The sequence below is a fragment of the Williamsia sp. MIQD14 genome (genome assembly GCF_051025635.1).
GTDB lineage: Bacteria > Actinomycetota > Actinomycetes > Mycobacteriales > Mycobacteriaceae > Williamsia_A.
In genome coordinates this window covers 859,493-1,090,178 of record NZ_JBPFDG010000001.1, presented here as the reverse complement: position 1 = coordinate 1,090,178, position 230,686 = coordinate 859,493, and the positions used below count along the sequence as shown (strand labels likewise).

Annotated in this window: 192 protein-coding genes and 3 pseudogenes (2 of these 195 cut by a window edge); 110 read left to right on the top strand and 85 right to left on the bottom strand. The window is 69.2% G+C overall.

Features of this window, described 5'->3' with window-relative positions; genetic code table 11:
• Nucleotides 1-14: the end of a hypothetical protein gene (locus tag ACQ7HM_RS04640; protein WP_434215048.1), read on the top strand. 352 nt of this gene lie to the left of the window's left edge; 14 of the gene's 366 nt are visible here — the last part of the coding sequence; its start codon lies off the left edge, out of view; the stop codon is at nt 12-14.
• Nucleotides 15-25: 11 nt separating this feature from the next.
• On the opposite strand, the gene ACQ7HM_RS04635 is transcribed toward ACQ7HM_RS04640, so the two are convergent.
• Nucleotides 26-2,263, bottom strand: a complete 2,238-nt coding sequence (locus ACQ7HM_RS04635) for an N-acetylmuramoyl-L-alanine amidase (RefSeq protein ID WP_434215047.1) — start codon at nt 2,261-2,263, stop codon at nt 26-28.
• Nucleotides 2,264-2,496: 233 nt separating this feature from the next.
• On the opposite strand from ACQ7HM_RS04635, the gene ACQ7HM_RS04630 reads away from it, so the two are divergent.
• The 17 genes from ACQ7HM_RS04630 to ACQ7HM_RS04550 all read left to right on the top strand — a co-directional run bounded on the left by ACQ7HM_RS04630 (nt 2,497) and on the right by ACQ7HM_RS04550 (nt 30,747).
• Nucleotides 2,497-4,164 carry a SpoIID/LytB domain-containing protein gene (locus tag ACQ7HM_RS04630; RefSeq protein ID WP_434215046.1) on the top strand — a complete coding sequence of 556 codons (1,668 nt, stop codon included), beginning with the start codon at nt 2,497-2,499 and terminating at the stop codon, nt 4,162-4,164.
• Between the two features lie 69 nt (nt 4,165-4,233).
• Nucleotides 4,234-5,439 carry a UDP-galactopyranose mutase gene (gene glf, locus ACQ7HM_RS04625; RefSeq protein ID WP_434215045.1) on the top strand — a complete coding sequence of 402 codons (1,206 nt, stop codon included), beginning with the start codon at nt 4,234-4,236 and terminating at the stop codon, nt 5,437-5,439.
• A complete protein-coding gene (locus ACQ7HM_RS04620) occupies nt 5,440-7,329 on the top strand; it encodes a glycosyltransferase (protein ID WP_434215044.1) in 1,890 nt (629 codons plus the stop codon). It abuts the gene before it with no gap.
• Nucleotides 7,310-7,963, top strand: a complete 654-nt coding sequence (locus tag ACQ7HM_RS04615) for a phosphatase PAP2 family protein (protein WP_434215043.1) — start codon at nt 7,310-7,312, stop codon at nt 7,961-7,963. Before ACQ7HM_RS04620 ends, ACQ7HM_RS04615 begins: the two co-directional genes overlap by 20 nt.
• Nucleotides 7,960-8,886: a decaprenyl-phosphate phosphoribosyltransferase gene (locus ACQ7HM_RS04610; RefSeq protein WP_434215042.1), complete on the top strand. Its 927-nt coding sequence runs from the start codon at nt 7,960-7,962 to the stop codon at nt 8,884-8,886. Before ACQ7HM_RS04615 ends, ACQ7HM_RS04610 begins: the two co-directional genes overlap by 4 nt.
• A complete protein-coding gene (gene zomB, locus ACQ7HM_RS04605) occupies nt 8,861-10,855 on the top strand; it encodes a flagellar motor control protein ZomB (protein ID WP_434215041.1) in 1,995 nt (664 codons plus the stop codon). The genes ACQ7HM_RS04610 and zomB overlap by 26 nt, the downstream gene beginning before the upstream one ends.
• Nucleotides 10,856-11,142: 287 nt before the next feature.
• On the top strand, nt 11,143-12,126 hold the full coding sequence (locus ACQ7HM_RS04600; protein WP_434215040.1) for an alpha/beta hydrolase: 984 nt from the start codon (nt 11,143-11,145) through the stop codon (nt 12,124-12,126).
• A gap of 207 nt (nt 12,127-12,333) precedes the next feature.
• Nucleotides 12,334-14,235 (top strand): alpha/beta hydrolase-fold protein, encoded by a 1,902-nt coding sequence (locus tag ACQ7HM_RS04595; protein ID WP_434215630.1) that lies wholly within the window; start codon nt 12,334-12,336, stop codon nt 14,233-14,235.
• Between the two features lie 79 nt (nt 14,236-14,314).
• The gene (locus tag ACQ7HM_RS04590; RefSeq protein ID WP_434215039.1) at nt 14,315-14,851 is read left to right on the top strand and encodes a DUF732 domain-containing protein; all 537 of its coding nucleotides are present in this window, start codon (nt 14,315-14,317) and stop codon (nt 14,849-14,851) included.
• A 6-nt stretch (nt 14,852-14,857) separates the two neighbouring features.
• Nucleotides 14,858-15,856, top strand: a complete 999-nt coding sequence (locus ACQ7HM_RS04585) for a cutinase family protein (RefSeq protein ID WP_434215038.1) — start codon at nt 14,858-14,860, stop codon at nt 15,854-15,856.
• 124 nt (nt 15,857-15,980) lie between these two features.
• Entirely contained in the window at nt 15,981-16,982 is a 1,002-nt protein-coding gene (locus ACQ7HM_RS04580; protein ID WP_434215037.1) for an LLM class F420-dependent oxidoreductase, read from the top strand.
• 297 nt (nt 16,983-17,279) lie between these two features.
• A complete protein-coding gene (gene fadD32, locus ACQ7HM_RS04575) occupies nt 17,280-19,178 on the top strand; it encodes a long-chain-fatty-acid--AMP ligase FadD32 (RefSeq protein ID WP_434215036.1) in 1,899 nt (632 codons plus the stop codon).
• Between the two features lie 11 nt (nt 19,179-19,189).
• A complete protein-coding gene (gene pks13 / locus ACQ7HM_RS04570; protein WP_434215035.1) occupies nt 19,190-24,514 on the top strand; it encodes a polyketide synthase Pks13 in 5,325 nt (1,774 codons plus the stop codon).
• Nucleotides 24,514-26,061 carry an acyl-CoA carboxylase subunit beta gene (locus ACQ7HM_RS04565; protein ID WP_434215034.1) on the top strand — a complete coding sequence of 516 codons (1,548 nt, stop codon included), beginning with the start codon at nt 24,514-24,516 and terminating at the stop codon, nt 26,059-26,061. The genes pks13 and ACQ7HM_RS04565 overlap by 1 nt, the downstream gene beginning before the upstream one ends.
• A 112-nt stretch (nt 26,062-26,173) precedes the next feature.
• Nucleotides 26,174-27,298 (top strand): hypothetical protein, encoded by a 1,125-nt coding sequence (locus tag ACQ7HM_RS04560; protein WP_434215033.1) that lies wholly within the window; start codon nt 26,174-26,176, stop codon nt 27,296-27,298.
• A 243-nt stretch (nt 27,299-27,541) separates the two neighbouring features.
• Nucleotides 27,542-29,149, top strand: a complete 1,608-nt coding sequence (locus ACQ7HM_RS04555; protein WP_434215032.1) for an MFS transporter — start codon at nt 27,542-27,544, stop codon at nt 29,147-29,149.
• Nucleotides 29,146-30,747: an NAD-dependent epimerase/dehydratase family protein gene (locus ACQ7HM_RS04550; RefSeq protein ID WP_434215031.1), complete on the top strand. Its 1,602-nt coding sequence runs from the start codon at nt 29,146-29,148 to the stop codon at nt 30,745-30,747. The genes ACQ7HM_RS04555 and ACQ7HM_RS04550 overlap by 4 nt, the downstream gene beginning before the upstream one ends.
• On the opposite strand, the gene ACQ7HM_RS04545 is transcribed toward ACQ7HM_RS04550, so the two are convergent.
• The gene (locus ACQ7HM_RS04545; RefSeq protein ID WP_434215030.1) at nt 30,713-31,222 is read right to left on the bottom strand and encodes a DUF2505 domain-containing protein; all 510 of its coding nucleotides are present in this window, start codon (nt 31,220-31,222) and stop codon (nt 30,713-30,715) included. The two genes, ACQ7HM_RS04550 and ACQ7HM_RS04545, sit on opposite strands and share 35 nt — an antisense overlap.
• A gap of 1 nt (nt 31,223) precedes the next feature.
• Complete coding sequence (locus ACQ7HM_RS04540) at nt 31,224-32,579, bottom strand: aminotransferase class I/II-fold pyridoxal phosphate-dependent enzyme (RefSeq protein ID WP_434215029.1); 1,356 nt, start codon at nt 32,577-32,579, stop codon at nt 31,224-31,226.
• A gap of 206 nt (nt 32,580-32,785) precedes the next feature.
• Here ACQ7HM_RS04540 and ACQ7HM_RS04535 point away from each other — a divergent pair, with 206 nt between their 5' ends.
• Nucleotides 32,786-33,976 carry an acyl-CoA dehydrogenase family protein gene (locus ACQ7HM_RS04535; RefSeq protein WP_434215028.1) on the top strand — a complete coding sequence of 397 codons (1,191 nt, stop codon included), beginning with the start codon at nt 32,786-32,788 and terminating at the stop codon, nt 33,974-33,976.
• 102 nt (nt 33,977-34,078) lie between these two features.
• Nucleotides 34,079-35,263, top strand: coding sequence for a glycosyltransferase (locus ACQ7HM_RS04530; protein WP_434215027.1), 1,185 nt, complete (start codon nt 34,079-34,081; stop codon nt 35,261-35,263).
• Here ACQ7HM_RS04530 and ACQ7HM_RS04525 read toward each other — a convergent pair.
• Nucleotides 35,251-36,363, bottom strand: coding sequence for a glycosyltransferase family 4 protein (locus ACQ7HM_RS04525; protein ID WP_434215026.1), 1,113 nt, complete (start codon nt 36,361-36,363; stop codon nt 35,251-35,253). The two genes, ACQ7HM_RS04530 and ACQ7HM_RS04525, sit on opposite strands and share 13 nt — an antisense overlap.
• A 146-nt stretch (nt 36,364-36,509) precedes the next feature.
• Nucleotides 36,510-38,372, bottom strand: coding sequence for an ABC transporter ATP-binding protein (locus ACQ7HM_RS04520; protein WP_434215025.1), 1,863 nt, complete (start codon nt 38,370-38,372; stop codon nt 36,510-36,512).
• Nucleotides 38,373-38,653: 281 nt separating this feature from the next.
• Between ACQ7HM_RS04520 and ACQ7HM_RS04515 the strand changes: the two genes are divergently transcribed.
• A complete protein-coding gene (locus ACQ7HM_RS04515; RefSeq protein ID WP_434215024.1) occupies nt 38,654-39,586 on the top strand; it encodes a hypothetical protein in 933 nt (310 codons plus the stop codon).
• A gap of 211 nt (nt 39,587-39,797) precedes the next feature.
• On the opposite strand, the gene ACQ7HM_RS04510 is transcribed toward ACQ7HM_RS04515, so the two are convergent.
• The 5 genes from ACQ7HM_RS04510 to ACQ7HM_RS04490 form a co-directional block, all read right to left on the bottom strand.
• On the bottom strand, nt 39,798-40,472 hold the full coding sequence (locus ACQ7HM_RS04510) for a hypothetical protein (RefSeq protein WP_434215023.1): 675 nt from the start codon (nt 40,470-40,472) through the stop codon (nt 39,798-39,800).
• A 79-nt stretch (nt 40,473-40,551) separates the two neighbouring features.
• Nucleotides 40,552-41,535: a cytochrome c oxidase assembly protein gene (locus tag ACQ7HM_RS04505; protein ID WP_434215022.1), complete on the bottom strand. Its 984-nt coding sequence runs from the start codon at nt 41,533-41,535 to the stop codon at nt 40,552-40,554.
• Nucleotides 41,536-41,650: 115 nt separating this feature from the next.
• Entirely contained in the window at nt 41,651-44,935 is a 3,285-nt protein-coding gene (locus tag ACQ7HM_RS04500) for an arabinosyltransferase domain-containing protein (protein WP_434215629.1), read from the bottom strand.
• A gap of 71 nt (nt 44,936-45,006) precedes the next feature.
• The gene (locus tag ACQ7HM_RS04495) at nt 45,007-48,348 is read right to left on the bottom strand and encodes an arabinosyltransferase domain-containing protein (protein WP_434215021.1); all 3,342 of its coding nucleotides are present in this window, start codon (nt 48,346-48,348) and stop codon (nt 45,007-45,009) included.
• 75 nt (nt 48,349-48,423) lie between these two features.
• Entirely contained in the window at nt 48,424-51,801 is a 3,378-nt protein-coding gene (locus tag ACQ7HM_RS04490; RefSeq protein ID WP_434215628.1) for an arabinosyltransferase domain-containing protein, read from the bottom strand.
• Between the two features lie 119 nt (nt 51,802-51,920).
• Between ACQ7HM_RS04490 and aroQ the strand changes: the two genes are divergently transcribed.
• The 4 genes from aroQ (at nt 51,921) to ACQ7HM_RS04470 (ending at nt 56,163) form a co-directional block, all read left to right on the top strand.
• Nucleotides 51,921-52,373 (top strand): type II 3-dehydroquinate dehydratase, encoded by a 453-nt coding sequence (gene aroQ / locus ACQ7HM_RS04485; RefSeq protein WP_434215020.1) that lies wholly within the window; start codon nt 51,921-51,923, stop codon nt 52,371-52,373.
• A gap of 259 nt (nt 52,374-52,632) precedes the next feature.
• Nucleotides 52,633-53,574: a phosphatase PAP2 family protein gene (locus tag ACQ7HM_RS04480; protein ID WP_434215019.1), complete on the top strand. Its 942-nt coding sequence runs from the start codon at nt 52,633-52,635 to the stop codon at nt 53,572-53,574.
• A gap of 49 nt (nt 53,575-53,623) precedes the next feature.
• Nucleotides 53,624-55,189: a hypothetical protein gene (locus tag ACQ7HM_RS04475; protein ID WP_434215018.1), complete on the top strand. Its 1,566-nt coding sequence runs from the start codon at nt 53,624-53,626 to the stop codon at nt 55,187-55,189.
• A 113-nt stretch (nt 55,190-55,302) separates the two neighbouring features.
• Nucleotides 55,303-56,163: a metal-dependent hydrolase gene (locus ACQ7HM_RS04470; protein ID WP_434215017.1), complete on the top strand. Its 861-nt coding sequence runs from the start codon at nt 55,303-55,305 to the stop codon at nt 56,161-56,163.
• A 3-nt stretch (nt 56,164-56,166) separates the two neighbouring features.
• On the opposite strand, the gene ACQ7HM_RS04465 is transcribed toward ACQ7HM_RS04470, so the two are convergent.
• From ACQ7HM_RS04465 to ACQ7HM_RS04440, 6 genes are all read right to left on the bottom strand, one after another.
• The gene (locus tag ACQ7HM_RS04465; RefSeq protein WP_434215016.1) at nt 56,167-56,952 is read right to left on the bottom strand and encodes an MBL fold metallo-hydrolase; all 786 of its coding nucleotides are present in this window, start codon (nt 56,950-56,952) and stop codon (nt 56,167-56,169) included.
• Nucleotides 56,949-58,919 carry a galactan 5-O-arabinofuranosyltransferase gene (locus ACQ7HM_RS04460; RefSeq protein WP_434215015.1) on the bottom strand — a complete coding sequence of 657 codons (1,971 nt, stop codon included), beginning with the start codon at nt 58,917-58,919 and terminating at the stop codon, nt 56,949-56,951. The genes ACQ7HM_RS04465 and ACQ7HM_RS04460 overlap by 4 nt, the downstream gene beginning before the upstream one ends.
• A gap of 7 nt (nt 58,920-58,926) precedes the next feature.
• Entirely contained in the window at nt 58,927-59,688 is a 762-nt protein-coding gene (locus ACQ7HM_RS04455) for a decaprenylphospho-beta-D-erythro-pentofuranosid-2-ulose 2-reductase (protein ID WP_434215014.1), read from the bottom strand.
• 53 nt (nt 59,689-59,741) lie between these two features.
• Nucleotides 59,742-61,157: an FAD-binding protein gene (locus ACQ7HM_RS04450; protein WP_434215013.1), complete on the bottom strand. Its 1,416-nt coding sequence runs from the start codon at nt 61,155-61,157 to the stop codon at nt 59,742-59,744.
• Nucleotides 61,158-61,233: 76 nt separating this feature from the next.
• Nucleotides 61,234-61,983, bottom strand: coding sequence for a hypothetical protein (locus tag ACQ7HM_RS04445; RefSeq protein WP_434215012.1), 750 nt, complete (start codon nt 61,981-61,983; stop codon nt 61,234-61,236).
• Between the two features lie 426 nt (nt 61,984-62,409).
• The gene (locus ACQ7HM_RS04440) at nt 62,410-62,973 is read right to left on the bottom strand and encodes a TetR/AcrR family transcriptional regulator (protein WP_434215011.1); all 564 of its coding nucleotides are present in this window, start codon (nt 62,971-62,973) and stop codon (nt 62,410-62,412) included.
• A gap of 74 nt (nt 62,974-63,047) precedes the next feature.
• Between ACQ7HM_RS04440 and ACQ7HM_RS04435 the strand changes: the two genes are divergently transcribed.
• Nucleotides 63,048-63,845, top strand: coding sequence for an SDR family oxidoreductase (locus tag ACQ7HM_RS04435; protein ID WP_434215010.1), 798 nt, complete (start codon nt 63,048-63,050; stop codon nt 63,843-63,845).
• Nucleotides 63,846-63,937: 92 nt separating this feature from the next.
• On the opposite strand, the gene ACQ7HM_RS04430 is transcribed toward ACQ7HM_RS04435, so the two are convergent.
• Nucleotides 63,938-64,429 (bottom strand): ribonuclease H family protein, encoded by a 492-nt coding sequence (locus tag ACQ7HM_RS04430; RefSeq protein WP_434215009.1) that lies wholly within the window; start codon nt 64,427-64,429, stop codon nt 63,938-63,940.
• 71 nt (nt 64,430-64,500) lie between these two features.
• Here ACQ7HM_RS04430 and ACQ7HM_RS04425 point away from each other — a divergent pair, with 71 nt between their 5' ends.
• A complete protein-coding gene (locus tag ACQ7HM_RS04425; RefSeq protein ID WP_434215008.1) occupies nt 64,501-65,502 on the top strand; it encodes an acrylyl-CoA reductase family protein in 1,002 nt (333 codons plus the stop codon).
• Between the two features lie 26 nt (nt 65,503-65,528).
• Nucleotides 65,529-67,019 carry a protein adenylyltransferase SelO gene (locus ACQ7HM_RS04420; RefSeq protein ID WP_434215007.1) on the top strand — a complete coding sequence of 497 codons (1,491 nt, stop codon included), beginning with the start codon at nt 65,529-65,531 and terminating at the stop codon, nt 67,017-67,019.
• Here ACQ7HM_RS04420 and ACQ7HM_RS04415 read toward each other — a convergent pair.
• Nucleotides 67,016-67,660 (bottom strand): MerR family transcriptional regulator, encoded by a 645-nt coding sequence (locus ACQ7HM_RS04415; protein ID WP_434215006.1) that lies wholly within the window; start codon nt 67,658-67,660, stop codon nt 67,016-67,018. The genes ACQ7HM_RS04420 and ACQ7HM_RS04415 overlap by 4 nt on opposite strands.
• A gap of 85 nt (nt 67,661-67,745) precedes the next feature.
• Between ACQ7HM_RS04415 and ACQ7HM_RS04410 the strand changes: the two genes are divergently transcribed.
• A complete protein-coding gene (locus ACQ7HM_RS04410; protein ID WP_434215005.1) occupies nt 67,746-68,228 on the top strand; it encodes a DUF4188 domain-containing protein in 483 nt (160 codons plus the stop codon).
• Between the two features lie 15 nt (nt 68,229-68,243).
• Here the strand turns inward: ACQ7HM_RS04410 and ACQ7HM_RS04405 are convergent, their stop codons facing one another.
• Nucleotides 68,244-69,767: a phytoene desaturase family protein gene (locus tag ACQ7HM_RS04405; protein ID WP_434215004.1), complete on the bottom strand. Its 1,524-nt coding sequence runs from the start codon at nt 69,765-69,767 to the stop codon at nt 68,244-68,246.
• Nucleotides 69,768-69,769: 2 nt separating this feature from the next.
• Nucleotides 69,770-71,002 (bottom strand): MFS transporter, encoded by a 1,233-nt coding sequence (locus tag ACQ7HM_RS04400; RefSeq protein ID WP_434215003.1) that lies wholly within the window; start codon nt 71,000-71,002, stop codon nt 69,770-69,772.
• A 120-nt stretch (nt 71,003-71,122) separates the two neighbouring features.
• Between ACQ7HM_RS04400 and ACQ7HM_RS04395 the strand changes: the two genes are divergently transcribed.
• Nucleotides 71,123-71,953: an alpha/beta fold hydrolase gene (locus ACQ7HM_RS04395; RefSeq protein ID WP_434215002.1), complete on the top strand. Its 831-nt coding sequence runs from the start codon at nt 71,123-71,125 to the stop codon at nt 71,951-71,953.
• Complete coding sequence (locus ACQ7HM_RS04390; protein WP_434215001.1) at nt 71,950-73,341, top strand: amidohydrolase family protein; 1,392 nt, start codon at nt 71,950-71,952, stop codon at nt 73,339-73,341. Before ACQ7HM_RS04395 ends, ACQ7HM_RS04390 begins: the two co-directional genes overlap by 4 nt.
• Here ACQ7HM_RS04390 and ACQ7HM_RS04385 read toward each other — a convergent pair.
• Nucleotides 73,319-74,917, bottom strand: a complete 1,599-nt coding sequence (locus ACQ7HM_RS04385) for an FAD-dependent monooxygenase (RefSeq protein ID WP_434215000.1) — start codon at nt 74,915-74,917, stop codon at nt 73,319-73,321. The two genes, ACQ7HM_RS04390 and ACQ7HM_RS04385, sit on opposite strands and share 23 nt — an antisense overlap.
• The gene (locus ACQ7HM_RS04380; RefSeq protein ID WP_434214999.1) at nt 74,914-75,813 is read right to left on the bottom strand and encodes an alpha/beta fold hydrolase; all 900 of its coding nucleotides are present in this window, start codon (nt 75,811-75,813) and stop codon (nt 74,914-74,916) included. Before ACQ7HM_RS04380 ends, ACQ7HM_RS04385 begins: the two co-directional genes overlap by 4 nt.
• A 111-nt stretch (nt 75,814-75,924) precedes the next feature.
• On the opposite strand from ACQ7HM_RS04380, the gene ACQ7HM_RS04375 reads away from it, so the two are divergent.
• The 5 genes from ACQ7HM_RS04375 (at nt 75,925) to ACQ7HM_RS04355 (ending at nt 80,010) form a co-directional block, all read left to right on the top strand.
• A complete protein-coding gene (locus ACQ7HM_RS04375; protein ID WP_434214998.1) occupies nt 75,925-76,596 on the top strand; it encodes a TetR/AcrR family transcriptional regulator in 672 nt (223 codons plus the stop codon).
• On the top strand, nt 76,593-76,955 hold the full coding sequence (locus tag ACQ7HM_RS04370; RefSeq protein ID WP_434214997.1) for a YidH family protein: 363 nt from the start codon (nt 76,593-76,595) through the stop codon (nt 76,953-76,955). Before ACQ7HM_RS04375 ends, ACQ7HM_RS04370 begins: the two co-directional genes overlap by 4 nt.
• A 92-nt stretch (nt 76,956-77,047) precedes the next feature.
• Nucleotides 77,048-77,689, top strand: a complete 642-nt coding sequence (locus ACQ7HM_RS04365; protein WP_434214996.1) for a TetR/AcrR family transcriptional regulator — start codon at nt 77,048-77,050, stop codon at nt 77,687-77,689.
• Nucleotides 77,690-77,746: 57 nt separating this feature from the next.
• The gene (locus ACQ7HM_RS04360; RefSeq protein WP_434214995.1) at nt 77,747-78,976 is read left to right on the top strand and encodes an acyl-CoA dehydrogenase family protein; all 1,230 of its coding nucleotides are present in this window, start codon (nt 77,747-77,749) and stop codon (nt 78,974-78,976) included.
• Complete coding sequence (locus tag ACQ7HM_RS04355) at nt 78,973-80,010, top strand: phosphotransferase family protein (RefSeq protein WP_434214994.1); 1,038 nt, start codon at nt 78,973-78,975, stop codon at nt 80,008-80,010. Before ACQ7HM_RS04360 ends, ACQ7HM_RS04355 begins: the two co-directional genes overlap by 4 nt.
• Before the next feature lie 26 nt (nt 80,011-80,036).
• Here ACQ7HM_RS04355 and ACQ7HM_RS04350 read toward each other — a convergent pair whose 3' ends face one another.
• Both ACQ7HM_RS04350 and ACQ7HM_RS04345 read right to left on the bottom strand, forming a co-directional pair.
• Entirely contained in the window at nt 80,037-80,720 is a 684-nt protein-coding gene (locus ACQ7HM_RS04350) for a histidine phosphatase family protein (RefSeq protein ID WP_434214993.1), read from the bottom strand.
• A gap of 69 nt (nt 80,721-80,789) precedes the next feature.
• On the bottom strand, nt 80,790-82,307 hold the full coding sequence (locus tag ACQ7HM_RS04345; protein WP_434214992.1) for an MFS transporter: 1,518 nt from the start codon (nt 82,305-82,307) through the stop codon (nt 80,790-80,792).
• Between the two features lie 100 nt (nt 82,308-82,407).
• Here ACQ7HM_RS04345 and ACQ7HM_RS04340 point away from each other — a divergent pair, with 100 nt between their 5' ends.
• A complete protein-coding gene (locus ACQ7HM_RS04340) occupies nt 82,408-83,166 on the top strand; it encodes a TetR/AcrR family transcriptional regulator (RefSeq protein WP_434214991.1) in 759 nt (252 codons plus the stop codon).
• Between the two features lie 86 nt (nt 83,167-83,252).
• Nucleotides 83,253-83,594: a helix-turn-helix domain-containing protein gene (locus tag ACQ7HM_RS04335; RefSeq protein ID WP_434214990.1), complete on the top strand. Its 342-nt coding sequence runs from the start codon at nt 83,253-83,255 to the stop codon at nt 83,592-83,594.
• Between the two features lie 9 nt (nt 83,595-83,603).
• Here ACQ7HM_RS04335 and ACQ7HM_RS04330 read toward each other — a convergent pair whose 3' ends face one another.
• The 3 genes from ACQ7HM_RS04330 to ACQ7HM_RS04320 form a co-directional block, all read right to left on the bottom strand.
• On the bottom strand, nt 83,604-84,164 hold the full coding sequence (locus ACQ7HM_RS04330) for a hypothetical protein (protein WP_434214989.1): 561 nt from the start codon (nt 84,162-84,164) through the stop codon (nt 83,604-83,606).
• Nucleotides 84,165-84,249: 85 nt separating this feature from the next.
• Complete coding sequence (locus tag ACQ7HM_RS04325; protein WP_434214988.1) at nt 84,250-84,915, bottom strand: response regulator; 666 nt, start codon at nt 84,913-84,915, stop codon at nt 84,250-84,252.
• Complete coding sequence (locus tag ACQ7HM_RS04320; RefSeq protein WP_434214987.1) at nt 84,908-86,161, bottom strand: sensor histidine kinase; 1,254 nt, start codon at nt 86,159-86,161, stop codon at nt 84,908-84,910. The genes ACQ7HM_RS04325 and ACQ7HM_RS04320 overlap by 8 nt, the downstream gene beginning before the upstream one ends.
• Before the next feature lie 147 nt (nt 86,162-86,308).
• Here ACQ7HM_RS04320 and ACQ7HM_RS04315 point away from each other — a divergent pair, with 147 nt between their 5' ends.
• On the top strand, nt 86,309-86,719 hold the full coding sequence (locus ACQ7HM_RS04315) for a VOC family protein (protein ID WP_434214986.1): 411 nt from the start codon (nt 86,309-86,311) through the stop codon (nt 86,717-86,719).
• A 16-nt stretch (nt 86,720-86,735) separates the two neighbouring features.
• Here ACQ7HM_RS04315 and ACQ7HM_RS04310 read toward each other — a convergent pair whose 3' ends face one another.
• Nucleotides 86,736-87,773 carry a sigma-70 family RNA polymerase sigma factor gene (locus ACQ7HM_RS04310; RefSeq protein ID WP_434214985.1) on the bottom strand — a complete coding sequence of 346 codons (1,038 nt, stop codon included), beginning with the start codon at nt 87,771-87,773 and terminating at the stop codon, nt 86,736-86,738.
• 39 nt (nt 87,774-87,812) lie between these two features.
• Entirely contained in the window at nt 87,813-88,283 is a 471-nt protein-coding gene (locus ACQ7HM_RS04305) for a nucleoside deaminase (protein ID WP_434214984.1), read from the bottom strand.
• 37 nt (nt 88,284-88,320) lie between these two features.
• Between ACQ7HM_RS04305 and ACQ7HM_RS04300 the strand changes: the two genes are divergently transcribed.
• Together ACQ7HM_RS04300 and ACQ7HM_RS04295 are read left to right on the top strand one after the other, a co-directional pair.
• Complete coding sequence (locus ACQ7HM_RS04300) at nt 88,321-89,106, top strand: alpha/beta fold hydrolase (RefSeq protein ID WP_434214983.1); 786 nt, start codon at nt 88,321-88,323, stop codon at nt 89,104-89,106.
• 287 nt (nt 89,107-89,393) lie between these two features.
• Nucleotides 89,394-90,854: a DUF222 domain-containing protein gene (locus tag ACQ7HM_RS04295; protein ID WP_434214982.1), complete on the top strand. Its 1,461-nt coding sequence runs from the start codon at nt 89,394-89,396 to the stop codon at nt 90,852-90,854.
• 188 nt (nt 90,855-91,042) lie between these two features.
• Here ACQ7HM_RS04295 and ACQ7HM_RS04290 read toward each other — a convergent pair.
• Nucleotides 91,043-91,264, bottom strand: a pseudogene (locus ACQ7HM_RS04290) (SfnB family sulfur acquisition oxidoreductase); the annotation flags it as partial.
• 331 nt (nt 91,265-91,595) lie between these two features.
• Between ACQ7HM_RS04290 and ACQ7HM_RS04285 the strand changes: the two are divergent.
• Together ACQ7HM_RS04285 and ACQ7HM_RS04280 are read left to right on the top strand one after the other, a co-directional pair.
• Nucleotides 91,596-93,194 (top strand): hypothetical protein, encoded by a 1,599-nt coding sequence (locus ACQ7HM_RS04285; RefSeq protein ID WP_434214981.1) that lies wholly within the window; start codon nt 91,596-91,598, stop codon nt 93,192-93,194.
• A 395-nt stretch (nt 93,195-93,589) separates the two neighbouring features.
• Nucleotides 93,590-93,931 (top strand): FAD-dependent oxidoreductase, encoded by a 342-nt coding sequence (locus tag ACQ7HM_RS04280; protein WP_434215627.1) that lies wholly within the window; start codon nt 93,590-93,592, stop codon nt 93,929-93,931.
• Between the two features lie 12 nt (nt 93,932-93,943).
• On the opposite strand, the gene ACQ7HM_RS04275 is transcribed toward ACQ7HM_RS04280, so the two are convergent.
• Both ACQ7HM_RS04275 and sfnG read right to left on the bottom strand, forming a co-directional pair.
• Nucleotides 93,944-95,158 carry an SfnB family sulfur acquisition oxidoreductase gene (locus ACQ7HM_RS04275; protein ID WP_434214980.1) on the bottom strand — a complete coding sequence of 405 codons (1,215 nt, stop codon included), beginning with the start codon at nt 95,156-95,158 and terminating at the stop codon, nt 93,944-93,946.
• A 3-nt stretch (nt 95,159-95,161) separates the two neighbouring features.
• Nucleotides 95,162-96,268: a dimethylsulfone monooxygenase SfnG gene (sfnG, locus tag ACQ7HM_RS04270; protein WP_434214979.1), complete on the bottom strand. Its 1,107-nt coding sequence runs from the start codon at nt 96,266-96,268 to the stop codon at nt 95,162-95,164.
• 597 nt (nt 96,269-96,865) lie between these two features.
• Here sfnG and ACQ7HM_RS04265 point away from each other — a divergent pair.
• Complete coding sequence (locus ACQ7HM_RS04265) at nt 96,866-98,044, top strand: ROK family transcriptional regulator (RefSeq protein WP_434215626.1); 1,179 nt, start codon at nt 96,866-96,868, stop codon at nt 98,042-98,044.
• Here ACQ7HM_RS04265 and ACQ7HM_RS04260 read toward each other — a convergent pair.
• From ACQ7HM_RS04260 to ACQ7HM_RS04245, 4 genes are all read right to left on the bottom strand, one after another.
• Nucleotides 98,034-99,305, bottom strand: a complete 1,272-nt coding sequence (locus ACQ7HM_RS04260) for an MFS transporter (RefSeq protein WP_434214978.1) — start codon at nt 99,303-99,305, stop codon at nt 98,034-98,036. The two genes, ACQ7HM_RS04265 and ACQ7HM_RS04260, sit on opposite strands and share 11 nt — an antisense overlap.
• Nucleotides 99,306-99,406: 101 nt before the next feature.
• A complete protein-coding gene (locus ACQ7HM_RS04255; protein WP_434214977.1) occupies nt 99,407-100,048 on the bottom strand; it encodes a TMEM175 family protein in 642 nt (213 codons plus the stop codon).
• Nucleotides 100,049-100,101: 53 nt separating this feature from the next.
• Nucleotides 100,102-100,950 carry an ABC transporter permease gene (locus ACQ7HM_RS04250; RefSeq protein ID WP_045821216.1) on the bottom strand — a complete coding sequence of 283 codons (849 nt, stop codon included), beginning with the start codon at nt 100,948-100,950 and terminating at the stop codon, nt 100,102-100,104.
• Entirely contained in the window at nt 100,947-101,945 is a 999-nt protein-coding gene (locus ACQ7HM_RS04245; protein ID WP_434214976.1) for an ATP-binding cassette domain-containing protein, read from the bottom strand. Before ACQ7HM_RS04245 ends, ACQ7HM_RS04250 begins: the two co-directional genes overlap by 4 nt.
• A gap of 230 nt (nt 101,946-102,175) precedes the next feature.
• On the opposite strand from ACQ7HM_RS04245, the gene ACQ7HM_RS04240 reads away from it, so the two are divergent.
• The gene (locus tag ACQ7HM_RS04240; RefSeq protein WP_434214975.1) at nt 102,176-102,916 is read left to right on the top strand and encodes a lysophospholipid acyltransferase family protein; all 741 of its coding nucleotides are present in this window, start codon (nt 102,176-102,178) and stop codon (nt 102,914-102,916) included.
• Nucleotides 102,917-102,967: 51 nt separating this feature from the next.
• Nucleotides 102,968-103,732, top strand: a complete 765-nt coding sequence (locus tag ACQ7HM_RS04235) for a 1-acyl-sn-glycerol-3-phosphate acyltransferase (protein WP_434214974.1) — start codon at nt 102,968-102,970, stop codon at nt 103,730-103,732.
• Here ACQ7HM_RS04235 and ACQ7HM_RS04230 read toward each other — a convergent pair.
• A complete protein-coding gene (locus ACQ7HM_RS04230) occupies nt 103,714-104,100 on the bottom strand; it encodes a hypothetical protein (protein WP_434214973.1) in 387 nt (128 codons plus the stop codon). The two genes, ACQ7HM_RS04235 and ACQ7HM_RS04230, sit on opposite strands and share 19 nt — an antisense overlap.
• A gap of 20 nt (nt 104,101-104,120) precedes the next feature.
• On the opposite strand from ACQ7HM_RS04230, the gene ACQ7HM_RS04225 reads away from it, so the two are divergent.
• Entirely contained in the window at nt 104,121-106,136 is a 2,016-nt protein-coding gene (locus ACQ7HM_RS04225; RefSeq protein ID WP_434214972.1) for an SDR family oxidoreductase, read from the top strand.
• Nucleotides 106,137-106,230: 94 nt separating this feature from the next.
• On the opposite strand, the gene surE is transcribed toward ACQ7HM_RS04225, so the two are convergent.
• The gene (gene surE / locus ACQ7HM_RS04220) at nt 106,231-107,013 is read right to left on the bottom strand and encodes a 5'/3'-nucleotidase SurE (RefSeq protein ID WP_434214971.1); all 783 of its coding nucleotides are present in this window, start codon (nt 107,011-107,013) and stop codon (nt 106,231-106,233) included.
• 43 nt (nt 107,014-107,056) lie between these two features.
• Between surE and ACQ7HM_RS04215 the strand changes: the two genes are divergently transcribed.
• The 5 genes from ACQ7HM_RS04215 (at nt 107,057) to ACQ7HM_RS04195 (ending at nt 111,035) form a co-directional block, all read left to right on the top strand.
• On the top strand, nt 107,057-107,887 hold the full coding sequence (locus ACQ7HM_RS04215; protein WP_434214970.1) for a DNA-formamidopyrimidine glycosylase family protein: 831 nt from the start codon (nt 107,057-107,059) through the stop codon (nt 107,885-107,887).
• A gap of 70 nt (nt 107,888-107,957) precedes the next feature.
• Complete coding sequence (locus tag ACQ7HM_RS04210; protein ID WP_434214969.1) at nt 107,958-108,377, top strand: TOBE domain-containing protein; 420 nt, start codon at nt 107,958-107,960, stop codon at nt 108,375-108,377.
• On the top strand, nt 108,377-109,168 hold the full coding sequence (gene modA / locus ACQ7HM_RS04205) for a molybdate ABC transporter substrate-binding protein (RefSeq protein WP_434214968.1): 792 nt from the start codon (nt 108,377-108,379) through the stop codon (nt 109,166-109,168). The genes ACQ7HM_RS04210 and modA overlap by 1 nt, the downstream gene beginning before the upstream one ends.
• Nucleotides 109,165-109,968, top strand: a complete 804-nt coding sequence (locus ACQ7HM_RS04200) for an ABC transporter permease (RefSeq protein ID WP_434214967.1) — start codon at nt 109,165-109,167, stop codon at nt 109,966-109,968. Before modA ends, ACQ7HM_RS04200 begins: the two co-directional genes overlap by 4 nt.
• Nucleotides 109,965-111,035, top strand: coding sequence for a sulfate/molybdate ABC transporter ATP-binding protein (locus ACQ7HM_RS04195; protein WP_434214966.1), 1,071 nt, complete (start codon nt 109,965-109,967; stop codon nt 111,033-111,035). The genes ACQ7HM_RS04200 and ACQ7HM_RS04195 overlap by 4 nt, the downstream gene beginning before the upstream one ends.
• A gap of 6 nt (nt 111,036-111,041) precedes the next feature.
• Here the strand turns inward: ACQ7HM_RS04195 and ACQ7HM_RS04190 are convergent, their stop codons facing one another.
• The 3 genes from ACQ7HM_RS04190 to ACQ7HM_RS04180 all read right to left on the bottom strand — a co-directional run bounded on the left by ACQ7HM_RS04190 (nt 111,042) and on the right by ACQ7HM_RS04180 (nt 113,856).
• Nucleotides 111,042-111,611 carry a dihydrofolate reductase family protein gene (locus ACQ7HM_RS04190; RefSeq protein WP_434214965.1) on the bottom strand — a complete coding sequence of 190 codons (570 nt, stop codon included), beginning with the start codon at nt 111,609-111,611 and terminating at the stop codon, nt 111,042-111,044.
• Between the two features lie 62 nt (nt 111,612-111,673).
• Nucleotides 111,674-112,666: an adenylate/guanylate cyclase domain-containing protein gene (locus ACQ7HM_RS04185; protein WP_434214964.1), complete on the bottom strand. Its 993-nt coding sequence runs from the start codon at nt 112,664-112,666 to the stop codon at nt 111,674-111,676.
• On the bottom strand, nt 112,663-113,856 hold the full coding sequence (locus tag ACQ7HM_RS04180) for a TetR/AcrR family transcriptional regulator (RefSeq protein WP_434214963.1): 1,194 nt from the start codon (nt 113,854-113,856) through the stop codon (nt 112,663-112,665). Before ACQ7HM_RS04180 ends, ACQ7HM_RS04185 begins: the two co-directional genes overlap by 4 nt.
• 152 nt (nt 113,857-114,008) lie before the next feature.
• Between ACQ7HM_RS04180 and ACQ7HM_RS04175 the strand changes: the two genes are divergently transcribed.
• The 5 genes from ACQ7HM_RS04175 to ACQ7HM_RS04155 all read left to right on the top strand — a co-directional run bounded on the left by ACQ7HM_RS04175 (nt 114,009) and on the right by ACQ7HM_RS04155 (nt 121,115).
• A complete protein-coding gene (locus tag ACQ7HM_RS04175; RefSeq protein WP_434214962.1) occupies nt 114,009-115,217 on the top strand; it encodes an acetyl-CoA C-acetyltransferase in 1,209 nt (402 codons plus the stop codon).
• A gap of 49 nt (nt 115,218-115,266) precedes the next feature.
• On the top strand, nt 115,267-117,441 hold the full coding sequence (locus tag ACQ7HM_RS04170) for a 3-hydroxyacyl-CoA dehydrogenase NAD-binding domain-containing protein (RefSeq protein WP_434214961.1): 2,175 nt from the start codon (nt 115,267-115,269) through the stop codon (nt 117,439-117,441).
• Between the two features lie 96 nt (nt 117,442-117,537).
• Nucleotides 117,538-119,037: a flavin-containing monooxygenase gene (locus ACQ7HM_RS04165; RefSeq protein ID WP_434214960.1), complete on the top strand. Its 1,500-nt coding sequence runs from the start codon at nt 117,538-117,540 to the stop codon at nt 119,035-119,037.
• A gap of 118 nt (nt 119,038-119,155) precedes the next feature.
• Entirely contained in the window at nt 119,156-120,010 is an 855-nt protein-coding gene (locus ACQ7HM_RS04160; protein WP_434214959.1) for an alpha/beta fold hydrolase, read from the top strand.
• Between the two features lie 61 nt (nt 120,011-120,071).
• On the top strand, nt 120,072-121,115 hold the full coding sequence (locus ACQ7HM_RS04155) for a GNAT family N-acetyltransferase (protein ID WP_434214958.1): 1,044 nt from the start codon (nt 120,072-120,074) through the stop codon (nt 121,113-121,115).
• A gap of 52 nt (nt 121,116-121,167) precedes the next feature.
• On the opposite strand, the gene ACQ7HM_RS04150 is transcribed toward ACQ7HM_RS04155, so the two are convergent.
• Together ACQ7HM_RS04150 and ACQ7HM_RS04145 are read right to left on the bottom strand one after the other, a co-directional pair.
• A complete protein-coding gene (locus ACQ7HM_RS04150) occupies nt 121,168-121,854 on the bottom strand; it encodes a GAF and ANTAR domain-containing protein (protein ID WP_434215625.1) in 687 nt (228 codons plus the stop codon).
• Nucleotides 121,855-122,154: 300 nt separating this feature from the next.
• Nucleotides 122,155-124,158: a M13 family metallopeptidase gene (locus ACQ7HM_RS04145; protein WP_434214957.1), complete on the bottom strand. Its 2,004-nt coding sequence runs from the start codon at nt 124,156-124,158 to the stop codon at nt 122,155-122,157.
• A gap of 132 nt (nt 124,159-124,290) precedes the next feature.
• Here ACQ7HM_RS04145 and ACQ7HM_RS04140 point away from each other — a divergent pair, with 132 nt between their 5' ends.
• Nucleotides 124,291-125,934: an NTF2-like N-terminal transpeptidase domain-containing protein gene (locus ACQ7HM_RS04140; RefSeq protein ID WP_434214956.1), complete on the top strand. Its 1,644-nt coding sequence runs from the start codon at nt 124,291-124,293 to the stop codon at nt 125,932-125,934.
• An 81-nt stretch (nt 125,935-126,015) separates the two neighbouring features.
• Nucleotides 126,016-127,227, top strand: coding sequence for an alpha/beta hydrolase fold domain-containing protein (locus tag ACQ7HM_RS04135; protein ID WP_434214955.1), 1,212 nt, complete (start codon nt 126,016-126,018; stop codon nt 127,225-127,227).
• Here ACQ7HM_RS04135 and ACQ7HM_RS04130 read toward each other — a convergent pair.
• The 3 genes from ACQ7HM_RS04130 to ACQ7HM_RS04120 are packed head-to-tail and all read right to left on the bottom strand — an operon-like array spanning nt 127,224 to nt 130,367.
• The gene (locus ACQ7HM_RS04130; RefSeq protein WP_434214954.1) at nt 127,224-128,807 is read right to left on the bottom strand and encodes an ABC-F family ATP-binding cassette domain-containing protein; all 1,584 of its coding nucleotides are present in this window, start codon (nt 128,805-128,807) and stop codon (nt 127,224-127,226) included. The two genes, ACQ7HM_RS04135 and ACQ7HM_RS04130, sit on opposite strands and share 4 nt — an antisense overlap.
• Before the next feature lie 43 nt (nt 128,808-128,850).
• Nucleotides 128,851-129,255, bottom strand: coding sequence for a DUF3054 domain-containing protein (locus ACQ7HM_RS04125; protein WP_434214953.1), 405 nt, complete (start codon nt 129,253-129,255; stop codon nt 128,851-128,853).
• A complete protein-coding gene (locus tag ACQ7HM_RS04120; protein ID WP_434214952.1) occupies nt 129,252-130,367 on the bottom strand; it encodes a lysylphosphatidylglycerol synthase transmembrane domain-containing protein in 1,116 nt (371 codons plus the stop codon). The genes ACQ7HM_RS04125 and ACQ7HM_RS04120 overlap by 4 nt, the downstream gene beginning before the upstream one ends.
• Before the next feature lie 107 nt (nt 130,368-130,474).
• Between ACQ7HM_RS04120 and ACQ7HM_RS04115 the strand changes: the two genes are divergently transcribed.
• The 5 genes from ACQ7HM_RS04115 (at nt 130,475) to ACQ7HM_RS04095 (ending at nt 135,850) form a co-directional block, all read left to right on the top strand.
• Entirely contained in the window at nt 130,475-131,737 is a 1,263-nt protein-coding gene (locus ACQ7HM_RS04115) for an AI-2E family transporter (protein WP_434214951.1), read from the top strand.
• Nucleotides 131,737-132,891, top strand: coding sequence for a MacS family sensor histidine kinase (gene macS, locus ACQ7HM_RS04110; RefSeq protein ID WP_434214950.1), 1,155 nt, complete (start codon nt 131,737-131,739; stop codon nt 132,889-132,891). The genes ACQ7HM_RS04115 and macS overlap by 1 nt, the downstream gene beginning before the upstream one ends.
• A complete protein-coding gene (locus ACQ7HM_RS04105; protein WP_434214949.1) occupies nt 132,888-133,550 on the top strand; it encodes a response regulator in 663 nt (220 codons plus the stop codon). The genes macS and ACQ7HM_RS04105 overlap by 4 nt, the downstream gene beginning before the upstream one ends.
• A 16-nt stretch (nt 133,551-133,566) precedes the next feature.
• Nucleotides 133,567-133,863 (top strand): DUF503 domain-containing protein, encoded by a 297-nt coding sequence (locus tag ACQ7HM_RS04100; protein ID WP_055783999.1) that lies wholly within the window; start codon nt 133,567-133,569, stop codon nt 133,861-133,863.
• A 91-nt stretch (nt 133,864-133,954) separates the two neighbouring features.
• Nucleotides 133,955-135,850 carry a DUF2339 domain-containing protein gene (locus ACQ7HM_RS04095; RefSeq protein WP_434214948.1) on the top strand — a complete coding sequence of 632 codons (1,896 nt, stop codon included), beginning with the start codon at nt 133,955-133,957 and terminating at the stop codon, nt 135,848-135,850.
• On the opposite strand, the gene ACQ7HM_RS04090 is transcribed toward ACQ7HM_RS04095, so the two are convergent.
• The 3 genes from ACQ7HM_RS04090 to trmB all read right to left on the bottom strand — a co-directional run bounded on the left by ACQ7HM_RS04090 (nt 135,838) and on the right by trmB (nt 140,446).
• On the bottom strand, nt 135,838-138,831 hold the full coding sequence (locus tag ACQ7HM_RS04090; protein WP_434214947.1) for an MMPL family transporter: 2,994 nt from the start codon (nt 138,829-138,831) through the stop codon (nt 135,838-135,840). The genes ACQ7HM_RS04095 and ACQ7HM_RS04090 overlap by 13 nt on opposite strands.
• Nucleotides 138,832-138,932: 101 nt before the next feature.
• Nucleotides 138,933-139,649, bottom strand: a complete 717-nt coding sequence (locus ACQ7HM_RS04085) for an NYN domain-containing protein (protein ID WP_434215624.1) — start codon at nt 139,647-139,649, stop codon at nt 138,933-138,935.
• Nucleotides 139,649-140,446, bottom strand: coding sequence for a tRNA (guanosine(46)-N7)-methyltransferase TrmB (trmB, locus tag ACQ7HM_RS04080; RefSeq protein WP_434214946.1), 798 nt, complete (start codon nt 140,444-140,446; stop codon nt 139,649-139,651). The genes ACQ7HM_RS04085 and trmB overlap by 1 nt, the downstream gene beginning before the upstream one ends.
• A 50-nt stretch (nt 140,447-140,496) precedes the next feature.
• On the opposite strand from trmB, the gene ACQ7HM_RS04075 reads away from it, so the two are divergent.
• The 7 genes from ACQ7HM_RS04075 (at nt 140,497) to ACQ7HM_RS04045 (ending at nt 149,677) form a co-directional block, all read left to right on the top strand.
• A complete protein-coding gene (locus tag ACQ7HM_RS04075; RefSeq protein WP_434214945.1) occupies nt 140,497-141,405 on the top strand; it encodes a hypothetical protein in 909 nt (302 codons plus the stop codon).
• Nucleotides 141,402-142,691 carry a hypothetical protein gene (locus ACQ7HM_RS04070; protein ID WP_434214944.1) on the top strand — a complete coding sequence of 430 codons (1,290 nt, stop codon included), beginning with the start codon at nt 141,402-141,404 and terminating at the stop codon, nt 142,689-142,691. Before ACQ7HM_RS04075 ends, ACQ7HM_RS04070 begins: the two co-directional genes overlap by 4 nt.
• Nucleotides 142,688-143,050: a DUF6802 family protein gene (locus tag ACQ7HM_RS04065; protein ID WP_434214943.1), complete on the top strand. Its 363-nt coding sequence runs from the start codon at nt 142,688-142,690 to the stop codon at nt 143,048-143,050. The genes ACQ7HM_RS04070 and ACQ7HM_RS04065 overlap by 4 nt, the downstream gene beginning before the upstream one ends.
• A 143-nt stretch (nt 143,051-143,193) precedes the next feature.
• Entirely contained in the window at nt 143,194-145,017 is a 1,824-nt protein-coding gene (locus tag ACQ7HM_RS04060) for a phosphoenolpyruvate carboxykinase (GTP) (protein WP_434214942.1), read from the top strand.
• A 112-nt stretch (nt 145,018-145,129) separates the two neighbouring features.
• Nucleotides 145,130-146,227, top strand: a complete 1,098-nt coding sequence (locus ACQ7HM_RS04055; RefSeq protein ID WP_434214941.1) for an esterase-like activity of phytase family protein — start codon at nt 145,130-145,132, stop codon at nt 146,225-146,227.
• A 142-nt stretch (nt 146,228-146,369) separates the two neighbouring features.
• Nucleotides 146,370-147,128 carry an ABC transporter ATP-binding protein gene (locus tag ACQ7HM_RS04050; RefSeq protein ID WP_434214940.1) on the top strand — a complete coding sequence of 253 codons (759 nt, stop codon included), beginning with the start codon at nt 146,370-146,372 and terminating at the stop codon, nt 147,126-147,128.
• Nucleotides 147,125-149,677, top strand: coding sequence for an ABC transporter permease (locus ACQ7HM_RS04045; RefSeq protein ID WP_434214939.1), 2,553 nt, complete (start codon nt 147,125-147,127; stop codon nt 149,675-149,677). The genes ACQ7HM_RS04050 and ACQ7HM_RS04045 overlap by 4 nt, the downstream gene beginning before the upstream one ends.
• A gap of 3 nt (nt 149,678-149,680) precedes the next feature.
• Here the strand turns inward: ACQ7HM_RS04045 and ACQ7HM_RS04040 are convergent, their stop codons facing one another.
• Nucleotides 149,681-150,169, bottom strand: coding sequence for a PaaI family thioesterase (locus tag ACQ7HM_RS04040; protein WP_434214938.1), 489 nt, complete (start codon nt 150,167-150,169; stop codon nt 149,681-149,683).
• Nucleotides 150,166-150,687: a winged helix-turn-helix transcriptional regulator gene (locus ACQ7HM_RS04035; RefSeq protein WP_434214937.1), complete on the bottom strand. Its 522-nt coding sequence runs from the start codon at nt 150,685-150,687 to the stop codon at nt 150,166-150,168. The genes ACQ7HM_RS04040 and ACQ7HM_RS04035 overlap by 4 nt, the downstream gene beginning before the upstream one ends.
• A gap of 98 nt (nt 150,688-150,785) precedes the next feature.
• Here ACQ7HM_RS04035 and ACQ7HM_RS04030 point away from each other — a divergent pair, with 98 nt between their 5' ends.
• Nucleotides 150,786-151,922 (top strand): epoxide hydrolase family protein, encoded by a 1,137-nt coding sequence (locus ACQ7HM_RS04030; RefSeq protein ID WP_434215623.1) that lies wholly within the window; start codon nt 150,786-150,788, stop codon nt 151,920-151,922.
• A gap of 5 nt (nt 151,923-151,927) precedes the next feature.
• On the opposite strand, the gene ACQ7HM_RS04025 is transcribed toward ACQ7HM_RS04030, so the two are convergent.
• The gene (locus tag ACQ7HM_RS04025; RefSeq protein ID WP_434214936.1) at nt 151,928-152,617 is read right to left on the bottom strand and encodes a G1 family glutamic endopeptidase; all 690 of its coding nucleotides are present in this window, start codon (nt 152,615-152,617) and stop codon (nt 151,928-151,930) included.
• 337 nt (nt 152,618-152,954) lie between these two features.
• On the opposite strand from ACQ7HM_RS04025, the gene ACQ7HM_RS04020 reads away from it, so the two are divergent.
• Nucleotides 152,955-153,728, top strand: a complete 774-nt coding sequence (locus tag ACQ7HM_RS04020; protein WP_434214935.1) for a hypothetical protein — start codon at nt 152,955-152,957, stop codon at nt 153,726-153,728.
• Nucleotides 153,729-153,893: 165 nt separating this feature from the next.
• Nucleotides 153,894-155,201 (top strand): DUF222 domain-containing protein, encoded by a 1,308-nt coding sequence (locus tag ACQ7HM_RS04015; protein WP_434214934.1) that lies wholly within the window; start codon nt 153,894-153,896, stop codon nt 155,199-155,201.
• Here ACQ7HM_RS04015 and ACQ7HM_RS04010 read toward each other — a convergent pair.
• Nucleotides 155,184-155,951 carry a class I SAM-dependent methyltransferase gene (locus ACQ7HM_RS04010; protein ID WP_434214933.1) on the bottom strand — a complete coding sequence of 256 codons (768 nt, stop codon included), beginning with the start codon at nt 155,949-155,951 and terminating at the stop codon, nt 155,184-155,186. The two genes, ACQ7HM_RS04015 and ACQ7HM_RS04010, sit on opposite strands and share 18 nt — an antisense overlap.
• A 33-nt stretch (nt 155,952-155,984) precedes the next feature.
• On the opposite strand from ACQ7HM_RS04010, the gene ACQ7HM_RS04005 reads away from it, so the two are divergent.
• A complete protein-coding gene (locus ACQ7HM_RS04005; RefSeq protein WP_434214932.1) occupies nt 155,985-157,214 on the top strand; it encodes a glycosyltransferase family 4 protein in 1,230 nt (409 codons plus the stop codon).
• Here ACQ7HM_RS04005 and ACQ7HM_RS04000 read toward each other — a convergent pair.
• The 3 genes and pseudogenes from ACQ7HM_RS04000 to ACQ7HM_RS03990 form a co-directional block, all read right to left on the bottom strand.
• A pseudogene (locus tag ACQ7HM_RS04000) lies at nt 157,151-157,618 on the bottom strand (nuclear transport factor 2 family protein); the annotation flags it as partial. The gene ACQ7HM_RS04005 and the pseudogene ACQ7HM_RS04000 overlap by 64 nt on opposite strands.
• Nucleotides 157,570-159,327, bottom strand: coding sequence for a hypothetical protein (locus tag ACQ7HM_RS03995; protein ID WP_434214931.1), 1,758 nt, complete (start codon nt 159,325-159,327; stop codon nt 157,570-157,572). The pseudogene ACQ7HM_RS04000 and the gene ACQ7HM_RS03995, both read right to left, overlap by 49 nt.
• Before the next feature lie 11 nt (nt 159,328-159,338).
• Complete coding sequence (locus tag ACQ7HM_RS03990; protein ID WP_434214930.1) at nt 159,339-160,436, bottom strand: serine hydrolase; 1,098 nt, start codon at nt 160,434-160,436, stop codon at nt 159,339-159,341.
• Nucleotides 160,437-160,498: 62 nt separating this feature from the next.
• Between ACQ7HM_RS03990 and ACQ7HM_RS03985 the strand changes: the two genes are divergently transcribed.
• The gene (locus ACQ7HM_RS03985; RefSeq protein ID WP_434214929.1) at nt 160,499-161,683 is read left to right on the top strand and encodes a polysaccharide biosynthesis protein; all 1,185 of its coding nucleotides are present in this window, start codon (nt 160,499-160,501) and stop codon (nt 161,681-161,683) included.
• Here ACQ7HM_RS03985 and ACQ7HM_RS03980 read toward each other — a convergent pair.
• Complete coding sequence (locus ACQ7HM_RS03980) at nt 161,673-162,506, bottom strand: helix-turn-helix transcriptional regulator (RefSeq protein WP_434214928.1); 834 nt, start codon at nt 162,504-162,506, stop codon at nt 161,673-161,675. The genes ACQ7HM_RS03985 and ACQ7HM_RS03980 overlap by 11 nt on opposite strands.
• A gap of 142 nt (nt 162,507-162,648) precedes the next feature.
• Between ACQ7HM_RS03980 and ACQ7HM_RS03975 the strand changes: the two genes are divergently transcribed.
• The gene (locus ACQ7HM_RS03975) at nt 162,649-163,395 is read left to right on the top strand and encodes an SDR family oxidoreductase (RefSeq protein WP_434214927.1); all 747 of its coding nucleotides are present in this window, start codon (nt 162,649-162,651) and stop codon (nt 163,393-163,395) included.
• A gap of 28 nt (nt 163,396-163,423) precedes the next feature.
• Nucleotides 163,424-164,404, top strand: a complete 981-nt coding sequence (locus tag ACQ7HM_RS03970; RefSeq protein WP_434214926.1) for an LLM class F420-dependent oxidoreductase — start codon at nt 163,424-163,426, stop codon at nt 164,402-164,404.
• Between the two features lie 7 nt (nt 164,405-164,411).
• Here the strand turns inward: ACQ7HM_RS03970 and ACQ7HM_RS03965 are convergent, their stop codons facing one another.
• Entirely contained in the window at nt 164,412-165,050 is a 639-nt protein-coding gene (locus ACQ7HM_RS03965; RefSeq protein WP_434214925.1) for a TetR/AcrR family transcriptional regulator, read from the bottom strand.
• Nucleotides 165,051-165,165: 115 nt separating this feature from the next.
• Here ACQ7HM_RS03965 and ACQ7HM_RS03960 point away from each other — a divergent pair, with 115 nt between their 5' ends.
• Nucleotides 165,166-166,515: a serine hydrolase domain-containing protein gene (locus tag ACQ7HM_RS03960; RefSeq protein WP_434214924.1), complete on the top strand. Its 1,350-nt coding sequence runs from the start codon at nt 165,166-165,168 to the stop codon at nt 166,513-166,515.
• Between the two features lie 10 nt (nt 166,516-166,525).
• Here the strand turns inward: ACQ7HM_RS03960 and ACQ7HM_RS03955 are convergent, their stop codons facing one another.
• Nucleotides 166,526-167,971, bottom strand: coding sequence for a DUF3068 domain-containing protein (locus ACQ7HM_RS03955; RefSeq protein ID WP_434214923.1), 1,446 nt, complete (start codon nt 167,969-167,971; stop codon nt 166,526-166,528).
• Between ACQ7HM_RS03955 and ACQ7HM_RS03950 the strand changes: the two are divergent.
• Nucleotides 167,889-169,145: pseudogene (locus ACQ7HM_RS03950) on the top strand (acyltransferase family protein); the annotation flags it as partial. The gene ACQ7HM_RS03955 and the pseudogene ACQ7HM_RS03950 sit on opposite strands and share 83 nt — an antisense overlap.
• Nucleotides 169,146-169,159: 14 nt before the next feature.
• Here ACQ7HM_RS03950 and ACQ7HM_RS03945 read toward each other — a convergent pair.
• From ACQ7HM_RS03945 to ACQ7HM_RS03935, 3 genes are read right to left on the bottom strand one after another with little or no spacing between them, the layout of a single operon-like run.
• Nucleotides 169,160-173,428, bottom strand: a complete 4,269-nt coding sequence (locus ACQ7HM_RS03945) for an alpha-(1->3)-arabinofuranosyltransferase domain-containing protein (protein ID WP_434214922.1) — start codon at nt 173,426-173,428, stop codon at nt 169,160-169,162.
• 13 nt (nt 173,429-173,441) lie between these two features.
• On the bottom strand, nt 173,442-173,642 hold the full coding sequence (locus tag ACQ7HM_RS03940) for a DUF2613 domain-containing protein (protein ID WP_045821299.1): 201 nt from the start codon (nt 173,640-173,642) through the stop codon (nt 173,442-173,444).
• A 24-nt stretch (nt 173,643-173,666) separates the two neighbouring features.
• Nucleotides 173,667-174,158 (bottom strand): universal stress protein, encoded by a 492-nt coding sequence (locus ACQ7HM_RS03935; protein ID WP_434214921.1) that lies wholly within the window; start codon nt 174,156-174,158, stop codon nt 173,667-173,669.
• A gap of 92 nt (nt 174,159-174,250) precedes the next feature.
• Between ACQ7HM_RS03935 and ACQ7HM_RS03930 the strand changes: the two genes are divergently transcribed.
• The gene (locus ACQ7HM_RS03930) at nt 174,251-175,480 is read left to right on the top strand and encodes a glycoside hydrolase family 3 N-terminal domain-containing protein (protein WP_434214920.1); all 1,230 of its coding nucleotides are present in this window, start codon (nt 174,251-174,253) and stop codon (nt 175,478-175,480) included.
• A 56-nt stretch (nt 175,481-175,536) separates the two neighbouring features.
• Here the strand turns inward: ACQ7HM_RS03930 and ACQ7HM_RS03925 are convergent, their stop codons facing one another.
• Nucleotides 175,537-175,728 carry a hypothetical protein gene (locus ACQ7HM_RS03925; RefSeq protein WP_434214919.1) on the bottom strand — a complete coding sequence of 64 codons (192 nt, stop codon included), beginning with the start codon at nt 175,726-175,728 and terminating at the stop codon, nt 175,537-175,539.
• A gap of 103 nt (nt 175,729-175,831) precedes the next feature.
• On the opposite strand from ACQ7HM_RS03925, the gene ACQ7HM_RS03920 reads away from it, so the two are divergent.
• Nucleotides 175,832-176,443, top strand: a complete 612-nt coding sequence (locus tag ACQ7HM_RS03920; protein ID WP_434214918.1) for a TetR/AcrR family transcriptional regulator — start codon at nt 175,832-175,834, stop codon at nt 176,441-176,443.
• 51 nt (nt 176,444-176,494) lie between these two features.
• Nucleotides 176,495-177,127: a TetR/AcrR family transcriptional regulator gene (locus tag ACQ7HM_RS03915; protein WP_434214917.1), complete on the top strand. Its 633-nt coding sequence runs from the start codon at nt 176,495-176,497 to the stop codon at nt 177,125-177,127.
• A gap of 24 nt (nt 177,128-177,151) precedes the next feature.
• Here ACQ7HM_RS03915 and ACQ7HM_RS03910 read toward each other — a convergent pair whose 3' ends face one another.
• The 3 genes from ACQ7HM_RS03910 to ACQ7HM_RS03900 are packed head-to-tail and all read right to left on the bottom strand — an operon-like array spanning nt 177,152 to nt 181,093.
• A complete protein-coding gene (locus ACQ7HM_RS03910; RefSeq protein ID WP_434214916.1) occupies nt 177,152-177,982 on the bottom strand; it encodes an SDR family oxidoreductase in 831 nt (276 codons plus the stop codon).
• A gap of 53 nt (nt 177,983-178,035) precedes the next feature.
• Entirely contained in the window at nt 178,036-178,974 is a 939-nt protein-coding gene (locus ACQ7HM_RS03905; protein WP_434214915.1) for a glycosyltransferase family 2 protein, read from the bottom strand.
• A gap of 10 nt (nt 178,975-178,984) precedes the next feature.
• On the bottom strand, nt 178,985-181,093 hold the full coding sequence (locus ACQ7HM_RS03900) for an MMPL family transporter (RefSeq protein WP_434214914.1): 2,109 nt from the start codon (nt 181,091-181,093) through the stop codon (nt 178,985-178,987).
• A gap of 74 nt (nt 181,094-181,167) precedes the next feature.
• Between ACQ7HM_RS03900 and ACQ7HM_RS03895 the strand changes: the two genes are divergently transcribed.
• A complete protein-coding gene (locus ACQ7HM_RS03895; protein WP_434214913.1) occupies nt 181,168-181,677 on the top strand; it encodes a MarR family winged helix-turn-helix transcriptional regulator in 510 nt (169 codons plus the stop codon).
• Here the strand turns inward: ACQ7HM_RS03895 and ACQ7HM_RS03890 are convergent.
• Entirely contained in the window at nt 181,674-182,591 is a 918-nt protein-coding gene (locus ACQ7HM_RS03890; protein WP_434214912.1) for an alpha/beta fold hydrolase, read from the bottom strand. The two genes, ACQ7HM_RS03895 and ACQ7HM_RS03890, sit on opposite strands and share 4 nt — an antisense overlap.
• 28 nt (nt 182,592-182,619) lie before the next feature.
• The gene (locus tag ACQ7HM_RS03885; protein WP_434214911.1) at nt 182,620-184,179 is read right to left on the bottom strand and encodes a DUF222 domain-containing protein; all 1,560 of its coding nucleotides are present in this window, start codon (nt 184,177-184,179) and stop codon (nt 182,620-182,622) included.
• Between the two features lie 286 nt (nt 184,180-184,465).
• Between ACQ7HM_RS03885 and ACQ7HM_RS03880 the strand changes: the two genes are divergently transcribed.
• The 3 genes from ACQ7HM_RS03880 to ACQ7HM_RS03870 are packed head-to-tail and all read left to right on the top strand — an operon-like array spanning nt 184,466 to nt 187,724.
• Nucleotides 184,466-185,284, top strand: coding sequence for a hypothetical protein (locus ACQ7HM_RS03880; protein ID WP_434214910.1), 819 nt, complete (start codon nt 184,466-184,468; stop codon nt 185,282-185,284).
• On the top strand, nt 185,275-185,979 hold the full coding sequence (locus ACQ7HM_RS03875; RefSeq protein ID WP_434214909.1) for a hypothetical protein: 705 nt from the start codon (nt 185,275-185,277) through the stop codon (nt 185,977-185,979). Before ACQ7HM_RS03880 ends, ACQ7HM_RS03875 begins: the two co-directional genes overlap by 10 nt.
• A 20-nt stretch (nt 185,980-185,999) precedes the next feature.
• Nucleotides 186,000-187,724, top strand: a complete 1,725-nt coding sequence (locus ACQ7HM_RS03870) for a hypothetical protein (protein WP_434214908.1) — start codon at nt 186,000-186,002, stop codon at nt 187,722-187,724.
• A 16-nt stretch (nt 187,725-187,740) separates the two neighbouring features.
• Here the strand turns inward: ACQ7HM_RS03870 and ACQ7HM_RS03865 are convergent, their stop codons facing one another.
• The 4 genes from ACQ7HM_RS03865 to ACQ7HM_RS03850 form a co-directional block, all read right to left on the bottom strand.
• Nucleotides 187,741-188,712, bottom strand: a complete 972-nt coding sequence (locus ACQ7HM_RS03865) for an aldo/keto reductase (protein ID WP_434214907.1) — start codon at nt 188,710-188,712, stop codon at nt 187,741-187,743.
• Between the two features lie 87 nt (nt 188,713-188,799).
• Entirely contained in the window at nt 188,800-189,432 is a 633-nt protein-coding gene (locus tag ACQ7HM_RS03860; protein WP_434214906.1) for a CsbD family protein, read from the bottom strand.
• Between the two features lie 156 nt (nt 189,433-189,588).
• The gene (locus ACQ7HM_RS03855; protein WP_434214905.1) at nt 189,589-190,467 is read right to left on the bottom strand and encodes a MaoC/PaaZ C-terminal domain-containing protein; all 879 of its coding nucleotides are present in this window, start codon (nt 190,465-190,467) and stop codon (nt 189,589-189,591) included.
• Nucleotide 190,468: 1 nt separating this feature from the next.
• The gene (locus ACQ7HM_RS03850) at nt 190,469-191,878 is read right to left on the bottom strand and encodes a 3-oxoacyl-ACP reductase (protein WP_434214904.1); all 1,410 of its coding nucleotides are present in this window, start codon (nt 191,876-191,878) and stop codon (nt 190,469-190,471) included.
• Nucleotides 191,879-191,962: 84 nt separating this feature from the next.
• Here ACQ7HM_RS03850 and ACQ7HM_RS03845 point away from each other — a divergent pair, with 84 nt between their 5' ends.
• The 5 genes from ACQ7HM_RS03845 (at nt 191,963) to ACQ7HM_RS03825 (ending at nt 197,319) form a co-directional block, all read left to right on the top strand.
• Nucleotides 191,963-193,294: an acetyl-CoA C-acetyltransferase gene (locus tag ACQ7HM_RS03845; protein ID WP_434214903.1), complete on the top strand. Its 1,332-nt coding sequence runs from the start codon at nt 191,963-191,965 to the stop codon at nt 193,292-193,294.
• A 190-nt stretch (nt 193,295-193,484) separates the two neighbouring features.
• Nucleotides 193,485-194,363, top strand: coding sequence for a siderophore-interacting protein (locus ACQ7HM_RS03840; RefSeq protein WP_434214902.1), 879 nt, complete (start codon nt 193,485-193,487; stop codon nt 194,361-194,363).
• A gap of 120 nt (nt 194,364-194,483) precedes the next feature.
• A complete protein-coding gene (locus ACQ7HM_RS03835) occupies nt 194,484-195,425 on the top strand; it encodes a FecCD family ABC transporter permease (protein ID WP_434215622.1) in 942 nt (313 codons plus the stop codon).
• A gap of 17 nt (nt 195,426-195,442) precedes the next feature.
• Nucleotides 195,443-196,513 (top strand): FecCD family ABC transporter permease, encoded by a 1,071-nt coding sequence (locus ACQ7HM_RS03830; RefSeq protein ID WP_434214901.1) that lies wholly within the window; start codon nt 195,443-195,445, stop codon nt 196,511-196,513.
• On the top strand, nt 196,510-197,319 hold the full coding sequence (locus ACQ7HM_RS03825) for an ABC transporter ATP-binding protein (RefSeq protein ID WP_434214900.1): 810 nt from the start codon (nt 196,510-196,512) through the stop codon (nt 197,317-197,319). The genes ACQ7HM_RS03830 and ACQ7HM_RS03825 overlap by 4 nt, the downstream gene beginning before the upstream one ends.
• A gap of 9 nt (nt 197,320-197,328) precedes the next feature.
• On the opposite strand, the gene ACQ7HM_RS03820 is transcribed toward ACQ7HM_RS03825, so the two are convergent.
• Nucleotides 197,329-197,979 carry a VWA domain-containing protein gene (locus ACQ7HM_RS03820; protein ID WP_434214899.1) on the bottom strand — a complete coding sequence of 217 codons (651 nt, stop codon included), beginning with the start codon at nt 197,977-197,979 and terminating at the stop codon, nt 197,329-197,331.
• A gap of 152 nt (nt 197,980-198,131) precedes the next feature.
• Here ACQ7HM_RS03820 and ACQ7HM_RS03815 point away from each other — a divergent pair, with 152 nt between their 5' ends.
• Nucleotides 198,132-199,880, top strand: a complete 1,749-nt coding sequence (locus ACQ7HM_RS03815) for an ABC transporter transmembrane domain-containing protein (protein WP_434214898.1) — start codon at nt 198,132-198,134, stop codon at nt 199,878-199,880.
• Entirely contained in the window at nt 199,877-201,655 is a 1,779-nt protein-coding gene (locus ACQ7HM_RS03810; protein WP_434214897.1) for an ABC transporter ATP-binding protein, read from the top strand. Before ACQ7HM_RS03815 ends, ACQ7HM_RS03810 begins: the two co-directional genes overlap by 4 nt.
• Nucleotides 201,656-201,662: 7 nt before the next feature.
• On the opposite strand, the gene ACQ7HM_RS03805 is transcribed toward ACQ7HM_RS03810, so the two are convergent.
• Nucleotides 201,663-202,643 carry an ABC transporter substrate-binding protein gene (locus ACQ7HM_RS03805; RefSeq protein ID WP_434214896.1) on the bottom strand — a complete coding sequence of 327 codons (981 nt, stop codon included), beginning with the start codon at nt 202,641-202,643 and terminating at the stop codon, nt 201,663-201,665.
• Nucleotides 202,644-202,728: 85 nt separating this feature from the next.
• Between ACQ7HM_RS03805 and ACQ7HM_RS03800 the strand changes: the two genes are divergently transcribed.
• Complete coding sequence (locus tag ACQ7HM_RS03800; RefSeq protein ID WP_434214895.1) at nt 202,729-203,613, top strand: polysaccharide deacetylase family protein; 885 nt, start codon at nt 202,729-202,731, stop codon at nt 203,611-203,613.
• A gap of 14 nt (nt 203,614-203,627) precedes the next feature.
• On the opposite strand, the gene ACQ7HM_RS03795 is transcribed toward ACQ7HM_RS03800, so the two are convergent.
• Together ACQ7HM_RS03795 and ACQ7HM_RS03790 are read right to left on the bottom strand one after the other, a co-directional pair.
• A complete protein-coding gene (locus ACQ7HM_RS03795; protein ID WP_434214894.1) occupies nt 203,628-203,843 on the bottom strand; it encodes a hypothetical protein in 216 nt (71 codons plus the stop codon).
• Nucleotides 203,844-203,887: 44 nt separating this feature from the next.
• Nucleotides 203,888-205,753: a glycosyltransferase gene (locus tag ACQ7HM_RS03790; protein WP_434214893.1), complete on the bottom strand. Its 1,866-nt coding sequence runs from the start codon at nt 205,751-205,753 to the stop codon at nt 203,888-203,890.
• Between the two features lie 51 nt (nt 205,754-205,804).
• Here ACQ7HM_RS03790 and ACQ7HM_RS03785 point away from each other — a divergent pair, with 51 nt between their 5' ends.
• Genes ACQ7HM_RS03785 through ACQ7HM_RS03775 form a run of 3 tightly spaced genes read left to right on the top strand, consistent with a single transcriptional unit; the run spans nt 205,805 to nt 208,463 of the window.
• Complete coding sequence (locus ACQ7HM_RS03785) at nt 205,805-206,566, top strand: hypothetical protein (protein ID WP_434214892.1); 762 nt, start codon at nt 205,805-205,807, stop codon at nt 206,564-206,566.
• 47 nt (nt 206,567-206,613) lie between these two features.
• Complete coding sequence (locus ACQ7HM_RS03780; RefSeq protein ID WP_434214891.1) at nt 206,614-207,438, top strand: S-methyl-5'-thioadenosine phosphorylase; 825 nt, start codon at nt 206,614-206,616, stop codon at nt 207,436-207,438.
• A complete protein-coding gene (locus ACQ7HM_RS03775; RefSeq protein WP_434214890.1) occupies nt 207,435-208,463 on the top strand; it encodes an NAD-dependent epimerase/dehydratase family protein in 1,029 nt (342 codons plus the stop codon). Before ACQ7HM_RS03780 ends, ACQ7HM_RS03775 begins: the two co-directional genes overlap by 4 nt.
• Before the next feature lie 12 nt (nt 208,464-208,475).
• Here the strand turns inward: ACQ7HM_RS03775 and ACQ7HM_RS03770 are convergent, their stop codons facing one another.
• Entirely contained in the window at nt 208,476-209,864 is a 1,389-nt protein-coding gene (locus ACQ7HM_RS03770; protein ID WP_434214889.1) for a hypothetical protein, read from the bottom strand.
• A gap of 134 nt (nt 209,865-209,998) precedes the next feature.
• Between ACQ7HM_RS03770 and ACQ7HM_RS03765 the strand changes: the two genes are divergently transcribed.
• The 7 genes from ACQ7HM_RS03765 to ACQ7HM_RS03735 all read left to right on the top strand — a co-directional run bounded on the left by ACQ7HM_RS03765 (nt 209,999) and on the right by ACQ7HM_RS03735 (nt 216,766).
• Complete coding sequence (locus ACQ7HM_RS03765) at nt 209,999-210,694, top strand: glycosyltransferase family 2 protein (protein ID WP_434214888.1); 696 nt, start codon at nt 209,999-210,001, stop codon at nt 210,692-210,694.
• Nucleotides 210,691-211,380 carry a TIGR04282 family arsenosugar biosynthesis glycosyltransferase gene (locus tag ACQ7HM_RS03760; RefSeq protein WP_434214887.1) on the top strand — a complete coding sequence of 230 codons (690 nt, stop codon included), beginning with the start codon at nt 210,691-210,693 and terminating at the stop codon, nt 211,378-211,380. Before ACQ7HM_RS03765 ends, ACQ7HM_RS03760 begins: the two co-directional genes overlap by 4 nt.
• Nucleotides 211,367-212,110 (top strand): class I SAM-dependent methyltransferase, encoded by a 744-nt coding sequence (locus tag ACQ7HM_RS03755; RefSeq protein ID WP_434214886.1) that lies wholly within the window; start codon nt 211,367-211,369, stop codon nt 212,108-212,110. The genes ACQ7HM_RS03760 and ACQ7HM_RS03755 overlap by 14 nt, the downstream gene beginning before the upstream one ends.
• Before the next feature lie 74 nt (nt 212,111-212,184).
• Entirely contained in the window at nt 212,185-212,961 is a 777-nt protein-coding gene (locus ACQ7HM_RS03750; protein ID WP_045821323.1) for an SDR family NAD(P)-dependent oxidoreductase, read from the top strand.
• Between the two features lie 166 nt (nt 212,962-213,127).
• Nucleotides 213,128-214,186: an extracellular solute-binding protein gene (locus tag ACQ7HM_RS03745; RefSeq protein ID WP_434214885.1), complete on the top strand. Its 1,059-nt coding sequence runs from the start codon at nt 213,128-213,130 to the stop codon at nt 214,184-214,186.
• Nucleotides 214,187-214,190: 4 nt separating this feature from the next.
• Nucleotides 214,191-215,717 (top strand): ABC transporter permease, encoded by a 1,527-nt coding sequence (locus ACQ7HM_RS03740; protein WP_434214884.1) that lies wholly within the window; start codon nt 214,191-214,193, stop codon nt 215,715-215,717.
• Nucleotides 215,714-216,766, top strand: coding sequence for an ABC transporter ATP-binding protein (locus ACQ7HM_RS03735; protein ID WP_434214883.1), 1,053 nt, complete (start codon nt 215,714-215,716; stop codon nt 216,764-216,766). The genes ACQ7HM_RS03740 and ACQ7HM_RS03735 overlap by 4 nt, the downstream gene beginning before the upstream one ends.
• Before the next feature lie 8 nt (nt 216,767-216,774).
• Here ACQ7HM_RS03735 and ACQ7HM_RS03730 read toward each other — a convergent pair whose 3' ends face one another.
• The 3 genes from ACQ7HM_RS03730 to ACQ7HM_RS03720 form a co-directional block, all read right to left on the bottom strand.
• Nucleotides 216,775-217,566: an alpha/beta fold hydrolase gene (locus ACQ7HM_RS03730; RefSeq protein WP_434214882.1), complete on the bottom strand. Its 792-nt coding sequence runs from the start codon at nt 217,564-217,566 to the stop codon at nt 216,775-216,777.
• Nucleotides 217,567-217,807: 241 nt separating this feature from the next.
• Nucleotides 217,808-219,640 carry an acyl-CoA dehydrogenase gene (locus tag ACQ7HM_RS03725; RefSeq protein WP_434214881.1) on the bottom strand — a complete coding sequence of 611 codons (1,833 nt, stop codon included), beginning with the start codon at nt 219,638-219,640 and terminating at the stop codon, nt 217,808-217,810.
• A 199-nt stretch (nt 219,641-219,839) separates the two neighbouring features.
• The gene (locus tag ACQ7HM_RS03720) at nt 219,840-220,619 is read right to left on the bottom strand and encodes a deoxyribonuclease IV (protein WP_434214880.1); all 780 of its coding nucleotides are present in this window, start codon (nt 220,617-220,619) and stop codon (nt 219,840-219,842) included.
• 78 nt (nt 220,620-220,697) lie between these two features.
• Here ACQ7HM_RS03720 and ACQ7HM_RS03715 point away from each other — a divergent pair, with 78 nt between their 5' ends.
• Nucleotides 220,698-222,101 (top strand): WS/DGAT/MGAT family O-acyltransferase, encoded by a 1,404-nt coding sequence (locus tag ACQ7HM_RS03715; RefSeq protein ID WP_434214879.1) that lies wholly within the window; start codon nt 220,698-220,700, stop codon nt 222,099-222,101.
• Nucleotide 222,102: 1 nt separating this feature from the next.
• Here ACQ7HM_RS03715 and ACQ7HM_RS03710 read toward each other — a convergent pair whose 3' ends face one another.
• Nucleotides 222,103-223,701, bottom strand: a complete 1,599-nt coding sequence (locus tag ACQ7HM_RS03710; protein WP_434214878.1) for a GMC family oxidoreductase — start codon at nt 223,699-223,701, stop codon at nt 222,103-222,105.
• Between the two features lie 10 nt (nt 223,702-223,711).
• Nucleotides 223,712-224,677 carry an alpha/beta fold hydrolase gene (locus tag ACQ7HM_RS03705; RefSeq protein ID WP_434214877.1) on the bottom strand — a complete coding sequence of 322 codons (966 nt, stop codon included), beginning with the start codon at nt 224,675-224,677 and terminating at the stop codon, nt 223,712-223,714.
• A 223-nt stretch (nt 224,678-224,900) separates the two neighbouring features.
• On the opposite strand from ACQ7HM_RS03705, the gene ACQ7HM_RS03700 reads away from it, so the two are divergent.
• From ACQ7HM_RS03700 to ACQ7HM_RS03690, 3 genes are read left to right on the top strand one after another with little or no spacing between them, the layout of a single operon-like run.
• On the top strand, nt 224,901-226,016 hold the full coding sequence (locus ACQ7HM_RS03700) for a phosphatase PAP2 family protein (protein ID WP_434214876.1): 1,116 nt from the start codon (nt 224,901-224,903) through the stop codon (nt 226,014-226,016).
• On the top strand, nt 226,013-226,435 hold the full coding sequence (locus tag ACQ7HM_RS03695) for a hypothetical protein (RefSeq protein ID WP_434214875.1): 423 nt from the start codon (nt 226,013-226,015) through the stop codon (nt 226,433-226,435). The genes ACQ7HM_RS03700 and ACQ7HM_RS03695 overlap by 4 nt, the downstream gene beginning before the upstream one ends.
• A 51-nt stretch (nt 226,436-226,486) precedes the next feature.
• Nucleotides 226,487-227,035 carry a DUF305 domain-containing protein gene (locus ACQ7HM_RS03690; protein WP_434214874.1) on the top strand — a complete coding sequence of 183 codons (549 nt, stop codon included), beginning with the start codon at nt 226,487-226,489 and terminating at the stop codon, nt 227,033-227,035.
• A 23-nt stretch (nt 227,036-227,058) separates the two neighbouring features.
• Here the strand turns inward: ACQ7HM_RS03690 and ACQ7HM_RS03685 are convergent, their stop codons facing one another.
• Nucleotides 227,059-228,015, bottom strand: coding sequence for an EamA/RhaT family transporter (locus ACQ7HM_RS03685; RefSeq protein ID WP_434214873.1), 957 nt, complete (start codon nt 228,013-228,015; stop codon nt 227,059-227,061).
• Between the two features lie 137 nt (nt 228,016-228,152).
• Between ACQ7HM_RS03685 and ACQ7HM_RS03680 the strand changes: the two genes are divergently transcribed.
• A complete protein-coding gene (locus ACQ7HM_RS03680) occupies nt 228,153-229,325 on the top strand; it encodes a carboxylate--amine ligase (protein ID WP_434214872.1) in 1,173 nt (390 codons plus the stop codon).
• A gap of 10 nt (nt 229,326-229,335) precedes the next feature.
• On the opposite strand, the gene ACQ7HM_RS03675 is transcribed toward ACQ7HM_RS03680, so the two are convergent.
• Nucleotides 229,336-230,169 (bottom strand): alpha/beta fold hydrolase, encoded by an 834-nt coding sequence (locus ACQ7HM_RS03675; RefSeq protein ID WP_434214871.1) that lies wholly within the window; start codon nt 230,167-230,169, stop codon nt 229,336-229,338.
• Nucleotides 230,166-230,686, bottom strand: the 3' portion of a protein-coding gene (locus ACQ7HM_RS03670; RefSeq protein WP_434214870.1) for an acyl-CoA thioesterase domain-containing protein. The gene runs 307 nt beyond the window's last position; 521 of the gene's 828 nt are visible here — the last part of the coding sequence; its start codon lies beyond the right edge, outside the window; the stop codon is at nt 230,166-230,168. Before ACQ7HM_RS03670 ends, ACQ7HM_RS03675 begins: the two co-directional genes overlap by 4 nt.

Sequence of the window (230,686 nt, the reverse complement as noted above, 5' to 3'; positions counted from 1 at the left end):
AGTCGGTCAACTGATCTGACGCGGGTCAGTTCGCCGGGCCGGTGCTGGGCACCGGTGCCGGCGCACTGGCCCCGTTCATCTGCGTCCCGAGGCTGCGGGTGAACTCGTCGATGAACGCCTTGATCACCTGCACCACCACGCCGCTGCTCTTGTTGAAGACCAGCGAGCCGAACTGGAACGCCTGCGTGATGATCCCGCTGATCGCGGAGTCCTCAGAACCGGTCGGCAGCCCCAGCGCGCTCTGCTCGTAGCCCGCCGCTCCCCACGCCTTCGCGATGGCGCCCTGGACGACCTGTGCCCCGGTCTGCGGCGACCAGTAGATCTTCCCGTTCGTGAAATCGACGTATTTGGCCAACCCGTTCGGGGTGGTCAGCTCCGCGCTGGTCGGTGCACCCAACGTGCCGGTCGCCCCGCCCATCGACAACCACTTCTGCGCGATGGCGCCCGGGTCGGTCGCCGAGAGGACCTGCGTGGCGACCCCGCCGAGTGTCGTCGTGTCACCCGGCGCCGTGGTCGGTGACGTCGCCGTCGGTGCCGGGGTGGCATCGGTCGGCGATGCGGTCGACGGCGATGTCGCGGTGGGTGCCGTGGTGCCCGCAGCGGCGAGATTGCCCGCGGCGACCTCACGGATCTGGGGCAGCGCGGCGTACCCCAGGGTTCCGGGGCACTCGGTGTTGTCGTAGTCGCGGTGGCCGCTGATGACCGGCAGATCGGAGTTCTGGCCGGCCGCGAACCGCGCCGAATCGAAGCCCTGCGAGGTCAGCTGCGCGGTGCCCTTCGGGTCGAGGCCCGCGAGCTTGAGACGCCAGCCGAGGTAGCTGCCGACCGAACGGATCATCTCGGCGGTGGGGGCGACGTCGTTGTAGTTGCCGAGCATGGCGACGCCGACGGTGTCGCGGTTGAAGCCGCCGGTGTGGGTGCCCTGCACATTGCGGTCGAGTCCGCCGAACGCACCCTCGAAGATCTGTCCGTACTTGTCGACGAGCGCGTTGTAGCCGATGTCGCACCAGCCGAGCGTCTGTGCGTGGTAGGCGTAGATGCCGCGCACGATCTCCGCCGACTGCTCCGGCGTGTAGTCGTTGTTGCCCGCCGAATGGTGTACGACAGCGGCTTTCAGCGTCGGGTCGTAGGTCGGCTGATCGCAGCGCTTTGACTCGTCGGCGCCCCACTGCGCGCGGGTGATGACCGGCGGCTGCTGACCGGGCAGCACCGTCGGCAGGCCGAGGGCACCGCCGGAACCGCCGGGGGTGCCGGGGTCGATGAGCGCGGCCTTGAGTGTCGAGACGACGTTCTCCAGCACGCTCGGTGTCGAGGGACCGGTGACCGGCGCGGGGCCGGTTGCCGTCGTGGTGCCCGCGGCGGGGGCGGGTGCACCGGGGGAGCCCGAGGGGGCGGGGGCCATCGGGTCGCCCGCGACGGGGGAGCGCGGGACGGTGAACGCCCGCGGCGCGATGTCGCCGGGGGCGACGGTCATCTCGGGTGTGGCCGATGCGGGGTTCGTGGGGGCACCGGGGATCGCAGGGGTGGCGACCCCGGCGCGGGTGACGGCGACCTGGACGGCCTTGGTGACGCCGACCCAGATCGGCTCGGTGCCCGCGGTGGCCTTGTCGCCGGCACGCGGTCCGCCGTCGGCGGGATCGGCCGACAGCCACGGACCCCAGCTGCCGTCGGACTTCTGTGCCCGGATGAAGGCGGTCGTCTGGGCGAGGGCCTGCTCGGCGGCGGCGGTCGCGGCCTGCGGCGTGTTCGCGGCGGGTTTCAGGTCGTCCCAGGTGAGCCCGATCATGCTGAACGGCCGGTCGCGGCTGATCTCCTTGACCACCGCGCCCGCGGGCACGTCAGCAGCGGAGCGGGGGGCCGATACCGGGGTGCGGGGATCGGTGGTCGGTGCGGGTGCGGTGGTGCTGCTCCCCGAGGGTGCGGCGCCGGTGGGGAAGAGATCCGAGGGCAGGAGTCCCGGTGGGAGCACACCCGAGGGGATCACCTTCGACAGATCGGGCAGCGGGATCGACGACAGGTCGATGGGCGGCAGGGTCACGCCGGCCGCCGCGAGGCCCGATCGGACGATGTCGAGCACGATCGTCGGCACGGTGTTCAGGCCGACCTGACTGATCGTGGTCGCCTCGGCCGCCAGGGTGGGTCGTCGCTGGTCGGTGGTGTTCTCGGGAGCGCTGCCGCCGATGACGGCGATGACGGGACTGGCCACGACAACCGCCGCGACGGTCGCCACCACGATCGACGGCCTCGAGCGGCGGTATCGCACAGTGAACTCCTCGCGTGGCGGTGAACGCGTGCGACGAGACGTCACACAGACCGCCACATCGTGTGATCGGGAGCGCGGCAAGTCCAGAACCGGACACGGCGTGGCGTGAAACTCGTGATGCTGTTGTTACCGCATGGGGCTGTTGTGACTACTAATCGGACACTATCGTCGCTGAAAGTCCCATCCATACGCACGCATCACGATGTTCGCCCAACCGCAAAGGACCCCAGCCGATGGCACAACGGGCCACCGACCGACGTCTGCTGACCTCGGCAGCACTCGGTCTCGCACCCGTTCTCGTGCTCGGCGCGGGCATCATCGGCGTCGGGGCGGTCGTCTCGCACCGAGAGGTCTCCGAATCGGTGACCCTCTCGGTGGGCAGTCAGGTCACGTTGATCGGCCACGGGTTCGGACACGGGCGAGGGATGGGGCAGTACGGCGCGTACGGCTACGCCAAGAAGGGCTGGACGGCCGATCAGATCCTCAACCATTACTACGGTGGCACCACCGCGGGGAAGACGGACAAATCCGTGACCGTTGCGCTCACGCGCAACACCACGGCGAATGTGCGTGCGGACGCCGGGATGAGGGTCGGTGGGCAGACGGTGGCGCCCGGACAGGCGGTTCGACTGTCCGGGACCACCGCCACCATCACCTCCGGATGTGGCGGAGCGGTGGTCCGCACGGTGTCGGTGAACCCGCCGACGATCGACCCGGTCAACACCGCAGGCAACCGACCGTCGAACGAGTGGCTGCGCTTCTGCGGATCGAACGACGCCTACCGCGGATCCATCGGCATCGACGGCGGCCGCGTGGTCAACATCGTCGGCGTCGACGACTACACCAAGGGCGTCACCCCCAAGGAGAGCCCGGCCCGCTGGGCCGATTCCGGGGGTGCCGAGGCACTCAAGGCCCAGGCCGTCGCCGCGCGCACCTACGCGTTGGCCGCCACCGCCAGGGGCAAGAAGATCGACGACACGATGATGTCGCAGGTGTACGGCGGGGCCGGCAGCGAGGACCCGCGCACCAACGCCGCCGCCGACGCGACCGCAGGACAGATCCGCGTCGTGGGCGGTCAGCCCGCGTTCACCGAGTTCTCCTCCTCCACCGGCGGGTACACCGCGGGTGTGAACTTCCCCGCCGTCGTCGACGACGGCGACACCGAGTCGCCCAACCACAACTGGACCGCCACCGTCGGGTCGGGCAGCATCGCCTCGGCCTTCGGTGTCGGTGCGCTCACCGGCTTCCAGGTGATCCAGGCCAACGGCCTCGGGGCCGAGAACGGTCGCGCGATCAAGGTCCGCATCTCCGGCAGCAGCCGCACCGTGGAGGCCACCGGTGACGAGGTCCGTTCGAAGCTCCAGCTCAAATCCGCCTGGTTCACCGTCCAGGGCCAGCCCAAGCCGCAGATCGTCGCACCACCCGCGGGTGTCGGTGCGGGCACCGCGACCCTGCCCGGCGTCCCGTCGGTGCCCGGCGGCGTCCTCCCGTCCCTGGTCGACGCGGTGACCGGCGCCCTCGGCGGGCTCATCACCCCGAGCACCCCCGGAACGCCCGCGGCACCGGGAACCCCGACGACACCGGCTGCACCCACCGGCGGTGACCTGTCGACCATGATCAGCGGGCCCATCTCCGCCGTGCTCAAGGCCGCGATCGCGGCCATCGACGCCAAGATCGTCGAATACGGCGGTCCGTCGGGACTGCTCGGTCAGGTCCTCACCCCCGTGCTCCAACTGGCCGGCGGCGGGTTCCTGCAGAAGTTCGCGAACGGCAACGTCTACTTCAGTCCGCAGACCGGTGCCCACGCGCTCGGTGGGTCGGCCCTGTCGGACTACGTGGCCAAGGGCGCCGAGGGTGTCCTCGGCCTGCCGACCGCAGACGCGGGCATCCCCACGCGGTGATCGGGGTCGCTCCGGGCCGCATCGGCGGTGACGCGTCACGCTGTCGGGCGTCCGTTACCCTGAGGCCCCGTGGCACCTGACAACGCAGCACCCGATTCCTCCTACGACCTGATCGTCGTGGGGTCCGGTTTCTTCGGACTCACCCTCGCCGAGCGCACCGCGTCGCAGCTGGGCAAACGGGTCCTCGTGATCGACCGCCGGAACCACCTCGGCGGCAACGCCTACTCCGAGCCCGAGCCGACCACGGGCATCGAGATCCACAAGTACGGGGCGCACCTGTTCCACACCTCCAACAAGGTGGTGTGGGACTACGTCAACCAGTTCACCGACTTCACGAACTATCAGCACCGGGTGTTCGGCCTCTACGAGGGCCAGGCCTACCCGCTGCCGATGGGACTGGGCATGATCAACCAGTTCTTCGGCAAGTCGCACACGCCCGACGAGGCCCGCGCGCTGATCGCCGAACTGTCCGCCGAGTTCGACAGCGACACCGCGGAGAACTTCGAGGAGAAGGCCATCAGCCTGATCGGGCGCCCGCTGTACGAGGCGTTCATCAAGCACTACACGGCCAAGCAGTGGCAGACCGATCCGAAGAACCTGCCCGCGGGCAACATCACGCGACTGCCCGTCCGCTACACCTTCGACAACCGCTACTTCAACGACACCTACGAGGGGTTGCCGGTCGACGGCTACACCGCGTGGTTGCAGGCCATGGCCGACCACGACCTCATCGAGGTGCGCCTGGAGACCGACTGGTTCGACGTCCGCGACGAGATCCGGGCCGCCAACCCCGACGCGCCGGTGATCTACACCGGCCCCCTCGATCAGTACTTCGACTACGCCGAGGGTGAGTTGGGCTGGCGCACACTCGATTTCGAGACCGAGGTGCTCGAGACCGGTGACTACCAGGGGACGCCGGTCATGAACTACAACGACGGCGACGTGCCGTTCACCCGCATCCACGAGTTCCGGCACTTCCACCCCGAACGGGACTACCCGAAGGACAAGACGGTGATCATGCGGGAGTACAGCCGCTTCGCCGAATCGGGTGACGAGCCGTACTACCCCATCAACACCCCCGACGACCGCACCAAGCTGGCTCGCTACCGCGATCGCGCCAAGGCCGAGACCGCCTCGCAGAACGTCCTTTTCGGTGGCCGTCTCGGCACCTACCAGTACCTCGACATGCACATGGCGATCGCGAGCGCTCTCACCATGTTCACCAACACCGTGGCGCCGCACCTGCGTGACGGTGCGCCCCTGGTGGAGGCGTAGGTGACGGCGACGACGCTGCTGCAGCGCGTCATCTTCCCGCGGCGGGGGGAACCGCTCGACGTCCGTGCGCTCTATCTCGTGGAGTCGGAGAACAACGCCCGTCGCGCCCACGCCCCGACCCGCACGTCGGTGGCCCTGGGCGCCGATTCCGAGGTCAGCTTCGAGACGTACTTCAACGCCTTCGCCGCGTCGTACTGGCGGCGCTGGAGCATCCTCGGCTCCGTCGTGCTGCGTGTCGAGGTCGTCGGGACCTGCCGTGTCGACGTCTACCGCTCCAAGAGCGACGGCGCACGTATCGGCATCGGGGGCGACCTCGTGCCGCTCGATCCCGAGACCGGCACCGGCGTCATCGAGTTCACCCTCGACCTCGGACCGTTCGAGGACGGCGGGTGGATCTGGTTCGACGTCACCACCGACACCGACGCCGAGATCGTCGCCGCCGCCTGGTACGCCCCGATCGACGCCCCCGGGGGCGACGACACCCGTCGCGTCACCATCGGCATCCCGACCTTCAACCGGCCCGCCGACGCCGTCGCCGCGCTCGCCGCACTCACCTCCGACCCCCTCGTCGACGAGGTCATCGACGCGGTCATGATGCCCGACCAGGGTACGAAACCGGTGCGCGAGGAAGACGGGTTCGATTCCGCCGCAGCCGCTCTCGGTGACCGCCTACGGATGTTCAAGCAGGGCAACCTCGGTGGATCCGGTGGGTATTCGCGCATCATGTACGAGGCGCTGCACCAGACCGACAGCCCCTACATCCTGTTCATGGACGACGACATCGCGATCGAGCCCGACTCGATCCTGCGGGCACTGGCCATGTCGCGGTTCGCGCGCGACCCCATGCTGGTGGGCGGGCAGATGCTCAACCTGCAGGACCGCAGCCACCTGCACTGCATGGGCGAGAGCATCGACCGGAACCGCTTCATGTGGACCGCGGCGCCCTTCGTCACCTACGACCACGACTTCGCGAAATACCCTCTGCGCGACCGGAAGAAGTCGAAGAACCTGCACCGCCGCATCGACGTCGACGGTAACGGCTGGTGGATGTGCATGATCCCGCGCCAGTGCGCAGAGGACATCGGTCTGCCCATGCCGCTGTTCATCAAGTGGGACGACTGGGAGTACGCACTGCGTGCCCGCAAGGCCGGTTACCCCACGGCGACGGTGCCCGGGATCGCGATCTGGCACATGGCGTGGAGCGACAAGGACGACGCCATCGACTGGCAGGCCTACTTCCATCTCCGCAACCGACTGGTGGTCGCGGCCATCCATCACGACGGTCCGGTGAACGGGATCGTCACCTCCATGGCCAAGGCGACGCTCAAACACCTTCTGTGCCTGGAGTACTCGACGGTGGCGATCCAGAACGAGGCCATCCGCGACTTCCTCGCCGGGCCCGATCACATCCGCGACCTGCTGCCGACCGCGCTGCCGAAGATCGCCGCGATGCGCAAGCAGTACCCCGATGCCGTGGTGCTTCCCTCGGCGACGGCGTTGCCGCGCGCCACCGGTGAGGCCACCGCCTACGGGACCAACCAGCCGACCAACCCGATCACCAAGGTCCGCGCGCTGGGCTCGGCCGTGGTCAACAATCTGCGTCCCGCCGATCCACGACACCACGAGGTGCCCCAGGCCAACTACCCGCCGATCGAGGCGCGCTGGTTCAGCCTGGGCCGCGTCGACGGCGTGACGGTGACGACCGCCGACGGACGCGGTGTCGTCTACCGGCAGCGCGACCGCGACATCGCCGCCGCGTTGCTGCGGGAGTCGTTGTCGCTCAACCGCCAGGTGAAGGCGCGGTTCGACGAGATGCGCACCACCTATCGCGCCGCGGCGGCCGACCTCACCAGTGAGGAGAGCTGGGAACGTGTCTTCGCACAACAGTGACGGACGCGGCGGTGATGGGCACAGCGGTGACGTCCGGGCCTCCGGCGAGGACGCGATCCTCGTCGCCGTCCAGTCCGCTCTCGCGTCACGCCCCGGGGTGCTCCCGGTCGCGCGCGGTATGTCCCACGTCGGCGAGCACGCGCTCGGCTGGATGGCGGCGGCCGGGATCGGTGTCATCGTGTCGGAGCTGCGCGGGAACGACACCGCCGCAGCGCGCTACGCCCAGGCCGGGGTCGGTGCCTTCGGTGCCCACGCGGCGTCGGTCGTACTGAAGCGGATCGTCCGTCGCCCGAGGCCCGATCACCCGCACATCGCCGTCGGGGTGTCGACCCCGAGCCGGCTGAGCTTCCCCTCGAGCCACGCGACCTCGACGACCGCCGCCGCGATCCTGCTCGGCCGGGCGGCGGGACTGCCGCCCGCGGCCCTGCCGGCGGTGCTGGTGGCGCCCATGATGCTGTCGCGACTGGTGTTGGGTGTGCACTATCCGTCCGACGTCGCCGCCGGCGCCCTGGTGGGAGCCGCGTGTGCAGTCGCGACCACGCGCAGTGACAGACTGGCTGCGCGCGTGACGCCACGGGTGTGGCGTGCCCTGAGCAGTTCTCGGGGACCGATGCGCGCCATGGGAGTGAGATGAGCGAGGAGCCGGTCGAGACCGCCGAGGTCAAGGGCCCGCCGAAGAACCTGACGAGTGGGCTGATCAAGGCCGTCCGTCCGCGGCAGTGGGTGAAGAACGCCCTCGTGCTGGCGGCTCCGCTGGCCGCCGGTGCGGTCGACGACGGCACGGTGCTCTCCCGCGCGGCCATCGCCTTCGTCGTGTTCTGCATGGCCGCGTCGTGCATCTACCTCGTCAACGACGCCCTCGACGTCGAGGCCGACCGCGCGCACCCGACGAAGCGCTACCGCCCGATCGCCGCCGGCGTGGTGCCGCGGTCGTTCGCCTTCGTCCTCGCGATCGTGCTCGGCGTCGGCGCGTTGGCACTGTCGTTCCTGGCGAACTGGCATCTCGCGGTGGTCATCGCGGTCTACATCGGCATCCAGCTCGCCTACTGCTTCGGTCTCAAGCATCAGGCCGTCCTCGACATCTGCATCGTCTCGTCGGGCTTCCTGCTCCGTGCGATCGCCGGTGGTGTCGCGACCGAACTGCCCAACGGTCTGTCGCAGTGGTTCCTGCTGGTGATGGCCTTCGGGTCCCTGTTCATGGCGGCGGGCAAGCGGTACGCCGAACTGCAGTTGGCCGAGCGCACCGGCGCGAAGATCCGCAAGTCGCTCGAGTACTACACGACCACCTACCTGCGGTTCGTGTGGACGCTGTCAGCCACCGCGGTCGTGCTCTGTTACGGGCTCTGGGCGTTCGACAAGGAGGCCGGCCACAGCGACAACGTCTGGTACGCCGTGTCGATGGTGCCCTTCACCGTCGCGATCCTGCGCTATGCGGTCGACGTCGACGGCGGTCAGGCCGGTGAGCCCGAGGAGATCGCCCTCGGAGACCGCGTCCTGCAGTTCCTCGCGGTCGCCTGGTTAATATGCGTGGGTGTCGCGGTCTACGTCGTCAGCTGAGGCTGACATCACCGATCGCACAGCCATAACCTCCGAGCGCCCCGCGAGCACGGTCTCCCGTGTCCGCGCGGCACTGCCCGCGGGCACCTTCACCGTCAGCGCCGTGGTGGTCGCCGCGCTGTTCGCCTCCGGCGCGTGGCAGCGTCGCTGGATCGCCGACGACGGCCTCATCGTGCTCCGCACGGTCCGCAACCTGCTGGCCGGCAACGGCCCGGTGTTCAACAAGGGCGAACGCGTGGAGGCCAACACCTCCACGGTGTGGACCTACCTCATCTGGTTCTGGACCTGGATCACCGACGCCCAGATCGAGTACGTGGTGCTGTGGATCGCGCTGGTGCTCTCGGTCGCCGCGCTGCCGCTGGCGATGTTCGGCACCTATCGTCTGCTCGGGATGTCCGAGCGGGCGCCCGCCGCGAACCGGGCCGCGCTCGTCCTCGTCGTCCCGCTCGGTGCGCTGGTCTACATCGCGCTGCCGCCGGCCCGCGATTTCGCGACCAGCGGTCTGGAGGTGTCGCTCTGCATCTTCTGGGTCGCGGTGCTGTGGTGTCAGCTGGTCGCGTGGTCACGCCGGTCACCGGAGACCACCGGCAAGCGCGTCAACGCATCGACGCTGGCCCTGGGGTTCACCGCCGGCCTCTCGCCGCTGATCCGTCCCGAACTCGCCATAGTCGGCGCGCTGGTCCTGCTGCTGGTGTTCGCGGCCACGATGACGTGGCGCATGCGGATCGCGTTCGTCGCGGTCGCCGCGGTGCTGCCGGTCGGCTACCAGATCTTCCGGATGGGCTACTACGGCCTGCTCATCCCCAACACCGCCGTCGCCAAGGACGCCAGTGGATCGAAGTTCGAGCAGGGGTTCCGCTACCTCGGCAACCTCTTCGGTCCCTATGTCCTGCTGCTGCCGCTCATCGTGGCGCTGCTCGCCCTCGCGCTCGTGTGGTTCGCGCGGTCGCGGTCGTTGCCCACGCCGGTGCGGTCGGCCTCGATGGGTCGTGTCGCTCGGTTCCGGTCGCGTCTGCGGTCGCCGGGCGCGGTCGTCGTGGTGATCCTCGTCGCCGGTCTCGTCGAGGCGGTCTACTGGCTGCGCCAGGGCGGCGACTTCATGCACGCACGGGTGCTGCTCGTCCCGCTGTTCCTGCTGATGCTCCCGGTGATGGTGCTCCCGATCGCGGTGCCCACCTCCCTGCGGGGTGCGGGCGGTGCCGCGAGCGGCGTCGTCGGGGTGGGCGTCGCCGTCGCCTCGACCGCCTTCTTCGTCACCACCGTCGTGTGGGCCATCGTCACCTCGCACTCGCCCGGGATGCCCAACGGCACCGACATCGGGCGCAGCGGCATCGTCGACGAACGGCGCTACTACATCCAGAACATCGGGATCGAACACCCGGTCACCGCCGAGGACTACCTCAACTACCCGCGTATGCGAGCGATGGTCGAGTCCATCGCCGAGCACTCCGACAAGGGCGGCGTGCTGCTGCCCTCGGGCAACTACGACGAGTGGTACTACGACCCGCTGCCCGTGCCGCCGCCGGCCGGAGTGCCCAAGCAGATCACCGTCTTCTTCCTCAATCTCGGTATGACGAGCATGAATTCGTCGCTCGACGTCCGCGTGATCGACCAGATGGGATTGGCGTACCCGATCGCCTCGCACACCGAGCGACTCGAGGACGCACGTATCGGTCACGACAAGGACCTCGACACCGAGTGGGTGATCGCCGACAGCGGCGCGGTGCCGGTCTACCCGTTCCTCCCGCTCTACCTCGACCAGGACTGGGTGCGGCAGGCCAAGGAGGCGCTGACCTGTAAGCCCACGCAGGACCTCATCGCGTCCTACGAGGCGCCGATGAACCTGACGCGTTTCCGTCGGAACCTGGTGCAGTCGTTTGATTTCACCGACTACCGGATCGACCGCGTGCCGCGGTACGAGCTCCAGCGGTGCCGTCTGCCGATCCCCGCGCCGGTCGGCCAACGCTGATCCGTGACGTTCACGATCTCAAATATATCGGTTGTGTAACGCGGTGCCGTGTTCGACCGATATGCTCACACGGACCGATTTCGGCAGGTCACGCGGGTGTGACGGTTTGCCGACGGAACGAGTTCGCAGGTTTGTCAGACGCAATGGCATCCAATAGGCTCCGTTCGGCGCACGTGGATGGCTTCGCGTTGCCGAATTGAGATGGAAGACGGTCGGCCGGTTCGGCGTCGTCGTACGCCGAAAGACCACCGACAACGTCGGTGCGGACAGAGAGAGAGCACTACTCGATGCGTGTGAGCACACGAGCCCGCAGGTCCGGGACCCAGTTCTCGATGATGAAGCGTCTGGTGGCGGCATTCGTGGCGCTCGCCGCGATGTCGTCGGTCGCCGTGGTCGTCGGATCGGGCACCGCCTCGGCCGCACCCCGCGTGCAGCAGTACTTCATCGACGGTTGCGGCATGCCCGCGGTGAAGGTCCGCATGTGGACCAAGCCCGGCAACTACAAGACCGTCATCGCGCTCGACGGTCTGCGCGCCACCAACGACATCAGCGGCTGGGAGCACAACACCCGCATCCAGGACATGGCCGACTCCGGCGTCAACGTCGTCGAGCCCATCGGTGGACTGGCCAGCTTCTACAGCGACTGGAACGCGCCCAGCAACTTCAACAACCAGCCCTACCGCTACCGGTGGAGCTGCGCGATCAACCAGCGTCTGATCCCCGAGCTCGACCGTCGCGGCCTCGCCGTCGGCCGGACCGGCAAGTACGCGATCATGGGCATCTCCATGGGCGGCAACTCCGCCATGGTCATCGGCGCGAACAACCCGCGCATCGACCACATGTTCTCGATGTCGGGCTACCTGAACCTCTCGGCGCCCGGCATGCGCGAGGCCATCCGAATCGCCCTGCTCGACGCGGGCATCGAGGCCGGCGTCGGCCCGTTCAACTCCGACTCGATGTGGGGACCGCCCACCAGTGTGCGGTGGCTCGAGAACGACCCCTTCGTGCAGATCGGCAAGATGCGCGGCAAGAAGGTCCGTGTCGCCTCCGGCAGCGGCCTGCAGGGCCGCTTCCCGACCGATTTCCTCGGCCTCATCCAGGGTGCTCCGCTCGAGGCGCTGTCGCTGGCCCAGTCGCGTGCCTTCCAGGTGCAGGCATTGGTGAACGGTGTGCAGATCACCTCGGACTTCCCGTCGACCGGCCTGCACGCCTGGGGCTACTGGTCGGACATGGTGTTCCGCGCCAAGAACCAGGGATGGTTCCGGGACTGACACCCGCCCGCGACTGGTGAGTCACAGAAACCTCACAAGTCACATCAATTCACAGTAGTCACAGTGTGGCGTCCACACTTCGCAGCGCCCTACGTGTAGACCTCTACACGTAGGGCGTTCTGCTGTCCTGGTCACTCGGCCGGGATCGACGGTTCACGACACCGTCGAACACGAGCAGAACCGTTGGTGGCGAAGGAGTATCGGTCGATGCGGGTGTGGCGGCGCGGAGTTCTCGGGGCAGCAGCCGGTCTGACCGCGCTCCTCATGGTCAGTGGTACGGGCGTGGCGGCGTCGGCTCCGGACGGTTCCGACGCGCCCGCCGCGTCGGGCTCCTCGTCCGCCCCCGCGGCGCCGGCATCGTCGGCGGACCCGGCACCCGCCACCACCTCGGTGGCGCCGGTGGCAGGCGTGCGGGTGACCAACACCTTCTGGTACTCCGATCGCCGTGTGGCCATCTGGGTCTACTCGCCGGCGATGGGCACCAACATCCAGGTGCAGATGCTGCTCGCCCGCGACTGGAACCAGTCGCCCCAGGAACGCTTCGCCCAGCTGTACATGCTCGACGGTCTGCGCGCGCAGAACGACAACAACGGCTGGACCATCAACACCGACGTCGAGAACTTCTACAAGGACAAGAACGTCAACGTCGTGCTGCCGGTGGGCGGCGAGTCGAGCTTCTACACCGACTGGAAGCAGCCCGACAACGGCAAGAACTACCAGTGGGAGACGTTCCTGACCAAGGAACTCCCGCCGATCCTGCAGGGCCAGTGGCGCTCCACCGACGTCCGCGGCGTCGAGGGCCTGTCCATGGGTGGCAGTGCCGCCATGATGCTCACCGAGCGCAACCCCGGCTTCTTCAAGTTTTCGGCGTCGTTCTCGGGCATCCTGCAGCTCAGCTCCTTCGGAATGCCCCAGGCGGTGCAGTTCGCCGTGCGCGACGCCGGCGGGTACGACTCGGCCAAGATGTTCGGTCCGCCGTCGGATCCGGCGTGGAAGGAACACGACCCGTACCTGCACGCCGACAAGCTCAAGGGCGTGAGCCTCTACGTGTCGTCGGGCAACGGGCTGCTCGGCCAGTACGACACCCCGTCGACGCTGCCGTACCTCGCCACCAACTACGCGGGCGTCGGTCTCGAGGTCCTCTCCCGCGTCACCTCCACACAGTTCGCCACCAAGCTCAACCAGCTCGGCGTCGCCGCGCAGGTCGTGTACCGCCCGTCGGGTACCCACACCTGGAAGTACTGGGAGTTCGAGATGCATCAGGCGTGGCCGCAGGCCGCCCGTGCACTCGGCGTGGCCTCCGACACCCCGAAGTGCTCGGTGAGCGGTGCGATCGCGCCGGTCTCGGTCAAGCACCGTGAGCTCGGTGAGTGCCTCACGCCCGAGTACGGCGTGCCCGGCGGCCGCGCACAGGACTTCCGCGGCGGACGCGTCATCTGGTCTGCCTCGACCGGCGCCCACGTGGTGTCCGGCGCGATCGGCGGCGCCTACGTCGCGGCCGACGGACCGGGTGGATACCTCGGGTTCCCGGTGAGCGACGAGCTCGGCACCCCCGACCGCAAGGGACGTCTCAACAAGTTCCAGCGCGGCTACGTCTACTGGACCCAGGGCACCGGCGCACACCCGGTGACCGGCGCCATCCTCGCCGACTGGGGCAAGAGCGGATACGAGCGCGGCCCGCTCGGCTACCCGACCGGCGACGAGGTCGACACCCCGAACGACAAGGGGCGCGTTCAGGGATTCCAGATCGGCGCCTACTACTGGACCGCCAAGACCGGTGCGCACTCGGTGCAGGGCGAGATCATCAAGAAGTACGCCAAGACCGGCTACGAGGGCGGCTACCTCGGGTTCCCCACCAGCAACGAGATCGGCGCGGCCCGCGGCGGCAGGTTCAACCGCTTCGAGGGCGGCAACATCTACTGGACACCGGCCAAGGGTGCGTTCGCGCTGCCGAGCGGACCGGTCTTCGACGCCTGGGCGACGGTCGGCTTCGAGGGTGGCCGCCTCGGCTACCCCATCAGTGACCAGTTCCAGGTCACCGGCGGTGATCGCGTGAACTTCGAACGCGGGTACATCGAGGTCGTGAACGGGGTCGCGACCATCCGCTGACGCGATGGGTAGCCTGGCGCAGGCCGTCGGGGCGCACAGGTGCCCCGACGACGACCGACCAGATCAGCGAGGACGTGAGATGAACAAGCAGTGGATGCGGGTGCTCGTGGCGACCGCCGGGGTCGCGGTGACCGTGGGCGTGGCCGGGTGCGGCAGCGGCGACTCCACCGTCAGTGCCCCCGACAGCGTGTCGAGTTCGGCGGTCACGACCAGTTCGGCAGCGCCCTCGTCGGCGCCCGCCTCCTCGGGCGCGGCGTCATCCACCCCGTCGAGCGGCACGCCCGAAACCGGTTCGGCGGCAACCGCTCCCGGCACCCAGAGCTCGGCGCCCGCCGACTTCCCCGGCGGCGCGACACCGGCACCACAGGGCAGCAAGGGTGCGGCCTACCTCGCCGAACTCAAGCGCGTCGGCGTGACGTTCCCCAACGACCCCGACAACGCGATCGCCTTCGCGACCGCGGAGTACGTGTGCTCGGGGCGGGCCAGCAACACCAGCCCCGACCAGATCAAGACCTACGTCACCGCGTTCGTCGCCTCGGGCACCACCGACGCCGCGGCGGCCTCGGCCAACGCCGACAAGGTGATCGCCGCCGCCACGTCGACCTACTGCAAGTAGCCCCCGATGCCTCCCCGGCCCCGCACCACCGTCGATCCGCGCCGACGTCGTCGTCGCATCGTGATCGGCGTGATCCTCGGCGTCGTGGTGCTCGCGATCATCGCGATCATCCTGGTGGTCGCCCTCATCGTCTCGCTGCTGCGTCCGTCCCCGCCCGGACCCGGACCCGGCGCCGGACCGACGAGCAGCGCGCAGCGTCCGAGCGCCCAGTCGGCCGACTGCCCCGACGTGCAGGTGATCGTCGTGCCGGGCACCTGGGAGTCCTCGGCGAACGACGATCCGTACGCGCCGTCGGCGAACCCGGCGTCGTTGATGCTGAAGGTGTCGAGACCACTGGGGGAGGCGTTCCCGGGCTCGCGGGCCGACGTCTACACCGTTCCCTATGTGGCGCAGTTCCGTAACCCGACGAACCCGGCCGACCGCACCACCGACTACAACACCTCGCGCGCGCAGGGCACCGCCCGCGCCAAGGTCAAGATCACCCAGGTCAACCAGCGCTGCCCGCTCACGAGCTATGTGCTCATGGGCTTCTCGCAGGGCGCGGTGATCGTGGGCGACATCGCCTCCGACATCGGCAACGGTCGCGGACCGGTGGCGCAGGATCTCGTGCTCGGGGTCGGCCTCATCGCCGACGGTCGCCGCCAGCCCGGCGAGGCGAAGACCCCCGGTCCCGATCCGAAGGGTGTGGGTGCGGAGGTCGCACTCGGCGGCTTCGGCGGGATCGTCCCCGGCATCGCGATGACCGGTGGCCGACCCGGCGCGTTCGGTGACCTGAAGAACCGCACCTATTCGATCTGCGCCGAGGGCGATCTCGTGTGCGATTCGCCGACCATCCTCAACCCCATCGACGCCCTCGGGAAGCTCGCGGGCGCCATCAACAACCCGGTGCACGCGCTGTACGCGACGACGCGGTACTGGAACGACGACGGCGCCTCGGCCACCCGCTGGATGTTCGGGTGGGCCCGGTCGCTGATCTCCGACGCACCCCGCCCGCCGCACACCTGAGCGCTCCTCGCCGGGCGGCGGGAGTTGGGCACCGCAGCGCCGCACACGTATCGTGTCCGGCGTTCACCCGACCGATTCACTGCCGATCCGCTTTCATGCCGATCCCCAGATATGAGGAGTGCCGATGACGACAGACGCAGCCGCCACCACCCCGGCGTTGCGCCCGTTCCGATTCGCGGCCGGCGGTGAGGGCAACCGTGACGAGGGCGGCGCCCGCAAGTTCGTCGCGCTGGCCCAGCGGGCCGAGGAGTACGGGTTCGACACCTTCGCCATCCCCGATCACCTGGAGAACCAGGTCGGTCCGCTGGCCGCGCTCGGTGCGCTGAGCCAGGCGACCAGCACGATCCGCCTGGCCACGACCACGCTGGCCGCGGGTATGCGGCACCCCGTGGTGCTGGCCAAGGAGGCCACCACCATCGACGTGCTGTCGAAGGGTCGCCTCGAACTCGGCATCGGTGCATCGTGGCTGCGGGAGGACTTCGAGTCCGCCGGCATCCCGTTCGGCACCCCCGGCGAGCGTCTGCGTCAGCTCGACGAGGCCCTGCAGATCCTCGACGTCCTCCTGCGCGGCCAGGAGTGCACTTTCTCGGGCGACTACTACCAGGTCAAGGGCGTCGTCGGAGCACCTCGACCGCGGCAGGGACCGCGTCCGCCGATCATGGTCGGCGCCGGTGGCCCGCGCATGCTCGAGGTGGCCGCGAAGTACGCCGACATCATCTCGGTCGCGACGGGCAGCACCCCCGACGGCAAGCTCAAGCTCTCGGACATGACGATCGAGAAGACGATGGAGCGCGTCGACCGGATCCGTCAGTCGGCCGGTGATCGTTTCGACGACATCGAGCTGAACTGGACCATCGCCACCATCCTCATCACCGATGACCGCGAGTCGACCGCGGAGATGGTGCTCGGCGCCATCGACAGCGGGTTCCCGCCCAACATGGCCAAGGACGCCGACCTCACCGTCGACGACATCCTGTCCTCGCCGTACATCATGTGCGGGTCGTTCGAGGAGATCGCGGAGCAGATCCGCACCGTGCGCGAGCGCACGACGATGTCGTACGTGGGGGTGTTCCCGACCCAGATGGATGCCTTCGCACCGGTGATCCCGTTGTTGAAGGGGACATGATGCCCGGCCTGCGGGGTGACGGCCGACGACAGTTTGCAGGGGTGAACCCGACAGACCGTTCGCAGCGGCTAACATACTCGGAGTTTGGCGTGCCATCGGCAGCGTCGGCCGTGGGGAGCCGAGGGTGTCGGTCACACAGTGGTGCGTGCAATCGGAAGGAAACGCTGGGGGACGGATCCGAGGTCAGGTCATCGACGACTGCCCGACGATTCCCGGCGCCGCCGAGACACGACGTGGCTCGGCTGTAGCGACGACGGCGACCGACGATCGAGGTAGACGATGCCAACAGGAGTCCAGATGAAGAGCGCGTTCGACGAGTTCCTCGATGAAACCGGCAATCTCCACTTCACCGAGGAAGACACCCTCTACTCCTATGTCGAGCGGAACGTCCGGGAGAAGGCCGACACCCTCGCCTACCGGTTCATGGATTACAGCCGTGAGCGCGACGGCGAGGCCATCGAGCTGACCTGGTCGCAGTTCGGTAAGCGACTGCGCGCCATCGCCGCCCGTCTGCAGCAGGTGACCAAACCCGGTGACCGGGTGGCGATCCTCGCGCCGCAGTCGTTGGAGTACGTGATCGGGTTCTTCGGCGCGCTCTACGCGGGCAACATCGCCGTGCCGCTGTTCTCGCCCGACGAGCCCGGCCACACCGACCGCCTGCACGCCGTCCTCGGTGACTGCACCCCGTCGGTGATCCTCACCGCCACCAAGTCGGCCGAGGCCGTCCGCGACTTCTTCAAGCCCCTGCCGGCCAAGGAGCGTCCGCGCGTCATCGCCGTCGACGCCGTGCCCGACTCGGTGGGGGAGACCTGGAAGCCGCCCACCCCGCACCTGCACGACATCGCCTACCTGCAGTACACGTCGGGATCCACCCGCACCCCGGCCGGCGTCGAGATCACCTACGAGTCGGTGTCGGCGAACGCGCTGCAGATGATCGGCGCGATCCAGCTGACCGAGAACTCGCGCGGCGTGACGTGGCTGCCGATGTTCCACGACATGGGTCTGTTGACCATCATCATCCCGGCGCTGGGCGGGCAGTACATCACGATCATGAGCCCGGCGGCCTTCGTGCGCCGACCTGGTCGGTGGATCAACGAACTCGCCGCGCTCAGCGACGGTGCCGAGACCTTCGCCGCCGCCCCGAACTTCGCCTACGAGCACGCCGCGGCCCGTGGGCTGCCGCGTGACGGCGAGAGCCTCGACCTGAGCAACGTCATCGGTCTCATCAACGGCAGCGAGCCGGTCACCGTCAGCTCGATGAACAAGTTCAACGAGGCCTTCGGTCCGTACGGGTTGTCGAAGACCGCGATCAAGCCGTCGTACGGCATGGCCGAGGCGACGCTGTTCGTCTCCTCCACCCCGCGCGACAGCGAGGCCAAGATCATCTACGTCGACCGTGACGAGCTGAACGCGGGCCGCTTCGCGGTCGTCGATCAGCACGCGCCCGGCGCCGTCGCGCAGGTGTCGTGTGGCCAGGTGTCGGTGAGCCAGTGGGCCGCCATCGTCGATTCCGAGACCGCGACCGAGCAGCCCGACGGGCACGTGGGCGAGATCTGGCTCAACGGCATCAACCTCGGCCACGGCTACTGGGGCCGCACCGAGGAGACGAAGGCGACCTTCCAGAACACGCTGAGCAACCCCCTGCCCGAGGGCAGCCACGGCGACGGCGCCCCGCGCCCGGACCGCTGGCTGCGGACCGGTGACTACGGGGTGTGGCTCGACGGTGAGCTGTACGTGACCGGTCGCGTGAAGGACCTCGTCATCGTCGACGGCCGCAACCACTACCCGCAGGACCTCGAGTTCAGCGCGCAGGAGGCCAGCCCCGCGCTGCGCCCCGGCTTCGTCGCCGCGTTCGCCGTCCCCGCCAACCAGTTGCCTGCCGAGGTGTTCGCGTCCTCGGCCAGCGGTCTGAAGTTCGACGCCGACGACGCCTCGGAGCAGTTGGTGATCGTGGCCGAGCGCAACACCGGCAAGCGCGCCGACCCGCAGGAGGTCGCCGACATCGTGCGCGCGGCGATCGCCCAGCGCCACGGTGTGATGGCCCGCGACGTGCTGATGGTGCCTGCGGGATCGATACCCCGAACCTCCAGTGGCAAGATCGCCCACACCGCCTGCAAGAACGCCTACGTCGACGGAACGCTGCGTGGTGGCCACACCCAGACAGCCTTCCCCGACGCTCCCGACGCCACTCCATAGACTGGACCGCGATGTCTGAACTGAATAGCGATTCCCCGACCCCAGAACCCGTCGACGGGTCCCTCGGCGCAGCGTCCGACGGTGACACCCGGGCCTCTTCCGACGGTGAGACCGCCGGTGATCTGACGGTCGCCGAGCTGCGCGACTGGCTGCGGGACTGGGTGTCCACCGCCACGGGCATGCCTGCCGACCAGATCTCCGACGACCGCCCGATGGAGGAGTTCGGCCTCGCCTCGCGGGACGCGGTGGCGATGGCCGCCGACATCGAGGACAAGACCGGTGTCCTGCTCACCGCCACCGTCGCCTATCAGCACCCGACGATCGCGTCGCTGGCCAAGCGCATCATCGAGGGCGACCCCGACGAGGGCCTCGAGGTCGACGAGGACGCGGCGTTCTACCACCGCGACCGGCCCGCCGACGACGACATCGCCATCGTCGGTGTCGCGACCCGCTTCCCCGGCGCCGGACACACCCCGGAGTCGACGTGGGATCTCCTCATCAACGGCCGCTCGGGCACCGGCGATCTCCCCGAGGACCGGTGGACGGAGTTCAAGGCCGAGCCGCGCCTGGCGAAGGTGCTCGCCGAGAGCAACGTCCACGGCGGCTACCTCGACGATGTGAAGGGTTTCGACGCCGATTTCTTCCAGATGTCGCCGCGCGAGGTCGAGATGGTCGACCCGCAGCAGCGCCTGGCGCTCGAACTCACCTGGGAGGCTCTCGAGCACGCACACATCCCGCCCAGCGACCTCAAGGGCGGGCAGGTCGGTGTCTACATCGGCAGCTCCACCAACGACTACCAGATGCTCGCCGTCGCCAATCCCGAGGCGATGGGTGACACCGCGGCCTATGCGCTGACCGGTACCTCGACGGCCATCGTCGCCAACCGCGTCTCGTACTTCTACGACTTCCACGGCCCGTCGGTCGCGCTCGACACCGCGTGCTCGTCGTCGCTCGTCGCCGTGCACCAGGCGGTCCGCAGCCTGCGCTCGGGAGAGACCGACGTGTGTGTCGCCGGCGGCGTCAACATGCTGATCTCACCCGCGGCGACCCTCGGTTTCGACCGGGTCGGCGTGCAGGCGAAAGACGGTCGTATCAAGGCGTTCTCGTCCGATGCCGACGGCATGATCCGCGGCGAGGGCGGCGGCTTGATGATCCTCAAGCGCGTCGCCGACGCGCGCCGCGACGGCGACACCATGCTCGCGATCATCGCCGGTTCGGCGGTCAACTCCGACGGCCGCTCGAACGGTCTGCCCGCGCCGAATCCCGAGGCGCAGGTCGCGATGCTGCGCACCGCCTACCGCGATGCCGCCATCGACCCGCGTTCGGTCGACTACATCGAGGCGCACGGCACGGGCACCATCCTCGGCGACCCGATCGAGGCCGATGCGCTCGGCCGCGTCCTCGGGCGTGGTCGCGACATCGACAAGCCGACCCTGCTCGGTTCGGCGAAGACGAACTTCGGTCACCTCGAGTCCGGTGCAGGAGCGGCCGGTCTCATCAAGCTGGTGCTGGCGCTGCAGAACGACAAGCTGCCCCCGTCGCTGAACTACGCCGGGCCCAATCCCTACATCCAGTTCGAGGCGACCCGGCTGCGGGTCATCACCGAGCCCACCGACTGGCCGCGCTACGCCGGTCACGCCGTGGCGGGTGTGTCGGGCAACGGTTTCGGCGGGACCAATGCGCACGTGGTGGTCCGCGAGGTGCTGCCGACCGACCTCGTCGAGCCGACGTCGACCCCGGTACCCGCGACGACGGGTGTCGGTGATCTCGACCGCGCCGACCTGTCGCATTCCGCGGCCGACCGCGGTGACATCGACCTCGACGGTGACATCGACATCGACATCGAGGACGATGACGAGTACCTGACCGACGCCGAGAAGGCCGCGCGCGGTCTGTTCGCGACCGGTCCCGCAGCGACGGTCGCCGATACCGAGCCGACGGTCGACCCGCTGGCCGACTACGCGCCGAGCACCGTCGCCGGAGCCGTGGTGCCCCTGGTGATCTCGGGCTTCCTGCCGTCGCGTCGCCGCAAGACCGCGACCGATCTGCTGGAGTGGCTCGAGTCCGACGAGGGACGCGCCACGCCGCTCGCCGACATCGGTCGGTCGTTGGCCCACCGCAACCACGGCCGTAGCCGCGCGGTGATCATGGCGCACAGTCACGATGACGCCGTCGCCGGTGTGCGCGCCGTCGCCGAGGGCAAGAACAGCCCGCTGGTGTTCAGCTGCGACACCCCCGACCCCGCGTCGGCGGTGTGGTTGCTCTCGGGCTTCGGCTCGCAGCACCGCAAGATGGCCAAGCAGCTCTACCTCGACAACCCGGTGTTCCGTGCCGCGGTCGACGAGGTCGACGGATACGTGCAGAACGAGCTCGGCTACTCGATCTCGGAGATGTTCACCGACGACGAGCAGACCTACGGCATCGAGACCGCCCAGGTCGGCATCTTCACCATCCAGGTCGGACTGTTCGAGCTCCTGCGCCACCACGGTGCGCAACCCGGTGTGCTGGTTCCCCATTCGATGGGCGAGGCGTCGGCGGCGTACCTCAGCGGCGGGTTGTCGCTGGAGGACGCCACCCGCGTCATCTGCCAGCGTTCGCGCCTCATGGGTGAGGGCGAGGCCAGCCTCGAGGGTGACGACATCCGTCTCATGGCGTTGGTGGAGTACAGCGCCGACGACATCACCGGCGTGCTCGTCGACTACCCGGATCTCGAGATCTGCGTCTACGCCGCACCGACCCACACCGTCATCGGCGGACCCGAGGGTCAGGTCGACGCGATCGTCGCGCGCGCCGAGTCCGAGGGCAAGCTCGGTCGCAAGCTGCAGACCAAGGGCGCGAGCCACACCGCGCAGATGGACCCGCTCCTCGGCGAACTGGCCTACGAGCTCACCGGCATCGAGCCCTTGCGGCCGTCGATCGGCTTCTACAGCTCGATCGACCGCGAGACGTTCTACCGTCCGGGCCACGAGCCGGTGCACACCATCGACTACTTCACCAAGGGCCTGCGGCACTCGGTGTGGTTCTCGCAGGCCATCGCGAAGTCCGTCGAGAACGGGCACCGCACCTTCATCGAGTTGTCGCCGAACCCGGCGGTGCTGATCTCGGTCGCCGCGGTCACCTTCGGAGCCGGCCTCCACGACGCCGAGCTCATCGAGACGTTGCGCCGCAAGGAGGACGAGAACCTCGGGTGGGTCACCGCCCTGATGAAGCTCTATGTCCACGGTCACCGCGTCGACGTCGCGTCGCTGTTCGGTGCCGGCGATTTCGCCGACATCCCGCGTACGCGCTTCGAGCGCAAGGACTTCTGGATGCGCGCGGTCATCAACGGTGGTGCGGGCGCCAACCGCGTCCCGGGTTCGCACGTCGCGCTGCCCGACGGCCGCCACGCGTGGGAGGTGGCCGCCTCGGTCGTCACCGACCCGCGTGAGCTGGTCGCGGCCGCCGCCACACAGGTCCTCGCCGACGTCCGCGTCGGCGCGGTCGAGACCCACGGCGAGATGCCCGCGGCAGGAACGGTCACCACCACGTTCACCCCGCACCCCGGCGGCGGCTCACTGCAGGTGCACGGCAAGGACGCCGGCGGCGCCTTCACGCTGCTGGCCGACGCCGTGGTCACCGCGGGCGCCGCACTGGGCGGCACCGCCGTCGCGGGCGAGCCGCTGACCACCCCGACTCCCGCGGAGGCGGCCCGCGCGTCGGGTTTCGTCGACGAGCGCGTGACCGTGGAGCCAGAGATCGTCGAGGACGCCGGTGCCCGGTGGGATCCCGCGAGCGGTCAGAGCGTCGACGACCGAGTCGCATCGATCATCGCCGAGTCGATGGGGTACGAGGCCGAGGACCTGCCGCGTGAGATCCCGCTGATCGAGCTCGGTCTCGACTCGTTGATGGCCATGCGGATCAAGAACCGTGTCGAGTACGAGTTCGACATCCCGCAGATGCAGCTGCAGGCGATGCGCGAGGCCGATCTGCGTGACGTCGTGAAGTTCGTGACCTACGCCGTGGAACACCGCGACGAGGTCGCGGCCCTGGCCGCCGACGCCGAGGGTGGCGGTGAGATCGACACGGCCGCACTCGCCGAGATCATCGATGCGCCCGCGACCCCTGCGGCCCCGGTGGCCGAGACGCCGGCCGAGCCCGAACCCGCGCCCGCCGCAAAGCCCGCGGCCGAGACCCCGGAGCGGCCCGCAGCCCAGGCTGGCGACCTCATCAGCCAGGCCGCGGTCGCCGCGGCCGCGGGTGCCGACGTGCCTCCGCGTGATGCGGCCGAGCGCCTCACCTTCGGTGTGTGGGCCATGGTCACCGGCACGTCTGCGGGGGGCATCTTCAACCCGCTGCCCGTGCTCGACGAGGAGACCGCCGAGAAGTTGACCGCGCGGCTGTCCGAGCGTGCCGGCGGCGAGATCGACATCGAGGACGTGCTCGACGCGCAGACCATCGAGGACCTCTCGACCTACGTGCGTGATCAGCTCGAGGGCGGGCAGGTCGACGGCTTCGTCCGCTACCTGCGCACGGTCGAGGGATCGACCCGTCCGCCGCTGCTGTTGTTCCACCCCGCCGGTGGATCGTCGATGGCCTACGAGGCGCTGATCAAGAAGCTGCCCGCCGACCTGCCGGTGATCGGTTTCGACCGGGTCGAGGGCAGCATCGAGGAGCGCGTGCACCAGTACATCCCGAAGCTGCGCGAGGTGGTCCCGACGGGCCCGTACCTGCTGGCGGGGTGGTCGCTCGGCGGCGCACTGGCCTACGGCTGCGCGCAGGTGCTGCGCGAGCTGGGCGAGGACGTCGCGATGGTGGCACTGCTCGATGCGGTGCGGCCCAACGGTTCTCCCGAGGAGACCACCGAGGAGAAGCGCGCGCGCCTCGAGCGGTACATGACCTTCGCCAAGCGCACCTACGGTGTCGACGACGTGCCGGTCCCGATGGATCGTCTCGTCGCGGCCGACGACGAGGGCCAGTTCCGCATCATCATGGAGCTGCTGTCGATGAGCAACGCCAAGATCCCCGGCGGCATCATCGAGCACCAGCGCACCTCGTTCCTCGACAACCGCGCGCTGTCGACGATCGAGCCGACCCGCTACGACGGCAAGGTGGTCCTCTACCGCGCCGACAAGATGCAGGATGGCGCAGTCGAACTCGAGCCGCGGTGGGGCGACATCCCCGAGGACGGTCGCTGGGGTGAGGTGGTCGACGATCTCGAGATCGTGCACATCGGCGGCGATCACCTCGCGCTCATCGACGAGCCCTACATCGGGCGGATCGGCGCGGATCTCACCACGCGGCTGGCCGACATCACGCGGCACTCGGCCGCAGCGAGCGCCTCAGGAGGCACCAACTAGTGGACACCACCGCAGCCAAGCTGGCCGACCTCCGCGCACGACTGGAGGTCGCGAAGGAGCCCGGTGGCGAGAAGGCGATCGCCAAGCGCGCCGCGAAGGGGATCTGCTCTCCCCGTGAGCGTCTCGCCATGCTCTTCGATCCGGGCACCTTCGTCGAGTTCGGCCAGCTGGCCAAGCTGCCGGGGACCGACTCGAGCGGCTACGGCGACGGTGTCGTGACCGGGCACGGTCTCGTCAACGGGCGCCCGGTCGCGGCGTTCAGCCACGACCAGACCGTGTTCGGCGGAACCGTCGGCGAGGTGTTCGGCCGCAAGGTGTCGATGCTGATGGAGTGGGCGGGCAAGATCGGCTGCCCCATGGTCGGCATCAACGACTCGGCCGGCGCGCGCATCCAGGACGCGGTCACCTCCCTGGCCTGGTACGCCGAGATGGGTCGACGCAACGACCTGCTCTCCGGTCTCGCGCCGCAGGTGTCGGTGATCCTCGGCAAGTGTGCCGGTGGCGCGGTCTACACCCCCGCGAACACCGACATCCTTGTCGCGGTGAAGGATTCGAGCTACATGTTCGTGACCGGCCCCGACGTGATCAAGCAGACCACGGGCGAGGAGATCGACGCCGAGGATCTCGGTGGCGCCCACAATCAGGCGCGGTGGGGCAACATCCACCACATCGCCGACACCGAGGCCGACGCCTTCGCGTGGGTACGTGAGTACCTCGACTACATGCCGTCGACGTGCCATGAGCGCCCGCCGGTGATCAACCCCGGCCTCGAGCCGGAGGTCACCGACAGCGATCTCGGTCTCGACGACTTCCTGCCCGACAACGACAACGCCGGCTACGACATGCGCGACATCCTCGTGCGCATCTTCGACGACGGCGCCTTCCACGAGGTGTCGGAGATCTTCGCGCCCAACATCATCACGGGCTACGCGCGCGTCGACGGGCACAGCGTCGGCGTCGTCGCGAACCAGCCGAGTGTGATGGCCGGTGTCCTCGACACCGACAGTTCCGAGAAGGCCACACGGTTCGTCCGCATCTGCAACGCCTTCAACATCCCGCTGGTGTTCGTCGTGGACACCCCGGGCATCCTCCCCGGTGTCGCCGAGGAGGCCAAGGGCACCATCCGGCGCTCGGGCAAGTTCCTGTTCGCCTACGTCGAGGCCGACGTGCCGAAGGTGACCGTCGTGATCCGCAAGGCTTACGGCGGCGCATACGCGGTGATGGGCTGCAAGCAGCTCGGCGCCGACATCAACTTCGCGTGGCCCACGGCCAAGATCGCCGTCATGGGTGCCGAGTCGGCGGCGGCGATCCTCACCCGTCGGCAGACCGAGAACGCGACACCGCACGAGGCCGACAAGATCCGCACCGACTTCATCAACTTCTACAACACGATGATGGCCACGCCCTACCTCGCGGCCGAGCGCGGGTACGTCGACGCTGTCATCGAGCCCTCGCAGACACGCCTGCAGCTGCGGAAGGCGTTGGCGCAGTTGCGCGACAAGCACACCTACCGCACGCCGCGCAAGCACCTGCTGTTGCCGATCTAGGACTCGCGCCACCGGTCGACACAACTCTCGGGAACTTTTCGGTTCGCTCACCGCATCTCATGGACTGCCCCCGCGGTGACCACCGCGGGGTCCATTCCGAGAGGAGCGAACCATGTCCCGTCCAGTTCGACGACGACACCGACACCTCGGCGCGATCGTCGCCGCCGGGGTCGCCTTCGGCGTACTCCACGGCGTCGCGCAGCCGGCGATCGCCGACGCCAAGCCCGGGCCCGGTACGGGCTCGACCAACAGCAACTCCCATCGGGGACCGAACAAGGCGACCCCGGGCAGGACCACGCAGGGGTCGGCGTCGTCGGGAGCGAACCGCCATCGCGGACCCGACAAGACGCGGCCCGGGGACACGGCGTTCAACGACGACCACCCGCGGGTGGGCGCCGAACCCGACCGCGGCGCCCACAAGGTGCGTCCGGGAGACACCTGGTCGCCGACGGCGCCGCGCGATCGGAGTCGACAGCCGACCCCACCGCGGACAGCACCCTCGGTCGCGGCACCCCCGGCGAGCCCGCGCGCGACAGCTCCAGCGACACCGGCCGCACCGGCTGTCGTCCCACCACCGGCTGCGGTTCCGGATACCCCGGCCCCGCCGGCGGTTCCGCCGACCTCCGTGCCGGCGGTACCGGTGACGCCTCGTCCGGAGACCACGGTCGACGCGTCGTCGTTGCGCAGTGTCGAGAGTCCGCAGGGTCTGCCCAGCACGGTCGCGCCGGCAGATGAGAACGGCCGCACCGACTACACGGTGCGTTACGTTCCGGGACCGGCGGAGCAGGGGCCGGGCCTGCCGCTCACCCGCCGGACCGACTTCGCCGCCCCGGGCAACCGCGTCAGTTCGTGGGGTCCGGATCCGGCGGTCGGCGCGTACGGGACGACCTTCGAGGTGGGGGAGAATCGCATGCAGCTGCCGCTGGGCACCGAACCCGACCCGAACGTCAAGGCGGCGCCGAGCCGCCCCCGCGGAGTCGATGTCACCGCCAAAGTCGTCACCCAGGTCCGCATTTCCTCGGCCACACCGGTCGGACAGCAGCAGGTGCGCGATTCGTCGGGCAACACCTGGACCCAGGTGCGCTACCGCTACGACTATCAGCGTCGGACGATGTACAACGGCGGCGTGAACTCCATCCAGGTGACCGCACCCGGGAACTGGACCGCCATCACGCAGGACGAGGCGAAGAAGCTGTTCGATCGCGGCATCCCACGACCGCGCGCGTTGGGTCGGTGATCACCTCGAGGGGTCGGGATGCGCTCGTGCACCCGGCCCCTCGGGCCTGCGCGGGCGGCGACGCCACGATCGCCCTGGTTCCCGGACTGCCGCGAATCCACGGAGAGGGCTGGGCGCCGTCACAGCCCAGACGTTCTCCGTTGAACGTGTGACAGCTGTTGAGGTTTGCCGTACTCGTGGGTATCGCGCGCGGTTATTCTGCGGTCGCCGCCCTTGCGGGGGCACCGACGCTCGAGGAGTTCCATGTCCCGCACACGTCAGCTCTCCGCGTTCGCAGTGATCTGCGTGTGCGAGCTCCTCATCGTGCTCGACATGACGATCATCAACGTCGCGCTGCCGCAGATCGGCATCGAACTCGAGACGTCGATCACCGGCCTGCAGTGGGTCGTCGACGCGTACACGCTGACGTTCTCCGGCTTCCTGCTCGCGTTCGGCAACCTCGGCGACCGGTACGGCCGCAAGCTCATGCTCGCGGGAGGTCTCGCCGGCCTGGGGTTGTCGTCGATCATCGGTGCCGTCGCCGACGACATGGCCTGGGTGCTGGTGTCGCGTGCGTTGATGGGGTTCTTCGCCGCCGCGGTGCTGCCCGCGACGCTGGCCATCATCACCGCGATCTTCCCCGACCCGAAGGAGAAGTCGCTCGCCATCGGTATCTGGTCGTCGATCGCGGGTGTCGCGGTCGCGATCGGCCCGATCTCCGGCGGCTATCTGCTCACACACTTCTCGTGGCACTCGGTGTTCTGGCTGAACGTGCCGGTCGCGGCCATCGCGCTGTTCGGGGTGTGGCGGCTGGTGCCGAACTCGAAGGCGGCGAGCGTCGGACGGCTCGACTGGCCGGGCGTCGTCCTGTCGATCGCGGGCATCTCGATCGGCGTTTTCGCGATCATCGAGGCCCCGCGCTACGGCTGGCTCTCGGCGACCACACTCATCGGGTTCGCCCTGTCGGTCGTACTGCTGCTGTCGTTCATCCGACGCGAGCTGACCACCGATTCACCGGTTCTCGACATGCGACTGTTCCGGATCCGACCGTTCGCGTTGCCGGCGTTGGCCATCGCGGTCGGCTACTTCAGCCTCTTCGGGTTCCTGTTCCTCATCACCCAGTACTTCCAGGGTGTCCGCGAGTACACCCCGCTGGCGTTCGGCATCGCGACCCTGCCGTTCGCCGCCGCCCTCGCGGTCTCGGCCCCGACGGCGACGGTGATCGCCCAGAAGGTCGGCACCATGCCGCCGCTGGTGCTGGGGCTGGTGCTCATCGGTGCGGGGCTCATCGTGGGCGGTCAGGTGGAACTCGACAGCTCGTATCTGACGCTGGTCCTGCCGGCGATGATCCTGCTCGCCGTCGGCATCGCGATCATCCAGGGCCCAGCGACGGAGTCGATCATGTCGTCGGTGCCGATCGACGAGGCCGGTGCGGGGTCGGCCGTCAACGACACCACCCGCGAGATCGGCGGCACGCTCGGGGTCGCGGTGATCGGCTCGATCGCCAGCTCGTACTACCTGACCCACGTTCGCTCCATCGTCGAGGGCATCCCCGCAGGGTTGATGAACGACACGGAGAAGGAGTACGCGCGCTCGAGCGTCCTGAGCGTGCTGCAGATCCGCGAACGCGACATCCCCGCCTTCTTCGATCCCTCCCGCAACGCGCTCATCGATCAGATGAAACAGGCCGCGCTGACCGGCTCGTCGCACGCCTCCTATCTCGCCGCGGGTGCGGTGTTCGTCTGCGCGATCGTCGTCGCGATCGGTCTGCCGAGGCGGTACCGCACCTCGGGGATCGTCGGCGACCAGGTCGACGCGCTGGCCGAGGAGAAAGTCGTGACGGCACCGCCGACCCCGCAGGAGCAGCGATGACCACGGTCGCCGTCACCGGTGCCACCAGCGATTTCGGCACCGCCATCCTCCCGCTGCTGCTGGCCGACCCGACGATCGACCGGGTGATCGGCCTGGGTCGGCGCGAGCCGAGGGTGCATCACGCGAAGCTCGAGAACGTCCGCGCCGACATCCGCTCGCCGGAACTCGAGCGCGTGTTCACCGGATGCGACGTCGTCATCCACCTCGCCTTCGTCGTCGAGGAGCAGCGCGACAAGGCCGCCTCCAGTGACGTGAACCTGGGCGGGTCACGCAACACCGTCGAGTGCGCACACCGGGCAGGCGTGCGGCACATGGTGATCGCGTCGAGCGCGAGCGCGTACGGGGCCGTCGACCTGCCGGTGCCGGTCACCGAGGACGAGTTCCCCACCTCCGATCCGAACCGCTACTACTTCTTCGACAAGGCCGAGGTCGAGCACTTCGTGGAGTGGTGGCTGCGACGACACCCGGGCGAGATGACGATCGCCCTGTTGCGGCCCACCTTCGTCGTCGGCGCCGACATCGCCAACGACGCCATCGACATGCTCACCGGCATGGCCATCGCCTTCCCCGACCCGGCGACGTCGCACTACCAGTTCATGACCCAGCACGACATGGCCCGCGCCTTCCATCTGGCGGCGGCCACAAACCTCAACGGCCCGTTCAACATCGCGCCGCGCGATCACACCTCGGCACCGACCCTGGCCCGCATACAGGGCCAGGCCGTCACCGCAGCGTCGCTGGGTCTCCTGCGTCTCCTCGCCGACATCGGCTACCGGCTGCGGGTGGTCCCGTTCTCGTCGCACTGGATCTCCTCGGGTGAGGCGGCGCTCGACCCGGATCTGTTCTGCCGCAGCACGGGGTGGGAACCGTCGGCGTCGTCCGACGACGTCGCGGCCGCCATGGTGCTGCTCCGCGGGCGCCCCCTGTTCGGCGGCGCCGAGGTCCTGCCGTCGGCGCGGGTGGCCGAGGTCGCGCTGGAGCCGGCGACACGTCGGCTGCGTCGATGGGCCGAGACCGACTCGGCCATCGGCGAATTGATCGGCGACGTCGACACCGCGCTCTCGCGGCTACGTCACATCACCCTCGACACCCCCGCCGGCGGCGTGCACGCCGAGGTACACCCCGGCGACGGCGGCCCCACGATCGTGCTCGGTGTGGCCGGCCGCAGCCATGCCCGCTACGTGACCCCGCTGGCCGTGCGCCTCGCCAGCGAGGGGTGCACCGTCGTCGTGGTCGACACCCCCGGCCACGGACTGAGCAGCGGGCGTCGCGGGACCCGACGCGGGCACGACCGCGCCGTCGACGCGGTGGCCGCCGTGCAGGCCGATCCGGCGACCGTCATCGTGAAGCTCACCGGCTCACGGCGCGGCGGGCCCTGCGCCCCGGACGGGCCCGACGGCCTGATCGACTTCCGTGCCGGTGCGCGTCTGCCGTGGAAAGGGCGGAGCCGCAGGGCGAAGCCGGCCGCAGCGGTGGCGAATCCACGCGTGACGGCGGGCGCCGTCGATGACCTGCGCACCGGCGCGGGCCAGCAGCGGATCGCCGAAACGATCCACGGTGCGGTCAGACGCGTGGGCGTGCCAGCCAGTCGAGGCTGAACTCCCGCTCGATCCGGAAACCCTCCGCGGTCTGCGCCGCCATCATCTTCTCGACCATCGCGCCGACGACGGGTACCGATGCGGTCACCGTCCCGGCGAAGTGCATGTCGCATCGATGCGGTCCCACCGCCCGCAACTCGACGCGGGCGTCGATGCTGGCGGGCATGGAGACCACCGTCGACACGAATGTGCCCGTGGCGGTCTCGGACTCGCGGGGAAGCCACGACTCGGTGTACTCCACGCTCACCCGGGACGGCACGAAGCGTGTGAGCGCCGCGGGGATGGAGGCGGTCGGGATGGGTTGGCGCACCACAGCACGGAAGCCCTGATCGTCTGCGGTGCAGGCGATCAGCTCACCGCCACCTCCGGCCATCGACTCGACGCGGTCGCGCCAGTACCTAGGCTCGGTGAGCGTCGTGTACAGCTGCTCCAGCGAACAGGGGTAGGGCTCGACGTGGGTGAGGTCGGTGGGCACGTCAGCCCAGCGCCGACGCCGGGACTCGATCGTCAGCGCGCTCGGAGGTGGTGTCGATGTCGTCGGGGTCGTTCATCCCGGCCGCCTCGGCCGAACTGACCGCTCCTGCAGCGTAGTTGGTCGCGTCGGTCTCGTGGATGTCCATCGGCGGGAGATGCCGGGTGAGGGCGTCGATCGCGCGGTCGAGCTGGGAATGTGTGTGCTCGGTCTGTACGCACAGACGCAGCATCGCCTTGTTCTGCGGGACCGCGGGGAACATCGCCACCGCGGCGAACACGCCCTCGTCGTACAGCTTCCGCCACGTGTTCGACACCCGTAGCTCGGTGTAGCAGAACGCGGGGACGATGGGGGAGACCACGTCGGTGCCGTCGGGCAGCGGTGAGGGTTCCACCGTCGGGATGCCGGCGGCGACCAGGCCGTCGCGCAGGTACTTCGCGTTCTCCAGTGTGCGCGTGCCGCGTTCGCGCCCCTCGTCGGTCTGCAGCATGCGGACCGACGCCAACGCGGCTCCGAGGGTGGCGGGGACGGCGGCGGTGGTGAACAGGAAGGTGCGGGCGTGGGCGCGCAGCGCGTCGACGATGTCGCGATTGCCGCAGACGAATCCACCGGTCGATCCGAGACCCTTCGACAGCGACCCCATGCGGACGTCGATGCGCTTCTCCACGCCGTAGAGCTCGGCCGCGCCGGTGCGACGGTCACCCAGCACCCCGACGCTGTGCGCCTCGTCGACCATCAGTGCGGCGTCGTGCCTCTCGCAGACGTCGGCGATCGCGTCGAGCGGGGCGAGGTCACCCTCCATGGAATACAGGCCGTCGACGATGACGAGTTTGGCGCCGACCGATCGGCTCAGACGCTCGTCGAGCTGCGCGGGGTTGTTGTGGCGGAACGCGCGGATCTTGGCGCGGGACAGACGCGCCGCGTCGTAGATGGAGGCGTGCGCGGCGGAGTCGACGATGACGGTGTCGCCGACGCCGACGAGGGCGGAGATGGCGCCGAGGTTGGCCTGGTAACCGGTGGTGAACAGAAGCGCGTTCTTGGTGCCGTGCCACGCGGCCAGTTCGGCCTCGAGCTGCACGTGCAGGTCGATCGTGCCGTTGAGCAGACGGCTGCCGGTGACCGTGGTGCCGTACTTCTGCAGAGCGGCCATCGCCGACTCGCGCACCTTCGGGTGGTCGGCCATGCCGAGGTAGTTGTTCGATCCGAGCATCACGCACTCGCGTCCCTCCACCGGGACGGTGGGCGCGTTGACGGAGTTCATCACCCGGTAGAACGGCAGCTGGTCGCTGTCGCGCATGACGCGGTACGCCCAGACGCGCTTGTCGTGGCGGATGCGATCGAGAATCAGTTGTGAAGACATGAGGACCCCCCCGGTACGTGTGGCCGCGACGTTATCGAGGCGCACAGCCGAAAGGGGCCTGGATTGTCCACTTTCCACAACGGTCACAACAATGCTCAACATCTGTGGAGACTTACCCGAAGAGGGTTTCCATACCGACCGGTATGTGGTAACCATCACACGGTCGCACCCGGTCTCGGCGTGCGGCGAACGCGATCGGGGGATGGATGAGCGTCGCAGTGGGGGCACGGGTCAACGAGGGGCGAGTGGACTCGGCGGCGAGCGGGGTGTTGCTGGCCGACGCCCGCGCCGCGTTGAGACGACGGATGCCCGTTCTCGCGGAATGGTTCGACGAGACCACGCTCGCCGAGCGTGAGGCGCCGGGCAACCGTGGCCTCGAGGTGTTCCGTGAGGCGGGTGGCTGCGGGCTGATCGTCCCCGTCGAGATCAGTGGTCAGGGTGCGTCGGCGGTCGAGGCCCTGCAGGTGCAGCGCGCCATCGGCGCGGCGTCGCCGTCCCTGGCCGTCGCCACGGTCATGCACCACCTGTCGATCGCGACGATCGTGCAGATCGCGCTCACCGGCCCCGAGGAGGACCTCGCGCTGCTGCAGAGCGTGGTCGAGCAGAACGCCCTGATCGCGTCGGCGTTCGCCGAGGGACGGGTCGGTGGGAGCACGCTGATCCCGACCGTGTCGGCGGTCTACGACGAGGACACCGGCGACTACGTGGTCACCGGCCGGAAGAAGCCTTGCAGCATGGCGTATTCGATGGCGTTCCTCGCCGCGAGTCTCGACGCCAAGGAGTCCGAGGGTGGTCGCGGCCGCAAGGCCGTGGGACTCATCCCGGCCCAGATGCCGGGCGTCAGCATCGAACCGTTCTGGACGTCGCCGATCCTGGGCGGCGCAGAGAGCGAGGAGGTGATCCTCGACGGAGTGCGCGTCCCCGCGGCACTCATGATGATCGGGACGATGCAGGACCCGGACGGCATCCACGAGATGACCGGCTTCCTCTGGTTCGGACTGCTGGCCTCGGCGGGGTACATCGGCGCCGCGAGCACGCTGCTCGAACGGCTCCTGCACAGTCCCCGGGTCGACGCCGCGACCTACACCCCCATCGCCGCCGAACTCGAATCGGCCATGGCTGCACTGGAATCGGTGGCCGCCGCCCTCGACGCCGGCGAACGGGGCGCCGGCATCTCGGCCCGGTTGCTGTTCATCCGCACCGCCCTGCGCACCGCCCTGCTCCGCGTGGCCGCCGCGGCCACCTCTGCGCTCGGCGGGATCGCCTTCATCACCGACCCCGACGTCGCCTACCTCGCGTCGGTGTTGCAGGCGTTCTCGTTCCACCCGCCGTCGACCACCGAGACCCAGCGCTCGCTGTTCGCCTACCACCGCGGCGAGGAGTTCCGCCTCGCCTGAGGTGGTGCATTCGGCGAGCCCTCGGTACCGTTCGTATGACCGAGGTGTCGCGGTCCGTCGGGGCCGGTGTCCGACCGAGCGCAGGGTGGGAGGTCGTGACCGGTGTCCACCGACGATCGGCCCGCCCGGCAGGCGCCGCAACGCCGGATACTCGTCGTCGACCAGTTCGTGCCGGATCCTCTTCTCGGCGCGGGCCTTCCACGAGCGCACCAGATCGTCTCGTCGTTCGTCGAGGCCGGTTTCCGCGTCGACCACTACCCGATGTGGTCGAAGCGCAGCGAACGTAGGCGGATGGCATCCCTCTTCGGCAGGCGGGTCCGGTTCCGTCGCGGGCAGGGACGGCTCGGCCTGTGGAACGTCCTCCGGACGGACGGTGCCGACTACGACGCGATATTCGTCAGTCGCCCCCCGACGATGCAGACCGTCCTCGCCGTGGGATGGAAACCGCGATGGGGCCCTCGTCGACCTCCCGTGATCTACGACGCCGAGGCGCTCTTCGCCGTACGCGAGAAGCTCCGTCGGGCGCTGTATCCCCCCGTGATGTCCGAGGCGGAGTACCACGAGGAACTCCTGGCCGAACTGCAGCTCATGTCGGAGGCGGACGCCGTCACCACGGCCGGGTCGTCCGACGCCGCCGCGATCCGTTCCGGGGTGGACATCCCCACACACGTTCTGCCCCATGCGACCACCGCTCGACCGGATCTCGGTGCGACTTTCGACGATCGTCGCGACATCCTGTTCGTCGGACGCCTCGCCGGACCGCCCGACCTGACGCCGAATGTGGACTCGGTCCGGTACTTCGTCCGAGAGATCATGCCGGTGCTCGACGGTCTGATCGGGAACGAGTACGTCGTCCATGTCGCCGGGATGGTCGACTCCCCGGAGATCGAGGCCCTGCGATCGGAGCGGGTCGTCGTTCTCGGTGTCGTGGAGGATCTCGGCGAACTCTATGAACGGTGCCGGGTGTTCGTGGCTCCGACCCGATACTCGGCCGGAATCCCGCTCAAGGTCGTCGAGGCGATGAGCCAGGGGATCCCTTCGATCGTGACCCCGCAGCTCGCCGACCAACTCGAGGTGCACGAGCCCACCGTCGCGATCGGCGACGGTACCGAGGGCTTCGCGCGGGCGTGCGCGCAGCTGTACACCGACGGCGAGCAATGGCAGGCGACGCGCGACAGTGCCCTCACCTACGTCGCCGACGCGTGCTCACCGGAGGTGTTCCGGCAGCGGCTCGTCGAGGTCGTCGACGCCGCGATCGTTCATGCTGCTCAGCGTCAAGAACGCTGAGATCGCGCGAGTCGACCCTGCTCGGTGAAATATTCGAGAATGTCCTTCTCGATAGAGGGATCGCTGAGACGCGTGAGCTGCTCGTCGCCGCGGGCGATCCATTCCGCACGCGTGTCGGTATCGAGCATCTCGGTCATCGCCTGGGCGATGTCCGCAGGTGACTGGGGGTCGATCTGTCTGATGCCCTGCCCACCGACTTCCCCCTGCGAGCCGCCAGTTCCGGCGATGACCGGGATACGGGCTTGAAAACCCTCTGCGATCGCGAGGCCATACCCCTCGTACAGCGACGGATACACCATCGCCAGGCTCTCACCGAGGATCCGGAACTTCGTCGCTTCGTCGACGTAGCCCGTCAGTTCGACGCGTCCTTCGAGATCCAGTCTCTCGATCAGTGTCTCGATCCCCCCGAAGTTCCAGCCGACGAGCACCAGCTTGTGGTCGGGATGCTCGCGCCCGAAGAGCGCGAACCCGTGTAGCAGCGAATCCAGCCGCTTCCGGAAGTCCGTTCCGCCGACGTAGACGAACTGAGGTCGCGGTGCGATCGGCGCCCGATGTTCGACCCCCCGCAGAGGAATCAGGATCGGGGTGACGGATCTGCGTCGAAAGATGCGACGAATGTCTGCTGCGCTCTGTTGCGAGATCGTCAGGATGGCGTCCGCTCTCGCTGCCGCGATGACGTTGGCGAGGAGGATCGATTGCATCTCTCGGCTGATGGCGAAGATGCGCCACTGGCGGAGGTAGTAGTCGCGATAGAACAGATAGGGGATCACGTCGTACAGCACGAGCACGTACCGGGTTCGTGCCCGTTTCAGCGCGGGGATGCCACGGTTGGCCGCCGAGACGTAAAGATGAAAGTCCCCGTCGTCGAGAAATCGCGGGAGGTCTGTCTGCTCCCATCGCACGTCGCCGGGCCGCCCGAACACATTCCGCTCGAGGCCGGCGACATCCTCGTCGTATTGATCGAGAAGTGGCTGGTTGCTGATCAGCGTGATCTCGAAATCCCCTTGACGAAGGCAAGCGAGAATTGCGCCGATGTAGTTGGTGAAGCCGCAGGGCGGGCCCGCGAGCGGTCTCGCGTCAAGCGCGATACGGATGGGCAAGAAATCTCTTCCGTCGACAGGGCGGCAGCATCGTCGCGCTCGCATCTGAACGAACGAGGACCCTTCGACTGTCTCGCACATCCGACCGATTGTGAACCGTTACGGCCGCATGTGGTGCGATCGGTCGACGGGCCGGACATACGGCCTCACCCCAATTCGGCGGCGTTCTCCGGTGCCGAGTCGGTGGGGATTCGCAAGGCGGACAACAGGTCCTTGTAGAGGGGACTGTTGACCAGGAGTTCCTCGTGGGTGCCCTGGGCGATGAGGCGTCCGTCCTGCAGGACCACGATCATGTCTGCGTCGACCACGGTCGACAGACGGTGGGCGATGGTGATGACCAGGCCGGTGCGGGCGTGATCGACGATCGCGTCGTGGATGGCGTGCTCGGTCAGCGCGTCGACCTGGGCGGTCGCCTCGTCGAGCAGCAGCACCGGGCGGTCGGCGAGGAGTGCGCGGGCCACGGCGATGCGCTGGCGTTGACCGCCGGAGAGCGAGTTGATCGAGACCTGTGCGTCGAGACCGCCGGGGAGCGTGTCCACGACGGCACGCAACGACAGCCGCTCGAGGACCTCGTACATGGCCTCGTCGGTGGCATGGGTGTTGATCAGGCGCAGGTTCTCACGCAGGGTGCCGGGGATGAGCGGCGATTCCTGCTCGACGTAGGCGAAGTGGGTACGCGTGGTCGACGCCGAGACATCCTGATACGCATGGGTTCCGAGTCGGAGCTCGCCGCTGTCGGGTTCGAGGAACCGCAGCAGCAACGACAGCAGCGTCGTCTTGCCTGCACCGGACGGGCCGATGAGGGCCACGTGACCACGGCTGGGCATCCGTAGATCGATGCCGTTGAGCACCGGGTCACCGTCGGGATAGCTGGCGAACACGTTGCGCAACAACATCCCCGAGCCGTCGCCGGTGGGGACACTGCGCTTGGACTCCCACGCCGCGACGGGGTGCCCCGCGCGGTGTCGCGGTCCGGCTCCGTTCGAGCCGCTTTGCGGCGAACCGCCCTCGATCGGCATCGCGTCGACCTGGCGGATGCGCCGTGCCGCGGCCAGTCCGGCCTGGAGCTGGGTGAGGCTGGTGCTGAGCTGACCGATCGGGTCGCCGATCTGGAACGCGTAGAGAAGGAACGCCACGAGCGTGGAGACCGTCATCGCACCCGAGGACACGCGCACCGCGCCGAACGCGAGGATCGCGAGGATCGACACCTGGACACCGGTGAACGAGGTGGTGATCGCCAGGGCCTGGCGTCGCACCGCGTACATGTTCAGATCGCGTGAGCGCGCGGCGATCTCGTCGAGTCGGGTGCGCACCCGCTCCTCGGCGATGGCGGCCTTGATGGACTTGATGGCCCGCAGGTTGCCGTCGAGCTCGCCGCCGAGTTCGCCGACAGCAGCCTGCGCGCGTTCCTGGGATTTCGCGATCGAGGGCAGGATGCGCCCGAACAGGAAGGTGAGGACGAGTACCGCGATGAGGGTCACGCCGACGAGGGTGATGTCGAGGATCGCCATCATCACCAGTGCGCCGATGAGCATCACCACGCCATTGACGCCACCGACGATGCTCGACGACGCCGCCTCCCGAAGCAGCACCGAATCCGACGTCACACGGGTGACAAGTTCACCGACGGGACTGCGCTGCAGGGGGCTGAGCCGGGCGTAGAGGAAACGGAGGTTCATGCGGCGGCGGGCGTCGTAGACCACACCCTCGGACAGGTTGCCGAGGGTGACCAGCTGCCACCACTGGGCGACCGCGCTGATGATCACCAGACCGATCAGGATCGCCAGGGGTGCGATGAGACCGGACTTGCCGTCCACCGAGTCGAGAATGTGTTTCGTCGCCAGGGGTGTGCCCAGGCGTGCAGCCGACCCGATCAATCCTGCAACGGTGGCCAACCCGAACAGCGGCAGGCGGGGACGGATGAGCTCCCACAACAGGCGCGTGTTCGGCTGGTTCTCCGAGGAACTCGCGGCGTTCTTCGAGAAGTCTGGCGTCGATTCTTCGCCCATGCGCATAGTGAACCAGAATTCCGGCCCGTTATCGGAGTCGCGCGGGTGTGACGAACTCCGGCGCTCAGTCGTCGCTTGAGCTCGCCCCGGCACCGCCGTCGTCCTGCATCGCTGCCCGGCGGTGAAGTTGTAGCGCTGCTGGTGTCAGCGGACGTCGCGGGACGGGAGCGGTGTCGGCGGGACGCCTCTCGGGGGCGGCGAGAAGGCAGTCTGCGAGCGACCGAGACCAGCAGAGGCGCGGACGGCAGGCCGCGACGCCATGTGTGACTTACGCTCACGGTGTGTCGAACGCAACAGCGCCGCTCCGAGCAGCTCTGGAAGGCGTCTTGAAGCAGATCGGACTCTGGGACGTCTATCGAGACCGACGAGATCTCCAGCGTTCACGTTCTGCACTGTTGCCCGGTCAGGATCGGTGGTCCCACGACCACGCAGTGCGGCGCGCCCGCACGCGGAAGAGGGCAGCTGACGTCGACGTCGTCGAGGGTATGGGTACGTCGGCCGAACAGCTCCGCGCGTTCTTCGACTCATTCGACATCGTCGATCCGGGCGTGCCGATCATCCGAGTCGGTCCGGACGACGACGGCGGCTACTTGCTACCCGATGACTTGGAGGGAATCGTCGCGTCCTTCTCGCCGGGTGTAGCAGACGAAATCGGATTCGATGTCTCGATCGCCGACCGGGGCATACCCGTTCACATGATCGATGCGTCGGTCCCCGGCCTCCCCGTCGCACACCCCGCGATCGACTTCGAACCGCTCTTTCTCGGCGCGAGGACGGTCGGCCGCTGGACCACGTTGGAAGACTGGGTTGAGCGCCGCGCCCCCGGCGATGGCGACGTGATGCTGCAGATGGACATCGAAGGGCACGAGTGGGGCGTGCTCGCGGCGGCGACCGACGCAGTTCTGAGTCGAGTGCGCATCCTCGCCATCGAGATGCACGACCTGCACCACCTCTCGTCGCCGAGCGGCTTTGCGATGATCGACGCGGCCTTTCGCCGGCTGAATGAGCACTTTCAGCTGGTACACGTTCATCAGAACAACAATGAGTATCCGGTCCCTTACGCAGGTTTCTCGCTTCACCCGGTTGTCGAGGCCACGTGGTTGAGGCGCGACAGGGTGCACGCAGCGGTTCGACGTGAATCACTCACTCACCCACTCGACAAGGTGAATGCACCACAGTTGCTGCAGCACCCGCTCGACCCTGCGTGGCTTTGAGCTGGAACTCCTGGCCAGGGCACGGACGTGCCGAATCAGGTGTTTGTCCTCTGGCATCGGTGGGCTGAGTTGGATCGGTCAATGGCTCGCAATGCCGCCGATGGGTGCCACTCGCTGACAACGTAGGGGTTGAGTCACCCGTTACACATAGGTGCGAGCCAGAGTTCCCGACCGTCGCCCGAGTTGCGGCCGTGAGAACGGCCACGTTCGGTCAGCCCGCGGTGTCACCCGATTCGCCACCGCCGGAGGACTGTCCGCCACCACCGCCACTGCCTGCGGGGTCGGAGGCGCCGCCCCCGGACGCCGGCGGCGGGTCGGAGGTGGGCGGTGAGGTGACCGGAGGGGTCACCACCGGAGGCGTGATCGACGTCGCAGGGGGGTTCGGTGCCGGCTGCTGTGCAGTCGGACGTGACGGACCGCTGCCGCCGTCACGGGGCGATGCGATGCCGGTGGCTGCGGTCTCCGTTCGCGGTGGGACGACAGGCCCTGGCGCGACGGGCGCCCCACCGGCGACGGACCCGGTGTCGCCGGAGATGAAGGCCCCGTCGGCATCGGTCGGGGTGGCAGCCTGGTCGAACGGTGCTGTCGCGTCCACGGGGGACGCCGCGGGAGGGGCGAGTGCGGGTTTACCGGCAGGCGCCGACGGTGCGGTGGACGCGGCGCGTGCGGTCTCGTGTCCCGCACTGGGGACGAGCCGCATCTGTGCCGAGGAACCGCCGTGGGTGGCCCACAGGGTGATGGTCACCGCGCAGACCACGACGATGACGCCGGCGACGGCGCTGAACCAGCGCCACCCCGACGGCAACGCGTGGTGGGAGGCGGGAGACGCGGACACCTGTGCACGCAAAGCGGCCTTGGTCGCTTCGTAGTCGAGCTCCTCGCGCACTGCACCGTCCTTCGTCGTGCCCCCGGCGAGAGGACAATAGCAGCGGCGACGGGTCGTTGGCGCAGGTCACGACCGCGGTCTACCGACGGGCGCGCGGCCCGCTCTCGGCGGCGTGCAGGGCGGCGAGCCGGGCGTTGTAGGCCGCCAACGCCGCGTCGTCCCCGTCGATGTCGTAGGAATCGGCGTCGTCGGTGGCGCCGGGGGCCAGCGTCGCCTCCTGACGGGCACGGTCCAACCACGACACCCGCCGCGCCTCGCCCGGCTTCCGGTGGGTCTCGGCGCGGATCCACTGTCCCGCGACCAGTACCAAGAGCAACATCATCAGTCCGTCACCGCCGAACCACATGATGGCGCCGGCGATGTTCTGGTCGGCGAGCGCATCGGGACCCCACCCGAGGCGCGATTCGCCGTAGGCCGGTGCCAACGGGCGGTCGGTGAGCATGAGCACGATGCCGACGAGGGTGTCGGGGCCCATCGCGATCAGCAGCGTCACGAAGCGGACCGGATGCGACAGGTCGTGTCCGCTGAACTCGCCGCCGATGGTCGGCAGCAGCAGCAGGTACCCGCTCACGATGTAGACCACCGTCTCGCCGGTGTGGATCCAGCCGTGCTCGCTCATCGCCTGCTGGAAACCGGTCAGGTGCGTGCCGACGAGCACCGCCGCGTACACCGGCACCGAGAACGCGGGCGAGGTGAGGAAGCGGGTGACGCGATGGGTCATGACCGCACGGACCCGGCCGGCGCCCACGGGTCCCGACGACTCCATCGCCAGACGCACCGGCTGCGCCAGCACGAGGGTCAGCGGGATCACCATGATCAACAGCAGGTGGGTGATCATGTGCATCCAGAACAGGTGGTGCGCGAACGCCGCGGCACTCGAGTTGAGCGCCACCACCAGCAGCGCCATCGCGCCCACCCAGCTCGCGGTACGCGACCACGGCCACGCGACACCGGCGCGACGGCACCGCGCGACGCCGACGAGGTACGCCGCGGTGGCGATCGCCATCACCGCCCACCAGACCGGTGTCGCGGTCCAGTCGGTGAGGATGTCGGGTCGGGTCATCGGTGTCATGTCCACCCGACCCACTATCCCCGCGGCCGCGGGCGGCGTCGAGGATCATCGCCGCAGCTCACACCATATGCGCCACGGTGTCCGAAAGGTCCGGTTCCCCGGAGGGTCAGTAGCCGATCGACCGCATGGGCGCCGGATCCCACAGACCCGACCGGGTCTCCTCGCCGATGGTCAGCTTCGCCGTCTGCGCGGGCAGGATCTCGCTGAACCGCTGCAGCGAACCCCAGTCGTTGCCCCAGTTGTTGCGCAGATACGTCGCCAGCAGCTGCGGTCGCAGCATCGCCTCGGTCAGGCCCAGCGGTCCACCCGCTTTGCCCGACATCCACGTCTGGCTGTTCTGACGCGTGGCACCGGCGTCGGGCAGGATGCGCCACTTGGGCACCTCCTCCACACCGTTGCGCACCGACATCGGGCGCTGGCACGGGAACACGAACGCGGGCACCCAGTCGATGAGAACCGGATCGGTGCGTCCGACGACCTGCTCGAGGGTGCGCAGGGTGCTGATGCGCGGCGGCGTGACCGCGACCCACTGATCGGAGCTGCCGCTGGTGTCGGCGACGATCAGCCGCGCGACGGTCGCTCCGGCGGGCGCATCGGAGAGCGGGAACCGCAGGTTGCGCCACGTCGGCGCCTCACCGACGTCGATGGGGGAGCGCTGTCCCACCCCGACCACGGCTCCGTCGGGGCCGACCCGGCCGTACTGCACCCGGACCTGCTGGCCCTGGCTGACGATCCCGAGTCCGTTGCGCGCTTCGACCGCACCCGCGACCGACACCGTGAGCAGCGGTGCGTCGGCCGATCGGGCAGGCATCCGGTACCAGTCGGTGGTGAGCGAACCGCCCGAGCCGCCGTAGCTGCCGAGCACCGGGGTGCGTTCGGGGGAGAGCCCGAACGGCAGCTTCACCGTCGAACCGTTGACACCGCGCGCACCCTGGCCGCCACCGGTGCCGCCCTCGGTCGACTCGTCGCCGGTGGAGGCGTCGTCGGAACCCGCCGACCCGCCGGTGGTGTTCGTCGAGCTGCTGGTGGTGGCGTCGTCGTCGCTGTTCTGGGTGGTGTCGACCGACAGGTCGTTCGGCACCCCGTTCGGCGTGAAGCCCGACGAGGGTTGCGGCCCGGCGAGGGCGTCACCGGGCGAGGTGGTCGGCGACTGGCCGGCGACCGCGGCGGGAGCCAGCAGGCCGCCGTTCGGGTCGGTCTCGACGAGCACGTCGTTGGCCATGCCGCAGATGTTGCCGGTGAGTGCCCGTGCGTTGCTCGACGCCCACGAGAAGCTGTTGCGCTGCACGACAGCGCCTTTCACGAGCGAGAGTACCTCGAAGACCACCACGAGAGCGATCAGTGTCGGCACGATCGCGCCGTGCGGTGTGCGCCATCGACTGCTCGATCCGCGGCCCCGGGCGACGTCGTCGTCGACGTGGTCGTCGCGCAGGTGCTGCCAGAACCCGATGAGCGCGGTGATCACCGACAGTGCGAGCAGCAACCAGTAGACGCGGATCCCGCCGATCGCCGGTGGTCGATCCCGCCACGGCACGCCGTAGGTACCGACGAACCACCAGCCGTTGATGCCCGCGAACGCGATACCCATCACGAAGAACAGAGCCGCCACGAGGAAGGTGCGGTTGCGACGGCGACGGAGGATCGCCGGCGCCGCCATCGCACCGGCCGCCGCGGCCAGGCCGCCCGCGATGCCCGCGTAGACACCGAGATGGTGGGTCCATTTGGTGGGCGTGAACGAGATGATGAAGACGGTGCCGAGGATGACCGCGACGAGACGCCACACGGGTCCGCGGGCGATGCCGCGCGGCGACCGCCGGCGCAGCAGCACGAGGATCACGAACCCCAGCAGCAGGAACATGGTGAGGATGCCGAAGCGGCGGGCAAGCGAGGCGTCGACCTGGTTGGGCAGCAGCAGGTAGTAGTAGCGCACCGGCTCCTGCCACCACTCGAGCGTCGGCCCGACCTCACTGGCCACCTTCGAGCTCGTGATGACCCCCGACAGGGTGTTGTCGGCGAAGATCTCGAACAACACGGCCGTGCCCGCGGCGAGGATCGGCGCCAGGATCGGCAACAGCCCGTCGCGGTGTCGGCGTCTCGCGAGTCTCTTGATCAGTGGCCGGATCCCGGCCACGAGCGCCGCGACGGCCATGAGGCCGCCGGGGGCGATGGCGAGGGTGAACGCCGCGAAGATCGTCGCCGTGGCCAGTGGCAGGAAACGCCCGGTGGCGATCGACCGATCGACCGCGCACCACGTGAGGAGCGCGCCGACGGCGAGAGCGGGCTCGGGCCGCAGACCGTTGTTGAACGGCAGCCAGATCGCCAGGAACACCGCGGCACACGTCCACAGCGCGGGTGTGGAGTGGCGGACGGTGCGACCGAGGCGGGGGATGACCTCGCGGCTGAGCAGCCACCAGCCGAGCAGTCCGAGCAGGAACGCGGGCAGACGCATCCAGGGTGCGGCGAGACTGACGTGGGTCATCGCGCGGATCACCTGGTAGTGCCACCCGAACGGGTCCTGGGGCACACCGAAGTACCGGTAGTAGTTGATCGGGTACCCGGCGGCGTCGGCGACGCGGCCGACGGTGAAGTTGTAGCCGTCGTCGGAGGTGTTGCCGCCCAGGAACCACCACAGTCCGAGGACCACGATGACGACACCGTCGATGGGTCGCAGCGTCCACCACTTCGCGGGGAGGAACCGCTTGTGGCGTCGGCCGTCTCCGGTGTCGAGGATGCCCAGCGAGATCAGCGACAGCAGTGTCATCGCGATACCGAGCACCATCGCGGTCAGCTTCAGTGCCGTGGGTGTGGTGACGAAGCGGGTGTCGATGGTCGCGCGCACCGACAGGCCGGTGGCCGGGGTCGAGCTCGGCAGATCGGTGTAGATGCCGACGATCTGCGGCCGCAGGTTGGGATCGGCGACGTCGAACGACAGCTGACCGGCCGCCCCCGAGGGGAGCCCGCGGATCTCCGCGCGGGTCCGGGTGCCGTCGAACCGCATGACGATCGAGCAGTCCGCGTCGCTCTGCGCCTGCGCGCGAGGGGTGTTGACGAGCACCACGTTGCGGTCGGTGACCTGGATCTGGTCCGACGTCACCGAGACGAACAGGCCGCGCGCGAAGGCGTCCGACCCGGCCGTGGGGATCGTCGAGAGGAGGTTGCCGCCGAAGGAGGGCAGTCGCGCCGCGGCTGTGCAGGGCACGGTCACGTCGGCGTCGACGGGGACGAACGACACCAGCGGGGCTGCGACGTCGCCGACACCGTTCTGTCCGACACCCTGTTGGGGCCACGACATCGACGCCGTCGTCTGGTTCACCGGCAGCAGCGGCGTCGCCAGCGCGAGCAGCGCGCCGAGCAGACCGGTGACGATCGCGACGATCCGCACCATGCGCATGCGCCCCGCCGAGGTCGGCGGACGTGGGGAAGTCTTGGTCACAGTGGTGCCCTCTGGGGTGGTCGATGCGCTCACGAGTCGTCCGACTTCACGACGCGGATGGACCCGTCACGTGACCATCCCCAGCGACTGCGGTCGCCGGTGGTGACGGTCGCGGTGGGTGCGTCCGGGGCCAGGGGTGCCAGTCGCTCCAGCGAACCCCAGTCGCGGAACCAGTCGTCGCGCAGGTAGGTCGGCACCGTGGTCGGTGTGGTGGTGCCCTCCGAGATCCCCAGCAGGCCACCGTCGTCGGAGTCCATCCAGGTCTTCGACTGCGACAGCGCGGTGATGCGATCGGGAAGGATCCGCCACCGCGGGACGTCGGTCACGCCGTGGCGCGAGACGATCGGCTGCTGGCACGGGAACTGGGCGGCGACGGTGAAGTCGATCAGCGTCGGCGCCGAGGAACCGACGACGTCCTGCAGCGTCTGCAGCTGCGCCGCCCGCGGCGGGGTGATGGCGAGCCACTGATCGGAGGTGAGGTTGTCGTCGTCGGCGACGATCCGCATGACCTGCGCGCGCGGAGGGATGACCTCGGTCGGGACGCGCAGGTTGCGCCACGGTCGGTTCGGTGGCTCGGGACCCGGGTCGATCGGCATGTACGGGGTGCCGACCTGGGTGAACTCGCCTGTGGGGGAACTGATCCCGAACTGCACGCGCAGCGAGCGACCGAATTCGCCGACACCGTCGACGTCGACCGAGGCGATCGCTCCCGCCGCGCTGATGACGATGAGCGGCGTGCTGCCGCGCTGGGGGAGTCGGTACCAGGACGTGGTCAACGACGCCCGACCCGAGTCGTATCCGTAGCTGCCGAGCACCGGGGTGCGCGACGGGTCGAGACCGAAGGGCAGCGCCGCGGTGGAACCGTTGACGGTGCGAGGTCCGTTGCCGCCCAGCGTTCCCGGAAGTCCGCCGGTGACGGTGAAGGCGTTCTGGATGGTGCCGGCCACGTTCATCTGACCGGGGCGCGACTGCGTCGGCTCCGGCGACAGGTCGGGTGCGACACCGTTCGGGGTGAAGCCGACCGAACCGGTGCCGGCGAGCGCGGCGGAGGCGGAACCGCCGTCGGCGGGCACGAGGGTGCCGGCGTTGGCGTCGCGTTCGACGAGCACGTCGTCGGCCATGGCGCAGGTGTCGCCGCCCACGGCCCGCAGGTTCGCGCCGACCACCGTGTACTCCGAGCCGCGGGCGACCGCGGCCTTGGCGAACACCGCGAGTTCGGCCACCACCATGAGGATCGCGATGGCGGCGATGGGCGACGACGCCAGCACGAGGCGGCGGCGATCGGCCCGTGACGGCGCGTCCGACGGGGCCTCGATGTGGGCCGACGGATCGGCCGAGGGGTCGTCGGGGTCCGACTCGTGGACCACGCCGCGGTTGTCCACGAAATCGAGTCGCAGGTGCAGCCACACCGCGCCCGCCGAGGCGAGGACGGCGAGCACCAGCAGGATCGTCGAGACCTGGATCCCGGCCAGCACCGGGGCGCGGTCGAACCACGAGATGCCGAAGTCATACGCCCACGGCCACGCGTTCTTGCCCGCCATCGACGCTGCGAGCGCGAACAGCAGTCCCGCGACGAGGACCGCGAGGTTGCGGGCCGAGCGGGCCGCGGACTGCGCGATGGCGACGGTCGCGACGGCGGCCAGGGCCGCGGCGACACCGGCGAAGATGCCGAACTGGATGGTCCATTTGGTGGGCGCGAACACCCACAGCACCAGCGTGACGCCGACGGCGCCGATCCCGCGCCACACCGGACCGGGATCGATGCCGCGGATCCGCTTGCGCCGCAACATGACCGCGAGGACCACGAAGACCGAGGCGAGCAGCAGCAGCACCGGCACGCGGCGGGTGAGGGCGCCGTCGTCGGTGGACACGGTGAGGAAGAAGTAGCGGAAATACTCCTCGTGCCAGCTCAGCGAGGGGCCGACGGTGAAGCGGATGCGGACCGCGTCGTAGACGGTCGCGAGGGTCTGGTCGCGGAACACCACGATGAGGGTGAACAGTCCGGCGGCCACGACCGGCAGCACCAGCGGTGCGAGACCGTCACCGCGGCGGCGGCGCAGCACCACCTCGACCATCGCGCGTGCACCGGCGACGAGGACCGCGACCGCGATCACGCCGTGCGGCGCGAGGGCCAGGGTGAGGCCGGCGGCGACGGTGGCCAGCGCGGCGGGGAGCAGGCGGCGGGTGCCGATGGCCTGCTCGACACCCCACCACGTGAGCAGCGATCCGGCGACGATGATCGGTTCGCTGCGCAGACCGCTGTCGAACGGCAGCCAGAAGGCGACGAAGACCGCGGCGGCGGCCCACAGCGCCCACCCGCTGCGACGGACCGCGGCGCCCAGACGGGGCAGCAGCACTCGGCTCAGCACGAACCAGGAGACGAGCGCGGCGACGAGCGCGGGGATGTGCATCCAGATCCCGGCGGTCGAGACAGATGACCAGTGACCCAGGAAGCTGTAGTACCAGTCGAACGGCGCCTCGGGGATGCCGAACCAGCGGTAGTAATTGGAAAGGTATCCGGCACCGTCGGCGACGCGCCCCATCGTCAGCACGTACCCGTCGTCGGGGGTGCCTGCGCCGAGGAACAACCACACGATGAGCACCGCGGTGACGGCGGTGTCGGTGATCCGCGGGGCCAATACACGTCGCCACGAGCGCACGCCGATCCGGCGGTGGTGTCCCCCCAACCAGTCGAGGCGGGCCAGGGCGATCAGGGCCAGCGCGATGGCCAGGATCCCGATGATCATGACGGCGAGCTTGATCGCCGACGGCGAGCTGGCGTACCGGTTGTCGATCCCGACGTCGACGCGCAGGCCCTGGGCGGCTGCGGCCTGGACCCGCGGGGTGGTCAGCGTGCTGAAGATGCCGTCGACCTGGGGACGCTTGTCCGGGGTGAGGGTGGTGGCCGGGCCGAGGCCGACGAACTGGGCGCCGGGGCCGGTCGGGGAGGAGAACACGCGGATCGAGCGGCACTGCGACGACCGGACCTGCTCACGCGTGGCCGACGCCGCGGGCGTGCCGCGGAACGAGACGGTGACGGTGGAGGAGTTCGCCGAGACCACGAGCGACTTCTGCGAGGCGCGGTCGGCGGTGGTGGGCATCGTGGCGAGCAGGGTGCCGCCGCCGGATCCGAGGGAATCGACCAGCGAGCACGGGATCGACGCGGTCAGCGACTGCGGCGTCTGGGCCGTCAACGGCGCGACCACCGACGGCGTGTCGGCTGCCAGTGACTGCCCGGCGGGCCAGGAGAACGCGGCGGTGGTCTGGTTCACCGGCAGCAGCGGGGTGAGGATGCACGCGAGAATCCCCACCACACCGGCACTCACGGCCACCAGGCGAGCGGTTGTCGCACTGGACAGTCGGGCAGTCATCGGCACGAGCAACGATGGTATGCGACTTGTCTGTGGCCGCCGCATCGCCCACGGGCCGCGCCGCGTGCGTGGTGGTCAGTATCGGATCGGGGCGGGACTCCACAATCCCGAGCGGGTCCGGGTGCCGAGTTCGAGCTTCGCCGGGCCGACGGTGTCGTTGTAGGGCTCGTAGCGTTCCAGTGATCCCCAGTCCCGTCCGATGTCGTCCTGGAGGTAGCTGGGCACCGTCGTGGAGTCCAGCGACACCTCGATCCACCCGAGCGGGCCGCCACCGAAGGAGTCCTGCCACGCCGAGACGGCCGCGGCGAGGTCGGCGCCGGGCATGATGCGCCACTTGGGCACCTCGGCGACGCCGTCGCGGTGGTCGAACGGTCGCTGACACGGGAACGCCAGACCCGAGGTCCAGTCGATCTGGACCGGATCGCTGTCGCCGACGAGTGACTGCAGGGTCTGCAACCGCGGCACACGCGGCGGAGTGACCACGATGAACCGGTCCGAGGCGAGGTTGTCGTCGGTGGCCACGATGCGGACGGCGGTCGCGTCGGCCGGGAACGAGCTGCGGTAGGTGCGCAGGTTGCGCCACGACGGGCTCGGCCCGGGATCGATGAGATCGACCTCGCCGGCCGAGGTGTAGTCGCTGTCGCGGGTCCCGCTGCCGGTGCTGTATTCGAGCTTGAGGTCGGAGATGTCGAAGTTGCCGGCCGCGGCCATCGCGACCAGGGGGGTGTCGGCAGACTTCGCGGGCAGGCGGTACCAGGACGAGGTCAGGCGCGCGGGGACCTGGTCGGCGGCGGAGTAGCTGCCCAACACCGGGGTGCGCTCGGGGTCGAGGCCGAACGGAAGCTTCGCCGTCGACCCGTTGACGCCGGGCTTGTCGTTCTCGCCGCCGCCGGTGCCGCCCGCGTTGCTGGTGAGGACGTCGGGCGAGGCCGCGACATTGGTGCTCAGCACGCCGAGCGATCCCTCACTGGCCGTGGAGTCGAGCATCATCGGCAGGCCGTTGGGCGTGAAGTTGCTGGTGGCGGCACTGCTGTCCGACGAACCCTCCGGGCTGATCTGAGTGCTGGCGTCCTCCGGCCGCGGGCCGGCCAGCGGATCCGACGACGACGTGTCGATCGGTGTCAGCAGGCCCTCGTTCGGGTCGGGCTCCACGAGCACCTTCTCGGCCATCGCGCAGGGGGATCCGGTGAGCGCGTCGACGTTCGACGACGGCACCGAGAACGATCCGCTCTGGTTCACCCCGGACACCACGGCGGTGGAGACCTCGAACACCACGAGCAACCCGGCGATGATCGCCAGCGGTGCGGCCGCGAACCGACGAGCGGCGGGTAGCGGGGCGGCCACGATCCGCGAACGCCTCGTCCGGGAGGGCGCGGCGGTGGGATCGGGTGCGGGGCGGTGCGGGTCGCGCAGATGGAACCAGCCGGCCAGCGCCAGGGTCGCGATGCTGAGGTACAGCAGGATGCTGCCGAGCGCGACGACCAGCCGGACCGGCTGCGATCCGTAGGGCATGCCGTAGTTGGAGATGTAGAAGTAGGCATTGGGCCCGGTGAACGTCAGGCCGGTCACGAACAGCACGAGCGCGGTCACCAGGGTCCGGTTGCGGCGCGAGTGCATCGCGGTCGCCGTCACCGAGATCGCCGCGATGGCCGCCAGGGCCGCGGCGAGACCGGCGAACACGCCGAAGTGGTGGGTCCATTTGGTCGGCGTGAACATGAGGAACACCAGCGACGCGAAGGTGATGCCGACGATGCGTCGGGTAGGGCCCATCGCGGTGCCGGGGATCCGGTTCTTGCGGAACAGCATCGCGCCCGAGACCACGAGCCCGACGAGCATCACCAGGACGGCGAACCGCCGACCGACGGAGCCGTTCGCGGAGAACTCGAACAGCGCCGAGTAGCGGTTGATCTCGTTGTACCAGTGCAGCGACGGGCCGAGAGCGGTCTTCATCTTCGACGCCTGCAGGAACGCGGTCAGCGTGAGGTTGGAGAACACCACGAAGATCACGAAGGTGCCCGCGGTGAGCACGGGCGCGATCATCGCGACGTAGGTGACCCAGCGGCGACCACCGGTCGTCTCCTGGATCACCTTCGTGCGCTTGATGATCGACATGATCATGGGTCGTCCGCCGGCGATCAGGGCCGCGACCGCCATCAGTCCGGTGGGGCCCGCGGCGAGGCTGAACGCGCCGACCGTGCACGCCACTGCCGCGGGCAGGGTGCGTCCGGTGGCGATGGCCCGTTCGACCGAACACCAGGTCAGCAGGGCGCCGAGGCAGATGATCGGTTCCGGGCGCAGACCGTTGTTGAACGGGAACCACGACGCCATGAACACGAACGCCGCGGTCCACGGCACGATGCGGCTGGTCGTGGCGGCGCGGCCGAGCCGGGGAAGGATCTCGTGGGAGATGATGAGCCACACCGCGATCCCGCAGAGCAGTGCGGGCAGCCGGACCAGCGGGCTCGCGGTGCTGATGTGGGCGAGCCAGCCGAACACCTGGTAGTACCAGCCGAATGGCGCCTCGGGCGCGCCGTACCAGCGGTAGTAGTTGGCGGTGTAGTGCGCGTGTTCGGCGACGCGCGACATCGTCAGCAGATAGCCGTCGTCGGAGGTGTTGGCACCCACGATGTGCCAGACGAGCAGCCCGCCGATCACGACACCGTCGCGGGGGTTGAACCGCCACCACCGCGCGGGGAGGATGCGGCGGTGCCTGCGGCCGTCGGTGCCGTCGAGGACGGCCAGGGCGATCAGCGCGACGATGGTCGCTACGACGCCGACGACGATCGCCGCCCACTTGATGGCCGTGGAGGCGGTGGAGTAGCGCGAGTCGATGGTGGCGTGGGCGCGCAGACCCGGCACCGCGCCTGCGGTGTCGGTGAGGTCGGTGAAGATGCCCGTCAGCTGCGGACGTTGGTCGCCGTCGGAGGTCTCACCCTGCAGCGGTGCCCCGTCGGAGTCGGTCATCCCGACGAACTGCGCGGTCACCGCCTCGGAGGTCGCGGTGACGTCGATGCTGCGGCAGTTCTGGGCCTGGATCTGGGCGAGTGAGGCACTGACCAGCGGCACGTTGCGGACGACGACCTCGACCGTTCGTTGATCGGCGGGATCGGTCGCCGCGCCCGAGACGCGGATGAACAGTCCGCGCTCGACGGCCTTCTCGGCGTCTTTCGGCGTGGTCGACAGCAACACCGACTGTCCGGACCGATCGAGACGGGTCACCGCCGAACACGGCACCGACACCTCGATGTCGATCGGCACGTAACTGATCAGTGGAGCCGTCACCGATCGCAGCTGCTGGTTCGCCGACACCTGTGGCCAGTCGATCTCGGCGGTCGTCTGGGTGACGGGCAACAGCGGGGTGGCGATGGCGAGGACGAACCCGAGGAGTCCGGCGACCACCGCGACGATCCGGGCGATACGCACCCGATCCGGGCCGGTCCGTCGGGTCGTCACGCTCCGGGTCTGCTCGGGTCGCGACGTCGCGGGCCGGGGGTTTTCGGGCACAGCTGCTGATCGTAACCGCGTGGCGGGGCAACCGGCCGCAGGAGGTCAGGCGCCCTACAGTGACGTCCATGTCCCAGCGCAGCCGGACGGTCCTGCTCCTCAACGGCCCGAACCTCAACATGCTCGGCACCCGCCAGCCCGAGGTCTACGGACCGGCGACCCTCGCCGACGTCGTCGAGCTCGCGCAGCACACCGCCGACGAGCTCGGGCTCACCCTCGTCGCCCGGCAGACCAACCACGAGGGCGAGATGCTCGACTGGATCCACGCCGCCCGCGGGACGGTCGACGCGATCGTCGTCAACCCCGGGGGGTGGACCCACACCTCGGTGGCCCTGCGCGATGCGCTGGTGATCCCCGAGGTGCCGATCGTGGAGGTCCACATCAGCAACGTCGCCGCCCGCGAGGACTTCCGTCACCACTCGTACGTCTCACCGATCGCCTCGGCGGTGATCGCGGGATGCGGGGTCTCGGGCTACGGATACGCCCTCCGACGGGTTGCGGAGCTGCTCGACACGCAGTGATCTCGGTCACATCGAGCTGGGTCGGCACTGTGGCGATGACCAGCGTGACGGCCCCTCCTTCGGTATGAGATCCGGTCGCAGTTGTCCTGTTCAACTGGCGTTCGGGCAAAAGAGGGGGACGGGATGCCCGGTGTCCTCCGTTAGTATTCCTCGCAATGCTGTTGCGCCTCCGGAGTGCGTGACGGTGCGAAGCGACCGTCGGGGGCGATTCCAGACCCACGTCGACGGTGATGTGGAGGTCCGATGCGGGAGGCTCGTCATGTCGACCGCTGACATCGCCCGCCAGTCGCCCGGAACCGACGGACCGGCCGACGATCGCGAGATCGTCGGCGCCCCGGCAGACCACGACGCCGGGCTCGAGGCCCTCGAATCCGATCTGGTCCGCAGCCGTTTTCACGTCCTCTCGACGATCGCCGCGTACTTCACGCGGCCCCGGTGGTGGGTCGAGATCGCGCTCATCGGCGCGCTCTACGGCGTCTACTCGCTGATCCGCAACAGCGTCGGTGAGGTCGCCGACACCGCCTTCCGCAACGCCGAGTCGATCCTGTCCTTCGAGGACCGCTTCCACGTCGCCCTCGAGCGGCCGCTCAACGAATGGGTCCACCACACCCCGATCGTGGCCGACATCGTCGCGCTGCAGTACGCGACGCTGCACTTCATCGTCACCCCCGCCGTGCTGGTGTGGCTGTTCTTCCGCCGCAGCACGCACTACCGCGCGGTCAGCGCGATCCTCATCGTCACCACCGTGCTCGCGCTGATCGGTTTCTACTGGTTCCCCACCGCCCCGCCGCGGTTGCTGAGCCGGCAGGGATTCGTCGACATCATGAGCCAGACGTCGTCGTGGGGTTGGTGGCCGGAATCGGGCACCCCCGGCAGCGACGCCATCTCCAACCAGTACGCCGCGATGCCGTCGCTGCACTGCGCGTGGGCCGCCTGGTGCGGGCTGACGCTGTTCTTCCTCGCGCGTCGCATGTGGGTGCGCATCCTCGGCCTCATCTACCCGTTCACCACGTTCTTCGTGGTGATGGGTTCGGGCAACCATTACATCCTCGACGTGCTCGCCGGTCTGGCCACGCTCGCCGTAGGCGCCGCCGTCGTCTTCGGTGTGAGGGCGCTGTGGCGATCCCGCGTCCGGCGGCGCTACCAGGACCAGGCCGGGCGGCACGCCGAAGCGACCGCCGCGGCCGTGCACGCCGAATGAGACCGATTCGATGACCACCGGGGTGACCGGCCGGCAACGGAGCTGGCCGATGGCACTCCCGCTGGCGGTGGCCCTGATCGCGACGGTCACCCTCTGGGCGCTGAGCCCGACCCTCGGAGATCTCCAGGCCGCGATCGCGCGCGAGGAGGCCGCACGATCGGGCGTGGGTCTCGGCTACTGGTTCGGCTGGTACGGCGGGGTGTCGCCGGGCAGCTATTCGCTCCTGGTGCCCGCGCTGTCGGCGCTCACCGGCTCCTTGGCCCTCCTGGCCATCGCCACCCTGCTCATCGCGGTGATGGCGCATCCCCTCGCACACGCGACGGTGGGTGCCGGGCCGGGCAGTCGGGCGGTGCACCCGACGATGCTGACCTGGGCGATCGTCATCGCCGCGGTGCTCAACATGATGTCGGGGCGGGTGGCCTTCTCCGTCGGCGCCGCGTTCGCACTGGTGGCCGTGCTGCTGCTCCAACGGGGCGCGAGCACCCTCGCCGCGGTGGTGCTGCTCGTCTCGGGTCTCGCCAGTCCGCTGGCGCCGGCGTTCGTGGGGTTGGCCGCGGTGCCGTTCCTGCTCGGCGGGGGCCACCGCTCCCGCACGGTCTGGAGCGTCCTCATCGGATCGGGTCTCGGCGTGGTGGTGCCGTTCGCGCTCTTCGGAGCGCCGGGGGCCCAAGGTTTCCCGTGGACCACGCTCGTGTGGACGATCCTCATCGGCCTGGGTGCGGGCTTCGCGATCACCGAGGTCCCGCAGCGGTGGATCGCGCCGCTCGCCATGCTCACCGCGATCGTGGTGTTCGCGATCCCCAACGGCATCGGGTCGAACCTCAGTCGCTTCTTCTGCCTCGTGGTGCCGTGTCTCATCCTGTGGTTCTCGCGCCGCGCCCTGCCGATACTGCTCGTCACCCTGATACCCGCGGTGAGCTACGCGGGATTCGTCGCGGTGGCCGATCAGGTGGCGGTCGCGAATGCCGGTGACACCGAGAAGAACTACGAGCCACTGCGTCTGGCGCTGCTGCGCGGACCGGGCCTGGTGAACCACCGCGTGGAGCTCATCGATGCGGGCACCCACGCCGGATCGCACGAACTGGGTTCGCTGGTGAAGCTGGCGCGGGGCTGGGAGAACCAGTCCGATTCGCGGTTCAACCCGATCTTCTACGACGACGGCGCGCTCACGCCGCTGTCGTACCGCCGCTGGCTCAACGAGAACGCGGTGTCGTGGGTCGCCGTCTCAGACGAGCCGCTGCGTCAGGCGAGAAGGGAGGCGGCACTGGTCGATGCCGGTCTCCCATATCTCACGCGCGAGTGGGGCAACGACGAGTGGACGCTCTACCGGGTGGCGAACCCGGGATCGGTGGTGGCCCCGCCGCTGTCGCTGGTGACCGAGACCCCGGCGCAGATGGTGGTCGAGATCCCCGACACCGGAACACATCCCATCCAGATCCGGCCCAACCGCTATCTGGTGGCGCGCAACGTCGACGATCCGACGGTCAGTGCGTGCATCGACCAGACCGAGCAGGGATGGATCACCGTGCGCGCCCCGCAGCCGGGCACGTATCGGCTCGAGGGCCCGCTGTCGGTGCGGGGCGTGCTCTCCGAACAGTCGCCGAGCTGCGCGTAGATCCACAACAGGCGTTGACACCGCGCACGGCGCAGGAGGACACTCGTCAGGTACGTGTGACGGCAGACACACACAACCTGGTCACATGCCGGCACCGACAGCGGAGGTGTGCGATGGCGACCGACATCCGGGCGCGCAGGATCCGGTTCTCCTACCCCGAGGGATCTCTCGAGCGGCACTACGTCGCCGGAGACCTCGTGATGAGCCACATCGTCTCGATGCTCTCCGCCGTGTTCCCCGAGGGTGAGGACTTCTTCGTCCGGTCGGTGAAGCACTATCGCGACCAGGTCACCGATCCCGTGCTCAGCAAGCAGATCGCCGGGTTCATCGGCCAGGAGGTCACCCACGGCCGCGAGCACCGCGAGATCAACGAGCGGCTCGGCGACATGGGATACCCGACGATGGCGTGCGACAAGCACACCAAACGCGCACTGGCGCGGATGTTCCGGCGGTTGCCCCACCGGCTGTCGTTGGCGATCACCGCAGCCCTCGAGCACTACACCGCGACGCTGGCGTCGTTGCTGCTCACCGAGCCACGAGCCCGTGCCCTCATCTCCTCCGAGCAGGTGCGGGCGTTGCTCATGTGGCACGCCTACGAGGAGGTCGAGCACAAGGCGGTCGCCTTCGACGTCTACCGGTACGTCGGCGGAACCGAGCGGATGCGCATCGCCACCATGCGGGTGGTCCACGTGGTGTTCGTCCTCAACACCATCGTGTGGACGATGGTGTCGATGGCCCGCGACCGTGCCACGTACAACCCGCGACGACTGTTCGCCAGTCTCGCTGCGCTGCGGGACAATCCGTGGCTCGGGCGCGAGGTGCTCGAGGAGCTCCGGACCTACACGCGTCCCGGGTTCCATCCCGACGACAACCCGACCGAGTACCTGCTCGAGGAATGGCGAGCCGAGTTGTTCGGCGACGCCGGGGTGTTGGCGGACAACCTCGCCGCCGGCCGGGGTCACCGCTCGAACTGAGCGTCAGCCCCGTAGGGCCTCGGCGACCGCGTCGGACACCGACCCGCGATGCACCTCGCCGTGGCCGGGGAAGATGAACTCCACGGCCGAGCCCGATCGCTGTTCCCGCTCGGCCAACGCGCGCAGCGCTTCTCGGTTGGCTGCCTCGTCGTGGTGGAACACCGGGTGGATGCACTGCGGCCCCACACGGCCGGTGATGCCGTGCCCGGTCACCAGTGCGTCACCCGACACCAGCACGCGGCCACCGGCCACGAGGTAGGCGCTGTGGCCGTCGGTGTGGCCGTGCGCCGACACCGGCACCGGGCGTCCCGGGAGGTCCAGCGCACCGTCGGAGTCGCGTGCGGGGAAGGCTTCGGCGTTGGGGATGCCGGCGGTGTCGAGGCCGCCCAGGGCCACGATCTCGGCCATCCAGCGCAGTACCCGCGGTCGGTAGGCGAGCTTCGCCAGCGATCTCGGCGTCGCCTGCTGCAGGTGTTCGCGGCGGGCGTGGGACACCTCCACGGGGTCGAGGTGCACCGGGAACGCGTATCGGTTCGCGAGGCGGGCCAGGCCGCCGATGTGGTCGACGTGGGCGTGGGTGATCAGTGCGGCGCGGATGTCACCGGGCTGTGCGCCGATCTCGCGCACCGACGCGATCACGTCGTCGACCTGCTTGGGGTAACCGCCGTCGATGAGGGTGATACCCGAATCGTCGCGCAGCAGAACCCAGTTGACGTGCTCGCTGTGGATGAGGTGGGCCGTGCCGTTCGCACTGCCGTCCTCGACGGTCGTGATCGTGAAGTGACTCATCTGCGCACCACCAGGACGAAGGGACCCACCTCGGTCACGGTGAACCGGGGATCGTCGAACAGGGCCGAGCCGAAGGCCACTGTGTAGCGCCGCACGTTGGGGTCGTTCGGGTAGACGTCGGTGGCCAGTCGCAGAGCATAGCCGTCGGCGCTGTAGCGGAACAGGAACACCCGCGGCGCGCGCCAGGGCGAGGTGTCGAGCGCCCGGATGAGCTCGTCGGGGGTCTGCAGCGTCGCCCACCGCTCGATGGCGGCGGCCCGTTTGTCGAACTCCGCCAACGGGTTCGCGTAGTGCGACGTGAGGCCCTGGAAACCGTAGTACGGGTAGACCGAGAGGAACCCGTAGTCGGCGGTGAGAACAATCGTCTCGTCGCGCGGGCGTCCGGTCTGCTCCCGGATCAGGGTGTCGATCTGCGGGAAGTACGACTGCGCGCCGGGCGGGCGCTTGTCGGCGCGGTCACCGTTGCCGTCGGTGTCGGTGTAGGCGGTCGTGATCTCCGAGCTCAGATGGTCGGGGATGTTCTGCGACACGCCCACCGCGGCGACGACCGCCGCGACCACCACGAGAAACCGGATGTCGCCGAAGCGCCTCACCGCAGCCCGGGCGATCTCGGCGATCCCCAGGACTCCGGCCGCCGAGAGGGTCACCGCCAGCAGCGGTTCGAGCCGGAACGACAACAGCGTGGTCCCCATCGCCGTCAGCGCCATCGACAGCAGGCAGAACAGGTAGATCGATATCACGACGAGCCCCAGGGCAAGGGACACCGTGCGCTGCCGGTTGCGCAACAGCAACCACAGCAGCCCGATCATGGTCAGCACACCGACGAGCGTCAGGTGCAGCATCGGTGTGGGGAGTTGCGCCCCGCTCGAGGGCAGGTAGTGCTCGGCCGTGCCACCGCTCGCCGGCGAGTTCCGCAGTCGAGCCAGGAGATACGGCGCCCACACGATCAGCGCGATCAGGCCGGACACCACGCCCATGCCGATGAGCCGCGCCGCGTGCACACCGAGCACACGCAGCCGTTGGCGCCGCACGGCTCCGGGGTCGGTCGCCCGGTTGGAGGTCGCGCGCAGGGCGTCGACCGCGAGGTAGAGGGCCATCAGCACCGCCGACAGGGCGAACAGTCCCGTGAACAGGGTGTAGAAGGTCGCGCTCACACCGATGAAGATGCCACCCGCGAGCAGTGCCGCCCGGCGACCCGAACGCAGGGCGTGGAACACCGTGATCATCATCGGGGCGCCGACCAGGATGAGTACGGCGGCATAGGGTTCGGGGCCCGCGTACATGATCGTCACCGCGGTGGTGGCCAGGGTGATCGCGATCGCGCGGTCGGTGCGGATCATGCGGGTCCACAGCGCCATCGCCACGGCTGCGGCCACCGCGATCGACAGGATCGCCCATGGCTTGAAGGCCTCCCAGGCGGGCTGATCGACCAGATTCGCATATCGGCCGCCGAGCCAGAACCATCCCGCCGGGTAATACGGCGCGAGGTCGATGTAGGTCATGTCGGCGAGGCCGTGGGTGTCGGCGAGGCGTGTCAGGTACTCGGTGCGGAACTGCTGGTCGACCGAGATCCCGAACAGGTAGAGCTTGGTGGCACCGAGCGGCATCGCGAGGGTCACCGTCGCGAACGCCGAGATCCCCACCCAACTCAGTGGTTTCACCCACCGGGTGAGTGCGCCCATCCGCGATGCGACCACCGCGACGAGGAGGACGGCGATCGCCACGCACTGCCCGACGGTGGTGAGGGCACCGGTGACGTTGGAGGAGTTGAAGGCGGGCCACTGCACCCGACCGATGGCGAACAGACCGATCGCCCCGACGACCGCGGCGACGATCGCGGCCGCGAGGATCGTCGCGGTGGCTATGCCGTACCGGCGCAGACCGGCCGGGTCGTCGGGCGCGGCGGGTGTGCGCGGCGCCTCGGTTTTCGGGTTGTCGGTCGCCGGGGGTTCGGTACGGGCGCTCACGTCGGGATCAGATGGGGAGTTTGCGGAAGATCGGCCGCGGGATGTGGCGCAGGACGATCATCACGTAGCGGAACGGCGGCGGCGCCCACACGATCTCCTTGCCCTTGTCGGCTGCGCGTACCGCGAGGCGGCCGACGTCCTCTTTGTTCACCGTCATCGGGGCTTCCTTGACGTGCGCCGAGAGGCGGGTGCGGACCATGCCCGGGCGGATCACCAGGACACGGACGTTGAACTCGCGCAACGCCTCCCCGAGGCCCAGGTAGAAGCCGTCGAGGCCGGCCTTGGTGGATCCGTAGACGAAGTTGCTGCGGCGCACCCGCTCACCGGCGACCGAGCTCATCGCGATGATCTGGCCGTGGCCCTGCGCGCGCAGGCGCTCGCCGAGCAGGACGCCCACCGACACCGCCGCGGTGTAGTTGATGTCGGCGGTGAAGACGGCCTTGCGTTGGTCCTGCCAGACCTCCTCGTCGACACCCTGCACACCGAACGCCACGATCGCGACGTCGACATCGCCACCGGCGAAGGCCTTCTCGACGACCTCGGGATGCGTGTCGGGCGTCAGCGCGTCGAAGTCGATGCGCTCCACCGACGAGGCCCCGGCGGCGGTCATCGTCTCGATCGCCGCGTCGCCGGCCGGGTCACCGGGCACCGTCGCAAGGATGACCCGCATCGGTCCCTTCTTCAGGTACTCGGCGCAGATCGCGAGCCCGATCTCGGAACTGCCACCGAACAGCAGCAGGGTCTTCGGCACGCCGACGGCGTTGATCATGAACGAGGTCCTTCGGTTCTGGAATGTGTGGGGTCGTCGAGAGTTGTCTGGGCTCAGGCCAGTTCGAGGCGCCGGGCCATGTCGGAGACGAAGACGCCGTGCGGGTCGATACGACGTCGCGTGGCGATCCACTCGTCGATCCGCGGGTACATCGCGTGGAACGTCTCCGCGGTGGTGCGCGAGTCCTTGGCCGAGTACAGCCGGCCACCCATCGACAGCACCCGCCGGTCGAGTTCGGTGACGAACTCGTGCAGACCCTTCTTGATGGGGAAGTCGACGCAGATGTTCCACCCCTCCATGGGGAAGCTCAGCGGCGCCCGGTTGCCCTCGCCGAAGAGCTTGAACACGTTGAGGAAGCTCACGTGTCCCGAGGCCTGGATGTCGATGATGATCTGCTTGAACTCCTCGACCGCCTCCACCGGGACGATGAACTGGTACTGGAGAAAGCCTTTCGAGCCGTACGCGCGGTTCCAGTCACCGAACAGATCCAGCGGGTGGTAGAACTTCGTCAGGTTCTGGACCTTGCCGGTGTAGTTGCCGCCCATGCGGTAGTACGCCTCGCCGACGATCGCGAAGTCGAGCTTGTTCGCCAGGCCGTTGGGGAAGATGTCGGGGAACTTGATCAGTGTCTTGCCGGTGAACGCCAGAGGATTCTTGGCCAGATCGTCGGGCAGCTGGTCGAGTCGTGCCAACGATCCGCGGGAGAACGACCCGCGACCCAGCTTCGGCGGCTTGCTGATCGCGTCGAACCAGCCCGAGCTGTAGTCGTAGCCCTCCTCGAAGCCGTCGGCGTGCAGCGCGATCGTCTCGTCGAGGCTGTTCGTGGTGGCTCCGTCGGCGATGAAGTACGCGGTCTCGGTGCGTGTCATCACGATCTTCGCGCGCAGGATCAGGCCGGTCAGGCCGATGCCGCCGACGGTCGCCCAGAAGATCGAGGCGTCGGGGTCGTCGGGGGTGCCGTCGGGCCCGATCTGCAGGACGCGGCCGTCGGCGACGAGCAGCGTGATCTCGGAGACGTGATTGCCGAAGCTGCCCGCGCTGTGGTGGTTCTTGCCGTGGATGTCGTGTGCGATCGCCCCGCCGATGGTGACCTGGCGCGTGCCCGGCAGCACCGGCACCCACAGGCCGTAGGGGAGGGCCACCTTCATGAGGGTGTCGAGATCGACGCCGGCGTCGACGTCGGCGATCGCGGTCTCGTCGCTGATCGAGTGGATCCGCTTGAGGCGCGTCATGTCGATGGTGAGGCCGCCGACGTTCTGTGCCGACTCGTTGTACGAGCGGCCCAGGCCGCGGGCGATGACGCCGCGACGCAGGTACGACGGCTTGTCGGCGTTGCTGTCGGCGACCCGCGCGACGGCGTCGGCGATGACCTCGACATCCGGGGTCGACAGCACCTGGCCGTCGATCGGCGTGGTGCGACTCCAGCCCACGAGTCGACGGGTTTCGATGGGCAGATCGGTGGTAGACATCGGTCGACAGCCTACTGCGTCGGCGTACGGCCCCGACCTGCCATGACCGTGCTCGTACCCGTGGGCCGACTCGGGCTCAGGCGATCAAGGTCCACACCAGGCGACCGTCCTGCGTGCCGGGGAGCCACCCGTCGAACGCGGTGCCGGTCTCGATCGCGACGATCAGGTCGAGCAGCAGGTCGCCGATGCTCAACCACCAGGTCGTGTCGTCGTCGGCGTCGACCTTTTCGAATGCCCTGATCATGCGTGCGAGCGCTCCCGGCCGGAGATCCATGACCAGCAGGTAGCCGTCCTGCTCGGCGACGGGCAGGTACTCGGGGATGAAGGTGTACGCCGGAGTGCCTGCGACATTGCTGTACGAGCCCGCCTCACCGATGTCCCACGCCTCGATCATCATCGCCCGCGTCACCAGCGCCTGGTCGAGACTCAGGACGTCGTACCCGGGTATCAGTGCGTCGAGACGCCCGGACGGCACGGACTGAAAGAGGCCGAACCACTCCGAGCCCCAGATGAGGTCGTCGAGTGGGCGCGGTGGGTCGGGCTCCAGGGCGGGGTGATCGGATTCGACCAGCGGAGCCCCCGCAGGGGGAGGCAGTTCGAACACTGGACTGTCGGTCACGCCGAAGTCGCGCAGCGCCGACTGCAGCCGGGGCCAGAGCGGGGCGACGTCCCGCTCGCGGCCCGCGCGTGCCTCCGGTGGGCTGTACCTCGCGGGCCCGCGCAGGAGCACCTCGTGCCCGGCGGGACCGTCGATCGGCCAGATGTCGATGCGGATCTGGGTGAGGTAGGAGTCGGGATGCAACCCCATGCAGAGCACGCGGACCATGTGCCGTCCCGCGGGGACGTCGGAGAAGATCTGATCGATGCCGACGTCGGAGTCGCGCCTCGTGTGACGGCGAGTGGGACGGGTCCGGAACCGAACTCGACAGGCGCCTGTTCGATGATGTCCCACTCGATCTGGTCTGCGTCGGTGGGCGGTTCGGCGTCGTGCACGTTCACCTGACCCGCGACCGATCGCGCATCGAACAGGGACACGACCACCCGCGCAGGCGACTGCGCCGACTCGGTCCCGGAGAGTCGACGCAGCTGCCTGCCCGTCGCGTCCGTCCGGGTCAGCAGCGCACGGTCGGGGTCGGCAGGGGTCCAGTGCCCCGGGGCGGCGCCGATGGTGATGGCGTACGGCCTGAAGGCGGTGAACCACGGCGAGAACGTCATGCGACGCCACGCTACGTGGCCGACACGACGGCGGGTTTCAGCGTGCGACGGCCCAGGCCCGGGTGGTCGCCAGGGTCCGGTCGAGGGTGTCGTCGTCGATGAAGCCCTGGGTGCGGGCCGAGAACAGTCCGTTGATCGCGGCCCAGCTCGCGATGGTGCGGTCGAGGTCGTCGTGTTCGCCCACCGCCCGGACGAGCATGGCCGCGATGCGCGTCCGGATGGCCGACCGCGCCTCGTCGAACTTCGCGTCCGGTTCGAGGGCGTCGGTCAGGGCGATCAGGCGGAACGCGAGCTGATCGTCGTCGCGGTGAAACCGCACGTAGGCGTCGAAAACGGCGCCCGCTCGCTCGGCCAGGGTGGAGGCGGCGACGGCCTCGTCGAGGATGTACTCGTTCGCCGCGACGGCCTGGTCGGCGAGTGCGAGGTAGATGTCCTGCTTGCCGCCGGGGAAGTTGGCGTAGATGGAGCTGACGGCGACGTCGGCCGCGGTCGCGATCTCGGTGATCGTGGCCGCCTGATAGCCGCGTTCCTCGAACAACGTGCGCGCGGCGGTGCACACCGCGGTGACGGTTCGACGGCGGCGTCGGTCCAGATCGGCCATGGGTGAAACCGTAACGCCATTCCGATAACGGAACCTCGTTCTCTGTGGGATCGATCACCTGCTAGAAAGCTCTCATGGCCCCGAAAAGCGTGTTCATCACCGGCGCTGCTGCCGGCATCGGTCGTAAGACGGCCCTGTCCTTCGCCCGCAAGGGCTACATCGTCGGCGCGTACGACATCGACGAGGCGGGGCTCAAGACCCTGTCCGACGAGATCGAGGACCTGGGCGCGACCCCGGTCATCGGTCACCTCGATGTCACCGACGCCGAGGAGTTCGCCGAGCGTCTCGCCGAGTTCACCTCGAAGACCGGCGGCAAGCTCGACGTGATGCTCAACAACGCGGGCATCCTCATCGCCGGCCGCTTCGAAGAGCTCAAGGTCTCGACGCTGCACAAAGAGATCGACATCAACACCAAGGGCGTGGTCAACGGACTGCACGCGGCCTTCCCCTACCTCAAGGCCACGAAGCGTTCGGTCGCGATCAACCTCGCGTCGGCGTCGGCGATCTACGGTCAGGCCGAGCTCGCCAACTACAGCGCGACCAAGCACTTCGTCCGCGCGATCACCGAGGCCCTCGACATCGAGTGGGGCGGCTACGGCATCCGCGTCGTCGCCATCTGGCCGCTGTACGTCCAGACCGCGATGACCCAGAACATCAAGACCGGCACCACCACTTCGCTGGGCATCAAGCTCGGCCCGCAGGATGTGGCCGACCGCATCGTCGAGGCCGCCGAGCCGAACCTGTTCAGCAAGGCGATCCACCAGGTGCACTACAACGTCGGCACCCAGACCCGACTGATGGCCGTCGGCTCGCGCTTCTCGCCGGTCTACCTCACGCGTCTGGTCAACAAGCGCCTCGCCGGGAGCCACTGACCTTTTCGGACGCGACTGAGATGTACCGCTGAGCTGATCGGCATCGCCATATCGGGCTTGCCGGTCCGCTCAGCGGGAAATCCCAGTCGATCTCAGAACAGGGTGACCGGTTCGGCGATCTCGACCGAGCGGTGATTCGCTGACGCGCGACCGCTCTCGCGGGCCTCGCGCGCGGCGGCGCCGGCCAACTGATCGGCCATCTCGTTGAACTCGTTGCCCATGTGGCCGCGCACCCAACGGAAGCGCACCGGTCCGGTGCGATCGGTGATGGCGGCGTCGATGGCCTGCACGAGATCGAGGTTGCGCACCGGCGCACCCGCGGCGGTGCGCCACCCCTTCCGCTTCCACCCGGGGAGCCATTCCGACGAGCACTTGATGCCGTACTGCGAATCCGACTCCACCATCAGCGGTTCGGGGCCGGGGTGGGCGGTGATGGCCTCGAGTATCGCGTGGAGTTCGGCGGTCTGATTCGTGCCCGACGGTGCTCCACCACTGGCCGTGGGGCCGGTGTGGTCGACCCAGGCCCAGCCGATCGGTCCGCCGGGATTCTTCAGGCACGACCCGTCGGTGCTCACGATGATCACGGGAGGCGAGTCTACGGACGGCACACGACATCGCCGGGCAGGCGCGGCCGGAGCGTGACTAGGGTCGGGGCATGAGCAACTTCTCGGCCCGTGTGGCCCGCGAATCCGATGGTGCCGTGACCCTCTCGACCGAGAGCGTCGACGAGTCGTTCCTCCCCGAGGGCGACGTCACCATCGACATCGCCTATTCGTCGGTGAACTACAAGGACGCGTTGGCGATCACGCCGGGAGCGGGCGTGGTCCGCGAGTACCCGATCGTGCCCGGCATCGACCTCGCCGGCACCGTGCGCGCATCGTCGAGCCCCGACGTCGCCGTCGGCGACGCGGTCGTCGTGCACGGCTACCAGACCGGGGTGTCGCGCCACGGTGGCTACGCCGAGCGCACGCGGGTCCCCGCCGAGCAGGTCGTCGTCCTCGGTGACGGACTCACCCCACGACAGGCCGCGACCATCGGCACCGCCGGTTTCACCGCGGCGCTGAGCGTCGCCGCCCTCCTGCGGCACGGGGTCACCCCCGACAACGGTCCGATCCTCGTCACGGGCGCGACCGGCGGTGTCGGGTCGGTGGCCGTCGACCTGCTCGCCGGTGCCGGTTTCGAGGTCGTCGCGTCCACGGGCAAGAGCGACCAGCACGACCTGCTCACGGCGCTGGGCGCGTCGGAGGTGATCGGTCGGGTCCCGGAGGATCCCGAGGCCAAGATCCGTCCCCTCGACAAGGCCCGCTGGGCCGGTGCGGTCGACTGCGTCGGCGGGAAGACGCTCGCCTGGGTGCTGTCGACCGTGCGCTACGGCGGCGCCGTCGCAGCCAGCGGACTCACCGGCGGGGTGTCGTTGCCCACCACCGTGATGCCGTTCATCCTGCGCGGCGTGGCGCTGCTGGGCATCGATTCCGTCGAGCTGCCGATCGCCCAGCGTAGGGAGACGTGGGCACGCCTGGCCGACGACCTGCGCATCCGCCACCTCGACGACCTCACCGTCGAGGTCCCGGTGTCGCAGGTCGACGAGGTGCTGGCCGAGATCAAGAACGGCGGCCGCACCGGTCGCACGGTCGTGGCGGTCGCCGGCGGCTTCTGACCCCGACACGTGGTTAGCCTGGACGTATGACGTCATCGGCTCCCGCGTCGACCCTGTTCACCCTCGAGAACACCTTCGCCCGTGATCTCGAGGGCATGTTCGTGCCGTTCACCGGCGAGCACGCCCCCGATCCGCGGGTGCTGGTGGTCAACACCGACCTGGCCCAGGAACTCGGGCTCGACCCCGACACCCTGCACTCCGCCGAAGCCGCGCGGATCCTGTCGGGATCGGCACCGCCCGCGGGCGCGACCACCATCGCGATGGCCTATGCCGGGCACCAGTTCGGGGGCTATCAGCCGCTGCTGGGCGATGGACGCGCGATGCTGCTCGGCGAGCTCGTCGACCCCGCAGGCCGTCGTCGCGATCTGCACCTCAAGGGTTCGGGTCGTACCCGGTTCGCGCGCGGTGGCGACGGCCGCGCGGCCATCGGGCCCATGCTGCGCGAGTACCTCATCTCCGAGGCCATGCACGCGCTCGGCATCCCGACGACCCGCGCACTCGCGATCACCGCCACCGGCCAGATGATCATGCGCGACACCCTCGAGCCGGGCGCCGTGCTGGCGCGCGTCGCGTCCAGTCACATCCGGGTGGGCACCTTCGAGTTCGCGTTGCGTCAGCGAGATCCGCTGCAGCCGTTGGCGGATTACACGATCGCGCGCCATCACCCCGAACTCGTCGGAGCTGACGACCGTTACCTCCGGTTCTTCGAGGCCGTCGTCGAGAAGCAGGCCGCGCTGGTGGCGCAGTGGATGGCCGTCGGCTTCATCCACGGCGTGCTGAACACCGACAACACCACCATCTCCGGCGAGACCATCGACTACGGACCCTGCGCGTTCATGGACGCCTACGACCCCGCCACCGTTTTCAGTTCTATCGACGTCCAGGGCCGTTACGCCTACACGAACCAACCGCCGGTCATCGGATGGAACCTCGCGCGATTCGCCGAGGCGCTCATCCCCCTCGTCGCCGCGCAGCTGGGTTCGGATCCCGAGACCCCCGACACCGATGCGGCCATCGCGGCGCTGACCGAGATCCTGGGTACGTTCCTCGACCGCCACGATGCGCACCTCGCCGGGCACTTCGCCGCGAAACTCGGACTCGCCGAACCGGATCCGGCATTGATCGACGACCTCCAGTCGGTGATGCGCGACCACCGCCCGGACTTCACCGGCACCTTCCGGGCACTGGCCGAGGAACTCCGCGGCAACGCCCGACCCCTCGACGACCTGATCCCGCGGGACGCCATCGCACCGTGGCTCACCCGGTGGCGTGCCGCACTGCCCGCATCCGAGGCGGCCACCGCAGACGCCATGGACCGCGTCAACCCGATCTACATCCCGCGAAACCATCTGGTGGACATCGCATTGCGCGCGGCGACCGCCGGCGACCTCGAGAAGTTCGAGATGTTGCTCAGCGTGATCACGCGCCCGTTCGATGCCGATCCGGCGCTGGGTGCCTACGCGCAACCCGCACCGGACGACTTCGGTGCCGGGTTCCAGACCTTCTGCGGAACCTAGCCTCGGGCCGGGTCGTCGATCCCGGTGCCGTCGTCGATCCGCGCGCTGGCGGCCTCGAGCGCCAGACGACGGACCATCGCCATCGCGCGCTCGTAGACGACCGTGCCGATCAGCATCATCTCGACCGAGGCGATCCTGTCCGGTTGGTCGTGCGCGTACCGCACCTCGTCGATCGCGGTCGCCTCGGCGGTGTCGGCGGCCGCACTGAAACTCTCCGCCGTCACCGGTAGGCCGAATGTGCGCAGGATCCCGATCAACTCGGCCAGTCGTCGGGTGGCCGGCGCGTCGGGCGCGATCGTCCAGTTGCGGTCGGCCAGCCAGTCACGTACCTCGCCGACGGTGTCGTCGTCGGCGACGGTCATGCCCGGATCGTCGAGCCCGAGCATGACCGCGCCGAACGCGTCGTGCAGGGGGAGTTCGTCGTTCTCGGTCGCGGCCAGGGCGTCGCGGACCCTGGCCAGGGAAAGACCGCCGATGTCGATGAGCGCCCGGATGAGTCGGAGTCGACGGAGGTGGCCGTCGCCGTAGGAGGCCTGGTTGCTCGAGGTCGGTTCGCCGGCGGGCAGCACGTCCTCGCGGAGGTAGTACTTGATCGTCGCCACGCTCACGCCACTGCGACGACTCAGCTCGGAGATCTTCATCGGCGCGGCCTTGACATCACGCAATGGATAGTAGCACTATCTGTTAATCGGATAGCGCCACTATCCATTCATCTCAGGAGGCCCCATGTCGCAGGACACCGTTCACCCCGGGCGCCGGACCGCCCACATCGACGGAGACTTCGTCGTCTTCCTGATCGGGATCCGCTTCAACAAGCTGTGGAAGGTGCGTTCCTGGATCGGCCCGTTCCGGGCGATGCCGCGGATGCTGAGCGACCTCCGGGCGCACCCGGAGAAGGGCCTTCTGGGCGTGCGGATGGCAATGGGCGGGCGCACCATCACGCTCGTGCAGTACTGGCGCAGCTTCGAGCAGCTGGAGGCGTTCGCTCGCAATACCGACGATCCGCATCTGGAGAGTTGGCGCGCGTTCAATCGGGCCGTCGGCGGCAACGGTGATGTCGGCATCTTCCACGAGACGTTCCGCGTCGCTGCGGGCGACCACGAGTCGGTCTACGTCAACATGCCCGTGATGGGCCTGGCCGCGGCCGGCGAATCGGTGCAGCTCGGTAGGGGCCGCGACACCGCTCGCACCCGCCTGAGCCGTCGGTGACCGACGCGTCGTCCGCTAGCGCTGCAGTGCGTACCGGGCCGCGTTGTGCCCGGGGATGCCGCTGACACCGCCGCCGCGACGGGCGCCCGCACCGCAGATCGTCAGGCGCGGGTGGCGGGTCTCGACACCCCAGGTACCGACCTCGGCGTCGGTCTCGGCCCAGGGCCATTGCAGCGACCGGTGGAAGATGTTGCCGCCGGGTAGACCCACCGACTCCTGCAGGTCGAGCGGCGACTTCGCCTCGATACACGGCGATCCGTCGGCGGCGGAGGCGATCGCGGAGCGAATCGGTTCGGCGAGAACCGTATCCACCGACGCCAGGGTCGCCTCGACCGCTCGATCCAGTGCCCCGGGCGCGGTGAAGAGTTCCGGCGGCATGTGCAGGCCGAACAGTGTCAGCGTGTGCATGCCGTCGAGTCCCGCGCCGAGGATGCTGCGGTCGGACAGTGTGTGGCAGTAGATCTCACACGGCGGCAGGCCGGGTATGCGGCCGGCCGCGGCGTCGGCGTGGGCCGCCTGGATCTGCGCGAAGCCCTCGTTGATGTGGAACGTCCCGGAGAACGCGGCCGAGGGATCGACCGTCGTGTCGCGCAGGCGGGGGAGTCGGGTCAGCAGCAGGTTGATCTTCAGTTGCGCCCCACGCGGCGCGGGTTCGGTGTCGACCGGTTCGTCGAGCATCGTGTTCAGCACCGACGGCGCGCACCCGGCGTGCACCATCGCTGCCCGGGCCGAACCACCGGCCCACGACACCACCCCGCCGTCGGGGTCGACCGACTCGACGCGCACTCCCGTGCGGATCTCGGCGCCGGCGGCCGCCGCCGCGCGCGCGAGCGCCCCGCTCACCGCACCCATCCCACCGATAGGCACGTCCCAGTCACCGGTTCCGCCACCGATCAGGTGGTACAGCAGGCAGATGTTCTGGCGCAGCGAAGGGTCGTGCAGATCGGCGAAGGTGCCGATGAGCGCGTCGGTCGCGACGACGCCGCGCACCGTGTCGTCGGCGAACGTCGCCTCGATCAGCTCGCCGATCGGGCGCTCCACCAGCGCCGACCACAGCTCGTCGTCGTCGACGAGGGCCGCGATCTCGGCAGCCGAGCGCAACGGTTCGAGCACCGTCGGGAACACGCGCTGTGCGACCCGTTCCATCCGCTCGTAGAACTGTTGCCACGCACGGTGATCGACGTCCGACCCGGCCGCGGCGGCGAAGGACCGTCGTGTCGCCTCGGCGTCACCGTTGTCGACCAGCAGTCCGGACTCCGGTCGACCGGGAAGAGGTGTGTAGGAGGAGAAGCGCCGCCGGACCAGACGCACGTCGAGGTCGAGGTCGGTGATGATCGACCGCGGCATCAGCGACACCAGGTACGAGTACCGCGACAACCGTGCATCGACACCGGGGAACACCTCCGCCGAGATCGACGCGCCACCAACGTGATCGGAGCGTTCGAGCACCAGCACACGGCGCCCGGCGCGCGCCAGGTACGCGGCGGTGGTGAGTCCGTTGTGGCCGGCGCCGATGACGATGTCGTCGAAGGTCTGCACGCTCACACGCTAGCGGCGGCGCGACGCTCCAGGCGGTCGAACGCACCCCACAGCGCGAGGCCGAGCACGGCGGCACCCGCGCCGATGGCGCAGACGGCGAGCCAGCCGGCGGCCTGATAGGCGACGCCCGAACACACCGACCCGGCGACGGCGCCGAGGAAATAGGTGACCATGTACGCCGTCGTCACCCGACTCCGCGCGTCGGGCGCGAGAGCGTAGATCGCCGTCTGGTTCGACAGCTGCGACGCCTGCACCCCGAGGTCGAACACCAGCAGCCCGATGACCAACGCCACCAACGACATCCCGGAGAAGCCGAGCGCGGCCCAGCCGAGGAGGATGATCAGCCAGGCCGAGGTCGTGGCCAGACGGGAACGGCCGCTGTCGGCGAGTCGGCCCACCAGCGGCGCGCCCGCCGCACCGGCCACGCCGGCCAGACCGAACAGCCCGATCGCGGTCTCGCTGAAGTGATAGTGCTCTCCGCGGGAGCCGGCCAGCAGGAACGCCACCGACGTCCACATCGCGCTGAAACCGAACATGGTGAGGAACCCCAGCAGCATCCGATGCCGGAGGACCGCCTCGTCGCGCACCATGGTCGCGACCGAGAGCAGCAGCCGACCGTAGGGCTGGGTCGACCGCGGGCCGTCCGACGGCGTGGAGGTGAACACCACGATCGCGAGGATCAGCATCAGCGCGCTGGTGACGAACAGCACCAGGCGCCATCCGCCGAGGCCGGCGATCAGGCCGCTGACGACGCGCGCCAACAGGATGCCGATCAGTAATCCGCTCATCACCGTGCCGACCACGCGGCCCCGTTCGTGAGGCGCGGCCAGCGACGACGACCACGGCACCACCACCTGCGCGGTGGCCGCGAACACGCCGACGGCCAGCGAGGCGACGAGCAGCATCGGGAAACTCGGAGAGATGCCCGAGACCAGCAGCGCGATCGCCGAGGCGACCAGCAACAGCGGGGCGAACACACGCCGATCGAGGCGGTCGCCGAGCGGGACCAACAGCAACAGACCCGCGGCGTAGCCGAGCTGGGGAGCGGTCACCACGAGGCTGGTCGTCGACGAGCTGATGTCGAAGTCCCCGCGGATCTCCTCGAGAAGTGGCTGCAGGCAGTAGATCGCCGACACGGTGACGCCGGCGGTGATCGCGAACACCGCGACCAGCGCGCGGCTGATGCCCTTCTCGCCGGATCCCGTCGTCGGCGCGGAGGTGCTCGTGTCGGTCATGAGCTCAACGCTGCGCGATGGGCGGGGGTGTGTCGAATCGGACGCGACATGGTCCCTCCCCGATTGATGTGGATACACTGTATCCGAAATAGATTGTCCCGACCGACGAAGGGCCCGACCATGGCACACGCCTCCTCATCCCCCGACCCTCGCGCCGACCGGTTCGTCGACGTCGACGGCATGTCGATCCGGTACCGGAGATCGGGAACCGGCCCCCCGCTCCTGCTCCTCCACGGGACCACCTCGTCACTCGACCACTTCGACGGCCTCGTCGACCGGCTCGGCCACGATCACGACCTCACCCGGCTCGACCTCCCCGGTTTCGGGGTCACCGGTCCGCACCCCCGGCGTGACTACCGGATCGGCAGCTACGTCGAGGTGGTGAGTCGCTTCCTCGACGAGGTGGGGATCGAACGGTGCGCGGTGCTCGGGAACTCGTTGGGCGGCAACATCGCCTGGAACCTGGCGCTCGACCTTCCCGAGCAGATCTCGGCACTCGTCGTGGTCAACGCGACGGGTTATCCCGAGAAGGAGTTGCCGACCGGGATGGCGCTGGCGCGCAAGCCCTGGGTGCGTCCCGTCCTGCGACGCGTGATGCCCCGAGGGGCCGTCGAGAAGAACCTGCGAGCGGCGGTCGGAGTGGGGTGCACCATCGTCGACGACGCCATGGTCGACCGGGTCCACCGCCACTGGTCGCGACCGGGCAACCGCGGGGCCTTCGTCGATCTCGTGAACACCGATCAGATCGACCGCACCGGTGACCTCACTCGGATCGCCGTGCCCACACTGGTTCTCGGCAGCGCGTCCATCCCGTCGCGATTCGCCCGCGACATCCCCGGCGCCGTCGAGGTCATCCACCCCGACGCCGGGCACCTGCTGCCGGAGGAGCAACCGGACTGGGTGGCCCATCACGTGGCGGCGTTCCTCGCCGAGCGCGGGATCACCGGATGAGCGCGATCCTGCTGGCCGGGGCCACCGTCATCACCGTGGCGTCGCACCGACCTCGCGACGAGCGGGTCGACATCCTCGTCGTCGACGGGACGATCGCCGAGATCGGCCGCGACATCACGGCACCGGCCACCACCGAGGTCGTCGACCTCACCGGCCGGATCATCGCGCCGGGGCTGGTGAACGCCCACCTGCACACCTGGCAGGCGGCACTGCGATTCGCGGGCGCCGACTGGACGCTGCCGGAGTACCTCGCCCGCATGCACGGCGAGGTGGCGCACCGGTACACGCCCGACGACATGCGCATCGGCACCGCGTCGGGCGCGACCGCGCAGATCGACGCCGGCGTCACCACGATCGGCGACTGGTGCCACAACTGCCTGACCCACGACCACGCAGTGGCGGCGATCGAGGGGCTCGTCGAGTCGGGGATCCGTGCGGTCTTCCTGCACGGGACACCGCACGGCGTCCGGGACAGGCCCCACGACATCGCGATGTTCGACCGTCTGATGTCGGGTCCGATCGCGGCCGGCCCCCTGCTCACCGGCGGGCTGGCGATCAAGGGGCCGCAGTTGTCCTCGGCGACAACGGCTGTGGCGGACATGACCGCCGCCCGTGACCGGGGTGTCGTGGTGACGATGCACCAGAGCAACGGCATACCCGGTGACGCCTGGGACGTCGTCGACCGACACCGACTGTGGGGTCCGCGGGTCAACATCGTCCACGGGACGCAGATCCCGACACCGCTCGTCCGGCGGCTGCTCGACCGCGGTGTGACCTTCACGAGCACCCCCGAGAACGAACTGGGACAGGGGCATCGGTCCGACATCGTCGCGGAGGTGGTGGCCGCGGGCGGCTCACCGTCACTCGGTACCGACGGTGACATGTTCGTCTCCGGCGACGTCCGCATCGCTGCACGCATGGCGTTGAGCCGTCAACGAGCGACCGAACACGAGGATGCGCGACGGGACACCGGGATGATCGCGCACTCCACCCCAACCGGCACCGCCGATGCCCTGCGGTGGGCCACCATCGAGGGTGCTCGCGCCCTCGGACTCGCCGACACCGTGGGCACGGTCGAGGTCGGCAAACGGGCCGATCTCGTCGTCATCGACGCGACCGGTGTGTCGATGTGGCCGCACCACGATCCCGTCGCCGCGGCACTGCACGCCCATTCCGGCGCGGTCGAGGCGGTTCTCGTCGAGGGCCGCTGGCGCAAACGCGATCACGCGCTCGTCGGCGTCGACGTCGCCGACCTGCAGGCGCAGGCGTGGCGATCGGGCTCACGTCTGATCGACCTCGTCAGGGCCGACGGCCTGCACCGCCGCGTCCGGCGCAGGGTCGTGCAGAAGGTGGTGAACCGCCGCTTCAGCGGTCCGCGGGAGACGTGAACGGCGTGCCCGTGAGCGCGCGGATCGCAGCCGCGGTCGACGAGGTGAGATCGCTGGTTGCGATCGCGCCGATGTATCCGTCCGGACGGATCAGCACGATCGCGTCGCCGACGAGGCCGTAGGTCCGGGCGAATGCGCCGGCCGGGTCGGCGAGGTTCTCGGTCACCGAACTCGGAGACGACCCGGCGCGCGGACGCGCGGTGACCGCGACACGGCGGACCGCTGCGCCCGAGGCGGGCCAGTCCACACTCGCCAGCGCCGTCTCGGCGGTCGGTCCGTGGGCGATTGCCGTGAAGTGCGGGCCCTGCAGGATCTCGAAGAGGCGAACCGCGGTCCCGTCGACGCGCTGCAGCACGACGTCGGGCGCCCGGTCGCCCGCCGCCACGGCCGTGCGATCCGTCGACGCCGTGGGCGCGAGTGGACCGCCGCGGTAGGTGAGGGTGAGCTGCTGTTCGTCGGTGCCGCGCGACAGGCTCGACGGGTCGAGTCTGCCCATCCCCTCGTACTTCTCGGTCGACAAGCCGAGGACCGCCGCGGCGATCGGTCGCCGCTCGCCCTCGTAGGTGTCGAGCAGCGCGTCATCGGCGCCGGCGAGCACCTGGGCCAGCTTCCAGCCCAGGTTGTAGGCATCGCCGATGCCGGTGTTCATCCCCTGTGCCCCGGCCGGGGTGTGGACGTGTGCGGCGTCGCCGGCGAGGAACACCGGACCCCGTCGATAGGCCTCGGCCAGTCGGATGTTGGGCCGGAACACCGATCGCCACTCGACCGACCTCAGTCGCAACCCCGACATCCGCGTCTGCTTCCGGATGCGGGCGGAGATCGCGTCGACGTCGGTCGGCGGGTCCTCGTCGGGTGCGAGTCGGATCATCCACTGGAACAGGTCGGTGTGCGGTAGTGGACACGCCCCGACGAATCTGCCTCGCAGACCGGGCCATATGTGCCAGTACCGCCGCGACAGGTCGACGCCGTCGACGGCGGCGTCGACGATCAGCATGCGGTCGGCATCGTCGGTGCTGCCGGTGAACGCGATGTCGTTTCCCTTGCGGACGCGGCTGCTCCCGCCGTCGGCGCCGACGAGGAAACGGGCCGTGATCCGTTCGGCGGCATCGGGACCCGTCACCTCGGCGACGACGCCGTTCTGCGCCCGGACGTACGTCGACAACTCGGTGCCGAGTTCGACGCGACCGCCGAGCTCGACGAATCGGGAGTGCAGCGCGGCGACGGTGCGATCCTGCGGGATCAGCCAGGTGTCGGGATAGGGGACGCTCGCGCTCGTCGAGGGCTTGGCCATCATGCGTTTGGGAACGGTCACCGGTCCGAGGTGGATGCCCATCTTCGGGTAGACACCACCGTCGGACAGGATGCGGTCGATGGCGCCGAGATCCTCGAGCACCTCCATGGTCCGTGGCTGGATCCCCTTCGCGCGCGATCCGTCGAAGGCGTGGACTCCCTTGTCGACGAGTCGAACCGACACACCGCGCCGGATGAGGTCGATAGCGAGCGCGGTCCCGGTGGGCCCGGCCCCGACGACGAGGACGTCGGTGGTGGAGGTGGTCTGTGTGGTGGGAGTGGTCACGGGTGCACCGGTTTCGTGCGGGTGGCGATGAACGAGGTGATGGTCTCGGCGACGAGGGTGGGTCGTTCGAACGGCACCATGTGCCCGCAGTTGTCGACGACGTGTAGTTCGTCGGGTGCGAGGAGGTCGCGGACACGGTCGAGCGCGTCGATGGGAGTGACGAGATCCTCGGTTCCCCACATCAGCGCGGTGGGGATGTCGAGCGACGCGACGGCGCCGTACAGCGATGCGCGGTCGAACAGCGGGAAGTGCTGGAGCGTCTCGAAGAACGCGTAGAGCGAGCCCTCGTACCGGTAGGCGTCGGTGACCATCGCCTGCAGTCGTGCCGCCGTCGCGGGCTCGGTGATGTTGCGGCCCTGGTGGCTGTCGAACACCCGACGCCCCAGCCGTCGAGCGATCAGACCGGTCATCGCGTCGCTGAGTGACATGAGGCGTTGCAGGGGTGGACGGGGGCTCAGCCCCGCGGGTCCGACGAGGGCGAGGGAGCGCACCGCGGCGGGTGTGCGGCGCGCGTACTCCATCCCGACGAGTGCGCCCATCGATGCGCCGACCACGTGGTGCGGGGTCGGCGCCCCGACCGCCTCGAGCAGTTCCGACAACTGCCGGACGAACAGGTCCTCGTCGTAGCGGCCCCGCACCCGATCGGAGTAGCCGCGTCCGTAGGCGCTGTAGGTGAGTGTCCGGAAACCGTTCTCGTGCAACACCGCGGCGGTGTCGTCCCAGTAGAACAGCGGGACGGTGATGCCGCCGGTGAGCACGACGATGTCGCCGCCGGCCGGTCCGGTCAGCTCGTGGTGGGTGACACCGTCGGACAGCGCAACAAAATTGCCGCGCAGACCGACGCGTGTCCCGGGGTCGAGGTGTCGGTCCTCGCGGGCATCGACGAAGTACTCCATGGCCGGCTCCTGTCGTGGGGGTGCGCGCATCGACCGCGATGCGGGTCGATGTTTATGGATACAATGTTGCCTAAATAACCATCGGCAGTCAAGGGGCGTCATACTCGTGCCATGAGCACGACGTCAGGGTCGCGGGCACGAGGTCGGCCACCTGTCCCGTTGGACCGGATCGTCGCGACCGCGATCGCGCTGTTGAACGAGGAGGGCGCCGACGCACTGTCGATGCGGACCCTCGCCCAGCGACTCGGTTCGGGTACCGCGACGCTGTACCGCCATGTCGAGGGTCGGCCGCAGCTCGTCGCCCACGTCGTCGACGCGATGTTCGCCGAGATGGCGTCGCACTCGCGGATGCGCGACGACGACGCGCTCCTCGCCATGCCGTGGCAGCAGGCGCTGGAGACCGCGGCGCGCACCATGTTCGAGGTCCTGCGCCGCAACCCGAACGTCGCGCCGCTGATGATCGACAACACGCCGGTCGGTCCTCACGCCCTCGCGGTACGCGAACGGGCGTTGGCGATGCTGCTCGCCGCCGGCTTCGACGCCGGCCTCGCGGTGCGGGCCTGGGTGACGGTGGCCCGCTACGTGCTGGGGTTCGCTGCGCAGCTGCGCACCGACGATCCCGCGCCCACCCAGGCCGCGGCATGGGGAGCGGTCGATCCCGCCGACTTCCCGGCGTCGATCGCCGTTGCCGGCGAGGTCCCGGTGCCGCTGGAAGAGGAGTTCACCTTCGGACTGCAGATGCTGATCTCGGGTCTCCAGACCGCGGTCGAGGCGCAGCGATGACCGAACCGGAGACCCCACGCGAGCACCGTCCGGCCGGCGCGGTCGATGCGCGGTTCACCCTGGCCGCCGAGCGCACCGTGCTCGCCTGGATCCGCACCGCACTGGGGCTGATCGCCGCCGGGATGGCCGTCCTCCACGTGCTGCCCGACTTCTCGTCGTCGGGTGTGCGCGACGTCGTCGGCATCGGTCTCATCGCCCTCGGGGCGGGTGCCGCTGTCGCCGGCGGCGTGCGCTGGCGACGGACCACCGTGGCCCTGCGCGACGGCGCCCCGATGCCCGGCCCGGGGCACGTGTGGGTCGTCATCGTCGGTGTCGTGGTGCTGTCGCTGATCGCGGTCGTCGCGGGGCTCGCGGCCTGACCGCGGTCACGTGAGCTGCAGGAACACGCCCGGGCGAACGCTCGGTAGGGACTGGGTGACACTGCGATGGGGCGGCGCACTAGGTTGGTGACATGACCGAGGAGTCGCCGCTGGCCGTGACCGAGGCCTGGCGTGACTACGGCCGGGCGGATCTGCCCGTCCCGCTGGCCGCCGCGCTGGCCTCCTTCGCCGAGCAGGGGTACCACGGGACGTCGGTGCGGGAGATCGCCGCACGGGCCGGATTGTCGGTCCCGGGGCTCTATCACCACTACCCGTCGAAGCAGTCGATGCTGCAGGGTCTTCTCGAACTGACGATGGCCGATCTGCTGTGGCGCTCGGAGCAGTCGATCGCGGCCGCCGGCGACGACCCCGTCGATCAGTTCGACGCCGTCGTCGAGACCCTCCTGCAGTTCCACATCCACCGGCGGGCGCAGGCGTTCATCGGGTCGACCGAGATCCGCAGTCTCGATGACGACTACCGCAAGAGTTACACGAGCAAGCGCCGCGAACAGCAGCGCATGGTCGACGACATCATCATCGCGGGCGTGCGGGCCGGGGTCTTCATCACCGAGGTCCCCGAGGACACCGGTCGCGCCGTCACCACCATGTGCGTGGGGGTGTCGACCTGGTACAAGCCCGAGGGACGTCTGTCGCCCGACGAGATCGTCACCCGTTTCCGCGGGATCGCCCGCGCCACCGTCGGTTACGTCGGTGACGCCGCGCGGCGCACCTGACCGCGCCGGGACACATCAACCACCGCACCGCATCAGCGGACCGAGGAGGAGTACGCCATGGCTGTCGAACTTCGATACGACACGGAGGTGACCGAGACCGTCGCGGCCACCGAGCGGTTCATCGCCGAGTACGTGTTGCCGCTCGAGGACGAGTTCGGCGGTGACCTGACCGCGGCCGGGGGTGACGACCTCCGCGTGGAGATGCAGGGAAAGGCCAAGGCGGCGGGCATCTTCGCGCCGCACGCGCCCGTCGAGTTCGGCGGACTGGGCTACAACATGTCCGACCGCGCGCCGGTGTTCGAGGCCGGTGGACGCTCGGTGTTCGGCCCGTTCGCGTTGAACATCAACGCCCCCGACGAGGGCAACGTCCACATGCTCGCCCACATCGCCTCCGAGGGTCAGAAGCAGCAGTTCCTGGCCCCGCTCGCCGCCGGTGACGTGCGGTCGGCGTTCGCGATGACCGAGCCCTCCCCGGGAGCCGGCGCCGATCCCTCGGCCCTGCGGAGCTCGGCGACCCGCACCGACGGCGGCTGGAAGATCAACGGCCACAAGTGGTTCATCACCGGCGCCGACGGGGCCGGCTTCTACATCATCATGGCGCGCACCTCGGGCGAGCCCGGCAGTCGGGGCGGGGCGACGATGTTCCTCGCGCCGGCACCTGATCCGGCGATCGAGATCGTCCGTCACGTCGGCACCATCGACAAGGCCGGCATCGGCGGGCACTGCGAGATCCGGTTCCACGACCTGTTCGTGCCCGACGAGAACGTGCTCGGTGAGGTCGACGAGGGCTTCCGCTACGCGCAGGTCCGGCTCGGACCCGCCCGCATGACGCACGTGATGCGGTGGCTCGGGGTCGCCGTGCGGGCGCACGAGGTGGCCGTCGACTACGTCGCCCGACGGGACGCGTTCGGCACCCGGCTGGGCGATCTGGGGATGATCCAGCAGATGGTCGCCGAGAACGTGATCGACCTCGCCGCCTCGCGCGCGCTGCTCGTGAAGGCCTGCCACGAACTCGATCTCGGCCACCACGCCGGCGACGAGACCTCGATCGCGAAGACCTTCGCCGCCGAGGCGTACTCACGGGTCCTCGACCGCAGCATCCAGATGTGCGGCGGCACCGGCGTGACCGACGACCTGCCGCTGGCGCGTCTGCAGCAGGAGCTGCGGCCGTTCCGCATCTACGACGGCCCGTCCGAGGTGCACCGCTGGGCGTTGGCGAAACGTGCTGTGGGCAAGGCGAAGAAGAGGATCGATCAGGAGAACGACCGCACCGAGACGGCGCGATGACCGCGGCCGGTTCCGCCGACCTCCCCGGCATGGACGTCGCGGCACTGACGCGATTTCTCGGTGCGCAGGGCATCGACCTCGCCGGCGATCTCGACGTCGAGCTGATCGCCGGTGGCCGTTCGAACCTCACGTTCATCGCCTCCGACGGCACCACGAAGTGGGTGGTGCGCCGCCCACCGACGAGCGGTCTCACCCCGTCGGCCCACGACATGAACCGCGAATGGACGGTGACCTCTGCGTTGCAGGGCACCGCGGTCCCGGTCGCCCCGACGGTCGCGTTCGACGCCGACGGTGACGTGCTCGGCGCGCCGTGCACGGTCGTCGGTTTCGTGGACGGCACGGTCATCCGGTCCGCCGCCGACCTCGATGCGTTCGACGACGCGACACTCGACCGCAACGTCGATGCGCTCATCCGCAGCCTGGCCGACCTGCACGCGGTCGACCACGTCGAGGTGGGTCTCGGAGAGTTCGGTCGGCCGGAGGGTTTCGTGGCTCGGCAGGTGAAGACGTGGACCCGGCAGTGGGAGATCGTGAAGACCCGCGACCTGCCCGACGTCGAGAAGCTCGCCGCGGCACTCGCCGAGAACATCCCCGCCGACAGTGCGAACGCGATCGTGCACGGCGACTACCGCGTCGACAACACGATCCTCGGCGTCGAGGATCCGGGAGTGGTTCGCGCCGTGGTGGACTGGGAGATGTCGACGCTGGGCGACCCGATGACCGACGTCGCCCTGATGTGCGTCTACCGGCAGCCCATCTTCGACCGGGTGCTCGGGTTGTCGGCGGCATGGACCAGCGACCGGTACCCCGACACCGACGAACTCGCCCAGCGGTACGCGACCGCGGCCGGGATCGAGATGGCGCACTGGAACTTCTATCTCGCGCTCGCGAACTTCAAGCTCGGGGTGATCGGTGAGGGCATCACCCACCGGGCCCTGCAGGGTTCGTCGTCGGGATCGAACTCCGACAGGGCCGCCGAGGCGACCGCCGAGTTCATGGCCGCGGGACTCCGGGCGCTGCAGACCTCGGACTGAGGTCCGACTGCGCGCACGGGGATCGGTCAGCGAAAGGTCATCAGCGACCGGTCGGCGACGAGATCGACATGGGCGTGATCGTTGATCGACACGATCGAGCACCCCGACCCGCCCACGATGACCTTCGTGATCGAGGTGTTGATCATGGTGCGGGCCAACGTGAGCCAGCGCTCGTCGTCGAGACCCCAGAGGCGGGCCAGGACGGCACAGATGGTCCCGGCCGAGGAGACGGCCAGCACGGTGCGACCCGAACCCGCCTGCGCGACGGCGTCGTCCATCGCGGCGTCGGCGCGTGACCGGTAGTCGTCCCACGTCTCGGACCCGACGACCCGGCGGGCGATCCAGTCCCGCAGGGAGTCGTCGAGGTGGGCCTGGAACCGCTTCTCCGTCGGGCTCTCGGTGCGGTCGGTGTCGCTGATGATGGCCTCGAGGTCGTACTCGTTCCACCGTGGGTCCAGGTGGGGTTCGGGGGCCACCTCCGTAGCGGTGGGGAACTCGGCGAGGATGCGGGCGAGTGTCTCGCGTTGTCGGGCCAGATCACCCGACACCGCGTGGTCGATGTGTCCGACGCGTGCGGCGAGCGCCACCCCGGCCCGGCGTGCCTGCTCGGCGCCGAGTTCGGTGAGGCCGCCCTCGTGCTGTGCCCACGCCCCCGCGCCGTACGCCTGCGCGCGCGCCTGTCCGTGCCGGACCAGATACAGAACACCCATGGGTCCATCATCGCGGCCGAAGGCCTGCCGGCGGCGCATCGGGTGCGCCACCGGCAGGTCGGATCGCGCTCACGCGGCGACATCCCTCCTGGCCTGGGGCGCATGGGCGCGGGTCCTGAGCATCCGCGCGCAGGCGACCGCGGTGATCGTCAGGATCACGGCGCCGACGAGGGCGGCTCCGTGCAGTCCGGTGACGAAGGCCTCGCGCCCTGCGTCGAGCACGTCGCGGCCGGCGTCGGAGAGACCGCCGATGCGACCGGACGTGGCGACGGCACCCGCGAGGCTCTCGCGTGCGGCCGAGTCGGCCCCGGGAACACCATCGGGGAAGGCGGCACGGTAGAGCGCGTTGACGACCGAACCGAGCACGGCGATGCCCAGCGCACCGCCGAGTTCGCTGGTGGTCTCGAGCAACCCGGCGACCGACCCCGCACGGTCGGCCGGCGCGACGCCCACGACGTGATCGGCCACCAGCGCGGTCGTCGCGACCAGTCCGGCCGCCAACAGACCCGCGCCGACGAGCACCGCGGGGAGCGACGCGGTGCCGGTCAGGGCGGCCAGCACCGCGAACCCCGCGGCGGCGACGAGCAGCCCACCGCTCATCACCGCGGGACGGCCGAAGCGCGCGGCGAGGCTCGTCGAGGCGGGTGCGGCGAAGGCGACCACCACGCTCGGCGCCAGACTCCACAGCGCGGCGCGCAGCGGGGAGAACCCGAGTACCGACTGCAGGTACTGCGTCATGAGGATCGCGTTCCCGATGACGCCGAACATGGCGATCAGGTTGATCCAGATCGACGTGGCGAAGCGACGGTCGCCGAACATCCGCAGATCGATCAGCGGGTGCGTGAGGCGGAGTTGACGGCACGCGAAGACGACCCCGGCCACCACCCCGGCGGCGATGAGACCGACACGGGCGACGCTCATCCCGTCGGTGCTCAGCGACTTCACCCCGGCCACGATCGGCAACAGTGTCGCCAGCGCGAGAACCGAACTCACGAGATCGATCCGGCGGGATCGGTCGCCGGTGCCGCCGGGCAGCAGCAGGGGCCCGGCGACCACGAGCGCGACCATCACCGGGACGTTGATGAGGAACACCGAGCCCCACCAGAAGTGCTCGAGCAGCACGCCGCTGATGATTGGGCCCACCGCGACCCCGCCCGACATCACCGCCGACCAGGTGGCGACCGCCGTGGCCCGCTGCTTCGCGTCGTCGAACAGGTGGCGGATCAGCGCCAGGGTTGACGGCATGAGGGTGGCGCCGGCGACGGCGAGCAGCGCGCGGGCGGCGATGAGGGTCGTGGCGGTGTCGGCGTAGGCGGCCAGGATCGACGCGGCGCTGAACCCGACGGCGCCCACCATCAGCAGCCGCCGATGACCCACGCGGTCGGCGACGGCGCCCATCGTGAGCAGCAGTCCGGCCAGCACGAATCCGTAGACGTCGAAGATCCAGAGTTGTTGTGCGGGGCTGGGATCGAGGTCGGCGGAGATGAACGGGACGGCGAAGAACAGGACGGAGACGTCCATGGAGACGAGCAGCATCGGCAGGCACAGCGCGACCAGGCCCCACCACGGCGACAGACGAGAGGACATCGACAACTCCTGATCTGTGTATTGCATCAACTGTTTATGACGCACGCTGATGGTAGGAGTGATCTGCGTACCGCGCAAGCAGTTCCTCTACGATGGCGGCATGACCGGCCACGCCCCCGCCCTGCCGCGGTATCTCGAACTGCTGTGGGACCGCGAGGTCAAGGTGCGGCGCGGACCGAAACCCGGTGTCGGGATCAGGGACATCGGTGCGGCGGGCGTCGCCATCGCGGATCGGGACGGACTCGACGCGGTCTCGATGAAGGCCGTCGGCGCCGCGCTCGGGATGACGACGATGTCGCTGTACCGCTACGTCGACTCCAAGGACCAGCTGCTGATGGTCATGCTCGACGAGGCCTACGGCCCGCCGACCCTGCGCTGGCGTGCGACCGAGGACTGGCGCACGAGGACGTACCGATGGGCGCGCGCGCTGGCCGATACCCTCGTCGCGCATCCGTGGGTGGTGTCGGTGCCGCTGAACTCCGCGCCGCTCACCCCGTACGTCCTGGCCTGGACCGAGATGGGTGTGCGTGCGCTGGAGGCCACGTCACTCGGGGCGCAGGACACCCTGTCGTCGCTGCTCGTCCTCGACGGTTTCGTCCGCAACCACGTCCGTCAGGCGATGCAGCTCGGGGCGATTCGACCCGACGGGACGCCGACACCCGACGACGGCTCGTACGAGTCGACCATCGCCGCGATCGTCGACGAGGAGCGGTACCCGGCCCTCCTGGGCGCCGCCCGTGAGATCCGCGCCGGAGCGCCATCGGAGTTCTACGAACACGAACTCGCGTTCGGCCTCGACGTCGTGCTCGACGGTGTCGCGGCGCGGATCGACGCCGTCGCCGGAGGTGATCCGCTGTGAGCGGAATCGGCTCGTCGGTACGGCGTGGGGTGTCGGAGCCGCACTACGTTGGGGAGCACGTATCCCGACGACAGCCGGAGGCATCGATGGCAGATCATCTCCACGTGGTGGCCCCGGCCGACCCGGAACCGGCCCCTGCGCCCCCGCTCCTGCGACAGCTGCTCGGCGACACCCTGCGGTCGGCACGACGCCGTCAGGAACGCACCCTCAAGGATGTCGCCGACCGCGCCGGCGTCTCGATGACCTACCTGTCGGAGATCGAGCGCGGCCAGAAGGAGGCGTCGTCGGAGGTCGTCGGCGCGGTCACCCGCGCACTCGGCGGCAACCTCGTCGACCTCCTCACCGAGATGACGACCCGCGCGATCCCGGCACCCGCGCCGGCCGCGCACCCCGGTGGCGACAAGGTCGCCATGCGCGCCGTCGCCTGATCGCCCGGCTCAGCCCCCGATGTCGGGGTTGTCGTCCTCGGTGATGTCGACACCGTTTTTGCTCGACGACGAACTGATCGAGCTGATCGACGAGTTCACGGCGTCGACCCCGGAGGCGTCACCACCCTTGAGCTTGTCGAACGCGGCCTGCACGGTGTCGCCGACCTTCGCCAGTGGCGCGGCGATCGCCTTGCACAGCGTCGGGTTCGCCTTCACGTCCTCGCTCGCCAGGCGCACCTCACGTTTGATGAACAGCGCCGCGACACCGCCCTTGACCGTGGCGGTGATGCGGCCGTCGGCACCCTTCTTGAACGTGCCCGCCTTGTACGGCTTGTAGAGGTAGCGGTGGAACGCACCGAACGCGAGACCGCTGTGCAGCACGAACTTGGTCTTCGCGAACGAGGTGGTGTTGCTCGTCGGGCAGTCGCTCGAACTCGCGTCGGCGGAACCGGCCACCGCGGTGCTGGTCGGGGCGGCGCTGCTCGACGCCGAATCCGACGACGATTTGCAGCCGGACACGATCAGCACCGGCGCGAGCAGCAGGACGAGGACGGTCAGCAACTTCTTCATCGACATTGCCTACCACAACGGGGCCCGACCACCTAGTGGTCCGAAACCCATTGCGCACCAATCGGACACAACGGACACCGGTAGCTCAGGTGCGGTGCACTCCCGCATCGTGCACCAGCAACGCGATCTGCACGCGGTTGGTCAGTGCGAGCTTGTCGAGGATGTGCGAGATGTGGCTCTTCACCGTCGCCACCGTCACGAACAGTTCGCGAGCGATGTCGGCATTCGAGAGGCCCTGTGCCACAGCGACGGCCACACGCTGCTCACCCGGGGTCAGCTCGGCGATCTGCCGGGTCGCGGTGGCCGACCGTGCGTCGCGGTCGGGTTCGGTGACCTGCTCGATCAACCGCCGCGTCACCTGCGGCGACAGGATCGGATCGCCCGCGACCACCGCGTGCAGGGCCGCGACGAGATCGGCCGGCGGAGTGTCCTTCAGCAGGAACCCGCTGGCGCCGGCTCGCAACGCCGCGACCACCAGGTCGTCGGCGTCGAAGGTCGTCAGCATCACCACATGCGGCGGAGAGGGCAACGCGCACAGATGCTCGGCGGCGGCCAGCCCGTTCACCCCGGGCATGCGGATGTCCATCAGCACCACGGTGGCGCCGGTCTCGGCGACCAACTCGGCGATCCCGTCGCCGTCGGCCGCCTCGCCGACGATCTCGATGCCGGCGTCACCGCTGAGCATCGTGCGCAGCCCCGCGCGCACCAACCACTCGTCGTCGACGAGCAGGAGTCGTATCGCCTCAGGCATTCACCGCACCTGCCTCCCAGGGAAGTCGGGCCCGCAGCACGAACCGGTGGTCGACGACGCCGTGCACCAGTTCACCCCCGGCCAGGTTGACGCGTTCGTGGAGACCGGTCAGACCCGTTCCGGTACCGGGTATCTCGGGTAGTCCGATGCTGTGGTTGAGGGGCTGGCTCACCGAGATCGACAGGCCGCGTCCCGGCCCGCCCGTGATGTCGACGGCCACCGGCACCCGGCCACCGTGCTTGCGCGCGTTGGTCAGTCCCTCCTGCACGATCCGGAACGCCGCGCGCCCCACCACGCCCGGGACGTCGTCGCCGCGGTCGACCTCGATGTGCGGGGTGATCACGGCACCGGCCTGACGGGCTTCGGCGAACAGACCGGGAACGTCGGTCAGCGACTGCGTTCTCGCGGCGAGATCGTCGGATTCCTCACGCAGCATGAGGATCACGTCGCGCAGATCTTCGAGCATCTGGTGCACGCCGCTGCGGATCACCCCGGCAGCCCGCGCGATGTCCTCCGGGGCTGCGTCGGGTCGGTACTCGAGAGCCCCCGCGTGCACCGAGAGCAGGCTCATCCGATGGGCGAGCACGTCGTGCATCTCGCGGGCGAGGCGTTCGCGCTCGGTCGCGCGGGCGGCACCGAGTCGCTCCCGTTGTTCGGACTCCGCGCGCCGGGCACGTTCGGCCAGCGAGATGAGCAGCTGGCGACGGTTGCGCACCGACGTTCCCCAGCCCACCGCAACCGCGATCAACAGCACCAGGAACGTGGCGTTGAAGAAGAAGCCGTTCTCGTCGTTGATGATGGCCAGGTTGAGCAGTCCGGCGCCGACGCCCAGTGCCCCGACCCCGATCGAGTACCGGAACGGGCGGTGCACCGCGAGGGAGAAGATCGCCAGGTACGCCGCACCCCCTGCCCCGGCGAACGGGATCGACATCACGTTGATGACGATGGCGATGGGGACCGGCCAGCGACGGCGCCACAGCAGCAGCAGACACCCGACGGCGCCCACCGTCAGGTCTATCGGCAGATCGATCGTGTGGCCGTGGAAATAGGGCAGCGCGCCGACCAGCCCGATGAACGCGGCCAGCACGATGACGACGATGTCGACGACCACGTCGCGGGGGCTGCGCCGGCCGGTCAGCGGTCGCGGATCGTCCTCCAGTTCTGCGCGCACCGCGCCCGGCAGCCAGGGTCGGCGCAGCCCGTGGGCCGGCGGGGTCCCGGGACCCGGCATCGCAGAGATCGACATGGTGGACTCATCGTGACCCATCGACGTCGTCGCGCGCATCCGGCCAAAGACTGATCCGAGGCGTCGCCGATGAGTTCTCGCGTCGACTCGGGTCTTCATCGGTGACCCGCCGCGAACCCGCGGCGACCGTACGACAGAGGAGCTCCCATGTCCCGCATGCTGTTCGTCAACCTTCCCGTCGCCGATGTCGCCGTCTCGCGAACGTTCTTCACCGGACTGGGCTTCGACATCAACGAGACGTTCTCCGACGAGACCACCATCAGCGTCGTCCTCAGTGACATGGCGACGGTGATGATGCTGCAGACCGACCGGTTCCGTTCGTTCCTCGCCGACGGCGACATCGTCGACACCGCGACGTCCCGCGAGGCACTGTTCGCCATCTCCGCCGACAGCCGCGATGCCGTCGACGCGCTCGCCGACGCGGCCCTCGCGGCCGGCGGGTCGCCGTGGACCGATCCGCAGGACCACGGGTTCATGTACGGCCGCAGCTTCCGTGACCTCGACGGGCACGCGTGGGAGGTCGTGTGGATGGACACCTCGCAGCTGCCCGCCGACTGATCCCGGCTCCGATCCGTCAGTCGTGTGACGCGGTGGCCGGGAGGCCGAAGCGTGCGAATTCGGCCACCAGGTCGCCGGCGAAGAACGCCACCACGTGGCGCACCGAGCCGTCGGCGGCGAGGTCGAGCACCTGCAGCTGGAACGGCCGGTGCACCCCGTCGTCGCCGATCATGTAGAGCCCGAACGCCGGCTGCCCACCGTTGGCCGTGGTCGGCAGCAGGATCTGATCGCCCGCCTTCTCGGCCGGGCAGTTGCCGCGGATCAGCGTGCCGATCTGCTCGCCGCCGAGGTACCAACCGGTGAACGGCGGCATCTCCCAGATGGAGGAGTCGGTGAACAGGGACACGATGGCCTCGACGTCGTAGTCCTGGAAGGCGGCCACGTAGCGCTCGAGCGTCTCGCGTTTGGTCGCCTCGTCCGGCTCGGTCACCGAGTCGCGTTCGGGTGCAACCTCTTTGAGCTGAGCGCGGGCCCGCTGCAGCAGGCTGTTGACGGTCGCGACGGTGAGACCGAGGGTGTCGGCGACCTCAGCGGCCCGCCACGCGAGGACGTCGCGCAGGATCAGGACGGCCCGTTGACGTTCGGGCAGGTGCTGCAACGAGGCGATGAACGCGAGGCGGATCGACTCGCGCGACCCCACCACCTGCGCGGGGTCGGCCGATTCCGGCGGCGCCGCGGTGTCGTCGGCGTAGGGCTCGAGCCACGGCACCTCGTGGTCCTGCAGCAGCGGGGCCTCGGGGTCGTAGGCATCGCCACCCAGGCCGCTGGGGAGCGGGCGGCGCTTCCTGGACTCGAGCGCGGTGAGGCAGGTGTTGGTGGCGATCTTGTGCAGCCAGGTCCGCACCGACGCCCGCTGGTCGTAGCCCGCGTATCCGCGCCACGCCCGGATGTAGGTCTCCTGCAACAGATCCTCGGCGTCGTGGTGGCTGCCCATCATGCGGTAGCAGTGCGCCATGATCTCGCGCCGGTAGGGCTCGATGATCTCGAGGAACTCACGGTCGGTGACCGTCTGAGCGGATGTCTTCGCTGCCGGTGCGGTGGGCTGGGCTGTCATGCGTGCCAGGGTACGAACAATCGGACAGCTGCGCAGCGGTTACGGGGACCAGAAACCGGCGTGCACCGCGCGGGCCTGCGGGAGGTCGACGGGGCCGCGGACCTCGACATCGTGCACCCCGCGGGCGAAGACCTCACGGCACGGGAGGTCGAGGACGGGGTTGGCCGGATTGGCGCCCGCGAGCTCGCGCAGTTCCGACTCGGCCAGCGCGTAGACCACCGCTCCGATGCCGGCCCAGTAGATGGCACCCGCGCACATCGCGCACGGTTCGGTGCTGGTGTACATGGTCATGGTCGACAGATCCTCGCGGCTGATGCGACCGCCGACCGTGCGCACGAGGTTCGTCTCGGCGTGGCCGGTGGGATCGCGATCGGTCACCACGGTGTTGAGGCCGCTGCCGACCACCGTGCCCGACCGACCCACCAGCACCGCCCCGAACGGGTGGTCGCCACTCGCACGAGCCTGTTCGGCGAGGTCGATGGCCTGGAGCAGGAAACCCGAGTCGTCCACGTCCCCGACCGTAACAACATGCGGTTGGATTGCGTCCGTGTCTCGCAACCCCGTACTCACCCGAGGATCCGGTGTCCCGGTGCTGATGGTGCACGGTTGGGCCGTCGACCACCGGATCATGCTGCCGCTCGACGAGTCGTTCGCCGCGCACTCCGGTGGCTGGCGTCGGGTGTTCGTGGACCTGCTCGGGTTCGGGACGGCGGCCGGGGGCCCGTCGATATCCCACGCCGACGACATCGCAGCCGACCTGGACGACCTCATCGACCGCGAGTTCGGTGGTCGTCCGTTCGCGGAGGTGGGCAGCTCGTTCGGGGCCGGCCTGGCCCGAAGGCTCGCGGTGTGCCGACCGGAACAGGTTCTCGGAGTGGCGATGCTGTGTCCGACCGCCGAACCCATCCCCTCGCGTCGTCTTCCCGAGGCACGGGCGGTCGAGGTCGCCGAAGGCCTCCTGGCCGGCCTCACCGACGCCGACCGCGAGCAGTTCACCGCGGTGACCACGCGACAGACCGCCGACGTGTGGCGTCGGTTCGAGCAGTACGTGCTGCCGGGTCTGCGCGCGGGCAACCCGGACGTCGCCGAACGGATCCGGCCGGCGCTGTCACAGTCACCGGAGGCGATGGGCCCGCCATTCCTCGGACCCGTCCTGATGATGCTGGGGCGCAACGACACCGTCGTCGGCTGGCGTAATCAACTCGATCTCGCCGAGCACTATCCGAACGCGACCGTGGTCATCGCCGACCGGTGCGGGCACAACATCCATCTCGAACACCCTGTTCTCACCCACCACCATCTCCACTCCTGGCTCGACACCCTCCCCGTCTGAAGAAAACGGCCGGTCGGGTGGTCGTGCTGACTGTGTGGAAACGGCCGTCGAGTGGTTGTGCTGACTGTGTGGAAACGGCCGTCGAGTGTGCTCACCGCCTGGCGTGACCCGGCCGCGAGACAACGCACACTCGACGACCGGCTTCCGCACCGTCAGCGGCAGTACAACGCGACCAGACAACCGAAATACACCAGCCTTCAACACTATTCACTGAAATCAACCTCCCGCGTTTCGAACATCCGTGCTAATCTGGGATGTACAGAACCACCTGGGGAGGGGGGCAGTCCGTGAACGATCTCTTGGCGAAATACGCTGCCCTCGAACAACTCCTCGACCAGATGAACGACGACTCGTCGGACAGCTACGACGAGGAGACGGTCGCCGAGGTGGCGATCCGGCACGAACGGATCGCGCGGCGGTTGGAGGCGATCGGTAACCGCCGCATCATCGAGGTCTCCGACCGCGACGCGTACCGCACCGTCGGATGCGTGAACCTCACCGAGTTCCTGCAGACGAAACTGCGCATCACACAACCGAAGAAGCGCCTGACACAAGTGCAGGCGCTGGAACCGATGCACGCGATGACCGGTGAGAAACTCCCACCGGTCTGTCCGAACACCGCACGCGAACTCGCCGCCGGAACCATCGGCCCCGACCACGTCCACGCAGTCCTCGACGTGATGAACAAGATCCCGACTGCGATCGAACCCGATCACCGTGCCTTTGCCGAGCAGACGCTTGCCGAGTTCGCGACCACGCTCACGCCGAAAGAGATCGCCGCCGCCGGCGTGCGCATCCTCGCCCACCTCGACCCCGACGGCCGCTTGACCGACGACCGCGATCGATCACGGAATCGAAAACTCAACCTCGGCTGCCAGGATTCGCAGTTGATGCCGAAGTTGACCGCCACGTTGGATCCGATCACGCGTGCCCTGTTCGACGTGGTTCTCGCCAAGTGGGCCGCGCCCGGGATGAACAATCCCGACGACGATCAATCACCCCGGGGCGATGGCAGTGAGATCAGCAGCGATGTGGTGCGTGAAGCGGCTGACCGTGATTGCCGCTCGCAGAGTCAGCGCAATCACGATGCGCTGAAAGCTTTGCTCGACGCCGCAGTCAACGGTGGACTCCTCGGCGGATCGCATCGTGGACTACCGCCGCAGATCATCGTCTCCATCACCGATGCCCAACTCCGCGAATACGCCGGCGTCGCACGTACTGCGACCGGGAGCGACCTCCCGATCAGCGATGTGGTGACTCTGGCCGCTGACGCCCAGCCGCATCTCGCGGTGTTCAGCGACGTCACCAACGAGCCGTTGTTCTTCGGCCGCGGCAGGCGCCTCGCCTCACCAGCACAACGGTTGATGGCCTTCGCGAAGTACGGCGGCTGCAGCAAAGACGACTGCCCGGTCCCGTTCGCGCACACCGAGATGCACCATGCCGAAAACGATTGGGCCGACGGGGGACTCACCGACGTCACCGATCTGGCACCGGCCTGCGGTCGCCACAACCGGGCCGTCGGGACCGAACCGCATCAGTGGACCACCGAGAAGATCACCGACGGACCCGACCGCGGCCGTTATGGCTGGCGCCGCAACACCGACCCACCCGATGCCCTGCGCGCCAATCATCTACACCGGATCGACGAACTCCTCGAGCGATACCGGAACCCACCTGACGCCGTCCCTGTGGTGAGTCGGGCGTTCGCCATCACCTGGCCGCGGGCTCACCTCTACCCGGCGGCCTGATCTGTGGTGGTGTTCTACCGCCGCTGACTGTGCGGAAAGCCTTCGCCGAGTGTGCGCTGCTCTTCTCGCCGGTCACTGCGCGCTGCCAGCACACTCTGCTCGACTTTCCACCCACTCAGCCGTGCCGGCTTTCCACACACTCAGCCAAGCCACTTCCGACTGCGACGACGCTGCGACCTTCCAGAGCGTCAGACGGCGGCGCTGGGCGGCGGGGGCGTACCGCGCAGGACGAAACGGCCGATGTGCTGGTACTTCCACCGGACCGGGTCGTGCAGCGTGTGGGTGCGGGCGTTGCGCCAGAAATGCGACAGGTTGAGTTCGTCGGCAGCGCTGCGTGTTCCGCTCACCTCGAACAGCGCCGACGACACCTCGGTCGCCGCGCGGTCCGACACGATCTCCGCAGCGCGAATCCAGTGCAGTCATACCCCAGGAGCAGTCTTGCAAAACGGGGGGAGTCGGCGTCGGCACAGGGAAGGCGAACGGGGTGTGGGCCAGTGAGGCCAAGATGACCCGATCAGCGTCTAACGGCGAATCTCGGTGCTCGGCCGAACCCGCAGCGCACCGAAATCCTAACGGTGATGTTCTGTGACTTTGTCCGAAGACTAGTGTCAAACGCTGTCAACTTCGGTCATCCGAACATACGAAACGAACCGGGATCTGCTTCAATCTGGACGAAAGGCTGGATGATGAGCGCTCAAGAAGCGTGCAGTCTGGACGGGGGGATTACAGTTGGGCAAGTTCATGGGCGCCACCGCGCTAGCAATGTTTGCAGCGGCGCTGCTTGTCCTAGCGCCAGTATTCTTTCCTCTGTCATGGACGCTCGCCATCGCAGCCGCATTCGCCGAAATAGTTCTTCTTATAATTTATTTGTTCCTAAGGTGGAAAAAATCCCTTCGCTCGCGATTAACGCTAAGTTCGGCGCCCACTAACACTAGCCATCTGGTCGCCGACGCTAGCAGTGTTGCCTCGGCGCTTTCGACTGATCAGGCTAGGATGCATTTGCGCCTATTATCTAGGGACAGAGCGCTAATCAACCGGATGTCGGAACGCGTAGAGGTGGGCGAGCGCGAACTGGCAGTCACGTCGTCCGTAACAATGTCCGTCGGTCCCGAAGAAATCAGGAAACAAGATATCATTCCCGTACTTTTTGTTCCGCGGGGGCAGTTAGCCCATGATTTAAATGTATTCGATTCAGGTGAGGTTAGAATCTCAACTGTTACTCGAGATCGGTTAGCTGTACATACGGTCGCCTCAATTCAGCGTCTAGCAATGGACGCGTCGGTCGACAACCGTCTGACAGAAAGACCGGCACTCAATCTGACAAAATTCGCGAATAACCTGAGCCTGTCCGAGATCCTAACGTCTCTGCTTACGTCGGATACGCCTAACGAGGTCGAGGACGTACAGAAGGTTACGTCGCATCTCGTCGGTGTGAGTCCCGACTTGTTGTTAGCTGCCGAGGTTGTTCGCACGCTAGCCCAAAACTATGCAATTGGTGTTGAGGCGTGTCGTCTCGTGCCTGAAAGTAATCCTCTTTGCAAGTGTGTCCAGCATAGATTTACCACCAGACAACAAGTAATACCCCGCCCGACCGGCGTAGCCCGGTCGAATCCGGTCGATGTCATACGAAAGCTGACGGGAGTAAATCCCCCGAACGTTTACTGGAGTCTCGACAATGCGGCATTCGCGCAAAGCTACCATCTTCAAGTCGTGGGTCCCGGTGGGACGTATCTCGGCGTTCACGATATCCTGGATAAGGATCGGCCGAATGCGGGTACGGCCTCGCTGGTGGGAATAAACGGTAAAGTTCAAAAGCGTCTGGGACAGACTAGTTCGCAAATCTACTTTCGGGGAACAGACAGGCTTGAAGGAAAGATCCTGGCGAGCCAGTTCTACGAGCGCATTCCGGGGTCGGTAGGTGTCGCCAGCATCATCGCGCTTGCTGCGCTGATGCTTATCGGTATTTCGATGTGGATCCGGTTGGGAAATGGAAGCGCGTCCGGCACGGACTTGGTTGCTGCCCTTCTTGCCTTCCCCGCTGCTTCTGCTGCCTGGTTGGGCATTACGTCGACGAATCGACTTGTCGGAGACGTTCTCATTTCGAAAGTATCTTCCACCTTGACAATTATATGTTCACTTGCCGCGTGTTGCGTCTACCTCTTCGCTAACAAAGACGCATGCAATCTTGAAAATTTCGTGACTTGTGTTCGTAGCGGCGATCTGTCGATTCGCGGATGGGCAATCCTGTTTTCGATACAAGCGGTGAATTGTGTCACTATAATTGGAACCTGGATGCTTAGGGGCTGGGTGCAATACAAACTGCTGACGCGTTCTCTGTAAGAGGGGTTAGCTCGACTTTGTGTACGCTATAGTTAGACTGGAAAGGTTCCTAAGTGGCTACTCAAACGCGGATAGACGGAGCACCTCGGCACAGGGGAGGCGACTCCCTAACTCCTCCTCCCGGTTGGTCGGCGCCAGACACGTGGTCTGCCGTCGGCCGCGTACCACCGTCAGAAGCGGAGGTGGACGCGGCGATAACGATTCTAAAGGGATCCGGCCCTTCCGTAGCCTCGCAAAAAGATATTGCGAGGCGGATCTTGTCGGAGCATTTTGCGGCGCGGGAGTCTGGGCGGACAGAGGTTGATATCGATATTCCAACCGAATTGTGGCCGTCGACTGATGGGCACCTACCCGTTTAGATCGGTGCTGTCAGTCGCCGCATCGACGTCCTGTGACTGTGTGGCTGGCCCAATCCACTGCATCTGCACGGCCCGCCCGTTGGGCATTCGTGGGCAGCGCGAGCGGGCGTAACGCTCGTCGGCGACGCCGCGCATCTCATGCCGCCGGCCGGCGACGGAGCGAACCTCGCGATGATCGACGGCGCCGATCTGGGGCTGGCCGTCGCGGCGCATCCCGACGACCTCGATGCGGCGATCGCGACGTACGAACAGACGATGTTCCCCCGCAGTGCGGAGGCGGCCAGCGAATCGGCGGCCATGCAGGAGATGCTCTACGGCGAGAACGCGCCACACTCGCTCGTCGAGTTCTTCACCGGTGCCGCGACGCCCGCGAACTGAACCCAGGGAGCGTCAGATGACGGCGCTGGGCGGCGGGGGCGTCCCGCGCAGGACGAAACGGCCGATGTGCTGGTACTTCCACCGGACCGGGTCGTGCAGCGTGTGGGTGCGGGCGTTGCGCCAGAAATGCGACAGGTTGAGTTCGTCGGCGGCGCTGCGCGTTCCGCTCACCTCGAACAGCGCCGACGACACCTCGGTCGCCGCGCGGTCCGACACGATCTTGGCCGTCGCGACGGCCGTGGAGGCCTCGGCGGCGAGCAGTCGCGGGTCGTCGGGCGAGGTGATGGTGGCGTCGACCGCACGCGCCGCGGCGTCGAGCGTGGCCTCGGCGGTCGACACGAGCACCGACAGCTCGCCGAAACGCTGCACCAGCAGTGGGTCGTCGATGGCGTTGTCGACTCCGGCCTCGAACCACGGACGTGACTCGGTCCGTACGAAATCGACTGCGGCGTACAGCGCACCCGCGGCGATGCCGGTGTCGATGGCCGCGTGGATGAGCTGCGAGAACGCGCCGTACGCGGCGGGCACCTCCACCGCCGGGGTGCGTGGCACGAGGTCGTCGGCCGCGACCGCGACCGAGGTGAACCGCGCCGTCCCGCTTCCGGTGGTGCGCTGCCCGATGCCGTTCCAGTCGTCGACCAGTTCGACGCCCGCGACGTCGGGAGAGACGAACACGACGTACTCGCCCGGCTTGTGGTCGCCGTCGGCCTCGTCGAGACGGGCCAACACCGCAAGCCGTGTGGCGAACAACGTTCCCGTGCAGTAGAACTTCTCGCCGTCGAGCCGGAAGATGCTGCCGTCCCGCGTGATCCGGGTGTCGACGCCGTCGGCGAACGCGGTCGCCCGCTCGGCGTGGGCGTTCGCCACCCGTCCACCGGCGAGGACGTGGGAGAAGTGTCGGGCCTTCTGCTCGTCGGTCCCGGCGAGGCGCAGCAGGTTGAGGTTCGTGAAGTGGCTGTGCGGGATCTGTGCGACGTTCGGGTCGGCCGCGGCGAGGACGCGGACCACCTCGGCCACCGTCGACGGCGGCAGATCCGGTCCGCCGAACGCGGCCGGGACGGTGATCGCGAGCAACCCCGACGCCGAGAGGGCCTCGACCTCGGAGTGGGGGAGCGACCGCTGTCGGTCACGCTCCGCCGCGCCCGGACCGAGACATGCAGCCAGGCAGCGTGCGGAATCGACTGCCTGGGTGTGTGTCTCGATACGGGCGGCGACGGATGCGGTCATGACCTAGGCCGAGACCTTCTCGGCGGCCTCGAGTTCACGCACCAGCGGCATGACCTTCTCGCCGAAGTACTCGATCTCCTCCTGGAAGTGCAGGAAGCCACCGAGGATCAGGTCGACACCGAGCTTCTTGTAGGCCACGATGCGCTCCGCGATCTGCTCGGGCGTACCGATCAGCTGCGTCTTGAAGCCGTCGTTGTACTGCACGAGGTCCTCGAACTTCGAGTCCGCCCACATGCCCTTGCCGTCCGAGGTGGACTTGCCGGCCTGCTGCACCGAGTCGCGGAACCCCTCCACCGCAGGCTTGTTGGCCTTCTCGATGATCTCGCGCAAGGTGTCGCGCGCCTCCTTCTCGGTGTCACGGGCGATGATGAACCCGTTCAGACCGAACTTGGTCTCGCGGTTGTGGGCCTGGGCGACCGAGCGCAGATCCTCGATCTGCTCGGTGACGCCGTCGAAGTCCTTGCCGTTGGAGAAGTACCAATCGGCGAACTGCCCACCGTTGCGACGGGCCGCCGAGGAGTTGCCGCCCTGGAACAGTTCCGGGTTCGGGCGCTCGGGGGTGTTGAGTGGCTTGGGCTTCAGCGTGAAGTCGCGGATGCGGTAGAAATCGCCGGCGAACTCGACGTTGTCCTCGGTCCAGATCTTGCGGATGACCTCGAGGAACTCGGCGCTGCGACGGTAGCGCTCGTCGTGCTCGAGCCACGGCTCGCCGAGGGCCTTGAACTCACCCGAGAACCAGCCCGACACGACGTTGATCGCGAAGCGGCCGTTCGACAGGTGGTCGGCGGTGGCACCGAATTTCGCCAGCACAGCGGGATGCCAGAGACCGGGGTGGATCGCGGTGATCACCTTGAGCTTCTCGGTCGCCATGAGCAGCGCGAGGGAGAACGAGGTCGACTCGTGCTGGAACTCGGCGCCGTAGGACGCCATGTACCGCACCTGCGACAGCGCGTATTCGAACCCGACCTTCTCGGCTGTCTGCGCGAGCTTCTTGTTGTACTCGAACTCCCAGTTCGTGCGCTGCTCGATCTCGCTGGTGACCAGGCCACCGCTCACGTTGGGGACCCAGTAGGCGAACTTGACTTCGTCGGCGATCTTCTCGGTGCTCATCACTGTCTTTCGTATTCGGGTTACTGCTGGACGTCGGGTGGGCAGATCTCGGGTGGCATCAGGACGAGCCTGCTCGCTCCAGGGTAGGCAGGGACACCCCCAGAACAGCGTGCGCCGCCGCGTCACCACTGTCGACGGCGAGGTCGCGCTCCAGTCTCACCGTCCGGCGATCGACGGGCAGGGGTTGGAATCGCGGTGATCGAAAAGGCCTCGTGAAGCTGCCTTTGCCGTGGTCGGCGGCTCTTGCTAGATTGCGGTCATGCCGAGCACGACGTCGTACATCCCGGAGGTCACCTACGTGATCACCGCGTTGGGCTGCCGTCTGCCGTTCGCACGTCTTCTCTGTCGCACGAATCTCTGACCTCTCTTCAGACATTCGTTCTCCACATCCACGCAGTTCACGCGTGGTGTGGCACATTCGACGAGGACACCTCCATGACCGCTTCACTCGATCATCTCTCGACCCGTACCCGACGTCCGGCGCAGACCCGCACCCGACTGTCGGGCCCCCGACCCGGTAGTGGTTCACGTCCGCTGGCGATCGGCGTCGCCGACGGGCCGCTGACCGGCCAATCGCTGCGAACCAGGACCCCCACCATCCACATCGCGACCCCCCGACTCCAGCTGTCGACACGCCCGTCGGCCGTGGTGTTGCGGACCGCGCGGCTCCAGGGCCCCATCTTCCGAGACGACGCCGCAGCAGGGTCGGGCCTGTCCATCTCCACGGTGAACCGGCAGGTCAGCGCACTGCTCAAGGCGGGTCTCGTGCGGGAGCGCGCCGATCTGGCCCCCGCCGGGGCCATCGGTCGCCCGCGACTGCCGTTCGAGGTCAACGTCGCCGACTTCCTGACCGTCGGCATCCACATCGGCCTCAAGGTCACCTCGATCACCACCCACGACCTCCTGCACCGCGTGGTGGGCGCCATCCAGATCCCGACCCCTGCGGGCGACAACCCCGAGCAGACGCTGACCGCGATCGGCCTGTCGGCCCGTCGCTTCGCCTCCCGCTGGCCGTCGCAACGGCTCCTGTGGACCGGTGTCGCGATCGGTGGCCGTGTCGCCGAGGGCGGTTTCGTCGACCATCCGCGACTCGGGTGGACCGCCGCGCCCGTCGGACCGGTTCTCTCGCAGACCATCGGACTTCCGGTGTCGGTCGCGTCGCACGTGGAGGCCATGGCCGCCGCGGAACTACTGGTCAACCCGCAGCAGTCGGTGGGGACCGACGAGCCCGGCAGCTTCCTGTACTTCTACGCCCGCGAGATGGTGGGGATCGCGTTCACCGTCGGCGGCACGGTCTACACCCCGACCGCGGGTCCGCCGGTGATCGGCCATTTCCCGAGCGGCCCCACCACGCTGCTCGACCCGCGTCGCACCGGCACCCTCGAGGCGTCGGCCAGCGACACCGGTGTGGTGGAGGCGGCCCGCGCCGCCGGTCTGACCGTGGAGTCCATCGACGACGTGCACGCCGCGGCCGCGGCAGGCGACGAGACCGCCTCGGCGATCCTGCTCGAGCGCGCCGAGGTGCTCGGTCGCGCGGTGTCGCTCATCGCCGACATCTTCAACCCCGACCACGTGATCCTCGGTGGTCAGGCCTTCACCGACGCCCCGTCGACGCTTCCGGCGGTGGCCCGCGCCGTCCGGGCGACCCCGGCGGCGAGCAACCGCGACGTCCGCGTGACGCGGGCGGGTGCCGGTGTGCAGCAACAGGCCGCCGGCGCGGTCGCTCTCGACGCGATCTACAGCGATCCGCTGGGAGCGCTCGCGCTCACCGCGTGAGACCGGGGGCACCCACTGGTTCGGTCTCCTCGGTGAAGTCGACCGCGGTGGCCTGCGTACCGACCGCGGTGAGCACGGCCACCGCGACCGCGGCCACCGCGACGGTCACCGACAACGCCATCGGGTAGCCCCACCGCTCCGAGAGGTGTTGCTGAATGGGCAGGTTGAGAGCCGCGATCACGTTGCCGAGCTGATAGGTGACGCCGGGGTAGAAGCCGCGGATCGCGTTCGGCGACATCTCCGACAGGTGTGCGGGCACCGACGCCCACGCGCCCTGGGTCGCGGCCTGGATGAGGAACGAACCGAGACACAGCATCCCGGCCGTGGTCGAGTAGGCGAAGATGGGGATGATGGGCAGGGTCAGGAGGGCCCCGACGAGGATCGCGCCCTTGCGGCCGATCCGGTCCGACGCCCATCCGAGCACGAACCCGCCGATGATCGCGCCGACGTTGTAGATCACCGCGATCCAGGTCGCGGTCGTCGCGTCGAGGCCCGCGCCGCGGTTCTCGTCGGATTTCAGGAACGTGGGGTAGAGGTCCTGGGTCCCGTGCGACAGGAAGTTGAACGCGGCCATCAGGATCACCAGGAACACGAAGCGCCGCAGCACCTTCGGGTTGAGGAACACCGTGCGCACCGACGTCTTGTTCTTCTCCAGCAGTGCCTTGGTGTTCACCCACACCTCGGACTCGCGGACGTTGAGCCGGATGATCAGGCTCACGAACGCGGGCAGGATCGACAGCGCGAACAGGTACCGCCAGCTCAACCCCAGCCACGAGTTCACCACGAGGAACGCGACCGACGCCAACAGATAGCCGCCGGCGTATCCGCCCTGCAGGATCCCGGAGAAGAAGCCGCGACGATGCGCCGGCACCTTCTCCATGGACAGCGCCGCCCCGAGCCCCCACTCGCCGCCCATGCCGATGCCGTAGAGCAGTCGGAGCACGAAGAGCACCCAGTAGTTCGGGGCGAACGCACACAGGAATCCGATGACCGAGTACAGGCACACGTCGACGATCAGCGGTGTCCGGCGACCGATCTTGTCGGCCCAGATCCCGAACAGGTACGCCCCGACCGGCCGCATCACCAGGGTGACGGTGGTCAGGTAGGCCATCTTGTCGAGCGAGACACCGAAGTCGTCGGCGATCTCCTTGTAGACCAGCACCAGGATGAAGTAGTCGAACGCATCCATCATCCAGCCCAGATAGCTCGCCGCGAAGGCCGAACGCTGGTCGGTGTCGAGTCGCTCGCCGGCTGGTCGCATGCGTGGAGTGTCCGTCCCGTCGCCATGATGTCTGTGGCTAACGGCTTACCCGAGCGGGATGCGAAACACCAGGCGCCCAGTGGCTTTGACCGAAAAGCGAGTTATGTCGGAGATGTCCGTCCGCCGAGGCGATGGGTGATCACGCGGTGGACGACGCCGGAGACGCCGAGCGCGATGAACAGCGTCTCGATGCCGTGCCGGGGCAGGAGGAAGGCCACCGGCACCGCGACGAGGTAGGCGACCAGGTCGAGGAGCAGCTCGGTCGAGCGGCGGCGCAATGATCCGGCCGAACGCGTGTCGCGCATCGCCTCGGCGCGGATCGCGAGCAGCGCCACGATGGCGACGATGTTGACCGCGGCGTACACCGTGGCCGCGACACCTGCCGCATCACCATGGCGGGCGAGCAGCGACGCCGCGAACGGCATCGCCGTCACCGCGAGCAACAGCACGAACGTGCGCCGGATCATCGCCGGGGTGGCCACGGCGACCGCGCGCATCTCGCGGTGATGGCGCCGCCAGTAGTTGGCGATCACGTAGAAGCTGATGAGGAACGACAGATACGACGGCATCTGTTCGTACAGCGCGCGGGCGACGGTGCGCGTCGTCGCATCGTCGGCGAAGTCGGGGACACGGACGTCGATGACCAACAGGGTCATCGCGATCGCGAACACCCCGTCGGTGACACCGAAGAGTCGCCCGATCGATCGTTCCTCGACCCTGGGGTCCTCCGGCGCGCTCGTCACCCGGCGAGGTTAACCCCCGCCGGGTGACCGCACGCGGCTCGGCGCGAACCCGATCAGTCGACGGTGCGCTTGTTGTAGGCGCGCAGCGCGAACGGGGCGAGGATCGCGGTGAGGCCGATGGTCCACAGCACGGTGGCGAGCACGGGGTGGTGCAGCGGCAGCTGCGCCGAGGGCGCGGCGGCGGGCCCGTTGCCCCACAGCTCACGCATCGCCTGCACGAGCGACGAGATCGGGTTCCACTCGGCGATCACCCGCAGCCAGGTCGGCATCGGGCCGGTGGGCACGAAGGTGTTGGCGAGGAACGTGATCGGGAACAGGACGGTGAACATCACGCCGTTGACCGCCTCGACCGACCGCATGAGTGAGCCGACGAGGATGCCGAACCAGATCATCGCGAAACCGAACAGCAGGATCAGTGCGAATGCTCCGATCGCCTCGCCGACACCGTTGCGGATACGCCACCCGATGAGCAGACCGGTCACGGCCATCACCGCGATGCCGATCGACGAGTGCATGAGGCTGGCGATGCTGCGGCCGATCAACACCGACGACCGCGCGATGGGCAGCGACCGGAAACGGTCGATGATGCCCTTCTCGAGATCGGAGGTGATGCCGGTGGCCACGACGAACGCCGAGAACACGATGGTCTGGCCCATGATCCCGGGCAGCAGGAACTCCCGGTAGGAGACGCCGCCGGTGTCGGTGATGGACGCGCCGAACACGAACGCGAACAACAGCACGAACATGATCGGCTGGATCGTCACGTCGGAGAGCATCTCGGGCATGCGCTTGGTGTGGATCAGGTTGCGCTTGACCATGATCCACGACTGCTGCGCGAGGTTGGTGTCGCGGATCTCGGGTCGGGTGATGACGACGGTGGGTGCGGGGGCGGTGGTGGTCATACCGAGGTCTCCTGTGCGGTGGCGGAAGCGGGATCGGTGTCGGTGTCCTCGGCGGTGTGGCCGGTGAGCGAGAGGAACACGTCGTCGAGGCTGGGGCGCGACAGCCCGATGTCGTCGACGGCGATGCCGCTCTCGGTGAACCAACCGATCACCCGGTTGAGGTCGGCGAGGCCGTCGGCGGGTGCGGTCAGGCGGCGTGCGCCGAGATCGACGAACACCTCGCCGCCGGTCTTGCGCAGCAGTCCCTCGGCGGCGCCGATGTCGTCGGCGTGCGACACCGTGAGCACGAGGCTGGCCTGACCGGCCTGCTCCTTGAGCTGCAGCGGCGAACCCTCGGCGATGATGCGGCCCTTGTCGATGACGACGATGTTGTCGGCGAGTTGGTCGGCCTCCTCGAGGTACTGCGTGGTCAGCAGCAGGGTGGTGCCCTGCTTCACCAACGCGCGCAACACATCCCACAGCTCCGACCGGCTGCGCGGGTCGAGTCCGGTGGTCGGTTCGTCGAGGAACAGGACCGGGGGAGCGGCCAGCAGGCTGACCGCGAGGTCGATCCGCCGACGCATACCGCCCGAGTACCCCTTGACCGGCCGGTCGGCGGCGTCGGAGAGGGAGAACTGCTCGAGCAGCTGATCGCCGATGGCCTTCAACTGCTTGCGGCCGATGCCGTAGAGCCCACCGATCATCATGATGTTCTCGCGGCCGGTCAGGATCTCGTCGACCGTGGCGGCCTGACCGGTGAGGCCCATGGCGCGGCGGATCTGTTTGGGCTGGCTCACCACGTCGTATCCGGCGATGCGCGCGGTCCCGCTGGTGGGCGGCGTCAGCGTCGTCATCATGCGGACGGTGGTCGTCTTGCCGGCGCCGTTGGGGCCCAGCAGCCCCAGCACGGTGCCCTCGGGGACGGTGAAGCTCACCCCGTCGACAGCGGTCTGCTCGCCGAATTTCTTGACGAGGTCGATCGCCTCGATCGCGGGCGCGGATGTGGGTGCGGACATGGGAGTCAAGGTAGCGGTCGAGTCCGACAAATCGCCATCGGATTTGCGGGTCGTCACCTCGGGTGCGGGGGTCATGGTGCTCCTCGGGATCGGGCGTGATGGTCGCGGTCGCGGCGTCGGGTGGCTGTCGTGTGCAGAGGTTGACCGGCGCGATACGCGGAACTCATCGGTGGTGTCGTCACGGGAGCGGGAAACCCGGCGAAAACCAAAACCTACGGTACCGTAGGTTCATGGCAACGACGCCGCCCATCGCGGTGACCCTGGAGAACGCGGACGACGTGTACGGCTACTACGCGGTGCATCGGCAACCCCGCCTCAAGGCGCGCTTCGCCTACCTCGCGCTCGCGGCCAAGTTCCGTCCACGGGTGTCGTACGAGGGCGACGCGCGGGCGGAACTCGCCCAGGCCGTGAAGGACCAGGTCAGGCTGGTCATCTGCATCAATCATCTCGCCGACACCGACCAGTACATCGCGGCCGCCGCCGTCGCGCGTTCGCCGATCCGAGCGTTGATCGGCCGCATCCGGGTGTTGGCGAAGAACGATCTGTTCGACGATCCCCGGCAGCGGGCGAACCTCGACATGATGGGGTGCATCCCCGTCTTCCGCGCCCGCGACAACCATCCGGAGACCGCCGCGGCCGCGAGCCGACGCATGATCGCGGTGTGTGTCGATCGCGGTGTCGGCGGCGACAGCATCGCGGTGTTCCCCGAGGGCACCCGCAACGACGCCGACCCGTCGACGCTGCTTCCCCTCGCGTCCGGGTTCGGTCAGATCGCCGTGGGCATCGCCGCGCAGGCCCGGGTCGCCGTGGTCCCCATGGCGATCGCCTACCGAACCGGCACCCGGGTCGGCGCCGATGTCGTGCTCGGTCGCCCGCGCCTCGTGTCCGCGGACGAGCCGGTCGCCGATGTGACCGATGCACTGCGGGATCGCCTGCAGCACGCGGTCGACCTCGCCCGGTCGCCGCGCTGAACCGACGGCACATCGCGTTCGATCCCACTCACGAGAAAGGTCCGGGCCACTGTGGACGTCACCCTGGACAACGCCGACGAGGTCTATGCCCACTACGCCGCGCACCAGCAGCCGGTCATGCGGGCGCGGGCCGCGTACGGCTACCTCGCCGCGCGATACCGGCCCCGGGTCGGATACGACGCCGACGCCCGTGGGCAGATCCGCGCGTTGCTGAGAAGTGACGTGCGACTCGTGGTGTGCGCCAACCATCTGTCCGACAAGGACCAGTTCGTGCTGGCCGCCACCGCATTCCTCTCACCGCTACGACGGCGGATCGGACACATCCGCGTGCTGGCGAAAGACGAGCTGTTCGCCGACCCGAAGCAACGCGCCCAGATCGACATGATGGGTGGGATACCGGTCTTCCGTCCCAAGGATCATCAGATGCGGGCCGCCGTCGCGGCAGGCCGTCAGATGATCGACGTGTGTGTCGAGCGTGGTGGGCGCGGAGACGGCATCGCGGTGTTCCCGGAGGGCACCTGCAACGACAACCCGGCGGTGCTGCTCCCCATCGCGAGCGGCGTGGGCCACATCGCGTCGGGTATCGCGCGTCGCACCCCGGTGGCGCTGGTGTCGATCGGTATCGCCTACCCCGACACGACCTGCCGCTACGCCGAGGTGGTCATCGGTGAGCCCAGCCCTGTCCCCGCCGCCGACACGCCCGCCGCGATCACCCGCGTCGTGCGCACCGATCTGCAGCATGTGGTCGACCTCGCGCGGGAGCGGCTCGCCGGCCGCCCGGATTCCTCTGCGACAGCTCATCCCCGGTCGAGGTAGAAGCCGGCCGTCTCGGTCGCGACCGCGGCGACGTCACGCGCGACGTCGGCGTCGATGTCGTGGTCGGAGTGCAGTGCCGCGGCCAGCGCGTCGCCGCGCAGGTCGCGGGTGCGCAGCAGATCCCACGCCAGCTCGACCAACCGCACCGAGGTCGGGTGGTCGAGGTCGGGGCGGTTCGAGCGCAGCGCCGTCGCCGCCCAGTCGGCGTCGAACGTGCCCCGCGGCGGTCCGAAGACACGCTCGCCGGAGGAGTAGGGATCGGACACCTCGCGACCGTACCAACACTGCTGCGCCGCATGGATCTGGCGAAGTCCGTCCACCGGCGGCGCCGGGTGGGCGACCATTGAGCCCGACAACGTGACCGCCATGCAACGAACGTGGAGAAACCATGTCCACCTACATCGTCACCGGCGCGACCGGCTTCCTCGGACGCCGGGTCGTCGCCCGACTTCTCGAGCGTGAGCCCGCCGCGACCGTCCACGCACTCGTCCGCGCATCCTCGGTTCCCCGCATCGAGCGGATGGCGTCGGAGTGGATCGGCGGCGACCGCGTGCACCCGCTCGTGGGCGATCTGACCCAGCCCGAACTCGGGCTCGGCGACGAGCCGCCCGCGGCCGACCACATCATCCACCTCGGCGCGGTCTACGACATGACGGCGTCGGCCGCGCAGTCGGAGGCGGCGAACGTGCAGGGGACGAAGGCGGTCATCGACCTCGCCCTGCGCCTCGACGCGGTGCTACACCACGTGTCGTCGGTGGCCGTCGCGGGCGATCACGCCGGTCCGTTCACCGAGGACGACTTCGATCTCGGGCAGGGCCTGCCGTCGCCGTACCACGAGACGAAGTACATGGCGGAGAAGATGGTTCGTGACGCCGCCGGTCTGCGGTGGCGGGTCTACCGGCCGGCGATCGTCGTCGGCGACTCCGAGACCGGCGAGATGGACAAGATCGACGGTCCGTACTATTTCTTCACCGCGATAAGGCTTCTCGGCGCCCTGCCGCAACTGCTGCCCGCCGTGGTCCCCGAGGTCGGCGACACCAACGTCGTGCCCGTCGACTACGTGGCGTCGGCGATGGTCGAGTTGATCCACGCCAGTGGACTCGACCACCGCGCCTTCCATCTGGTGAACCCGCGACCGCAGTCGACCCGCGAGATCTTCGGCGCCCTGGCCAAGGCGGCCGGCGCGCCGACCGTGGTCGGATCGGTGCCCGCACCCATCTCGACCGGTGCGCTACGGCTCAGCGAACTGCCCGGCATCAAGATCGCCCGCGATCTGCTCCTCGACCAGGTCGGGATCCCGCCGGTCGTGATCGACCATCTCACCTTCCCGTCGGTGTTCTCGTCGGAGAAGACGCAGAAGGCGTTGGCGGGCAGCGGATTGGCGGTGCCCGAGTTCGGCGACTACGCCGAGGTGCTGTGGCGCTACTGGTTCACCGAACTCGACCCGAACCGCGCGCGCCGCCCCAACCCGGCCGGGGAACTGGCCGGGCGTCGGGTGATGATCACCGGCGGCTCGTCGGGCATCGGCCTGGCGACCGCGCACAAGGCCGCGCGCCGCGGTGCTCGGGTGATCCTGGTGGCCCGCGGAGCCGAGGACCTCGAGGCGGCCGTCGACGAGATCCGTGCCTCCGGCGGCGACGCCCACGGCTATCCGTGCGACATCACCGACGACGAGTCGGTCGACATGATGGTGAAAACCGTTCTCGACGAACACGATCACGTCGATTTCCTCGTGAACAACGCCGGACGCTCCATCCGCCGTGGCGTCGTGTACTCGACCGAGCGCATGCACGACTTCGAACGGACCATGAGCGTCAACTACTTCGGTGCCGTCCGACTGGTGCTCGCGCTGCTGCCGGGGATGCGGGAGCGGCGTTTCGGCCACATCGTGAACATCTCGTCGATCGGTGTGCAGACCAAGGTCCCGCGCTTCTCGGCGTACGTGGCGAGCAAGGCCGCGCTCGACGCCTTCAGCGACGTGATCGCCTCGGAGGTCCACGACGACGGCATCACCTTCACCTCGATCAAGATGCCGCTGGTGCGCACACCGATGATCGCGCCGACGACCATCTACCAGTCGTTGCCGACCTCGTCACCGGATGACGCCGCGGACATGGTGATCCGTGCGCTCGAGAAGCGTCCGGTGCGGATCGACACCCCGGTCGGCACGATCGCCGAGTTCACCGGCATGTTCGCCCCGCGCTTCAAGAATGCGCTGCTGCACCAGGCGTACCGGCTGTTCCCCGAATCGGCCGCGGCCAAGGGCGAGAAGCCGGTCGAGGAGTCGCCGAGCCAGGGCAAGAGCGGCAAGAAGTCGTCGCGGCCGCCGGTGCCGGTCCCCAACGCCGGGCTCCCGGAGTCGGCCAAGCGCATCGCCCGGCTGATCCCCGGCGTCTACTGGTGACCGGGCGCTGCTGAGAACTGCCCCCAGAGCGGTGTCCGAGGGGAACACTCCCTCGGTGGACCCTCAGGGGGACGTTGTCGGCAGCGGTGGGTGGTCAGCGCCAGGTGATGTCGGCGTCGGCGAGGCGCTCGAGCCGACCCGCGACGTCGGCGTCGAGGTGTCCGCTCACCGGGACGATGCTGAGGCTGATGTCGCCGCCGCGGATGGTCGCGACGTCGGTCCCCGGTAGCGGTTCGGGTCCCGGTTCGAACGTCAGTGAGTAGTCGGGTCCGTCGCCGGTGTAGCCGATGCGCCCCATCGGGAAACGGTCGGGTGTCGTCGCGACGAGTCGCGCATCCGCGTCGTGCTCGGGTGCGGGCACGTTGACGTTGAGAACGGTGCCCTCGGCGACGAGGTGTCGCGGCTCGGTCGAACCCAGCAGTGCCACGACCACTTTCGTGGTCGCGTCGAACTGCGCGATGTCGGGCTCGGTGGCCCACGGCAGGTCGGTCGACACCGCGACGCCCGGCACACCGAAGCTGGCCGCGGTCACCGCGGCGCCCACGGTGCCCGAGAAGTGGACCGCCTGCCCCGCGTTCGCACCGGCGTTCGCGCCCGAGACGACGATGTCGGGTGCGGCGTCGGCGAAGACCTGCGACAGCCCGAAGATCACCGAGTCGGCGGGGGACCCCTCGACCGACCACACGTCGCCGACGCCGTCGGGACGGGTGACGGAGAGGTCGCGGCCGGCGCTCAACCGTGCACTGGCGCCGCTCTGGTTGCCCGCGGGTGCGACGACGGTGACCGTGTGCCCGGCTGCGCGCAGCCCCTCGGCGAGGGCGGTGATACCCGGCGCCTGCCATCCGTCGTCGTTGGTCAGCAGGATGCGCAGGCTCATGACCCCGACGCTATCGCTCGCGCAGTCCAGGCACGATGGGGGAGTGCCCGAAGGTGACAGCGTCTATGTGGCCGCCCGCAAGCTCGACGTGCTCGTCGGGCGGACGGTGACCCGCGGCGAGTTGCGCGTCCCCCGGCATGCGACCGCCGACCTGTCCGACCGCACGGTGCTGGGACTCGACACCTACGGGAAACACCTGCTGACCCGGTTCTCCGACGACCTGACGCTGCACACGCACATGCTGATGAGCGGTACCTGGACGGTCTCCCGCCAGGGCAAGTGGCTTCCCCGTGACCTCATGGCCGAGGTGCGGGTGCTGTTGCGCACCGCCTCGAACGGTCGAGGCGTCGACGGCCCCGCGGCCTACGGCATCTCGATGCCGATCGTCGAACTCATCCGCACCGCCGACGAACACACCGTCATCGGGCACCTCGGCCCCGATCCGCTGCGCGCCGACTTCGACGCCGACGAGGCCGCCCGTCGGATGACCGCCGAGCCCGGGCGCGCGGTGTCGGCGGTCCTGCTCGATCAACGATGCGTCGCCGGGTTCGGCAACCTCTGGGTCAACGAACTGTGTTTCCTGCGCGGACTGAACCCGTGGACGCCGATCGGCGAGGTCGACGTGCCCGCACTGCTCCGCCTGGGCCGGAAGACGCTGCATCACTCGGCGACGGTGCGGGGCGCGTATCAGGTCACCACCGGTAACAGCCGCCGCGGGGAACAACACTGGGTCGCCGGTCGCCGCGGACGCCCATGCCTGCGCTGCGGCACACCGATCCGGGTGGTGGCCGAGGAGCCGAACGATCCCGAGCGCCGACGGACCTGGTGGTGCCCGCACTGCCAGCCCGGCCCGGAGGCCCCGCCCAGGAAGTGATGGACGAACCTCGGTCCGCAAGTACGGCTCCAAAGGCCTCGTGCAGGCGCGTGTGCGTACACTTTCGCGGGTGGAACAGATCCGCGTCCGACGTGCCGCCGAACTGCTGGGCGTCAGCGACGACACCCTGCGCCGATGGATCACCGCGGGTGAGGTGTCCTCGTCGACCGACGACGCCGGTCGCACCGTCGTCGACGGCGCCGACCTCGCCCGGTTGGCCACTCGCCGCGCCCCCGAACCCGTCGCCGACGGCATCGGCGTGGAGCGGTCGGCGCGCAACCGCTTCGTCGGCCTGGTCACCGACGTCCGGTCCGACGCCGTGATGTCGCAGGTGACCATGCAGTGCGGGCCGTTCGAGGTGACGTCGCTGATGAGCACCGACGCCGTGCACGACCTCGGACTCGAGGTCGGCGTCGTCGCCACCGCACTCGTCAAGGCCACCACCGTGATCGTCGAACGCCCCGACAGCTCCCTCGAGAAGGAGAACTGATGGCCCGCACCCGGATCCGCGTCGCCGCCCTCGCGATCACCGTCGCCGCCCTCGCCACCGCGTGCTCGTCGAACGACAGCTCGGGCTCGTCGGGGGCGTCGAGCTCGTCGGCGAACAGCGCACCCGTGACCCTGACGGTGTTCGCGGCCGCGTCGCTGAAGAAGGGCTTCACCGAGATCGCGCAGGACTACGAGAAGGCCCACCCGAACGTCACCGTGAAGACCACCTTCGACGGGTCATCGGCCCTGGTCACCCAGATCGAGCAGGGGGCAACCGCCGACGTCATCGCCACCGCCGACGAGAAGACGATGACGTCGCTCGGCGATTCGGCCGTCGACCCCAAGGCCTTCACCCGCAACGTGCTGACCATCATCACCGCCCCCGGCAACCCGAAGGGCATCACCTCCGTTCGCGATCTCGCTCGGTCGGGGGTCACGACGGTGCTGTGCGCACCGCAGGTCCCGTGCGGCAACGCCGCGGCGACGGTCGAGCGCAACACCGGCGTCGACATCCGCCCGGCCAGCGAGGAGACGTCGGTGTCGGGGGTGGTGACCAAGGTGACCAGCGGTCAGGCCGACGCCGGTCTCGTCTACACCTCCGACGCGAAGGCCGCCGGGTCGAAGGTCGCGGCCGTGAACGATCCCGCGTTCGCCGCGGTGGTCAACGAGTACCCGATCGCCACGGTGAAGGGCACGAAGCACGGCGCCGAGGCACAGCAGTTCATCGACCTCGTCACCGGCAGCACGGGCCAGCAGGTCCTGAGCGAGTTGGGGTTTGGCGCAGGGCGATGACCCGACAACCGGGTGCACGCGGTGTACCCGTCTGGCTGTACCTGCCGGCGCTCGTCGGGCTGGCGCTCATCGTCATCCCACCGATCGCGCTCACGCAGCGCCTGCCCTGGGCCGACTTCTGGTCGTCGGTCACCTCTGAATCCTCTTTACAGGCACTGGAACTGAGCCTGCGGACCGCGGCGGTCTCCACCGTGCTGTGCGTCATCATCGGCGTGCCGATGGCGGTGGTGTTCGCCCGATCCGACGGTGTCGTCCTGCGGGTCGTACGTGCTCTGGTCCTGTTGCCGCTGGTGCTGCCGCCCGTGGTCGGGGGCATCGCCCTGCTGTACGCGTTCGGACGCAAGGGGCTGATCGGCGAGCACCTCACGGTCGTGGGCATCGACATCGCCTTCTCGACCACCGCGGTGGTCCTCGCGCAGACGTTCGTCGCACTGCCGTTCCTGGTGATCAGTGTCGAGGGCGCGCTGCGTGTCTCGGGGTCGTCGTACGAACAGGTGGCCGCCACGCTGGGGGCCGGACCCACCCGCACGCTGCTGCGGGTGACGATCCCGCTGGTCGCGCCGGCGATGCTGAGCGGGCTGGTCCTGGCGTTCGCGCGGGCGGTCGGGGAGTTCGGTGCGACGATCACCTTCGCCGGCAACGCGCCGGGGGTCACCCAGACGGCGCCCCTGAAGATCTACGTCGACGAGATCAACGATCCGGAAGCCGCGCTGCCCCTGTCGTTCGTGCTGATCGTCGTCGCACTCGTCGTGGTGATCGCGGTGCATCTGCGCCGCCCCGGCGCGCAGGCGGCCCTGTGACCGGCCTGCGGATCCGGGCGACCTCGGTCGCCCCCGACCTCGACGTCGACATCACGGTCCCCGACGGGTCGACGGTCGCGGTGCTCGGGCGCAACGGCGCGGGCAAGAGCAGCCTGCTCCACCTCGTCGCGGGACTGTTGCGTCCGGCGTCCGGCGAGATCAGCGTGCACGGCCGGACTCTCGCCGACGACGACACCTTCGTCGCACCGCACCAGCGTTCGGTCGCCCTGCTCGGTCAGCGGGCACGGCTCTTCCCGCACATGACCGTCGCGCGCAACATCGCGTTCGCGCCTGCCGCGGCACGGCTGGGTCGCACCGAGATCCGACGTCGGGTCGGGCACTGGGCCGACGCGGTCGACGTCACCGACCTGCTCGACCGCAAGCCCCACCAACTGTCCGGCGGGCAGGCACAGCGCGTCGCCGTCGCGCGGGCGCTCGCCGCCGACCCCGCGGTCCTGCTGCTCGACGAACCCTTCTCCGCGCTCGACGTCGACGTCGCGGCCCGTCTGCGGACACTGGTCGGGACGGTCCTGGCCGATCGCGGCCGCATCGCGCTGCTCGTCACCCACGACCTCGTCGACGCGGTCACCCTCACCGACACCGCGCTCGTCCTCGCCGACGGTCGGATCGCCGCGCACGGACCGGTCCGCGACGTACTCGCCCGTCCCACCGACGATTTCGCCGCCCGGCTCGCCGGGCTGAACCTCGTGAGCGGGCGGTGGGACGGGGAGGCGGTGACGGTCGGCGGGCTCCGCGTCGTGGGCGAACCGGCGGTCGGCGCCGTACCTCCGACGGGCGCCGGTGCGACGGCGGTCTTCGACCCCTCAGCGGTCGCCGTCTACACCGAGGCCCCGGCTCACGGCAGCCCGCGCACCGTCCTCGCGGCCGCGGTCACCGAGATCGCCCCCGCCGGGTCCCGCGCCTCGGTGCGGTGCGCGGCGGACGCCGTCGAGATCACCGCCGAGGTCACCTGGGCCGCCGTCGCCGATCTCGGTCTCGTCGCGGGGACCCCGGTGTGGCTCACGGTGAAAGCCGGTGAGGTGCAGGTGTACCCGACGGCGAACTGACGACGCTCAGCCGTCGTGGACCACGTCGAAGATCTGCTTGCAGATGCCGTTGCCGTAGGCCTCGTGTTCGACGAGACGCAGATGCGTGCTGTCCTTGTCGGCCTCGCTGAACAGGCGCTTGCCTGCGCCGAGGAGCACCGGGAACACCAGCAGGTGGTAGCGGTCGACGAGCCCGGCGTCGGCCAGCGACGCACCCAGGGATGCGCTGCCCTGCACCAGGATCGCGCCGCCCTCGGTCTTCTTCAGCTCCGCCACCTCGTCGACCGAGCGCAGGATGGTCGCAGGCCACCGGTCGTCGTCGGACTCCAGTGACGTCGACACCACGTAGCGGGGGAGGGTGTTCATGTGGGCGAACTCCTCCATGGTCGGCCACACGGGCGCGAACGCCTCGTAGGAGGTGCGGCCGAACAGCAACGCCCCGGCCTCCTGCTGCTCCCGCCCCTTGATCTCGTAGGCCGCGGGGTCGAAGTCGATGCCCTCGAAGGTCCAGCCGGAGTTGCGATAGCCGGGCTCCCCGCCGGGGGCCTCCATGACCCCGTCGAGGGAGACGAACGCGGTGACGATCAGCTGTCGCATGGGAACTCCTGTGTGAGCCGGGGTGGTGTGTCAGCGAGGTAGACCGTCGCCGCCCTCAGAACTCATCGCTCGGTGTCGGTCGGGGCGTGATCACGGTCGAGCTCGATGACCCGTGCCTTGAGATGCCGGTACCCACGGACACTCAGCGAGCCGATCGACTTGAAGAAGTAGCGCTCGTCCTGCACGGCGTCGGCGAGCTCGGCGTCGCACAGCGACGTGCCCGGACGCGCCGAACCGGTGAGGCGGGCGGCGATGTTGACCGGTTCGCCGAAGACGTCGCCGAACCGCGTGAGCACGCGGCCGTACGCGAGACCGACCCGCAGCGGCGGGATCTCGTCGCGTTCGGTGAGAGTGTGGAGTTCGAGAGCGATCTGTGTGGCCTGCACCGGATCGGCCACGGTGAACATCACCGCGTCGCCGAGCGTCTTCACGATCTGTCCATCGTGGTCGGTGATGATGTCGTTCGCGCGACCTTCGAACGACTCGAGCAGCGCGTTGAGGTCGTCCATCCCGATCTTCCGCGACAGGCTGGTGTAGCCAACGATGTCGCAGAACCCGACGACCAGTTCGTGTCCGACGGCGTCGTCGGGCACCCGGTCGGAGTCGATGTTGCGCAGGGCGGCCGCGAGATGGCGCCGCCAGATCAGTGTCTGCACCCGGCTCATCGCCATTGCCATCTGGCCGAGACCGGTGTCGACGCCGCTGTCGCGGTCGAGTTCGTCGAGCCGGTAGGCCTGCCAGTCCGCGAGCCGCGACATCGTCTGCCCGATCGCCCGCGCCGCGGCGACGGCCTGTCCCTCCGGCGCCGAGCGGTAGGCCGCGATGACCAGGCCCATGGCCGAGAGATCGTCCTCGGTGAAGATCGGCTGATCCCGCGAGTCGTGCGCGAACCCGAACGCCCGCCAGATCTCGTCGGCGAACTCCGGGTCGATGTCGAGTTCACTGACCGCCTGGTCACGGGTGAACACGCGCGGGCCGCCGAGCAGCATCTCCTCGACCGCGGCCAGTCGATCGTGCGGGGGATCGCCCTGCGGGGTCTCCTCGGCAGCGGTCACAGTCCCAGAACGCCTTTCATCATCAGCGCGAGTTGTCCGGGGAGCTCCGGTCGGTCCCGTCCCCGTCGCATCCGCATCGCGTCGTTGGCGATGCTGAGTGCGGCGTGCACGGTGACCGCGGCCTCGGCCCGGGGGAGTCCGGGGTCGATCTCGCACACCAATTCGACCCAGCGTCGCACGTACTGGCGCTGCGCGGCCAGCAAATCGCGTGCATCGACATCGCGCAGCACGGTGCCGTTGTGGAAGGCGACAGCGAGGTCGGGGGTCGCGGTGAGGACCGTGACATACGAGTCGGCCAGCCGCGACAGGAACTCCTGCGGGGTGCGGGACGCGGCGTGGGCGGCCATCGCACCGGCCTCGAGCCGTGCGGCGCTGCGCTGACCGATGCTGGTGAGGATCGCGACCTTGCTCGAGAAGTGCCGGTACACACTGGGTCCGGTGATGCCCACGGCCTCGCCGATCTCGTCGACCCCGACGTTGCCGAAGCCGCGGCGTTCGAACAGCTCCGATGACGCGTCGAGGATCTCGTCGCGCCGTCCCATCGGTTGGGGCCCCGGCAGCGCGTCGGTCTCGAGCAGCGGCGCGTCGGCGGTGCGCACCGACACGACCCGGGTGATGAGCAGCCGCAGCCGGGCGTGCGCACGCGCCGCGGGGATCCGGGTCGCGTGCATGCTCGTGCTCCCGGCGATGCTCAGCGCGGCCCACGCGAGCTGACGGGCGCCGCGGTCGTCGAGATCGGGCCGCCCGGTCTGCAGAGCATGCGCCCAGCGTGAGAGCACCGCCGTGGTGCGCTCGGCGACCTCGCGGTTCTGGTCGTGGGAGAGGAAGGCGCCGTTCCAGCGCCACAGCACCGCGGCGTCGGGGCGACGGATGCCCATCGTGCAGATGCTGTCGACGAGGCCGGCCAGACGCGCCGGGTCGTCGGGCGCGAGGCCGTCGGCGCGGTCGAGTGCGCGGTCGGTGCAGGCCTCGAGGTCGTCGACCCCGGCCAGCACGGCCGCGGCGAGAAGCGCCTGCTTGTCGGCGAAATGACGGTAGACCGACGGCCCGGTGACCCCGGCCGCCTTCGCGATGTCGGCGACCGACACATGCGAGTAGCCCCGCTCGCCGAACAGCTGTGCCGCGAGTGCCACGAGTTGGCTCTTGCGGTCGGCCGGGCGGCGCGTGACAGGGGGGTCGGTAGCGGTCATGGTGAACAGACCTTAGCGCAGAAACTGACCCCGCCGACCGGTTTGACGAGCCGGTATAGCCAAACAAGTTATCGGGCGTTAGCCTCTTGGCTAGACGTGGACCGGGTATCGGACCCGCCAACCCCGATGTACATCGGAAAGGAACATGCACCATGAGTGACGCATTCATCTACGAGGCGATCCGCACGCCTCGCGGCAAGCAGCGCAACGGTTCGCTGCACGGGACCAAGCCGGTCGACCTCGTGGCCGGACTCATCGGTGAGCTCCGCACCCGCTTCCCCGAGATGGACCCCGCCGACATCGACGACGTCGTTCTCGGCGTCGTCTCGCCCGTCGGCGAGCAGGGCGCGGTCATCTCGCGCACCGCCGCCCTCGTCGCAGGCCTGCCCGACACCGTCCCGGGCACCCAGATCAACCGCTTCTGCGCCTCGGGCCTCGAGGCCACCAACCTCGCGGGCCAGAAGGTCGCCTCGGGGTGGGACAACCTGGTGATCGCCGGTGGTGTCGAGTCGATGTCGCGCGTGCCCATGGGCTCCGACGGCGGCGCGATGTTCCAGGACCCGGCCACCGCCTACGACCTCTACATCGCCCCGCAGGGCATCGGCGCCGACCTCATCGCCACCCTCGAGGGCTTCAGCCGCGAGGACGTCGACGCCTACGCCGTCGAGTCGCAGAACCGCGCCGAGGCCGCATGGTCGGCCGGCTACTTCGCGAAGTCGGTCGTCCCGGTCAAGGACATGAACGGTGTCCTGATCCTCGATCACGACGAGCATCGTCGCCCCGGCTCGTCGGTCGAGTCGCTGGGCAAGCTCAAGCCCGCGTTCGCCGGCATGGCCGAGATGGCCGGGTTCGACGAGGTCGCGAAGCAGAAGTACCACGCCGTGGAGAAGATCAACCACGTCCACACCGGCGGCAACAGCTCCGGCATCGTCGACGGCGCCGCGCTGGTGCTCGTCGGTTCGGCCGAGGCGGGCAAGCGCGCCGGCCTCACCCCGCGCGCCCGCATCGTCGCCACCGCGCAGACCGGCAGTGACCCCACGATCATGCTCACCGGCCCCACCCCGGCCACCGAGCTGGTGCTCAAGAAGGCCGGGCTCACCGTCGACGACATCGACGTGTTCGAGCTCAACGAGGCGTTCGCCTCGGTCGTCATGAAGTGGATGAAGGACCTCAAGATCCCGCACGAGAAGACCAACGTCAACGGTGGCGCCATCGCGATGGGCCACCCGCTGGGTGCGACCGGCGCGATGATCCTCGGCACCGTGGTCGACGAGCTCGAGCGCAGCGGCGGTCGCTACGGCCTCGTCACGCTGTGCATCGGTGGCGGCATGGGTGTCGCGACCATCATCGAGCGCGTCTGATCACCCCGCCCACCTCACCACTCACCTCTCAAAGGGACATTAGAAACACATGAGCGACAACATGATTGCCTGGGACAAAGACGCCGACGGGGTCGTCGTCCTGACCATGGACGACCCGAACCAGGGCGCCAACACCATGAACGACCTGTTCATGAGCTCGCTGGAGGCCACCGTCGACCGCCTCGAGGCCGAGAAGGACGACATCACCGGTGTCGTGCTCACCTCGGCGAAGAAGACCTTCTTCGCCGGCGGCGACCTCAAGGACATGACGAGTGACCGCGGTGACCGCGACAAGGTGGAGATCGCCACCGAGATCACCCAGCGCACCAACCACATGAAGCGCAACCTCCGTCGCCTGGAGACCTTCGGCAAGCCCGTCGTGTCGGCCATCAACGGCGCCGCGCTCGGCGGCGGTCTCGAGCTGACCCTCGCGACCCAGCACCGCATCGCCGCCGACGTCAAGGGTGCCTCCCTCGGCCTGCCCGAGGTCACCCTCGGCCTGCTGCCCGGTGGCGGCGGTGTCGCACGCACCGTGCGACTCCTCGGTATCCAGAACGCGCTCATGGGCGTCCTGCTGCAGGGGCCGCGGCTGCGTCCGGAGAAGGCCAAGGAACTCGGCCTGATCCACGAGGTCGTCGGCAGCGTCGAGGAGCTGCTGCCCGCCGCGAAGGCGTGGCTCAAGGCCAACCCCGAGGCCGTGCAGCCGTGGGATGTCAAGGGCTTCAAGATCCCCGGTGGATCGCCCACGAGCCCGTCGGTCGCGCAGTTCCTGCCCGCGATGCCCGCCATCCTGCGTCGTCAGCTCAAGGGCGCCCCAATGCCCGCACCGCGTGCGATCCTCTCGGCCGCGGTCGAGGGCGCGTTGGTCGACATCGACACCGCCACCGAGATCGAGACCCGCTACTTCGTGTCGCTGGTGACCGGCCAGGTCGCGCAGAACATGATCAAGGCGTTCTTCTTCGATCTCAACCACATCAACGGCGGCGGTTCACGTCCCGACGGATACGACAAGTGGACCGCCACCAAGGTCGGCGTCATCGGCGCGGGCATGATGGGCGCGGCCATCGCGTACGTCTCGGCGAAGGCCGGCATCGACGTCGTGATCAAGGACATCGATCTCGATGCGGCCAAGCGCGGCAAGGCCTATTCGGAGAAGCTCGAGGAGAAGGCACTCTCGCGGGGCAAGACCACGCAGGAGAAGTCCGACGCGCTCCTCGCGCGCATCCACCCGACCGTCGACGCGGCGGACTTCAAGGGCGTCGACCTCGTGATCGAGGCGGCGTTCGAGTCGGTCGACGTGAAGCACAAGGTGTTCCAGGAGATCGAGGACATCGTCGAACCCGACGCCGTGCTCGGATCGAACACCTCGACGCTGCCGATCACCATCCTCGCCGAGGGCGTCAAGCGCTCCGAGGACTTCATCGGCATCCACTTCTTCTCGCCCGTCGACAAGATGCCGCTGGTGGAGATCATCAAGGGCGCCAAGACCTCGGATGCGGTGCTGGCCAAGGTCATCGACTACACCCTCGCCATCAAGAAGACCCCGATCGTCGTCAACGACAGCCGCGGCTTCTTCACCTCGCGGGTCATCGGCACGTTCATCAACGAGGCCATCGCGGCCGTCGGTGAGGGCGTCGAGCCGCAGATCATCGAGCAGGCAGGCCAGCAGGCCGGTTACCCGGCGGCGCCGCTGCAGCTCTCCGACGAGCTGAAGCTCGGTCTCATGCAGAAGATCCGCAAGGAGACCCAGGCCGGCGCGCAGGCCGAGGGACGCGAGTTCCCCGACCACGGGTCGTACGACGTCATCGATCGCCTGCTCGAGCAGGGTCGCGACGGCAAGACCGCGGGCAAGGGCTTCTACGACTACGACGAGAACGGCAAGCGCACCGGCCTGTGGCCCGGACTGCGTGAGGAGTTCAAGTCGGGCAGCAAGGAGGTCCCCTTCCAGGACCTCATCGACCGGATGCTGTTCGCCGAGTCGCTCGAGACCGTGAAGTGCTTCGACGAGGGCGTGATCACCTCGATCCCGGACGCGAACATCGGCTCGATCTTCGGCATCGGTTTCCCGGCGTGGACCGGTGGTGTCGTGCAGTACATCAACCAGTACCCGGGTGGACTGCAGGGCTTCGTCGATCGCGCGAACGACCTGGCGTCGAAGTACGGCAAGCACTTCGAGCCGCCGCAGTCGCTGGTCGACAAGGCCGCCAAGGGCGAGAAGTACTGATCTGAGCCGACCTCAGATGCACGACGGGCGGCCCGGTTCCTTCCAGGAGCCGGGCCGCTCTTCTCTTTCCGGTGACCGTCACCGATACTGACATCCATGAATGGCATCGAAGCGTCCGTCCGCCCCGACCACGAGATCGTCATCGTCGGGGGTGGGTTCTCCGGCATCGGTGCGGCGATCCTGCTGGGCAAGGCCGGGTTCGACGACTACCTGCTGGTCGAGGACGGTGACGGTCTGGGTGGGGCGTGGCACTGGAACACCTATCCCGGCGTCGGGGTCGACATCCCGTCGTTCAGCTACCAGTTCTCCTTCGAGCAGCGCGCCGACTGGTCGCGGGTGTTCGCGCCCGGATCCGAACTGAAGGCCTACGCCGACGACTGCGTGCGCAAGTACGGCGTCGACGCGCACACGCGACTGAACACCCGGGTCGTCGACGCCGACTTCGACGCCGCCCACGACCTGTGGACGCTGACGCTGCGCGGCGGTGAGACCCTCACCGCGCGGTACGTGATCGGCGCGACGGGAGTCCTCACCCAACCCAAGCCACCGGAGATCGAGGGCATCGACACCTTCGCCGGGACGGTGATGCACACCGCGCGGTGGGATCACGACGTCGACCTCGCCGGCAAGCGCGTCGCGGTCATCGGCACCGGTGCCTCGGCCGTGCAGGCCATCCCGGCGATCGCGCCGACCGTCGACCACCTCACCGTCTTCCAACGCACCCCCATCTGGTGCCTGCCGAAACCCGACGCGGCGATGCCCTCGGCCGCGCGCACCACCCTCGGTGCCATCCCCGGCGCGAAACGATTGGCGCGCACGCTGAGTCAGGTGTTCGTCGAGTTCAACTTCCCGCTGCCGGCGCACTTCAACGGGGTCCTGCCGATCGCGTCCGTCGGGGAGAGGCTCGGCCGCCTCTACCTCCGCCGCGCCGTCCGCGACCCGCAGACCCGCGACAAGCTGACACCGCGCTACGCCCTCGGCTGCAAGCGCCCGAGTTTCTCCAACGCGTACCTGCCCGCCTTCAACCGCGACAACGTGACCCTCGAGACCACCGCGATCGCCGAGATCACCCCGACCGGGATCCGCACCACCGACGGCACCGAGCACGAGATCGACATCCTCGTGCTGGCAACGGGATTCAAGGTGTTCGAGCGCGGCAACATGCCGCCGTTCGGGGTGCGCGGGATCGGCGGGATCGACCTCGACACGTGGTGGGACAAGAACCGCTTCCAGGCGTTCCAGGGCGTGAGCGTGCCGGGCTTCCCGAACCTGTTCACCATCCTCGGTCCCTACGGCTACAACGGGTCGTCGTACTTCAATCTCATCGAGACCCAGACCCGCCACATCCTGCGGTGCCTGCGCCGCGCCCGCGACACCGGCGCCACGCGTGTGGAGGTGAGCGAGGAGGCCAACGCCGAGTACTTCGAGGCCATGCTCGCCCGGCGCGGGAACCAGGTGTTCTTCCAGGGTGGCTGCAGCGGATCGAACAGCTACTACTTCGACGACCACGGTGACGTCCCGTTCCGGGCATCGACCACACTCGAGACCATGTGGACCAGCCGTCGCTTCGATCTCGACAGCTACTCCTTCAGCTGACCCCGCGTCACAAGATCGCGCGGACCCCGACCCGGACTTCGTGGGTCGACATGGCGTCACGGTAGCGAAATGCGACACCCCGCCTTCGGAAAACGAGAACACGTTCTAGTCTGAGCGGGTGGACGTGACATTCGAGGGCACCCGACGCGAGCTCACCACCGACAAGGGCGTGCTGCGCTATCACGAGGCGGGCGACGCCGACGCCCCGCCGCTGATCCTGCTGCACGGCTCGGGCCCGGGCGTGACGGGCTGGCGCAACTTCCGTGGCAACCTGGGCGCCTTCGCCGAGCACCATCGCTGCCTCGTCCTCGAGTTCCCGGGTTTCGGCGTCAGCGACGCCTGGGAGGGGATGCCGGTGCTCAACGCCGGCAAGGCCGTGAACCTCTTCATGAACGAACTCGGCATCGAGAACGCGGCGATGATCGGCAACTCGATGGGCGGCGTGGTCGGGGTCAACCTCGCCATCCGCAAACCCGAGCGGGTCAGCCGACTGGTCACCATCGGCGGAGTCGGCGGCAACCTGTTCAGTCCGTCGCCCAGCGAGGGCCTGACGCTGCTGCAGGAGTTCGCCGACGCGCCCGACCGCGACAAGCTCGTGCGCTGGCTGCGCGCGATGGTCTTCGACAAGGCCCTGGTGACCGACGAGCTCATCGCCGAACGATGGGAGGCCGCCACCAACGCCGACGCCCTCGCGACCGGTCGTGCCATGTACGGGTCGGCGGCGTTCGAGATGCAGCAGCAGTTCCTGGCCGCCGCCGACACCCCGCCCTACTGGGCGATGATGCACAAGGTGGCCTGCCCGACGCTGCTGACCTGGGGCCGCGACGACCGCGTGAGCCCGCCCGACATGGCGCTGGCGCCGATGCGCCTCATCCCCGACGCACAACTGCACGTGTTCCCGCGCTGCGGACACTGGGTGATGATCGAGGCCAAGGCGGCGTTCGAGGCGACGGTGCTGGCCTTCCTCGCCTGATCGGCGACCTCGTCGGCGCCATCGCCGTTGCTACCCTCGACGGAGTGTTGGGGGAAACGGTGTGACTGATCCCGTGGAGGAGTGGACCCGGCTGGCGCGCCGCGTCGGCGCGCGGTTCACCGACGGTCCGACCTACGCCGCGGCCGCCGCGACGCTGCATCGGACGACCCCGCACACCGTCGCCGTGCACCGTGGTGACGATCTCGTGGCGGTCACCGCGTTCGCGGCGCGACCGCTCGGCCGGGTCACCCTCGCCCGATCGATCGGCCACGGTCTCGGGCAGGGTGGCGACGTCATCGCCGTCGACGATCCCGCCGCCGACGCGCTGGCCGCCGACCTCGCCCGGTCGCGGCACGTCCTGCGGCTCGAACAGTTCCCCGCCGACAGCCCGCTGCTCGACGCCCTGGCCCGTGACCGTCGATGGCACGTCCACACCCGGGTGGTCTCGGAGATCCCGACGCTGACCCTGCGCCCCGACGCCACCGCCCGCGACGTCCGCAGCGGCCGCACACTGGGTCAACTGCGATCGGCCCGGCGCAAACTCGCCGCCGACGGCCACGAGGTGGCGTTCGAACTGCTGCGCAGCACCGCCGACCTCGACCGGCGATGGGACGACATGCGACGCGTCGCGGGGTTGCGCGCCGACTCGCGCCCCGAGTGGGACGCCTGGCTCGCCGGGGACCGCGGAACGCTGGTGCGCACGGTCCTCGACGGCGAGGCCGCCGCCGGCCGCCTGCGCGTCCTGGGCATCACCGTCGGCGGGGAGTGGGTCGGTCACGACATCGCCGTCCGGTGCGGCACCACCTGGGCGCGGTATCTGACCCACTTCGATCCCGGCCACGCGCGACTACAGCCCGGGCACCAGTTGATGGTGTGGATCGTGGACCACCATCGCGACCTCGGCATCGACACCGTCCATCACGGCCGCGGGTCGACCCCGGTCAAGGACGCGTGGTCGAACCACGCGATCGATGCCGTCGACGTGTGGGCCGTCCCCGACACCGTCGTCGGCGCACGGGGCGTCCTGCCGATCCTGGTGGCGGCCGGGACCGCTCGAGCACGTGCCCGAGCCGGTCTCCGGCGCCTGACGCGCCGCGCCGGCTGAGGGCTATTCGCCGGGTCCGGCTGGGGCCTATTCGCCGGGTCCGGCTGGAGGCCTATTCGCCGGGTCCGGCGTCGACCACCTGGAGCGCCACATCGGCGAGCTTGGTGTTCGAATCCTGCGACAACCGTGCCAGTAGGCGGAACGCCTCGTCGGAGTTCAGCGTGTAGCGCTCCATCAACATGCCCTTGGCCTGGCCGATGATGTCGCGGTTGGTGAGCGCGGCGCGGATCTGTTCCTTCTCGCGCACCGAGGAGAACGCGATCGCCGCGTGCGCGGCGAACAGCGCCCCGATGGAGCGGGAGTCGTCGTCGAACGCGTCGACGCGCGTGCTGTGCAGGTTCAGTGCGCCGAAGTTGTCGCCCTCGACGTAGAGGGTGAAGCACAGCATCGAGCGGATGCCCAGCTCGGCGGCGGCGGCACTGAACGCCGGCCACCGGTCCTCGGTGGTCATGTCGCGGATCCACACGGTGTCGGAGTGCAGTGCCGAACGGATGCACGGGCCCTCGCGGAGCTCCGACTGCAGCCGGTCGGACTCGCGGGCGAGATCGCCGATGAGCACCGGGCTCTCCACGGCGGCGTCGCCGGTGACCAGCGTGATGCTGGCGTACTCGGCACCGGGGATCGACTCGACGGCCGAGGCGCTGATGGCGCGCAGGATCGTCTCGGTGTCCTTGCTCTCCGACCGGAGCCTGCGCGCCACATCGGCCATCTGCGCCGGGAGGGCGGCGACGGGGGACATGTCCTTCGCCGAGGCCGGCTGCGAGAGGATCCCGTCGTCGTTGATCTCGCCGTTCATGTCAGCCAACGACTGCATGTGACTCCCCCCTCGGAGCTTCTCCCGAACTTCTTCGCTCAATTGATCCATCTCGTCCGCTTTTTCTCATGGGCCGCCACCGGGCATGCGGCCACGACCCAGCGAGACGGCCACCTTGCTCTAGATGTCGGTCGAGAAAGTGTAGCCAGCCGCCGCGCTCTCCTGCGCCGCAGCCGGAAAATGGGCCGACGGAAACCCCTGTCACGCCCATCCCGGTGTGCGGCGTCACCAGATCCGGACGCGCTCAGCCGGATCGAGGTACAGGCGGTCGCCGGGTCGCACGTCGAATGCCTCGTAGAAGGCGTCGACGTTGCGCACGACGCCGTTGCACCGGAACTCCGGCGGCGAGTGCGGGTCGACGGCGAGCCGGGTGATGGCCGCGGCCTCGCGCAGCTTGCTGCGCCACACCTGCGCCCAGCCGAAGAACACGCGCTGCAGACCGTCGAGACCGTCGATCACGGGGACGTCGGTGCCCTCGGTCGCGATGCGGTACGCCTCGAGCGCGATCGACAGGCCACCCAGGTCGCCGATGTTCTCGCCGATGGTGAACGCGCCGTTGACCTTGTGGGAGGTGTCGAGTCCGCGTGGCGTGAACTTGTCGTACTGCTTGATCAGCACCTTCGTCCGCTTACCGAACTCGGAGCGGTCGGCGTCGGTCCACCAGTCGACGAGGTTGCCGTCGCCGTCGTACTTGGCACCCTGGTCGTCGAAGCCGTGACCGATCTCGTGACCGATGACCGCGCCGATCCCGCCGTAGTTGGCGGCGTCGTCGGCCTCGGGGTCGAAGAACGGCGGCTGCAGGATCGCCGCGGGGAACACGATCTCGTTCATGCCGGGGTTGTAGTACGCGTTGACCGTCTGCGGGGTCATGAACCACTCGTCCCGATCGACCGGGCCGCCGATCTTGGCCAGTTCGCGGTCCTGCTCGAACGCCGACGCCCGCGCCACGTTGCCGACGAGGTCGTCGGCGCTCAGCTCCAGGCCCGCGTAGTCGCGCCACTGCGCGGGGTAGCCGATCTTGGGTGTGAACCGGTCGAGCTTGGCGAGCGCCTTCTCCCGCGTCTGCGGGCTCATCCAGTCGAGGTCGCTGATGTTGCGTCGGTAGGCCTCCACCAGGTTGGCGATCAGCTCGTCCATACGGGCCTTCGCCGCGGGCGGGAAGTGGCGCTCGACGTAGATCTTGCCGACGGCGAAACCGATCGCCGCCTCCACCAGGCCGACACCGCGCTTCCAGCGTTCGCGGTTGACCGGGGTGCCCGACAGGGTGCGGCCGTAGAAGTCGAAGTTCTCCTCGACGAACGCCGCGGGCAGGTAGGGGGCCGCGGAGTGCACGACCTCCCACTGCAGCCAGGTGATCCAGTCGGTGAGCGGGCGGTCGGCCACCAGCCCGCCGAGTCCGTCGACGAACGACGGCTGCCGCACGACGACCTCGTCCAGCGCGGACTGCCCGACACCCAACCCGCGTGTCCACGCGGCGATGTCGAAGGCGCCTGCTGCCGAGGCGATCTCATCGAACGAGCGCAGGTTGTAGGTGAGGTCGGCGTCGCGACGACGGACCACGTCCCAGTGGAAGCCCGCGATCGCCGTCTCGAGGTCGAGGACCGTCGCGGCCTTCGCCTCGGCCCCCTCGGATCCGGCACCGTCGATGCCGGCCAGGGCCAGCATCGCCCCGACATGGGCGCGGTAGGACTCCCGCGTCTGCGCGTGCTTGTCCTCGGTGTAGTACGACTCGTCGGGCAGGCCGATGCCCGACTGTGACAGGTGCACCAGGTAGCGGTCGGACTGCTTGGAATCGGTGTCGACGTAGAAACCCAGGGCGCCACCGGCTCCCGCCCTCTGCAGCTCACCCATCACCTCGGCGAGCTCTTCGGTCGAGGCGATCGCCGCGACACGATCGAGCTGCGTGCGGATCGGGTCGAGCCCGAGCGACTCGATGCGGTCGGTGTCCATGAAGCTGCGGTAGAGCGCCCCGATGAGGTGGGTGTCCGATCCGGCCGGGGAGTCCGATGCCTCGGCGCACTCGACGACGATGTCGCGGACGTTCTCCTCGGCGCGGTCGCGCAGCGTGTAGAACGACCCGTCCATGGGGCGGTCCTCGGGGATCTCGTGCTCGGCGAGCCAGACGCCGTTGACGTGCTCGAACAGATCGTCCTGCGCGCGAATCGACTCGTCCACCCAGTCGAGGTCGATGCCGGAGGGTGCGGGTGCGGAAGCGGTTGAGGAGGTCACTTCTCCATCCTGCCTGACATCGCGGACCCCGCCCGGTGCGCAGAGCCGGTTATTCGATCGTGACGGGACCGTAAGCGAAACGGGAACACCAACGGTGTCATTAGTTATGTGACAGGAGTGAACTGACGTCTCGTGAAGGTTGTCATCTCGACCCGTGTGCGCATCATCGCCGCGACGGTCGTCAGCGGTGTGTTGGTGTTGTCGTCCTGTGGTGTCTTCAGTGACGAGCCGAAGACCGACTCGCAGCGCATGCTCGACGTGTTCGCCTCGGCGATCTCGGCCCAGGACGCCGCCCGCGCCGCCGCCCTGACCTCGGCACCGGGCCAGGCGGCGACGCAGATCGGCGACACGCTCACCGGCATGCACGCCGAGTCGGTGTCGGTGTCGGTGACCGACCCGGTCGAGTACTCCGACCACACCGCGAGCTACGGCCTCAGGACCACCTGGAACCTCGGCCGTGACCGCGAGTTCACCACCACGACCACCGGCACCGCCCGCAAGCTGACCTCGGGCTGGCGGGTGCAGTGGGACCCCGCCGTCCTCGTGTCGGGCCTGCAGGCCGGCGGCGTGTTGCGAGCGATCCGCACCGACGCGCGCCCGGCGCCTGCGGTCCTCGACGCCACGCGCGCACCGTGGATGGCGTTGCAACCCACCAACGAGATCGTGATCGACCCCGCCACCACACCGAATCTGCCGAACACCGTGCGTCGCCTCGCCGCGGTGATCGCGCCGATCGCACCCCTCATCACCGAACCCGTGATCGACCGCAGGCTCGCCGACGCCGGCGGGAAGCCGGTGCAGGTCGTGTCGTTGCGCGACTCCGACATGACGGTCCTGGCCGGCAACCCGGCCGCCGTGCCCGGTGTCTCGGTGAACCGATCGGGGGCACTGCTCGTCACCGACCGTCGCGTGAGCTCGCCGCTGACCGACGGGATCACCAACTACTGGCAGGCGATCCGCGACGCCACCTCGGGCTGGGCGGTCGAACTCGCCGACCGGACCGGCGCGGTCACGCGACTGGCCGGTGCCCAGGGCCCCGCGGCGCCGAGCTTCTCGACCACGTTCGCCCCGGGCGTGCAGCTCGCCGTGAACGAGTCGGTCGTCGACGTCGCCCAGCCCGCCACCATGCTCGTCCTCGACGCACAATCCGGCGCGATCCTCGCCGCCGCGAACAACGACGCCGCCGACGCCGCACAGCCGGCAACGGGCGGATCGGTACTGACGGCGCCGACCACGCCCGGAAGCACGCTCACCCCGGTCACGTCGGCGATCGCGGCCGCGTCGAAGGGTGACGACGACACCGCGCAGAAGATGCTGCACGCACTCGGGCTCGGTGTCGCCTACGCGATCCCCGGTGTGTCGATGCCGTCGGCGAACACCTCGAAGGTGTCCGCGGCCGCGTTCGACCCCGACGCGCTGCAGGTCTCGCCGGTGTCGATGGGTGCGTTCGGTGTCGCGATGGCCCGGATGAGCTCCGTGGCGCCCACCTTCGTCTCCGGCGTGCCCACGAAGGTGCGCGGTGGTGACCTCGGTGCGGTCGATGCCGGTGTCGGTTCGGCGGTGAACGCCGCGATGCGTGCCACCGCGAAGACCGGTGACGCCAGCGACCTCACCGGCGCGCCCGGTCTGCGTGCTCTAGTCGGTACCAACGGTCCGCAGGGGCCGGGATGGTTCGTCGGGATCGTCGGCAAGCAGGTCGTCGTCGTGCACTGTGCCGGTGAGCGGTCGGGCTCGGCGGCACTGCAGGTGGCCCAGAAGTACTTCCGGAGTCGTTGACACGACCGCCGGTGGTGACCGAGCCGGGTCGGTGACCGAGCCGGGTCGGTGAGGGGGCCCGATCGCTGACATCATGGCGGCATGCGCAAGTTCTCGCGATTCCTCGCGGCCTTCTTCGGTGTGCTGCTCATGCTCTACACCGTGGTCGGGCAGCTGCTGGCCCTGACACCGGTGCCGTGGATGTCGTGGATCCTGGCGGCGGGGTTCTTCCAGACCGTGTTCATCGCCATCGACACCCTGCGCGACACCCTCGGCATCTACAACGTGGTGATCGCACTCATCGCGCTCGCCCTCATCTTCCGCACGGTGCGACCGCGGCGATGGCGTCCCGAGGGGCTGAGCCGACGGCGCACGGTCGTCGCCGGTCTCGCCGGCTTCGGTGCGGTGGCGTCGGTGATCACGATGATCGTGGTCAGCGTCGGGGTCGCGAGTGCGGGAGCCGGTTTCGCCTTCTTCACCCCGCCCACGCCCGGTGGTGATCTGGGGCGCGGCCCCGACCAGCGCGTCGTGACCGGGACCGTCGGTGGCACCGAACTACACGCCGACCTCTACCGCCCCGAGGGCGCCGGACCGCACCCGGTAGTCGTCTTCGTCCACGGCGGTGCGTTCGTGGCCGGTGCGCCCGGCCCCAACCCGTACAACCGATTCCTCGCCGACCGCGGCTACGCGGTGCTCGACGTCGAGTTCCGTCTGGCCTCGGCGACGGTGCACAACTGGGACACCCAGGTCGGCGACGTCGGTTGTGCGATGACGTGGCTGACCCGGAACGCCTCGGCCAACGGTTTCGACCCGAATCGCGTCGTGATGTTCGGCGAGTCCTCGGGGGGCAACCTCGCGATCAACGCCGCCTACCTGTCGGTGACCAAGTCGCTCACCCCCACCTGCGGCACCGCTGCCGAGATGCCGAAAGTGGTTGCGGTGGTGGGTGGCTACCCCGCGGTCGACCTGACCCAGGCCTATGCCGACTCGGCGATCGGCAAGACCGTGGGCATGCAGTTCGTCGGCGGCTCACCCGAGGACTTCCCCGAGCGCTACCGCTACGTCGACGCGGCCAACCACATCACCGCGCAGTCGCCGCCGACCCTGATCGTGCAGGGCGGTGCCGACCACCTGGTGCTGGCGTCGCCGGTGAAACGGTTTGCGGGCAAGCTGTCCGCGGCCGGGGTGCCCAACCGCTACGTCGAGCTGCCCGCCCTCGGTCACGGCATCGGTGACACCTCCTCGCCCGGCACGGCCGGTTCGAAGACGATGCGCGACGCCGTCGTGAAGTGGCTCGACCGCTACGTGCGCTAGAGGGCGTCGTCCTTCTCGAGATCGAGGTCGACGACGCGGGTGATGCCCAGGGCGTCGACGAAGTGGTCGTCGTGACCCACCACCAGCAGCGCTCCGCGGAAATCGGCGAGGGCCTGCGCGAGGTGGTCGCGGGTGACCATGTCGATGTTGTTGGTCGGCTCGTCGAGGATCAGCAGCTGCGGGGCCGGGCGTGCGAACAGCACCGCGGCGAGCGCCGCGCGCACCCGCTCGCCACCCGACAGCGATTCCCATGCGCGGTCGGCGTCGTCGCCGCGGAACAGCATGCGCGCCAGGCCCGCCCGTCGTTCCTGCATCCCGAGGCCGGGTGAGGCGCGCGACACCAGCTCGTACGGCGACACCGTCGGACCGGGGTCGGGGTGTACCTGGGCCAGGTGACCGGTGGGCACCGACGGCGGCGCGGCGAGCAGCGCGCGCAGCAGGGTGGTCTTGCCGCTGCCGTTGCGCCCCCGCAGGTGGATCCGCTCGGGTCCGGTGATGGCCATGTCCACGCTGCCTGCGGGTATCGACAGCCGCGTGGGCGCGAGCACCACCTGACCCGCATGGACCTCGGTGCCGGGGAGATCGACACGCACCTCGCGATCGTCGCGGATGGCCGCGGCGGCGTCCTCGGTGTGCGCGGCGGCCTCGTCCAGCCGGCGTTCGTGGACGCCGGTGAGTTTGCCCGCCGACTCCTGTGCGAACCGCTTGCGCTGGTTCATCACGATCTTGGGTTCCCGCTTCTGAGCCGACATCTTCTTCCCGTATCGCTGTCGGTGGGCGATGACGGTCCGCGAGTCGACGAGCTCACGTCTCTGGCGCGCCTCGTGGCCCCGTGCGGTCGCCAGGACCTCCTGTGCGCGGTGCTGTTCGGCGGCGATGACCGCGGTGTAGTGGTCGAAATCGCCTGCCATGGAGCGAATCGCGCCGTCGCGCACCTCGACGACGGTGTCGACGTGATCGAGCAGGGTGCGGTCGTGGCTGACCGTGAGGACCTGCCCGCCGAACCGGTCGATCTCCGCGAGCAGCAGACGCCGGGCGTGGTGGTCGAGGTTGTTCGTCGGTTCGTCGAGGACGAGCAGGTCGGGCCGGCGCAGCAGCGCACCGATGATCGCGATCAGTGTCGCCTCGCCTCCGGACAGCTCGCCGACCACCCGGCCGAGATCGCCGGGTTCGGCCACCAGGTGGGCCATGCCGAGCCGTCCGAACAGGGCGACCGCGCGCTCCTCGACGTCCCAGTTGCCCTCCAATGCCTCGAGGTCGGCGGTGTCGGAGCCGCCGGTCTCGATGCGTGCCAGCGCATCCCGCAGGTCGGCCAGTCCGATCAGTTCGTCGATCCGCCGGCCGGTCGCCGCGGTGAGGTCCTGCGGCACCACGGCGATGTCGGCCGGGCGGTCGACGGATCCGGAGGTGGGCGTGAGATCGCCGGTGATCAGCCGGAGGAACGTGGTCTTGCCGCCGCCGTTCGCCCCGACGATGCCGACGTGATGACCCGTGAGCGACACCGAGACGTCGTCGAAGATCGTTGTGCCGTCAGGGAATCGGTGGCTCAATGCCGAGACGGTGACCGATCGCGAACTCATGACGGTCGAGACTAGGTCGACCCCGCGCGCCGGCGCCAGCGAATTATCGGGCGAGGCGACGACGCGCAGCGCGCCAACCGAGGAGGAACACCCCGAGAACGATCGTCGCGACGATCACGAAGCTCACCGCGATGCCCTGCCCGAACTGATCGCGCAGGATCATCCCGATCGCGACCGCACCGATCCAGGTGAGGATGCCGTCGGGGACGAGGCTCTCGGGGCGGAAGTCGGGGTCGCCGATCTCGCCGGAGCGGACGTGGGCGATCACGTAGGCGATCGACCAACCGACCGCACCGCCGATCGCGAAGGGCCAGAACGTGGAGAAGATCCCGCCGATCGTGAGCCCGTCGTCGTGGTTGAACCGGCCGATGATGACGAAGACGAGGATCGCGACGACGTCGAACAGGGCGGCGAGCGCGATGGGGCGGGCGCGGGTCGGTGCTGTCATGGGCGGCCTCCGGCGGCAGACGGTGGGGTGTCGCCTCCGTGTTCGTGTGCCTCGATCTCGTGCTCGGTGGCACCGATCGACGACCGGAAGCGGAACACGATCACGACCCAGCCCACCAGCGACACCAACAGGTAGCTGATGAGCCGGTAGATCAGGACTGCGGTCACCGCCTCGCCGGCGCCCATGCCCGCCGAGGTGAGGGCGGGGACGAGGACGGCGTCGACGACGCCGAGACCGCCGGGGAGCAGTGGGAACGCGGTGCCCACGGCCTTGCCCGCGGCGTAGGCCACGGCGAGCCCGGAGATGCTGGGCTCACCGCCGACCGCGTAACAGGCGAACGCCAGGCACGCGACGTCGGCGACCCAGTTGAACAGCGACCACCCGAAGGCGATGGCGGTGTCCTTGCCGTTGAGCTGCACCGCACGCAGCTGGTCGACGATCTGGTGCCAGCGCTCGACGCCGTGCTCGTCGGGCTTGTTGCGGAGGTGGTTGACGGTGTGGAGGAAACGGGTCCCGATGTTCTTGATGGACTCGGGATGCCCGGCGACGTACTGGGCGGCGATCACGAACGCCACGAACCCGGCGATGGAGAAGATCACCGAGAACGGGCTGGTCTTCGCCCCGGCCAGCAGGGCGCCGCCCAGACCGAGGACCGCGAGCCCGACGCCCATCAGCAGACCCGACATCACGACCTGCCACGACGCGATGACCGGGGTGGCGCCCCACTTCCGGGTCTCGCGGTAGGTGAACGCCGGTGCGAGGACGTTGCCGCCGGGCATGGTCTGGCTGACGGAGTTCGCGGCGAGCACCACCGACAGGGACTTCATCTGCGACACCGCGACGCCCGCCGACCGCAGCAGCGCACGCTGGACCTGCGCAAAGCTGTCCATCGAGAGTCCCGAGGCGACGATGCAGGCGGCGACCCACCCCCAGTGGATGCTGCCCATGCTCGCCCACGCCTCCTTGAGCTTGGGCCAGACCAGGACGGCCTCGACCGTCAGGACGACGACGACGAGCGCCAGCGCGACCCAGCGGACCCACCAGAACCGACGCCGCGTGGGCGCCGCGGGGGCGCTCGCGTCGTCGGCGGCGTCGCCGGACTGAGCCGTCATGGGGCCTTACCTTATCGACAACCGACGCCGGGGTACCCCTCGCCGTCGCGCACCGCCGCCGATTTCGTCGCGTCGAGGTGGGTCGACACCCGGGTTAGTGTTGGGCGGTGAACGATGCGACGGCGGTCCACCCGCTGGTCCGAGCGGCGGCGCAGTGGGCGTGGCGGCTCGTCGTCATCGGGGTCGGGGCCTACCTCGTACTCCGGGTGGCCCACGAGTTCGAAGAGGTCGTGGTGCCCGTCGCGTTGGCGATCCTCGGCACCGCGTTCCTCGTCCCCGTGGTCGACTGGCTCGACCGCAAGGGCATGAACCGCGGTGTCGCGGTGGCGCTGACCATGATCATCGCGATCGGTGTGCTGGCCGGGATCCTGACCTTTGTGGTGCAGCAGTTCATCGACGGACTGCCCGACCTGACCGCCCAGGTCACCAGCACCATCGACACCCTCAAGCAGTGGCTCGTCGACGGGCCGTTCGGCCTCCGGCAGGCCCAACTCGACCACGTCGGTGACGATTTCGTCTCCATGCTGCAGCGCAACCAGGACAAGATCACCACCGGTGCGATCGCGACGGCGACCACCGTCACCCAACTCGCCACCGGCGCACTGCTGCTGCTGTTCCTGATGATCTTCTTCCTCTTCGGGGGTGGTCAGGTGTGGGCGTTCGTCACCCGCCTGATCCCCCGGGGAAGTCGGTCGAAGGTGTTGCAGGCCGGTCGGGCCGGGTTCGGGACCCTCGTCGGCTACGTCCGTGCCACGGTGGCCGTCGCGCTGGTCGACGCCATCGGTATCGGTGTCGGACTGGCGATCCTGCAGGTGCCCCTCGCGTTGCCGCTGGCGTCGCTGGTGTTCATCGGAGCCTTCATCCCGATCGTCGGTGCACTGGTGACCGGGTCGCTCGCGGTGCTCGTCGCGCTGGTCACCAAGGGCTGGATCGCCGCGGTGATCGCCCTGGCCGTGGTGGTCGCGGTGATGCAGATCGAGAGCCATGTGCTGCAGCCGTTCCTGCTGGGCCGCTCGGTGCGTCTGCACCCGGTGGCGGTGGTCCTCGGGATCGCCGCGGGCATCGTCTCGGCGGGCATCATCGGCGGTCTGTTGGCGGTGCCGATCATCGCGTTCCTGAACACCGCGGTGCGGTCGATGTACGACCAGACCCACGCCGACGAACACGACTCCGAGGCGCGGGTGGGCATCTACGCCGCCCGTCCGGACCCACCGATGTGGGACGACCCCGACGCCCCGGGCCGCGACGGACCCGCCCCGTTGAGCGACCCCGTCGACCTCGACAAGCGCGCGAGTGCCGACCCCGACACCACCGCCGACCCCGACACCACCGACGACACCGACGACCCGCCACCGGGGTCGACGAGCTGATGAACCGTCGCGGCCCCGACGATGCGGTCGCGCCGCTGTGGCGCGCGGCGCAGGCGTTCCGGGCGCTGACGGTGGTCTACGCACTCGGGTTCCAGATCGCGGTCAACGGCGACCTCGACCACCCCGCCTTCGGGGCCGCGGTGTTCGCCGTCGTCGCCGTCAGTTCGGGGGTGTTCGCGGCGGTGTACACGCTGGGCAACGGGCGCAGCGTCGGCTGGGTGGCCGCCGAACTGGTGCTCACGTGCGCGTTGATGCTCTCGACCCTGCTGATCGCGAGCGAGCAGTGGCGGGCCGACAACCAGTCGCTGCCGACGACGCTGTGGGCGGCCAACGCCGTCATCTCGGTCGCGATCCTGACAGGCCCGGTGTTCGGCGGCGTGGCCGCGGCGGCGGTCATCGTCTCGAGCACCGTGGTGAAGGGTTTCGTCAACATCGATCTCGGCCGCAACGCGGCGGTGGTGATCCTGCTGGCCGTCGGCGTCATCATCGGCATGGGCGCGGTGACCGCGGGCCGGTCGTCGGCGCGACTGGCCGAGGCCACCCGGTTGGCCGCGGCCACCGACGAACGCGAACGGCTCTCGCGTCACGTGCACGACGGTGTGCTGCAGGTGCTCGCCCTCATCGCCCGCAGCGGACGCGAGATCGGCGGCCCCACCGAGGATCTCGCGCACCTGGCTGCCGATCAGGAACGCGTGCTGCGGTCACTGCTCAGCGCGCCCGGCATCCCCGACACCACCGGTACGACCAGCGACGTCGCGACGATGTTGCGTTCCCGCGAGTCCGACCGCGTCACGATCAGCGCCCCGGGACAACCCGTGACGCTCGATTCCGTCGTCGCCGCCGAGTTGCTCGCGGCAGTCGACAACGCCCTGGACAACGCCGCGCGGCACGCCGGTACGGGTGCGCGGGTGTTCGTCCTGCTCGAGGATCTCGGGGCGTCGGTGGTGGTGAGCGTGCGCGACGACGGTGTCGGGATGGCGCCCGGCCGCGTCGACTCGGCGGTGTCGTCGGGGCGCCTCGGTATCGCCCAGTCGATCGTGGGACGTATCGAATCCCTGGGCGGTAGAGCGATTCTCGATTCGCAGCCGGGCGCCGGGACCGAATGGGAACTGACCGTGCCGCGGCCGGCACACGACGGGAGGCGGGATCGATGACCGAGACCACGGCGGTGCGGGTGATGGTGGTCGACGACCACCCGATGTGGCGTGACGGGGTCGCACGCGACCTGGCCGAGGACGGTTTCGAGGTGGTCGCCACGGCAGACTCCGTCCGGGCCGCGGTGGCGCGCGCCGGCGCGGTGACACCCGACGTCGTGCTGATGGACATGCAGCTACCCGACGGCACCGGTGTCGACGCGACCGTCGGGGTGATGTCGGCGTCGGCGACGACCCGGGTGCTGGTGCTGTCGGCGTCGTCGGAGCGCGACGACGTCCTCGCCGCCGTGAAGGCCGGGGCCAGTGGGTATCTCGTGAAGAGCGCGTCGCGGAGCGAGCTGCGGGATGCGGTGACCGCGACCGCCGCGGGGCAGGCGGTGTTCACCCCGGGGCTCGCCGGACTGGTGCTCGGCGAGTTCCGTCGCATCGCCGGCGGCGGGGACTCCGACGGCGAGAACCCGACGCCGGCGATCACCGAGCGCGAGACCGAGGTGCTGCGACTCGTCGCGAAGGGCCTGTCCGCACGGCAGATTGCCACCAAGCTCGGGTTGAGCCACCGCACGGTCGAGAACCACGTGCAGTCGACCCTGCGAAAGCTGCAGCTGGGCAACCGGGTCGAGCTCACCCGCTACGCGATCGAGCACGGTCTCGACGAGTGAGTACCATCGACCGCACATGTGGATCGGATGGATCGAGTTCGACTTCCTGCTGGGAGACGTGCACTCGCTGAAGCAGAAGCGGTCGCTGGTGCGGCCGATGGTCACCGAGATGCACCGCAAGTTCGGGGTGTCGGTCGCCGAGGTCGACCACCTCGACCTGCACCGCCGGGCCGGGATCGGTGCGTCGGTCGTCGCGGCCGACCGGACGCACGTCACCGACGTGGTCGATCGACTCGAACGACACGGCGCGAGCCGCCCCGAGGTGCACCTGGTCTCGGTGCGTCGGAGAATCATCCGCGCCGACGAGATCTGACGCCCTCCCCGCGCGTGCGACGGGTAAGCCCTCAGGTGGGCTGAGTAGTCGTACTCATCTCGGCGCGGTCGTGCCCGGCGAGCATGAGTCCATGACCGACAACGAAGCTCGCCCTCCGCGCCCCGACTGGACCGTCCTGTCCCGGGTGTCGTCGGATTTCGCCTCCCTGTCGCGCCAGATGGCGCAGATGTCCACCGATCTCACCGACCTGCGGACCACCATGACCGCCGTGCGTCCCGAGCCGGCCCCGGCACCCACACCACCGGCCCCCACACCACCCAGGCCGCCGGCGCCGCCGCAGCCGGCGTGGCAGCCCCCTCCCGTCCTGTATCCGCCCACCCTCGCCCCTCCGTTCGTCCCACCCCGGGGCTCGACCCCGCCACCGTGGGCCGGACAACCGGCACCGCCGACCCCGCCTCGACCGTCGCTGCTGCGCCGGGCCGCCTCGGCCACCGACGGTCGGCTCGTCGGCACCATCCTCGCCGTCGCCGGGGTGGGCGTGACCCTCGTCGGCGTCGTCCTGCTGCTGGTTCTCGCCGCGCAGGCGGGCATCCTGCGCCCCGAGGTACGCGTCGGCGCGGGCGGTCTCCTGGCCGCCGCGCTCGTGGCGATCGGCGCCCGGGAACGCCGCCGTGGTTCCCGGGTCGGTCCGATCGCGCTGGTGGCGACCGGTATCGGCACGGCCTACCTCGACATTGTCGCGATGACCCGGATCTACCACTGGTTGCCTGCGGTCGCCGGGCTCGTCCTCGCGGGCGTCGTCGCCCTGGCCGGGTTGTGGACCGCGCGGCGCTGGGGTTCGGAACACCTCGCCCTGTTGGTGGTGGTGCCCCTGATCGGGGCGGCGCCGTTCGTCGCCGGCGGTATCGGGCTGCCGTTGATCGGCTTCATGCTGGTGCTCGCCGCGATCACCCTGCCGTTCGGCGTGGGCGTCGGGGTCGGTGCGCCGTGGGCGAATCTGCAATACGCCCGGGTCGCCGCGGCCGCGCTGTGGTTGGTACCGACGATCGTGACGATGGCCCACGCCCGTTCGACCGGGACCGGTTCGGCGGCAGGCGCTCTCGATCAGTGGGCGTTGGCCGTGGCCTGTCTGCTGGCTGCGCTGATCGCGCTCGGTGGCACGCTGCTCACCCGCGGTGACAGCGTGCACGCCGTCGTCGCGGCGCTCGGTGCCGTCCCGGCCCTGGTGTGTGGTGTGGCGATCGACCGGCCGCTCGCGGCGGGCACGACGGCCGTCGTCGCGGTGGCGCTCACCGCGATGGTCACCCTCGGCCGCTCGATGCTGACCGATCCCCTGCGCATCACGTGGGGCATCCTCGCCGCGGTCGCGGCGCTGATCGCGGTGCCCACGGCATTCGGTGGTCCTGTCGCGGTGCCCGTGCTCATCGGCCTGGCGCTGATGATCACCGTCGTCGGACGCGATGACGTGATCGCGCGAGGGATCGGGTTCACCTTCACCGGTGCCGGTGCGCTGGCCTACCTGTCGACCACGCGGCTGGAGTCACTCGTCGATCCGACCGTCACCGACACGGCGACGGCGGCGTCGTCGATCGTGGGCGGACTGCTGCTCGCCGCGGCGGCGATGACGACGGCCGGGGTGGTCGCGGCGCGACTGGTGGAGGCGGTGTGGCCGTGGGTCTTCGGGGGCGTGGTCGCCCTCTACGGGATCACGGCCACCGCGGTGACCGCGGGCGTCGCGATCGGCGGCACCGGGGCCGGCTTCCTCGCCGGGCACATGGCCGCCACCATCGTGTGGGTCTGCGCGGCCGGTGCGGCGCTGGTCCTCGCGGGTCGGGTGCCGGCCGGTCCGGCGCGCATCGCGCCCATCGCCGGCGCGCTCACCCTGGCCGCCGCGGCCGTGGCGAAACTGATCGTGTTCGACCTCGCCACCCTCGACGGCGGCTTCCGGGTCGGCGCCTTCGTCGCGGTCGGCCTGGTGCTGCTCACCCTCGGGGCCCGGTACGCCCGAACCGGTCAGGAGTCCTGATCGGGACGACGAGACGACGTCGTCCGACGCAGGAGTTCCTGGACCGAGATCTGCTGGCCGTCGCCCCGCTCGTGACGCCGCCCGCCCGAATCGGCACCGTTCGACCCCACCTCGGGGTCGGCCGGCTCGGGCCGCGGTGCGTGATCGGTCCGCGCGTTCCCGGCCGGGGGCACCGGGATCGGCCGCGACACCGGCGGGGTCGCCGGACGCCCGTTGCCGTTGCCCCGGTTCCCGTTGCCGTTCCCGCCGTTCGTGCTCACGGTGCCGTTGTTGTCGTTGCTCGGTGGGCGTGCGCTGATGGCGCCGCCGAGGCGGATGCCGCTGTCACCGAGACTCCACCCGCCGGTGTCGGGACGCGAGGAGTTCGACGCCCGCACCGACCGCGACGACGGGAACGGGCGGCCCGCGGGCTCGGGACGCGCATTCGACGGGATGGTCTCGCGACTGGGCCGGCGGGGGGCGATGGGCCCGCTGTCGGGCGGGGGTGGCGGTCGGCGGACCACATCGGGTGCCGGCCGGGGGCCCGGGGTCTCGCCACGGCGAACCGGCGGACCCGCCGGACGCGCGCCCGGCGCGGCAGGACGCGCGGGGCGAGCCCCTGCGGGCGGACCGGCGGGCCGCGCCGGACCGCGCTGCGGCGCGGGACGCCCCTGCGCGGCCAACGCGGTCGTCGGGACCTGCGACACCACGGTGCCGGCGTCACGCTGGGTGCCGGGGATCGCGGCGCGACCGGGCTCGTCGTCGAGGATGGTCTCGCCGAGGCCGATCTTGCGCTGGACGGTCTGCATCCACTTCGGTGCCCACCAGCAGTCGTCGCCGAGGAGCTTCATCACCGCGGGGACGAGCAGCATGCGGATCACCGTCGCGTCGAGGATGAGCGCGGCGATGATGCCGAACGCGATGTACTTCATCATCACGATCTCGGAGAAGCCGAACGCCCCGACGACCACCACGAGGATCGCGGCGGCGGCGGTGATGATGCGACCGGTGTGGGCGGTACCGCTACGGATCGCCTCGGTGGTGGTGGCGCCCTGTTGTCGGGCCTCCACCATCCGGGAGAGCAGGAACACCTCGTAGTCGGTCGAGAGGCCGTAGATGATGGCGATGATCAACACCAGTACCGGCGACATCAGCGGTCCGGGCGTGAAGTTGAACAGCCCCGACCCGTGGCCGTCGATGAAGATCCACGTGAGCACGCCCAGCGTCGAACCGAGTCCGAGCGCCGACATCAGCGCGGCCTTGATCGGCAGCACCACCGACCCGAACTGCAGGAACATCAGCAGGAACGTCACCGAGATGAGCAGCACCACCATCAGCGGCAGGTTGTCGAGCAGCGCGTCGATGGAGTCCTGGGTCAGTGCCGGGGTGCCCGCGACGTACATCGTGAGGCCCTGGGTGTTGATCGCCCGCAGAGCCTTCACCGCGTCGCCTGCGGTGTCGCGGTCGACGAGTCCCGCCGACATCTGCACCACCCCGGTGGTCGTGCCCTCGATGCTGCCGGTGAGCGCGCCCTGGCCGCTGTCGAGGCTGAACGCCTTGGTGAAGCCGGGGATCTTGTTGGCCTCGTCGGCGATCTGCTGCAGCTTCGCGCCGTCGTCGCTGCTGTTCTCGTCGTAGCGGATGACGAGTTTGATCTCCTCGGTCCGCTGCGTCGGGAAGATGCGGTCGAAGTCCTGCTGCGCGACGCGGAAGTCGTTGCCCGGCGGCAGGTACTTCTCGGTGATGCCGCCGAAGGAGATGTTGCTGAACGGGATGATCAGGACCAGCAGGAGGAGCACCGTCGGGATCGCGGTCTTGAGCGGGTGACGCATCACCCAGCCCGAGAGCCGACCCCAGAACCCGGCCTCGATCTCCTTCTTCGTCTTGGTCTTGCGGAGGAACTTGAAGCCGAGCATGTCGATGCGCGGGCCCAGGATGCCGAGGATCGCGGGCAGCACGGTGATCGACAGCAGCGCCGCGAGGCTGACCGCGCAGATCGCGCCGTAGGCGACCGACTTGAGGAATCCCTGCGGGAACAGCAGCAGGCAGGCAAGTGCCGCGACGATGATGGTCGCCGAGAACACCACGGTCTGTCCCGCGGTCATCACCGTGCGTTTCACCGCCAGAGGGGGTGGATACCCCTCGGCGAGTTCCTCTCGGAAACGACTGACGATGAACAACCCGTAGTCGATGGCGATACCCAGACCGATCAGTGAGATGACGGGCTGGGCGAAGTAGTTGACCTCCGTGGCCTGGGCGAGGGCGTTGAGGATGCCCGTCGCGCCGGCGATCGTGAGGCCGCCGATGATGACCGGCAGCACCGCGGCGACCACACCACCGAAGATGAAGAACAGCATGATCGCCACGAGCGGGAGCGCGACGAGTTCGGCGCGCGTGGTGTCCTTCGCGACGCCGTCGGAGATACCGCCCGCGATGGGCTGCAAGCCGGCGAGTTGGAACGTCGTGCCCGGGAGGTCGTAGCGCTGCGGGATGTTGTCGAAGAACGGCTGGATCGTCTTGTAGTTGTTCAGGATCGTCGTGTCGTTGTCGCCCTTGACGCCGATGCTGATGAAGGCGTGCTGCTTCGACGCGTCGAAGGTCTGCGCGCGGATCTGTTCCTGCGCCGCCCTCGACGCCGCCCCGCCGGAGGAGAGGAACGGGTCGATGAGCCCGGGATCGTCACGGTTGACGATGTTCGGGTGTGCCGCGATCAGGTCGGTGACGAACTTCTCGACCTTGGTGCCGAACGCGGGGTTGTCGACGGTGGTGCCCGCCGGCGGGGTGATCAGCAACACGATGTCGGACTTGTGGTCGCGACCGAAGGTGTTGTCGGCGAGCTGCGAGCCCGCGACCGACTGCGACCCGTCGTCGAAGAACCCGCTCTGGCTGAGGTGCTTGCCGAGCGTGAGCCCGTAGAGGCCCAGGCCTCCCATCAGGACGATCAGCACCGCGATGACGGCGAAGCGCATCCGGTACACGAATGTGCCTATGGCTCCGAACACCGGTTACATCCTCTCCAGTCGGGCGAACACGCTTGACGGGGCGAACTCGCCACGATTGTCTCAGGTCATCGATCTCGGCGGCATCTCCGCCATGGGGTCACTCAGTGCGTACGCCCGCTGAGCAGGGCTGACAGCGGGCGGAACGGTGCCAGCCAGGCACCGTCGTCGGGCAGCGAATCGAGGTTGATCCGCGGGAGGGGCTCGCGGAACACCCCCGCGATGTCCTCCAAGTCGACGAACTCGATGACCTCCGACGTCACCGCCCAACTGGCGTGTTCCCGGAAACCGAGGACGGTGACCGGCACACCCTCGGCGGCGATCTCCTCCAGCGGTTCCCGGAAGGCCTGACCGTCGGCCGAGGCCACGATCAGTCCCGCTAACCCCACAGTGTGCCTGCGCAACTCGATGTGGTCGAGCATGTCCGAGTCGACATCGCTGTCCTCGGTGACCTTCGGCTTCGCGAACACGGCGAAACCGACGTTGCGCAGCGCCTCGACCCACGGCCGCACCACGTCGGCGCTACCGGGGACGATGTTGGTGAAGACGGTCGCCTCGGGCTCGATGTCGCGGGAGCCCCGATCGTGCTGCTCGGCGCCGCCCGCCGCGGCCGAGAGGTCGGCGGTGCGGGTCAGCAACCACCGGCCCAGTGCGTCGAAACGCGGGCGGTGCGAGGTCGTCGGCCGACCGCCCAGGATCGCCCCGAGTCCCATGTCGAGGTTGGGTGCGTCCCAGATGAGGAGGGAACGCGGCGCCGGGCTGCCGCCGGAGATGGTGCGCGCCACCCCGGGCGCGTCGGGTCCACCGTTCTGGCCCGACATCACGCAGCGCTCCGGGGGATGCGACGGAGGACGAACTCGGTGACCGACCGTCCCTCGCGATCGGCCCGACCCTCAAACTTCGTGGTCGGACGATCCAGCGAGAACGGGACCTGACCGGTGTACGGCACCAGCAGGTCCTGTTCGGCCAGCTGTTCGGCGATGTATTCGGCGTACTCGGCGTGGTCGGTGGCGATGTGCACGACGGCGTCGTCGACGACCGCCTGCGCGATGAGTGCGAGCGTGCCGGTCTGCAGCAGCCGACGCTTGTGGTGGCGGGCCTTGGGCCATGGGTCGGGGAAGAACACGCGCATTCCGAACAGCGACGCCGGGGCGATCATGTCGCGCAGCACGGCCACCGCGTCACCGCGGACGATGCGGATGTTGTCGATGTCCTCGCGGACGATCATGCCGATGAGCTGGGCGAGGCCGGGCTTGTAGACCTCGACCGCGAGCACGTCGAACTGCGGCTCGAGGTGCGCCATCGCCGCCGTCGATGTGCCGGTGCCGCAGCCGATCTCCATGATCACCGGCGCCTCACGACCGAACCATGCGTGCACGTCGAGGGGGGAATCCGTCGCGTCGCGACCGATGATCGGCCACACTGTCTCCCAGTTGTGCTGCTGGGCGGGTGTGAGGGCGCCGCGCCGCGATCGGAAACTGGTCACCCGGGGATAGAGCCGCGCGCGTTCCGCCCTCGCCCGATCGTCGGAGTCGATCGGGCCGGGCACGGTGTCGGTGCCCGTGACAGGGGAATCGGGGGCGTGCTGGTCGGGGTCCACCCTGCCATGGTGGCGCATCGCGGGGCCCGGGGACAGCTCGGGCGGCGGCGGGAGAGGTGGAGGGGTCGGTGGACGTGTCGGGTGTGTCGGTGTCCTGGGGTCTGTTCGCCGACGGCCCACTGGCCGACGCCGCGGCCCTGCTCGACGACCTCGGTGACCGCTTCGCCGACCGTCCCGAGATCGTGCACGCCCGCCGCGAGGTGCACGACCGACTCCGTGTCGCGGTGCACGGCCGCCCCGGCACCGGCCGCGACACCCTCGCGCGAGCGGTCCGCGATCACCTCGACGTCGCACCGATCGGGCCGGGCGACGACGACGCGGACGTCGATGCCGACCTCTGGATCTACGTGCTGGTGGGATGGCCGCGTGCCGCCGACCACGCCTCGCTGCGCCGGCTGCCCGCCGAGAGGACGCTGGTGGTGCTGGGCAAGGCCGACACCCTCGGATCGTGGGAGGCCGCGCGGTCGACCGCCGACGAGATCGCCGCGCTGCTGCGCCGACCGGTGCACCCGGTGATGCCGCTGCTGGGCTGCGCCGACCTCACCGACGAGGAGTTCGCGCTGCTCGAGACGATGGTGGCGACCGACGAACCGATGCCCTCGATGGCGGCCCACTTCATCGTCGGTGGCCGCGACGAGCAGGCCCTGCGGACCGGGTTGCTGCGTCGGCTCGACCAGTTCGGCATCCTCACCGCCCTCGATCTCATCGACGACGCGCGTGCGGAGGGCCGTCGACTCGACCGACGACAGCTGAGCGCGGCACTGCGGGCCGACAGCGGGGTGTCGCAGCTGCGGCTCGCGGTCGCCGCGACGGTGCCCGCGGTCGGGGTCCGCCGCCGCGACGTCGTCGTCGACCGACTCGATCGTCTCGCCGCGGCCGGGATCGCCCGCGACGAGATCGAGACCGCCCTCGGCCGGCTGCAGTCTGGCGTTGACGGTCGGCCTCGGCCGAGGACCCTCGCGGGGTCGGGGACGTGAACCCCGACACGGTGATGGTCGTCGGTGTCGGTCGCAGCGGCGTGACGACGCTGATCGACGCGTTCGCTCTGGTCGACCCGGGGCTGACGGTGGTGCGCGCCGCACCCGACGATCTGTCGCCGCCGGTGCGGGCGCGGGTCGGGCTGCTCGTGATCGACCCGTCGTCGGTGGTCGGCGACGAGGAGGCGGCCCTGTTCTCCCGGCTGCGGGCGGTCGCGAGCACCGTCGCGGTCGTGTGCACGAAGGTCGACGCGTTCTGGGACTGGCCCACCAACGCCCGGGCCAGCCGCGCGGTGCTCGACCCGACCGGGCGGTGGCCGGTGTTCGCGGTGTCGGGTGCGGCCGCCGTCGCAGGGGCGGTCGACGAATCCGGCGTCGACGAACTCGTCGGCTGGATCCGACAGTCACCTCCGGTGGCCTCGCACGCCGCCGCCGCCGACGACCGGGTGGCCCGCCGTCGATCGGCCACCGACCTCGCCGCGACCCGCGCGCGACTGGTGCGCGGCCGCGATCGGGGCCGCGCCGATCGCCTGGCCGCACTGCGGTCGGGTCTCGCGAGCATCCGGGCCCGTGCCGTCGCCGACCTCAACGCCGGCGTCCGCGACATCGGCGCCACCTCACGCGACACCGTCGCGGGGTTGCGCGACGACGACGTCGCCGCCCACGCCGAGTGGGTGGGCGCGGCGATGACCCACCTGCGCGACCATCTCGACGCGCGGGTGCGCACCGAACTGGATCAGATCCGGGCGGTCGCGTTGCTGGGGATCGAACCGGTCGCGCCGGTCTCGCCCGCGCCGCGTCGCCCGCCGGTCCGTTTGCGACCCCGGGCGCAGCGTCGGCGCGGGGCCGAGGACGTGTTGCTGGTGCTGTTCGGCGCATCCGGTGGGGCCGCCCTGGGGCGTCTGGTGGTGACCCCGCTCGCGCAGGTCCACACCCTGCAGTGGATCAGCATGCCGGTGGCGCTGATCATCGGCGTCGCGATGGCTATCGGCGTCGTACGACTGCGGCGGGTCGCGGCCCTGCGCACCGCGGTCCGCACCTGGACCACCGAGGCGGTGGGCGAGGCCCGCGCGGCGATCGAACACGACCTCCTCGACCGGATCACCGCGGCCGAACCCGTCGTCGCGGGTCAGATAGCGCGCCACCACGAGCGCCGTGCGCGCGTCGTCGCCGAGGAGGTCGCCGCGATCGACCGGGAGATCCGCGGTTCGAGGCCGGAGGGAACCGGACGGGCCGTCGCGACGTCCGAACACGGACGGACCATCGACGAAGGGAAGCAGAGATGATCGACATCGGTGACGCGTTCGATCACGACCCGGGGGCTCATGCCGGCGATCCCGGCGATAACGAGATCCATCCGGCCATGGCGACGCACCCGGCCCACGACCCGCACGACAACCTGTGGATGGCCGACGGTGACCGGATCTGGGACCTCGGACCCGCCGAGACCGACACCGACGCCGACGGTGTCGCCGACTCGTTGACCCGTATCGGACCCGACGGGATGACGGTTTATACCGACAGCGATCACGACGGCCAGATCGACGCGATCACCGAGGTCGATTCCGACGGGGGCTACGAATCGAGGCGCCTCGACACCGCCACCGGGGAGTGGGTGCGCACCGACATCGGGCGCCTGCGCTGACCGAGCGTGCGATCGCTCACCCGTTTGGCGAACGGCCCGTCGCAACCAGTAACCTGGGCGGACACCATGTCCGTCACCGGCGACGGACACTCCCGGCGGGGGCTGCGGACCCCACGCCGGACGGCCACGCAGGAGATGCACAGATGACCTCAGCGACCATCCCCGGTCTGGATCCCGACAACGCCCCCACCCGGCACGCCGAGCTCCTGGCCTGGATCGCCGAGGTCGCCGAACTCACCCAGCCCGACCGCGTCGAGTGGTCCGACGGCAGCGACGAGGAGTGGACGCGGCTGACCGATCACCTCGTCGCCGCGGGCACCATCGTGAAGCTGAACGAGGAGAAGAAGCCCAACTCCTACCTCGCGACGTCCGATCCCGCCGACGTCGCCCGCGTCGAGTCGCGCACCTACATCTGTTCGAAGAACGAGATCGACGCCGGTCCCACCAACAACTGGGTCGACCCGTCGGAGATGCGCTCGACGATGACCGAGCTGTACCGCGGCTGCATGCGCGGCCGGACGATGTACGTCATCCCGTTCTGCATGGGGCCGCTCGGCGCCGACGACCCGAAGCTGGGAGTCGAGATCACCGACTCGGAGTACGTCGTCCTGTCGATGCGGATCATGACCCGCGTCGGTCCGCAGGTCGTGGAGCTGCTCGGCGAGGACCGCTTCTTCGTCAAGGCCCTGCACTCGCTGGGCGCGCCCCTGGCCGACGGCGAGGCCGACGTGCCGTGGCCGTGCAACACCACCAAATACATCACCCACTTCCCCGAGGACCGCGAGATCTGGTCGTTCGGTTCGGGGTACGGCGGCAACGCCCTGCTGGGCAAGAAGTGCTACTCGCTGCGCATCGCCTCGGCCATGGCGCACGACGAGGGCTGGCTGGCCGAGCACATGCTGATCCTCAAGCTCATCAGCCCCGAGGAGAAGGCCTACTACTTCGCCGCGGCGTTCCCGAGTGCCTGCGGCAAGACCAACCTCGCGATGATCCAGCCCACCATCCCCGGCTGGCGCGCCGAGACCCTCGGCGACGACATCGCCTGGATGCGCTTCGGTGACGACGGCCGCCTGTACGCGGTGAACCCCGAGTTCGGGTTCTTCGGCGTGGCGCCGGGCACCAACTGGTCGTCGAACCCGAACGCGATGAAGACCGTCGAGGCCGGCAACACGATGTACACCAACGTCGCCCGCACCGACGACGGCGACATCTGGTGGGAGGGCCTCGAGGGCGAGCACGACCACCTCATCGACTGGCAGGGCAACGACTGGACCCCCGAGTCGGGCACGCCTGCCGCGCACCCCAACTCGCGGTACTGCACCCCGATGAGCCAGTGCCCCATCATGGCGCCGGAATGGGACGACCCGCAGGGCGTGCCGATCTCGGGCATCCTGTTCGGCGGTCGCCGCAAGACCACGGTCCCGTTGGTGACCGAGGCCCGCAGCTGGCAGCACGGCGTGTTCATGGGCGCCACCGTCGGCTCCGAGCAGACCGCCGCCGCCGAGGGCACGGTCGGCACCATCCGCCGCGACCCGATGGCCATGCTGCCGTTCCTGGGCTACAACGTCGGTGACTACCTGCAGCACTGGATCGACCTCGGCAAGAACGCCGACGAGTCGAAGCTGCCGAAGGTGTTCTACGTCAACTGGTTCCGCCGCGGCGACGACAAGCGCTTCCTGTGGCCCGGATTCGGCGAGAACAGCCGTGTGCTGAAGTGGATCGTCGAGCGCATCGAGGGCACCGCCGACGGCGTCGAGACGCCCATCGGCATCGTCGCGACCCCCGAGGCACTCGATCTCGACGGCCTCGACGCCTCGCCCGACGACGTCGCGGAGTCGCTCGCGGTGAACCTCGACGAGTGGCGCGGCGAGATCCCGTCGATCGAGGAGTGGTTCGAGTTCGTCGGCGAGAAGCTGCCGACGGGGATCGCCGACGAGTTCTCCGCGCTCAAGCAGCGCCTGAGCTGAGCGCGACGAACATCACCGGGCGCAGCCGGACCGGTCACTTTCCGATCTCGTACCGGCGCTTTGCGGTACTTGGTCTGGTCGGGTTCCCGCCGTGCCGGTAGCATCCCGCTTCATGGGTCCCAGTCGCTCCGGCGCACGTCGTTCATCCCTCGGTGTCCTCCTCCTGAGCTGCGCGCTCGCGGTCGGCACCGTCGTCGCGGCGCCGTCATCGGCTGCACCGGGGCTGCGCGGGCCGTCGGCGCGCTACGTCGACACGATGACCGTGCCCGACAACTTCATCCCGTTCCCCGCGCGCTTCGGCGGACTGTCGGGCATCGACAACATCGGTGGCGGCAACTACGTCGCGGTGAGCGACGACAAGGTCCAGTACGGCGCCACGCGCTACTACCAGTTCGGCCTGCCGATCACCTCCGACGGCATGTTCGCCTCGGCCACCCCGCAGATCAACGGCGGCGGCACCATCCTGGGGCCCGGCAACGCGCCGATCCTGCCCGGTGGCGCCGACCTCGAGGGCATCCGCAAACTCGGCGGCAACCTGGTGGTCTCCAGTGAGGGTGCGCGTCCGTTCGTCCGCGTGATCACCCCACCCGGGCTGTTCGTGCGCGATCTGCCGATCCCGCGCGCCTACCTCCCGGGCCGGTCGACGGGTCTGGCCGTCAACGACGGGTTCGAGGGCCTCGCGGTCACCCCCGGCGGCTCCATCGCCCTGATGACCGAGCAGGCACTGGCCCAGGACGGGCCCGCGCCCACCAAGGCGGCGGGCAGCCGCTCTCGGCTGCTGATCTACGGCGCCCGCGGCGGCACGAGCGAGTACGTGTACCGCACCGACCCCCTGGCGCGGAACGCGAGCAACCGCGCGAGCAAAGGCGTGTCGGAGATCCTCGCCGTCAACGCGACCGACTTCCTGGTCCTCGAGCGAGGATTCGATCCCGCGACCGGTCGCAACGACATCAAGGTGTACTTCTCCACCACGCGTGGCGCCACCTCGGTGACCGGGGTGAACCGCCTCTCGGGTCGCGAGACGGTGATGCCCAAGACGCTGGTGTACGACTTCGCGTCGGTGCCGCTGCTGCGTCCGGACAACGTCGAGGGCATGGCCTTCGGGCCGCGTCTGTCCGACAACCGTCGCGCGTTGATCCTCATCAGCGACGACAACTTCAACAACCCGACCCAGCACACCAAGCTGCACCTGCTGGCGCTGCGCTTCTAGGTCGTCTCCGCGCCCACCCCCGCGCGCCGTGGATGATGGTGGGGGAAAAGATCAGGGACTGCCCCGATGCCGACGATGACCGTCGCGGGCGATCATCTCGTGTGAGCACACGCCACACGGGTGCCCCGGTCGGAAGGCGGACATGAGCGTTTCAGCAGCAGAACAGTCGACGAGTGCGGAGATCGCGGCGCGCGCAACCGATGTGACGAAGACCTACGGTTCGGGCGACACCACGGTGGAGGCGTTGCGCGGTGTCTCGCTGTCGTTCCGGTCGGGGGAGTTCACCGCGATCATGGGTCCGTCCGGATCGGGCAAATCGACACTCATGCACTGCCTCGCGGGCCTCGACTCGGTGAGCGGCGGATCGGTCACCATCGGTGACACCGATCTCACGACCCTGGGCGACAAGGAGATGACCCGGTTGCGGCGCGACCGCATCGGGTTCGTGTTCCAGTCCTACAACCTGGTGCCCACCCTCACCGCGCGCGAGAACATCACGCTGCCTCTCGACATCGCCGGCCGCACGCCCGATCAGCAGTGGTTCGACACCGTCGTCGAGCGCCTCGGCATCGGTGAGCGCCTCGGTCATCGCCCCAGCGAGCTCTCCGGTGGCCAGCAGCAGCGGGTGGCCTGTGCCCGCGCCCTCGTCGGCCAACCGGCGATCATCTTCGGCGACGAGCCGACGGGCAACCTCGACTCACGGTCCTCCGGTGAGGTGATGAGCATCCTGCGCGCCGCGGTCGACGAGTTCGGTCAGACGGTCGTCATCGTCACCCACGACCCGCGTGCGGCGAGCTGGGCCGACCGGGTGGTCTTCCTCGCCGACGGTCGCATCGTGGAGGAGCTGCACAAGCCCTCGGCCGACGACGTCTACGCCTACATGAAGAACCTCGACGCATGAGTTCGGCGTCCACCATGCGCCGGGTCTCGCTGCGAAACCTGGCTGCGCACAAGGTCCGTCTCGTGCTCACGGTGTTGTCGGTGGTGCTCGGCACCTCGTTCGTGGCGGGGTCGATCATCTTCACCGGGACCATCTCGACGGCGTTCGACAACATCTTCGACAAGGTGGCGCTCGGGGTCGACACGCGATTGAGCCCGGCAGAGTCGAGGGCGTCGGGGGTCGACACCGCGGTGCTCGACCGCCTGGAGGCCGAGAGGTCGCAGCTGGGGATCAGCAAGATCGTCCCCCGCTACTCGGCCACGGTCACCATCGCCAAGGCCGACGGCACCGCCCTGCAGACCGGAGGCGCGCCGAGCGTCGGGACGGCGTTCACGCCACCCGCCGAGGCGTTGTCGACGACGGAGTCGATGCTCGAACCCGGCGGACGCGCGCCGGTCGGCACCGGGGAGATCGCACTCAACGCGAGTGCGGCGAAGGAGGCCGGTCTCGGGGTCGGGTCGACCACCACGCTGGTGGTGAGCCGTGGTGCGGCGACACCGATGAAGGTCACCGTCGTCGGCATCGTCGACCTGCCCCAGGACACCGGCGGGTACGTCAATGTCCAGGTACAGGAATCGGTTGCCCGCCAACTGTTCTCCGATGACGACCGGCCCGCCTTCATCGAGATGGCGGCCGTACCGGGGGTCGGTGCGACAACACTCACCGACCGGGTGCAGGCCGCGTTCGGTGACGGGTACAAGGCGCAGACCGGCGCGCAGGTGCGGCAGGAGGAGAAGGACCGGGTCAACCAGTTCCTCGACGTCTTCAACTACATCCTGCTGGCGTTCGCGGCGATCGGGCTCATCGTCGGCACGTTCATCATCTACAACACGTTCGCGATGATCATCGCCCAGCGGGTGCGCGAACTCGCGTTGCTGCGCGCCATCGGGGCCGGGCGCGGGCAGATCACCCGATCGGTGCTGCTCGAGGCGTTCGTGGTCGGACTGTTCGGCGGTCTGGTGGGTCTCGGGGTCGGCGTCGGGTTGGCGGCCATCCTCAAGGCCGTCACCACGTCCACCTCGGGGCTGCCCAGTGCGCCACTGGAACTCACGCCCAGCGCGGTGATCGCCTGCATGGCCGTCGGCATCGTCGTGACGATGATCAGCGCCTACGCCCCGGCGCGACGCGCAGGTCAGGTGTCCCCGGTGGAGGCGATGCGCGAGAGCGCGACCGACGGTGCCACGTCGCTGCGCAAGCGCACCCTCGCCGGCGCGATCACGGGCGTCGTGGGTGTCGCGGTCATCGGCATCGGCACCTCCGGTCAGGGTGCGGCATACGCCTCGACCGTCGGTGGCGGTGCACTGCTCATGATCATCGCGGTGGTGCTGTTCGCGCCCGCGCTGTCGCGGCCGGTCGTCGGTGCGCTGGGGCGGGTGCTCGGGGCGCCGTTCGGCAAGATCGGTCGTCTCGCCCGCACCAACGCGGTCCGCAACCCGAGGCGCACGGCGGCAACGGCTTTCGCGCTCACCCTCGGACTCATGCTGGTCGCGGTGGTCGGGACGTTCGGTTCGAGCCTCAAGGGGTCGATCGACACCGCCATCAACAAGAACCTGTCGGCCGACCTCGTGCTGGCGACCTCGGACCAGGGGTCGCTGCCGACCTCGGTGGTCACCGCGGCGAGCAAGGCGCAGGGCGTCGGCACCGCGGTGTCGTTCCGCATCGTCGCGGCCAAGGTCGACGGCCAGGCGGTCAACGGCATCTCCCCGACCGGAGACCTCGGTGCGGTCACGCCCTACGAGATGCTCGACGGCGCATCGAAGTCGATCCCGTCCGACGGGATGATCGTCTCGGAGAAGACCAGCAGGCAGAAGGGGTGGAAGCGCGGCGACGTGCTGACGTTCACCGGATACGACGGCGCGACGGTCCCGGTCACGGTGTCCGGGATCTACAAGGACTCGCAGATCCTCGATCCCTGGCAGATGGGGGAGGGGGCCTACGAGAAGCTCGTGCCCGCCGGCTACCGGTCGGACCTGCTGGTGCTGGTGAAGGCCGCGCCGGGGCAGTCGGTCGATGCCCTGCGGACCGAGTTGACCGCCGCCACCAAGGATTTCCTCACCGTGCAGGTCGAGGATCGTGCGCAGTTCGTCGGACAGGCGTCGTCGCAGATCGACCAGATGCTGGCCGTGCTCTACGGGATGCTCGGGCTGGCCCTGGTGATCGCGGTGCTCGGCATCATCAACACGTTGGCGCTGTCGGTGATCGAACGCAAACGCGAGATCGGGATGCTCCGCGCGATCGGCATGGCGCGCGCGCAGGTGCGGCGGACGATCTACATCGAGTCGGTCCTGATCGCGATCTTCGGCGCGGTCCTCGGCGTCATCCTGGGCAGTGGTATCGGCATCGCGCTGGTGCGTACGTTCCGCGACCTCGGGATCACCACGGCCGTACTGCCCTACGGCCTGATCGGGATCACGCTGGTGGCCGCCGCGTTCGTCGGCGTGCTGGCCGCGCTGTGGCCGGCGGTCCGCGCGGCGCGGACCAACCCGCTGGAGGCCATCACCGACGCGTGAGCGTCAGGGTCGGAGGATGACGCAGCTGCTGGTCGCCGAGGCGAGGAGTCGACCGTCGCTGTCGTGGATCTCGGCCTGTGCCAGTGCCGTTCGGCGACCGGCGTGGACCACGGTGCCGGTGCAGGTGATGACCCCGGTGTCGGCGCGTACGCCGCGGAGGTACTTCACCGACAGGTCGAGGCTGGTGTAGCCGACGCCCTCGTCGAGCATCGTCTGGACGGCACATCCGGCCGCGGAGTCGAGCAGGGTGGCGATGATGCCGCCGTGCACCGACCCGATGGGGTTGTAGTGGTACTCGGCGGGCTGCAGCGAGAACACCGCGCGTCCGGAATCGGCCGAGACCAACGTCGCCCCGGTGAGATGCATGATCGGCGGGGCGGGCACCTCGCCCGCGGCGAGGGCCTCGACGAACTCGAGGCCGGTCCGACCCTGGGAGGCCGACGCCGTGGCCATCGGGTCGTCCCAGGTGATGGTGCGGGTGCGTTCGGTCATCGGAGGTCCTCGGTGGCGGGGCGGAGGGTCTCGGGCGCGGGGCCCGCGGCGAGTGCGGTCTCGTGTCGCGGGACGAGATGGCCGTCGGTGCAGCGCATCTGCGCGTGGACGGTGGCGCCGCACTCGCGGTGCACGGTGTGCAGTGGCGGACCGGGGTCGTCGAACTCCCAGCGGTCGCCCCAGTCGCGCAGCGCGGTGAGCACGACCCGCAGTTCCCCACCCTTGCGGGTGAGTCGGTACTCGTGCCGTTCCCGTTGTCCTGGTTCGCGATACGGGCGCCGTTCGAGGATGCCGGCCGCGGTCAGCTCGCCCAGTCGTTTCGCGGCGGCCGACTCCGACACCCCGACCCGCTCGGCGAAGTCGTCGAAGCGGCGGGTCCCGAAGAACGCCTCACGGAGCAGGAGGAGCGAGATCCGATTGCCGACGACGTCGACGGTGCGGGCGATCGAGCAGTTCGCGTTCGTGAGTGTCCACTCCCCGCGGTCGGGGAGGAGATCGGGCTGCGGATGCGTGGCCATGGGGTCAGGCTAGCACCGCTGGCTTCGCTGAGGCGAAGTCAGCAGAGAGGGGCACACTGGGCGACGTGACTTCTGACGACAGCATCGCCTCGGAGACGATCACCCCGTTCCGCATCGAGGTGGCCCAGGAACAGCTCGACGATCTCGCCGATCGTCTCGCCCGCACCCGGTGGGCCGAACCCGAGACGGTCGACGACATCTCGCAGGGCGTGCGGCAGACGTTCCTGCGCTCGCTGGTCGCCCATTGGGCCGACGGATACGACTGGCGGCGGCTCGAACGCCGCCTCGACCAGCTGCCCCAGTTCCGGGTGGAGCTCGACGGTGGTGGCCCGGACACCCTTCGGGTGCACGTGATCCACGTGCGGTCGTCGCGACCCGACGCCACGCCTCTGCTGCTGACCCACGGCTGGCCGGGTTCGGTGTGCGAGTTCCTCGACGTGATCGCACCACTCACCGAGCCGGGCGCCGACGAGCCGGCGTTCCACGTGGTGATCCCGGCGTTGCCCGGGTTCGGGTTCAGCGACAAGCCGACGACGTCGGGGTGGGGGATCGAGCGGATCGCCGACGCCTGGGCGCAGCTGATGGCCCGCCTCGGGTACGAGCGCTACGCCGCGCAGGGCGGTGACTGGGGTTCGATCGTGACGAGCAACCTCGCCGAACGCGATGCCGAGCACGTCATGGGGATCCACCTGAACATGCCGCTCGCACCACCGGACCGCGACGACGAGCCGACTCCCGAGGAGCGCCAGATCCTCGCCGACATGTCCGAGCACCGGCGGTACCGCACCGGCTACCAGAAGCAGCAGTCGACACGGCCGCAGACGCTGGGTTACGGCCTCGTCGACTCCCCGGTCGGTCAGGCGGCGTGGATCGTCGAGAAGTTCTGGGAGTGGACCGATCACGACGGCGACCTGTCGTCGATTCTCACCCACGACCAGCTGCTCGACGAGGTGATGATGTACTGGCTGCCCGCCGCGGGGGCGTCCTCGGCCCGGATCTACTGGGAGGCCGCACAGCATCCGACGTGGCCGAACATCACCGTGCCGGTGGGGATCTCGATGTTCCCGAAGGAGATCTCCCGGACGTCGCAGCGGTGGGCGGCGAAGCGGTACCCGACCCTGGGGTACTTCCACGAGGTCGATCGTGGTGGCCACTTCGCCGCCCTCGAACAACCCGAGCTCTTCGTGTCGGAGGTCCGGGCGTGGTTCGCGACGCTGGGAGACGCTGCGCGGTAGGGGGATCAGCCGGTGTAGGTCTGGGTGCCGGTGGCGAGCCAGGTGGTGGTGAAGCCGTTCGCCGTGGCGCTGGGTGCCGAGGTCTGCGTCTCCTGCGTGCCCTGACCGTCGACGATGTCGATCGACTGGCTCGCGGTGAGCGCCGGTGAGGCCCCGTTGACGGTGATGGCGCGGAAGGTGACCGACCCCCAGTTGGGCGCCGTGGAGATGTAGCCGTTGACGTCGGTGTCCTCCTGGATCCACTCGGCCGAGGCGCCGGGGCCGGTGTACGCGGCGGTCTTGCTCGCGGTCTGACCGGTGGTGGTGTCGGTGAGCGTCATCGTCGAGGTTGTGCCGTTGGTGACCACCGACGCGGTGATGGCGTCGCCGGGAGAGATCGGGAACCGGCTGAACCGGGTCTCCGGCGCGGGATCGCTGGGCGTGATCACCTCCCACCACGCGTAGTAGGAGACCTTGCCGTTGACGACGTCGGCCTCGGTGCCGGTCTGTGTGAGGTAGCTGTTGGCGGCGCCGTCCACGCCGACCCACGTCGAGGAGTAGCCGGGGTAGGTGCTCGAGGTCTTCGGCACCGTCCACGACGCGGTGGAGGTCTTGAACTGTCCGGCCGACCCGGTCTGCGCGTAGCCCGCCCAGTTGGTCGAGGTGCTGCCCGCGGCGACGCGACCGGTCTTCGATCCGCGCGGCCTGCGGCCCACGAGAGGGTGGCCGTGGATACCGGTGGATGCGGTGATGGCGTTCGTGACGGAGGGGCATCGGCGCTCGCGGTGACGGCGAGGGTGGGGACGACCGCGGACGTGGCCAGGGCGGCCAGGGTGAGGGCGAGTTGGCGGCGCATGAGGACCCCTACTGTTAGTTGCCGGTGATAACGGAATGAGTGAGACCACCTGATCAGAGTTCGGACCGGTTGGCGTGGCGAAGACCGATTTGTCGCGTCCCGGCGTCGAATCGTCGGTGTCCGGGAGGCGGATGGGCCCGGACAGGCAGACTGGTGGGCGACCCGACGGCGCGTCGGTGGACGAGGAAGGCCGCGAGATGACCGAACGACCCGGTGGAGAGCAGGATCCCGGAGCGGGCGATCAGTGGCGTCCGGTCGATCCGGTGGGACAGAACCCGCCCACCCAGGCCTTTGACCCCGACCAGGCGCCGTATACGCAGGGGCCGTACCCGCAGGACCCCTATGCGCAACCCCAGTACGGGCAGCAACCGTACGGCGCGCCCCAGTACGGACAGCCCCCATACGGACAGCCGCAGTACGGGCAACCCCAATACGCCCAGCCCCAGTACGGCGCGCCCCAGTACGGGGAGACGCCGCCGGGTGGTGGCAACTCGAACCGCACGTTGTGGTTGGTCGCCGCGGTGGTGGCCCTGCTCCTGGTGGTGGCGTTGGTCGCCGGCTATTTCCTGGTGAACAACAGCGGCGATGACGGCGACAACGATCTGGCGGCGTCGGGCAGCACGTCGGTCACGGCGCCGGACGACTCTTTGGTCCCGGACCTCCCCGGTGGCGCGATCCCCACGGAGGAGCCGTCGACGACGGCGACCCCGACCCCGGGTCAGATCCTCTACCAGATCACCGGCAACGGTCAGGTTCTCGGACTGACCTATTCGGCCGGCCAGACGTTCAAGATCACCCCGCGACTCATCACTCCGCCCTGGTCGGTGGCCGTCGATGTCGGGGTGACGCCGTCGCTGACGGCGGTGGTTCTCCAGGGTCAGTTGACATGCACGATCAGCCGCGACGGCAAGGTGCTGAACACCTCCACCTCGTCGACCGGTCTGCTGCGCTGTGAGGCGCCCGCGAGCTGACCCTTTCTGCCCGTGCTCGATCCGGAGAGTCTCGAACGGCCTGTGCGCGTGGTCATCTCGTGTCCAAGGTTGTCCACAGGACGACGATCGTCGTGGCGGTTGTCGGTGGGCGCATATACACTCGAACCTACATTCGAGAGTTGATTCGGGGGAATCATGACAGCGATGCAGGACGCGACAGTGGTTGCACTGCAATCGTTTCTGTCGCGTCTCACCGATGTCCCCGACGCCGCCGATGAAGCCACCGCGATTGATCGGATCTCCCTTCTCGAGTCGATCAAGGCGGGATGTGCTGCGGCGCAGGCGGTCGAGACGATGCGGCTCGAAGAGTTGCGTGTCGAGGCCGAGAGTGCGGTGGGTGTACCCGCGGCTCGGCAGGGTCGTGGGTTGGCCGCCGAGGTGGCGTTGGCGCGGAAGGCGTCGGGGTCGGCCGGTGGTCGGTATCTCGGTTTCGCGCGGGCGCTGATGCGCGAGATGCCGCACACGCGTGCTGCGTTGGCGTCGGGTGCGCTCACCGAGTGGCGGGCGACGATCCTGGTGCGCGAGACCGCACATCTCACCGCACAAGATCGCGGCGAGATCGACCGCCGCATCTGCGCCGACACCTCGCTACTAGACGGTGTCGGGGACCGCGCACTCGACGCCGAGGTGAAGAGGATTGCCTACGAACTCGATCCGCAGGCCGTCGTCGATCGTCACGCGCTGGCGCCATCAGACCGACGCGTCAGTACCCGACCGGCTCCCGACGGGATGGTGCGGCTGTCGGCGTTGCTGCCGCTGGTGTCGGGGATCTCGGTGTTCGCTTCGCTGAAGAAGCACGCCGATGCCACCGTCGGCGGCGATGACCGCACCCACGCGCAGGTGATGGCCGACGCCCTCGTCGAACGCGTCACCGGCGCCGCGACCGCAGGCGCACTGCCCGTGGCGGTGAACCTGGTGATGTCCGACGAGGTCCTCCTCGGTGACAGCTCTGCGGCAGCACAGGTCACCGGCTACGGCCCGATCCCCGCCGACACTGCGCGCGCGGTGGTGTCCACCGCCCTCGACGCAGACACGGCCTCAACACTGCGCCGCCTCTACAAAGCGCCGTCGAGCGGAGCGCTGGTCGCGATGGACTCCACCGCGCGCCTGTTCCCGGCCGGGCTCAAGCACTTCCTCGACGTCCGTGACCTGTCCTGCCGCATCCCGTATTGCGACGCACCGATCGCCGAATACGACCACGCCGAACCCCATTCACGGGGCGGCGAGACGTCAGCAGACAACGGCAGCGGTATGTGTGTCAGCCACAACCGCGCCAAACAGAACCCCGGCTGGCTCGTCGTCACCGACCACGACACCGGAAGACACACAACCACACTCACCACCCCCACCGGGCACAGTCACGCCTCCCGAGCACCCGCGCCACCCGGTCACCACGACCGACCCGTCAGTCCCGTCGAACGACAAATACGGGCGCTACTCGACGCCGCCTGAGCGGAACACCAGCACGAGGTTGCTGCCCAACAGTTCTCGGAGACCGGGAACGCGCATCACCCACCAGGCCCATCGGGGAAGGTAGCGGGGGAACGCGGCGACGAGAGTGGCCGCGTCGGGGGGAACGGTTGCGGCCCAGCGGAGTCCATCGGCGGCGGTGACGCGGAAGAGGCTGGTGCCGTAGAGGTTCTTCGGTGGGTGCCCGTGGCGTCGGGTGTACATGCGGGCCGCGCGGGCGCCACCGAGGTAGTGGGTGAGGCCCATCTCGTGGCCGCCGAACGGGCCGTACCAGAGGGTGTAACTGAGGATCACGGTGCCACCGGGACGCGTGACGCGCAGCATCTCCGCGCCCATGCGCCACGGATCGCGGACGTGCTCGGCGACGTTGGAGGAGAAGCAGACATCGAACGCGCCGTCGGCGAACGGCAGGTCCATCCCCGAGGCGCGCACTGTCGCGCGGTGCGGCAGTGCTGCGGCATGGAGTTCGGCGGGGTCGGGTTCGGCGCTCACATACCGCGCACCGAGGGCGCGGAACCCGTCGGCGAAGTAACCGGGACCGCCGCCGACGTCGAGTATCACCGCACCGTCGAGGTCGCCGTGGTGGTCGGCCACGAGATCGACCGAGTCGCGGGCCAGCGCGGAGTAGAAGCGATCGGGGTCGGTCTGCTCGTACCGGAAGTCGTTGAGCAATCCGGCGGCGCGGCGCAGGGTGGCGCGACGGGCGAACGGGGACCGGGGCGGGGCGGACACGCCAGAACCCTAACGACCGATACCCTCGCAGACGTGTCCAGCCACTCCGCGTCCCTGCCCGCAGAGGTGCTGCTGCTGTGCTGGCGCGACAGCGACCACCCCCAGGGCGGCGGCAGCGAACGCTACCTCGAACGTGTGGGCGCGGAGTTCGCACGGCGCGGCGTGCAGGTCACGCTGCGCACCGCCGGATACCCCGGTGCGGCCCGGCGCGAGGTCCGTGACGGCATCACCATCTCGCGCGGCGGCGGCCGGTTGTCGGTGTATCCGCGCGCGCTCGGCGCGATGGTCGCGGGACGCCTCGGATTCGGGCCCCTCGCAGGGCTCTCGCCCGACGCCGTCATCGACACCCAGAACGGCATCCCCTTCTTCGCCGCCGCCGTCACCCGCGCACCGGTCGTCGTCCTCGTGCACCACTGCCACCGCGCGCAGTGGCCCGTCGCCGGTCGGCTGCTCGGGGCGGTCGGCTGGCTCATCGAGTCACGCATCTCGCCGCGGGTGCATCGGCGCAGGCAGTACCTCACCGTCTCCGATCCCTCGGCCGGCGACCTGCACGCCCTGGGCGTCGAGCCGGAGCGGGTCGCCATCGTGCGAGCGGGGGCCGACCCGGTGCCCCACACCACGCCGCTGCCCGTCGACCCCGACCGCCACCGCCTCGTGGTGCTGTCGAGGCTGGTGCCGCACAAGCAGATCGAGGACGCGCTCGAGGTGGTGGCACACCTGCGTGCCCGCGACATCGCCGTCCACCTCGACGTCGTCGGCGACGGCTGGTGGGGAGATCGCCTTCGCGAGAAAGCCGGCGAGCTCGACATCGTCGATCACGTGACCTTCCACGGGCATGTCGACGAGGCGACCAAACACCAGCTGCTGGCGCGCGCCGAGATCCACCTCATGCCCTCGCGGACCGAAGGGTGGGGCCTCGCCGTCATCGAGGCGGCCCAGCATGCCGTGCCCACCATCGGGTACCGCACGTCGCGGGGGCTCACCGATTCGGTGATCGACGGTGTGACCGGTCTCCTGGTCGACGGCGGCGAGACCGCCCGATCGACCGGACTCGCCTGCGCCACAGCCGAACTGCTCGCCGACCCCGATCGTCGGCGCACGCTGGGTGAGGCGGGACGTCAGCGGGTGTCGGGTTGGACGTGGTCGGCCACCGCCGATGCGGTCGGCTCCGTGCTGTCGGCGGCGGCGTCGGGGAGACATATCGCCGGGCCGGTGGTGAGCCCGAAGCTCGGGACGTCGGCCAGCGAGACCGTCGCCTCGTAGGTCCGTTCGTAGCCGGTCGAACTGATCCGCCAACCGTCGTCGGTCCGTCGGTAGGTGTCGGTGTAGACGGCCGCGCCGAACAACATGAACTGAGCGCTCGGCGCGATCACCCGGTCCTGCAGGTACCAGTGTCCGGTCGCGGTGTCGCCGCCGGGATCGATGTCGATCTCGGGGTGCCCCACGTGGTGTTCGGTGATGATCTCGGCCGTGCCGAGCGAGGTGCGCATGAAACCGACGAGGCCCTCGCGGGTGTCGAACGTCAGCGACGTCCCGTACGCGCCGGTCACGTCCTCGGTGAGCGTCGCGGAGAACTCGTCCCACCGTTTGGTGTCGAGAGTGCGCAGGTAGCGGTACTTCAGCCGGCAGATCGCGGCGACGTCGGCGGCGGTGTCGGTGCTCTCCATGCCCCCCATGAGAACAGCCGCCGACCCGAACGCGGGGCCACTCGGCCGAACCCGGCCACGCACGCCCCGCCGAGGATGACGGCCAGCCAAAGGAGATGCGCCGCCCACGACACCACCCGGTCGGTGGTCGAGGCGCGCACGACGACGGGGTCGGGCACGCGGTACAGGGTGAGGAGATCACCGCGGTAGACCACCGGCGACGACCGCAGCGTCGGGGACGACTGTTCGGGTCCGACCGCCTCGACCAGCACCCAGCCGACCCCGAGTCGCGCCAGGTCGGTCGGGGGCCCGCCGCGCGCGAGGACCGCCTCGGCCCGGGCGGCCCGCGAGTCGGCCGCGGTGTCGACCGCCCGACCGTCGACGAACAGCTCACCGGTCGCGAGCACCGGCGCACGCAACACACGGGCGGCGGGGTCGAGCGACACGACGCCGTCGGTGAACGGGTAGCGCCGATTCGACCCGGTCGGCAGCACCACCACGTCGCCGGCGTCGGCCGGGACCAGGGCAGCGACGTCGGCGAAGTCCGCGGGCAGCGACACCGTGCGCACCTCGCCGCCCACGCCGGCGGCCAGGTCGGGCAGCGGTGCGATCACCAGCAACGCGACGAACGTCGCGGCCAGCCCCCGGGGCACCATGCGCCCGATCGTCTGCACCGCCGCGGCGGCAGCGATCGCGAAGAACGGGACGAGCAGCGCCACGAACTTCGAGGTGTCGCGGAGCAGTCCGGCGCCGGGCACGGTGTCGACGAGCGCGCGCAGCACCGCCTGCCCGGGCGCGGTCGCGGCCAGTGTGACGAGCACCAGCACCGCCGCCGCGAGTGTCGCGGTGACCCCGATCATTCGGACCCGACGCCACCGGCGCCGCACCGTGACACACCCGATCACCACCACGGCCAGCAGGCACAGAGTCGCGACCGGGGCCCACACCCCGGTGCGACTCGACGGGACGGCGTCGGCGTTCCAGATGCCACCGAGGCCGGCGAGGGTGCCGAGGGTCCCGAGGCCGGTCTCGGCGCGCGCGGCGAACGCGGCCACGGCCGCGGTGTCGGACGTGGCCGGTGCGGTCGACAGCACCGCGGCGACGGTCCACGGCAGGCTCGTCACGACCCCGATCACAGCGACACCGCCGAGCACGCGCGGCCGTGGCAGAACCACGGCGACGGCCACCACGACGGCTAACACCCATCCGGTCGGGGTGATCCCGGCGACGGCGATCCAGGCCGCGAGACCCGCCCAGGCACGTCGGTCGCACCGACGCCGGCACGCGTCGGCGGCAAGGATCACCCACCCCAGCGCGGCGTAGCCGAGCAGCAGACTCCACTGTCCCTGCAGGAGACGTTCCGCGACGAACGGATTCCAGATCCCGATGATCGCGGCGGCGATCATCCCCGGCGTCCGCGCGGCCGGGACGACGCGACCCGCGAGGCGACCGAACCCGACACCGGCGAGCAAAAGCGCGGCGAACACGAGCCCGCCGACCACCGTCGAACCGTCGACGATGCGGCTCGCGACCGCGATCAGCCAGTCCTGCGGAACCGCCCGGGCGGGTGTGTCACCGAGCCCGAGCGCGGTGTCGGTGACGTGGCTGCGCGGCGTGGAGACGGCGTCGCGGTAGAGCAGGTCGCCCCCGGCCAACACGGGACCGACGACGACCGCGGACAGCGCCGCACTCGTGAGCCACAGCGTCGCCCGAGCCCCGACGCGGTCCATGGGTCACGACACTAGTGACCGCCGGCCGCGCACCGTAGTGCCGCAGCGGCATCGGGGTCGGTCATCGCCGACAACATAAGTTCCTGCTGGGCATAGTTCGAGCGATCGAAGTCGCTTCGCGACAGACCACGGACCATCAGGGTCGCCGTGGTGATCGCGCCCGACGCCGTTCGGCGTTCGAAGTTCTCCACCAGTACCGAGTCGGTGGACGCGGCGAGGCTCCCACCCTTGAATCCGACCATCGAGCCGTCTGCGGCGGCGCCCTGGAACTCGAGCACTGCCCGCGCCTGCTCCGAGCCCGGGCCGAACGCCCCCGTCGCGATCGAGCCGATCAGCGTGTTGAGCGAACGGGTGGTCAGCGAGTAGGTCGCGTCGATCTGGGAGTCACTCGCCGACACCCCACGGGTGGCGAGCGTGAACATCGCAGTGCGATAGGCCGCGTCGTCGTGGTAACGGCGCCCGGCGGCTTGCACGCGGAACTGCCCGCGCGAAGTCGGATCGAGAAGGCTCAGGTACAGGCCGGCGTACTGCGGTGGTGGCCCTGTCATCCCGTACCGAGCCATGACCGCGGCCAGGCGCGCGTCGCCGAGCGCAGCCCGCAGGGCATCGGACGCAGCGGAGTCGGAGAACCGGACCATCACGTCGGCGAGCTGCGCGAGTGACACCCTCTGGGTCTCGGGCCGGGCTCCGGGAAAGTTCTGCAGTGCGGGGAGTCCGAGATATTTCAAGGCCGACACGTGGGCGCCGCCGTCGATCGGCAGATACCAGCGTTCCCACTCGTTGACCGAGACGGTCCGCTTCGGGTCGACCGCGCCCGTCGCGACCGCGCGACCGTAGGCGGCGAGGGTGATGATCTTCGCCGCCGATGCGGCCGGCAGCGTCCGATCGGGTCGGTGCGACACCGTCACGCGCCCGCGATCGGTGACCAGCAAGCCGTAGTCGTTCGGGTGGGCGGCGAGATAGCCGACCCAGCCCCGGGCGGTGGACGTGTCGGCGGCCGGGGGCGGGGCACACGGTGCGGCGGCGGCGGGCCCGACACTCGCGGGCACGACGAGCGCGGCGACGGCCATGAGCAGGCCGGTGAGGAACGATCCAGCGCGACGTGGCATGCACCAGATCGTAAACGATGCGAACGACCTGGGGTGGGTGTGCCGACTGACAGACTCGTGCGGTGACGACAGGGTCGATGGCGCGGTCGGTGGGCCTGGTGGCCGTCGGCAGCATGGTCGCCAACGTGTGCGCCTACTTCGTGCACCTGCCCGCCAGCGCCTGGCTGTCGACCGCCGCCTACGGCGAGTTCGCGGTGCTGCTGCAGGCGACGCTGGTGCTCGGTGTCCCGGCCCTCGCGGTGCAGGCCGTCACCGCGCGGGAGGTGGTCGCCGGTCGATCGGTCGGGTCGTTGGTCCATCTCGGTGGGGTCACCGCGGCCGTGGTGGCGGTGCTCGCCGCGATCGCGGTGTGGCCGTTCACCGTGTTCGCCCACACCGGCTGGGTGGCGACCGCGGCGGCGTTCACGGTGGCGCCCCTGCTGGTGCTGATCGCCGTCGGTCAGGGCATCATCCAGGGCCGCACCGAGTTCCGCCGACTCGCCTGGGTGATCGGGACCGTCGGGGTGGCCCGTACCGTGCCCCCGTTCGTGGCGCTCGCGTTCGGTGGCGGTGCGGCGGCGGCGTTGCTCGCGACGATGATCGGCGCCCTGGCCGCCACCGTGCTGGTCGCGTGGCAGGCGGGCCTCGTGGCCCCGGCGGCCCATGCGGTGTCGCTGTCGCGGTTGTCGCCGGCGAGTGTGCTCCAGGCGTCGCAGGTGCAGCTGGTGCTGATCTCGGCGACCTCGGTCGACCTGCTGCTGGCGCGGGCGGTGTTGGGGGAGAGCGATTCCGGGGTCTACGCGCTCGGGACGGTGGCGAGCAAGGTGGCGTTCTGGCTGCCCCAGGCGGTGGGGCTGGTCATCTTCCCGCGCCTCGCCGATGCCCAGCGTTCGGCGGCGACACTGCGGACGGCGGTGATGGTCCTGGTCGGGCTGTCGGCGGCGACCACGCTCGCGTCGGTGGCGGGCGGCCCACTGGTGCCGATCGTGATCGGCGAGGACTACCGCCCCGTCGCGGGTTTGCTGTGGCTGTTCGCGATCACCGGTGGCGCGCTCGCGGTCCTGCAGGTGGCGCTGCTGGCGGCCATCGCGCGGCATCGCACCCGGGTCGCCGCGGTGCCGTGGGTGGTGCTCGTCGCGGAGGTCGTGCTGATCCTGACGTGCGCGTCCTCGGTCGCAGGGCTCGCCCTCATCGCGGCCGGCTGCGCGGTCACCGCCGCGGCGCTCACGGTCGCGGTGGTGTCGCGCGACGACACCGTCAGGCCGTGACCGCGGCGAGCAACCCCAGCTTCTGATGGCTCTCGCTGCCGGGGGTGGCGGTGTAGACCAGCAGCAGGAGTCCCTGGTCGGGCTCGGTGAGGGTCTGGCAGTTGACCTCGATCGTGCCGAGCTCGGGATGGACGAGCCGTTTCGTCGAGACCTCCAGTGCGACATCGACATCGTGTCGCGACCACAGTTCGACGAACTCCGGCGACACCTCGGTCAGCGCCCGGCTCACCTCCGCGGCGCGTGACGTCGGGCCCTCGACGGTGACCGCGCGACGCAGGCGTGCGGTGTGCGCCCGGGCGTGGTGATCGTGGTCCGCCCCGGGGACGCGTGCCCGTTGTCGCGGGTCGGTGAACCACCGGTACACGACGCTGCGGTGCACCCCGGTGTACGCGGTCTCGTCGCCGAGCAGGGCGACGGCCGGACGGGTCTGGATGAGGGTCTCGCCGGCCCCGTTGACGACCATCGCGGGGGTGTCGCCGAGACGATCGACGATGCGCAACAGCCCCGGCGGTACGTGATCGTTGCGCGTGATGCGCTGCGGCGCATGGTGACCGGCGAGGATGAAGAGGTGGTCGCGTTCGGCGAGCGACAGGTGCAGGGCCCGGGCGAGGGCGGTGAGCATCTGCTCCGACGGTTGCGGACCGCGTTTCTGCTCGAGTCGCGACAGGTAGTCGGTCGACATACCGGCGAGCATCGCGACCTCCTCGCGCCGGAGGCCGGGCGTACGGCGACGTTGTCCGCGGGGCAGGCCCACGTCCTCCGGGGCCAACGCCTCGCGACGGCGCGTGAGGAACTCGGCCAGTCCCGTGCGATCGGTGTCCACCCGACCATGATGGGCGACTGGCGCGCGCCACATCCAGGGACCCGCGATCCCCCGATGAGCGGTGCCTTCCTGCCCGGGACGGTCCGGTGTCGACTGGTGTCACCGGGCCAGTCGGCCACTGCACACGAGAAACGAGATCACCATGCAGATCAGCGGCAACACCATCTTCCTCCCCGGCGCGACCTCCGGGATCGGCGAGGCCCTGGCGGTCGCCCTGCACGACGCCGGCAACACCGTGGTGATCGCCGGTCGTCGCCGCGAACGCCTCGACGACATCGCCGCCCGCCACCCGGGCATCGAGACCGCGCGTCTCGATGTCGCCGATCCGGCGTCGATCGACTTCGTCGCGGCCGATGTGCTCGCACGGTTCCCGGCGCTCAACGTCCTCATCACGATGGCCGGTGTCGCCGGCCCGGAGGACCTCACCTCGGCCGACTTCGTCGACACCGCCGAACGCATCGTCACCACCAACGTCCTCGGGACGATCCGTCTGGTGGGCGCGTTCACCGAACATCTCGCGACGGTGCCCGATGCGACCGTGGTGACCGTCTCGTCCGGTCTGGCGTTCACGCCCATGCCGGTGACCCCGACCTACTCGGCCACGAAGTCGTTCGTGCACGCCTTCACCGACTCGCTACGGATCCAGCTGCGCGACAGTGGTGTCCGCGTCCGGGAGCTCGTGCCGCCGGCGGTGCAGACCGACATCTTCGACGGCCAGGCCGACGCCGAGTGGGCGATGCCGCTGGCCGATTTCGTCGCCGAGGTGATGGATCTGCTCGCCGGTGACGACGACGAGATCGTGGTGCGCAACGCCCGCGCACTGCGACACTCCGAGGTCGACGGAACGCGCGGTGAACTGATGGAGCAGTTGGCGCATCTCATCGGCTGACGGCGCGGTAGGGGCATAGCGTGGAGGCATGAGCATCCGCCTCGGCTACCAGATCCCCAACTTCACCTACCCCGGAACGCCGGCCGACATCGTGCCGACCGTGCTCGCCCAGGCCCGCGAGGCCGAGGCCAGCGGCTTCGACGCCGTGCTGGTGATGGACCACTTCTACCAACTGCCGGGTCTGGGTGAGCCGTCGGAACCGATGCTGGAGGCGTACACGCTGCTCGCGGCGATCGCCGGCGCGACCGAGTCGATCCAGCTGTCGACCCTCGTCACCGGCAACACCTACCGCAATCCGGCGATGCTCGCGAAGACCGTCACCACCCTCGACCTCGTCAGTGCGGGCCGTGCGGTCCTGGCCATCGGAGCGGGGTGGTTCGAGCTCGAGCACCAGCAGATGGGCTACGAGTTCGGCACGTTCACCGACCGTTTCGAGCGTCTCGACGAGGCCCTGCAGATCATCGAACCGATGCTGCGCGGCGGGCATCCCGAGCTCGACGGCACGTGGTATCAAGCGCATTCGACGCTCAACGAGCCGCGGGTGCGTGACACCCTGCCGATCATGCTGGGCGGTGGCGGCGAGAAGAAGACGTTCGGACTGGCCGCGCGCTACGCCGATCACCTGAACATCATCTGCAACGCGAGCGAGCTGCCCCGCAAGCTCGATGCCCTCGCCGCGCGCTGCGAGGAGGCCGGGCGTGACCGCGGGAGCATCGAGACGAGCTTCCTCGCCTTCGTGATGGTCGACCCCGACGGCGACAAGGCCCGACAGATGCAGCGCGACTACATGGTCAAGACCGGGGTGGACGTCGACGCGCTCGATTCCGACGGGTGGGCCCAGGCCACCGACCGCATGTTCGTCGGCACCCCCGACGACGTCGCCGAGCAGATCCAGCGCCGCGTCCTCGATCCGGGCGTCGACGGGGTCATCATCAACCTCGTTCCCAACGGCCACATCCCGGGGACCATCGAGACCGCGGCGGCGGCGCTCAAGCCCCTCCTGGGCTGACGACGACTCACGGATCGACGCGCGGCGTCGGTGCCGTCTCCATCAGTGCTCGGAGGCCGCCGGCGATGAAGCGCGCCGCGACGGCGATGGCGTCTCCGGGGTCGACCGCGGAGACGAGCAGCGACTCCCGCGCGGCGTACACCGACGATCCGACGACCATCGCCGCGAGCTGTCGGATCGCCGGTGCCTGCGGGTCGAGGCCGGCGACGACGCCCATGCGGTCGGCGACACGGGACACGATGGCCTCGTTCAGGCGATCACGCAGGTCGCTCGGCGGACCGGCGTCGCGCATCTCGACGATGAGCCGGAATCCGTGCGGCCGGGCGGCGGCGTAGTCGAAGAACGCGGCGACGTCGGCGGCGACCTCGTCGTCGATCGTGAGGTCCTCGGCGCGGTCGTAGGCGGCGAAGAGGTGGTCGCGGGCGTGGGCGAACTCGCGCTCGAGGCACCGCTCGTACAGCGTCGCCTTGTCGGAGAAGTGTTTGTACAGCGTCGGTTTGGTGGTGTTGCCCCGCGTCGCGATGGCGGCGACGGTGGCGTCGGCGAAACCCTGCTCGGCGAAGACCTCGGCGGCCGCGGACAGCAACGGGTCCAGCGGCACCGCCTCCGGCCCGGGCTTGCGCCTGCGTTCACCGCGCTCGATCACCGCGTCACTGTACTCACGGTCGAACAGGTGCTATCTGTTTACCATGAAGTCAAGTGTTCTGGATCACCTTCGGATCGTCGTGGGAGTGGTGGTGGCCCTCGCGACGGTGACGGCCGTGACCCCTGCCATCGCCTCGACGACGGTGGCCACCGCGGCCCCCACGCCCACGGTGACCCGGTGCGCGCTACCCGAGGCCGGTGCCCCGTCGACCGCGTCGCCCGCATCGGTCGGGATCGACGCACGCAGGCTCGACGCCGCCATCGCCTTCGCGAGCTCGCGGCTGCGCACGAACATCACGGTGTTCCGCAACGGCTGCCTCGTCGGTCGTGGCCCGTTCAACGCCGTGACCGACCCTCTCCCGTGGAACCTGTGGAGCGGAACGAAATCCGTCGTGTCGATGGTCGCCGGCGTCGCCTTCAGTGAGGGGCGGCTCTCCCTCGACGCGCCGATCGGGCGCTACCTGCCGGTCGGCGAGGGCGACGCCGCCCACCGCGCCATCACCGTGCGCGACCTCCTCACCCAGACGTCGGGCCTCAAGCAGTCGATCGTCAGCGAGGGCATCCCGGCCGCACTCGATCTCGACACCGACATCGTCGGACAGGCACTCGCCCTGCCGATCGTGCACCGCCCCGGCACCTACTTCGAATACGGGCAGCACAACGCCGACCTCCTCGCCCACGTCGTGCAGTCGGCCGTGGGGCAGGACTTCCAGACCTACGCGCAGGAGAAGCTGTTCGCCCCGGTGGGCATCGGTCGGGGCGACTACTTCTGGAACCGTGACCGCCGCGGCAACACCTACGGCTACGCGTTCCTCTACATGCCGCCGAGCGATTTCGCGCGCCTCGGTCTGCTCATGCTGAACGACGGGTCGTGGAACGGTCGCCGGGTCATCGCCTCGGACTACGTCGCGGCCCTGCGGACCCCGACGTCGACGAACCCGTGCTACGGATTCCTGTTCTGGCTCAACCGATCACCGTGTACGGGACCGTCCATCCCGTCGCGACAGACGCAGGACGTGGCGCCGCTGGCCGGCATGCCCGCCGACGCCTACGCGATGGTCGGGCTGATGCAGCAGAACAACTTCATCATCCCGAGCCTCGATCTGCTGGTCAGCTGGACCGGTGCGTTCGGGGACGTCTCGCCGGACCCGATCACGCTGCTCAGCGGGAGCCTCAACAGCGAGCTCTACCACGACTTCCTGCGCCTGCTGGCCGCGGCGATCGTCCGTCCGCGCCTGCCCGACCCGGGACCGTACCACCCGACGTTCAACCTCACCGTCGACCCCGACCAGTTCGCCGATCCCTCGATCGCGTTGGGCGCTTTCGGACTCGGCCCCTACGCGCCGAAGGGATGCACCCTCGTGCGGTGCGGCGACACCCCGCTGCGCGCTCCCCTGCAGGGCAACCCGGGATGTTTCGCGATCACGTGCCTGCCGACCCCGACGGGTCCGCGACGGCCGAACTGATCGGCCGGCCTCAGCTCCGCTTCCACGGGTCGTCGTCGCGACGGGTCTCGGCGGAGCCGGGACCGTTCTCGTCGGGTTCGGACCACCCGTGCGGCTCGTCGCCGGTGACGCGCGGGATGTTCTGCGTCGCATCGTCGTCGGTCGGCCCCGCACCGGCGGCCCCGCCCCCTCGCTTGCGCAGGTCGGGGAACGACGAGGTCGCGTCGTCGGAGCCACGGAAGTTGTCCGAGTCGTCGCGGGCACTGATTGTGCCGTCGGTGTCCTGGGTCGCGACCGGGTAGTACGGGTCGTCGCCGCCCGCGGTGGCGGGGGTGCGACGCGGGCCGCGCAGCAGCAGCACGATGCCGGCGGCGAGCGCCAGGACACCGAGGATGCCGAACACGATGGGCATCCACCGACCCCACAGCTTGATCGGCGACGCCAGGTCCTTGGCGTCGGCGGCGCGCTGCTCCTGCGTCTTCTGGTCGTAGGCGAAGGTCGCGTCGAGGTTGGTGAGCGAGAAGTTCTTCAGGGCGTCGGGTGCGTCGTCGCTGATGCCCGAGATCTTGAAGTACTCCTGCACGCGCTCACGGTCGTTGACGATGGTCCCGGTGGTCGGGTCGACGTAGAGGTCGCGGGTGGTCTTGCGGTAGAGGTCGGCGGGCAGCACCTGCTTGCCGTCGATGCCGGGGAAACCGCCGTACCAGGCGGCGCTCTGGGTGAGCTGGCTGCCCTGCGGGACGCCACCGTTGGCGTCCTTGAGCGACGCGAGGTTCGCCTCGGGCACCTCCTGCGAGAAGTGGTCGACCTTCACACCGTTGATCTCGGTCGAGTCGACGTACTTCAGCGGGCTGGTGGTGCGGCTCGCGAGATCGAAGTAGATGTAGTTCTTGCCCTTGTCGGTGTCGAAGGGGAAGCGGTACTGCAGGCCTCGGCGGTCGGGGATGGTGACCGTCTTGTCCGACGAGTCGAGCTGCACCTCGGAGCTGCCCCCGCCACCGAGCGCCGGGGCGCCGGTGGTGCGGTTGGTGGTGACGCGGTCCTTGGTCGCGCTCAGCAGCGCGCCGAGGCAGCCGCCGCCGCTCGTCGAATCCGAACTGGGCGTGACGGTCTCGCCCGAGATCTGCACCTGGTTGATGCGCACCGAGGTGCCGGCCTGGAACGTGACACGGTCGCTGTTGGCGGGCTTGACGACCACCACGCGCTGCTGGCGGGTCAGGTTCGCCGGCGACACCTCCGGCTTCGACGACGTCAGTGAGCACCGGTTGAGGATCTGCGCGGGCAACGCCTGGCTGCCCGAGTCGCCGTCGGTGCGCTGTGAGGTCGACACGGTGGTGTAGTCGGTGTCCATGGGGGTCTTCTGGAACTGACCCACCAGGTACAGCGGCATCGCGATGGCGGCGACCACGAACAGCGCCCCGATGAAGATGAGGACGGGCCCCACCAACTCTCGGACCGACATACGGCTTGACGCCATGGCGAAGACTCCTTCGGAGAACGGTGTTTCCGGCCGGTGGTGGGCCTGTGGGTCCCACCCTGCGAGCGAGACTAACAGTCGGGCCTGCACCCTCACGGGATCCGGCGGGGCCGTCGAGCGCGGTAGTTTCGAGCCCATGCGCGCCACGACCGGACACGTCCCCGCGCTCGACGGTGTGCGGGCGCTGGCCGCGCTCGGTGTCCTCACCACCCATGTGGCCTTCCAGACGGGGTCGGTGGACTCGTCGGTGCTCGGCTCGGTGCTCGGCCGTCTCGACCTGGCCGTGGCCGTGTTCTTCGCGCTGTCGGGCTTCCTGCTGTGGCGTCCGCACGCCGCCGCGGCCCGGGGCCTGCGTGAGGCGCCCTCGGCGATCCGCTATCTGCGCCACCGGGTGGTCCGGATCTGGCCGGCGTACCTCGTGGTCGTCGTGGTGGTGTTGGCGCTGCTGCCGGGGGCCCGGGGTGCCGACGTCACCACGTGGCTGGCCAACCTGTTCGTCGCCCAGATCTACGTCCCCTACTCGCTCACCTCCGGTCTCACCCAGATGTGGACGCTGGCGGTCGAGGTCAGCTTCTATCTCCTGCTCCCGGTGATCGCGGCGTCCGTCGCGCGGTTGCGCGGTGAGCGTGCGCGGTGGCGGTCGCCGGTCCTCGTCGCCGCGGCCGTGGTGTGCCTCGCGTGGCCGTGGGTCGCCTCGACTCTGCCTCTCGCCCCCGGCGTCGCGGTCGACAACTGGCTCCCCGGCCACCTGGCCTGGTTCGTCGCGGGAATGGTGCTCGCGGAGAGCGTGAGCGATGCCGGAGACGGCTCGCGGCTGCGACGGATGGCGGCCGACCGCCGCATCATGGGTGTGCTCGCGGTGGTCGCGTACGCGCTGGCATGCACCCCGATCGCCGGACCGACCGGCCTCGCGGCGGTCTCGAGCGCCGAGTTCGCGACCAAGACGGTGCTCGGTGCCGCCGTCGCGTTCGGGCTGCTGGCGCCGATCGTGTTGGGCGACCAGCGCCATCGGCTGCTCGAGTCAACGGTGATGCTGACGCTGGGTCGATGGTCCTACGGCATCTTCATCTGGCATCTCGCGGTCCTCGCCGCGGTGTTCGGGTTGTTCGGCTTCGCCGCGTACGGCAGTTCGCCGTGGTGGGTGTGGTCGCTGACGGTGCTCGTCTCGATCGGTGTGGCCGCGGCGAGTTACGGACTCGTGGAGGAACCCGCGCGGCGTCGCCTGCGCGCCTGGGAGAAGGCGCGCTCCGGCACCGCGACGACGGTCATGAGCGCCACCACCGCGGCGAGCGCGGGAACGGTGACCCACCAGTCGAACCCCGTGTAGGGATCCCCCGAACCCCACGGACCGAGCGACAGGCCAGCGGCCGCCAGGGTGAAGGCCGCGGCGACGGCGACCGGCACGGTGCGAGGTCGCCGTCGGCGAAGCGCGAGGACGCCCGCGGCGACGACGACGCCGACGAGCAGTCCGTACCCACCCGAGAGCACCGTGACGGCCGCCGCCGTGGCCACGCCGGCGAGAACCGGTGCGCGCGGGGGTCGCCCGACCGACAGCGGATCGGCTCGATCTCCGCCGCGTCGGGAGGGGATGGCCGTCAGAGCAAACAACACGGCGACCGCGACCAGCCCGAGCAGCAGCGCGAGCCGGTAGGGCGTGTCGAGCGGGTAGTCGAGGGTCACGGAGCCGGCGAGGCCCGCGGGCACGATCCAGCCCTGCTGCCAGCCGTTGACCACGATCGGGCTGAGCCTGCGCCCGTCGAGGCTCGCGCGCCATCCGGAGTTCTCCGACTCGGGCACCACGAGCACCCGCGGCCTCGGGGACGCGTCGACCGTGGCCGTCCGGTGATCGGCCGACCAGGTCCCGGTCGCGACCGGCTCGAGACGGTCCGACGCCGGTGCCGGGGTGGCCGAGCCGGCGGCGGTGAGGGTGACCGAGTCGACGGTGAACGCCCCCGACGGGTTGACCGACACCGCCTGTTCGCCGGCGCGCACGGCCAGGGGTCGGCCGGATCCGCACACCGTCGCCGCGACGGGTGTGCCCGCGACGAGCTGACGTGCGGTGGTCGTCACCGACAGCGGTACGGTCTGCGATCCCAGCGACATCGTCAGACCGGCGGCACAACCGATCCGCACCAGACGGTCCGGCGACGCGACCGGCATCGTGGCCCCGTCCGGGCCGCCCAGAGAGATCTCGGCGATGCCGACCGGCGCGGTCGCCGCGAAGCCGAGGCTGTTGACGTCGACGAGGTCCGTCGCGTCGAGCACCGTCACGGTGACGACGGAGGCGCGGGCGGGCGACAGACGGATCCGACCGTCGGCGGGCACCGTCCGCACCTGACGACCGGTACCGAGATCGATCGCGACCCGCCGCGGTGCCGCGGGATAGAGGCCGCGTGGGCGGGTGATGGTCAGCGAGTCGATCAGGCGTGGCGCGGGCAGTTCGATCCGCACCGACGCCGGAGGTGACCCGGGGCGGGTGGAGGAGTCGGGCGCGATCCACGTGGTCCCGGGGTCGCCGTCGACCACGGCCGCGGCCGAGGCGCGCTGATCGGGCACCGCCGATGCGCCCGTCGCGGTCGCCGCATCGGTGGGCGTGAGGAAGGTGTTCAGCGGCGTTCCGGGCCTGCCGCGCAACCACACCCGCGGCGTCACCGTGGTGTCGGTGGGCACCGACAGCACTCGGGAGAACAGCCCCGGCTCCTCGGGGGAGAGCGCCAGCGCCGACGAACAGCGGGTGAGGTCGGGTCCGGGTGCGCAGGCGGTGCGCCCGGGGAGGTCCTGCCCGAGATCCCACTGCGCGACGGCTCGTCCCGCGGTCTGCGTGGGCAGCACGACGCGATGGGTGATGGCGAGCGGTGCACCGGTCCGGGTGTCGGCGAGCGCGAGTTCGGCGATCGCGAACTGACTTCCCGCGGTGCCGTTCTCGGTGCTGATCGCGCGTACCTGCAGCGAGCGGGTCGGACCGCTCGGGGCCACGACGGTCACCGGCTGCCCGGGGGAGATGCCCTGGGCGACCGAGGTGCCGCTGTCGGTGGTGATCAGCAGACCGGTCACCGCCGGACCCAGGGCCTGACCGGGTGTGATCGTCACCGACAGGTTCGAGCGTGGCTGCGGGAAGTCGACCTGGAGCCACTGACCGACGGCGGCGTCGAGGCCGCGACTCACCCACGAGGTGTTCGCGTCGTCGTCGAAGGCGGCGGCGGGCGAGTTCGCGGGGAGGGTCTGCCCGAGCTGTGTCGCGTCGGAGGCGGATCCCGATGCCGTCACCGACACCGCGTCCGGCCGGCCGTCGAGGAGCCACTGCCCGCGGACGAGACCTGCCCCGGGGACGGGGTAGTCGGGTGCGGTGTTCTGGGTCCGTCGGGGATCGCCGGGCGCGCGGATGGCCGAGCTGTGGTCGTCGACGCGACCGAAGTCGACCTCGCGGTCGGCGGGGGTGTCGGTGACGATCGCGCCGGCCGCGCCGGTGTCGTCGACGCCTGCGCGTCGTGCGTCGGCGTCGAGGAGGGTCGGGCCGACGGCGGGGGCACCGGTGCGCGCGGCGTGCTCCTGCAGGCGCGCCAACGACTCCGGGCCACCGACCACCCGCGGCATCGCCGCCAGGTCGACCAGTCCCGGTGCGGTGCCGTCGAATCCGACGGTCGACGACACCCGGTAGATCTCGATGGCGCGCATCGGCGGGATCAGCCCGTCGTCGCCGACGACGCCCTTGACCCTTCCGGGCCCGACGAGCGGCCCGAACTCGGCGACCTCCGACAACCCGGGGGAGGCGGTGATCGCCGCGCGCGCCACGATCGGTCGAGCCGACCGCGACCGGATGGGCGCGAGGTCCGCACGCAGCACCACGTACCCGATGCCCTGCTGCGCCAACGTGGCCGCGAGCCCGGGTGACCCGCGACCGGAGGCGATCTGTCGTTGCACGGAGTCCATCGCGCGGATCGCCCCGGGCGGCACCAGCGGGATCGCGTCGCGCACCGCCCACGGCGTGGTCGCGAGCGGCTGCAGTGGTTCGTCGCGGGTGAGCCCCCACGTCTGCACCGCGAACGGCGCCCCGGGCACCACCAGAGCCCGCGTGGGATGCGCACGGTCACCGGAGTGTTCGCGCAGCCACGCTGCGGTCTGCGGCCAGTGATCGGGTGTCGCCCGCACCGTGCCCGACGGCGCCAGCTGCCCGGTGATCACGAGCGAACCGGCGCCGAACAGCACCACGGTGAGCACCATCGTCGCCGCGACCGGCCGCGATCGTTCGGGGTGGGCGAACGCCGTCCTCGCCGCGCGCCAGGGCACCGCACCGGGCAGCGGTACCCGTGCCAGCAGATGGGCGATGCCCAACACGATCGGGATGCGGATCAGCGGGTCGAACTTGTGGATGTTGCGCAGCGGTGCGCCGGCGCCGTCGAGGAACGCACGGACCTGGTCGGCCACGGGCGAACCCAACGCCGCTGACCACCCACACCCCATGATGACCAGTCCCACGACGGCGAGGGTGATCAGGCGGCCGCGCGCGGGCATCGACCGCATGGCCAACCCGGCGAGCCCGGCGGCCGCGACGACCCCGGTGGCGAGCACGGCGACCGGCGACGACACCAGCAGCGACCCGGCCACCCGGTCGGGTGAGACGAACGGGGTCCACGAACTGGTGCCGCGCAGAACCTCGGTCAGCGACGTCCACCGGGTGGTCACCCGCGACGACTCGATGAAGTCCAGGAACGGGGGGCTGACCCGCGACAGGATCAGCAGCGGGACCACCCACCACGCACACGCCAGCGCGACACCCAGGGCCCACCACCCGGTGAACCGGGCCCAGCGCGCGGCCCCGGCCCGACGCGTCGGGACGTGCAGTGCCCACCACAGCACCGCTGCGGCGCAGGCGGCGGCCGTGGCCACGGCGTTCACCGCGCCCATCAGTGCGACCGCGCAGGCCGAGCGGAACGCGAGCTGCCGCAACGACCCCCGATGGTCGTCGCGCCCGAGCGCGATCACCACCGGGATCAAGACCCACGGCGCGAGCATCATCGGCAGCGTCTCCGACGAGATCGAACCGATGGTGGTGGGCACACGGGGGCTCACGACGAACGCCGTCGCGGCGAACAGACGTGAGCCGCGGCTGCCGATGCCGAGGGCCTCGGCCAGCCGCACGACGCCGACGAAGCCCACCGTCAGAAGCAGCGCCCACCACAGTCGCTGGGTCACCCAGCCGGGCAGACCGATGACGTCGCCGAGGACGAAGAACGCGCCGTGCGGGAAGAAGTAGCCGTAGGCCTGGTTCTGTACCTGGCCCATCGGCGCGACCGACGACCACAGGTGCGTGGCGCGGGAGAGGAAGCCGAGGGGGTCGGCGGTGAGATCGAGTTTGGTGTCGGCCGACACGTCGCCGGGCGACTGGACGAACGAGGCGAGCAGCGCCACGAGGGCGACGAGCGCGACCCCTCGGCGCGAGAGCCGATCGGCCACCATCAGTGGCCTGAGGTCAGTTGGAGACGCCGGCGTTGTCGCGGGTTCCGTAGTCGACCGAGCCCTTCACGAAACCGTTGTCGGCGTTGAAGCTGTTGACCGACGTCGACGGGGTGTCGTCGGAGGCCAGGTAGCCGCCGAGGAAGACCACCGCGATGGCGACGATCACGCCCATGATCCCGGCCACGGCTCCGGCGATGAGACGGTTGTCGGTCATGCCGGTCAAGCTACCATTCGCCGCTCACGTCACAGGGGTGGCAGGTCCGGTGCATCGTGCGGGTACGACGAGGACCGGTCGGCTGCAGTGTTTGAGCACCTGCTCGGCGACGCTGCTGCGCATGAGGGCGCGCAGACCGGTCGCGCCGCGGGTGCCGGTCACCAGGACGTCGGCCTCGATCTCGTCGGCCACGTCGATCAGTGCGCCCCACACCGTCCCCGTCACCTCCACGAGGTGTCCGCGCGCCGTCAGCCCACACCCCGCGGCGCGTTCCACGCCGCGATCGTTGAGGGTCCCCGCCTCGATGCGCAGGAGCTGGTCTGTCTCGCTGTCGACCGCGGTGCCGAACATCGGCTGCATCCCCGACATCCGCGCGGTCTGGTGCAGGGCGGTCTCCCAGGCGGTGACCACGACGGCGCCGCGGCCCGCCCAGATCCGGCCCGCCCAGTCGATCGCGCGATCGGCGTTGTCGCTGCCGTCGTAGGCGATCATGATCAGGTCATCGGTTGCGGTCATCGGATGGTCCCTTCGTCTGACCCCGCTGACGCCCGATTTTAGTCCTCTTCGCCCGTGTCGGCGCGGAGATCGACGCATGTCAGACTCGTCGGATGCGTACCCGACCGGTCTCTGGCGCCAGGACGACATCACGGGTGGTGGGCACCTGCCTGCTGGTCGCGACACTGGCCGCCTGCGCCACCGATGCCCCGGGCGACGACGTGACCGCCGGGCAGGGCCAGGTGCCGTCATCACAGGCGCGTTCCACGGCCCCGGTGTCATCCGCGACAGCCACGGCCTCGGCGGCACCGGTCACCTCCGCGGCCTGCGCGTCGGCGGTCGCGTCGATGTCGTTGCGCGACAAGCTCGCGACGATGCTGGTGGTCGGGGTCGCCGACAAGTCCGACGCGCTCGACGTCGTGTCGCTGTTCCACGTGGGCGGCATCTTCATCGGCAGCTTCACCGACAAGTCGATCCTGGCCGACGGCGGTCTCGCGGCGGTGAAGAAGGCGTCACCGCGTCCACTCATGGTGACCGTCGACCAGGAGGGCGGCCGGGTGTCGCGGCTGACGAGCCTGGGCATCGACAGCCCCTCGGCACGGGAACTGGCGCGCACGAAGACCCCCGGGCAGGTCCGAGCGGTCGCGCGGACCACCGGTGAGGGACTGCGCCGGCTCGGCATCACGGTCGATTTCGCGCCCGACGCCGACGTGAGCGACGAGTCCGACGACGAGGTCATCGGTGATCGCTCGTTCTCCGACGATCCCGCCACCGTCGCGAGATACGCCGCGGCGTTCGCCGACGGTCTAAGCGACGCCGGGATCATGCCGGTGTTCAAACACTTCCCGGGCCATGGTCACGGTTCGGGCGACTCGCACACGGGGACCGTACGGACGCCCCCGCTGTCGCAGCTGCGGACCGACGACCTCGTCCCGTATCGCACGCTGTTGCCGGGCCGGTCGACGCCACAGGTGCCGTCGACCGGGGTGATGGTGGGACATCTGATCGTGCCCGGGCTCACCGGCGACGAACTGCCGGCGAGCATCTCGCCGGCCGCGATGCGCTTGCTGCGGTCGGGGACGGGGTACGGCGGACGCCCGTTCGACGGGCCGATCTTCACCGACGACCTCAGCGGGATGGCCGCGATCAGTGCGAGGTACCCGATCGCCGAGGCGGTGGTGCGCGCTCTGAGCGCGGGTGCGGACATGGCCTTGTGGCTGAGCACCGATGATGTGCCGGAGGTGTTGGCCGCACTCACAACCGCGGTGCGGTCGGGACGACTCGCCGAGGATCGAATCGACAGATCCGCGGCTCGAGTGCTCCGCTCGACGGCATACTGCTGACCGTCGGCGGGCACTACGCGATCAACGAACGAAGTACCCCACGTAGAATTCGTTCGTCATTCGCGTAGTGCCCGCAGCTCGGCGGTCACAGCGAGGTCCGGCGTACGCAAGACCTGGCGACCATCCGCGACTCCGGGATCTCCCCCCAGATCCCGAAGCCGCGCAATGACGAGGAGGGTGACAGTCGAGATGACCAGCGAGACCGTGATGATCACGGCGCTCATCAGCCATACCCAGGCGTCACCCATCGGACCCCCCGATCCGATCGAGACAGCAGCGCCCCCCGGGACGAACGTCCCTCCGCGCTGCTACCCTCGCCCTCATGCATCGTTACGTTACAGTCTGTAATGAATGATGGTCAACACCGGGCGACCAAGAGATTCGACCATCGACGATGCGATCCTCGACGAGGCGGCGAAGATGGTCGTCGAGAACGGCTATGGCGCGACGACCATCGACGCGGTGGCCCGCGCGGCCGGGACCACCAGGCCGGCCGTGTATCGCCGCTATGCCTCCCTCGCGCAGGTCGTCTCCGCGGCGATGAGTTCCCGGATCGTCTTCGATCCCACGATGGATTCCGGCGATCTGCCGACTGACCTGCAGGTCCTGCAGACCCAGCAGGTCACGTTCTTCACCGATCCGCTGGTGGTCAAGGCGATGCCCGGACTCATCGAGGAGAGTTCGCGCAACGAGACGCTGCGCATCCGGTTGCTCGACGATTTCATGGGCCCGCGTCGCTCGGCCGTACGCCGTGCGCTCGAACAGGCCACCACCCGCGGCGACATCACCGGTGACGTCGACGCCGATCTGATCTGCGACCTGCTCACCGGACCGTTGCTGCTGCGCACGCTGATGCCGTCGCTGGGTCCGGTCGACGACGCCATGGTCGCGGTCACCGTCGCCTCCGCACTCGACGCGGTGCGTTTCCGCGCCGCCGGTGTCACTCGCTCCGAGAACCCCTAACTTACTGCCTGGTAAGTTAAGCTGATCGGAGTAGGCGAGAGGCGGTGTGCGATGGCAGGTGGGACCAAGCGACTGCCCCGCGCGGTCCGCGAGCAGCAGATGCTCGACGCGGCCGTCACCGTGTTCGCCGAGAAGGGCTTCCGCGAGACGTCGATGGACGCCATCGCCGCGGCCGCCGCCATCAGCAAACCCATGCTCTACCTGTATTACGGGTCGAAGGACGAGCTGTTCGCCGCGTGTCTGAGCCGCGAGGGCGGCCGGTTCATCGAGGCGATGACCACCGGGTTCGACCCGCGTCTGCGTCAGCGCGACCAGGCTCGCACCGTGATCTACGAGTTCCTGCGGTTCGTCGACGCCAACCGCGCCTCGTGGCGGGTGCTCTACCGCGTCGCCACCGGGCAGGCCGCCTTCACCGCGCTGGTCGATGCCAGCCGCTCACGGCTCATCGAGATGATCGCCGACCTGCTGCGCCGCGGGACCACCGTCGACGGCGCCACCGACATCGACTTCGAGCTCATGGCCGTCGCGCTCGTCGGTGCCGGCGAGGCCGTGGCCGACAGGATCTCCGAGGGTGACATCGACCTCGACACCGCCGCCGACCTCATGGTCAGCATGGGGTGGCGCGGCCTCGCCGGCGGCGCGCGGATGATGAGCGAGCACGCCTCCGGAGTCACCAACAGCTGAACCCGCGTTCGCGGGACCGGGGTCTCACAGGTCGGGGAGTGGTAGCTCCATGTTGGGCTTGATGATGCCGCCGTCCACCTCGAGGATCTTGCCGGTGGTGTAGGCCCCCGCCGACGACGCGAGATACACCGCGGCCGCGGCGATCTCGGCGGGATCGCCGATCCGTCGCAGGGGTGTCGCCTTCTCGAGGCCGGTCCGCATCCCCTCGTCGCCGGTGACGATCTCCAGTGCCGAGGTGGCGATCGCGCCCGGGGCGATCGCGTTGACCCGGATCCGCGGCGACAGGTCCTCGGCGGCGAGCCGGGTGTAGTGCGCGAGTGCGGCTTTCGCGGTGCCGTACGCCGCGAACGCGCGCCCGGGCAGCCGGCCCATCGCGGAGGTGATGTTGATGATCGATCCGTGGCTGTTGTTCTCGGTGGTGTTGTTCTCGAGCATCAACGGGACCGCTGCGCAGGTCAGCGCATGGGCGGTCGAGACGTTGAACCGGAACGCGCCCTCGAGGGCGGCGACGGAGGTGTCGAGCAGGCCCGCGGGCATGGTGCCGCCGACGTTGTTGACGACGATGTCGAGCCGCCCGAGTTCCTGCTTCGCGGTGCGCGCGAGATCGGCGGTCACCTCGGGATCGCTGAGGTCGGCGGCGACCACGACCGCGCGCCGGCCGAGTCCGCGGATCGTCTCGGCGACCTCGTCGAGCTGTTCACGGGTCCGCGACGCGATCACGACGTCGGCGCCGCACTCGGCGAACGCCACGGCGATGGCCGCCCCGAGGCCGCGTCCGGCGCCGGTGACGATCGCGACGCGCCCGTCCAGACGGAAACGATCGGTGAAAGTAGAACGTGTGTCAGTTTCGCTCATGGGGCCAGAGTAGACACGTCGCGCCGCGGCGGGGCTGATTCATCGCGTCCGATTCATCGGGTCCGGCTGATACCCGACGGCGACACGGGATAACGCTTGCGGAGCAGTAGCCGTACACCGTGCGCGGTGACCGCCAGCGACAACCGCTGCGCGAGGGGGAAGCGCGACGCCTGTGCGGCGACGTCGTCGATGAGGCGTTCGGCGGCGGCCACCTGTTCCGGTGCCGCGCCGGGCCCGGCGAGGGCGGCGTAGGCGCCGTGATCTCGATGGCTTTGCTCGCCCAGCACCGCGCGGCACAGGTCGCGATGGACCTCGGCGATGGCGGTGTCGCGACCGAGGGAGGCCTTCCACTCCGACTGCGCCGAGGTCTGGCCGCTGTGGCGGCGATAGGCGAGCGCGGGGAGTGAGGTCCGGCCCAGGCGAGCACCGTTGAGCGACAACCGCATCCACAGGTCCCAGTCCTCGGACGGCACCGACCGATAGCCGCCGACGTCGAGGATGGCGGCGCGGTATCCGGTCATCGTCGGGTGGGCGACCGCGCAGTTGAGCACCAGTTCGAGGCCGAGGGACTCGGGGCCCGCCGACAGCAACGGCTGGGGTTCGACGGCGAATCTGCCGGGCCCGACGAAGATCAGCGGGGAGAACGCACAGTCGAGGTGGTGTCGGTCCAGCAGCGCGAACTGGGATCGGAACCGCCACGGGAAGCTGATGTCGTCGGCGTCCATGCGCGCGACGAGCGGCGTCTCGACCGCATCGAGCAGCGCTGTGGCGGCCGCGGCGACCCCCAGCCTCGACCCGGCGGATCCGAGGAGACCGATGCGCCGGTCGCGGCGGGCGAGACCCCGGACCACCTCGGCGGTGGAGTCGTCGCTGGCGTCGTCGAGGACGAGGATCCGGCCGTCGCGCGGCAGGCCGCGGGTGACCGATCGGATGGCGGCGGCGACGGTGGTCTCGGCGTTGCGCGCCGGCATCATCACCGTCAGGGGCTCCACCCCGGGGATGCTATCCGCGGTCGGGTGCCTCGGTCCGGTTCGGATGACTCGGCCACCAGATGCGTTCGCCCACCAGGGTGAACAGCGCGGGGACCACCACGGTCCGCACGACGAACGTGTCGAGGAGGATGCCGAGACCGACGATGATGCCGAGTTGGGTCAGCGTGATCAGCGGCAGGACCCCGAGGACCGCGAACACCGCGGCGAGAACGATGCCCGCGCTGGTGATGACGCCGCCCGTCGCCGAGACGGCGCGGATCATCGCGGTCGGGACCCGGTGTCGTGCACTCTCCTCCCGGGCCCGGGTGACCAGGAAGATCGTGTAGTCGACGCCCAGGGCGACGAGGAACAGGAACGCGAACAGCACGGTGTTGTTGTCGAGCGCGGGGAAACCGAACAGGTGGATGCCGACGAACGTGCCGAGCCCGATCGCGGCGACCGTCGACAGCACGGTCGCGAGCACCAGCAGGATCGGCGCGATCGCGGCGCGCAGCAGCGCGAACAGCACGAGCAGCACCACCGCGAGGATCAGAGGGATGACGAGCAGGCGGTCGTCGGACGCGGCGTTGCGGGTGTCGTAGGCGCGGGCGTCGCTACCACCGACCAATGCGTCGGCGCCGTCGATACGCGAGGTTGCCGAGCGCAGCGCCGCGATGGTGTCGAAGGCGCCGTCCGATGCCGGCGGCGAGGTCAGGACGACGCTCCACCGGCTGTACTCCTGTGGGGAGGTGCCGGTCGGCGTCACCGATTCGACGCCGGCGGTGTCGCGCAGCGCCTGCTCGACTGTCTGCGCCGTGGAGGTGCGGGCGATCACCGTGGTCGGGTCGGACTGACCGGCCGGGAAGTGTTCGTCGAGGACGTCGAATCCGGTGACCGAGTCGGCGGTGACACGGAACTGTTCGGTCTGGCTCAGGCCGATCGAGGTGCCGAGGAAGCCCAGTGCACAGACCGCGAGGACCACGACGGCGGTGACCAACGAGCGCGCCGGGTGTGCGACGACGGTCGACGCGATCCGGTGCCAGGCGCCGGTGGAGTGCAGGTCGGCGGTGCTGTCGTCGACCAGGTCGTCGTCGACGCGGGGGACGAACGGCCAGAACAGCTTCCGTCCGAACAGGCTCAGGGCCGGTGGCAGTACGAGCAGCGCGAACAGCATGGCGAGAAGCAGTCCGGCGGCGGCGCTCGCGCCGAGGCTGCGGGTGCTGGGCAGGGCCGCGACGAGCAGGGTCAGCAGCGCGAGGACGACGGTGACGTTGCTCGCCAGCACCGCAGGTCCCGCGCGCCGCACCGCGGCGCGCAGGGCGTCGCGGTGGTCGCGATGGCGGCGCAGTTCCTCCCGATAGCGGGAGATGATCAGCAGGGCGTAGTTGGTGCCTGCGCCGAACACGAGCACGCTCGTGATGCCCGAGGTGGAGCCGTCGAACGCGAGACCCGTTGCGGTGGCCAGTGATCCGCCGGCCACGGCCGCGAGGCGATCGGCGACGCCGATGACGACCAGGGGCACCAACCACAGCACGGGCGAACGGTAGGTGGCGATCAGCAGCAGAGCGACGACCAGTGCGGTCACCGCGAGGAGGGTGACGTTCGCGCCGGAGAACGAGTTCGCGATGTCGGCGGCGAAGGCCGGGCCGCCGGTGACGTGGGCGTCGAGGCCCTCGGGCAATCCCTCGTCGGCGGCGGTACGGAGGGAGTCGACGGTGTCGCGCAGTGTGAAACCGCTGATCTCCGACGACAGCGGCACCGAGGTGATGGCCGCCTTGCCGTCGGGGGAGACGATCGCCGCGGGGCCGGTCGGGGCGGAGTCGGTGGACCGGTCGACGCGCACCATGCGTTCGCGGGCGGCGACCACCGCGGCACGATCGGAATCGGTCAGGGCGGCGCCGTCGGAACGGTCGACCACCAGGATCGCGCTCGCGACCTTCGCGTCGGGGAACGTCGCGAGGTAGTCGTCGATGCGTGCCGACTGGGCGGAGTCGGGGAGTGAGTTCGGTGAATCGTCGCTCGAACTGCTCTCGCCGCCGAGGCCGATCGCGGCCAGTCCGAGGATCAGGATGACGAGTCCGACGATCCACGAGCGCCGCCCGGTCACGACGGCGGCGAAGCGGTCCCATGCGGTGGTCATGAATCATGACACTCTCAGAAATTTAACTGTTCAGCAAGTGAGACTTTTTGATGGGTTGGTCGTAACCTGACCTGATGCATGACGAGGCGATGGACGACGGGGGTGGCGCGCTCGACCGCACGGGTCTCGAGTCGGCGATGGCGTCGGACCTGCGCGCGTTGTCGGCGGCGTCGGAGCAGATCGGTCGCGTGTTCGCCGGGCGACACGATCTCAGTGCCAACGATTTCCAGGCCCTGCTGCGGATCATGGTCGCCGACGTGGACGGTGAGCCGCTCACGGTCGGCAAGCTGGGGTCGTCGTTGGGTATGTCGTCGGCGGCGATGACCTACCTCGTCGAGCGGATGATCACCTCCGAACACATTCGGCGCGAGCCGGATCCGACCGATCGTCGTCGGGTGATCCTGCGCTACGACGAGCACGGCATGGAGGTGGCGCGTGAGTTCTTCGGCCCACTCGGAGCGGTCACCCGCGCTGCTCTCGCCGACCTCGACGATGCCGACCTCGCCGTCGCCCACCGCGTGTTCGGGGTGCTGATCGACGCGTTGCGTGGCTACGCGCGCGACCTCGGCGAGTCGTCCGGCTAGCGTTCGGCGGTCTCGCCGCGGCGCACGGTGCGCTCGATGCCGTCGATGATCTCGGGCCAGAAGCGGCGCGCGAGATCATGACCCATGTCGGGGACGATCATCAGTTCGGCGTCGGGGAGGGCGCGTGCCGTCGCCTCGCCGCCGGAGTGCGCGATGACGGGGTCGCGGTCGCCGTGGATGACGAGCGCGGGCATCGTCGTCGCCTGGAGGCCGTGCGTGCGATCGGTCTCGGCGAAGATCGCGGCGATCTGGCGTCCCGAGCCGGATTCGTCGGTCGACCGTGCGAGTGACCGCGGCATGATGTCGCGGACGTCGTCGGTGTCGGCTGCGGTCCGACCGCGGGAGCCGATGCGTTCGAACGCGTTGATCATGTCCTCGACCGGGTCGGGGTTCGGGAGGCGCAGCGCCGCGAGCAGGTAGCGCTTCGACGACTTCCCGCTGCGTCCGTCTCCGGGCCTGCCCATGACAGAGACGAGCGACCGGACGCTGTCGGGATGTCGGATCGCGGTCTGCTGGGCGATGAGTGATCCGAGGGAGACACCGACGACGTGCGCGCCGGTCGGTGCCACCGCCCGGATCAGTCCGCCGGTGTCGTCGGCCATGTCCTCGAGGGTGTAGGTGACCGGCGCGCGGCGTCGAAGGTATTGCAGCGCAGTCGGTACCGGGCCGCGCAGACGTGTCGACCGGCCGACGTCGCGATTGTCGAACCGCACGACACGAAGCCCTCGCGCCACCAGCTCGTGACAGAAGTCGTCACGCCACCACAGCATGTCGAGACCGAGCCCCATGATGAGGACGACGGTCGGCGGCGGCTCGTGTTCTGGCTCGGTGGTGGTTTCGAACACCTGGAAGCACAGGGTCACCGCACCGACGCGGATGAACTGCTCGGGTGGCGTGATCTCGGCGGCGGTCATCGGACGCGAGTCTAGGCCGCCGGTCTCATCAGAAGGGCGGGTGATCGTCGTCGTCCGGTTCCGCGTTGGGTGCTTGCTCTTCGGCCTCGCGTAGCCGTCGGTTGTGTTCGCGTTCTGTCTGGCGGCGGGCGTGTTTGTCGGCCAGGCGTGGTCGGCGTCTGGTCGGTTCCGGTTCGGTGTCGCCCGGGGTCGTTGCGTCGGTGGGTGGGGCGTGTTCGGGTGCGGTGAACTGGATGTCTTTCAACGCCGGGAACAGGTCGGTGCCGTCGAACGCTGGCCCGGGCACGGTGAGACCTTCCGGCGTGATGATGACCCGTTCGGTGCGTCCGTCGCGGCCGGTGGTCTGGTCATCGAGAAATGCCGTGTGGGTTTTGAGGTTGTGGTGGAACCGGCATTTCGATCCGGTGTTCCCCGGACACGTCTGTCCACCGTTGCAGGGATTCTCGTGGTCGTACTCGCGGGTGTGGTCGATGTCGCAGACCCACGCGGCCCGGTCGCAGCCGGCGACGTCACAGTACAACGACCGCGCCCGCACCACGGTGTCCAACGCGGTCGACGGCCGATACGGATTACTCGGTGAGTGGCCCGCGATCGGGTCATCGGAATGCCCGATCGGCGACACGGTCAGCCCGGGCTCGTTCAGGAGGTCGTCGAGGTGGGCGGGGGAGATGACGCCGTAGCCGTCGAGGAAACACGGTGTCTCGCCATCTCCGGCGACGGTCTCCAGGTCGCAGATGACGTGCAACGTCATGTGCGACCCCGTTCCCGGTAGGTCTCGGGTTCCGGGCGCGTCGGAATCGGGGACCTTCGGGGCATCGCAGTCATCGTTGCCGCACTGGCATTCCCACGCGACACCCATGACGAGACAGAAGTGGGCGTCGGATTTTCTCGCCGCGAGCGTGCGGTCGTCGTTGCTGCAGACTGCTCGAGCCAGGGCCTCGACCCGGCGGGACACCTGGATGGCCTTCTCCGCGGTGCTGGTCGCCTCCACCCGTGCCATACCGTCCTCGAGACGTTCGATCCAGAACCCACGGGCATCGACTGCCGCCTTGCGGCGGGCGCGCACGGCGTCGGGGTCGACCCGGTAGACGCTGCGGTCGACCATGTCCCGGATCCGCGACGGCGACCACGATCCCCGCCGCCGAAGAGCGGCCGCGATCTCTCCGTCGACGATCTGCTGGGCCTCGCGGTCGATGAGCAGGTCGGTGCGTTCCACGATCGTGCGCACATACCGGGGTGCGAGCCGCCCGTCCCGGAGGCACGCGGCGACCTTGGGTAGGCGGTCGCGGAGCGCGACGGCGGTGTCGACGAGGCGTTCGGCTGCGCCTTGTGACATCGCGTGGGTGACCGCGATCCGCGCCGCGCACTGCATCAGGGCGTCGAAGGTGCGGCGGTCCGACGCTTCCTCCGGCATCACCAGTTGGCGGTGGAGCTCTCCGGCGTCGCGGTAGCGCGCCCATTCCAGGAATGCCTGCCCGGCTGCGGCGTGAACCATGTTGTCCAGCAACGAGTTCACCGGCGCGTCAGCGTGATCGGTGAGCAAACCCACCGACCCCGCATCCACCCCAGCCCAACCCCCGTCAGCCATGAACCAAGACTAGAACAGGGGTCCGACAATCCCTGGCTGCGCGATTTTCAGGCTGTGCACAGAGCGCTTCTGTGGATGCTTTGTCGTAGAGCGCCGGCCCGTGGATCAGCGAGTGACTGTTAGAACTGCAAATGTGTACGATCATGGCGGCGCTGACGGGCAGCGCCCCTGCTGTCGGAGGGGGTCGGACACGTGACTGTCGAGGCGGTCCGTTCGGCCCTCATGCTTCGCGACCACCCCCTCATGACCTGCAGCGATGGGGTCACCGGCGACGTCAGGGCCGCCCGTGTCTGAAGCGACGTCGGAGAACACGGCGTGGACGATGTCCGCGCTGCAGTTCCGACTGCTGTGGACCGACGCTGCAGGTGCCCAGTTCCCGACGGAGCTGTGCGCCTTCGGTGACGAGAAGTATGAGACCGCGGACGATCAACTCGCGGCGGAGAAATCGGAGCTCACCCGTCTGCGGGACGCGATGACCTCGGCGAAGTCGGAGGCCATCACCGCGCTGACCCGGCCGCGCTACACGATCGGAATGGTCGGGCTCGATGCTCGAAAGCCGCTGTCGGACACATCGAGCCATCTTCGCGTGGCGAGTGCATGGGGTGGATCGGGCGACCACGTGATCGTGGTGCGCCAGAAGCCGGGGCGGTCGCCGTCGCACGGTGGGGATGTGTCGGTGACGCGATCCCGGCTGGACACGTGGACCGACGATCTCGTGCGCTTGCTGCCGACCTCCACCGGGCCGGGGCGGCTTCCGGCAGATGCCGATGTGCCGTTCTACGACCTGCCAATCGACGTCGAGGTGCTGCGTCAGGTGTCGGCCGACGCGCCGAAGACGACCGCGGCCGGGGTCTTCGTGCACGAGACGCCGACCACCTGTGGATCGATTCGGGTGCAGGTCGGATCGGAGGTCGACGGCCGGCGCCCCGAGCAGCTCACGTTGCAATACCGCGACATCGACAAAGACGGACGGTATCTGCTGGTGATCGACAGTCCTGGGACTGCGGTGGGAGTCGATGATGCCAAGATGGCATCGAGCATGAGACGTGCAGTGAACGCCGTGAAGAAGCGGTACGACTCGCGCGCGAGCGCGGAATGGGGATGATTGTGCGCAGACGTTTCGGCAAGTGGAGCGCGTCCGTCAGCCTGCTGGCGGTAACGATGGTCTGCGCTTCGGCCTGCAGTTCCGGCGGCGGTTCCGCCGAACCTGCGCCATCGTCCTCGGCGAACATTCAGTCAGCGTCAGTCGCCCCGGGTGTCGAGAAGGATTCCGTCCTCGACCTCAATTCCACCAAGGATATGACCGGTGTCGTTACGACAGTCCCCATTGGCAAAAGTCCGTACGACAAAAATATGCCCGATATCTGCAGCTTCATCACGCCTGAGGCTATGGGACGGCTAGGCGTTGATTCGAAAGAAAAAGGTTTCAACAGTTTCCCTCTGGTCACTCAGACCTGCACGCTTACAGCGGCACTCGACAACGACTTCCTAATTTCCGCCGTCATTTATGTCAACAACATCGAGGAGCATCTGTCGGTGCCTAGCTTCAAAGGTGAAAGCCGAGAAGCGACTCCGCTGTTTGGTAATGTCAAGGCGTACAAGCTTACGGACCAAGTTGCGACTCGTCCCGGTGGTCCGTATACGTGTGAAGTCGCCTGGGGAACCTTTTACGGCACGGCAGCCGTTCGCTTCAACGATGACAAGTCAGATGCGAGTCTCTGCGACCGCGCCTTTACTGCCGCAAAAACAATCGGACCACTAATGCCAAAAAGTCCGTCGCAGATGAGGCCCAGTTCTTGAGCGGGGACGGTGGGGAAGAAATGAATCTGGATCCTGGCGCTGCCGCAAAGATTGTAAGTGCCTGCTTCGGGCTTTCGTCCAGCATGAGAAAGATTGTCGATAAGGCGAGCTCGCTCACGGCGGTCTCGGCGAGCGGGGCGTATCAATCGGGCTCTCAGGTAGACAGGCAGTTATCTGCACTAGGCGAGCTTGCGGTTCGCGCTTTGCAGATGACCCGCGACGCCGTAGATGCGGCCGAGCAATCTTCTCGCGCGGCTGGCCAGGCCCTCATCAATCAAGATGATGCCACCCAGCGCTCTATTGCTCGGGCCTTGAACGCCACCGATGGCATCGATCCCATGTCAAAAGTGCAGACGCCCAGTGGTCAACTTGGGTCTGACTCGCGACCGAAAATTGCCAACCAGCCCACTACTCCCACCAAGCCATCGGGCGACCCGGCGTCGGGAAACTTCCCCATGGGACTCGCGCCCGAACCGATCCCAAACTTCTCTCTTAATCCTGCGATTGCAGCCTTGGGGCCGGCAGTCCCCTCGGCGTTGACTACGCTTGCTCAGCAATGGCTCGAACTGGCTAACTCCCTGAATGCGGCGTTTTTCGATTTTGATCACCAGATTTCGATACTCGGGACCAGTGTTTTCTCGGGCGAGGCTGCATCGAAAATGAAGAGTTCGCTCGACCTGTTTTCGAGCCGAGGTAAGCAGATTGCAACCGAGGCCCAGTCAAACTCGGCCTCAATCAATACGTGGGCTGGGTCGGTTCAGCAGTCCCAGTCACAAGTTCAGATGCTCGAGCAGGGTCGTGCCACTGCGTTGGCTGCTGCGACTCCAGAGAACAGCCTGAACGTGCATGCGCTTTACGACGGGCTTTCGCAGTCGCAGTTGAGCGCGACGTGGAATCCGCCGATCGGCAGCATGAACGGGTCGATGGTCAATCTGTCGGATCCGACGAGCCCGGTAGTGGGAACGCCGTTGTATCTGCCGGGTATGGGTCCGAAAGCGGCATCGGGCGACGGCAGCACGTTGGGTGGGCCGCAGTTCGCCGGAGGCAGTTCAGGCGGTTCCGGCGGTGGTGGTGGAGGCGGAGGTGGCGGAGCTGCCACCACGGCGAGTCGCAATGCTGCCTCGCAACTGCAGCGATCCGGTAGCGCTACCGCGAACCCAGCCGCGGCAGCGGCGAGCAAAGCGAACCCCGGTGCCGCACCCTCATCAGGGGCGGGCAATCCGGCGTCCGCAGCATCACAGGTGGGCAAGTCAGCGGAAGGCCTGACACGCGGGGGGCTCGGGTCGCCCTCGACCAGATCGTCGGGCCTGAGCGCCATGAAGGATGCCGCGGCAGCGGAGAAGACGGCCGCGGAGAAGGCGGCGATGAAGGCTGCCAAGGTCGGCGGGGGCGGCGGTGGCGGAGGAGCCGGCGCCGGCGGACTCGGCAAGGCAGGAGCGAGCGAGAGTGCGCTGAGCGCACGCGGCGCGGGTGCGATGTCTGCAGCGGAGAAGGCTCTGGCCGCCGAGCAGGCCGCGACGTCGAAGGCCGGTCCGGCGGGCACGTCGGCGGCGCCGATGGGTGGTCGTGGTGCGCAGGCCGGTGGCGAGGGCGACGGCAAACACAGGACCGCGCGCTATCTGCGGTCGACGGAGAACGGTGAGGAGATCGTCGGCGAACTCGACGACGTCGCACCGACGGTTCTCGGCGGCCTGAACCTCGACACCTCCGACGACAAACCCACCCCGCCACGCTCATCGCGCTAGCGACGCGACGGCGCCCTCAACGCTCGATCATCTTCATCTGGGCTTCGTTGTGGTGCTCACCGGCGGCGGGCGGGAGTGAGTCGAGTCGCGCGAGTTGATCGGCGGACAACGTGATGCCGTCGGCGCCCACGTTCTCCTCGACGCGCTCGCGCCGTTTCGTGCCCGGGATGGGCACGATGTGCTCGCCGCGCGAGAGCAGCCAGGCGAGAGCGACCTGACCGGTGGTCGCGCCGACCTCGGTGGCCACCGATTCGACGATCCCGACGAGCTCGAGGTTGCGCTGGAAGTTCTCGGCGACGAACCGCGGGTTGTCGGCGCGGAAATCGTCCGACCCGATCTGGTCGATCGAGCGGATCTGACCGGTGAGGAAGCCGCGCCCCAGCGGCGAGTACGGCACGAATCCGATCCCGAGTTCGGCGAGCACCGCCAGGACACCGTCCTCGGGGTCGCGGGTGAACAGCGAGTACTCCGACTGCAACGCGGTGATCGGGTGGACCGCGTGCGCCCGACGTATGGTTCCGACACTCGCCTCCGACAACCCGAGGTGTCGCACCTTGCCCTCGGCGACGAGCTCGGCCATCGCGCCGACGGTGTCCTCGATGGGTGTGTTCGGGTCGACGCGGTGCTGGTAGCAGAGGTCGATGTGGTCGACATCCAACCGACGGAGCGAACCCTCTACGGCCGCTCGGACATTGGCAGGGCTGCTGTCGGCGCCGTCGCCTCCCTGATGAGAGATCAGCCCGAACTTGGTGGCCAGCACCACCGAGTCGCGGTGCCCCTTCAGCGCGCGGCCGACCAGCTCCTCGTTGATGTAGGGCCCGTAGACCTCGGCGGTGTCGATCAGCGTGACACCGAGTTCGATGGCGCGATGGATGGTCCGGATCGATTCGTCGTCGTCGCTCCCGGCCCCGCCGTAACCGTGGGACATGCCCATGGCGCCGAGTCCGATTCGTCCTACTTCGAGTGCCCCGAGAGTGGTTGTACGCATGTGCCCGTTGTACTCCGTTGTGCCCGAACGTGAAACGGCGCCGCTCCTGTGATCGGGAGCGGCGCCGTCTCGGCGACGAGATGAGCGTCAGCGACGCTTGATGATGATCGCGGCGATGATGCCTGCGATCACCGCGAACACGCCGGCGAGCAGGGCCGGGTTCGATGCGGCCTTCTCGACGTCGTTGCTGTCGATGCTGCGGATGTTCGACGCCACCTTGTCGGCGACCTCGTTGACCTTCTTCTCGGCGTTCTCGGCGACGTCCTTGGCCTGGGCCTTGGCGTCCGATGCGGCGTCCTTGGCCTTGTCGGCGACCTCCGACGCCTTCTCCTTGGCGTCGTCGGCGGCGCTCTCGGCCTTGGCCTTCGCGTCCTGCGCGATGTCCTTGGCCTCTTCCTTGGTGCCCTGCGCCGCGTCCTTCACCTGACCGGCGACGTCCTTCGCCTCGGCCTTGGCGTCCGATGCGGCGTCCTTCGTCTTGTCGGCGACCTGGGAGGCCTTGTCCTTCGCCTCGTCGGCGACATCACCGGCGGCGTCAGCGGCCTTGTCGGCGGCGTCGGAGACCTTGTCGCCGGCCTGCTTGGCCTTGGCGCCCGCCTTGTCGGTGGTGCCCTCGGCCTTGAGGTCGTCGTTGTCGGTCGCGTCGCCGACGGCCTTCTTCGCCTCGCCGGCCACTTCCTGCGCCTTGTTCTGGGCCTTGTCGATGAAATCTGCAGCCATGGGAATCCACTCCTTTGTGATCACCGGGCCCGCTGGGTCTCGAGCCGCTCTCGAACTACTTGTCTGTTGTGTCGTAACGGACAGCCGATATGCACGAACTCCCCACCGTGATGCGTATCACGGTGGGGAGTTCGGTTGAAGCAATGACCGACCGACTCAGCCCCGCAGGGTGCCCGTCAGATGCGGGTAGCCCTTGCTGCGGTTGAGCACCGACACGTCCCAGCCGCCGTCGACGGTGTCGACGTAGCCGTTGACCTTCGCGGGCAGCAGGATCGGCTTGCCGAACTTCGCCTCGTAGGTCACCTCGTCGGGGAGGTACGCCTCCACGTTGGCGAGGACGGCCGCCGCGGTCCACATGCCGTGCGCGATGGCCCGCGGGAACCCGAACGCCTTCGCGGTGAGGTTCGCCATGTGGATCGGGTTGCGGTCGCCGCTCGCCCCGGCATACGCGCGGATGCGACCGAGGTCCACGGCCAGCGACACGTCGGGCGCGGGCGGGCGGTGATCCTTCGGCGGCGTCGACTTCGGTCCACCCGACAGCGACGTGCGCTGCTGCTTGAGCAGCGTCGAGGTCTGCTCGGTGACGAGCTCGCTGCCGACGCTGATGCGGCTCACGATGTCGACGAGGATGCCCTTGCGGTGCTCGCGCAGGTTCTCCGCGTGCGTGGCGATGCTCAGCGGCTCACCCAGTGTGATGCGGCGAACCCGCCGGATGCGGTTCTCCAGGTGCACCGAACCGACGGCGCCGAACGGGAACGCCGGAGCGACCATCGTCTGCATCATCAGGGGGAACTGCGCGACGAACGGGTAGGTGAGCGGCAGGTGCTCACCGAACTGCTGCCCGGTCGCGAGGCAGTACTGACGCACCTTCTCGGCGTCGGTCTTCAGCGACGACACCGTGTAGACGGTGTCGGGCAGGGTGGCGTCGGGGCGAACCGACCCGCCCTTGCCGATGCCGGGCAACATGCCCAGCACCGCGCTGCGGTAGACGTCGGAGGTCGCCGGAAGCGACTTCAGCGCAACGGTGTTGGTCATCTCAGGCGCCCAGCAGGGCCTGGCCGCACACGCGGACCACGTTGCCGGTGACGGCCGACGACGCCGGGTTGGCGAAGTAGGCGACGGTCTCGGCGACGTCGACGGTCTGTCCACCCTGCTGCAGCGAGCTCATCAGGCGGCCCGCCTCACGGGTGGCCAGCGGGATCGCGGCGGTCATGGCGGTCTCGATGAAGCCGGGTGCCACCGCGTTGATGGTGATGCCCTTCTCGGCGAGCACCGGCGCGTAGGCGTCGACGAGGCCGACGACGCCGGCCTTCGAGGTGCCGTAATTGGTCTGGCCGCGGTTGCCCGCGATACCGGCGATCGACGAGACGTCGATGACGGCGCCACCGGACTTCAGCGCCTCGGCGGCGACGAGGTCGTCGACGAGCTTCTGCGGCGCGATGAGGTTGACGGCGATGACCGAGTCCCAGCGGCCCTCGTCCATGTTGGCGAGCAGCTTGTCGCGGGTGATACCGGCGTTGTTGACGATGATGTCGAGGCCGCCGTGGCGCTCCTTGACGTGCTCGGCGAGCTTGGTGCCCGCGTCCTCGGCGGTGACGTCGATGGGGAACGCGGTGCCATTGACCTTGTTGGCGGTCTTCGACAGCGCCTCACCGGCGGCCGGGATGTCGGCGACGATGACGTGCGCGCCGTCTCGGGCGAGCACCTCGGCGATGGTGGCACCGATGCCGCGGGCGGCACCGGTCACGACGGCGACCTTGCCCTCGAGCGGCTTGTCCCAGTTCGCGGGGGCGGTGGCCTCGTCGGTGCCGACGCGGATCACCTGGGCGTCGACGAAGGTCGACTTCGCCGACAGGATGAAGCGCAGCGTCGACTCGAGACCCGACAGTCCGGTCGAGGCGCCGGGGGCGACGTAGACGAGCTGTGCGGTCGAGCCCTTGAGGAGCTCCTTGCCGAGCGAGCGGGTGAAGCCCTCGAGTGCGCGCTGGGCGACGCGCTCGTTGGGGTCGGTGATGAGCTCCGGGGTGGTGCCGATGACGACGAAACGCGCGCAGGGGGTGACCGACCGCATCACCGGGTTGAAGAACTCGTAGATCTCCTTGAGGTCCTTCGGGGAGGTGATACCGGTCGCGTCGAGGACCACGCCGCCGAACTTGTCGGCGGACTTGCCGGTGGTGTTGTTGCTGATGACCTCGTAGTCAGGGGTCGAGAGCATCTCGCGCAGCGGCTCGATCAGACGTCCCGATCCGCCGAGCAGCACCGGACCGGTGAGCGCCGGGTCGGACGGCTTGTAGCGACGCAGCGGCGGCGGGACCGGCAGACCGGCCTGCTTGGCGACGAACGCGCCGGGAAGCGAGTGGACGAATTGCGAGTACAGGCCGGTGTTTGCCACGTCATGACTCCTTGTTGGTTTGGTGTTTCCCCACCCCACCCTGCGTGTGCGCATTGGCACCCGGCGGGGTTCGACAAGTAACTTACTCGCGAGTAAGAATACGCTATAGCTTCCAACCGACACCCGGGGAGATCCGCAGTGGCAACAGCAGCAACAAACAAGAGCACTCGAGCCAAGGCCGGCGCCGCCAAGGCGAAGACGGTGCGGCCGGTCGCGATCGTGGGCGGCAACCGCATCCCGTTCGCGCGGCAGAACAAGGCCTACGCCAAGGCCAGCAACCAGGACATGTTCACCGCGGCCCTCGACGGCCTGGTCTCCCGGTTCAGCCTGCAGGGTGAGCGCCTCGGTCTCGTCGCGGGCGGCGCCGTCCTCAAGCACTCGCGTGACTTCAACCTGATCCGCGAATCGGTCCTCGGGTCGTCGCTGTCGCCGTACACCCCGGCCATCGACATCCAGCACGCCTGCGGCACCGGCCTGTCGGCGGTGTCCCTCGTCGCCGACGGCATCGCGACCGGCAAGTTCGACGCCGGCATCGGCGGCGGCGTCGACACCACCTCCGACGCGCCCATCGCCGTGTCCGAGCCGCTGCGTCAGGCCCTGCTCGAGGTCAACCGCGCCAAGAGCACCGCCGACCGGGTGAAGGGCGTCCTCGCGTTGCTGCCCAAGCTCGGCATCACCATCCCGCAGAACGGCGAGCCGCGCACCGGCATGTCGATGGGTGAGCACGCCGCGATCACCGCGAAGGAGTTCGGCATCAAGCGCGCCGATCAGGACGCGCTGGCCGCCGCGAGCCACCAGAACATGGCGAAGGCCTACGACGAGGGCTTCTTCGACGACCTCATCACGCCGTTCCTCGGTCTGACCCGCGACGAGAACCTCCGCGCCGACAGCACCGTGGAGAAGCTCGCGAAGCTCAAGCCGGTCTTCGGTGTCGGCCTCGGCGACGCCACCATGACCGCTGGCAACTCGACCCCGCTGACCGACGGCGCCTCGGCGGTGCTGCTGGCCTCCGATGACTGGGCCTCGGACAAGAAGCTGCCCGTCCTCGCCCACCTCGTCGACGTCGAGACCGCTGCGGTCGACTACGTCAACGGCCCCGACGGCCTGCTGATGGCCCCGACCTACGCGATCCCGCGTCTGCTCGAGCGCAACGGCCTCACCCTGCAGGACTTCGACTACTACGAGATCCACGAGGCATTCGCGTCGGTCGTGCTCTGCACCCTCGCCGCGCTCGAGTCCGACGAGTACTGCAAGGGCCGCCTCGGCCTCGACGCCGCCCTCGGCTCGATCGACCGCAGCAAGCTCAACGTGAAGGGGTCCTCGCTCGCCGCGGGTCACCCGTTCGCCGCGACCGGCGGCCGCATCGTCGCCCACACCGCGAAGATGCTCCACGCCAACGGCGGTGGCCGTGCGCTCATCTCCATCTGTGCCGCCGGCGGCCAGGGCGTCACCGCGATCGTCGAGGCCTGATCACCTCGAGCGGATAACCGCAGGTCACCGGGTCGGAAAAATTCTTTCGACGAATCTGTAACGCCCGACCCGGTGCCCTCGATATCCCACATAGCTTCGGCTGAGCTGCCAGACCCCCGACCCGGCAGCTCAGCCGAAGTTTTTTGTGCGCCCGACGAGACGTGCGGCGACTTAGGTTAGCCTTACTGACATGGGAACAGTGTTCGGCGCCGTCGTCGCCATCTCCGACCCCGCCCCGCGCATCCGCCGCCTCGTGTTCGACGTGCCCTTGCTGGCCGATCTCGGACTGCCGGGCGACGGTGACGACGCGGTCGGGATCTACTTCCCCGAACCCGGGGCGGCCGCACCGCCGGCGATGGAGTGCCGCGACGGGGTCTGGGCCTATTTCGACCTCGACACCGCACCGCACGGCCGGAACTACTCGATCCGCACCGCCGGGCCCGGACCGCGACAGATCACCGTCGACATCGTGCTGCACGAGCGCGGTGTCGCCAGCGACTTCGCACGGTCGGCCTCGGTCGGCGACCAGGTCGTCCTCGCCCACGCCCGCAGCTGGTACCACCCCGACCCGGCCGCGCAGTGGCAACTCCTCGTCGCCGACCTCTCCGGGCTGCCCGCTCTCGCGCGGATCATCGAGGAGTGGCCCGGCGACACCCCGGGCATCGCGATCGTCGAGGTCGCCGACGACGCCGATCTGGCCTACCTGCCCACCCACCCCGACGTCACGCTCGTCAGCTCGGTGGGGACCGGCAACGGTTATGCCGCCGGTGCGCTCGCCGACCACGTCCGCGCGCTCGACCACCCGGCAGGACGGGGCTACTGCTGGTTCGCCGCCGAGGCGTCGGAGTCGCGCGCGGTGCGCAAACACCTGCGCCGCGACCACAACTGGGCTCGCGAGCAGTACGACATCCTCGGGTACTGGCGCTTCGATTCCGAGACCTGGGACGAGAAGTTCGAGACGATGAGCGACGAACTGGTCGCGGTGTACTCGCAGGCCCTCGCCGACGGCAAGGGCGACAAGGTCGCCTCCGAGGAGTTCGACCTCGCACTCGAACGCGCCGGCCTGTAGCCCGGCGTGGTCTCGACCTTCGACCCTCCCGATCTGACCACCGGGGTGGTGCCGCCGGACGTTGCCCTCGCCCGCAAGCGCTGGGTCGGACTCATCGTCGTCGGCGCGAGCCTGGTGGCCATGAGCATCGCGAGCCTCGCGGTCGGCACCCAGTCGGTCGGTCTGGGCACCGTCTGGCGCGCGGTGGTCGACTACTCCGACACCGGCGACGAGTGGATCGTGCACGACCTGCGCATCCCGCGCACCGTGCTCGGCATCGTGGTGGGGCTGTGCCTCGGACTGTGCGGTGCGCTCATCCAAGGGATCACCCGCAATCCGCTGGCCGACACCCAGATCCTGGGGATCAACTCCGGGGCGAGTCTGTTCGTCGTCTCGGCCATCGCGTTCGGTGGCCTCACGTCGCTGATGTCCTACATCTGGTTCGCGTTCCTCGGGGCGTTGGTAGCCATGGTTCTCGTCTTCCTCATCGGCATGACCGGCCGCACCGCCGCCACCCCGGTACGTGTCCTGCTCGCCGGGGTCGCGATCGGCGCGGTGATGGACGGGATCGGCTACACGATCCGTCTACGCAATCCGCGCGCCTTCGACAAGCTCCGCTTCTGGGACGCCGGTGCCTTCGACGGCCGGCCGCTCTCCACGGTGGGGGTGATCCTGCCGTTCGTCGTCGTCGGGGTGCTGCTGGCCATCCACGTCAGCCGTTCGCTGAACGCCGTCGCTCTCGGCGACGATCTCGCGACGGCCATGGGCGGCAACGTGATCCGCACCCGCGTGCTCGGGCTCCTCGCGGTGACCCTGCTCGCCGGCGCGGCCACCGCCGCGGCCGGTCCGATCGGTTTCGTGGGATTGATGGTCCCGCACGCGGTGCGCTGGTTCACCGGTCCCGACTGGCGGTGGATCTGCGCGTACTGCATCGGCGTGGCGCCGTCGTTGATGCTGGCCGCCGACATCGTCGGTCGTGTCATCGTCGCGCCGGGGGAACTCCCGGTAGGGATCGTCACCGCGTTTCTCGGCGCGCCGGTGCTGGTCTGGCTCATCCGTCGATCGAACGCGACCGGCCTGTGACCCGCGGGAGCGCGTCGATGCTGCGCACGGGGTCGGTGGACGACATCGACTTCGGGCACCGCCAGCTCGTCCTGAGACGTGGTCGGCACCTGGCGCTGCGCGTTTCCGCCCGGACCGTCGTCGCGCTCTCGGTGCTCGCCGTCGGCAGCGTCGTCCTCGCCGTGTTCGCACTGGGCATCGGCGAGTACCCGGTCTCGCCGATGGACGTCCTGCGCGTCATGACCGGACAGGACACCTCCTTCACCCGTGTCGTGGTGCTCGAGTTCCGGATGCCGCGCATCCTGCTGGCCCTGGTGATCGGTGCGGCGCTGGGGATCTCGGGCGCCATCTTCCAGGCGCTGACCCGCAACCCGCTGGGCAGTCCGGACGTGATCGGGTTCACCACCGGCGCCTACACGGGCGCGCTGGTCGCGATCGCTGCGTTCGGCGGCGGTTACTACCTGACCGCACTCGGCGCCACGATCGGCGGGCTCCTCACCGCGGTCGTCGTGTACCTGCTGGCCTACCGCAACGGTGTCGCCGGGTTCCGACTGATCATCGTGGGCATCGCGATCGGTGCCGCGCTCAGTTCGGTGAACCAGTGGATCGTCATCCGCATCAGACTGCAGCAGGCCGTGACGGCGTCGATCTGGAACCAGGGCACGCTCAACGGACTCGAATGGGATCAGCTCTATCCGGTGCTGGTGTGCGTGCTGGCCGCCGTGGCCGCGCTGCTCGCCATGGGCCCGCAGCTACCGATCATGCAGATGGGCGACGACGCCGCGGGGGCGCTGGGCGTGCGCCCCGAGCGGTCACGCATCGGGTTCTTCGTGATCGGCGTCGTGCTCGTGGCGGTCGCCGCCGCGGCCGCCGGCCCCATCTCCTTCGTGGCGCTCGCCGCACCGCAACTCGCGCGTCGACTGACGGGTGCGCCGGGGGTGGGCATGATCTCGGCCGGGGTCATGGGGGCGTTCCTGCTGCTGCTCAGTGATCTCGTCGCCCAGAAGATCGTGGCCCCCGCGCAACTGCCGGTGGGGGCGGTCACGGTGTCGGTGGGAGGGCTCTATCTCGTGTATCTGCTCGTCGTCCAGGCCAGGAGGGACCGATGACCGACATCACCCTGGAAGCCAGGGACCTGTCCCTCGGGTACGGCACCGACCTGATCGTCGACGGACTCTCGGTCGACATCGTCCCCGGCGCGATCACCGCGATCGTCGGACCCAACGCCTGCGGGAAATCGACGCTCCTCCGCGGGTTGGCGCGGCTGCTGCGCCCGGCGGGTGGACAGGTCGTCCTCGACGGCGCCGACATCGCATCGCTCGACACCAAGGACGTCGCCCGCAGGCTGGGGCTGCTGCCGCAGACGTCGATCGCGCCGGACGGCATCACCGTCGCCGACCTCGTCGCGCGCGGACGGTTCCCGCATCAGAAGCTGTTCCGGCAGTACTCCCGCGACGACCAGGCCGCCGTGCGGGACGCGCTCGCTGCCACCGGCATCACGTCCATAGCCGGGCGGCCGGTCGACGAACTGTCGGGCGGTCAGCGCCAACGGGTCTGGGTCGCGATGGTGCTCGCGCAGCAGACCCCGCTCATCCTGCTCGACGAGCCGACGACCTTCCTCGACATCGCACACCAGATCGAACTGCTCGATCTTTTCGGCGACCTCAATGCGGAGGCGAACCGCACGGTCGTCGCCGTCCTGCACGACCTGAACCACGCCTGCCGCTTCGCCCACCACATCATCGCGATGAAGGCGGGATCGGTCGTGGCGCAGGGGGATCCGGCCGAGGTGATCACCGCCGAGCTGGTCGAGGAGGTCTACGGCCTGCGGTGTCGCATCATCGACGACCCCGAGACCGGGACACCGCTGGTGATCCCCCGGGCCTCGCGCCGGACGCCCACCGGAACACCCTGACCGCGACGGTCAGCGCCCCGACGAGCGCCGTCGTTCGTCGACCGTGAACCCCTCGGCGGTGACGGGACGCCCCTCGGCACGCGACGTCCTCTTGCGCCCCTGGTACCCGGCCATCGAACTGAACGCCGCCGAGACCCCGCCGGCGGTCGCCTCGTAGGTCATCGACTTCTCGGGGGCGAAGCCCAGACCGGCGCCCACCTCGACGGCGTCCATGTTCGCGCCGAGGAACACGAAGTCCCACGAGTACTCCGACTCCTGACGCCCGATCAGCTCCCGCACGGCCTCGATCGTCCACTCGCGACTCGAGTTCTCGTGACCGTCGGTCATCACGACCACGGTCACCGAGCCGGGCCGGGCATCCTCGGGTGCCGCGGCGAGACCCGCACCGACCTCGGTGACGAACCGGCCGACGGCGTCGTAGAGGGCGGTCATGCCGCGGGGTTCGAGGGCGAGCGGGGGCACCTCGGCGATCGGCCGGTCGGAGTAGACGAGCTCGTACCGGTCGTCGAACTGCGCGAGGGTCACCACGGTGGTGCCCTCGGCCGCACGTTCGGTCGTGATGAACGCGTCGAATCCACCGCGGGTGTCGTCGGCGATGGACTGCATGGATCCGGATCGGTCGAGCAGCGCGGCGACGAGGGACAGCTGTGGGTCGGTCATGGGAACTCCCTGCGATAGCGGCCGCGGTCGCGGCGTGGTCGAACTCGATACGGTGAACCGTACGGGCGTGCACCGACAACGGTCTGCGTGTCGGTTTGGATAGCCTCGCCTAGTACGCTCGAGCCGATCGGCGAAGGACGAAGGGTGGTCGGGTGCGTGTGAGCGGCGGTGTGGTGCTGCGACGCACCGTCACCCGCAACGCGCGGTGGCTCGTGGGCGGATCGACCCTCATCGCCGGATGGCAGCTGTGTGAGGTGTCGGTGCCGATCCTCATCGGCATCATCGTGGACCGCGCGGTGTCGACAGGTTCGTATGCGGCCATCGGCTTCTGGATCGCGGTGCTCGCGGCCCTGTTCGTCGTGCTGACCACGCTGTATCGGCTCGGTGCCCGTCAGCTGATGTTCGGCATCGCCCGCGAATCGCACCTGCTGCGTGACGAACTCAGCGCCCGTGCGCTCGACCGCGACGGGATCGGCGTCCCCGCGGGTCGGGCCGAGGCGTTCTCGGCGGGCGAGTTGCTGTCCATCTCGACCACCGACGCCGACAACACCTCCTACGTCATCGATTACGTGCCCAGGGTCGTCAGTGCAGTGGTCGGGACGCTGGCGTGCGGCATCGTCCTGCTGTCGATCGACCCCGTGCTCGGGGCGCTCGTCCTCGTCGGGATCCCGGTGGTGGTGCTGGGTCTGCAGATCACCGCGCCGATGATCGCCCGACGCGTCGAGGCGCAGCAGGAGGAGGTGGGACGCACCTCGGGCATGGCCACCGACCTCGTCAGCGGGTTGCGACCGCTGCAGGGCATCGGCGCGACGGGGGCCGCGGCCGATCGCTACCGGCGGTCGAGCCGCGCGTCGCTGTCGGCGTCGTTGCGCGCGGCGCGCATCCAGAGCGCGCACGCGGGCGCTGCGGCTGCCGCGGGTGCGCTGGCGGCCATGGGTGTCGCGGTGGTGGCGGTGTACTTCGCGCTCGCGGGAGACATCGGCGTCGGTGCCCTCATCACCGTCATCGGTCTGGCGCAGTACCTCATCGACCCGTTCGCGGTGTTGGCGATCGTCCCCAGCTGGGTGGCCGAGGCCCGGGCGAGCGCCAACCGGGTCGCGCAGGTGCTCGCGGCCCCGTCGCTGCGTGCCGAGCAGCCGACGGGCCCGACGCAACAGGTGGTCTCCGACGATGAGCGCCGCGTCGCCGTGAGCGTGAGATGCGCTGCACACGAGGTGCTCCCGAACTTCCGGCTCGAGGTCTCCGCGGGCGAGTTCGTCGCCGTCCTCGCCCCGGCGGCGCGCGACGCGGTGGCTCTGATCGACCTCCTCGCCGGCGCCCCGGGTGCCCCGGCCGGCACGGTCGCCGTCGGCGGCAGGTTCCTCGAGGACATCCCGGCGGGCACCCGCCGTGCGGCGATCGTCGTCGAACACCACGACACCCACCTGTTCACCGGGACACTGGGCAGCAACATCCTGTGGGGCGCGCCCGAGGATGGTCGCTCCGACCCCGACTCTCCGGTCGATGTGGGTACGGCTCTGGCCGCATCGGCGGCCGACGAGGTCATCTCGTTGTATCCGAACGGATTCGATCATCCCGTCACCGAACGCGGTGCCAGTCTCTCCGGCGGGCAGCGGCAGCGTCTCGCCCTGGCACGTGCACTCATCGCCGCGCCGGAGGTGTTGGTCCTGCACGATCCGACGACCGCGGTCGACGCGGTCACCGAGCAGGAGATCGCCGACGGTCTCCGGGCCGTGCGTGGCGAGAAGAACCACACCACCATCGTCGTGACGAGCAGTCCCGCGCTGCTGGCGGCGGCCGATCGAGTGGTCCTGGTCGTCGACGGCGGCATCGTGGCCGGGGGATCGCACTCCGAGCTCGCCCGGGGGCGCGCCGACTATCGAGAATGGGTGTCGCGATGACGATCCCGGACGTCGCTCCGATCCTCCCGGTGTCGCGCTCTCGTCGGACGCTGGCGTGGATGCGTGCCGACCTGGCCCGCCGTCCCGGCACCGTCGTCGTCACACTGCTCGTCGGGGTGATCGCGGCGGCGGCCGCAGTGGTCCCGATCTATCTACTCGGTGTCCTCGTCGACCGTGTGCGCGATGGTGCCGACGCGGGCGAGATCTGGCCGCTCGCCACTTCGATCGGTGTCTCCGCCCTGGTGGCCGGCGTGGGCACGGGCTTCTCGACCTACCTGGTGACGAAGCTCGGCGAGGTCCTGCTGGCCGACCTCCGCGAGTCGGTCCTGCGACGGGCGCTGACACTGCCGGCGACCACCATCGACGAGTCCGGGCGCGGCGACCTGCTGTCGCGGGTGGGCGCCGACGTCGGCGCGATCGGCAAGGCGGTCTCGCAGGTGCTGCCGACGGTGATCAACGGGATGTTCCTCGGCGTCCTCAGCCTCGTCGGCATGCTCGGTCTCGACTGGAGGTTGGGCCTCGCCGGCGCGCTGGCCCTCCCGGCCTACGTGGTCGCGGTGCGCTGGTACCTCCCGCGGTCGGCGCCGATGTACCGCGACGAGCGGGTGGCCATCGCCGCCCGCGGTCAGGTGATGGTCGAGTCGCTGCAGGGCATCCCGGCCATCGACGCCTACGAACGACACGATCACCACGTCGAGGCGATCAGCACCGCGTCGGCCCGCGCCCGGGACATCTCGGTCGCGGTCTTCGCCCAGTTCACCCGGTTCAGCGGACGGATCAACCGTGCGGAGTTCCTCGGACTGACCGCGATCCTCGTCGTCGGGTTCCTGCTCGTGCGCGAGGGAGAGGTGACCGTCGGCGCGGTCACGGCGGCGGCGCTGCTGTTCCAGCGACTGTTCAACCCGGTCGGCACGGTGATGTTCAGTTTCGACGAGGTGCAGGCGGCCGGAGCGAGCCTGTCGCGCCTGGTCGGCATCCTCGACATCCCGGCCGGCCCGGACACTCCCGTGACCGCGTCAGCGATGCCCGCGGGCGCCGATGTCGAGGTGCGCGATGTTCACCACGCCTATCACCCCGACCGCCCGGTGTTGCGCGGGGTGTCGTTGCGCATCCCGGCGGGCACCCGCACCGCGCTGGTCGGCTCCACCGGCGCCGGCAAGACCACCCTGGCCGCCGTCATCGCCGGGATGCTCACGCCCGGTGCGGGTTCGGCGCTCATCGGCGGGGTCGCGGTGACCGACATCGATCCCGACCGCCTCCGTGACCACGTGGCGACGGTGACGCAGGAGGTCCACGTCTTCGCCGGACCGCTCATCGACGACCTACTACTGGCGAAGCCGGATGCGACTCGGCAGCAGGTCGTGGCCGCGGTCGACGCCGTGGGTGCCCGGGACTGGGTGGACGCACTCCCCGACGGCGTCGACACCCGCGTCGGGGAGAGCGGGCTCGCGCTGACCGCGGCGCAGGCGCAGCACATCGCGCTCGCCCGACTGGTCCTGCGTGATCCCCGGGTGGTGGTGCTCGACGAGGCGACGGCCGAGGCGGGCAGCGCCAGTGCCCGCAACCTCGAGGACGCCGCCCTCGCCGCCACCGACGGTCGGACCACACTGGTCGTCGCCCACCGCCTCACCCAGGCCGCGACGGCCGACGCGATCGCGGTGATGGAGCACGGCCAGATCGTCCAGTTCGGTTCTCACGCCGAACTGTTGGCCGATGACGCCGGTCGGTACGCGCAGTTGTGGCGAGCGTGGGAGACCGACGCCACCGGGCGATGATCGACGGTCAGGCGTCGGCGAGATCGGCGACCGGCTTGCCCGTGAGCGCGTTCGACAGCTGCGGCACGACGACCTCGATCGCGTACAGCAACGCGTCGGGTCCGCTGTAGGACAGCGCGCCCGCCAGCGGTGAATCGAACAACGTGTAGAGCGTGCGGTCGTCGCGCACCACGTTCAGGCGGGTGAACGCGGGCGACGACGCGAGCTGCGCCTTCGTGGCGCCCTCGACGAACAGCACATCGCGATCGAGCAGCCCGAGCTTCTCCTCGGAGACGTCGCCCACGGTGTCCTGCGTGCGGAACCCCAGGGCGTCGAAGAGGGCGCGTCGGGGGTCGTTGGCGCCGAGCAGGTAGTGGCCGCCGTTCTCGGGGCCGTAGTCGACGACGAGGGTCTTGCCTGCGAACTCGGGATGGGCGGCTTTCGCCGCGTCGATCTCATCGGTCACCTTCGCCGCCAGGGCTCGCGCCTGCGACTCGCGTCCGAGAGCCTTTCCGGTGGTGAGCAACTGGACGTTCCAGGGTGTCTCCTCGTCCTTGTACTCGGAGGACTGGATGACGGTGGGCGCGATCTGCGAGAGCCGGTCATAGGTCTTGCGGTCGATGGTCTCGTAGATGGCGAGGATCAGGTCGGGCTTCGCTTTCGCGATCTCCTCGACGTTGATGCTGTCGCCCTGCATCGCGGGTACCCCTTCGCCACCGGTCTGTGCCTGCACCCAGGGGAGGTTGTCGTAGTTGTCGAAGAAGGCACGGGTCGTCACGGGCACCACGCCGAGCGCCAGGGTGAAGTCCTGGTCGTTGTAGCCGACGGTGACAACGCGTTTCGGGTCGGCCGGGACCTTCGTCTCCCCGAACTTGTGCGCGATGGTGACGGTGGGGCCCGATGCCTCGGGGGCGGAGCCGCTGCCGCAGGCCGACAGAGTGGCGACGCCGATGAGGCCGGCGGCGAGCAGGGCGAGCACGCGTCGACCGCGTGGGGAGACCAGGTTCATGGCTGACATTTTAGGTTATGATTACCTAACCAACGTGAACCGGGCATCGTGCGGGCATGCGACTCCGTCGGCGCATGATGGAGTGATGGCCCTGCCCTCACACGGTCGCTTCGACCACTCCGCCATCGGTGACCGACCGCAGTTCGACTGGCCCGGCGGTGCGCGTCTCGCCGTCTACGTCGCCGTCAACTGCGAACACTTCGCCTACGACTCCGGCGCCCCGGGACTCGGCTACACCCCGGACATGGCTCAGCCGAACACCTACAACTGGGCGTGGCGCGAGTACGGCAACCGCGTCGGCGCGTTCCGGCTCGCGGACACCCTGCGCCGCAGCGGTATCCGGCCGACGCTCCTGGTCAACACCGAGGTTTACGAGCACGCCCCCGAGGTGATCGCGGCGTTCCGTGCGCTCGACGCCGATGTGGTCGCCCACGGTCGCACGAACTCGACGCAGCCCAACGCGCTGACCCGCGACGCCGAACGCGCCGAGATCGACGCGGTGTACCGCGCCATCGAGACCCACGAGGGGCGGCCGCCGCAGGGGTGGATGAGCCCGGGCGCCAACCCGAGTCGCATCACCGAGGACCTGTTGGCGGAGAGGGGGTTCACCTACACCCTCGACTGGCCGGTCGACGACCAACCCGTGTGGCTGCGCACCGACGCCGGACCGCTGCTCAGCGTGCCCTATCCCCACGAGGTGAACGATCTGCCGGTCTTCGTCCACCACCACGCGACGGCCGAGACGTTCGAGCAGATGATCGTCGACTCGTTCGACGAACTGCTCGAGAACGCGAGATCACAGCCGGTGGTGCTGTCGATCTCGACGCACACGTTTCTCACCGGACAGCCCTATCGCCTCCGTCGCTTCCGGGCTGCTCTGGAGCACATGACGTCTCACGCAGAGGGTGTGTGGTTCACGACGGCGGGCGACATCGCCGAGCACTATCGCGGACTGTTCCCGCCGGGGTGACCCTGCGGTGGTCGTCAGGGGATGCCGACGTCGGTGATGGCCTCGGCCGCCCGCCGCTGCTCGGCGGAGAGCGCACCGGGAGCCACCGGCCGCGCCCTCTCCCACTTGCCGTGGACAGGGCACCGCTGCCAGCGACTCCCGCCGAGGCGAACCGCCTTGAGTGACACCATCGGCACCCAGATGGTCGAGTAGAACCCGCCGGACGCGCACTGTACAACTGTTCGCTTCACCCGACCGATCATTCGCCTGTCGAACGAACCGCGCAAGGTCTGGATCAGATCCCGTAGAGCCGTTCCCAGTTGCCGGTACTGGTCAATTCGGGCATCGCCGACCGGTACTGCTCGGCCACCGCAGGGGCCTCGCGTCGGAACCGCATCGACAACCGCACGAGGCGGTCGGTCATCTCACGGGCGAGATCGCGTCGGTAACGCCGCTCGCGGCACCCGTGCTGGGAGGCATCGGTGACGAAGACGTGGTCGAATTGTCCGACATGCCACCACGTGGCGTCCTCGAACGACACCGCGACCGGGCCGCCGATCAACCGGCCGCGCGCATGCGCCGCCACGCGCTTGGCGAGCACGGCGTTCTCCCATCCCGGCTTCGGCGGGGGAGCGGCCCGACGGATGGGGACCGAGGCCGGCACCGCGGTCATCGGCGTGATCACGGTCTCGGCGAAGCGCTTGCGTTCGGCGTTGATCTCCGCGAGTGCGGTGGCGCCGCCGTCGTCGAGAATCGCTGGGCCGTCGAGGAAGTCGTTCAACGCGCGCAGCTGGGTGTAGGCGAGGCCGTACTGGAGGCTGACCACCGACCGCACGATGTCGCGGCTGAGTTCCTTGATGACGGCGTCGGCGCGGAACCCGGGTTCGAGTGCGGCGGTGATGAGGCCGTTGCGGGTGGCGAAGTAGTGCGCGAAGCCGTCGACGTCCTTCCAGTAGAAGTCGGCGTGCCACACACCGGCGCCCGGCAGGGTCACCGTGGGGATGCCCGACCGCGCCGCGCGCAGGCCGTATTCGACGTCGTCCCACTGGAAGAACACCGGCAGCGGCATCCCGATCCGCGCGACGACCTCGGCGGGGATCAGGCAGGTCCACCAGCCGTTGTACTGCGCGTCGATGCGGCGGTCGGTGATCTTCTTGAGCATGTCCTTGTTCTGCTGCGCGAACTTGTCGCCCGCGACACCACGCCGCAGGGTCACGAGGTCGACGCGCTCGGCCGAGGCCAGCAGATAGGTCGGGTTGTGCAGGAACAACATCTGCGCGCCGACGATGGCCGGTGACTCGGTCATCGACGCGAACGCGCCGAGCCGCAACACGGTCTCCGGCTCGCACAGGATGTCGTCGTCCATCAGGATCACGTCGCCCTGCGGGTTGCGGCGGACCGCCTCGAGCAGGCCCCGGCTGAAACCGCCTGCGCCACCGAGGTTCTTCTGCTGGATGTAGTGCAGCTTGTCGCCGAAGGTGGGGCGCACCTGCTCGAACAGCGGGTGCCGGTCGACGGTGTCGGTGCCCTGATCGACCACCCAGACCCCGTCGACCGCTGACATGGCCTGATCATCCGACGCCAGCGCCGCGACGGTCTCGGCGCACTGCGGCACACGGTTGTGGGTGCAGATGGCCACCGAGACGGGACGACGCGGGCCGGCCGCGGTCACCGACCACTCGACGGAGTCGACGCGGGCCGCGCCGTCGATCGCCTCGAAGCTCAGCCACATCGCGCCGCCGTCGGCGAAGACGTTGAGCGGCGCGTCGATCGAGATGGTCTGCGGGCCGTCGACGGCCGGGTCGGTGAGCTCGACGGCGTCGACGATGCGGTGGTGGCTGCCGATGTCCGATGCCATCAACACGGCCCGGAAGTGCGCCGACGCGTGCACCTGCAGGCTCACGGTCACCGACGTCGCGGTCGTCCAGCGCTGCCAGTAGCTGGCCGGGAACCGACCGAAGAAGGTGTTCATGTCGGCGCGGGCACCGCGCTGCAGGTGCAGGGTCGAGCGGGTCTGATCGCCGCTGCCGTGCCGCACGACGGCGTAGAGGGCCGCGTTCGCGACGGGAGTCGTACCCGCGAACAGACCGCGGGCGACGACCCGTCGCCCGCCTGACGTCTCGTCGTGAACCGGTCGGGGCGCCGTGTCGGGGGAGGTCACCGTGGCAGACTATCGCGACACGACCCGCCTGCTCCCGATCGTGAGGCGACGATGGGTTTCTACGACGTCAACTGCATGATCACCGGGGTCAGCCTGTCGTCGGCCCGCGCGACCGCGGTCATCCTGCGCCACTCGAACGGTGTCGATGTGCCGACGTCGCCCGGAGTCCACGGCACCTATGACCGATACGGGACGATCGACCTGATCCGCGAGGACTCCGTCACCGACCGCGTCCTCGAGTTCTTCGTCGACGCCGCGCGCACGGGGTCGTTCGGCGGTGAGATCTATGAGGAATCCGAGTCGTTCGGTCCCGACCGAGATATGACCGACCACGACATCGAGGGCCTGTTGCGCGTGCTCACCGACAGCAATCTCGTGTTCTCAGGACTCGACCAGCCCACCGCCACGCTCGACGGGGATCGGATCACCATGGCACTGGTGGCATCGACCGTGTGGGAGTCGATCTGTTCCGGCGGACAAGATCTCCCGGATGGACCGTCGTCGTGGGCGATCAGGGCATTCGGGGACACGCCGCTCGCCGCCCACCTCGACGCGTCGCCGTCGCCGGACGTCGACGCGTCTTTGCGAGAGTTGCTCACGGTCAGCGCGACTCTGCGCGACGTCGGTCTGCACTGGGCGTCGGTGTTCGACCCCGATCAGCGGTTCCCGTCCGATGGTGCCCAGCACGGAAGCGACGAGATCGTCCCCTCCGTGACCACGGCCCGCCGGATCCACCGCGACCACCCGTCGATCCTGGCCGGTGTCGAGGCGTGCGTCCGGGAGTCGGGGTGGGACACCCGCTACGAGCTCTGACACCCCGCCACCGGCGCCGCTCCGCGGCATCGGGCAAGGTTGTCGCCATGAGCGACCAGCACAACCGCGCCCGGATCGGCGTCATCGGGGGGACGGGCTTCTACTCGTTCTTCGATTCCGACGCCGAGCAGATCGAGATCGACACCCCCTTCGGCGCCCCCAGCGCCCCGGTGTCGGTGGGCACCGTCGACGGCGTCGACGTCGCGTTCGTCCCCCGACACGGACTGCACCACGAGTACCCGCCGCACCGCGTGCCGTACCGCGCGACGATGTGGGCGCTGCGGTCGCTCGGTGTGCGTCGTGTCCTCGCGCCCTGCGCGGTCGGCAGCCTCGTCGCCGAGATCGGACCGGGTGCGGTGGTCATCCCCGACCAGCTCGTCGACCGCACGTCGGGACGTGAGCAGACCTTCTTCGACATCGACGCCGTGCACGTGAGCTTCGCCGATCCGTACTGCCCGCAGCTGCGCTCCGCCGCGCACGAGGCCGCACTCGCCGTGCCCGCGAAGCCGCCGGTGGTCGACGGCGGCACGATGGCGATCGTGGAGGGGCCGCGCTTCTCCACCCGCGCGGAGAGCCAGTGGTTCGCCCGGCAGGGCTGGACCCTGGTCAACATGACCGGTCACCCCGAGGCCGTCCTCGCCCGCGAGCTCCAGATGTGTTACGCCCCCATCGCTCTCGTCACCGACTACGACGCCGGCGTGAACGCCGGCGAGGGCGTCTCCGAGGCCGACGTCTACGCCGTCTTCGAACGCAGCCTCGCGATGTTGAAGGGATTGTTGACCCACACCGTCGCCCTCGTCGACACCGACGGCGAGTGCGACTGTGCCGCAGGCGGACACAATCTCGCCGCACTCCTGCCGGGTCTGGCATGAGTCGGGTCCTGCTCACCGGCGCCGCCGGGTTCATCGGGTCGCACATCCGACGCCAACTGCTCGAGCGTGGCCACGACGTGGTCGCCGTCGACGGCATGATCCCCGCCGCCCACGGCCCCGACGCGCAGGCCCCCGACGGCGTGCAGGTCGCCAATCTCCGCGGCGCAGACATCGATTCGATGCTCGACGGCGTCGACGTGGTGTGTCATCAGGCCGCGATGGTGGGCGCGGGCGTCGACGCCCGCGACGCCCCCGACTACGCCGCCGACAACGATCTCGTGACCGCCCGGCTGCTCGCCGCGATGTATCGGGCCGGCTGCTCGCGCCTCGTTCTCGCGTCGTCAATGGTCGTCTACGGCGACGGGACCTACACCGACGCGGTGGGCGCGCCGGTCGACCCGCCCGCCCGCACCCTCGAGGCACTCGAGGCCGGCCACTTCGAGCGCTACCTCCCCGACGGCACGCCCGCGCAGTGGGCGCTGACGCCGGAGAGCGCGCCGATCGCCCCGCGCAGCTACTACGCCGCGAGCAAGGCCGCGCAGGAGGCGTTCGCCATGGCCTGGACGCTGGAGACCGGCGGTTCGGTCACCGCGCTGCGCTACCACAACGTCTACGGGCCGCACATGCCGCGCGACACCCCGTATGCCGGAGTCGCGGCCATCTTCCGGTCGCAGCTCGAGAACGGTCGTGCGCCGACGGTGTTCGAGGACGGCGGGCAGATGCGGGACTTCGTCCACGTCGACGACATCGCCCGCGCCAACGTCGCCGCGATCGAGAACACCCCACCGGGGTTCGACGCGTTCAACGTCTGCTCGGGCCACCCCATCACCATCGGCGAGGTCGCCCACGAGCTGTGCCGGTCGATCGACGGACCCGAGCCGGTCACGACCGGACGGTTCCGGCCCGGCGACGTCCGCCACATCGTCGCCGATCCGGCCCACGCCCGCGAGACGCTGGGGTTCACCGCGCAGATCACCCCGGAGCAGGGGATCCGCGAGTTCGCGACCGCACCGCTGCGGGACTGAGCCCGCCCCTGCTCACCAGTGGGTGCGGACGATGCTGTTGATGAGCAGCGCGGTGAGCACCTGCGCGGCCAGCCAGAACCGTTGATGGCGCGGCGGCAGCAGTGCGGTGGTGGTGAGGATCCAGGCGCCGAACGGCAGCCAGATGCGTTCGGTCTCGGCTTTGCTCAGTCCGCTGAGGTCGGCCAGCGCCATCGCGAGCAACCCCGCGAGGCCGAGGATCACGACGGCCTCGCGTCGGGCGATGGGGCGTCGTCGTAGGGCCCGCGCGAGGCCGACCACGGCCGCGGGCCCAACTGCGCACATCGACGCCGCGAAATTCGCCCACACCCAGTACGAGTACGGACGCTTGCTGGCGATGCCCTGGTAGTAGCGCTCGTAGACGAGGTGGTAGCCGTCGAGCCACCAGAAACCCGCCGCGGCGAAGACCGCCACCACGATCAGGGCCGCGGGGATCGCCCACAGCAGTGGCCGCCACGCACGCGCCACGATCAGCGTCGCCACGGCGATGACGCCCATCAGCGTGAGGCCGTAGTTGCAGAAGATGCCGAACGCGAGCAGCAGTCCGGCCCCGACGCCGGCGACGGCCCGGACACGCGCGCGGTCGGTGGTGGCCGAGACGGCCAGCAACGCGATCCCCCAGGCGACGACGCCCATGAAGTAGCCGTCGGCCGACACCCCGATCCACACCGCGCCGGGGGTGACCGCGGCGAACGGTGCGAGGCGGCGTGCGGTGGTCTCGTCGGCGAGGCAGCGCACCGCGAGGCACAGCGCGATCACCGCGCTGGTGCCCACCACGATGCAGAACACCCCCGCCCGGGTGCCGGTGCCCAGGCCCACCCGGTCGAGGAGCACGAAGCTCAGCAGCGCCCCCACGGGGTGACCGGAGACGTGGGTGGGCCACGAGTTGGGCTGGAAATCGAGGATCCGCGAGTCGAACGTGGACAGGAGTCGCCTGATGTCGGTCACGCCGCGTGCGGTGGGGAGGTACTCGTCGGGTCGATCGAGCTGGGTGGAGATACCGCGGGTCCACCCGTCGATGAGCGCCAGGCTCACCGTCCACGCGATGCCCACGATCCACGTGACGGCCAGCAGCGCCCGCCACCGCAGCGTGCGCGCGACCCAGGGGCCGAACACGATCACCAGCAGCCCGATCGCCACGGCGACGGCGGTGCTGTAGTTGCCGTGCGGCTCCACCCCGCCGAACAGCGGTGGAGCGAGCACGAAGATGTTCAGCTTGAGTTCCGGCGAACCGTAGAACGGCACGAGGATCGCGGTGAGCAGGAGCGCGGCCGCGGCGAGGATGGCGGCGGTGTCGCGGAACCACCGGGACCGTCCTGCGGGCGATGCGCCCCGGGGGAGCTCCTCGCGAATGTCCGTTTCGTCGCTCTGTGTGGCCGTCACCGTTCCAATCTAGGCATCGACCGCGCCGATTCGTTCACGACCGCACCGCAGCGGGGTGTGCGGTGGTCACGTTATGGTTCGAGCATGGCCTTTTCGCGGCGCGACACCGGTCCGAGCCAATAGCCTCGGACACGATGGACACCCCTGCCTGTTCGACCCCGGCTGTCGAGACCGTCACGGTCGTCATCCCGTGTCGTGACGAAGCGCGTTCCCTGCCCGATCTGTTGGCCCGGATGCCCGAGGGGTACCGCCCGTTGGTGGTCGACAACGGCAGCACCGACGGTACTGCCGAGGTCGCGACCGCGCACGGCGCTGTCGTTGTGTATCAACCTGTTCCGGGTTACGGCAGTGCGGTGCACGCCGGCGTGCTGGCCGCGCAGACCGACATCGTCTGCACCATCGACGGTGACGGGTCGATGGATCCGGCCGATCTGGTGTCCCTCGTCGCGCTCCTCGAGAACGGCGCCGACCTCGCCGTCGGATGCCGCAAACCGGTCGAACGCGGCGTGTGGCCGCTGCACTCGCGTGTCGGAACACTGTGGGCGGCGCGGCGTTTGCGGCGCACGCTCGGCATCGACGTCCACGACATCGGTCCGATGCGCGCCGCGCGCCGGAACCGACTGCTGGAGTTGACGATCGAGGACATGCGCTTCGGATATCCGGTCGAGTTGCTCGCGCGCGCCGCCGACGCGGGATGGACGGTCGCCGAGACCGACGTCTCCTATAGGCCGCGCACCGCGGGCACGTCGAAGGTGTCGGGGTCGTTCCTCGGATCGGCCCGCGCCGCTCGCGATTTCCTCGGCGCGCTGAGTTCGGGGGCACGGTCGTGAGCGCATCGCGCGCGATCCTGGTGGTCGCGAAGGCACCCGTACCCGGACTGGTGAAGACACGGCTGATGGCGCGGTACTCCGCGGTCGAGGCCGCGACCCTGGCGTCGGCGGCCCTGCTCGACACCCTCGACACGGCGTTGTCGGTGCCCGGCGCGCTCGTCGTGGTGTCGATGGCCGGTGTGATCGACGACGCCGTCGGATCCGACGATCTGCGCGCACGTCTGTCTCGAACCACGGTGATGGAACAGCACGGGGACACGCTCGGGGATCGCCTCGACCGCGCCCACCGCGACGCCGCCGCGCAGGTGGGCGGCGGACGGGTGATGCAGATCGGCATGGACACCCCCCAGGTGACGGTGGAACTGCTGGTCAGCGGCCTCGACGCGCTCGACGACCATGACGCCGCGCTCGGCCTCGCCACCGACGGTGGGTGGTGGGGGCTCGCCGTCTCCGACGCCCGCGGGGCGCACGTGCTGCCCGATGTCGCCATGTCGCGGTCGGACACCGGTGAGCGGACTCTCGACGCGTTGCGGCACGGAGGATGTAGCGTGGCCCTTCTGAAGTCCTTGACCGATGTGGACCATCCGGCGGACGTGACCGAGGTGGCCGAGACCTGTGCCCCGACGAGCGCGTTCGCGAGGATCTCCGCCGAACTGAGATCGGCGGTGGCCCATGAGCGTTCCTGATGGATTCTCCCCACGCTTCTCCCCGGACGAGGATGTCGCCCACGGTGCGCTCGACCTGTCCGACGAGACCCCACATTTCGACGACGCGTTCCTCGACGCCGTACGCGGACAGAACAGTTGGCTGCGGCTGGCCGACGGCACCCGGACCTGCCTGCCCGTGACCCGGTGGTTGGGGACGAGCGGCGACCACGAGGACGCCGCCTTCGACCGCCACATCGCCCGGATGTGTTCCGGTCCCACCATCGATCTCGGCTGCGGCCCGGGTCGCCTCGTGAGTGAACTCATCGATCACGGTGTGTGCGCGCTCGGAGTCGACCGCAGCGCCCGCGCCATCGCGATGACGCGCAAGCGCGGGGGTGTCGCGTTGCGGCGCAGCATCTTCGAGCGCATGCCCGGCGAGGGTGGCTGGCATCACGCCCTGCTGATCGACGGCAACGTCGGCATCGGTGGCGACCCCCACGAGGTGGTGCGTCGGGCGGCCGATCTCGTCGCACCCGGTGGCACGGTGATCGTCGAGCTCGAATCCGGTGTCGGTTCGGCGGCGGGATGGAACGGATCGGTGTGGTCGGGCGCGGTGCGTGTCGAGTCGCGCAACGTCGCCGGGCCGTGGTTCCCCTGGGCGCGTGTCGGCGTCGGTGCCGCGCGCGAGATCGCCGAACGCGCCGGTTTGCGGCTGGGCACCGCCCACGTCATCTCCGGACGGCACCTCGTCGAGCTCGTCCGCCCCTGACCCGGGAGGCCCCTGAGCGAGCGCTCGGGCGGGGTGTTCTGGTCGAGCCGGTCGGGTGCTCGTAGGCTGCGTTCATGGATATCTCTGGAGCAAGTGCAATCGTCACCGGTGGTGCCTCGGGCATCGGAGCGGCCGCCGCGCGGCAGCTCGCCGCGAAGGGCGCCCACGTCGTCGTCGCCGACCTACAGGCTGAGAAGGGCGAGGCCCTCGCCAAGGAGATCGGTGGCGTGTTCGTCAGCGTCGATGTGACCGACACCGAGCAGATCAAGGCCGCGGTCGACAAATCGCTCGAACTCGGACCGCTGCGTGCGCTGGTGAACTCGGCGGGTATCGGTTCGGCGCAGCGCACCATCGGGCGCGACGGCGAGTACGACTCGGCGTTCAACCTCGACAACTACAAGAAGGTTATCGCGATCAACCTGATCGGCACCTTCGACTGCATCCGTCTGGCCGCCACCGCGATGAGTCGCGGCGAGGAGACCGCCACCGGCGAGAAGGGTGCCATCGTGTCGATGGCCAGCGTCGCGGCGTTCGACGGCCAGATCGGGCAGGTCGCGTACTCGTCGTCGAAGGGCGGCGTCGTGGGCATGACCCTGCCGGTGGCCCGCGACCTCGCGGCGGCCAAGATCCGCGTCAACACCGTGGCCCCGGGTCTCATCGACACCCCGATCTACGGCGAGGGCGAGGATTCGGAGAAGTTCAAGGCGCACCTGGGCCAGAGCGTCCTGTTCCCCAACCGTCTCGGACAGCCCGACGAGCTGGCCTCGATGGTCATCGAGCTGATCACCAACTCGTACATGAACGCCGAGGTCGTGCGCGTCGACGGCGGCATCCGGATGCCCCCGAAGTAGGCGACGCCACCTCGCGCGACCACTCCCGCCTCCCGCGACCGTTCCGACGGTCGCGGGAGGCGGTTCTGGTCGCGGGGGTCTCGTATTAGGGCACCGAGGGCAGGCTTACCTCACCCACAAGGTAAAGTGATCTTTACTGTTGGATCCGCCCGAGAACGAGGTTCGAGTGTCGCTCACCCGCAAACTGTCCGTCGTCGCCGCCACCGCGGTCCTCCTGGGCGGGGTGGCCGCGTGCGGTTCCTCGTCCTCGTCGGACGGGGAGGGGTCTGCCGCGGGGTCCTCGGTCTCGTCGTCCGGGTCCGAGCTCGTCGTCTACTCCGGCCGCGACGAGGACCTCGTCGACCCGCTCATCGACCGCATCGGTGCGGGCGTCGGCGTGCCGGTCGAGGTCGACTACTCCGGCAACACCAACGCCCAGGCCGCGAAGATCCTCGAGGAGGGCGACCGCAGCCCGGCGGACGTGTTCCTCGGGCAGGACGCCGGCGCACTGGGTGCGCTCGACGACGCGGGCGTGCTCGCGCCGCTGCCGCAGGACATCCTCGACCGCGTGCCCGAGCAGTACCGCGGCGCCGACGGCACCTGGGTCGCGACATCGGCGCGGGCCCGCGTGCTCGCGTACAACACCGACGACGTCCAGACCGCGGACCTGCCCACCGGGATCGACGGGATCCTCGACCCGCGCTGGAAGGGCAAGATCGGCTACGCCCCGACCAACGCCTCGTTCCAGGCGTTCGTCACCGGGCTGCGCGTCGCGCGCGGCGACGACGGCGCGGAGAGGTGGCTGCGCGCCTTCGCGGCGAACGAGCCCGTCTCCTTCGAGGGGAACGGCCCGCTGATCAGCGCCGTCGACGACGGTCAGATCGCGGCCGGTCTCACGAACCACTACTACTTCTATCCCTATGTCGCGGAGAAGGGTTCGGCCGCGTCGCTGGCGCTGCACTCGTTCGACGCGAACGACCCCGGCTCGCTGGTGAACGTCGCCGGTGTCGGCGTCCTGACGTCCGCGGACAACCAGGAGCAGGCCTTCGCGCTCGTGCGGGAGATGTTGTCGAACTCCTCGCAGCAGTACTTCGCCGACGAGACCGCCGAGTATCCGGTCATCGGTGGGATCACCTCGAAGTACGACCTCCCGCCCCTGCCGCAGGGCGCCTCGGACCTCGACCTCGGACAGCTCGCATCCCTGGAGCAGACCCAGGCCATGCTCACCAAGGTCGGGATGATCTGACGCGATGCCCCGACGAGCGCTCGGCGCGACGGCGCTCGTCGTGGCCGCGGGGAGCCTGATCCCGCTGGTGTACCTGGTGATCCGCGCATTCGAGCGTGGGCCCGACACAGTGACGGCGCTCCTCTCCCGCCCGCGGACGGCGGAACTGGCGCTCGCCACGGTCGTGCTCGTCGTGCTCGTGACCGCGCTGTCGATGGTGATCGGCACAGCGCTGGCGTGGCTGACGACGCGGACCGACCTGCCCGGCCGGCGGGCGTGGGCCATCGCGCTCGCGGCGCCGCTGGCGATCCCGTCGTACGTCTCCGGCTACGTCTGGATCGCCGACGTGCCGTCGCTGGCAGGGCTGCCCGGCGCGGTGCTCGTGCTGACCACCGCGTGCTTCCCGCTCGTGATGCTCCCGGTGGCCGCGGCGCTGGCGACCGGTGACACCGGCACGGTGGACGCGGCACGCACGTTGGGGCGCAGTGCACTTCGGACAACGCTGACGGTCGAGATGCGCCGCGTGTGGCCTGCGGTGGCGGCCGGTGGGCTGCTCGCCGCGCTGTACACGATGAGCGACTTCGGGGCCGTCGCCCTCATGCGGTACGAGGCGTTCACCGTCGGCATCTACAGCGCCTACCGCGGCGGCTTCGACCGGACCGCGGCCGCGGTCCTCGGGGTCGTCCTCGTGATCCTGGCCGTGGTGGTGACGCTGATCGAGCGTCGTGTGCGCCGGGGTGCGACGGCCCGCGTCGGGTCCGGGGTCGATCGTGTCCTCGCCCCGATCGAGCTGCGCCGCATGCGGTTCCCGGCTGTCGCTCTCGTGGTGGCAGTTCTCGCGGTCGGGGTGGGCTACCCGGTCGTCGGGCTGATCGGCTGGGTGGTGCGGTCGCTGCGGCGGTCGCTCGACCTGGCCGACGTGCTCGCGACGACCGCTTCGACGGTGCAGATGTCGGCGATGGCGGCGCTGGTCGTCGCGGTGCTGGCGTTCCCGGTCGCGCTCTTCGCGGTGCGATCGAACTCGCCCGCAGCGCGATTCGCGGAGTCGGCGACGTACGTGGCCCACGGCCTTCCGGGGATCACGATCGCGCTGGCCATGGTGTTCGTCGGGATCCGCCTGCTGCCGGGGATCTACCAGACCGAGGGACTGCTGATCGTGGCCTACGCCGTGCTGTTCCTCCCGCTGGCCGTCGGCAGCACACGCGCCGCGATCGCGGCGTCGCCGGCGGCCCTCGAGGACGTCTCCCGCACGCTGGGTCGTGGGGGACTGTCGACGACGCTGCGGGTCACCGTGCCGATCGCGGCACCCGGGATGATCGCCGGTGCGGCGCTCGTCTTCCTCACGGTGGCAAAGGAACTGCCCGCCACCCTCATGTTGCGCCCGCGTGGGGTCGACACTCTGGCGACCGAGCTCTGGTCGACCACGCAGGTGCTCCGCTACGGGGAGGCCGCGCCGTACGCGCTCGCGCTGATCGTCGTCTCGGCCGTCCCGACGTTCCTCCTCACCCGGGTGATCGCACCCCGGCCGAGTCGCGCGGTGGTGCCCGCTTGACCGCCGAGAACGTGCCTGTCCCGGACGCGGTGCACCTCGACGAGGTGTCGGTGTCCCACGGCCGGCGGACCGTCGTGCACGCGGTGTCGCTGGCGGTGGCGCCCGGGGCGATCACCGCGGTGCTCGGTCCCTCGGGATGCGGCAAGACGACGCTGCTGCGGGGCGTCGCCGGCCTGCATCCCGTCGATTCGGGACTCATCACCCTCGGTGGCCAGGTGGTCGCGGACGGACGACGCCGGTCGGTCCCGGCCGAGCGCCGCGGCGTCGGCCTCATGCCGCAGGAGGGCGCTCTCTTCCCGCACCTCGACGTCGCCGCGAACATCGCGTTCGGACTGCCCCGCGCCGGTGGTCGCGACGCCCGCGCAGCACGCGTCCGGGAGGTGGCCGAGCTGTCCGGTGTCGGCGATCTCCTCGACGCACGACCCCAGCATCTTTCGGGCGGTCAGCAACAGCGGGTAGCGCTGGCGCGGGCTCTCGCGCCGCGACCCCGCGTGGTGTTGCTGGACGAGCCGTTCGCGGCCCTCGACGCCGGCCTGCGATCGTCTCTGCGGGACGACGTCACCGCCGCGCTGCGCGCGCAGGGGACGGCCGCGATCGTGGTGACCCACGATCAGGCCGAGGCGCTGTCGATCGCCGACGACGTCGTGGTGATGCTCGACGGCCACGTCGCGCAGGCGGGGACACCGCAGGAGATCTACACGAGTCCGCTGTCCCGGCGGGTCGCCGAGTTCGTCGGCGACGCCGTGATCCTCGACGCCGACCGTGACAGCGCCACCGCCAGCTGCGTTCTCGGCGACGTCGCGGTGCACGGGCCCGGATCCGGTCACGGGGTCGTGGTCGTACGGCCCGAACAGGTTGTCGCCGAGCCTGATCCGTACGGTCCGTTCCAGATCGACCGCATCACGTTCACCGGTCCGGACAGCGTGACGATGCTGCGGCACGTCGACACCGGTGTGCTGGTCCGTTCACGCGCGGCGGGTCGTGACCTGACGGTGGGCGACCGAGCAGGCCTGAACGTCACCGGATCGACGATGTTCCTGCCGCGCTGAGGGCCGGATCAGCCGGTGCGGCCGAGGATGAGTTCCACGGTCTGGGCCGGCTGATCCCACATCGGGAAGTGGCCGCACTTGGAGAACCAGTGCAGCTCGGAGCCCGGGAACGCCGCGTGTGCCCGTTCCGCCTGCTTGGGCAACGTGACACGGTCCTGGCGGCCCCAGCCGATGGTGACCCGGCCGGGCGTCGTGCCGGCAGGTGCGCCCTCCTGCAGGGGACCGTCGACAAGTGCGTCGAGCGCGTCGCGCAACGACGTCGCCTTCTTGAAGCTGCGCATCTCGTGCAGTGCCACCGACGCGGGCAGCTTCCACGGCGCCGCCGAGAACTGCGTGAGCAACGCCGTGCGTCCGACCGGGTTGCCGGTCAGCGCGGGCATCACCGGTTGCAAACCGAGGACGAGCGGCAGTGACGCCTTGAGCGCCGTGCTGAAGAAGCGGAGTTCACCGGGGCTCCAGAAGCCGCCGGGATCCAGCGCGACGGTATCGCCGCCCACGCCGCGGCGCGCCAACTCGAGAACCATGCGCGCGCCCATCGAGCTGCCGACGGTGTCGATGCCCGCGAGGTCGTGGGCATCGATGAAGTCGGCGACCGCGTCGGTGAGCGAGGCGATGGTCACCTCACCAGGAAGAGGTGCGCTGTCGCCGAATCCGGGGAGATCGATACTGATCACGTCGCGGTGCTGTGCGAGCCGATCGAGGATGGGCGACCACGAGGCCCAGCTCGCGCCGAGACCATGGACGAGCAGCAACGGGGTTCCGCTGCCACGACGATCGAAATTGAGTGAGCTGCCGACCATGGGTGGCCTTCCGCGAGTGGGGTCCCCGTGCGACGACTTCTCCGTCACCAATGGGGTTGTCCCGTCGACGTTACCGGCTGCACACGATCGGCCGTGGCCGCCACCTGAGGCGAACGCGCGTCGACGGTTCATCCGCGCGCCCGGTTCGGCGCGCGTGTGAACGGTGGGCGCGCGACATCGTCGGACGCGACGAAAGCGGGCCCGGTCGTGGTGACCGGGCCCGCTTGTCGTTGCACTCAGATCAGAACGCGGCTTCGTCGAGCTCCATGGGGTCATTGTCGATGGTGTCGATGATGGCCTTGGTGGAGGTCAGCTGCGGCAGCATGTTCTTCGCGAAGAACGAGGCGACGCCGATCTTGCCGTCGTAGAACGACTTGTCGGCACCGGTGGCGCCGTTGTCGAGCGCGGTGAGGGCGACCTCGGCCTGACGCAGCAGCAGCCAGCCGATCATGAGGTCGCCGACCGACATCAGGAAGCGCACCGAACCGAGACCCACCTTGTAGAGCTGGGTCGCGTCCTCCTGGGCTCCCATGAGGTAGCCGGTGAGGGTGGCGGCCATGCCCTGCACGTCGTCGAGGGCGGTCTTGAGCAGCGCGCGCTCGGCCTTGAGGCGACCGTTGCCGGCCTCGGAGTCGATGAACGAGCTGATCTGGCCGGCCACGTGCGCGAGCGCCTGCCCCTTGTCGCGGATGATCTTCCGGAAGAAGAAGTCCTGCGCCTGGATGGCCGTGGTGCCCTCGTACAGGGTGTCGATCTTGGAGTCGCGGATGTACTGCTCGATCGGGTAGTCCTGCAGGAAGCCGGACCCACCGAGTGTCTGCAGCGACTCGGTGAGGGTGCCGTAGGCCCGCTCGGAGCCGACGCCCTTGACGATCGGGAGCAGCAGGTCGTTCACGCGGAACGCCATGTCCTTGTCGGCGCCGGAGACGATCTGCGCCGACGACGGATCCTGGTGCGAGGCGGTGTAGAGGTAGATCGCGCGCAGGCCCTCGGCGTATGCCTTCTGGGTGAGCAGTGCGCGACGCACGTCGGGGTGATGGGTGATGGTGACGCGCGGCGCGGCCTTGTTCGTCATCTGCGTCATGTCGGCACCCTGGACGCGCTGCTTCGCGTAGTCGAGAGCGGTGAGGTAGCCGGCCGACAGGGTGGCGATGGCCTTGGTGCCCACCATCATCCGGGCGTGCTCGATGACGTCGAACATCTGCGCGATGCCGTCGTGGACCTCGCCGACGAGCCAGCCCTTGGCCGGGATGCCGTGCTGGCCGAAGGTGACCTCACAGGTGGCCGAGACCTTCAGACCCATCTTGTGCTCGACGTTGGTGACGAAGACACCGTTGCGCTCGCCGAGCTCACCGGTCTCGAAGTCGAAGTGGTACTTGGGGAGGAAGAACAGCGACAGGCCCTTGGTGCCGGGACGCGCGCCCTCGGGGCGGGCCAGCACGAGGTGGAAGATGTTCTCGGTCATGTCCTGATCGGCCGAGGTGATGAAGCGCTTCACGCCGTCGATGTGCCACGAGCCGTCGTCCTGCTGTACGGCCTTGGTGCGGGCGGCGCCCACGTCGGAGCCGGCGTCGGGCTCGGTGAGGACCATGGTGGCGCCCCAGCCGCGCTCGGCGCAGATCTCGGCCCACTTCTTCTGCTCGTCGGTGCCGTTGTTCCAGAGGATCTCCGAGAAGCCGGTGCCGGCGCCGTACATGAACAGCGCGGGGTTGGCGCCGAGGATCATCTCGCTGATGGCCCAGAACAGGGTGCGCGGGGCGGGCATGCCGCCGAGCTCCTCGGCGATGCCGACCTTGTCCCAGCCGGCGTCCAAGAACGCCTTGTAGGACTTCTTGAACGACTCGGGCAGCGTCACCGTGTGGTTCTCGGGATCGAAGACCGGCGGGTTGCGGTCGGAGTCGACGAACGAGTCGGCGATCGGCCCCTCGGCGAGGGTCCGGACCTCTTTGAGCATGTCGATCGCGGTCTCGCGGTCCAGGTCACCGAAGTCGCCGCTGGCGAGGACCTCATCGAGCTTGAACAGCTCGAACAGGTTGAACTCCAGGTCTCGCAGGTTGCTCTTGTAATGGCCCATCAGGGAATCCTTCGTTCTACGGGGCTGGGTCGACGCACGAACTGGGCGTCTACAAGCGAGCGATCGGTAGGTTACCCGCGAGTAATAACGCCAAATATACAACCGGACACGGCGCCTGCCAACTCCCTCGTGAGCGATGTGTCCAACATCCCCCGGGGCCCCCTGGGTGACGTGACGTCACCCGCAGGAGACAGTGCGGTCAGGCCAGCTGCTCGCGGAGAAAGGCCAGGTCATCGGCGACACCCTCTGCGGGGGTCTCGAGGATCACCGGCGCCGCGGCGGCGCGGGCGACCTCGACGAGAACCTCCGAACCGATGTGTCCGTCGGTGAGGTTGGCGTGGCGGTCGCGGCCGGAATCGAACTCGTCGCGCGAGTTGTTGAGGTGCACCAGGTCGATGCGACCGGTGATGTCGCGGATCCGCTCCACCAGCCCGACGAGGTCTTCGCCGCCGGCCCACGCGTGACAGGTGTCGAGGCAGAAGCCCGCCTGGTCGAAGTCGCCGACGGCATCCCACAACCGTTCGATCGACTCCAGCGTGCGGGCCATGGCGTGGTCGCCACCGGCGGTGTTCTCGATGAAGATCGGGACGGCGAACCCGCCCTTGTCGGCCTGGCGCTCGAAGAGCTTGCGCCAGTTGGCGAATCCCTCGGCGTCGTCCTCGCCGTCGCCGAGGTGACCGCCGTGCACCACGAGGCCGATGGCGCCGAGATCGGCGGCCGCGGCGGCCTGGAGTTCGACCGCCTTGCGCGACGGCATCCGCAACCGGTTGTTCAGGCTCGCGACGTTGATGATGTACGAGGAGTGCACCACCACGTCGATCGGCGACGACCGGATCCGGTCGGCATCGGCGTGCGGTTCGGGTTTCGGGAGCTTCCGGTCCTGCGGATCGGTGACGAACATCTGCAGCAGATCGGCGCCCATGTCCTCGGCGGTCCCGATGGGGTCGGTGTCGGTGCGTACGTGTGCTCCCAATCGCATGACTCCCACGATAGGAGTAGTCCAGAGTGGAGACACCCGGCGGAGTGCTGGTGGGTCCGGAGAGAGGATGGTCGGGCGATGGAACGACTCAGTGGGTTGGACGCGTCGTTCCTGTACCTGGAGACGCGCTCGATGCTCATGCAGGTGGTGGGTCTCATCGAGATCGACCCCTCGACCGTCCCCGGCGGGTGGTCGTTCGATCGCATGCTGGCCGAGATGGACCGCCGCATCACCGCGATGCCCACCTTCCGCCGCAAGCTGCACGACTCCCTGTTCAACCTCGACCACCCGGTGTGGATCGAGGACCGCGCGTTCGACATCGAGCGGCACGTCCACCGGGTCGCGCTGCCCGATTCCGGCGGCGACGTCGAACTCGCGGAGTTCTGCGCGCACATCGCCGGCGTCCCGCTCGACCGCAGCAAGCCGCTCTGGGAACTGTGGGTCATCGAGGGTCGTCCCCACGGCAACATCGCGATCATGCTGCGCATGCACCACGCCGGCGTCGACGGTGTCTCGGCGGCGGATCTCCTCGCGCAGCTGTGTTCGCTGACCCCTGATGACCCCGACCTCGACGAGGACAAGGTGGGCACCTCGGCCGGCGGTGCGTCGCTACCGGCGCTCGTGGCCGACGGACTGGTGAACTTCGCCGTCCGACGTCCCATCTCGATCGCCCGGATGCTGCCCCAGACCGTGCGCGTGCCGTTCCAGTGGGCCAGCCGCTCCCGGTCGCACGAGGCGATGCCGGCACCGTTCAGCGCGCCGCGCGTGGCGTTCAACGGCACCATCACCCCGCACCGGTCCATCGCGTTCACCCAGATCTCGCTCGACGACATCAAGACGATCAAGAACCACTTCGACGTCACCATCAACGACGTGGTGATGGCGGTGGTGGCCGGCGGACTGCGGAAGTACCTCACCGACACCGACGACCTGCCCGACCGTCCACTCATCGCCGCGGTCCCGGTGTCGACCCACGGCGAGGAGGACGACCGACTGGTCGTGGCGGGGACCAATCAGGTCACCGCGATGATGATGACGCTGCCCACCGACGTCGACGACCCCGTCGCGCGGGTCGACGCCATGCGCGAGCTGTCGACGACGGCGAAGTCGCACCACAAATCGCTCGACGCGTCGCTGCTGCGCGGGTGGGCCCAGCTCATCCCGCCGATCACAATGGGCGCGTTGACCCGCCTGTACTCGAACTACCATCTCGCCGAGCGGCATCCGGCGGTCGTGAACGTCATCATCTCCAACGTGCCCGGCCCGTCGTTCCCGCTGTACTTCCTCGGGTCGCGGATCCGTGCGCTGTTCCCACTGGGTCCGGTCGCCCACGGTATGGGCCTCAACGTGACGGTCATGTCGTGCGACGGCCAGATGAACTTCGGCGCGATCGCCTGCAAGGAACAGATGCCCGATGCGTGGCCGCTCATGCGGGCGATGGAGGACGACGTGAAAGCGCTTCTCGCCGAGTGCTCCTCGTGACTCACCCCTGAGCGAGCAGCTCCGCGGCCTTCTCGCCGATCATGATCGCCGGGGCGTTGGTGTGGCCGCGGATGATCACCGGCATCACCGACGCGTCGGCCACCCGCAGCCCCTGCACGCCGCGCACGCGGAGATCGGGATCGACGACGGAGTCGTCGTCGGTGCCCATCCGGCACGTGCCCACCGGGTGGTAGAGCGTCTGGGTGTCGAGGTTGATGGCGGCGTCGACGAGTTCGCCCAGGGTCGGTGATCCGTCGAGAGCCGGTCGGAGGTAACGGTTCCCGACGACGTCGGACAATGGCGCGGTCTCGAAGAGCTTGGCGCAGATCTCGACGCCGGCGGCCAGGGTCGCGCGGTCGTGCCCGTCGGGATCGGTGAGGTAGCGCGGGTCGATGATCGGTGCGGCGAGCGGGTCGGCCGAGGCGAGACGGACGGTGCCGGCGCTGCGCGGCTGCAGCAGCACCGCCGCGATGGTGATGCCGTCCTCCTCGGGGGCGACGAGCCCCTGGCCGAGGAACGGGGCGGGGACGAAGAGGATCTCGATGTCGGCCAGCCCGGTGTCGTCGAGGCCGGTCTGCAGGAACCCGTAGGTCTCGGCCACGTTCGAGGTGAGCATCCCCTTGCGGCGGGCGAGGTAGTTGATGAGCGACTTCGGCTTCGTCGCCCGGTAGAGCGTCGGCTCGTCGGTGGTGCGGGTGATGCCCGCGGCGAGATGGTCGAGCATCTTCGATCCGACGTCGGGTCGGTCGACGAGGACGTCGATGCCGTGATGGCGCAGGTGCTCGGCGTCGCCGATGCCCGAATGCATCAGCAGGGCAGGGGAGTTGACCGCGCCGCCGGACAGGATCACCTCACGCTTGGCGGTGACCACGCGGGTGGTGCGGTCCTCGACGAACTCGACCCCGACCGCACGGGTGCCCTCGAACACCACACGGGTGGCGTGGGCGCCGGTGAGCACCGTGAGGTTGGGACGTTTCATCGCCTCGCGCAGGTAGGCGTCGGCGGTGCTCTCGCGGGCGCCGCGGCGCTGGGTCACCACGGTCTCGGTGAACCCGTCGGGGGTCGCGACGTTGGGCGGCGCCTGCTGATAACCGAGTCGTGCGGCGGCGGCCATGCACAGGTCGTTGAGCGGGCTGGGGCTGCGCTGGCGGGAGATCTCCATCGGTCCGCCGCGGCCGTGGTCGGGGTCGGTCGACCACGGGGTGTTCTCGATCCGCCGGTACCACTTGACGGCCTCGTCGTAGGACCACTGGTCGCCGGCGGCCGCGGCCCACGCGTCGTAGTCGGCGGCGAAGCCGCGCACCCACATCATCGCGTTGAGCGAACTCGACCCGCCGAGAGTCTTGCCGCGGGGCCAGAAGATCTGTCGCTGTTTGAGTTCGGGCTGATCTGCGGTGAAGTAGTTCCAGTCGACATCGGAACCGAAGAGCTGCGCGAACGCGGCCGGGATGTGGATGAACTTGTCCTTGTCGGGCCCACCGGCCTCGAGGAGCGTGACGTGGGTGTCCGGGTTCTCGGTGAGGCGGGCGGCGATCACCGCCCCGGAGGACCCCGCCCCCACGATGACGTAGTCGCTGCCGGGCACTGCGGAGTCGTCCATGACGTCGATCCTATGGACGTGCGGTCTCGTGGGAGGTCGATTCCGGGGGATGGGCCTTCGGGGTCCGGGTCGAGACCCAACCGCACGCCTCGACGAACACCGGGGTGAAGATCTCCGACTGCAGCACGCAACAGGCGTGTCCGGCAGCGACATCGAAGCGTTGCGCCCCGGGTATGCCGTCGACGAGCAGTTGCTGGCGCGCGATCGGGATCACCCGATCGCGGGTGGTGACGCAGACCGCTGTCGGCACGTCGATCTCGGCGAGCCAGGGTCGCGAGTCGAACTGGCCGAGGGCGTAACCGATCTCGCTCATGTGCGACAACCGTGTCGACCGGACCTGGCGCAGCGCCCACGCGCCGTCGGACAGGCCGCGTTCGTCGAGCGCGTGCGGACCGAGGCCCGGTACCGGCGTCGCGAACCGTTGGGCGGCGAAGCGGGTGAGCGCGTCGATGCGGGGGCGACCGGTGGTCGACGAGCCGAAATACGGCCCGGTCGAGGCGAGTACGAGTCCGGACACCCGGTCGTGGTGGCGCTGCCAGGTGAGTTGGGCGGTGCCCCCACCCATCGAGAACCCGGCCGCCACGAAACGGTCGATCCCGAGGGCGTCGGCGAGGGCGGTGACGTCGTCGGCGCAGTCGTCGAGCGTGAAACGGGGCGAACGGATCCCCCGACCGTGCCAGCGCTGGTCCATGGTGATGACGCGGAAGTCCGCGCTCAGGTCGTCGATCACCGAGTACCACGACAGGAGCCCCGTGGTGACGACGGCGTGCAGCAGGATGATCGGCGGTCTGGCGGCGCGGAGGGGGTCGACACCGCCCGCGTCGGGTCCCGAGGTGATGCGCGCCGAGTCGGTGACATAGGTGGCGCCACGGTCGCCGAGCTGCACCATCGCACCGGTCGGCACGTCGGCGGTGGGGTGGGTACGGAAGAAGCGACTCACCCCGCCGGCCAGGCGGTCCACGATCGTGATCGGCATCAGATGCCCGATCCGCGCCAGGTGGTCGACGGGCGGTGATGGCTCATCGAACCGATGGTAGCGACCGACCTCGGGCTGGTGACCGCACAGGCGCGGGCGGCGTGCGGCGAGAACGAAGATGAATTCTCGCCGAGTCGAGGTGACGGAGCGGTCAAACTCAGACAAACTGAGGTTTCCGGTCGATGAACGCCCGGCGAACTGCTGGGAGGGTGACCGGTTGACGATGTCCGAGGCGGACCGCGCAGAGCGGTCCGAGCTGCCCCGGCCCCCGTCGGCCGAACCCACCACCACCCCTGACGACACCCCACGCTCCCGGTTCGGCGATCTGCGCTACTACCGGTGGGCGGCGATCGCGGTGTGGTTCGCGGTCATGGTGTGGCAGTTCACCGAACAGGGCCTCGCCTTCGACCGCACCCGGCTGATCCTGTGGATGTGCCTGGGGCTGGCCGCGGCGAGCATCGGTCGCCGCCGCGTCATCACCGTCATCATCGACTGGCTGCCGTTCGCCGGCGTGCTGCTCCTCTACGACCTCACACGCAACGTCGCGCAGTGGATGGGGATGCCGACGCACTGGCACCTCGCCCCCGACGTCGACCACTTCCTGTTCGGTGTGAACCCCACGGTCTGGCTGCAGTCGCACATCAAGGACGCGTCGCCGCCGTGGTGGGAGGTGATCACCAGCGTCGTCTACGTCTCCTACTTCGTGGTGCCCTACGTCGTCGCCGGTGCGCTGTGGCTGCGTGACCGCACCGCCTGGCGTCGCTACGCGGTCGCCTTCGTCGCCACCACGTTCCTCGCACTGGTCGGCTACACGCTGGTGCCGGGCGCCCCGCCGTGGGCCGCCGCGCGATGCACCGCCGAACAGGTCGTCGACAACCCGCGCGATCCGCCGTGCATGTACTCCGAGGTCCCGCCCGCCTCCGGCGGTCTCCTCGGCCCGGTGTCGCCGTCGGATCCGAAGGCCGCGCCCTACGTGGAGCGGATCTCCGCCCGCGGGTGGGACGTCCTCAACGTGCGGGCCGCCTCGACGCTGCTCACCGTCGGGCAGTCGAAGGCGAACCTGGTCGCCGCGATCCCGTCACTACACGCCGGGCTGACCATGCTGCTGGCCCTGTTCATGTGGCCGCGGGTGCGCGCGCTCGGACGATCTCTGTTCGTCGGCTACGCGCTGGTGATGGCGTTCACGCTCGTCTACACCGGCGAGCACTACGTCTTCGACATCCTGCTGGGGTGGGCTCTCGCCGCGGCCGTGATCGGTGCCCAGCGCCTCTGGATCCGTCGCCGGGCCCGGCGCACGACGGCGCCTGCATACGCCCCGGGGGTACCCTCGAACTCGTGAGCCGCGTTCGAGGGATCCCGCGCCGTCGCATCGTGGTGGGCACCCTCGGTCTCGCCCTCGCCGTCGCGGTGATGCACGTCCTCGTGCTCTGCGGCGGTGCCGCACACGGCGACCGGCACACCATGGGAGCCGGATCGACTGCGTCCGGTGCGATGACGCACGCGGCCGTCATGACCGCGACGACCGACAGGACCGAACGCTTCGGCGCCTCCTCGGTCGACTGCGCCGGGCACGACCACGGATGTGTGTTCCTGCGCGGTGAGGTCATCGCCCTCGTCGTGATCCTCGGGGCCGTCACCCTCCTCGCGCCGCCGGTGCACCTGTCCGGGGTGTGGATCCGGCGCCGACCGGCGATGCTGGGTCGCGCACCGCCCTGGGCCGTCCACAGCCATCTCGACCTCTCGGTGATCGTCCGCTGATCCGACCGCGCCCCGCCCGGTCCGTTCCGCCCTCACACCAGGAGTACACCCATGTTCCCCAGCAGGATTCGTCGCGCCGTCGTCACGGTCGCGGCACTCGCCGCCGTCGCCATCAGCGGCGCGGCCTGTTCCTCCGACGACCCGGTCTCGCACAACGCGGCCGACGTCACCTTCTCGACCGAGATGATCCCGCACCACCGGCAGGCGGTCGAGATGGCCCAGATGGTGCCCGGCCGCAGCACCGACCCCGACGTCGCCGCACTCGCACGGCAGATCGCCGCCGCCCAGCAACCCGAGATCGATACGCTCACAGCGCGATTGCGCGCATGGGGTGAACCCGAGCCGAGCGGATCCATGGCCGGGCATTCGATGCGCGGGATGATGAGCGACTCCGACATGACCGAGTTGCGGTCATTGTCGGGCCAGGCGTTCGACGAGCGCTGGTTGACGATGATGATCGACCATCACAGCGGCGCGATCGCGATGGCACGGACCGAGGTGGACGAGGGCCTCGACCCCGACTCGATCGCGCTGGCCCGCAGCATCATCGACTCGCAGCAGGCCGAATTGACCCGCATGCGTGCGATGCTCGCGACCTGACGCCCGATCGGCGGGGGCGGTGATCAGCTCGTCTCGAGCTGGTCCTGCCCCTGTCGACCGCGTCGCCATCCACCCTCGGTGGGCGGTGCCTCGCCGAAATGGTCGGCCTCGGCCGAGCCGTAGTACGCCACGGCGATGGCACCGATGACCGCGCCGATGAACCCGACGATGGCCAACCAGCCCAGACCGGGCTCGGCCTTGTCGCCGAGGAAGAGCACCCCGATGATGCCCGGGATCGCGGTCTCACCGACGACGAGCACGGCGGTGACGCCGTTGACCGCACCGAGCTGCAACGCGACGGTCTGGACGTAGAAGCCGACCGCACCGGCGATGGCGATGGTCCACGCGGCGGGGTCGGTGATCAGCTCGACCGGGTCGAACGGATCGATGCCCCGCAGGATGCGCACCGCGATGGCGATGACGCCGAACAACACTCCCGCGGCCGCGCCGCCGAAGATCGCCGCACGGGGACCGAGGCGGTACATCGCGTACACGGCGACGGCCGCGATCACGGCGGTCGCCCCGAACAGGCCCCAGTGGAACGCGAAGCTGTCGGCGCCCTCGGTCTTGTGTCGTGTGGAGGCGACGCCGAGCATGCACAGCGACGCGATGACGGCGCAGATCGCGATCCAGTCTCGGGTGTGCAGCCGGATGCCGAGGACCGCGGTGCCGAGCATTGCGGTGACGATGAGGTTCGCCGAGACGATGGTCTGCGACAGGAACAGGGGGAGCAGTCGGGCCGCGATGGCGCCGCCGCCGAAGCCGAGGACGACCAGCGCCGTGCCGACGAGGAAGGCCGGATCACGCAGGGTCGCCGCCGTCGAACCCATCGACGGGCCGCCGGCGGAGTTGACCGCGGGATCGCCGCCGGCGTCGCGCGCAGCGACCGCCGCACGTCGGGCGCCGAGCGCGCGCAGTACCGACGACAGTCCGTATCCCACTGCGGCCAGCGACGCGAAGACGATGCCGATCACGAACATCGAAGCCTCCTCCACGCGCGATGGTGATTGTGAAATAGGCCCTAACCAGGTCTTTTCCCGTCGATCTCTAACCGTTGGCTAAGCTACCATGTTCGCTGTTCAGTCCTTTATCTGCGGTGCAGAGTTAACGGGGTCCCATGTCTCGCCCAGGATCGCGGCGCGTCCTCATCACGTTCGGTCGCTCCTTTCTCACCCTCGATCTCGCCCGGCTCATGGCCGCCGGCGGTCACGAGGTGACGATCGTCGACAGCATCACGCTCCCCGTCACCCGCTTCTCCAACGCGATCTCCGCCTTCGAGAAGGTGCCGTCGCCCACATTCGAGCCCCGGGCCTACTGTCGCGAACTGGCACGGATCGTCACCGAACGCGAGATCGATCTCCTCATCCCGGTGCACGAGGAGACCGACATCATCGCGATGCTGCGTGCCGATTTCCCCGACACGTGCGAGCTGTTCCTCTCCGATTTCGAGGTCGAGAACAACCTGCACAACAAGTACGAGTTCCAGCGGGTGCTCGCCGAGCGCGGCATCCCGACCCTGAAGTTCGCGCAGGTGCGCACCCAGGCCGATCTCGACGCCCTCGACTTCGACACCCCGTTCGCGCTCAAGGAGTGCTACTCGCGCGGATCGCAGAAGGTCTACAAGGTCACCCCGGGAGAGCTGCCCACCGACATCGAGTTCTCGCCCACCAACCCGTGGATCGCGCAGGAGTGGATGAAGGGCACGCCCTACTGCTCGTACTCGGTGTGTCGTGACGGAGAGGTGTTGGCGCACACCGTGTATCCGGTCGGATATGCGATCGACGGTCGCTCCTGCATCGCTTTCGACGCGATCGAGCACGCGGGCATCCTCGACTGGATCACCTCGTTCGTGAAACAGATGAACTTCACCGGTCAGGTCGGGTTCGACTTCATCGAGGACGCCGAGGGCAACCTGTTCACCATCGAGTGCAACCCTCGCGGCACCAGCGGCATCATGCTGTTCGAGCCACACAATCGCGTCGACCGCGCGTTCACCGGCGAGGCGACGGAGATGATCACCCCGGATCCGGGCACCCGCAAGATGATCGGGTTCGGCATGGGCCTTTACGGCTGGACGAAGGCGTCGCGCAGCGGCCGCACGATGCGCGAGTTCGTGCGCGACTTCCGCGAGTACGGCGACGTGATCACCAACCGCCACGACCGGCTGCCGGCGCTCATGATGCCGATCGCCTACCTCGACATCGCCCGCATGTGCTTCAAGTACCGCGTCGGCCTCGCCGAGGCGTTCATGCACGACCACGAGTGGGACGGCGTCGCGATCGAGCCGTGAGCGGGGCCGGTCAGCGGTGGTCGGTGCAGAACGCCACGATCCGCGCGACGGTGTCGGTCTGACCGGTGAACAGTCCGCCGTGCGCGACGCCGTCGATCTGGGCGAACTCCGCGTTCGGCATCTGTCCGGCCGCCGCACGACACCCCTGCGGGGGGAAGAACAGGTCGTGTTCGAACGCGAGCACCAGGGCGGGGAGGTCGAACGCCGCGAGGTGTTCGGGCAGCGGCTCGTTCGCGGTGATCCACGAATACGACGCCTGCAGTTGGCCTCTCATGCCGTCCGCGCTCGTCCAGACCTCGCCCGAGGCGCCCAGGACCTGCTCCCACCCGACGACCGAGGCCGGATCCTGTAGCAGCGCCGGGTGCAGCGTGGTCATCAGCTGCTCGAAGAGCATGACGTCGGCGGGGATCTCGCCGTACTCGTCGAGCAGTCCCAGCTCCATGCGTCCGACGAGTTCGCCGATCGGCGAGGGCTGCAGACCGGCGAGCAGCACGGCGGCCCGCACCATCCCCGGCTGTCGGCGTACCAGTGCCTGGGTGGTGTAGCAGCCCATCGAGTAGGCGACGACGAGCACCTGCCCGAGACCCAGTGTCTGCACCAGGCACTGGGCGTCGAAGGCCAGGTCGTCGGCGGTGTAGGGCGGCTCGGGTGCCGACGACGGCGCGACGCCGCGGGCGCAGTAGCTGATGGTCTCGAAACCCGCGGACGTCAACGCCTCGACGACGCCGGTGTACTCCCACACCTGTGCGGGCTGCCCCAGGCCGCCGACCAGCAGCACCGCCGGACCCGAACCGGTGCGCGTCACCTCGAGGGTGACGCCGTTGCCGACGTCGACGAGCGTCATTGCGACACCTCGGTTCTCAGGTCCGAGGCGCCGCTGAAGTCGATCTGCGCGGCGGCGTTGGAGACGGCGGTGACCATGCCGGTGCCGATCGGTCCGCGGGTGTCGAACAGCGTGGCGGTGCCCACGGAGAGACCGGCGTCGGTGATGTGGGTGTCGGCCTGCAGGCCGATGTACTGCCCGACCGGTAGACGCGAGATCGCCACCGTCAGATCGCAGTTGATGTAGCCGATGCCCCTCGATCCCCAGTTGGTCACCAGGCTCGTCGCCTCGGCCGCCATCACGGTGGTCACGAACGGCGTGTTCTCGACACCGTCGATCACGGGGATCATCGTGGCCCACAACCTCTTGCGGCTCGCGTTCTGGTGTTCGCTCATCACCGGCGTCCACCCGAGGTCGTCGCTGCCGTACCAGCGGAAGCGGCTGTCGTCGGTCGGTGGGTCGAAGGGGTGCTCGGAGTGCCACTCCTGCCCCGGAGGGTCCTGCGACGGGCGCAACGCGACCAATGTCGCCTGCGCGA

Coding starts and splice junctions, on each gene's coding strand:
- ACQ7HM_RS04630 (WP_434215046.1), top strand. CDS start 2,497: ATGGCACAACGGGCCACCGACCGACGTCTGCTGACCTCGGCAGCACTC.
- ACQ7HM_RS04610 (WP_434215042.1), top strand. CDS start 7,960: ATGAGCGAGGAGCCGGTCGAGACCGCCGAGGTCAAGGGCCCGCCGAAG.
- ACQ7HM_RS04600 (WP_434215040.1), top strand. CDS start 11,143: ATGCGTGTGAGCACACGAGCCCGCAGGTCCGGGACCCAGTTCTCGATG.
- ACQ7HM_RS04595 (WP_434215630.1), top strand. CDS start 12,334: ATGCGGGTGTGGCGGCGCGGAGTTCTCGGGGCAGCAGCCGGTCTGACC.
- ACQ7HM_RS04590 (WP_434215039.1), top strand. CDS start 14,315: ATGAACAAGCAGTGGATGCGGGTGCTCGTGGCGACCGCCGGGGTCGCG.
- ACQ7HM_RS04585 (WP_434215038.1), top strand. CDS start 14,858: ATGCCTCCCCGGCCCCGCACCACCGTCGATCCGCGCCGACGTCGTCGT.
- ACQ7HM_RS04580 (WP_434215037.1), top strand. CDS start 15,981: ATGACGACAGACGCAGCCGCCACCACCCCGGCGTTGCGCCCGTTCCGA.
- fadD32 (WP_434215036.1), top strand. CDS start 17,280: ATGAAGAGCGCGTTCGACGAGTTCCTCGATGAAACCGGCAATCTCCAC.
- pks13 (WP_434215035.1), top strand. CDS start 19,190: ATGTCTGAACTGAATAGCGATTCCCCGACCCCAGAACCCGTCGACGGG.
- ACQ7HM_RS04560 (WP_434215033.1), top strand. CDS start 26,174: ATGTCCCGTCCAGTTCGACGACGACACCGACACCTCGGCGCGATCGTC.
- ACQ7HM_RS04555 (WP_434215032.1), top strand. CDS start 27,542: ATGTCCCGCACACGTCAGCTCTCCGCGTTCGCAGTGATCTGCGTGTGC.
- ACQ7HM_RS04550 (WP_434215031.1), top strand. CDS start 29,146: ATGACCACGGTCGCCGTCACCGGTGCCACCAGCGATTTCGGCACCGCC.
- ACQ7HM_RS04540 (WP_434215029.1), bottom strand. CDS start 32,579: ATGTCTTCACAACTGATTCTCGATCGCATCCGCCACGACAAGCGCGTC.
- ACQ7HM_RS04535 (WP_434215028.1), top strand. CDS start 32,786: ATGAGCGTCGCAGTGGGGGCACGGGTCAACGAGGGGCGAGTGGACTCG.
- ACQ7HM_RS04520 (WP_434215025.1), bottom strand. CDS start 38,372: ATGGGCGAAGAATCGACGCCAGACTTCTCGAAGAACGCCGCGAGTTCC.
- ACQ7HM_RS04505 (WP_434215022.1), bottom strand. CDS start 41,535: ATGACCCGACCCGACATCCTCACCGACTGGACCGCGACACCGGTCTGG.
- ACQ7HM_RS04500 (WP_434215629.1), bottom strand. CDS start 44,935: ATGCGCATGGTGCGGATCGTCGCGATCGTCACCGGTCTGCTCGGCGCG.
- ACQ7HM_RS04495 (WP_434215021.1), bottom strand. CDS start 48,348: ATGACTGCCCGACTGTCCAGTGCGACAACCGCTCGCCTGGTGGCCGTG.
- aroQ (WP_434215020.1), top strand. CDS start 51,921: ATGTCCCAGCGCAGCCGGACGGTCCTGCTCCTCAACGGCCCGAACCTC.
- ACQ7HM_RS04480 (WP_434215019.1), top strand. CDS start 52,633: ATGTCGACCGCTGACATCGCCCGCCAGTCGCCCGGAACCGACGGACCG.
- ACQ7HM_RS04475 (WP_434215018.1), top strand. CDS start 53,624: ATGGCACTCCCGCTGGCGGTGGCCCTGATCGCGACGGTCACCCTCTGG.
- ACQ7HM_RS04470 (WP_434215017.1), top strand. CDS start 55,303: ATGGCGACCGACATCCGGGCGCGCAGGATCCGGTTCTCCTACCCCGAG.
- ACQ7HM_RS04465 (WP_434215016.1), bottom strand. CDS start 56,952: ATGAGTCACTTCACGATCACGACCGTCGAGGACGGCAGTGCGAACGGC.
- ACQ7HM_RS04455 (WP_434215014.1), bottom strand. CDS start 59,688: ATGATCAACGCCGTCGGCGTGCCGAAGACCCTGCTGCTGTTCGGTGGC.
- ACQ7HM_RS04450 (WP_434215013.1), bottom strand. CDS start 61,157: ATGTCTACCACCGATCTGCCCATCGAAACCCGTCGACTCGTGGGCTGG.
- ACQ7HM_RS04445 (WP_434215012.1), bottom strand. CDS start 61,983: ATGGTCCGCGTGCTCTGCATGGGGTTGCATCCCGACTCCTACCTCACC.
- ACQ7HM_RS04440 (WP_434215011.1), bottom strand. CDS start 62,973: ATGGCCGATCTGGACCGACGCCGCCGTCGAACCGTCACCGCGGTGTGC.
- ACQ7HM_RS04435 (WP_434215010.1), top strand. CDS start 63,048: ATGGCCCCGAAAAGCGTGTTCATCACCGGCGCTGCTGCCGGCATCGGT.
- ACQ7HM_RS04425 (WP_434215008.1), top strand. CDS start 64,501: ATGAGCAACTTCTCGGCCCGTGTGGCCCGCGAATCCGATGGTGCCGTG.
- ACQ7HM_RS04420 (WP_434215007.1), top strand. CDS start 65,529: ATGACGTCATCGGCTCCCGCGTCGACCCTGTTCACCCTCGAGAACACC.
- ACQ7HM_RS04415 (WP_434215006.1), bottom strand. CDS start 67,660: ATGAAGATCTCCGAGCTGAGTCGTCGCAGTGGCGTGAGCGTGGCGACG.
- ACQ7HM_RS04410 (WP_434215005.1), top strand. CDS start 67,746: ATGTCGCAGGACACCGTTCACCCCGGGCGCCGGACCGCCCACATCGAC.
- ACQ7HM_RS04400 (WP_434215003.1), bottom strand. CDS start 71,002: ATGACCGACACGAGCACCTCCGCGCCGACGACGGGATCCGGCGAGAAG.
- ACQ7HM_RS04395 (WP_434215002.1), top strand. CDS start 71,123: ATGGCACACGCCTCCTCATCCCCCGACCCTCGCGCCGACCGGTTCGTC.
- ACQ7HM_RS04390 (WP_434215001.1), top strand. CDS start 71,950: ATGAGCGCGATCCTGCTGGCCGGGGCCACCGTCATCACCGTGGCGTCG.
- ACQ7HM_RS04380 (WP_434214999.1), bottom strand. CDS start 75,813: ATGGAGTACTTCGTCGATGCCCGCGAGGACCGACACCTCGACCCCGGG.
- ACQ7HM_RS04375 (WP_434214998.1), top strand. CDS start 75,925: ATGAGCACGACGTCAGGGTCGCGGGCACGAGGTCGGCCACCTGTCCCG.
- ACQ7HM_RS04370 (WP_434214997.1), top strand. CDS start 76,593: ATGACCGAACCGGAGACCCCACGCGAGCACCGTCCGGCCGGCGCGGTC.
- ACQ7HM_RS04365 (WP_434214996.1), top strand. CDS start 77,048: ATGACCGAGGAGTCGCCGCTGGCCGTGACCGAGGCCTGGCGTGACTAC.
- ACQ7HM_RS04360 (WP_434214995.1), top strand. CDS start 77,747: ATGGCTGTCGAACTTCGATACGACACGGAGGTGACCGAGACCGTCGCG.
- ACQ7HM_RS04355 (WP_434214994.1), top strand. CDS start 78,973: ATGACCGCGGCCGGTTCCGCCGACCTCCCCGGCATGGACGTCGCGGCA.
- ACQ7HM_RS04350 (WP_434214993.1), bottom strand. CDS start 80,720: ATGGGTGTTCTGTATCTGGTCCGGCACGGACAGGCGCGCGCGCAGGCG.
- ACQ7HM_RS04345 (WP_434214992.1), bottom strand. CDS start 82,307: ATGTCCTCTCGTCTGTCGCCGTGGTGGGGCCTGGTCGCGCTGTGCCTG.
- ACQ7HM_RS04340 (WP_434214991.1), top strand. CDS start 82,408: ATGACCGGCCACGCCCCCGCCCTGCCGCGGTATCTCGAACTGCTGTGG.
- ACQ7HM_RS04335 (WP_434214990.1), top strand. CDS start 83,253: ATGGCAGATCATCTCCACGTGGTGGCCCCGGCCGACCCGGAACCGGCC.
- ACQ7HM_RS04330 (WP_434214989.1), bottom strand. CDS start 84,164: ATGAAGAAGTTGCTGACCGTCCTCGTCCTGCTGCTCGCGCCGGTGCTG.
- ACQ7HM_RS04325 (WP_434214988.1), bottom strand. CDS start 84,915: ATGCCTGAGGCGATACGACTCCTGCTCGTCGACGACGAGTGGTTGGTG.
- ACQ7HM_RS04320 (WP_434214987.1), bottom strand. CDS start 86,161: ATGTCGATCTCTGCGATGCCGGGTCCCGGGACCCCGCCGGCCCACGGG.
- ACQ7HM_RS04315 (WP_434214986.1), top strand. CDS start 86,309: ATGTCCCGCATGCTGTTCGTCAACCTTCCCGTCGCCGATGTCGCCGTC.
- ACQ7HM_RS04310 (WP_434214985.1), bottom strand. CDS start 87,773: ATGACAGCCCAGCCCACCGCACCGGCAGCGAAGACATCCGCTCAGACG.
- ACQ7HM_RS04285 (WP_434214981.1), top strand. CDS start 91,596: ATGGGCGCCACCGCGCTAGCAATGTTTGCAGCGGCGCTGCTTGTCCTA.
- ACQ7HM_RS04275 (WP_434214980.1), bottom strand. CDS start 95,158: ATGACCGCATCCGTCGCCGCCCGTATCGAGACACACACCCAGGCAGTC.
- sfnG (WP_434214979.1), bottom strand. CDS start 96,268: ATGAGCACCGAGAAGATCGCCGACGAAGTCAAGTTCGCCTACTGGGTC.
- ACQ7HM_RS04260 (WP_434214978.1), bottom strand. CDS start 99,305: ATGCGACCAGCCGGCGAGCGACTCGACACCGACCAGCGTTCGGCCTTC.
- ACQ7HM_RS04250 (WP_045821216.1), bottom strand. CDS start 100,950: ATGACCACCACCGCCCCCGCACCCACCGTCGTCATCACCCGACCCGAG.
- ACQ7HM_RS04245 (WP_434214976.1), bottom strand. CDS start 101,945: ATGTCCGCACCCACATCCGCGCCCGCGATCGAGGCGATCGACCTCGTC.
- ACQ7HM_RS04240 (WP_434214975.1), top strand. CDS start 102,176: ATGGCAACGACGCCGCCCATCGCGGTGACCCTGGAGAACGCGGACGAC.
- ACQ7HM_RS04230 (WP_434214973.1), bottom strand. CDS start 104,100: ATGGCGGTCACGTTGTCGGGCTCAATGGTCGCCCACCCGGCGCCGCCG.
- ACQ7HM_RS04225 (WP_434214972.1), top strand. CDS start 104,121: ATGTCCACCTACATCGTCACCGGCGCGACCGGCTTCCTCGGACGCCGG.
- surE (WP_434214971.1), bottom strand. CDS start 107,013: ATGAGCCTGCGCATCCTGCTGACCAACGACGACGGATGGCAGGCGCCG.
- modA (WP_434214968.1), top strand. CDS start 108,377: ATGGCCCGCACCCGGATCCGCGTCGCCGCCCTCGCGATCACCGTCGCC.
- ACQ7HM_RS04200 (WP_434214967.1), top strand. CDS start 109,165: ATGACCCGACAACCGGGTGCACGCGGTGTACCCGTCTGGCTGTACCTG.
- ACQ7HM_RS04190 (WP_434214965.1), bottom strand. CDS start 111,611: ATGCGACAGCTGATCGTCACCGCGTTCGTCTCCCTCGACGGGGTCATG.
- ACQ7HM_RS04180 (WP_434214963.1), bottom strand. CDS start 113,856: ATGACCGCTACCGACCCCCCTGTCACGCGCCGCCCGGCCGACCGCAAG.
- ACQ7HM_RS04175 (WP_434214962.1), top strand. CDS start 114,009: ATGAGTGACGCATTCATCTACGAGGCGATCCGCACGCCTCGCGGCAAG.
- ACQ7HM_RS04170 (WP_434214961.1), top strand. CDS start 115,267: ATGAGCGACAACATGATTGCCTGGGACAAAGACGCCGACGGGGTCGTC.
- ACQ7HM_RS04165 (WP_434214960.1), top strand. CDS start 117,538: ATGAATGGCATCGAAGCGTCCGTCCGCCCCGACCACGAGATCGTCATC.
- ACQ7HM_RS04150 (WP_434215625.1), bottom strand. CDS start 121,854: ATGTCCCCCGTCGCCGCCCTCCCGGCGCAGATGGCCGATGTGGCGCGC.
- ACQ7HM_RS04135 (WP_434214955.1), top strand. CDS start 126,016: ATGCGCAAGTTCTCGCGATTCCTCGCGGCCTTCTTCGGTGTGCTGCTC.
- ACQ7HM_RS04130 (WP_434214954.1), bottom strand. CDS start 128,807: ATGAGTTCGCGATCGGTCACCGTCTCGGCATTGAGCCACCGATTCCCT.
- ACQ7HM_RS04125 (WP_434214953.1), bottom strand. CDS start 129,255: ATGACAGCACCGACCCGCGCCCGCCCCATCGCGCTCGCCGCCCTGTTC.
- ACQ7HM_RS04120 (WP_434214952.1), bottom strand. CDS start 130,367: ATGACGGCTCAGTCCGGCGACGCCGCCGACGACGCGAGCGCCCCCGCG.
- macS (WP_434214950.1), top strand. CDS start 131,737: ATGAACCGTCGCGGCCCCGACGATGCGGTCGCGCCGCTGTGGCGCGCG.
- ACQ7HM_RS04105 (WP_434214949.1), top strand. CDS start 132,888: ATGACCGAGACCACGGCGGTGCGGGTGATGGTGGTCGACGACCACCCG.
- ACQ7HM_RS04100 (WP_055783999.1), top strand. CDS start 133,567: ATGTGGATCGGATGGATCGAGTTCGACTTCCTGCTGGGAGACGTGCAC.
- ACQ7HM_RS04095 (WP_434214948.1), top strand. CDS start 133,955: ATGACCGACAACGAAGCTCGCCCTCCGCGCCCCGACTGGACCGTCCTG.
- ACQ7HM_RS04085 (WP_434215624.1), bottom strand. CDS start 139,649: ATGTCGGGCCAGAACGGTGGACCCGACGCGCCCGGGGTGGCGCGCACC.
- trmB (WP_434214946.1), bottom strand. CDS start 140,446: ATGCGCCACCATGGCAGGGTGGACCCCGACCAGCACGCCCCCGATTCC.
- ACQ7HM_RS04065 (WP_434214943.1), top strand. CDS start 142,688: ATGATCGACATCGGTGACGCGTTCGATCACGACCCGGGGGCTCATGCC.
- ACQ7HM_RS04060 (WP_434214942.1), top strand. CDS start 143,194: ATGACCTCAGCGACCATCCCCGGTCTGGATCCCGACAACGCCCCCACC.
- ACQ7HM_RS04055 (WP_434214941.1), top strand. CDS start 145,130: ATGGGTCCCAGTCGCTCCGGCGCACGTCGTTCATCCCTCGGTGTCCTC.
- ACQ7HM_RS04050 (WP_434214940.1), top strand. CDS start 146,370: ATGAGCGTTTCAGCAGCAGAACAGTCGACGAGTGCGGAGATCGCGGCG.
- ACQ7HM_RS04045 (WP_434214939.1), top strand. CDS start 147,125: ATGAGTTCGGCGTCCACCATGCGCCGGGTCTCGCTGCGAAACCTGGCT.
- ACQ7HM_RS04040 (WP_434214938.1), bottom strand. CDS start 150,169: ATGACCGAACGCACCCGCACCATCACCTGGGACGACCCGATGGCCACG.
- ACQ7HM_RS04035 (WP_434214937.1), bottom strand. CDS start 150,687: ATGGCCACGCATCCGCAGCCCGATCTCCTCCCCGACCGCGGGGAGTGG.
- ACQ7HM_RS04020 (WP_434214935.1), top strand. CDS start 152,955: ATGACCGAACGACCCGGTGGAGAGCAGGATCCCGGAGCGGGCGATCAG.
- ACQ7HM_RS04015 (WP_434214934.1), top strand. CDS start 153,894: ATGCAGGACGCGACAGTGGTTGCACTGCAATCGTTTCTGTCGCGTCTC.
- ACQ7HM_RS03995 (WP_434214931.1), bottom strand. CDS start 159,327: ATGGACCGCGTCGGGGCTCGGGCGACGCTGTGGCTCACGAGTGCGGCG.
- ACQ7HM_RS03990 (WP_434214930.1), bottom strand. CDS start 160,436: ATGCCACGTCGCGCTGGATCGTTCCTCACCGGCCTGCTCATGGCCGTC.
- ACQ7HM_RS03975 (WP_434214927.1), top strand. CDS start 162,649: ATGCAGATCAGCGGCAACACCATCTTCCTCCCCGGCGCGACCTCCGGG.
- ACQ7HM_RS03970 (WP_434214926.1), top strand. CDS start 163,424: ATGAGCATCCGCCTCGGCTACCAGATCCCCAACTTCACCTACCCCGGA.
- ACQ7HM_RS03955 (WP_434214923.1), bottom strand. CDS start 167,971: ATGGCGTCAAGCCGTATGTCGGTCCGAGAGTTGGTGGGGCCCGTCCTC.
- ACQ7HM_RS03945 (WP_434214922.1), bottom strand. CDS start 173,428: ATGGTGGCCGATCGGCTCTCGCGCCGAGGGGTCGCGCTCGTCGCCCTC.
- ACQ7HM_RS03940 (WP_045821299.1), bottom strand. CDS start 173,642: ATGACCGACAACCGTCTCATCGCCGGAGCCGTGGCCGGGATCATGGGC.
- ACQ7HM_RS03935 (WP_434214921.1), bottom strand. CDS start 174,158: ATGACCGCAACCGATGACCTGATCATGATCGCCTACGACGGCAGCGAC.
- ACQ7HM_RS03930 (WP_434214920.1), top strand. CDS start 174,251: ATGCGTACCCGACCGGTCTCTGGCGCCAGGACGACATCACGGGTGGTG.
- ACQ7HM_RS03925 (WP_434214919.1), bottom strand. CDS start 175,728: ATGGGTGACGCCTGGGTATGGCTGATGAGCGCCGTGATCATCACGGTC.
- ACQ7HM_RS03920 (WP_434214918.1), top strand. CDS start 175,832: ATGATGGTCAACACCGGGCGACCAAGAGATTCGACCATCGACGATGCG.
- ACQ7HM_RS03915 (WP_434214917.1), top strand. CDS start 176,495: ATGGCAGGTGGGACCAAGCGACTGCCCCGCGCGGTCCGCGAGCAGCAG.
- ACQ7HM_RS03910 (WP_434214916.1), bottom strand. CDS start 177,982: ATGAGCGAAACTGACACACGTTCTACTTTCACCGATCGTTTCCGTCTG.
- ACQ7HM_RS03900 (WP_434214914.1), bottom strand. CDS start 181,093: ATGACCACCGCATGGGACCGCTTCGCCGCCGTCGTGACCGGGCGGCGC.
- ACQ7HM_RS03895 (WP_434214913.1), top strand. CDS start 181,168: ATGCATGACGAGGCGATGGACGACGGGGGTGGCGCGCTCGACCGCACG.
- ACQ7HM_RS03890 (WP_434214912.1), bottom strand. CDS start 182,591: ATGACCGCCGCCGAGATCACGCCACCCGAGCAGTTCATCCGCGTCGGT.
- ACQ7HM_RS03885 (WP_434214911.1), bottom strand. CDS start 184,179: ATGGCTGACGGGGGTTGGGCTGGGGTGGATGCGGGGTCGGTGGGTTTG.
- ACQ7HM_RS03875 (WP_434214909.1), top strand. CDS start 185,275: ATGGGGATGATTGTGCGCAGACGTTTCGGCAAGTGGAGCGCGTCCGTC.
- ACQ7HM_RS03870 (WP_434214908.1), top strand. CDS start 186,000: ATGAATCTGGATCCTGGCGCTGCCGCAAAGATTGTAAGTGCCTGCTTC.
- ACQ7HM_RS03865 (WP_434214907.1), bottom strand. CDS start 188,712: ATGCGTACAACCACTCTCGGGGCACTCGAAGTAGGACGAATCGGACTC.
- ACQ7HM_RS03860 (WP_434214906.1), bottom strand. CDS start 189,432: ATGGCTGCAGATTTCATCGACAAGGCCCAGAACAAGGCGCAGGAAGTG.
- ACQ7HM_RS03855 (WP_434214905.1), bottom strand. CDS start 190,467: ATGACCAACACCGTTGCGCTGAAGTCGCTTCCGGCGACCTCCGACGTC.
- ACQ7HM_RS03850 (WP_434214904.1), bottom strand. CDS start 191,878: ATGCGCACACGCAGGGTGGGGTGGGGAAACACCAAACCAACAAGGAGT.
- ACQ7HM_RS03840 (WP_434214902.1), top strand. CDS start 193,485: ATGGGAACAGTGTTCGGCGCCGTCGTCGCCATCTCCGACCCCGCCCCG.
- ACQ7HM_RS03835 (WP_434215622.1), top strand. CDS start 194,484: ATGAGCATCGCGAGCCTCGCGGTCGGCACCCAGTCGGTCGGTCTGGGC.
- ACQ7HM_RS03830 (WP_434214901.1), top strand. CDS start 195,443: ATGCTGCGCACGGGGTCGGTGGACGACATCGACTTCGGGCACCGCCAG.
- ACQ7HM_RS03825 (WP_434214900.1), top strand. CDS start 196,510: ATGACCGACATCACCCTGGAAGCCAGGGACCTGTCCCTCGGGTACGGC.
- ACQ7HM_RS03820 (WP_434214899.1), bottom strand. CDS start 197,979: ATGACCGACCCACAGCTGTCCCTCGTCGCCGCGCTGCTCGACCGATCC.
- ACQ7HM_RS03810 (WP_434214897.1), top strand. CDS start 199,877: ATGACGATCCCGGACGTCGCTCCGATCCTCCCGGTGTCGCGCTCTCGT.
- ACQ7HM_RS03805 (WP_434214896.1), bottom strand. CDS start 202,643: ATGAACCTGGTCTCCCCACGCGGTCGACGCGTGCTCGCCCTGCTCGCC.
- ACQ7HM_RS03800 (WP_434214895.1), top strand. CDS start 202,729: ATGGCCCTGCCCTCACACGGTCGCTTCGACCACTCCGCCATCGGTGAC.
- ACQ7HM_RS03785 (WP_434214892.1), top strand. CDS start 205,805: ATGGGTTTCTACGACGTCAACTGCATGATCACCGGGGTCAGCCTGTCG.
- ACQ7HM_RS03780 (WP_434214891.1), top strand. CDS start 206,614: ATGAGCGACCAGCACAACCGCGCCCGGATCGGCGTCATCGGGGGGACG.
- ACQ7HM_RS03775 (WP_434214890.1), top strand. CDS start 207,435: ATGAGTCGGGTCCTGCTCACCGGCGCCGCCGGGTTCATCGGGTCGCAC.
- ACQ7HM_RS03765 (WP_434214888.1), top strand. CDS start 209,999: ATGGACACCCCTGCCTGTTCGACCCCGGCTGTCGAGACCGTCACGGTC.
- ACQ7HM_RS03755 (WP_434214886.1), top strand. CDS start 211,367: ATGAGCGTTCCTGATGGATTCTCCCCACGCTTCTCCCCGGACGAGGAT.
- ACQ7HM_RS03750 (WP_045821323.1), top strand. CDS start 212,185: ATGGATATCTCTGGAGCAAGTGCAATCGTCACCGGTGGTGCCTCGGGC.
- ACQ7HM_RS03740 (WP_434214884.1), top strand. CDS start 214,191: ATGCCCCGACGAGCGCTCGGCGCGACGGCGCTCGTCGTGGCCGCGGGG.
- ACQ7HM_RS03730 (WP_434214882.1), bottom strand. CDS start 217,566: ATGGTCGGCAGCTCACTCAATTTCGATCGTCGTGGCAGCGGAACCCCG.
- ACQ7HM_RS03725 (WP_434214881.1), bottom strand. CDS start 219,640: ATGGGCCATTACAAGAGCAACCTGCGAGACCTGGAGTTCAACCTGTTC.
- ACQ7HM_RS03720 (WP_434214880.1), bottom strand. CDS start 220,619: ATGCGATTGGGAGCACACGTACGCACCGACACCGACCCCATCGGGACC.
- ACQ7HM_RS03715 (WP_434214879.1), top strand. CDS start 220,698: ATGGAACGACTCAGTGGGTTGGACGCGTCGTTCCTGTACCTGGAGACG.
- ACQ7HM_RS03710 (WP_434214878.1), bottom strand. CDS start 223,701: ATGGACGACTCCGCAGTGCCCGGCAGCGACTACGTCATCGTGGGGGCG.
- ACQ7HM_RS03705 (WP_434214877.1), bottom strand. CDS start 224,677: ATGCCGATCACGATCGTGGACCGCCTGGCCGGCGGGGTGAGTCGCTTC.
- ACQ7HM_RS03700 (WP_434214876.1), top strand. CDS start 224,901: ATGTCCGAGGCGGACCGCGCAGAGCGGTCCGAGCTGCCCCGGCCCCCG.
- ACQ7HM_RS03690 (WP_434214874.1), top strand. CDS start 226,487: ATGTTCCCCAGCAGGATTCGTCGCGCCGTCGTCACGGTCGCGGCACTC.
- ACQ7HM_RS03685 (WP_434214873.1), bottom strand. CDS start 228,015: ATGTTCGTGATCGGCATCGTCTTCGCGTCGCTGGCCGCAGTGGGATAC.
- ACQ7HM_RS03680 (WP_434214872.1), top strand. CDS start 228,153: ATGTCTCGCCCAGGATCGCGGCGCGTCCTCATCACGTTCGGTCGCTCC.
- ACQ7HM_RS03675 (WP_434214871.1), bottom strand. CDS start 230,169: ATGACGCTCGTCGACGTCGGCAACGGCGTCACCCTCGAGGTGACGCGC.